The following is a 230,686-nucleotide window of genomic DNA, read 5'->3' as shown; positions in this document are numbered from 1 at the left end:
ACGCCATCCGCGGCCGCATCAACCGCGTGGTGTTCCACTCGAAGAAGAGCGGGGACGAGTCGTTCAACGCCTTCGTCGAGGGCGACGAGAACATCATCGGCCGCTTCGGGTTCAAGGCGCGGGTCGCCACGCTCGACGACTTCACGGCCGACGCCTACCAGGGCGACATGGGCATCACCTCGCCGCTCCGGCCGGATGAGCTGCCGAACCCCGACGGGCTCACGGACGACGCCAAGCCGGGCGAGGACGTGGTCCTCGACACGGTGAACGCCGTCGCGGACTACATGCGCTTGCTCGAGATCCCGAAGCGCGCGCCCGCCGACGCGCGCGGCCAGGCGCTCTTCGTCGAGGCCGACTGCGCCGCCTGCCATGTCCCCTCGCTGAGGACGCGCTCCGACTACCCGATCGCGCAGCTCGCGGACATCGACGCTCCCGTCTACACGGATTTCCTCCTGCACGACCTCGGGCCTGATCTCGCCGATGGGCTGGCCGACGAGTCGGCAAGCTCCGTCGCCTGGCGGACGGCGCCGCTCATCGGCGTGCGCCACAGCACCTCGTACCTCCACGACGGCCGCGCCAGGACCATCGAGCAGGCCATCTTGCTCCACGACGGCCCCGGCTCGGAGGCCGCCGCTTCGGTCGCCGCGTTCCGCGCGCTCTCCTACGAGGATCGCGCGGCGCTCATCGACTTCGTGCGCTCGCTCTGATCGACGTCCACCGAGACGCACACGCACCAATCCACATCGCGCGCTCGCCCCACGCGAGCGGTGACAAGGAGCTCGAACATCATGCACATCCCCGCCCGCTTGCGGTCCGGTCTGGCCATCGCCGCCGCCGCCCTCTCGCTTCCTGCGTGTGGAAGCGACAACGAGACGCTGCTCACCGACGCGGAGTACGAGCAGCAGGCAGTGCTCGACGTGAAGGCCTTCATCCAGGGCAACATCGACCAGTTCGCCGCCGCCACGGCCGCGCTCCAGGCGGCCGCGCCCGCGCCGGACGCCGACGGGTGGAGCGCGACGAGCGACAAGGAGGCCGTCGACGCGATGAAGGCCGAGTGGAAGAAGGCACGGCGGGCCTACGAGAGCGTCGAAGGAGCCATCGCGGTCGTCTTTCCGGATCTCGACTACTCGACGGACGCCCGCTACGACGCGTTCATCGAGGTCGAGGCCGACGACAACCTCTTCGATGGTGAGGGGGTGACCGGCGTGCACGCCATCGAGCGCATCCTCTGGGCCGACGCGATCCCGGAGTCCGTCCTCGCCTTCGAGTCTGAGCTCGACAACTACAGCGAGGCGGCCTTCCCTGCCACCGAGGCCGAGGCGGCCTCGTTCAAGGACGAGCTCTGCGCGCGCCTCGCGGCCGACGCGGCGAAGATGCAATCGGATTTCCGCTCGCTCGCGCTCGACGCGCCGTCCGCTTACCGCGGGGTCATCGCCTCCATCGCGGAGCAGGTGGAGAAGACCGGCAAGGCGGCGACCGGAGAGGAGGAGTCGCGCTACGCCCAGTACACGCTCGCCGACATGCGCGCGAACGTCGCGGCCGGCGTGGCGACCTACGAGGCCTTCCAGCCGTGGATCCTGACCAAGGGCGCCGAAGGCGCGGAGGTCGACAAGGCGGTGCTCGACGGCTTCGAGCGGCTGTCGACCGCGTACGACGCGATCGAAGGCGACGCGCTGCCGGCGCTTCCGGAGGGGTGGAGCGAGGCGGAGCCGACCGACGAGCAGCTCGCGACGCCGTTCGGGAAGCTGTTCTCGCTCGTGGAGCACGAGAGCGACGACGCGACCCCGGGCACGCTCGCCAACGACATGACAAGGTCCGCCGATCTGCTCCGGATCAAGGCGCTCCCGTAGAGCAGGGCGCATCTTCGTGCGCTGCGGGCTCATCCGCGTTGTTCGACTCGCTGTAGCGTACCTTCGTACGCCTCACTCGCCTGCCCAGCGGCTGAGCCCGCATCCCACGAAGCAAGCACCCCGCTCTAGCGCGGCGCGCTCGGCCGCGTCAGCCGCCGGCGTTCCACCGCACGAGCACGCACGTGACGTTGTCGGGGCCGCCGTGCTGGTTGGCGCGGTCGATGAGGGACCGCGCCGTCGCGGCGAGGTCGCTCTCCTGCGCGAGCAGCTCGGCGATCTCCAGCTCGGGGACCGGGCCAGAGAGCCCGTCCGAGCAGATGAGCAGGAGATCGCCGGCCTCGGGCTGCTCGATGCGCGTGGCCACGTCGACGGTCTTCCCCATCCCGAGCGCGCGCGTCACGACGTTGCGGGCGAGCAGCGGATCCACATCGTCAGGTAGCTGCTCGCCGCTGTGCAGGTGCTCGTTCCAGAGCGAGTGATCCTCGGTGAGCCGCTCGAGCCGGCGCTTTCGGTAGCGGTAGACGCGGCTGTCGCCGACGTGCGCGATGCACGCCGAGCTCCCGTCCACGTAGACGCCCGCGAACGTCGTCCCCATGCCGTAGCAGAGCGGGTCGCGCTGCCCGACCTCGAAGATGCGCTCGTTGGCGCGCCAGATGGACGAGACCAGGCGCAGCTCGAGGGGCGTCACCTGCTCGTCGTACCCCGTCGGCTGGGTGATCTCGCCCTCGCCGTCCCTGCAGTACGAGCGGACGATGTCGACAGCCATCTGCGACGCGACCTCCCCACCGGCAGCGCCGCCGATGCCGTCGGCGACGACGAAGAGGCCGAGCTCCAGATCGACCGCGAAGCTGTCCTCGTTATGCTCGCGCTGGTGGCCAACGTGGCTGTCACCGGCGGCTTCGATGTGGAGCAGGGGGTTCACAGAGCTTCCTCGTCAGCGGGACGCGCGTCGATGCGGGAGCATCCAGCGGCGGGACGCCTCGCGCAAGTCAGGAAGGAGCTCAATTCGAGCGAAGAGCGCCGGCTTGCTCGGGTGCGCGCGTCACGTGCGCAGCGCGGCGGTCGCAGGCGACTGGAGAGGCGGATGGGCGCCGTGCGGCTCGCTGCGCTGCCCAGCAGGGGGCGGGACGCTGGCCGTGAGGGCCTCGAAGCGGCCGTTCTTCCAGGTCACGAGGCCTCCCGAGAGGCGCGCGGCGCTGCCCGCCCCCGGCTCGGATCTCAGCCAGACCAGGGGTCGCGCGGCGAAGACCGGCCTGGTGCAGGCCACGTCCTCGAAGGCGGCGGACCACGAGCCGGTGTTGCCGAAGAACAGCCCGCCCTCCCAGGTGCCCTCGGGCGTGTGCGTGTGGCCGAAGACGACCGCTCTGGCGCGATGGGCGCGGGCGACCTGGCGCGCGGCGCGACTGACGCGCTGCCACGTCGCGTCGAGCGGGAGCTTCGGCACGAGGCGCTCATAGACGATGAGGGCCGCCGGCGCGACGAGCGCCGCCGGCGCGAGCCAGAGCGGAACGAGCAGCAGCCACACGAGCGCCACCACGACCGCGAGCAGCGCCAGCGCGGCCCGGTCGAGCCACAGCTCGCGCGCGACGAGCCCCAGCCGATCCTCGGCCGGGGGAGCGAACAGGCGGGCGTGACGGGCCACGGCGCGGAGCGGAGCGCCGGTCTCCTGCGCCGCGGCGGCGAGGCACTCGCGCAAACGAGCGCGCCGCTCCGGCTCGCGCCGGCGCACGAGCTCGACGACCGTGCGGAGCGCGCCGAGCACCCACGCCCCTGCGAGCGAGCGGCGGGAGAACATGTAGTAACGCGCCCAGTGCGCGAGGTACCCGAACGCGGACAGCATGAACGAGGAGTCCACGTGCGGGTTGAAGTAGCCCATCCGCGACACGAGCAGCCGGCACACGAGCGAGCCCATGGTGGGCTGGATCTCGCCCGGTTTCCGCCCGAACGGGACCATCGGGTAGCGGTAGCTGCAATACGCGTCGTACTGGTTGCCGTGCTCCACGATGATGCCGTCGGGCGTCTTGTGGAACCACGCGCGAAACACGACGCGCGCGTCCAGCGCCGCGCGCGCGTGCGGGGCGCTGGAGAGCGGCGCGTCGCCCAGCGCGGCGAGCGCCGCATCGACGACGCGGGCCCGGACCAGGTCGCGCACCTCGGGCAACGTGAGCTGGACGTCGTGGTTGCCGGAGATGAACACGACGGTGTGCCCGTCCGCGACGACGCGGCCCAGCGCTTCGATGAACACCGGGTGGTCCGCGAGGATCGCCTCCATCGCCGGGACCGCGTGCTCGGCGCTGCGGGGGAGATCGTGAAAGACGCTCTGCTGGTCGATCACGCGCGGCGCATCGAAGTCGAACACATCGCCGTTGAGCACGAGCGTGAGCTCATCGCGCCCCGCGCCGCGCGCCGTGCCCTGCCTCATCTCGTCCCGGAGCGCGTCCAGCATCGCCGCGACCTCGCTGTCGGGGGAGTAAGGAGCCTGACGGTAGCGCATCCACAGGCCGTCACCCGGCTCGAGCTCGCAAAGATGGATATCTGAGATCGCCACCGTATGGAGCATTCGATAAGGTGACACACTCGCCCGTCCATGGCCGTCAGGGAACGGTCACGGCCCGGGGTCGGGCGGTGGCGGAGACGCATGCGGGCGCGGCGCAGCATGACGTGCCGCGGCGCTGCGATCGCCCTGGACTGCGAGGTATCGGCGCCTGCGCGTCTGGGCGGCTGTCGGGATTTGTGGTGTCTTGGGCGTTGTGTCGCTCGTGATCGTGGTCGTTGCACCGCGACGCCGGCGCTCGCTCGCTAGGGCTTTCCCTTGCGCTTGACGATCACGAACTGCACGCGGCGGTTCTTCTGACGCCCTGTCTTGACGCGGTTGTCCCCGAGCGGCTGCTCGAAGCCGTAGCCCTTCGCGACGAGCTTCTCCCTCGGAACTCCGGCGGCCACGAGCCACGAGAGGACCGCGTCCGCGCGCTGCTGCGACAGGCGGAGGTTGTAGTCCTCGGTCCCGTTGTCGTCGGTGTGGCCTTGCACCTCGACGAGCTCGATGTCCGGGCTCTGCTGGATGGCGTCGCGCACCTCGTACAGGATCTCGTCGGAGATGGGATCGACCGTCTCGGTGCGCGTCTTGCCGTAGATGACGAACTGCACCGGTTTGGAGGTCTTGATCTCGTCGGCGTTGACGCGAACGAACCTGGGGCAGCCGTTCTGTCGCGGATCGGGGTCGGATGCCCCCCGCTCGTTCGGGCAGGCGTCCGCGGCGCCGCGGACGCCGTCTCCATCCGGATCGTCCGGGCAGCCGTTCTGCTTCGGGTCCCGGTTCGCCGGCCCCTTGACCTTGGGGCAGGCGTCCGAGGCGTCGGCGATGCCGTCGCCGTCCGCGTCGCCAGGGCAGCCGACCTTCTTCGGATCGTCGCTCGCCCCGCCGCGCACGGTGGGGCAAGCGTCGATGCCGTCGTGGAAGCCGTCGTCGTCCGAGTCCACGGGGCAGCCGTTCTCTGTGGCCTCGGCGCTGCGGACGCCCGGGGTGCTCGGGCACGCGTCGTCGATGTCGAGCACCGTGTCCCCGTCGCGATCCGCCGGAGGACATCCGTCCTTCGCGCGATCGGGCGACGGATCGCCCTTCACGTCGGGGCAGGCGTCGATGTCGTCGTTGATGCCGTCGTCGTCCTTGTCGCCCGCGACGGCGGCGGTCTGAGCGCGCTCCGGGGCCGGCTTCGGGAGCGGCGTCCAGCCGACCATGCCGACCGCGCGGACCGGCGGCGTGCCGATGGCGTTCGTCAGGCCCGGGCCGACCGCGGCGCCGAACGTGAGGCCGTCGAGGACGCGCAGCTTGGCGCCAAAGAGCAGCTCGGCGTTGACGCTCGCCTCGTCGCGCTGCACCGGCGTGCTCGAGAGCAGGAGCTCCTCGCCGAGCGGCGCTCCGCCGTACGCCTCGGCGCCGAGCTGGAGGAGATCGCCGGCGATCAGGAGCCCCGCGGCGCCGCCGAACGTGAGCAGCTGCGGCCGGTTGGGGCCGCCCCCGAGCTCGACGCCGCCGCTAGCGCTCCACAGGAAGCCGAGCGACGAGCCCGCCGAGCCGACGCGCCCGCCGAGGCTCGCGTGGACTGCGCCGCGGGCCTCCGCGTCGCCGGTGTACTGCGCGGGCGAGCCGGTGGGCGCGAACAGGTAGCCGCCGATCCCGAGCTGGAACGGGCCCGCGTCCCTCCCGAGCACGCGGAGGCGCGCGCCGAAGCGCAGATCGCCGAGCTCGGGCGCCGTCAGCTCGGTGAACTCGATGCCGGGGAAGCCTGGGTCTTTGCCGCCCTGCGCGACCGCGAGGGGGGCGTCGATCGAGAGCAGCAGGCGATCCCACAGCGCGAGCGATGCGTCGAGGCGGAGGAACGTCTGCGAGGAGACGAGGTCGACCGGGGTCTCACCGCTGGTGTGGATGGGGCGGTGGGCGTAATCGAACATCACGTAGGCGCGCGGCGCGAGGTGACCGGGAGCGTCCGGCGAGGGCACGCCGAAGAAGGCGTCTCCAGCGGGCGCCGGCTCGAACCGGTCGAGGGAGAACCCGCCGGTGGATTGACCGCGCGAGGCGCCGGCGAGCGTCATGAGGACGGCCGTGGACGCGACCGCTGCGACGGAGGAAGACCTCATCGGCCGGGCACGATAGCGGGGGCGCGTGGCGGGGGGCAACATCCGCATTTCTTCCGTGGCCGCGGCGATCCTGGGCGAGGTCCAGGACGCGACCCGCGGCCCGCTCGCGCCGCGTTGGACTTGGCCCCTATCGCGGCCACAGGACGGCGGCGCGCGGAGGGCGCGCCGCGCCAGGGACGATCAACGGCTATGGGATGGACGAGCGCGGCGCGTCACGGACAGTCGCCGAAGGCGCTGTTGGGTACGACGCTGCGCGTGATATCCGCCGTGACGGTGGGGATGTCCTGCGTCCAGACGTGATCCGTGGGGGCCGCGTCGCAAGTCCCATTCTGGGAAAGGTCCACGTACCAGTGCATCTTGTACGCTTTGTCGCCGGGTATCTGCCCCGTCACGCTGAACGTGCCGTCGGCCTCGATCGCGTCCGACGCGCTCAGGGCGGGCGCGGCGTCGCCGGCAGCGACGACGGCCACGTAGACCATGTCGCCAGCAGTGTAGGCGGGAACGTAACCGGTGCCGCGGAGGGTGAAGTTGAAGCTCTCGCCCGACGTGCCGCCAGCGCCGCCGGAGCCGCCTGCTCCCGCGCCGCCCGCGCCGCCCGCTCCGGCGCCTGAGCCACCCGCTCCCTCGCCGCCGGCGCCGCCTGTTCCCGCACCGCCGGCGCCGCCTGCTCCCTCGCCGCCGGCGCCGCCCGTTCCTGCGCTGCTCGTGCTGCCCTCACCCGTGCCGGTGGTCGTCGTCGAGCTCGAGGTCGTCGCGTCCCCCGTGGCGTCGTCGCCGCCGCATCCCGCGCCCGTACCGGCGATGACGAATGCGCCCATCGCCATCCACACCGCGATCCACCGAGATGCCTGCATGAGGGTCCTCCTTGAAGCTCCGTTATAGCGGGGCGCATCTTCGTGCGCTGCGGGCCCATCCGCGTCGTTCGGCTCGCTGCGGCGTACTTTCGTACGCCTCGCTCGCCTGCCTGGCGGCTCAGCCCGTATCACACGAATCTGCACCTCGCTCTATAAGATTGACGATATCGGACGGCTGCGTCGACGAGGAGCCGTCGCGCTCGCCGGGCGTATAGTTCAGGTGATCGCCAGAGCCTAGTTTCCGCGGCGTGGAATCACGCCGCCCGTCGCGGTTGCAGCCGGCCTCGCCGCCGGAGCACGGCGGCGAGGATCAGCAGCATCCCCCACGCCTCCCGGGGCATCGGCGCACGTCCCATGCGGCAGTCGCAGCCGCCTTGGAAATCTGGCGACGTCGCGCCGCCGCTGGTCGTTGTCGTCGTCACGGCCTCACCGCCTGCGCCGCCCATGCCGCCTGCGCCGCCCGCTCCGCCGGCTCCTCCACCGCCCCCGCTGCCGGTCGGATCCGGCGGCTCGCAGGCGTCACCCAGGCCGTCCTCATCGGTGTCGGTCTGTTCGGGGTTCGCCACGCTCGGGCAATTGTCGGTGTCGGTCACCACCCCGTCGCCGTCGGGATCGCAGGCATCGCCGAGATCATCGCCGTTCGCGTCTTGCTGCCCGGCGTTCGCCAAGCTCGGGCAGTTGTCGCAGACGTCGCCGTGGCGGTCGTCGTCGGCGTCTTCCTGCTCGGGATTCACGATCTTCGGGCAATTGTCGTCCGCGTCAGGTATCGAGTCGCCGTCGGCGTCATCATCGCAGGGGTCGCCGACGCCGTCGCCGTCGATGTCGCCCTGCGGCTCGCCCGGCGCAGGCGGCGGGTTCGCCGCGAAATCGCAGTTGTCGTCCTCGTTGATCACGCCGTCAGCGTCCGGATCGCCGTCTGGATCGCACGCGTCGCCGATGCCGTCGCCGTCGGCGTCTTGCTGCCCGGCGTTCGCCAAGCTCGGGCAGTTGTCGTCGACGTCGAGCGTGCCGTCGTTGTCCGAGTCGCCGTCGCACACGTCGCCCTTGCCGTCGCCATCGGTGTCGACCTGCGGCTCGCCCGGCGCGGTCGGCGGGTTCGCCATGAGGCGGCAGTTGTCGTCGCCGTCGAGCACGCCATCGTCGTCCGAGTCGGTGTCCCGGTAGTCCGGGGTCCCATCGCCGTCTGTGTCGGTCGCCGGCGTGTTCAGCAGCGCGTCCCCGGCCTCTTCGGAATCGAGCACCTCGTCGCCGTCGCTGTCAGGGTCCACGGCGTCGATGAACGCGTCATCGTCGGTGTTGTTGGTCGGATCGGCAGGATTGTCGCGGTTCAACACCTCCTCGAAGTCGCCGATGGTGTCGCCGTCCGAGTCGACGCTGGTCGGGTCGGTCCGGAGCGCCGCCTCCTCTGCATCCGTGAGGAGGTCATTGTCGTCGTCGTCGTCGCAGACGTCCCCGTCGCTATCGCCGTCGGTATCGAGCTGGTTGGTGTTGATGTCGTATCCGCAGTTGTCGTCTGCGTCGAGGACGCGGTCGTTGTCGTCGTCATCGTCGCACTCGTCACCGAGCGCGTCTTCGGGCCCGTTCTTCGGGTTGTTCTCCTGTCCCGGGTTCGGGGTGGTGCGGCAGTTGTCGGTGCCGTCCGGCACCCCGTCCGCGTCGTCGTCGTTGTCGCACGCGTCGCCCTGCGCGTCGCCGTTGGCGAGGCTCTGGTCGGTGTTGATCTGCGTGCTGTTCGGCGCAAACTGGCAGTTGTCCGCGGCGTCGAGCACGCCGTCGGCGTCGTCGTCGTCGTCGCACGCGTCGCCCAGCGCATCGCCGCCTGCGAGGTTCAGATCCGTGTTGGCCTGGGCGCTGTTCGGCGTCGTGATGCAGTTGTCGTTCACGTCGGGCACGCCGTCGGCGTCGTCGTCATCGTCGCAGGCGTCGCCGAACCCGTCGCCGTCGGTCAGGTCCTCGTCCGTGTTCGTCTGATCCAGGTTGCGCTGGAGCGGACAGTTGTCGGTGGCGTCGGGCACGCCGTCGGCGTCATCGTCATTGTCGCACGCATCGCCCAGCGTGTCGCCGCCGGGCAGGTTCCGGTCCGTGTTGCGCTGGCTCGTGTTCGGCTCGGTCGGGCAGTTGTCGGTGGCGTCGAGCACGCCGTCGGCGTCGTCGTCGTCGTCGCACGCGTCGCCCCGCGTGTCGCCGGTGGCGACGTCGGTGTTCGCCTGGTTCGCGTTCGACACGTCCGGGCAGTTGTCGCACGCGTCGCCTATCCGGTCCCCATCGCTATCGTCCTGCTCGCTCGTCCCGCTCGGCCTGTTCGGTGTCGCGGGGCAATTGTCGCAGACGTTGCCGACCCCATCGTGGTCATCGTCGAGCTGGCCGGCGTTGGCGATGCTGGCGCAGTTGTCGCAGGCGTTGCCGAGGCCGTCGCCGTCGCTGTCGACCTGGGTCGTGTTGGCGACCTCGGGGCAGTTGTCGCAAGCATTGCCGACGTTGTCCCCGTCGCCATCGGCCTGGTTCGCGGTGATGAGGCGCGGGCAGTTGTCGCAATCGTCGCCGAAGCCATCGCCGTCCGTGTCGACCTGGGTCAGGGTCGCGACGTACGGGCAGAGATCACACGCGTTGCCGAAGGGATCGCCGTCCTCGTTCTGCTGATCGTTCGCGCGGTCCACGCAGTTGTCGCACGCGTCACCGGTCCCATCAAGGTCGCTGTCCGACTGGCTGGGGTTCGACGTGGCAGGGCAGTTGTCGCACGCGTTGCCGAACGCGTCGCTGTCCCCGTTCGCCTGGTTCGCGTTCACGCGGCTCGGGCAGTTGTCGCACGCGTCGCCGACCCCATCGCTATCCACGTCTTCCTGGCCGCTGTTGGGCGTGCCAGGGCAGTTGTCGCACGTGTCGCCGACCCCGTCGTTATCGCTGTCCGCCTGGTTCTCGTTCGCGCGGTTCGGGCAGTTGTCGCAGACGTTGCCGATCGTGTCGCCGTCGCTGTCCGCCTGGTTGGTGTTGGCCCTGTCAGGACAGTTGTCGCAGACGTCGCCGAAGAGGTCGCCGTCAGGGTTGTGCTGATCGGTGTTAGGGGCGTTTGCGCAGTTGTCGCAGTCGTCTCCGACGCCATCGTTGTCCCTGTCCCGCTGATCGTTGTTGTTTGCAGTGGGGCAGTTGTCGCAGGCGTCGCCGTAGTTGTCGCCATCGGCATTGGCCTGATTGGCGTTCGAGATGTTGAGACAATTGTCGTTGAAGTCGGTGTCGCCATCCGCGTCGTTGTCGGTTTCGCAGATGTTCCCGACCCCGTCGCTATCGCTGTCGAGCTGATCCTCGTTGCGATCTTCGCAGTTGTCGCAGACGTTCGGCACGCCGTCGCCGTCGCTGTCGGTGTCTGGGTTCGCTGGCGTGGGCGTGGGTATCGTCGGACACCTGTCAGCAGCATCCGCAATCCCATCGTTGTCGTCATCGGGATCCGCGTCGTCCGGGATGCCGTCGTTGTCGTCGTCGTCGTCGCAGGCGTCGCCCTGAGCGTCGCCATCGCCGTTGTACTGGCTCGGGTTGCTGACCCCAGGACAGTTATCGACGGCGTTCGCGACCTGATCGTTGTCCGTGTCCCACAGCGCCGCGCTCGCCGGCCGGGGCGCGAGCGCCACGAGCGCCACCACGACCGCGAGCAGCGGCACGATCCCGCGTCGCGCGGCGCCGGCGCGCGCGAGGTGGCGGGACATCCAAGGCAAGGCGGGGAAAGTCATCGCGGCTCCTCCAGACAGATCGCGCCGTACGCGACAGCGCCCCCGTAAGCCTACCCAGTTTCGCCCTCCTCCTGGGGAGGTTTTCCTCGGTCGCGCGCTCGAGCGAGCGGCGATCGTCCGCCGTCACGTCCCCGTGTCGGAGGCCACGTCGGAGGAGCCCCCCGCCGCTCTGGCGACGCGCACGCGCCGCCTCAGTGTTCGGCCGCGGGCCGCCTTCTGTTAGGATGGCCCGGATCCGCACCCTCACGTCGCGCGCGCCGCGCCGACCACGGAACGACCCTTGCGAAACCACCGCGTGCTGCGACTCGGCTTCAGGCTGCGAACGGCTGCGCTGCTCTCTGCGTGCGCCATTCTCCCCCAGGTCCTTGGCTGCTCCGACGAGGGCGCATCGCGCCGCTCCCCCTCGCCCGGCGCCGCGTCACCTCAGGCGGCGCCGCCTGGAGCGCGCGCCCGCATCGCCGCGATCCGCGCGCGCTTCGCCGACACCATCGCCTCCAGCCCCGTCAAGATCGTCGCGCCGACCCCGGCCGGCGCCCTGCGCGCGGCAGCCTCAGAGGCCGCCGCCGCGTCCGTCGAGCTCCCGGCGCGCGCCGCCGGTCCGGTGCGCCTCGCCGACGGCGCGTCTCGCGTCTCGATCGCCTTCTCCCTCGTCGACGCCGCCGACGTGCCTGCCGCGGTCGACAGCGGCCTCGTCCTCTACGCCGGCGCGCTGCGCGCTGAAGGCGGCGGCGCCCGCGACGTCCTGCACCGCGTCCTCCCGAACGGCACCGAGGACTTCGTCGTCTTCGAGCAGGAGCCAGCGCGCAAGGAGCTCCGCTACCGGGTCGATGTGACCGCCGTCTCGGGCCTCCGGCTCGTGGAGCGCACGCTCGAGTTCCTCGACGCCGGCGGCTCGCCCCGCCTGCGCGTCGCGCCCCCCTACCTCGTCGACGCGACCGGCGCGCGCGTTCCGGCCTCGCTCTCCGTCGAGGGCTGCGCCGTCGACACGAGCCCTCGCGCCCCGTGGGGCCGGCCGGTCACACCGCCGGGGGCGCCGGCGTGCACGGTGATCGTCGGATGGCAGCCCGCCGGCGTTCAGTACCCGGCGCTCCTCGACCCGCAGTGGATCGCCACGGCAAACCAGATGATCACGCCGCGCGCCCGTCACACCGCCACCGTGATCGACCCGGCGAACCCGGCGAGCCCCGTGCTCTTCGCGGGCGGGTTCGACGCGTCTGGGGGCGCGCTGGCGACGGCGGAGCTGTACTTCCCGCTCGACCGCACGTTCGCGAGCACCGACGCGATGGACGTCGCGCGCGGCGCCCACACCGCCACGGCGGTCACGAAGCTCGCCCCGGCGGCGCCGTCGGATCCTGCGCCTCCGCCGCCGGCGGTCGTCGTCGTGGGCGGCAGCAGCCAGCGCACCAGCGGCACGCCGGTCGCTGCCGTCGAGGTCTACAACCCGGCCACGGGCCAGTTCGTCAGGGACGCGGGGGCCACGCTGGGCCGGTTCAATCATTCGGCCACCCTCCTCGATCCAGGCGTGGTCCTGGTCGCCGGCGGCCTCGCGGATCCGCTCAACCAGCCCACGAGCACCGCTTCCCTCTACACGTTCAGCTCCTTCGGACCGAACGGCGGCGCGCCCGTCACGAGCACGCTCGCCTCCGTGGGCAGCATGGCGACCTCGCGCCACGCCCACACGGCGGTCCGCCTGAAGACGGGGAATGTGCTCATCGCCGGCGGCTTCGTCCTCTCGGGCGCAGCGCTCACCTCGGCCGAGGTCTTCCACGAGGACGAGGGCGTTTTCCGGCCGATCTCCGTCCTCTCGCCCTCCGCGACCCCGATGACGGCGCAGATGAGCGCCCTCCGCGGCTTCCACACGGCGACGCTCATCGACCGCACGGAGGCGCTGGGCGGTCAGGCGGCGACGTCGCTCGATTCAGGCGAGGTGATCCTCGTCGGAGGCACCACCCGGGTCTCTGGAGGCGCCTACGTCCGCACCATCGACATCTACCACGACGGCGTGGCCGATCCGACGAAGCGGGGCTTCGAGCTCCAGCCGACGCCGATCTCCATGGCGAATGCGCGCGCCAACCACACGGCGAGCCTGCTGCCGACCGGCGACGTCCTCATCGCCGGCGGGTTCGACGGCACGACCTCGCTCTCGAGCGCCGCCATCTACGATCCGCTGACCAGGAAGTTCAGCGCCCTCAGCCTGCCGACCGGTTCGCTTGCACAGGAGGCTCGTCGGGAGCACACCGCCGTCGTCGTCAACGCCGGCACCGACCGCGTCGCGGGCCGGGCGGTCCTCGTCGCGGGCGGCATCGGGGCCACGAGCGCGCAGCCGCTCGCCAGCGCGCAGCTGCTCATCAAGGCGAACGGCGAGGCGTGCGCGCACGATCAGGAGTGTGCATCGGGGCATTGCTCCGATACGGAGAACGTCTGCTGCAACGAGGCGTGCGATCAGGAGTGCTTCTCGTGCACGGCGTCGGGCAAGGGGACGGGCAGCGATGGCACCTGTGGTCCTGCGAAGCTCGACACGGAGCTCGCGATCGTTTGCGTCAACCAGATCGAAGTGCACAACCGCTGCGATGGCCAGGGGCACGCGCTGGCTCATGAATCCACGAAGGACTGCAAGCCGGGCCGCTGCGGCAGCAACAACAGGTGCATCCTCTATTGCCTGGACGACTGCGGTTGCGACGAGAGCGGTTGGTGCGACGTCGGCGTCGGCGATCCGAACGCCTGCGGTGAGACCGGCGGCGCCGGAGGTGCATCGTCCGGAACGGGTGGTGGTGGCGCAGGCGGCGCGTCCACCGGCGCGGGTGCAGGCGGCGCAGGCGGCGCGTCCGCTGGATCGGCTAGCGCGGGTGCCGGCGGTGCTGGCGGCGCGTCCACCGGCGCGGGCGGCGCGGGCGCAGGCGGAGCGTCCGCCGGATCGGGTGGCGCGGGCGCAGGCGGTGCCGGCGGTACATCCGCTGGATCGGGCGGCGCCGGTGCAGGCGGCGCAGGCGGCGCGTCCGCTGGATCGGGTGGCGCCGGTGCCGGCGGCGCATCCGTTGGATCGGGTGGCGCGGGTGCAGGCGGCGCATCCGCTGGAGGCGGCGGAGGTGCAGGTGCCGCAGGCGGAGCGTCCGCCGGATCGGGTGGCGCACCGCCCGGGTCGGGTCTGTGCCTCGATCGACTCGCCAACGGCGCCGAGTGCACGCGCGATCGCCAGTGCGTCTCGGGCCACTGCGTCGACGGTTTCTGCTGCGATTTCCGGTGCGATGGCCAGTGCCAGGCGTGCGACGTGGTGAACAACGTCGGCAGGTGCACGAACGTCGGGACGCCTGTCGACCACGAGTCGCCGCACCCCAACGAGGGCGGCACCTTCCAGCGCGAGGCCTGCCCCGGTGAGGGCGCGTGTGCCGGTTACTGCGGCGGCGCCACCGACGCCGAGTGCATGTTCCCTGTGGAAGGGGCGGTCGCGAAGACCTTCTCGTGCTCCTGCCCAGACGAGGGCTGCATCGTGGGTCCCGCGACGCTCACGCGCTTCTTCTGCGCTGGAGACGGCGGCGAGAAGGATCCGCTGGTCGAGCGCTGCGGCGGGTTCAAGTGCGCGGACGAGACCGCCTGCAAGACCTCCTGCGCCTCCGACGACGACTGCATCCAGGACTTCGTCTGCCTCGACGGCGTCTGCGCCGACCTCGAGAAGATCGGACCGAGCTGCGACGGCGAGCACACGCTCCGATCCCCGGGCGTCGACACGGACTGCACCCCGTACAGCTGCCCGCCGGGCGGCAGCGCCTGCGCCTCACCGTGCAGATCGGTGGCTGACTGCGTCGATGGCATGGTGTGCAACCTCGCGAACCAGTGCGTCCCGCAGATCGATCCGACGGAGGTCCCGTCCTGCTCCTGCGGCGTCGTCGGCGCTCCCGACGAGCGCAACGTCGCGCGCCTCTCCGTCCTCCTCGGCGTCGCCGCGGCGCTCGCCGGGCTCCGCCGCCGGCGGCTCTAGAGCGGGGAGCAGGTCCGAGGGATACAGTACCCGCAGTGGTTGAACCAGCCGCGAGCGTCCACCGGAGTGATCGCGCCGATCGCATGTCCCATCGACTTGTAGACGGCTGAGGGCGATCGAGGCGCATCCGCTCGGATCGACTCTTTGATCTTGGAACCACAATTCTCGACCGGAGAAAAGTCCGGGGAGTAGGGCGGCAGGTACATCAGCTTCGCGCCAGCACCTTCGATCGCTTCGCGAACGCCCCGCGTGCGGTGCGACCCGAGGTTGTCTGCGATGACGACTTGGCCTGGCCTCAGCGCCGGGACGAGCTGTCCCTCGACGTACGCGCGGAAGGCTACGCCGTCCGTCGTGCCTTCGAACGCGAAGGGAGCGACGGCACCATCGAGGGCCAGCCCGATCGTGAGCGTGATCGTGGGGTCGGTGTTGATCGGCACCGCACCGTGGGCACGGACTCCCCGTGGCGCCCATGCGTACCTCCGTGTCATACCCAGATTGGTCCCAAATTCGTCAATAAAAACCAGCTCTTGTGGATCGAGTCGAGCGAGCTTCTTCGCGAAGGCCTTGCGAGCCGCTGTCACACCTTCCGTGTCGCGCTCGGCTGCGTGGAGCGCTTTTTTTTCCGGGTGATGTTCAGCCGCCGCAACGCCCGGCCGACGGTATGGCGGCTGGCTACGATGTGATCACGGCGCGCGAGCTGGTCAGCCAAATCGTCCAGGGTCGCGTCGGAGGACGTCGCCACGAGCGACCTCAGGTCATCCAGGGCTTGCCCGTCGATCCTCGGTCGCGGCCCGTTGGCGCGAGGACGCGGCGCAACGCTGCCGGTCGTCCGGTAGAGCGTGAGATAGGACTGCACGGTTTTCGGTGCGACTTCGAACTGCTCGGCCAGGTCGCGTACCGATCCTGCCCCATTCTCGTACGCCTTGACGATGCGCTCTCGAAGGTCGAGTCCGCAGGGTCGCATCCTTGCTGCCCTCCCGCCATGGGGATGCAAGCAGCGTGCACCTCGGACCTGCTCCCCGCTCTAGAGCGGCGGTACCCGCTTCGGATACGGGCCCACCTCGACGTTTTCGGTGCTCAGCGCACCGGAGTGCGCCTGCGCGCCGAAAACGCCGATCTGGGCCCGTCTCCTGTGCGGGAGACCGCCGCTCTGCTCGGCATGGTGGGTGCAGAGGTGGGCGGAAACCGCTGTAGACGATCAAGACGCACGCAACGCTGCGCGGCGCGGCGCCTCGTGGCCGTGCACCGGCGCGTTGGCGGGGATCCCCTCAGAACTGGTAACGCAGGCTCGCCCCAGGCGAGATCAGCAAGACGAAATCGCCCATGAGCGACTCGGGCTCGTAGGTGCCGATCCCGTCCGTCGACGCCGACAGCTGGATCGTCCTGTCCCACTTCGGCTTGCTGAGGCCGATCAGCAGCAGCAGCTTCAGGCTACCGGACACCTCCCACCGCTCTCCTAGCCGCAGGCCGAGCCGCGCCTCAGGATCCGCGTAGAAGTAGGTCGCCGAGGCGAAGTCGACCACCGGGAACGTGTTGAACCACTCCCCGCCGGTCGTCCTGAACCTACCGGTCCGCTCGTCGCGGACCTCACCGACGAGCACGCCCGCGCCCAGCCGGAGCAGCGCCGGGTAGCGCTCGCCGAAGTGGTATCCGAACGTCGCGCCGGCCAGGAAGCCACCCAGGCGGAGCGAGTCGCTCGCCGTGCCATCGAGCGGATCCCGGTAGCCGACCGGCCTGAGCGTCGCCGAGCGCTCCTCGATCTGCTGCGCCGCGAACAGGCCGCCGAGCTCGATCCCGACGCCGATCCCCGAGCCGAGCTCGTAACCCCCGTGGATCATGCCGAGCCCGCCGAGGCCGAGCGAGCTGGAGCAACCCGAGCCGCAGCCGTCCGTGATCTCGCCACCCAGCGCCGGCGCCAGCAGGAACGATGCGCTCACATCGAGCGTGATCTTCGGCGGCTTGCGCCAGATGTCCGCGTCCTCGTCGCGCTCGAGCCCCATGTCGAGGCTCTGGCGCTGGCCCTTCTGCAGCGTCACCGCGCGCGTCCCGGTGACGAACCCGTCGGCCTTCACCTCGATCCGGTGGGTGCCGGCCTTGAGCCGGCCGAGCCAGACGCCGTTGCCCACGTTGACCGAGTTGATCCACACGCTCGCGCCGGGCGGCGTGGGATCGACCCGCAGCGAAGCGTCGAGATCCTCGGCGAGAAGCGACAGCGTCGTGAGCTCCTGCGGCTTCACGGGCGCCGCCGTCGGCTGCGTCCCGAGCTTCCCCGCGCCGCGCAGCGCCACCATGTGGTCGCCGACTGACAGCGGGCCGATCCACGGCGTCTGGCCCACGACGACGTTGTCCACGAGCACGTCGACCGTCTTGCCGGCGCGCTCCACCACGCGCAGCCGGCCGGAGCGGGTCAGCCTGCGGAGCTTCGCGTTCACCGTGACGGTCTGCCCCCCGGCGACGTCGACGCGCGTCTCCACCGGCTCGTAGCCTTCCTTGAAGACGCGGAGGACGTGCGCGCCCGCCGCCACGCGGATCGGCTTGACGGGCGGGTACTGCCCGCGCTCCTCGCCGCTCACCACGATGGACGCCCCGGGCTCCGCGTTCGTGATGTCGAGCGTCCCCACGAGCGCCCGCAGCTCGGCGACCTCCCGCTGCGCGGCCGCGCGCTCGGCGGCCGACATGGTGAAATCGCGGAGGAAGGTCTCGAACATCTCGAGCGCCTCGTCGTAGCGCTGGAGCTTGCGCAGCGCGATCGCGGCGTTGTTCGTGGCCACGCGCGTCGGGAAGAGCTTGCGCGAGAGGAGGAACTCCGCGAGCGCAGGGCCCCAGGCCTCCTCGCGCAGCAGCGTGAGCCCCTTCTCGAAGTGGAGCCGCGCCACCTGCCGATCCGTTTCGGAGACGGGCGCCTCCTCGGCGGGCACCGCAGCGTCGGTGGCGGGCGCGGCGCCCTCCCTGGCCGGCGCGGCGGTCTCCACGGCGGGCGCGGCGCCCTCCTTGATCGGCGTGGAGGCGTCCGTGGCCGGCGCGGCGGGGTCCTTGGCCGGCGGCGCCGGCTGCGCGAGCGCCGGTCCGGCGGCGATCGCGACCGCGACCGCGGCCGAGAGCGCGCGCAGCCGCGGCGCTGCGCGGGGATGCCGCGCGAGGGAGAGAGGATGAGAGCCGCCGCGCCGCGTACGCAGATCCATTCGATCGAGCACCGTACTCAGCCTGTCGTTCCGCTGCTACTTTCCGAACTCGTCGGTGTTGTCGATGATCCCCTTGGGGGTCGTGGGCGCGGGCGGAGGCGTCGGCGGCGCGGCCGAGGCGCTCTTCGCCGATGTCGCAGGACCGCCCTTCCCCGAGGTCGGCGTGAGCTCGACCTTCGGCGGCAACGCGCCTGTGTCGGTCACCACGACGTCGGCCATCGCCTCGCCTCCCCCCTTCTTGAAGACGCGCACCCTGTGCACGCTCCCGGGCGGTCCGGTGATATCGAGGATCCCGTTGCGCGTCGTCACGCGCTTGCCCTCGACCTCGACCGAGGCGTCGGCGGGCAGGATGACGACCTGAACGCGCTTCGGCTGCGGCTCGACCGCCGCGACCACCTCCGGCGTCGTCGGCGTCGCGGCCGGCGACGGCGTCGGGGCCGGGGTAGCCGCCGCAGGCGGGAGCGTCTCGACGGTCGCCTTCGCCTCCGGCTGCACGGCCGGCTCCGGCGACGGCCGGCTGATGAAGTACACGCCGGCCGCGATGACCGCGGCGGCGAGCGCGGCGCCGGCCACCACCGGCACCCGCGGCACGCCCGGCTGCGTGCCGCGGTGAGACTGCGTGAGCGCCCCCGTCGTCGCAGCACCGGCGTGGTTGGTGGCCGGAATGATCGCCGCCGGCGGTCCGCTCTGGAGCGGGGGAGGCGCGAACGACGGGTATCCTCCGCGGTGCTCCTGCGGGACCGCGGGGTACCCGCCGCTCTGGTTTGCCGGCGCGGTCGCAGCGTACGCGCCGCCCTGGTGCGCCGGCGCGATCGCGGCGTACGCGCCGCTCTGGTTCGCCGGCGCGATCGCGGCGTACGCGCCGCCCTGGTTCGCGGGCGGCGCGTTCGTCGCGAGCCGCGGCGCGGACTGCCGGTGCACGGCCTCCGGCAGCGGCACGAGCATGCCCTCGTGGATGCCCCAGCCGTACGGAAGGAGCGGTCGGATGGCGCCGAACATCTCCTGCGCGCTCTGGTAGCGCTGCCCGGGGGCTTGCAGGAGGCATCGGTGCACGATCGCCGCGATCTCGGGCGCCACCCACGGGGCGAAGTCCTGCACCTGCGGCGGAGGATCCGAGCAGATCGCGATGATGAGCTCACCGAGCGCGGTGATGTGATGGTACGGGGTCCGCCCGGTGAGCAGCTGGTAGAGCACGGCGCCGAGCGACCAGATGTCGGTGCGGTGATCGATCTCCTTCTGGCCGCGCGCCTGCTCGGGCGACATGTAGAGAGGCGAGCCGATCAGGTTCCCGGTGCGCGTCAGATCGGCGCCCTCGGTCTCGTTCGCCCGGTCCATCTTCACCTTGGCGATCCCGAAATCGAGCAGCTTGACGAGGATCTCGCCGGCGTCGCGGTGCGCGAGGAACAGGTTGTGCGGCTTGATGTCGCGGTGGACGACGCTCGCGTCGTGCGCCTTCTGGAGCCCGATGCACGCCTGCGCGACGATGCGCAGCGCGAGGTCGGGCGCGAGCGGGCCGACGCGTTTGATGAGCTCGTGGACGTCCTCGCCCGCGAGGAACTCCATCGCGAGGAACGGCAGGTTCGAGCCGCGATCGACGCCGGCGTCGAGCACCTGCGTGATGTGCTGTGTGTCGATCGCGCCTGCCGCGCGCGCCTCGCGCTGGAAGCGGCTCACGACCTTCGGGTCGCGGGTGAGATCGGCCGAGCTGATCACCTTCACGGCGCAGCGCCGGCCGGTCCCCGTGTGCTCGGCCTCGTAAACCGAGCCCATGGCGCCCTCGCCGAGGAGCTTGCGTATCTGATATTTGCCGTCGATGATCGTGCCGATCACAGCGTTAGCGCCACTCTAAGGGATTGCTCACGGCGTAGCAACGCCCGTGAAGGTGGCACATGCCGCCGGCGCGGCCTCGCTGGATTCAGCTGCAATTTCGCGGGCCGCGCTGCGCTCCCGCGGCGCAGCGCGTCTCACCTCACCCTCATCGCCGGCCATCCACCATCCCGACATCCCACGCGAGCCGCGGGGGCACGGCCGCGCGGCGCCGTCTCCCCTGCGTACGCGACCCGCGCTGGCGGCGACGACCTCACCTCACATGGGTCGCCCCCGCCGGCGCGGGCCCAGCCTCTGCCGTTGCAGCCGTTCGAGCGCTGCCGTCACGTCCCCGCCGTCCGCTCGCCGCCAGGGTGGTGAGCCCGTTGCGGCGCTGGCGGAGCTCACGGGGGAGAGCGGCGACGATGGGCCGACCCGAGATCGGCCATCGAGCGCCAGTGACTCACGCTCTCCCGTGGCGGCCTGCGTGCGGCGCTGGGCTTGTTTCCTCCGAGCCCCGCGCCGTCTCTGCGGCTGGCGTTAGCAGCCGAGGCCCGAGGCCCCGCAGTTACCAGCCGAACCCGTTGCCGTTGCCGCCGCCGCAGGGGCTGCCCGCGAACCCGGCGTTGCCGCCGAAGGGGCCCGCGAACCCGGCGTTGCCGCCGCAGGGGCTGCCCGCGAACCCGGCGTTACCGCCGCAGGGGCCCGCGAACCCGGCGTTGCCGCCGCAGCCCCCCGAGAACCCGTTGCCGCCGCAGGAGCCCCCCGTGAACCCACCATTGCAGGGGCCCTGGAACCCGCCACCGCAGGGGCCGGCCGAGAACCCGCCGTTGAGCGGGCCACCGATGCCCGCCGGATTGCAGGGGTTGTGGGGCCGGTTGCAGCAGGGGGGACCGAAGTTGTTGCAGGGGTTGCACGGGAAGCAGTCGGGAGCGAACACGGTGTTGAAGGTGGTGCAACTCGAGATGAACGCGGCAGGCACGCCGAAGCCGCCGAAGCCACCGAACGGCATCCCGCCGAACGGCATCCCGCCCACGCCCGGCACGCCACCGACGCCCGGCACGCCACCCGGCCCGATCGGCCCCTGTCCGACAGGCCCCTGGCCGACAGGCCCCTGCCCCATCTGGCCGATCGGCGCCTGCAGGCCGGGGCCCGCCGGTCCCTGCACGCCGACCGGCCCCTGGCCGACGTCCATGGGGCCCTGCGCGCCGATCGGCCCGCCCTTGCCACCGTACGGCCCCTGATACCCGCCTCTCGCCGACGCGCCGGCCTCGAGCGCCGCGGTGGTCGAATCGACCTGCTCGATCTCATCGACGCCGACCTCGTCGAGATCCGCGTCGCTCACCGCATCAACGGCGCACCCCGTGCCCAGCGCCGCCATCACCACCGCGAGCCCCAGCACCTTGCCATGAATCGAGAGCATGTGTTGTCCTCCTCAATATCCCGTGATGGCCGGAAGGTCCGCGCCACCCTGGGACCATCGAAGAGCAGGCTGTGTGCCTCAGCCCTCGTGTGCAGACACTGCCGCTGCGAGCTCGCGTCACTGGCCTTGGCGCATCCGCAAAAAGGCATTCTCTGGATCGACGCCGGCCTTGGTTTTCCGGGTTCTCAACGCGGAGACCGGCGGGACGGCCCCCGATCGGAGGGCGTATCGACCGCGGGCCGCGCGCCTCATGCTGGAGATGGCGAACTCAACGCCTCGTCGGCAGGCGCGGCGCGCAGCGCGCAGCGCCTCTCTCGCGGGCTTTCGAGCAGAGCGCCTGCGCTCCCGCCCGCACCGCGACCGTCGTGAACGAGAGCCGTCGAGCCCCGACCGAGGCCCGCTGGCGACGGGCGCGCGGCGCCTCCCCGCCGCTCGTCTGACCGGGCCGCAACCCGCGCACGACGTCGGACTCTCTGCGCCTGACGTGCTCAGGCTGCGCCGTTTGTGCCCCAACGGAGGCACGACACGAATCGATCGCCTCGGGCCGTAATCGTCTGCCTCCGCCACCGTAACTTCGCGGCGGGCGCTCGAAACGAGCCGCGTCAGCGAGATCCTGCGCCAATAGACCACTCGCTGCGCGCACGTGGGCTCATGTGGTCAAATCTATGTGAATGGCCCCAACCGCTCGTTGTACGCACGTCGCGTGCGCACCTGGCGGCGCAACCGCGGCAGGCGAACTGGAGGACTTTTCTCCGGAGGGCGCGCGCGCGGATCGAGCGAGACGGAAGCGCCCCGCGCGCGCCGCGGGCCGCGCTCCGCTCGCCACGATGGGCTCCAGGCCTGATCGCCGCCCCTCTTCTTGATGTCCTTATCTCTGCGCGCCCCTGGCGCCCTGGTGGTCGACGCCCCCATCTCGCTCGGCGCCGTCCGGCGGCGTGATGTCCTTGCAGCAGCGGAATCCAAGGTGGTAGTTCGCGTGGCTGCCCCTGCTCATGAGGCGCGTCGCATGCCAGTCGGGGGCGCGAAAGCGGCAGTCGTCGGCGTGGACCTCCATCGACGAGAACGCGAACCAGCTGCCTTTCATCTCGGTGAAGCCCCGATCGCCGTACCGCGCGAGCTCCTCGGGCAGGATGGGCAGGCTCATGTGCTCGGCCACGTTGCCGTGCAGATCGAAGACACCGAGGCTGCTCCGGCATGCGGGGAACGCGCCGGCCGGATACGTGTTCGAGCCGCAGCGGTCCCACCCGCCGCCTGGACAGCCGGGCGTGCGGAAGCTCTCCGTCCCGCAGAGCGCGTGGTTCTTTGCGGGGCCGTAGCTCCACACCTTCTCGCGCAGCAGGTTGTGGTGCCAGCTCGCCTCGTTCCGGGGGCGCGCCCACTCGTACTCGACGTCGGGATCCCGGAGGGCGCCGGCGCACGCCCCCTCCCACTCGTGCGCGTCGCAGATCCGTTTCCCGACCGCCCTGCACAGGAGCGCCGCCTCGCGCGCCCGGACGTGCACCACAGGGTACTCGCAGGGCACGTCCGGGAACTCGAGCTGATCGATGCACACGGGGGCATCCGCCGCGGTCTGACCGCGCGTGGGATCGAAGAGCGGCACCATCCCCGGCGCGCCGCAGGCCGGCTCGCGCGCCGGCTCGATGCCCGAGAGCGCTCGAATGCGGCGGCACTCCGATCGCGACATCGGGTGGCGCGTCAGCGCAGGGTTGCCCTGGCCGAGCACCGGCGACGCCGCGAAGATCGCCTCGACCTGCTGCATCGCCTCGTCGGGGAGCGCAAGCTCGCGCCGCATCCGCGCGAACAGCCGGAGGCGCTGCTCTTCCAGCGTGCCGGGCTCGGCGTCCTCATCATCCGCCGTGAGCGTCACGCGCTCGGGTGGCGCCGCCGGCGCGCGCTCCGGCAGCGCGCTCGCCACGAGCGGCGCCGCGCTGCGCGCCGCCGGCGCGGGCGCCCCGGTCCACACGGCCACGGCCGCGCTTGTCCACACGGCCGCTCCCGCGCCGGCAGCGCCCGCGGCGAGGAGGACCGCGGCTCTGCCGCGCCGGCGCGCAGGTGACGCGCGCGCGCCGGTCGAGCGCGCCGGCAGCGGGTCGCTCGACGCGGGTGATCGCAGGGCGCAGGCCGGCTCTATCGGCGTCTCGGTGCAGGACATCAGCGCGCGAGCTCGCGCTTACTGCTACGAGCATCCATCGATTCCGGCAACTTTCAGGGCGCTCGCGGCCCGAGCGGCTCCTTGACGGTCCTGCCCGGGGCACGTCAAATGAGGCATGGCGCGAAGGGCGGCCCTCCGAGTTCTCTACCTGGCGCTCCTGCCGGTGCTCGTCCTGCTCGCGCTGGTCCTCGCTCCCGTCCTCGTCGTCTCCAGCGTTGCGAGCCAAGGCCGCGTGTGGCGGCCGGAGACATGGAAGAAGATCTCCTACGGGAGCCGCTACTTCCGCTCGTCGTTCCGGGGGAGGCTCGGCGAGGTCGTCGACGTCATCGACGTCGTCCGCGATCGCCTGATCCTGATGTTCGTCCTCCTCGCCGCGGCCTGCGGCGCCGGCGGGCTCGCCGTGTACGCCCTCGAGATCGGCGTCCCCGCCTGGCTCTCCGGGTGGCTGGACGGGTCGTTCCTCTCCTTCCTTGCGTCCTGGTTCCCTGCGGGCGGCAGGCTCTCCTTCGGCGGCGGGGCCGCGCTCGTCCTGGCCGTGTGCACGGCGCTCGCCGCGCTCGCCCTCGGGCTCTCGCTCTATGCCTGGCTCGCGTCCGCCCTGGGCGAGGCGACCCGCGTGATCCTGCGGTATGGCGGCGCGGCGACGCTCTTCCCCGATCCTGGCGACGCGATCCCCGGCGGGCGGCTCGTCCTCTGCCAGGTCTCCGATCTCCACATCACGGCGGGCGGCCGCGAGCCGTACGAGATCGAGGAGGGCTCGGCCGCGTGGCCGGAAGGGGCCCCTCGCCCCGACACCGCCGAGCTGACAGGCCGCCTCCAGCGGCTCGTGGCGGAGATCGCCGCCATGAAGCCGCCGCTCGTCGCGCTGACGGGCGACATGACCGATCTCGGGGAAGAGGCGCAGTGGGACGAGCTCGAGGCGGCGCTCTCCGGCATCCCGGCCTCCTCGCAGGTGCTCATGGTGCCTGGCAACCACGATGTCGCCATCAACGTCGGCACGTCGCCTGACCCGTACCTCACGAAGCGGGCGGAGCGCGAGCAGCGCTTCATCGAGGTGCTCACCCGCGTGGAGCGCGGCCCCTTCCAGCCTCCCCTTCACGTCCCAGCCCGCAAGCGCGCGCCGCGGCGGCTGCGCGCGATCGCCGGCCTGTATCCGAGGCGGCTCGATCTCGAGGGGGGTATCCGCATCTTCGGCCTCAACTCCAACCGCTACCGGTCGCGGTTCGTGGGGTCGAACGCGATCGGGCAGATCGGCGGCGCTCAGCTGCGGCGCCTCGCCCGCGCGCTGAGGCGGGGGTCCGGCCCGGTCATCGTGCTCCTCCACCACCACGTGGCGCGCCTCGCGGGGCCGATCTCGCTCAACGACACGTTCATGATCGCCATGGATGGCCCGCGCCTCCTCGAGATGCTCGCGGCGTACCAGCAGAAGAACCCGAAAAAGAACAGCGCGCTCGTGCTCCACGGGCACAAGCACCTCGCGTTCTTCGGCCACTACCGCTCGAAGAGCGGCGGTCGCGTCAGCGTGTACGCGCACCCCTCGTCCACGCTCGGCCACGAGACCGACGGCCACCTCGATGGCGTCGCCAGGTTCGCGGCGATCCGCCTGACGGACGATGGTATCTGGCGCGTCGAGACGCACCCGCTCCGCCCCGCGCGCGCTGCCGCTCCTGCGCCGCCCGCCGCAGCCGAGGCGGCCGTGTCGTGAGGTGAGCGACACGACCGCTCCGTGCGGTCGGCGCCGATCCTCCAACGGAGCGAAGGGCGGCGTGCTGGGCCCGTCGCGCCGGCGCCGCGGGACACAACCGAGTCCGCGGTGAGATAGAACTCCACATTGCGCGATATGCAGGGTCGCTGCGGCGTCTGGCCGCAATGCATCATTTCTGGTCCGCGCGTCGTCCGGCTGCCACGTGGGTCAGCTATGCTTCCCGGATGGCGAGCACCGGGAGCGAGCTTCACGGCCGTGTCTGCTCCGGGTGCCTCACGCAGAATCGACGGCTTTGGCGCCGGCGACACGCGCCGGGCCGCGCTTCATGGAGGGTTCGACTTATGAGATTGCCCACGATGGCCATTGTGTTGCTGACAGTGGGTGCGATCGGCGTTGGATGTGGGGGCAATGGCGCCAGCGACGGGAGCTCGCAGAGCGGCGGCCCGGGGAGCGGGGGCTCTGGCCAAGGGAGCTCCCAGAGCACAACCGGCGATTTCGGATCGGGCGGTCCGGGCGCAAGCGGCTCCTCGGGCCAAGGCGGCTCCTCGAGCAATGGCAACTCCTCGGGCCAAGGGGGGGCGTGCGCCACCCAGTCGGCCAGCGCCGACCTCCAGCCCGTGTACCTGGCCTTCGCGTTCGACGTGTCCGGCAGCATGGGCATGGGCGACGAGCCCTGGTACGACAGGGAGCTCAAGTGGGAGCCCGTCGTCGCGGCGACGAAGCAGTTCTTCGGTGATCCCCTCTCCGAGGGCATCAACGCGTCGCTCAGGTTCTTTCCGAGCGAGGACGAGGACCGCGACGAGAAGTGCTCGGCCGAGACCTACGAGACACCGGAGGTCCCGATGACAGCGCTGCCCTCTGCGCGCTTCGCCGAGGCGATCGACGCCGTGACGCCGGCGCCCGACGCCGACTGGCGCGGCGGCACGCCCACGCTGTACGTCATGCAGGGGACGATCTCGTTCGTCGAGGCACAGCGGCGGGCCACGCCTGGCAGGTACGCCATCGTCCTCGTCACGGACGGTTATCCTGCGGGCTGCGGCGACCGGGCCAACAGGATCGAGCCCGTGGCGGACGCCGCGGCCGGCGCGCTCGCGGACGGCGTCCCGACGTACGTCATCGGGGTCGACAACCCGCCGGTCGAGGGCGCGCCGCACGACCTCGACAACCTGCACGACATCGCCGACGCGGGCGGGACGGAGCAAGCCTACCTGATCGACACGGGCAACCCCGGGGCGACCTCGGCCGCCTTCAAGGCGGCGATCGACGCGATCCGCGGCGCGTCGGTCTCCTGCACGGTCGAGATCCCGCCCGCTCCCGATGGGCGGACCTTCGACGCGCAGCGGGTCCGCGTGACGTACCAGAGCGGCGACGGTAACCCGACGGCGCTCTCCTACGACCAGGAGTGCGCGAGCGAGAACGCCTGGCGTTACGACAGCGCCGCGAACCCGACCCAGATCGTGCTGTGCGACAGCACGTGCGCCACGATCCAGGCGGACCCCGAAGCGGCCCTGGGGGTCGACTTCACCTGCGAAGACGTGATCGTGATACCGCAGTGAAACGCGGACGACGCCCAGCACACCTGCGCTCGGCGTCGTCCGTCTCGGCGGTTCTTGACACCCTGCGACATTCCCGCCCACGATGCCTCGGTGACACCTCGCCCGCCGAAGTCGCCCGCGGCCCTCGCGGTCCTACGCCCTGCTGTCCGCCTGCCCGCCGTCCTCACCATCGCGCTGTCGCTGCTGGCCGGCGCGTGCCAGGGCTCATCGACGAGCACGAGCCCGCCGCCGGAGAAGACCGCCGGCCCCAGCGCCGCGGCGCCGGCGAGCGCTGCGCCCGCAGCGGCGACCGCCGCATACAAGGTCGGCATGGTGCTGGTCGGCCCGTACAACGACAAAGGGTGGAACCAGGCCCATTACGACGGCATCCGGTCGGTCCTTGCCAAGATGCCGGACGTCGGCTTCGAGTATGTCGACAAGGTGAACCCGTCCGACCGCCCGAACGTGAAGGGTTCCCAGGTCGCGGACGATCTGATCTCGCGGGGCGCGCGGTTCGTCGTCTACAACTCCGACGATTACAAGGACGACGCCCTCGAGACCGCGCGCAAGCACCCGGAGGTCACGGTCATCCATGTCTCCGGCGATTACGCCTGGAAGGAGGGCAAGAACCACAAGCCCCAGCCCAACCTGGGCAACCTCATGGGGCGTATCGAGACGGCCCAGCAGATCGCCGGGTGCGCCGCGGCGCTCGGCACCGAGACGGGCAAGATCGGATTTGTCGGCCCGCTCGTGAACGACGAGACCCGCCGGCTGGTCACCGCGGCGTACCTCGGCGCGCGGTACTGCTGGGAGAAGTACCAGAAGAAGAAGCCGGAGGAGCTCACGTTCAAGGTCACGTGGATCGGCTTCTGGTTCAACATCCCTGGCGTCACCCTCGACCCCACGAAGGTGTCCGACGACTTCATCGGCGGCGGCTTCGACGTGCTGATGACCGGGCTCGACACGCCCGAGGCCGCGCTGCAGGCCAAGAAGGCGAGCGGCGCGGGCAAGAAGGTCAAGTACGTCCATTACGACCACAGGGCCGGCTGCGACCTGGCGCCGGAGAGCTGCCTCGGCGTCGCGTACTACAACTGGGCGCCGCTCTACCGCGACGCCCTCGAGAAGGCGCGCGCGGGCAAGTACGCGAGCGAGTTCGTCTGGCAAGGGCCGGACTTCCGCAACCTGAATGGCGAGTCGTCGGTCGTCGGCTTCGTGCCTGGCGCCGCGCTGGGAGAGGCGCAGGCGCCGCTCGGCGCGTTCGTCATCGAGCTGACCAACGGGCTCGACCTCTTCAAGGGGCCGCTCAAGTTCCAGGACGGCACCGAGTTCCTGAAGGACGGCGAGGCCGCGACGCCCCAGCAGATCTGGTATCTGCCGCAGCTGGTCCGGGGGATCACCGGGCCGAGCAAGTAGCCGCCTCCGGGCGGTGATCCATGCAGATCGAGATCGAGCGCGTCGCGAAGCGGTTCGGCCCGGTCAAGGCCAACGACGACGTGTCGCTGACGATCCAGGCTGGCGCCGTCCACGGGCTGCTCGGTGAGAACGGCGCCGGCAAGAGCACGCTCCTCCGCGTCCTGGGCGGGCTCCTCCGGCCGGACGCGGGCCGATTGCTGTTCGACGGCCGCCCGGTGGCGCTCGCGAGCCCGGCGGACGCGCTCGCCGCCGGCGTCGGCGTGCTCCACCAGGAGCCGCTCGATTTCCCGCCGCTCACCGTCCTGGAGAGCTACCTCGTCGCCCGGCCCCACGCGGCCGGCGCGGGCGGCGGCGCGCGCTCGCCGCTCCCGATCCGCAGCCGCGCGGCCGGCGTCTTCCTCCCCCGGCGCGCGGCGCGCGAGGAGCTGCTCGCGCTCGCGGCGCGCTTCGGCTTCTCCGTCGACCCGGACGAGCACGTCGCCCGGCTCACCCTCGGGGAGCGCCAGCAGATCGAGCTCTTGCGGCTCCTCTCGCTGGGCGTCCGCGCGCTCCTCCTGGACGAGCCCACGACGGGGATCTCCGGGACGCAGCAGGAGGCCCTGTTCTCCGCGCTGCGGCGGCTCAAGGCGGACGGCAAGGCGATCGTCCTCGTGTCGCACAAGCTCTCGGACGTCGAGGCGCTCTGCGATCGCGTGACGGTGCTGCGGCACGGCAAGGTGGCGGGAGAGGCAGAGATGCCAGCCGGGGCCGATCGCCTCGTCGCGCTGATGTTCGGCGAGGCGCTTGCGTCTCAGGAGCGGTCCCCCGAGGCGGGCGGCGGCGCGGCGCTCGCGCCCCTGGAGCGCCTCCCCGAGCCGAGCGGCGGCGAGGCGCTCGCCCTCGAGGGTGTGGCGTTCGGCGATCACCGGCTCGACGTGCGCATCGCCCGCCTCGCCGTCCGCCGCGGCGAGGTGATCGGGCTCGCGGGCCTCGAGGGGAGCGGCCAGCGCCTCCTGCTGCGCGCCTGCGCGGGGCTGCTCCGGGCGCGGCGGGGCCGTGTCGTCGTGGGCGGGGCCGACCTGACCGGCCGCCCTTACCCGGCCTTCCTGCGCGCCGGCGTGGGCTACCTGCCCGCGGATCGCCGCCGCGAGGGCCTCATCGCGGGCCTCTCCATCGAGGAGCACGTCGCGCTGCGCGCGCCGCGGCCTGGGCTCTTCCTGCGCCCGCAGGAGATCCGGCGCGCCGCCGAGCGGGCGATCGAGGCGCTCCGGATCCGGGGCCGGCCCGACACGCCCGTCGAGCGGCTCTCCGGCGGCAACCAGCAGCGCACCCAGCTCGCGCTCCTCCCCGCGGACCTCGCGCTGCTCCTCCTGGAGCAGCCGACCCGGGGGCTCGACATCGCGTCGGCGCGCTGGGTCTGGGAGCAGCTCCTCGCGCGGTGCCGTGCCGGCGCGGCGCTCCTGTTCGCGTCGTCCGACCTCGACGAGCTGATGCGCTACAGCGACCGTATCCTCGTGTTCAGCGGCGGGCGCGTCTCGCCGCCCGTCGGCATCGCCGACCTCACGCTGGACCGGCTCGGGCGGATGATCGGCGGCGAGCTCGACGACGCCGCCCTGCCCTCGGCGCTTGCTGCACCTGCGCCGCCTCCGGCGCCTGCGGGGTCCGACCGATGAGCTCCGAGCCGAGCGCCCCAGGCGAGCCCGCTGCGCACCGCGCGCCGCGCCGCGGGGCTGTATCCCTCCTCCTTCGCCTCGCCCCGCTCGCCCTGGCGTTCGCGCTCGTGGCGGGCCTCTGCGCGCTCCTCGGCGCCTCGCCGGCGGCGGTGGCCGCGGGCCTGTGGCAGGGCGCGTTCGGCTCCACGGATCGCGCCGCGCGGGTGCTCGCCACGCTGGCGCCGCTGCTCCTCTGCGGGAGCGGCCTGCTTTTCACGTTCCGCGCCGGCCTGTACCACCTCGGCGTCGAGGGGCAGCTCGTCCTCGGCGCCGTCTGCGCCACGGGCGCGGCGCGCGCCCTGTGGCCGCACCTTCCGGCGGGGGCCGTTGTCGCGCTCTGCGTCGGCGCGGGCGCGCTCGGCGGGGTGCTCTGGGGTGCGCTGACGGGCGCGCTGCACACGCGCGTCCGGGTGAGCGAGATCTTCGCGGGCCTCGGCATGAACTTCGTGGCCCAGGGGCTGGTCCTGTACCTCGTCTTCGGCCCGTGGAAGCGCCCTGGCGTCGCGTCCATGGCCGGCACCGAGCCGCTCGACGGCGCGCTCTGGCTCTCCACGCTGGGCGGCACCGATCTCAGCCCCGTCGCGCTCCTGCTCGGGGTCCTCTCGCTCCTCGGGACCGCCGTCGTGCTCGGGCGGACCCACCTCGGGCTCCGGCTGCGGGCGGTGGGGCTGAGCCCGCCGGCCGCGGAGGTGCTCGGCGTGCTCGCCGCGCGGCAGGTGCTCCTCGCGTTCGCGGTCTCTGGCGCGCTCGCCGGCATCGCCGGCGCGCTGCAGGTGCTCGGCACGTACCACCGGCTCATCCCGAGCATCTCGAGCAACCTCGGCTTCCTCTCGCTGCTCGTGGTGATGCTCGCCGGGCGGCGCGCCGCGCTCGTCGCGCCGATCGCCCTGTTCTTCAGCGCGCTCAACGTCGGCAGCCTGGAGCTCCCGATGACGCTCGGGCTGGAGTCCTCGCTGGCGGGCGTGCTCCAGGGCGCGCTCGTCCTGTTCGCGCTCCTGTCCCCGCGGGTGGCGCGCGGCGGCGGCCGGCGGGAGGTGGTCTGATGGGACGAGGCCCGATGGAGGAAGACCTGATGGAAGGACGCCTCCAATGGGAGGAGCAGTCCGCATGAGCGGCGGCGGTGCCGAGCTCCTCTCGCTGCTCGCGACCGCGCTCGCGGCGTCGACGCCGCTCGTCTACGCGGCGGTCGGCGAGACGCTGACCGAGCGGGCCGGGGTCATCAACCTCTCGGCCGAGGGCGCGATGATGCTCTCGGCGATGGTCGGCTTCGCGGCCGCCCTGTCGACCGGGAGCGTCCTCGCCGGCTTCGCCGCCGCGGCCGCGACCGGGGCGCTCGTCGCGCTCGTCGTGGCGATCGGCGGGATCTACCTCGGCCGTTCCCAGATCGCGATCGGCTTCGTCCTGGCGATGCTCTGCGCGGATCTCTCGTCGGTGCTCGGCGGCCCGTACGTGCGCGTCCCCGGGCCGACGGTGCCGGCGGCGTCGATCCCGGTGCTGCGGGACGTGCCGCTCGTGGGGCCGTTGCTGTTCCAGAGCGATCCCCTGGTGTACGGCAGCTACGTCCTCGTCGCCTGCGCGTGGCTCTTCCTTTATCGCACGCGCGCGGGGCTCCTCCTCCGCGCGGTGGGCGAGCAGCCGGCGGCGGCGCACGCGCGCGGGGCGCATGTGACGCGGGTGCGCACGGCGGCGACGCTCGTGGGCGGGGCGCTGGTGGGCATCGCCGGCGCGGCGTACTCGCTCGATTTCAAGGCGGGCTGGAGCCACCGCCACACGGCGGGTTACGGCTGGATCGCGCTGGCGATCGTGATCTTCGGCGGCTTCCACCCGGTGCGGGCGGCGCTCGGCGCGTACCTCTTCGGCGTGCTCTCGTCGGCGGCGAGCCTCGGCCAGAGCGCGCTCCCATCGGTGCCGACGCAGGTCTTCAGCGTGGCGCCGTTCGCGCTGATGATCGCGGTCCTCGGGCTCACCTCGAGCGGGCTCTTGGAGCGCGCCTCCGCGCTGCTGCCCAGCGCCGCGCGCCGCCCGCTCCTGCGCGCGTTCGACGCGACGCCTCCCGCGGCGCTCGGGCAGCCCTACCCGGCGGACGACGGGGCGGAGGAGCGGCCGCGCGGCGTGGATCAGAGCGCCGAGGAGCGGCTGTGTGGTGTGGGTGATGGGGCGGAGGCGCGGCGGCGCGGGATGGATCAGCGGGCGAGATAACAGACCTCGAGCCAGGGGCGGTCGCTCTGGAGGGGGTGATCGCTCGAGCGGTACGACGTGCGCCCCTCTGTCCCCTCCTCGACGAGGAAGCCGTAGTTCGGGGTCGTGCCGTCGACCCACGCCTGGACGAGCCCGGTCAGATCGGCGCTCATGGCATAGGCGCTGACATAGGTGAGCTCCGCCGCGGTGGCCTTGTCGTAGCTCGCGGCGAAGCTCTGCCAGGTCACTTTGTCTTCGCTCCACGGCACGGTGATCCGGTGAGCGCGGACGGTCTCGTCGCTGGTACCGAAAGCGACGACGCCGAACTCTGCCGAGGTGACCGTGGCCCCGGCGGGGATGCTGTCGAGCCCGAACCGGAAGAGCGCCTGCTTGCGCGCGCCGTGGGAGTCGCCCGAGTAGTTGTAAGGGATGTGGCCGTCGCTGTAGCGGGGGAAGGCTTCCCAGATATCGGCGTCCTCGACCGCGCCGAAGGCGCCTCGCTGCAGGGTGACGCATACGTCTTTGCATGCGTCCCCGAGGCCGTCAGCATCGCTGTCGAGCTGGTCTGGATTCGCGGCAGCGGGGCAGTTGTCGCAGGCGTCGCCGATCCCGTCGAGATCGCTGTCGGTCTGGTCCCAGTTGGCGACGGTGGCGCAGTTGTCGGTTGCATCGCAGAACGTGTCGCCGTCGACATCGCCGAGCGGGCACGGATCGCAGGCGTCGCCGATCCCGTCTCCGTCCGCGTCGGCCTGGTCCGGGTTGTCGTGGTTGGCGCAGTTGTCGCAGCCCGCGCCCAGGCCCGGCGCGATGTCGTCGTCGTCGTCGCTCGTGAGCGATGACAGCCCGAGCTCGTAGCCGTCGCAGACGTCGCGATCCGCGCAGGGGATGGGGCCGGAGACCGCATCGTACAGGCAGAGGAGCGACGCGCCTTCGGTCGCCTCGACGTAGACGCGGGCGAAGCCGACGGCCGTCGACCCGCCGTTGACGACATCGACCTGGAGATCATTGCACGCTGCGGGATTGTAGAGGGCGAGGACGTCGGGCTCGGTGAACGTCACCTGGAGCGTCTCTGAATTGCAATCGCAGCCGTTGGTGCTCGCGACCGTGTCGAGGTGGACCCCATTCAGGTACAGCGAGAACGCGCCGGCGCCGCAATCGGCGTGGTTGATGGTGAACGTGATCGCGGTCGGTGCCCCGAACGCCGTCCCGGGGATCCCTGCGAGCACGAGGAGTGAGAGGCAAGCGCTGGCAGCGCTCGTATGGAAGTATCGCATGATTCTTCTTATATTCTTAGTTTAGACAACATACAATGACCCTGAGCGGTTTTTGGTTCGCTGGTGCGCGTGTCTCTGTCGCACGACGCCGCGACATGCCGTGAACGACGGGATACGCGATACGCAGTGAACAGCGGGATACGCGCCGTGGGGTGAACGGCGGGGTACGCGACGCGCAGTGAACAGCGGGATACGCGACGCGCAGTGAACAACGGGGTACACGACGCGCAGTGAACGGTAGGGCACGCGCCGTGGGGTGAACGGCGGGGTACGCGACGCGGGGTACGCATCCGGCGGTCAACTCGTCGGGGGCGGACGGTCGGGCAGCGCCTTGACGCCATCGCCGCCCGCGTTCGTGGTGACGCCGGTGGTGGTGCCGGTTTCGATGGGACGTTGCGGGCGTTCAGGCGGCTTGCGGCATTGACGATTACTTACGGCGCTTCGCCACAGGCGGCAGGGGCGCGGGTACGGCCAGGACGCTGGCGCGCAACCGGCGGCTGGGATATATCGTTACGATCGGGCGGACATCTGCGTTCGCCCAGATTTGGCGAGGACGAGGGGCAGGCGGGAGAAGGACCTTCACCGCCATTGCTCTGGTACAGTTCCCAAAGCTGGACGCGCCGTCCGCCCAGGCGCTGGGCACGAAGGTAGAGACCGCCGCGAGGGCCTTGCTGGGGACGAGGCCGCGGTCAGGAAAATTCCCCGGGGAGTGATCGAGGCGCTGCGGACCTAGGTGGTCCGTCTGTCGGGCAAGATCAGCAAGCGGGATCCGGAGAAGGCGGAGATCGTGCGGCGGCTGCTCGCGCCCATCGAAACCTGGCGGCTGGCGGCGGCACGGGGCAAGGCGGCGGGGACGGCGCCGGGCACGGCGGAGCCAAGCCCGGTGTGGGGGCCGGCGCGGATCTCGATGCGCCGTAGGTCCAAGAGGGCGGGCGATGTCTCGAACGGACTGGACAGGCGGGGCCAAGTATCCGCGTCGCCGGCGCACTGCCAGGGTCTGCAAGCGACGGTTCACCTGCTGGTGTGCCCGAGGTTGGACCGCGCGATGTCGCGCGAACTCACGAGGGGAAGTCCTGGTCCAGGCGGCTGATCAGGTCGACCCGATCGATGCTTTGCCATGCGCTGCGCGCAGCCTCGAGATGTCGGCGCCGGGCGGCGGAGTCGGAGGCGATGACGGCGAGGCGGCGATGGGTCCATCCGATGGACAGGGGCTCCGGGATGCGCCGGTACAGAGCGAGAGCTTCCTCGTAGCGAGCATTGGCCGCGCTGGCATCGCAGTGGGCTCGCGCGATGTCTCCAAGGCGCAGGCTGCAGTTGGCCTCGCCGCGCACATCCCCCACCTGCCGGTAGAGCGGCAGCGCCTCCTGATAGAGCTCTCTCGCCTCGTCGTGCGGCGAACGCCCGAGCGCGATCTCTCCTAGGCCTGCGATGCAGTTGGCCTCACCGAGCACATCCCCCACCTGCCGGTAGAGCGGCAGCGCGACTTGGAAGCGCTCTCTCGCGTCGTCGTGCTGAGAACGTCTCAGGGCGATGTCTCCAACGCAATAAATGCAGTTGGCCTCACCGAGGACATTCCCCGCCTGCCGGTAGAGCGGCAGCGCCTCCTGGTAGAGTTCTCTCGCGTCGTCGTGCTGCGAACGCGCGAGCGCGACGTCTCCAAGGCTCTTGATGCAGTTGGCCTTGCCGAGCACAGACCCGGCCTGCCGGTAGAGCGGCAGCGCTTCCCGGTAGAGCGTCGTGGCCTCGTCGTGCTGCGAACGTCTCAGAGCGATGTCTCCAAGGCCGGCGATGCAGTTGGCCTCGCCGCGCACATCCCCCACCTGTCGGTAGAGGGGCAGCACCTCCTGATAGAGCTCCCTCGCGTCGTCGTGCTGCGAACGCGTGAGCGCGATCTCTCCAAGGCCGGCGATGCAGTTGGCCTCGCCGAGGACATCCCCCACCTGCCGGTAGAGCGGCAGCGCTCTTTGGTAGCGCTCTCTCGCTTCATCGTGCTGCGAACGTCTCAGAGCGATGTCCCCAAGGCCGGCGATGCAGTTGGCCTCACCGAGGACATCCCCCACCTGCCGGTAGAGCGGCAGCGCTCTTTGATAGCGCTCTCTCGCCTCGTCGTGCTGCGAACATCTCAGAGCAATGTCTCCTAGGCTCTTGATGCAGTTGGCCTCACCGAGGACATCCCCCACCCGCTGGTAGAGGGGTAGCGCCCTTTGGTAGCGCTCTCTCGCCTCGTCGTGCTGCGAACGCCCGAGCGCGATGTCTCCAGAGCGCAGAATACAGTTGGCCTCGCCGCGGACAGCGCCCACCTGCTGGTAGAGCGGCAGCGCTTGTTGGTAGCACGCCTTCGCTTCGTCGTGCTGCGAACGCCTCAGCGCGATATCTCCAAGGCTCATGATGCAGTTGGCCTCACCGCGCACATCCCCCACCTGCCGGTAGAGCGGCAGCGCTCTTTGGTAGCGCTCTCTCGCTTCATCGTGCTGCGAACGCCTCAGCGCGATGTCTCCAAGCCTCCCGATGCAGTTGGCCTCGCCGAGTGCATCCCCCTCCTTCTGGTAGAGCGGCAGTGCTTCCTGGTAGCGCGCCCTCGCTTCGTCGTGCTGCGAACGCTCCAGCGCGATGTCGCCGAATCGTTTGATGCAGTCGGCCTCGCCACGAACATGCCCCACCTGCCGGTAGAGCGGCAGCGCTTGTTGGTAGTGCGCCTTCGCCTCGTCGTGCTGCGAGCGCTCCAGCGCAATGTCTCCAAGACCCTGGGCGCAGAGCGATTCTCGCCGCGTGTCCCCGGCGCGCCGCGCCGCCTCCAGCGCCCGACCGAGGGGCAACGGCGCGGCGTGCCCGGAGAAGCGTGCGAACTCGGTCAGCGCCATCGCGATATCGATCCAGCGCAGGGCCTCGCCGCCGTCCAGCCCGCGCCGGATCACCGCATCCAGGTTCGCCGTCTCCGGCGTGAGCCGCGCTGCGGCCTCGGTGCCGCCGCGTCTTCCCGGCACCGGCCCGAACTGGCGCGCCAGCTCCCCGTAGTGCGCCATCGCCTGCCCGAGATCCTCGGGAACCGGCGGGTGCGCTGCCTTCACGTACGCGCGTACGGGCGAGAGCATCTTCAGCCGGCCACCTTCGAAGTAGGCCAGCCTCACGTGCGCCAGCACGCGCGCCGCCGCCGGCCCGGCGTCTGGCAGGACCGCAGCGAGATCCCGCTGCGCGATGCCGTCCGGGAGCACCGCGAGCACCGCGAGCAACCGCCGCGCTCCGGCCGTCATCTGCCGCGACATGATCGACAGCTCCAGCGAGGCATTCCAGCTCCGGAGCCGATCGCGCGCTCCGCCCTGGCGCTCCAGCACCGCCGTCCGGCGCGCCTCCCACTCCTCCTTCAGGTTGACCAGATCGTTGCCCTGCGCCGCGTGCGCGAGCAGCTCGATCGCCAGCGGAACGCCTTCCTGCAAGGCGAGGAGCGCAGAGAGCGCCGGCTTGCCCCGGTGCTCCTCGCCCGCGATCGCGCAGAACATCGCCTCGGCCTCGGCAGGCCCGACCGGCCAGAGCTCTACCGGCGAGTTCCAGGCCACGCGCCCCGGCCGGCCCGCGCCCCGCACCGAGGCGACGAGGGCCAGCTGCGGTATCGCCGCGAGCTCCGCGAGCAGCGCCTCAGTCCCGGCCTGGTCGTCGCCATTCCAGGGCGTCTCCAGGTTGTCCAGCGCAATCACCGCAGGTCCCGCGGCGAGGAACGACAGCGCCCGCTGCTGCAGATTCGGCCCGGGCGCGACGCGCAGCGTGTCGGCCAGCGATGCAGCGGCGGACGCCGCGTCCGGCGCAGTATCGAGCCGCACGAAAAAGCGCCGCTCCCCAAAGCGGGCCAGGATCTCGGGCCGGTGCAGGACCGCCAGGCTGACGGTGCTCTTGCCGATCCCGGCCGCGCCGAGGAGCAGCGCGCGCCCTGGCGGCTCACGAGAGAGCGCTGCAGCGAGCGAATCCACCACGGCGCCCCTGCCGATGCACCGCTCCTCGGGAGGCAGCCCTGCAGCGAGAGAGCGTTGCCCTCCGGCGGCCGCGCGCCGCGCGATGACACCATCGACCACGCGACGCAGGCCGCGCGCCACCTCGGTCCACGCCCGGTCCCGATCGGGAGCACCACCGATCGGCCCCTCCTTCGGCAGCGGGGCGAGCTTGCCGAACTCGGTCCAGTCCCAGGCGCAGTCCCGGACGAGCACCGGCACGACGTCCACCTCGCCCGCGGTGCGCCGGGCGAGCGCTTGGGCGGCCTCCTCGTGCATGTGGCGGTCCGAAGCGATGAAGGCAGGGGTCACCAGCAGCACGACGATCTCGGTCGCCTCGAGGTGCGCGTGCACCTGCGCCGCCGGCTGTCCTCCAGGGTCGACCTTCCCCTCGTGCCAGACCTCGATCAGCCGCTGCCGCGCGAGCGGCTTCAGGTGAGCCTCGAGCTCGGCACGTAGCGCGGCGTCTTCCGGGACAGACGAGATGAAGAGACGAACCGGCTTCGCCATGCACGTCCAGGGCTGCAGTCTGCTCCGCCGAGCTTACCGACGTCGCGGTGGGCTGGATAGCCCACGATGCCCGCCGCATCCCATGGGCGGTCGCCTGTCAGCGGGCAGCTGCAGCGCAGCAACTCCGCTCGCCGCGCCAAAGAGGCCGCAGTAGACGTCTTGGTCGATGGACCACGAGGGACGCCTGCCGGCCAAGCTCCCCTCCGCGCTGCTCCTCGCCACCGCCCTGACGCTCGCGCCGAGCACGACGAGCAGCCGCAGCGCCGCGCCGCGCATGCCCGGACCCGAGCCGCCCCGGAGCCTCGATCCCGTCGCCGTGAACCGCGATTGCGAGCGGTGCCACGCGGAGATCGCGCGCGAGTGGCGCGGGTCGAAGCACCAGCGCGCCTACGTCGACGCGCCCTTCCAGGCGGCGCTCACAAAGGAGCCGCTGCCGTTCTGCCGCGGCTGCCACGCACCGGAGGCGCGCTCTTCACGACCACCTCCACCGGAGCGGGCCGAGCTCGGCGTCGCGTGCGTCACCTGCCACGTGGTGGACGGCGCGCCGCTGGCCGCTCCCGCGCTGGTCGATGGAGACGACGGCTCCCCCTCCCCGGCTTCCCCGTCTGTTCCCCACCCGGTGCTGCGCGATCCGCGCTTCGCGTCGGCCGCGGCGTGCGGAGGGTGCCACGAGTTCGCCTTTCCAGACCACGCTTCCCGCCGCGCGCCAGAGCCGATGCAGCTCACGCTGACCGAACACGCCGCGTCGGCCTACGCCGACGTGCCCTGCGCGCGCTGCCATATGCCGCTCGCCGGACACGGGCCCTCGGCTCACCGCTCTCACGCGTTCGCGGCGTCGCGCGACCCAGAGGCCGCGCGGCGCGCGCTCCGCGTGCAGGCCGAGCGCGCCTCGCCGACCGCCGCGCGCCTCACGCTCCGCACTGCGCATGTGGGCCATGCCTTCCCCACCGGCGACCTCTTCCGGCGCCTGGAGGTGCGCGCCGAGGTCCTCGGGGAGGACTACGCCGTCATCGCGTCAGCGCGCCGCTTCCTCGCGCGCCGCTTCGCAGAGACGCCCGGACCGCTCGGCGCCCGCGCGCGCACCACGGCGTCCGACGATCGCCCTGGTGCACCCGGGCTCGCCGGGGCGCCGGTCGTCGTCGAGCTGGAGCTCGGACCCGCGGCAGCGCAGCTCCCCATCCAGTACGAGGTCGTCTATCAGCGCGTCGCGCACGCGAGCGACGGCCGCGAGGAAGACGCGATCATCGAGAGCGAAGTCTCGCTCGTTCGCGGTAGCTTGCCGAGGGACACCCCATGAAGAAGCTCGCCCTGCCGGTCCTCCTCCTCCCGCTCGCCCTCGCGGCGTGCAAGCGGGGCGACAGCGAGGCGCACCGCGATCCTGCCTCGCCAGCGCCGTCGGCCGCGCCGCCCCCGGCACAGACCGCGTCGGCATCCCCTCCGGCGTCGTCGGAGCCTGGCTCAGCCCCGCTCGCTGCGCCGCCGCCCGCGCACATCGCCGGCACCACCGTCGCGCTGCACGTCGTCGCCGAGGACGTCCGAGAGGTCGCCGAGATCGTTCCCTGGAATCAGCTGCCGTCCGATGTGCCCCGCCCGTTCTATCTCCACCCGCTGCGCGATCGCGTGCTCGTCACGTCCCATGGCACCACGATCTACGCGCTCGCGGACGGCAAGCTGACGGAGGAAGACGGCATCCCGCCGGATCGCCTGCGCCTCAGCGCCTCCACGTCGGAGCTGCCTTTCATGGCCTCGGACGTCGACATCGTATCCATCGTCGGCCGATGGCCCTCCGACGTGTGGATCCGCGTGGGCGGGCTGTTCTCGGACGGGGCGCGCCTGAACAACTTCGCCAGCGCGCTCTACCGGAAGCAGGGCGACCGGTTCGTCGAGTCGCCGCTCCCCGTCGCGGCCACGGCCTGGACGCAGGGCCGCACGCTCGTGCTGTCGGGCGACCAGTTCTCGCTCGCCCAGCCCGGCGGGGCAGATCTGCCGCGGCGGGCCGCGGGAGCGAAGTGCCCCGTCCGCGTCCAGGCCGAGGCGATGACGGCCCTGCCGGACGGCGAGGTGCTCGTGGTCGGCCGCGATTGCGACCAAAGCGACCGGCTCGCGGTCGAGCGCTGGGCGCCCGGTCGCGCCGACTCCACGGTGATCCCCCTGCCCGCCTGGGACGGCAAGCTGCTCCGCGCCATGGTGCTCGCGACCGAGCGCGATCGCTACGTCGTCGCGCGCTTCGAGGCGGCGAGCGCCCTCGCGCGCATCGACGTGGCGGAGGCCGGCGCGACCGCCGTGCCGCTCTCGCTCCCCTCGAACAGGCCGGTCACGGACGCCTCGCTCGCGACCGCCGATGGCGCGCTCTGGATCCTGCTCGGCGAAGGCGACGGGGTAGAGCTGTTCCGCCGGAACAAGGAGGGCGTCTATACGCGCGCGACGTTCCCCAAGGGCCAGGGGCTCTCGCCCACAGGGATGGCCGCTGCGAGCGCCGACGTGGTGTACCTCGCGGGCACGACGTCCAATGTGCGCTCCGTGATCCTGTCGTCTCGTCCAGGCAAGCTCTCCTTTCCCTCGGAGGAGCTGGGCGCGGGAGGTCCCGACGCGGGCGCCCCGACGGCGCCGGACGCCGGGACGCCGGACGCGGGGGCCGCGAGCGCAGCGCCGGCCGCGCTCTCCTCGAGCTGCGCGTCGCCGTTCGTGATCCTCTTCGCCGTCAGCAAGTCAGCGCCCGTGGACTACGACTATCCCGCGACGCGGGACGCGCTCTCGGGGTGGACCGACGGCTCGAAATACCGCTTCATCGAGTACAGCCATCGCGGCCAGCGCATGCTGGGCGCGAGCGCGCCGGACGCGGCCCGCGCCGAGGCGCTCGCGGCGAGACTGCGGGAGCGTGTCAAGGGGGCGTCGCCCGCCGTCGCCTGCTTCAGCCCTGCAGAGGTCCTCCGCGAGGTGAAGCTGGCGAGCGCGCCGTGAACGGGCGGCGAACGCCGCTCGAGCAGCGCACCGCCCGGTCGATCGCTCTTCAGCATCAGCCCGGCATCAGCCCGGCCAGCCGCCGTTCGATCGACAGCGGGCCGAGCAGCTCCTGCAGCATCTCATCCCTGGGCTTCGAGCTCCTTCACGTCCCGCATCGCAGCCTCCTCCGGCTTCACCCGCTGCGCGCTCACGCCTAGCGACACCGGACGGCCCTCGTGTACCATCGCGCCGGACGGCACCCGAGGCGGATCCACGACGTGTCCGACGCGTCTCATCGGACCTGATCCCATGGTCGACCCCAAGCAGCAGCCACCGTCGCCCGGCGGGGACGAGGAGAGGGTGAGCCGTACGCCGCCGCCGCCCAGGCAGCAGGACACCGCGCCTGCGACAGGCCACGCCGGTGCGCCCGGGGAGGAGCACCGTCAGGACACCACCGGCGCCGCGAGCGATCAGAGCACCGTCCGCCGCGTGCGCATCGCGGTCGCCGCCGAGACGCGCTCGCCCGCCTCGGCGGACGGAGCGACCCGCTTCGCAGGCCACGCCCCGCCGAGCTCCAAGGCCGCGCCGAGCACGCAGTTCGGCCCTTACCGGCTGCTCGGGAAGCTCGGGCAAGGAGGGATGGGCGTCGTCTACCGCGGCAGGCACGCAGAGACCGGCCAGACGGCCGCGATCAAGACCATCTTCAGCGCGAGTGAGCTCACCATCGCGAGCATCCGGCGCGAGATCTACGCGCTGGGCCGCCTCAGCCACCCCGGCATCGTGCGGATCGTGGACCAGGGCGTCTCGGAGGGGCTGCCCTGGTACGCCATGGAGCTCCTCGAAGGCCGCACCCTCCAGACCTGCATCCAGGAGCTCTGGCACGAGGTGCGATCCGCCGAGACGGCGCCGGTGAGCGCGCCCGGTTCGCAGCCCGCGAGCGCCGCCCCGCGCTCGCTGGCGCCGCGCGACGCGATCCGCCCCATGCTCACGCTGCTCCGCCGGCTCTGCGCGCCCCTCGCGTACCTCCACGGCCAGGGGCTCGTGCACCGCGATCTCAAGCCGGCCAACGTCTTCCTGCGCGACGGCGACCTGCCCGTCCTCGTGGATCTCGGCATCGCCGGGAGCTTCGGCGGCGCAGAGGGCCGCGAGGAGCTCGCGGTCGACCGGGAGGTCATGGGGACGCTCGCGTACATGGCGCCCGAGCAGATCCTGGGCAAGCTGACCGACGCGCGCTCCGATCTCTACGCGCTCGGCTGCATCCTCTACCAGTGCCTCACCGGCACCACGCCGTTCCCTGGGATCCCCGACTCGGAGCTCGGCCGGTACCACCTCAAGGCCGCGCCGCAGCCCCCCTCCACGCTCGCGCCCCATGTCCCGCCGGAGCTCGACGCGCTCGTCCTGCGGCTGCTCGCGAAGGAGCCACGCGACCGGCTGGGCTACGCGGAAGACGTGGCGCGCGCGCTCGAGGCGCTCGGCGCCGACCCGCACGATCCGGCGCCGCTGCCCCGGCCATCGCCGTACCTGTACCGGCCCCAGCTGACCGGGCGCGACGCGACGCTGCGCCGCCTGGGGCGGGAGGTCGACGCGCTCGTCGACAGGCGGCGCGGAGGCAAGGTGCTCGTGGGCGGCGAGAGCGGCGCCGGCAAGACGCGCCTCATCATGGAGGTCGCGCGCGACGCCAAGGCGCGCGGCGCCGCCGTGATGACCGGGCGCTGCGTGGCGATCGGCGCCGACGACGGCGCCGTCAAGGCCGCGCCGCTGCACCTGTTCCGGTCGTGCCTGACCGAGGCCGCCGATCGCTGCCGCGCCCTCGGGACAGCGGAGACCGAGCGCATCTTCGGCGAGCGCGGCAAGGTGCTCGAGCCCTACGAGGCATCCCTCGCCGACCTCCCCTACGCCGTGCAGCGCCCGCCGCTGCCGCCGCTCCCCGCGCAGGCCGCGCGCGCGCGGCTCTTCCGGTGCATGCGCGAGGTCCTGTTCGCCATCGCCGAGGCCGCGCCGCTCCTCCTCCTGCTCGACGATCTGCAATGGGCCGACGAGCTGTCGCTCGGCCTCCTGGCCGAGCTGTCCCCCGGCTCCCTGAAGGCCGCAGGCGTGCTCGTCCTCGGCGCCTACAGGATGGACGAGCTGCGCCCCGAGCTCGACGCGATCGCGCGCGCCCCGGAGGTCGTCGGCGTGGAGCTCGGCCGGCTCTCCCAGGCGAGCGCCGGCGCCATGGCCCGCGAGATGCTCGCGCTGCCCGAGTCGCCGAGGCACTTCGACGAGCTGCTGTTCCGGCACTCGGCCGGCAATCCGTTCTTCATCGCCGAGTACCTGCACATGGCGATCGACGCGGGGCTCCTCGCCCGCGACGCGACGGGCGCGTGGCAGACGGAGGCGCTCGAGCAGGCGATGGCGATGCCGATGCCGCGCTCGCTCGAGAGCCTGATCCGGCGGCGCCTGCTCGCCTTGCACCCGGCCAGCGCGGAGCTCGTGCAGATCGCCGCGGTGCTCGGCCGCGAGCTCGACGGCGCGCTGCTCCTCGGCACGGCCGGCATCGGCGAGGAAGCGTGGATGGAGGCGCTCCGGGAGCTCCGCGTGCGCCAGATCTTCGAGGAGGCCGGCGAGGGGCGGCTCCGCTTCGTTCACGACAAGATCCGGGAGATTGCCTACAAGCAGATCCCGGACGGGCGCCTGCGCGAGCTGCACCGGCGCGCCGCCGAGCGGATCGAGGCGACCCTCTCCGAGGGCGCCGCCGACCGCGCCCCGGTGCTCGCGCACCACTTCTCGAGGGCCGGGGTGCACGACAAGGCGATCGCGCACCTGACGGAGGCCGGCGATCGCGCGCGCTCCGTCTACGCGAACAGCGACGCGATCGCGCTCTACCGCGCGGCGATCGCCGAGGTGAGCCGGAGCGCAGAGGCGCCGGGAGCGCCGGGCGTCGACGACGACGCGCGGCGCGCGGCCCTCGAGGAGCGGATCGGCGACGTGCTCGCCATCACGGGCAAGCAGGACGACGCGCGGCGCGCCTACGTCGAGGCGCTCTCGCGGCTCGACTCGGCCGCGCGGGTGGACCGAGCCCGGCTGCACCGCAAGCGCGGCAAGACCTGGGCGACGCACCTCCAGCACGGGCAGGCGCTCGCCGCCTACGCCGAGGCCGACGCGAGCCTCGGCCCCGACGAGCCCACCGCGAGCCGCTCCGAGGCGTGGTGGCACGAGTGGATGCAGGCGAAGATCGACCGGCTCGAGGTCTACTACTTCATGGGTCAGCTCGACGCGCTGAGGGCGCAGGTGGAGGCGATCCAGCCGATGGTCGAGCGGTACGCGGGGCCCGTCCGGCAGGCGCAGTTCTTCTACGGCCTCATGCTGATGCAGATCCGCAGCGAGCGGTACCAGGTCTCGGAGCTCGCCGTGCGGCACGTCCGCTCGTACATCGCGGCCAGCGAGGCCACGGGCGATCCGCAGCTCATCGCGTCCGCGCACTTCTCGGGCGGCTTCGTCAATCTCTGGCACGGCGCGCTCGACACCGCCGAGGCCTACTTCGTGAGCTCGCTGAGCGCCGCGGAGCGGATGGGCAACGTGATCGTGCAGTCGCGCGCGCTCACCTACAGGACGATGATCCGCCGGCTGCGCCGCCAGCGCGCGGAGGTGCGGTCCATGGCGCTGCGGAGCCTGGAGGTCGCCGCGCTGGGGCACATGCGCGACTACATGGGGGCCGCCGAGGCCCACCTGGCCTGGTGCGCGTGGTCCGAGGGGGAGCCCGAGGAGGAGATCGTGCGCCGCGCCGAGGCGGCCCTGCACTCCTGGACGGAGCTGGCGACGCCGTTCCCGTTCGAGTGGACAGCGCGCCTCGTGCTCCTCGCGGTGCACCTCGATCGCGATCGCCTCGCCGCGGCCGTGGAGCAGGCCGAGGCGCTCCACGACGTGAAGCAGTACCGCTTCCCGGGCGCGCTCGATGAGCGGCTCGATCAGGTGGTCGCCGTGGCCCGCGGCGGCGGGCCGCCCGAGCTGAGCCGGGCTGCCCTCGCGGCGCTCGTCGCCTCCGCCCGGGAGCACGGTTACCTCTGACGCAGCGAGCGCGCCCGCTGCCCCTCCGTTCGGCCTATGCTGCGGGCCTGCGAGCGAGAGGAGGAGCGATGATCCTGATCGTCGGAGCAACAGGGGTTCTGGGTGCAGAAGTCTGCCGGCGTCTCCGCGAGGCCGGGCGCGCGGTGCGAGGTCTCTACCGGGAGGGATCGGACCCGGCGAAGGTGGCCCGGCTCCGGGAGATGGGGGTCGAGCTCGTGCGCGGCGATCTGAAGGACCGCGCGTCGCTCGATCGGGCGTGCCAGGGGGTCAGGGTCGTGATCGAGACGGCCAGCTCGACGCTGTCGCGGCAAGACGGCGACTCGATCGAGAGCGTGGATCGGGACGGCTCGCTCGCGCTGGTCGCCGCGGCGAAGGGGGCGTCCGTCGAGCACTTCATCTACATCTCGTTCCCGGAGATCGCCGACGAGTTCCCCTTGCAGGACGCGAAGCGCGCGGTGGAGCGGGAGCTCCGGGCGAGCGGCCTGCCCTTCACGATCCTGCAGCCTACCTACTTCATGGAGATCTGGCTGAGCCCGGCGCTCGGGTTCGACGTGGAGGCGGCCAAGGCGCGCATCTACGGCGCCGGAGACGGCCCGATCAGCTGGATCGCGCTCGGCGACGTGGCCGACGCGGCGATCGCCTGCATCGACAACCCGCGTGCGCTGGGCCGCTCCTTCGAGCTCGGTGGCCCGGAGGCGCTCAGCCACAACCAGGTGATCGCGGTGTTCGAGGCGCTGACCGGCCGCACCTTCTCCGTCGAGCGCGTCGGCGAGGCCGATCTGCGGGAGCGCCGCGCCGCGGCGCGGGACCCGAAGCGCGGCGTCGACTCGCTGGCGCAGTCGTTCGACGCGCTGATGCTCCACTGCGTGGAGGGCAAGGTCATCGACATGCGCCCGGTCCTGTCGGCGCTGCCCATCGCGCTCACGCCGCTCCGCGCCTACGCCGCGCGGTCGCTCGGGCGCCCGAGCGCGTGAGCGGTCAGCCGTCGGCCGGCGGCCTTTCGCCGCGCCGCCGGTGCTCGTACTCGCGGGCGAGGACGAGGAGCAGCTCGTCCTGATCGTCGAGCCCCAGCGCGGCCGCGTAACCGTCGAGGTAGGCCGGGAGCGGGCGGCGGGCGATCTCGGTGAAATACCACTCCAGCAGCGCTTGCCGCGTCAGGCCGAGGTCCTCGAGCGCGGGCGCCTCGACGCCCGCCGCGGAGAGGACCTGCTGCTTTCGAAAGGCCCGCGCGGCGAGCTCGCCGTAGCGGCCCGTCATGCGCAGGTGGTCGGCCAGGAGTCGCTCCACCTCGATCCCGAACACGGCCTGCGCCCACCGAAGGCGCGCCTCCCGCTGGACGAGCAGCGTGAGGCCCTCGACGTCGAGCGCCTGCTCCGTGAGCCAGGCGAGCGTGCTCTCCGGCGTGAGCAGCCCCCGCTCCCGCCGGACCTGCGCGAGGATCTCCTCGAAGAGCTCGACGGGGACCTCGACCCCGTGGCGCCGCGCCTCGCTCAGGGCGAGCGCCCGCGCGAGGGCCCCCTGCACGGCGTTGGTATAGGAGAGCGGCCCTTCCAGCCGGAGCTCGTCCAGGAGCAGCTCCGGCTGCAGCCCGCCCTGCGCGCGCCGTGATCGCGCGCCGGCCGGCTCGCCGCCCGGGCGCGGGGCCGGCGCGTCCCCGGCGCGGGCGTCCTGCGCGGCGGCCACGCTGCCACGGCCGGCGCGCCGGCACGCCTGGTCCCAGACGTCGGTATAGGCGAAGTGGTACGTCACCCTGAGCGGGCCGGGGTCGCGCGCGCGCAGCGCCGCGATCGCCTCCAGCATCGCGACGGCGTCGCGCCGCTTCTGATCCACGCGCCCGTCCGGCAAGAAGCGCCGGAGGGCGTCGAGCTCCTCGGGGCTCGCGCCGGCCGCGGCGCCCTCCGCGAGAAGCCGCGCAAAGCTGCGCTGCGCGTAGAACGTGCGCTTGGCCAGCGAGATGAGCCCCGCGGCGGTCTCCTCCCGGAGGATCGACGCCGCGACCGCGGCGGCGAGCGTGGCGCGGATGTTCACCATCGCGTCGGAGAGCGGCCGGTAGCCGTCCTCGGCGGCGGCGTGGGCGATCGCGACCTCGTCGTCGTCGGTCAGCGCGCCGCTCTGGAACGCCTCGAACACGGCGCCGACGCCGGTCATGCCGAACGGGTGGAGCTCGGCGGCCCGCAGCGCGCCCATGCTGGCGCTGCCGAAGACGTGGACGCCGTGCGCCATGGCCCAGAGGATCTCCTTGTGCCAGACCGAGGGCAGGCGTTCGAAGTAGCCATCGACGATCCCGATGGCCCACGGCTTCTCGAGCGTGGCCCGGTACACGTCGCCCTGCGCGACCGGCGGAAGGAACACGGCGCCGTCGAGCAGCGCAGCGCCGTCCGCCGCCGAGAGCGTGGGGCCTGTGAAGACGATGACGCTCACGCGGTGGCCCCGCTCCTCGCCGCAGCCGCCGCGCGTGCGGCCGCGCGCGCCCGGGCCCGGGGCCCCGGGACGAAGCCGGGGACGTCGTCGATCGACTCCAGGCCCGGGATGATCACCCGGACGACGGAGATGCCGAGCCCGGGCTTGCTCACATCGACGACGACGACGCGCTCGACGCCGGCGCGCCGGAGGCACGCGAGCTCCGCGGCGACGTCGTCGTCGAAGGTCTCGCCCTCGAGCGACGGGACGTCGTGGAAGCCGCGGAGCGGGCCGCGGACGTCGGCGATCTGCTCGCGGGCGCGCTGGATGGCGTCGGCGTGGCGCGCCCGTTCGAAGCGATCGCGGTCGCCGTCGTCGCGGGAGCCGGCGATGAACGTGAGCCGGCTCTGCGCGGCCTCGGTGAGCGCCCGGAGCAGCGCGACGCTCCGGCTCGGGTGACAGCCCATCCCCTCGGTCGCGTAGAGGCGGCGGAACGGATCGGGCGCGCGATCGACGATCAGGCAGAGGAACGCGGGGAGGCCGACGTCCGTCGTGGTCTCCCAGACGCCCACGGCGACGCCGGCGGCCTCATAGAGGTCGAGGACGTGGCGGCAGCCGGGGTCGTCGACCGTGGCGAGATCGAGCCGGGAGCCAGGGATCTCGGCCTCGCCGCCGGCGCGGAAGAGCGTGGTCGCGTCGCGCTCGACGACCTCGCAGATGCCGTGGCTCACGGCCTCGAGCAGGTGGTTGCCCGAGGCGAGGCCGTTCGAGCTCATCACGAACGAGCCGCTGCCCGCCGGCAGCGGCAGCGTGTAGTTCGTATGCACCATTTCGTAAGGCACCCACACGGCCTCATCGCGGAGGAGATCGCGCCCCTCGATCCAGAGCACCCGGTGGTGCTCGCGGGCGGCGCCGACCGAGAGGCGCGGCAGCGCGGCGACGTCGACGACGGCGGCGGCGCGCGCGAGATCCCGGTGGCTCGCGAGCCGGAGCGGCAGGTCGACGTGCTCGGCGTGGTAGGACTCGATCGACTCCATGAGGCCGGAGGCCCGCGCCGCGTCGAGCGTGAGCCCCTTGCCCTGGGAGACCGCGAGCGAGGCCGCGTTGGGCCGGCACACCATGACGACGGGCAGGCCGATGACGTCGAGGCCGGTGACGTCGGCCACCCGGGTGATGCCGAACGCGGACAGGTGCGGCGCGACGCGCGCGATGGTCTCGGCGGGCGGGACGAGCCGGTGCGTGCCCTCCCGGAACCCCTTGGCGGCGCGGGCCGCGGCCCGCTCCGACGAGGGGCCCGCTGCCGCGCTCACTTGCCCTTGTCGCCCGCGACGAGGTGCTCGATGGCCGCCTGCGCGTCCTTGGCGCTCTGCTCCGCGGCATGGAGCGTTTGCTTTGCCGCGATCAGCGCCCCGCCCGGCTCGCCGAGCTCGCGCGCCAGCGCGGCCGCCGTGGCGTGGGTGGCCGCCTGATCGGCCCACTCGGAGGCCGCCAGGAGGTCCTGCATGGGATCCGGCCCCTCCTGTCTCCACGTCGCGGGCTCGAACGGCGTCACCCGGCGCAGGCTCGCCAGGTTGACGAGGTAACAGGCCTGGTTGCCCGGCCGGGGCCGGATCCAGCCCAGCGCGACGCCCTGCTTGAGGAGCTCCATCGCCCGGTCGTAACAGTGCCCGCAGTTCTCCGCGGTCAGCTCGTTCTCTGGCCGGATGTAGTCCTCCCGGCGCAGGTAGTAGAGCTTGCCGTTGTCCGCCGCGAGGATGACGTCCTCGTACTTGTGCTCGCCCCGCGGCGCCTTGGGACAGCGCTCACCATGCTGTTGGTCGGCCATTTGGACTCCTGTTCGACAGCGCGTCTGGACCCGAGAAACCGGCCCGTGCATATCACGCTGGCGCGACGGCTTTCAACGTCCGGGAGCCATGCGGCGGGTCTGCGCGCTCGCGCGGGGCCGCGGCGAGGCGAGCGGGCCCGGCGGCGCGGGCGCAGCCGGGGAGCCCGGCGGGCCGGGAGGGCGCAGGATCAGCTGATCCCCATGGGGGCGCCGCCTTCGGCGACGAACCGATCGGCGATGTCCACGAGGAGCGCGTCCGTGGCGGGCTTGCTCTTCACGGTGACCTGCGTCTCATCGGGAAGGAGCACGAACGAACCGACCACCTTGCCGTCGAGCCGCACCTCGTGGCTGCCGCCGGGCGGAGCGGGCGCGACCTCGTAGACCTTGCCGTCACGTGCCTTGATCTTCATGCCCTAGCGGTAGCACGCAGCGGCCGCGCACGGGGTGCACCGCGCCGCAGCGCGCGAGCCCAGGCCGCCTCGGGCAAGAGCCCCTCCACCGCGGGCGGATTGCGCGGTAGGATGCGGCTGCGCGCTGAGCGCGAGGAGTGTTCACCGTGCCGAGATTCGAGTTGGTCCCGAGCCCGTCGCTCGCGTCCGCGTCGACGACGGCGCGGACGCGACCCGGGGAGAGCGTCATGACAGCGGCCTCCGCGCGCACCATCGAACCACGGACCTACGCCGCGGGCCGCCCGCTCGACGCCGATCGCTGATGCTGACGCCAGAGCCTGGCCAGCCCCACGAAGCCGGCGGCGGCGGATGGATCGTCCTCGGCGTCCTGAACGAGATCCTCCTCAAGCTCGCCAACCAGCCGGACCTGCGGTCGCTGTGGGAAGAGGTCTGCGCGAGCGCGCGCTGGATCGTCCCGTCCCAGCGGCTCTGCGTCGTGCTCGCCAATGACGGCGGCGGCGCCAGGATCGCGGCGAGGTACGAGCGCGGCACCTTCGAGTACGGGGCGCCCGAGGGCGGCGGCGTCGTCGTGGACGCCTGGATGGTCGCGGCGCTGGAGGCGCAGCGCCCCGCGTGGTTCAGAGGGCCGTGGGACGAGGCGCGCGAGGCGGATCGCGCGCGCGCGTGGCTCCTCGAGGAGGACCCCGACGTCATCTTCCATGTGCCGATCCAGGTCTACAAGAAGACCATCGGCACGATGCTCTTCGCCCTGGAAGACCAGCGCCAGATCGACCGGAAGGCGCTGGCGAGCGCGACCACGTACGCGCTCTACGTCGGGGCCACGTACACGACGCTCAAGAACTCGCTCGACCTCGCCGCCGCGAGCGCGCAGCTGCGCGAGCAGAACGACGAGCTCGAGCGGGTCCAGATCGAGCTGCGCCTGCAGCTCGACCGGGTCCGCGCGGCGCACGAGGCGATGCTCGAGATGTCGACGCCGATCATCCAGGTGTGGGACGGCGTGCTCACGCTCCCCGTCATCGGCACGATCGACAGCGCGAGGGCGGCCCGCATGATGGAAGAGGTGCTCGACGCGGTCGTCCGGCACGGCGCCCGCTTCATGATCGTGGACCTCACCGGCGCGCAGGCGACGGACACCTCGACCATCGATCATCTGCTGCGGATCTTCGCGGCGACGAGGCTGCTCGGCAGCCGGTGCATCGTCTCCGGCGTCCCGACGGCGATGGTCGGGCGCATCCTGGAGTCCGGCGGCAGCCTCGACGGGATCCCGGTGTTCAGCACGCTGAAGAGCGCGCTCGAGCACGCGGTGGGCGCGATCCGGCAGCAGGCGCAGCCGGCGCGCCGGTAGCCGCCGCAGCCGGAGGAGCGCCCGGACCGGAGCGGCGTCGACCGCGCGCCGCGCGCCGCCCGCTGTGATACGCCCGCGATCCCACACAGGAGCGTGACGGATGAAGCTCGCGATGATCGGACTCGGCAGGATGGGCGCCAACATGGCGCGCCGGCTCATGCGCGGCGGCCACGAGGTCGTCGCGTTCGATCTGAACCAGGACAGCGTGAAGCGGCTCGGCGAGGAGGGCGCGGCGACCGCGTCCTCCCTGGGCGACGCGGTGGCGCAGCTCGCGTCGCCGCGCGTGGTCTGGGTCATGCTCCCCGCGGGCGCGCCCACCGAGCGCGTCGTGGAGGAGCTCGGCGAGCAGCTCGGCGCCGGCGACGTGATCATCGACGGGGGCAACACCTACTTCAAGGACGACGTCCGCCGCGCCAAGGCGCTCGCCGCGAAGGGCATCCGCTACGTCGACGTCGGCACGAGCGGCGGCGTGTGGGGGATCGACCGCGGCTACTGCCTCATGGTCGGCGGCGCCCCCGAGGCGTTCGCCCTGGTGCAGCCGATCCTGCGGACGCTCGCGCCGGGGCCGGGGGACATCCCGCGCACGCCGGGCAGGCAGGAGGCCCAGGGCGGCGCGCAGAGCACGTCCGAGGAGGGCTACCTGCACTGCGGCCCGGTCGGCGCAGGGCACTTCGTGAAGATGGTTCACAATGGCATCGAGTACGGCCTGATGCAGGCCTACGCGGAGGGGTTCGACATCCTCAAGAACGCGGCGGTGGAGCGCCTGCCCGAGGACCACCGGTACGCGCTCGATCTCGGCGAGATCGCCGAGGTCTGGCGGCGAGGCAGCGTCGTTGGATCATGGCTGCTCGACCTCACCGCGATCGCCCTCGCCGAGAGCCCGGAGCTCGCCGGGTACAGCGGCTTCGTGCAGGACTCCGGCGAGGGCCGCTGGACCGTGATGGCGGCGATCGAGGAGGCCGTCCCCGCAGAGGTGCTGTCCTCGGCGCTCTACGCGCGCTTCCGCTCACGCCACGATCACACCTTCGCCGAGAAGGTCCTCTCCGCGATGCGGCACAAGTTCGGCGGGCACCTGGAGCGCCCCACGGGGGGCTGAGCGGCGTCCCTGCCTGCCGATCGAGCGAGGCTCCGGGAGCGCTCCCTGCGCGCCCGGGCGCGTGGCGCCGCCGAGGGAAACCTCATCCTCCTGAAGAGGCTTCATGAATAGGCGGCAAGATATTGGAATTGTTATATTTAATCCTCACGCTTAAAGGATCTCCGACGAGTCACGATCGTCGGGCTGTGCGCGCTGGCCGGCGGCGAGGAGCGCCTCGGCGAGGAGCATCGCGTCGACCGGCCAGAGCTCGGGCGGACGCCGGTGCTTCGCCCCTGCCTCGGGGAGCGGGCGACAGCTGAGCACGAGGCGGCGGAAGCGGTCCGGGACGGCGTCCCGGCCGTGCGCCGCGCCGAGCAGCGCGCCGGCGATCGCGGCGTTCGTGTCGGTGTCGCCGCCGGCCATCACCGTGTCGACGAGGCCCCGCTCGAGCGAGGGCGCGTGGAGGAGCTGGTAGAAGGCGTTCTGCAGGGCGATGAGGACCCAGCCGGCCTGGTGCGAGAAGCTCCGGGGCGGGGCGCTGCGCGCGGCCGTGAGCGCGGCGACGACCGCGCGCTCGCCGCTCCGCTCCGCCTCGTCGAGGGCGGCCGCGCAGGCGCCCTCGACGCCGGCGCCGCCCACCGCCGCGGCGATGGCCGCGACGAACGCGGCGGAGGCGGCGCAGCAGACCGGGTGGGGGTGCGTGAGCGCGCTGTCGTCGCGCGCCCAGGCCGCGGCCTCCCGCGGGCGGCCCGCGCCGAGGACGCCGAGCGGCGCCGCGCGCATCACCGAGCCGTTCGCCTCGCTGGTCAGGCTCGCGGCGGCGCGGGCGCGCTCGCGGCGCGCGCCGGGCAGCGGCGCGCCCGCGGCGGCCCTGAGCGCGGCCGCCGTGGTGTTGCCGATGTCGAACGGGCCGGAGCCGTACCAGTGCACGTAGGCGTCGAGCGCGGCCTCCGCGACGAAGCCGCGCTTGCGGACGATCGAGCGCGCGAGCATGAGCGCCATCTCGGAGTCGTCGGTCGGCTGCCCGGCCAGCGTGCCCCACGTGCCGCCGTCGGCGAGGTCGCGGACGCCGTCCGGGTAGAGCGGCGCGATCGCCTCCGCCGTGCGGAACTCGACGAGCGCGCCGAGCGCGTCGCCCGCGAGCTGGCCGAGCAGGCAGCCCTGGGCGCGCGCGAGCGTGCCAGCGCCCTCGACGAGCAGGCTGCGCGAGGGGCGCAAGAGCCCGTACGTGCCCTGGGGCGGCGGGATGCGGCCGTGGATGACGGCGTTCCACGGGCGGCGCGTGAGCTCGCGCACGACCGCGGGGGCGCCGCCGAAGAGGCGGCAGACCTCGCCGTCGCCCTGCGCGGTGTACGCGACGGGCGCGCCGTCGTCGTCGACGAGCTCGCCGCCCGCCGCGCGCACGAGCGCGTGCCCGGCGGCGTAGTCCCAGCTGCGGGGCCGGCTGAGCGAGACCGCGGCGACGCCCTCGCCGGCCGCGGCCAGGGCGAGCCGGTAGGCGAGGCTCGGGAGGGCGAGGAACCGCGCGGGGGCGACGCAGCGGGCGTTGCGGGCGGGGAGGTAATCCGCCGACTGCGAGAGCAGCACGACGGCGTAGCGATCGAGCGCGCCGCCGGCGAGCGACGACGAGACGGCAGCGCCGTTGCGCCGGATCGGCCCGGCGCCCTCGGCCCAGGCGATGAGATCGCCGTCGTCGTCGGGGTAGGCGTACGCGAAGACGACGCCGAGCACCGGGGTGCCCTCGCGGAGGAGGCCGATCGAGACCGAGGCGCCGCGGTAACCGTGCAGGAAGGACGCGGTGCCGTCGTGCGGATCGACGACCCAGCGGTGCGACGGGTCCACGCCGTCCAGGGCGCCGGTCTCCTCCCCGAGGAACGCGTACGGGGTGGCCCGGGTGAGCGCGTCGCGCAGCAGGAGCTCGACCTCCACGTCGACCTCGGCGCTCGTCCCGGCGCCGCGTGGGCCGCCCGGGCGGTGGAACTCCGCGCGGAGGAGCGCGCCCGCGCGGCGCGCCGCATCGACGGCCAGCGCGAGCTCAGCGTCGTAGCCCATGCCGTTCCCCTGGTTCCACGCGAGGCACCCTACCCCAGGTCGGCGCGCTGGCGGTGGCCGGCGTCGAGATCGCCCGGGGGAGGCGCGGCGCCGAAGCCGCGCACATCGGCGACGGCCGCGTCGACCTGCGCGACGATGGTGCGGGCGTGATCGAGGAACGCCGCGCCGGCCGGCAGGAGCCGCATGCCGCGCGCGGTGCGCTCGAACAGCTGCGCGCCGAGCTCGTCCTCCAGGCCGCGGATCTGCCGGCTGAGGGGCGGCTGCGCGATGTGGAGCCGGCGCGCAGCGCGGCCGACGTGGCCCTCCTCGGCGACGGCGATGAAGTAACGGATCTGCGAGAGGCTCACGCGGCCGATTCTAGCCCGAACCCCGCGCGCGGGGAGCCGCGCGCGAGGGCCCGAGATCAAAACGGTATTGGATGGCCGCTCGCTGCGCGCGCATACGCCTCGCATGAACGTGGACATCCTCAGGCCTCACGCGTGCGAGGCGATGCGGCGCGCAGGGCGCGCGGCGGCGGCGACGCTCTCGGCCGTCGGGGCGCGGCTCCAGCCCTTCGTGACGACGGCGGACATCGATGTGTGGGTGCGCGAGGACACGGCGCGGCGCGGCGGCCGCCCCAGTCAGCTCGGCTACAAGGGCTTCCCTGCGGCGGTGTGCACGAGCCGGAACCACGTCGTGTGCCACGGGATCCCGCGGCGCGACGAGGTGCTCCTGCCGGGCGACATCGTCAACGTCGACGTGACCACGGAGCTCGACGGCTACCACGGCGACACCTCCGCGACGTTCTTCATCGGGGAGCCGAGCCCCGAGGCGCTGCACGTGGTGGACGTCGCCAGGCGCTGCCGGGACGCGGGCATCGCGGTCGTGCGCGACGGGGCGCGGCTCGGCGACATCGGCGCGGCGATCGAGGAAATCGCGCGGGCGGAGGGGTGCGGCGTGGTCCGCGAGGTCGGCGGGCACGGCATCGGACGGAGGATGCACCTGCCGCCGCACGTCGCGCACACCGGGGTGCGCGGGGCGGGCATGCGGCTCCGCGCCGGGATGGCCATCACGATCGAGCCGATGGTCAACCTGGGCTCGCACCGCATCCGCACGCTCGATGACGGGTGGACCATGGTCACGGAGGACGGCAGCCTCTCGGCGCAGTTCGAGCACACCGTGCTCGTCACGCGGGATGGCTGCGAGATCCTGACGCTCTGACGGCCGCGCAGCGGCCTGCGCCCGCGCGCTCGCAGGCTGGGTCCTGGAGGTGGCCTCGCGCGCTCGCGCCGCGCGCGAACGCGGCGGCGTCACACCCCCTTCGTCACCCAGGCCCAGACGAACTCGCACTCCATCGGCGACGCGCCGCTCTCGTCCGTCACCGTGACGGCGACCGCCACGTCCCCTTTCGGCTGGTCCAGGAAGGACTGGCGCTGCTCGGGCGTGAGCGTCGCGACCGCGCGGAGGCTGCCTTGGGCGCGGCGTTTGTAGTCGATCTTCATGCTGCGCAGGAGCGGCAGCTTGTCGTCTGGCAGGTTGACGGCGACGACGAAGCCGGTCGCCGTCTCGGCCAGGAGCCCCGCCGCGGCGGCGTGCACCCCGCCGATGTGGTTCCGCACCCTGCGCCCGTTGGCGAGCCGCAGCGCTACCCGATCCGAGCTCACCTCGTCGAACTGGATGCCGGCGGTCCCGGTGAACGGCACCATGCGCTGGAACAGCACGGTCTGCGCGCGCGTGCGCAGGAAGGACGGGAGCGCCTGGAGCGGCGCGAGCGAGCGGGCGATGAAATTCAGCTGGGACATTAATCCTCCGAAGGACCGCGAGCTTAGCGCATGCCAGCCCGGCGCCTTGTCAGGCCGTGGGCGGCGCAGACCCCACGTCAGCGCCGCCGCCGCTGTGGCTTGTTCACCGCGATCTCGGCCTCTTCTTCCGCCCGTTCCGCCTGCTCCGCCGTGGAGCGCGCGGTGTCCGTCTCGACGCGCAGCTTGCCCCGACGGTCCCCCGCCTCCGCCGCGCCGATGCGCTGGCGCGGGCCCGCCGCAGGGCGCCAGTCCTTGCTGATCGCCCTCGCCATGGCCACCTCGTGCCTGCGGCGATGGTGCTCGTGCCACCACCGCATCTGCTCGGCCTCCTCCGCCCAGTCGTCCTCGTGCGCGGTGAACGCGACCAGCCCGTGGATGGCGACGCCGATCGCCCAGCCCAGCGGGATGATCGACGCCCAGAGCACGACGCCGAGCAGAAAGGCGAGCGTGAGGAGCGCCGCGTTGACGATGAGGTAGATGCCGAGGTGCCGGTAGAAATCGCGGCGCTTGCGCCGGAGCCACGTGGCGCGCTCGGCGGCGGTCGCCGCGCTCGACTTCCGCTCCACGTCGCCGCGCTCACGCGCGCGAAGCGCGCGGCTCGCCTCGCGCAGCGCCTCGGGGGCCACGCCCACCTCCTCCGCCGCGGCGAGCAGGTCATCGAAGCCGAGACGCGCGTCGCCCCGCGGGGCGCGCGCCTCGCCCCGGTCGGCGGCGGCCTGGCGCTCGATCGCCTGCGCGAGGACGTCGCGCACCTCGTCGGTCGAGAACCGCTGCGCCGCGGTCTCGCCGCCGCGAGGCGCCTCGCTCCCCTTCGCGCCGGGCGCCTGCGCGGGCGGCGCGGACGTTGCGGCGGCAGGCGCGGCGGGCGCCTCGCCCCTCCCGGCCGCATCGAGCGCGCGCAGGAGGTCGTCCATCGACGCGAACCGATCGTCGGGGCGCTTCGACAGCGCGCGCAGCACGACCGCGCTCACCGCGGGCGGAACGGAGGCGGCGTCGAGCAGGGCGCGGTCGGCCTCGTCGGTGAGGATCGACGCGACGACGGCGAGCATGTCGCCGGCGCCGCGCCAGGGCGGCCTGCCGGTGAGGAGCTCGAAGGCGAGCACGCCCCACGCGAACTGGTCCGCGCGCCCGTCGAGCTCGGCGCCGCGGATCTGCTCCGGGGCCATGTAGACCGGCGTCCCGAGCTTGACGCCGAGCGCGGTCAGCGTCGGCAGCGCAGGGGCCTCGGTGGACGCGTTCGGATCGGCGTCGCCGGCGGCGCGGCGCGCGATGCCGAAGTCGAGCACCTTGATCACCCCGTCGTCCCGGACCATCACGTTCTCCGGCTTGATGTCCCGGTGGACGAGCCCCCGCCGGTGCGCCGCCGCGAGCGCGCGGGCGACGTCGGAGAGCCAGGTGACCCGCGTCGAGGCGGGCGCGTCGGCGCCGCCGATGGCGCTGCGCAGGGTGCGGCCCGGGACGAGCTCCATCACGATGAACGGCGTCCCATCGAGCTCGCCGACGTCGAAGATCGAGACGGCGTTCGGGTGGTCGAGCGCTGCGGCGGCGCGCGCCTCGCGGAGCAGGCGCGCGCCGGCGTCCTCGTCCACGGCGCCGCCCGCGATCACCTTGACCGCGACGCGCCGCCCGAGCCGCGCGTCGTGCGCCCGGTAGACGCGGCCCATCCCCCCCTGCCCGATGGCGGCCTCGATCGTGTACCGCTCGAACGAATCGCCCGGCTTCAGCATTGCCGGCGGGGAGCCTAATGGATCCGCGCGGGCTTGGACAGGCGGCCCTTGGCCGGGAACGGCGCGCGCGGAGGTCGATCCGCGGCCACAGGATGCCCCGTTGGCCGGGGGCGTGGCGTCAACTCCACGGATCGCGGCGCCGCGGCTTGTGTAAGGTGGCGCCATGTCATCGCATCGAACGATGCTGCTCGGCGTCGCGGTCGGGGCAGCGGGCGGTCTCACGGCGAACGCTGTCGCGGCAGGGCATCCGGCGCTCACCTGGATCGTCGATCACATCACCTACCCGGTGGGCCAGATCTTCCTGCGCCTGCTGTTCATGCTCGTGCTCCCGATCTTGTTCTCGGCGCTCGTGATGGGCGTCTGCGAGCTCGATCTGAAGAACGTCGGTCGGCTCGGCCTGCGGACGCTGGGCTACACGGCCGTCGTCTCGAGCATCGCGGTGCTGATAGGCCTCGTCCTTGTGAACCTGATCCGCCCGGGCGACGGCCTGCCCGAGGCGGTCCGGAGCCTCGCGCGCGGCGGGGGGATCAAGGCGGCGACCGCCCCGGCCGACACCTCGCCGGTGGGGATGATCATCGCGATGGTGCCGGACAACATCTTCAAGGCGGCGGCAGGCGGCGACGTGCTCGCGGTGATCACGTTCTCGCTGCTCTTCGGCATCGCCCTGTCGCTCACCCAGACCGATGCGGCGGCGCGGCTCCGCGAGTGCATCCAGGGGCTGCTCGACGTCTCGATGCGGCTCATCGAGGGGGTGCTCCGGTTCGCGGCGATCGGCGTGGGCGCGCTGCTCTTCACGATCACGTCCCGCATGGGCATCGGCATCATGCAGCAGCTGGCGGCGTACGTGCTCACGGTGCTGCTCGGCCTCGGCCTGCACATGTTCGTGGTCTATTCGCTCTCGGTCCGTTTCCTTGGCGGGATGTCGCCGGTCGCGTTCTTTCGCGGGAGCCGGACGGCGATCGTGACGGCGTTCTCGACCGCCTCGTCCAACGCGACGCTGCCGACCGCGCTGAAGGTGGCCCAGGAGGAGCTGAAGCTGCCGCCGTCCGTGGCGCGCTTCGTGCTGACCGCCGGCGCCGCGATGAACCAGAACGGGACGGCGCTGTTCGAGGGGGTGACCGTGCTCTTCCTGGCGCAGGTCTACGGCGTCTCGCTGAGCTTCGGGCAGCAGGCGACCGTCATGCTCATCTCCGTGCTCGGTGGGATCGGCACGGCGGGCATCCCTGCCGGCTCGCTGCCCGTCATCGCGATGATCCTGGGGATGCTCGGCATCCCGCCCGAGGGGCTCGGCCTGGTCCTCGGGGTGGATCGGTTCCTCGACATGTGCCGGACCGTGATCAACGTGGTGGGAGACCTGGCAGCGGCGGTGTTCGTGTCGCGGGATCAGCACCCGAAGCCGCAGGAAGCAGCGAGCGTATGACCGGACGGGGCGAGCGCCCACGCGCGACGCCTCGCAGCAGAGGCGTCGCGCGCCGATGGTCTGGAGCGCCCGCTCCCGACCATCGGGGTTGAGCCGATCGCCAGCGTTCCTTGGTTCAGGCCGCCATCTTCATGGCGGGCATCATCATGCCCATCATGTTCGGCATCATCATCGCGGGCATCATCATGCCGCCCATCATCGGCATCATGCCCATCATGTTCGGCATCATGCCCATCATGTTCGGCATCATGCCCATCATGTTCGGCATCATGCCGCCCATCATGTTCGGCATCATGCCCATCATGTTCGGCATGATGCCGCCCATCATGTTCGGCATCATGCCCATCATGTTCGGCATCATGCCGCCCATCATCGGCATCATGCCCATCATGTTCGGCATCATGCCCGTCATGTTCGGCATCATGCCGCCCATCATGTTCGGCATCATGCCCATCATCGGCATCGCGCTCATCGGCATGTTCATCATGGCTCTCCCCTCGGTCAGTCGTTGCGGGAAGTGGAGTAACTCCCTGGCCGGATCGGAGCAATGTTGAAGACTTGGAGCGCCGTGCTTTCCTCCACGGGAGCGGACAGGGCTCCGGACGGAGCGGATGGACGGCCGAACCAAACAGAGGAACATCCACGATAACGGCAGCCGCCGCTGCCGCTCTGGCCGAAACAGGGCAGTGAGGCGGGCGCGCTCAGGATGGGAGTCTCGGAGAACAGGCGCCGTAAGGCCGTTCTGTCGCGATCGAGGTGCGCGCGGGAACGTGGAGCCGGGCGCAGCCGTGGCGCGCAGGGACGGAGCCGCCCTTCGTCACTCCAGCGTGAACGTCGCGCCCGTCACGGGATCGCGCAGCACGATCGGCACCTCCTCGCCGGCGCTCTTCAGCCGCGCTCGCGCCTCCTCGATCGCCTCGTTCACGGCTGCCTCCGCCGCTTCCTGCGCGGCCTCCCCTGCCCCCTCGCCGCTCGCGCCGAACTGGGCCGCCCGCTGGTCCTCCTCGGCCCGCTGTGCCCGCTCGCGGTTCGCCTCGGTATCGAGGGCGTCGCTCGTCTCACCGACGGGCACCACCTTCACGAGGAAGTCACCCACCCGCAGGCTCATCGGATCCGGCTTCTTCGGGTCGCTCACGGCGTCTGGCCTCCCGCCACGCATGAGCTTGCCGCAAATCCGCGCGATCCACCACCCCGGCCGCCGCCCCGATCGCGGGGCACACGCGCGCGATCTTCAGGAGAACGACCGGTGCTCCGGCCGGTAGCGAGCGCTGGCTGTCGTCGTGGCGTAGGAAGAACGGTAGTCCGTCGCCAGCCAAACCAGGCCGACGGCCACGCCCGACACGAGATAGAAGCTCCTCGCCCCGGGTTCCTCATCGAAGCCGAACAGCCACGGCGCCGCGACGAGGAGCACGGCGACCGTGGCCTCGATCGCTCCGTGGACAGGGAACGGGATGATCTTCGCGGCGCCCAGCGGGAACGCGGTGAGCAGCGTCATCCCGAGATGCGCGGCGCCCAGGATGTAACAGAGCGTCTCGGGTAGCCCGCCGAAGCCGAACAGCGAAGGGGCCAGCAGGAACAGGGCCGCAACTGCATAGTCCACAAACCCATGAGCTCGAGGCGACAGCATCTTCATGACCGACTCCTTGCAAAATCGATGTCCGGATTGAGTGCCTTCGTCGGTCCGGAAATTTGCAAGGGGTATGCCGCCGAGAGGCTCGCGGGAGAGAGGCTATCCTCTCCGGCGACCTCGGCGGCCATTCGATCATCCATCGGCCAGGGAACGAAGATCAGCGCGCGTGCGCCTGGAGGCGCCGGGCGCTTCGACAGCCGCGCCCGCGCTACGTTTCCGCCCGCAGGAGCTCAGCCATGAACGCTCTTCTGTGGCACATTGCCCCGCCGTGCGTCACTTCGCGGCGGAGATCAGGAGCTCTGGATCGACGCGTGTCTCGAAGAGGTTCATGCGCCAGTCGAGGTGCGGTCCGTTCGTGCGGCCGGTCATCCCGACGGTCGCGATGACCTGCCCTTGCTTGACCTCGTCGTTCACCTTCACGGCGAAGCCGTGCAGATGGATGAACGTGGACGTCAGTCCCTGCCCGTGATCGATGATCACGGTATGACCGCTCAGCGGGAGGTCCTTCTCGACGAGCACGACCTTGCCGCAGGCAGGCGCGCGCACCGGCGTGCCGACGGGCACCGCGATGTCCACGCCCCAGTGGATCCCGCCGTCGGTGCCGTTGAGCAGGCGCGGCTGGCCGTACCGCGAGGTGATGGGGCCCTTGGACGGCCAGATGAAGCCGTTCTTGTAACAGTTCCTCTTCGTGTACTTGTTCCGGAGCACGTCGAGCTTCTTCTCGGCCTGCGTGAGCTTCACGCGTGTCGCCATGTCGAGCTTGACCATGTTCTCCGGCAGGTGGTCGACCTTGTCGACCTCGAACTTGCGAGGCTCCACGTCGAAGATCTTCTCGAGCACCTGCCCGTCGTCGAACGTGATGGTCAGCTTCTCCTGCGCTGGCGCGTTGCGCGAGAAGGCGATCAGGAACTCCCCTTCGTCGCTGACGGTCACGCGATGTCCGGGGAACGCCATGCGGCGCAGCTTGCCGTTCAGCTTGGCGCGCAGGAGCCCTCCCTGGACGGCGCGCCCTTCCACCGCGAGGCGGCTGTCGTCGGCCGCGGGCGGCCCGGCATCGGCCGCCGCCGCGCTCGCTGCGGGCGCCGCGGCATCGGCGGTGTCGGCCGCCGCGGGAGCGGCGCTGGCGTCGGGCGCCTCGGCCGGCGCGCTGCTCGCGGAGGCGGGCGGGGCGGCGGAGGCAATCGGCGCCGGATCGGCGGAGGCTTGAGCGCCCGTGGTGGACGAGCTCGAAGAAGGAGCACCGCGATCGCAGGCAGCGATCGTGAGCAGGCTTACAACGATGACGGGAACGCGCATGGCGGCGATCGTGCCAGAGTTTCCGCACATCGACGAGATAATGTGAAAGCGCGTCATGCAGGCATGCACCGGTCGCAAACGACCTGTGCGGCTTGCAGACGATCTGCGCGCCTCGGCGCGGCGCCCTCATCCTCGGTGGCGCGCGACGAGCGCCACGAGCACCGGGCTCGCGACGCCGCGCGCATCAGGCGATGCGTGCGGCGTGATGGATCGAGCGCTGCGGGCAGCGCGGTGAGGATCAGTTATCGACGCGAGGGGTGTCGTGCCGGGGCTGAGGCCGCGCCGGGGGCTGCGCCTGCGCGGGCGGCTGCGCCTGCGGCCGAGCTTGCCCCTGCGGGTGTGGGCGGCCCTGTCCCTGCGGCCGGCCCTGTCCCTGCGGCCGGCCCTGCGCCTGCGGCCGAGCTTGCCCCTGCGGGTGCGGACGGCCCTGTCCCTGCGGTCGGCCTTGCGCCTGCGGCCGGGCTTGCCCCTGCGGGTGTGGACGGCCCTGTCCCTGCGGCCGGCCCTGCGCCTGCGGCCGAGCTTGCCCCTGCGCCTGCGATGCGGGCCTGGGATCCATCTGGAAGACGGGAATCCCGGGGTCGGCGAGGAGGGGGAGGCGCTTCTGGATGAGGCGCTCGATGTCGGCGAGATAAGCGCGCTCCTCGCTGTCGCAGAACGAGAGCGCCACCCCGGACGCCCCGGCGCGCGCCGTGCGGCCGATGCGGTGCACGTAGCTCTCCGGGATGTTCGGGAGGTCGTAGTTGATCACGTGCGAGATGTCGTCGATGTCGATGCCGCGCGCCGCGATGTCGGTCGCGACGAGCACGCTCGTCGTCCCCTGCTTGAAGCTCGCGAGCGCCCGCTCGCGCGCGCCCTGGGACTTGTTCCCGTGGATGGCGACCGCCTCGATGCGCGCACGGCTGAGCTGCTGGACCACGCGGTTGGCGCCGTGCTTGGTGCGGGTGAACACGATGGCCCGGCGGAGCGCGGGATCCTTGAGCACGTGCTCCAGCATCGCGCGCTTGTCGCCGCGCTCGACGAAGACCACCCGCTGGTCGATGTTCTCGGCCGTCGTGGCGATCCGCGCGACCTCGACCCGCACCGGGCTGCGCAGGATGCTGTTCGCGAGCTTCAGGATGTCCGGCGGCATCGTGGCCGAGAACAGGAGCGTCTGCCGGCGCTCGGGCAGCATCGCGAGCACGCGCCGGATGTCGTGGATGAACCCCATGTCCAGCATCCGATCGGCCTCGTCGAGCACGAGCGTATCGAGCCGGCCGAACGGGGCGATGCCCTGCGAGCAGAGATCGAGCAGCCGGCCCGGCGTCGCCACGAGCACGTCGACGCCGCGGCGCAGCGCCTCCATCTGGGGGCGCTGCCCCACCCCGCCGAAGACGACCGCGGTCCGCAGGCCGAGGTTCTTGCCATACGTGGTGAAGCTCTCGGCGACCTGCGCCGCGAGCTCGCGCGTCGGGGTGAGCACGAGCACGCGGAGCCCGCCCTGCCTCGGCCCGCCGCTCTGCGCGAGGCGCTGCAGGATCGGCAGCGCGAACGCGGCGGTCTTGCCCGTGCCGGTCTGCGCGCAACCGAGGAGGTCGTTGCCCTCTAGAATGGGTGGGATGGCCTGCTGCTGGATGGGCGTCGGGGCGCTGTACCCCTCGGCCTCGATGGCGCGGAGAAGCGGTTCGATGAGCTTGAGATCGGCAAATTGCATGGACATCGGGCTGGAATCGGGCTGGAGGACAGCCCCTCCTGAGCAAGGGCGGAAAGAACGCCGCGGCACCGCGCCCTCCTCCTGGGGAGGGCTCGATCACGGAGAGCTGCCGCCTCGCGCCCCCTTGAGCGGAGGCTGCGAGGACCAATGACAGCGACCGAGCACCGCGACCCGTGCCAGGTCAGTCCGAGGCCGCGACTCTAGTACGGCGTGGTGAGGAAGTCGAGCGCGGTGCGCGGAGCGGGCTCCGCGCGCGCAGCGCACCGTGCTAGACCGTCGCCCGAGCGGAGGGCCCGCTTCTCGTGCGCTCGCGCTCGCAGTTCGCCGCGCATCCGCCCGCGATTTCCAGCGCCTTCCCGCCCCTTCGAAGCAGTGCAGCACGCTATGGCCGAAACCGCCGAAGCCTCGAAAACGCCGGCTCAGGTCGGGCACTCCGCGCCGGAGCGCCCCGGCCTTCGGCTGCCCCGATCCCGGCTGCGGCGCTGGGTGCTCGGTGCTGTCGCCGTCCCGCTGCTCTCCGGCGCCGGGTTATGGATCGCGGTGCACCGCATTCCATGGATGGGCCCGCTCGTCGCGAACGGGCTGCGCTCGGTGATCGGGGCCGAGAACGTGACGGCGCTCGAGGAGACGGCGTACTCCCTGGAGGACCGCGTCCACCGGTTCTGGCGCAAGGATGAGCCGCCGAAGACGTACTGGGAGGTGCCCGAGCAGCCGGGCCCTGCCACGACGGCCTCGCCGCCTTCGGCCGCAACGCCGAGCCCGGCGGCTGGGGGCGCTGTCGCGGCGGCGTTCCGGCCGACCGACGTCGGCCCCTCGCACGCGGCCTGGTCGGCCCCCGGCGACGGGCGGTGGGTGCCCATCGCGGATCGCGCCCATCCGAGCGACGCGCCGCGCCTCTACAAGACGCTGCTCCACCCGGATCCGAACCGCTCCTGGGCGGAGCTGTTCATCGTGGCGGTGGATCTCGCGACGGTCGATGTGCACCTCATGGCCGGCTCCCGCGAGCCGGCGGCGACGACCGAGGAGGGCAAGCCCTACGAGCGGCCCGCGAAGATCCCGGAGGCGGACCACGAGCGGCTTCTCGCGGCGTTCAACGGCGGCTTCATGACCGAGCACGGCCAGTGGGGGATGCGGGTCGACGGCGTGACGCTGGTGCGCGCCCGGGACCAGGGCTGCACGCTCGCGCGGCGCCGCGATGGGAGCATGCAGATCGGGCCCTGGACCAGGCTTTCGGCGGGAGAGAGCGACATGCAGTGGTGGCGGCAGACGCCGAGCTGCATGGTCGACGAGGGCGAGCTGCACCCGCTGCTCCGCGCGCCGCAGGTCCGCAACTGGGGCGCCACGCTGGACGGCAACACGGTGATCCGCCGCTCCGCGGTGGGGCTCGACCGCGACGGCAAGGTCCTTTACGTCGGGATCAGCAATCACACGACGGCGCCCGCCATCGCGCTCGGGATGCAGCACGCCGGCGCCTCGGCGGTGGCGCAGCTCGACGTGAACTGGTCGTACCCGAAGTTCCTCCTCTATGAGCCGGGTGAGGGCGGCGCCCTCGCGCCGGTCGCGCTGGCGAGCGGCTTCGAGTTCTCGGAAGACGAGTACATCCGCAAGCGCTCCCTGCGCGATTTCTTCTACCTGACCCGCAAGACCCAGGCGCCCTCGACCGCCACCCCGTGACCTCGTGATGCCTCGCAGCGGCCGGCGACCCCCTCCGGGCCGCAGCTCGCGCCCGCGCCTGTAGGCTCGGCTCGGGTCGAGCCGCTGTTGAAGGCTCGCGAACGCCCGCCAGTCCGGCGCGGCGGCTGCCAGCGCCGGGGTGCGCATCGGCCGGTCCTCGCCGTGCGGCCTCGTGCAGCGCGGTCGGCCCTCACGGCATGAACGTGTCGTCCAGGCGAGCCCGTCGAACCGCATTGCATCGAGCGAACGCCTTTTGCCACGCGGCGAGCCCGTCGAACCGCATTGCATCGAGCGAGCACCTTTTGCCACTGAACAAATACTCTCACGCATCACAACGCATTGCGGTCAGCCCACCTCAATTTCCAACCATATTTCATCAAGACTGCCGGTATCCGCGATTGACAGCGCGAGGGAGCTCGATAGGTAAACGACACCTCACGGCGGAACACCATGCGTTTTTATGCAGACCTCCATGTGCACTCGAAGTACTCCCGCGCGACGAGCAGCGATTGCGATCTCGCGCATCTGAGCTACTGGGCTCAGCGCAAGGGCATCGCGGTGCTGGGCACAGGGGACTTCACCCATCCAGCGTGGATGGCCGAGCTCCGCGAGCACCTCGTGCCCGCCGAGCCCGGGCTCTTCCGCCTGCGGGACGATCTCGGCCGCGCGGTCTCGGAGCGGCTCCCCGGGGCCTGCCGCGGGGCGACGCGCTTCGTCCTCTCGGTCGAGATCTCGACGATCTACAAGAAGGGAGATCGGACGCGGAAGATCCATCATCTCCTGTACGCGCCCAGCTTTGACGCGGCGGAGCGCATCGTCCGCGCGCTCGCCAAGATCGGCAACCTGACCGCCGATGGGCGGCCCATCCTGGGGCTCGATTCGCGCCACCTGCTCGAGATCGTGCTGGAGGCCGGCGAGGGTTCCTACCTCGTGCCCGCGCACATCTGGACTCCCTGGTTCTCGGTGCTGGGCTCCAAGGCAGGCTTCGACGCGGTCGAGGAGTGTTATGGCGATCTCGCGCCGCACATCTTCGCGCTCGAGACCGGGCTCTCGTCCGATCCTGCGATGAACTGGCGGATCTCCGGGCTCGATCGGTACCGGCTCGTCTCGAGCTCGGACGCGCACTCGCCCGCGAAGCTCGGGCGCGAGGCCACGGCCTTCGACACCCCGCTCGACTACTTCGCGATCCGGCGCGCCCTGGAGACCGGTGAGGGCTTCGGGGGCACGTTGGAGTTCTTCCCGGAAGAGGGCAAATACCACCTCGACGGCCACCGCAAGTGCAATGTCGTGCTCTCGCCGGCGGAGACGCGGGCGCTCTCCCTCGCCTGCCCGGTGTGCGGGCACCCGGTCACGGTGGGCGTGCTGCACCGGGTCGAGGAGCTGGCCGATCGCGACGAGGGCGTGCGCCCCGAGGGCGCGAGCGAGTTCCGCAACCTGGTGCCGCTGCCCGAGGTGCTGGCCGAGCTCCACGGCGTGGGCGCCTCCAGCAAGGTGGTGCAGCGGAGCTACGACGGGGTGCTGTCGCGCATCGGCCCCGAGCTGTTCCTCCTCGGCGACGCCCCGCTCGACGAGATCGAGCGCGCCGGCACGCCCCTGCTCGCCGAGGCGATCGCGCGGATGCGCGAAGGGCGGGTGATCCGCGACGCGGGTTACGACGGCGAGTACGGCGCGATCCGGGTCTTCCAGCCGGAGGAGCTCGCGCAGCGCCGCGGGGGCGGGCTCCTCTTCCAGCCGGAGGCCGCGGCGACGCAGCCGCCTCCCTCGGGGGCGCGCGCTCCCGCGGCGTCACGCCCCCCTCCGCGCCGCGGCCGGGCCGACGCGGAGCCTCGCCCGGCGCCGGCCAGCGAGGTGTCCCGAGGCGCGCCGCCTGCGCCGGGCGGCGCAGCGCCGCTCGACGCGCTCGACCCGGAGCAGCGGGCCGCGGCGGAGATCACGGACGGCGCGCTGCTCCTCCTCGCGGGGCCAGGCACAGGCAAGACCCGCACGCTCACGCACCGGATCGCGCACCTCGTCCTCGATCTCGGGGTGCCGCCGGAGCAGTGCCTCGCGATCACCTTCACCCGCCGCGCCGCCGACGAGCTGCGGGAGCGGCTCGGCGCGCTGCTCGGCGAGGCCGGCGGCCGCGTGCCCGCCATGACCTTCCACGCGCTCGGCCTCTCCCTGCTCCGCGAGCACGCGCAGGGCGCGGGGGCCGCGCCGCCCGCGATCGTCGACGAGCGCGCGCGGACGGCGCTGCTCGCCGCGGCGCTCGGCGTCCCGGAGCGGCGGGCGGCCAGGTTGCTCGCCGACATCGCCGCGCTGAAACGGCGCTTCCCGCGCCACGCCGACGCCCACCTATCGCCGGCCGCCGGCGGCGAGATCGACCGCCACGTCGACCGCGCGTGGAAGGTGTACGAGGACGAGCTCGCCGCGCGTGGGCTCCTCGATCTCGACGACCTGATCGGGCACGCCGTCCTGCTCCTGGAGGAGCAGAGCGGAGCGCTCGCCGCGGCGCGCGAGCGGGCCCGGTATCTCTCCATCGACGAGTACCAGGACATCGACGAGCGCCAGTACCGGCTGGTGCGCGCGCTTGTACCGCCCGGCGGGAACGTCTGCGCCATCGGAGATCCAGATCAGGCGATCTACGGATTCCGCGGCGCGGACGTGGGCTTCTTCTTCCGTTTCCAGCAAGATTTCCCGGCGGCGCGCGTGGTGCGCTTGAAGCGGAACTACCGCTCGTCGCGCCCCATCGTCGAGGCGGCGCTCCAGGTGATCGCGCCCTCACCGACGCTCGGCGCGCGGGAGCTCCTGCCGACCGCGGGCGGTGTGGAGCTCGTGGCGGTCCATGAGTCACCGACGGAAGCCGCCGAAGCCGAGCGCGTGGTCCATACGATCGAGCAGATGCTCGGCGGGTCCACGTTCTTCTCGATGGATAGCGGGCGGGTGCGCGATCCTGCCGGGAGCGGCGACTATTCCTTCTCGGATTTTGCGGTGCTCTACCGGACCGAGGCGCAGTCCGAGCGGCTCCGGGAGGCGTTCGCCCGCTCGGGGATGCCGTTCCAGCGGCGGTCGGATCGCCGCCTCGCCGAGCGCGCGGGCTCGGAGGCGCTCGCGCGGGCGCTCTCCAGCGCCCCGCCGGGGCCGCTCGCGGCGCGCCTCAAGGCGGCCGCGGCGCGCCTCCGCGAGGAGGTGGCGCAGCCCGGGCTCGCCGGCGCGCCGCCCGAGGCGGGCGCGGCCGAGGAGGGCGCGGCGTGTCTGAGCGAGGCCGACGTGGACGCGGCGCTGGAGCTGCATCTCGCGCTCGCGGAGCGCTGCGGCGGCGACGTCGATCGCTTCTTGATCGAGCTCGCGGTGTGCGCCGAGATCGACGCGTGGGATCCGCGGGCCGACCGCATCTCGCTGCTGACGCTGCACGCGGCCAAGGGGCTCGAGTTCCGGGTGGTCTTCCTCGTGGGGTGCGAGGACGGCCTGCTCCCGCTCCGGTTCCCCGGCAGGGATGAGACGGACGTCGCCGAGGAGCGCCGGCTCTTTTATGTGGGCATGACGCGGGCGCGAGAGCGGTTGTTCCTCACCCGCGCCATGCAGCGCGCGCGGCACGGCAAGGTGATTGAGACCGAGGTGTCGCCGTTCGTGCGCGAGGTGGAGGAGCGGCTGCTCCTGCGGGGCGGCCCGTCGCCCGAGGCGCAGAGGGGATCACGCGCTGGGGCCGATCGTCAGATGAAGCTCTTTTAAACCTGCACCCCGCTCATCGCGGCGCGCCGCTGAGCCGCTTCTGGGCCGCGCACGCGGCCTTGTCCTGCGTCCGCACGCACTGGTCTGCGTAGAAGGTCCGCGCCCGCTCCTTGTCCTTGCGCTCCAGGAGCGGGCCGAACGCGTCACACGCCTTCTTCTCGCCCCACTGCGTGCAGGCCTTCTCGTAGAGCGAGTAGGCCCGCTCCGGATCGGCGGTCACGCCGTCGCCGCGCTGCCAGATCTCGGCGGCCCGCACGCAGCCGCCCGTGCCGCACACCTTCTCGTAGAGCGCCGCGGCGCGCGGCATGTCCTTCGGAATGCCGTTCCCCTTCTCGTACATCCCGGCGAGGCTCAAGCACGCCTCGGCCCCGAACCCCTTCTCCGGACAGCCCTTCTCGAAGAACGAATACGCCTTCGCGACGTCCTTCGGAACGCCGTCGCCCTGCGCGTAGACCGAGCCGGCGGCGTTGCAGGCGCGCATGTCCCCCAGGCTGCAACCGTGGCTGTACGCCGCGATCGCCTTCACCCCGTCCTTCGGCGCGCCCTGCCCCTTGCGCAGGATGTCGCCGAGATCGACGCAGTCCTCGGACTGGCCGCCCTGGCACGCGCGCTGGAGCACGCCCACGGCGACCCCCACGTCCTTCGCCGCGAGCTTCCCCTCGACGAGCATCTTGCCCAGCGCGCTGCAGCTCGGCCCGTGCCCGAGATCGCAGCCGCGCCGGAGGAACGCGACCGCGCGCGTCGGGTCCTTCGGGAGGACCGCCTGCGGGCCTTCGCTGAGGTACCACTCGGCCACGCTGAAGCACGCCCAGCCGTCGCCCATCTCGCACGCCTTGTCAGCGAACTCTCGCACCTTGGCCCGCCCCGCCGCGTCCGGGGGGACCTTGGCGCTCTTCATGTCGCGCAGGAGCTGCTTCGCCCTCGCGTAGCAGGCCTGCGTGACGCCGGCGCCGCACGCCTTCTCGAACAGCTCCGCCGCCCTCGCGTCATCGCGCGGAAAATCCTTGCCACCCAGGTATTGAATCCCGAGGTGATAGCAGCTGCCGACATCGCCCTTCCCGCACTCCGCCGCGCAGGCTCTGGCGTCGGTGGGCTCGCACAGGTGCGCAGGCACGAGCGCAGGCGGGGAGCACTTCGCCCCGCTCAGCACCGTCCCGAGCGGGCACAGGCTCGACAGCTTCGGGAACTCGTCTTCCGCCTGCTTCACCGGAGCCTCGGCCGCCGCCGCCTTCTTCGTGAGCAGCGGGACGAGCTCCAGGCGCAGCGGCGCATGGCAGCGCTCCGTCGGCGCCTGCGCGTCTGTCTTCGCGGCCCGGCAGGCGTCGAGCTCCCCTTCCTTGCTCGTGGTGCCGCCCTGGCTCGCCGCTCCGACCGCCGCGAAGACCTGATCCACCGTCCGCGCCGTGCCCCGGCTGCCTGGCGCCATCGCGAAGGCCCCGAGGAGCGCGGCGCGCACGAAGTGCGTGGCGCCCTCGCAGCTGCCCGAGAGATCCTGCGCAGAGGAGGAGGCCACCGTGGTCGCCATCTTCCCCGTCGGCACGACCGCCACGTCGATCGCGGCCGAGCCGCCGCCCTCGATCGCGGTGCTCAGCGCCGGAGCCCCGAAGGGGACGTTCGCCTGCATCTCCGCGGGGTTTGTTAATTGTATTACTTTTTCTGCCCGGGTCACGCCAGCGAAGGAGTAGCTGCCTGGGAGCTTGCACTGCGTGAGGAGCTTCAGCGTCGTGCAGTCGTAGGAGACGACGGCGATGCCGTCTTTCATCGCGAGCCCGAGATCGGAGCGGCGTGTCGTGAGCCAGTCGACGATGAGCGGCTCGGCGTGGCCGATCGCTGGACACCCGCCGCTGGTCGTGCTGGCGGTGCTCTCCGGCGAGGCAGTGGGCCGGGGAGGATGCACGACCACCTCGGGTTCCAGGCCCGGTCCACAGGCCATCGCTCCGAGCGAGAGCCCAACCACGCACAAATCGAACGCGCGCTTCATCGGGCCGACAGAACCATGAGCCATGGGGTCCGGTCAATACGGCGAGCGCGACCGCACGCGGCATGCGCCCGGCCGCGCGGACCCGGGCTATGCTCGGCGCGCCCCCGCCCCCGGAGCCGCCATGAGCACGTCCAGGTCCCAGGAGAAACTGCAAGAGAGCCTGAACCTGGTGACTACCCTGCTCGAAAAGCAACGCGTCATCGAGACGCTGACGCACAAGCAGGAGAGCAAGAACAAAGAGCTCGTCGAGGCGCTGGTCCACCGGCAAAATCTCGCCCTGCTGCAGAGAAAGCTCAGGGATCTGCACCCGGCGGACCTCGCCCACATCATCGAGGTGCTCCCGCAGGCGGACCGCCTTGTGGTGTGGGCTGAGCTCGAGCCCCACCACGCCGCACAGGTGCTGCTCGAGTCCTCGCGGTCGGTCCGCGACTGGCTCGTCGCGGAGACGGAGCGCCCTCGCCTCGTCGCGCTGCTCGACCAGCTCGATCCGGACGATCTGGCGTACATCAGCGAGTCGGTCGATCCGGAGATCGTGGCGGAGGTGTACCAGTCGCTCGACGCGCGCGAGCAGTCGCTCTTCCAGTCGACGATCGCGTACCCGGACGACTCGGTAGGCCACCTGATGAGCCCGGAGTTCGTCTCGGTGCGCGACGGCCGCGACATCGGCGGCGTGCTCGACGACGTGCGCCGGCGGGGCGAGCTGCCGCCGCACACCGAGAGGCTGTTCGTGGTCGACGCGCGCAACGTGCTCCGCGGCGCGCTCTCGCTCAAGGACCTGCTGCTCCGCGAGCCGGGCGCGCAGGTGAGCGCGGTCATGTCCACGGACGTGGTGAGCTTCACGCCCCAGGAGCGCGCGAGCGACGCGGCCAGGGCGTTCGAGCGTTACGACCTCATCGCCGCGCCGGTCGTGGACGAGCGCGGCAAGCTCGTCGGCCGGCTGACGGTGGATGTGATGATGGACTTCCTGCGGCGGAAAGCCCAGAGCGAGGCGCTGTTGCGCGCGGGCCTCGCGGGAGAGGAGGACTATTTCGCGCCCGCATGGACGAGCGCGAAGAACCGCTGGATGTGGCTCGTCGTCAACCTGGTCACGGCGTTCCTGGCCTCGCGGGTCATCGGCCTCTTCGAGAGCACCATTCAGGATCTCGTGGCGCTGGCAACGCTGATGCCCATCGTGGCGAGCATCGGCGGCAACACGGGCAATCAGACGGTGGCGCTCGTGATCCGCGGCCTCGCGCTCGACCGGCTCACGCGGGCGAACACGGGGCACCTCCTGAAGAAAGAGCTCTTCGTCGGCCTGATGAACGGCGCGGTCTGGGGCACGCTCGTGGGGCTCGCCGCCGCCGCCCTCTACGGCAGCATCCCGCTCGGTCTGGTGATGGCCGCGGCTATCCTTTTGAACCTCGTGGTGGCGGCGATGGTCGGGTGCGCGGTGCCGCTCGTGCTCCAGCGCTTGGGCCGCGATCCGGCCCAGGGGTCGAGCGTCCTGCTCACGTTCACCACGGACAGCATGGGCTTCTTCATCTTCCTCGGGCTGGCGAAGGCGTTCCTCGTCTGAGCCTGCCCGCGCGCTGCGCGCCCGCGCTACGATCCTGCCATGGACACCGCTCCCGCCCCGCAACGGCCGCTCGTCGCGATCCGGTATTGCCCCAAGTGCCGCTGGCTCACGCGCGCGGCCTGGCTCGCTCAGGAGCTGCTGATCACCTTCCCGGAGGAGATCGACGTGCTCCTGTCGCCAGGCGCGAGCGGCATCTTCGACGTCACGCTCGACGGCGCGCCGCTCTTCTCGCGCGCCGTCGAAGGGCGCTTCCCCGAGCCCAAGGAGCTCAAGCAGGCGATCCGCGACCGCGTCGCCCCGGAGCGCCCTCTCGGCCACTCCGATCGATGAGAGGCGCCCTGATCGGGCGAGCGCCGCTCTAGATGTCGAAGTCGAGGATGCTGTCCAGATCGGAGACGCTGACGGCGGGCGTGCCGTGGGGCGGCGACGCGACGCGCAGCCTCGGGGCCTCGATCGCGACGCGCTGGCCGCCGGCGACGCTCTTCGTGAGGAACACCGAGCCGCCCACCACGCTCCCCTGCCCCAGCACCGTCTTGCCGCCGAGGACCGTGGCGTTCGCGTAGATGGTGACGCTGTCCTCCACGGTGGGGTGGCGCTTCAGGCCGCGCGCGCCCCGCGAGTGCTGGGGCAAGGAGAGGGCGCCGAGCGTCACGCCCTGGTAGAGCTTGACGCGCTCGCCGATGTCGGTCGTCTCGCCGATCACGACGCCGGTGGCATGATCGATGAAGAAGCTGTCACCGATGTTGGCGCCTGGGTGGATGTCGGCGCCCGTCCTCGTGTGCGCCCACTCGCTCATGATCCGGGGCATGAGCGGCACGCCGAGCAGGTACAGCTCGTGCGCGACCCGGTGCACCGTCACGGCGAGGAGGCCTGGATAGGCCAGGATGACCTCGTCCATCGAGGCAGCCGCCGGATCGCCGTCGTAGGCCGCCTGCACGTCGAGCAGGAGGCGCCGCCGGACCTCTGGCAGCCGGGAAATGAACACCCGCACCACGTCGCGCCCCCGCTGCCGGCACCTCGGGACGTCGAGTCGGCCCGCGTCGACGGTCTCGTCCTGGAAGCACAGGCAGCGCTCGATCTGTCGCTCCAGCTTGTCCCGCAGCGTCGAGACCAGGGTGCCCACGTGGTAGAGCAGGTCCTCGTCCGACAGGTCCTGCCGCCCGTGATAGCCCGGGTAGAAGATCTGGAGCAGGAGATCGATGATCTCGGTGATCTCCTGGCGCGACGGGGTGAAGCGCTTGTTGATGTGATGCCCGCGCGCATCCTCCCGGTAGCTCGCGATCAGCGCGTCGACGATGCCGTGCAGGTCGGCCGACGCCTCGGAGGGGGCAGCATCACACTTCTTGCTCACGTCGACCTCACGAGGCCTTCATGGCCTCGACCTCGGAGAACATTCCTTCGAAGAGGGGCCCCGAGAGGTACCGCTCGCCGGCGTCCGGGAGGATGACCACGATGGTCTTTCCTTCCCACTTGGGATCCTTCGCGAGCCGGCCCGCCGCGACCATGGCCGCGCCGCAGGAGACGCCGCAGAGGATGCCCTCCTCGGACGCGAGGCGCCGCGACATGGCGATGGACTCGTCGTTCGAGACCGTCTCGACCTGGTCCACGAAGGAGAGGTCGAGGTTCTTCGGGACGAAGCCGGCGCCGATGCCCTGGATCTTGTGCGGGGACGGGGTGAGCGGCTGGCCGGCGAGCGTCTGTGAGATGACCGGCGAGTGGACCGGCTCCACGGCGACGGAGTGGAGGGCGCGGCCGCGGCCGCGCTCGAAGTAGCGGCTGACGCCGGTGATCGTGCCGCCGGTGCCCACGCCCGAGACGAGGACGTCGACGTTGCCGGCGGTGTCGTCCCAGATCTCGGGGCCGGTGGTGGTCTCGTGGATCGCGGGGTTCGCCGGGTTCTCGAACTGCCGCATCAGCACGTACCGGCCGGGGTCGGAGGCGGCCAGCTCCTCGGCCTTGGCGATGGCGCCGTTCATCCCCTTGGGGCCCGGCGTCAGGAGCAGCTTGGCCCCGAGGGCGATGAGGACCTTGCGCCGCTCCATGCTCATCGTCTCGGGCATGCTGAGCACACACTCGATCCCCCTCGAGGCGGCGGCGAAGGCCAGCGCGATGCCGGTGTTGCCGCTGGTCGCCTCGACGATCGCCTTGCCAGGGCCGAGCACGCCCCGCTGCTCGGCGTCCCAGACCATGGCCGCGCCGATGCGGCACTTGACCGAGTACGCCGGGTTGCGCCCCTCGATCTTCGCCAGCACCGTCGCGCGCGCGCCGTCGATCACGCGGCGGATGCGCACGAGCGGCGTGCGGCCGATGCTCTGGGTGTTGTCGTCGTAGACGCGGGGGAAGCTGGTCATGGGGGGCCCGTGCGGGTGAGTAGGGAGGAAAGAGGAGATCCAGAGGCGCCCCTCGCTGTCAAGGTCCACGTGCGCCGCGCCTCGGTCGCGCCGCATTTCCAGAGCGCAGGGCGGCGTCGTCCGTCGCTGACGTTGGGGCGACACCCGTCGCGCCAGCTCGCCCGGCGGGCGCGCGCCGCGCTCAGCGCGCCTTCCCGGTGAACCGTTGGACGTGCAACGGTCGACGCGCAGGGGCCGGCGAGACACCCAGGCGCATGGAGGTCAGTCCGGCCATGCGCGGTCGTGCGATGGCGCGAACTCGATTACGCGCTCTGCGCGAAGCGCAGGAGCCATCCAGATCATCCTCGGAGGGCGGACTGGCCTGCTTCGGCACGGTCTCGACCTCACCGCGCCGGCGCTCGGGTGTCCCGAGCTCCCATGGGGCGCATGTGATGACGCAGCGCGACCAAGGTGGCGGTGATAGCGGCCAATTCATGAGAGATTTTGCCGGAACGCGTCATTCCTGATCTGCTGGCGCTTGAACATTCACGTCGTACCACGCCGTGCCACGTCGGAGCACGGACGGCTCAGAGGTGTTCACGCGCGCTCACGAATCGCGGAATCACGGGGCTGCGTGCGTGAGCAAGGTGCTTCCCTGGGCATGGGCGCATGGTCAAACGATGAACCACCATGGGACCACGTCGGACCAGGTCCACTTCCTTGACGCATGCGCATGCGAACCTATCATGTAGAATTTTAGCTCTTGCCATGAGTGGCATAGGCCTCGCATCATCGCTGACATGTTCCCCGCTGAGCCCCCTTGCGCGGAGGTCCAACTGCCCCATGACGAGGACGAACCCACTTTAATTTTCCGTCGTCCACCGGCGTCGATTGGGGGCATGGCGATGCCGTTCGAATCGCCAGCTCCGATCATGGCATCTCCGACGCGGCGTTCCACGTCGCGCCTGATCGCCTTGAGCGCGGGTGCCGGCCTGGGCTTCGCAGCGGTGGTGGGCGCGCTCGTCTCGATGCAGCTCGGCGCGGCGGGCTTCGATCTCCGCGCGGGCTCGGCGCTCCAGCCTGCCGCGGCCGCCGCGGCCGTCCTGCGCTCGACGGGGGCGGCGGCGCGAGTCGAGGCGAAGGCCGAAGCGGCCGCGCCGGCCCAGGCGACGGCAGAAACGGCGGAGCCGGCCCTCGCTGCCGCGGATCGCGCCGACGCGACGCTCGATCGAACGGCGGTGATCCCCATCCCTGACGGGATCATCACCATCCCCGCCTCCTTCGCCTCGGCGGATGGGGCGTACGATCTGGTGATCCACTTCCACGGGGTCAACGACGTTGTGCAGGCGGGGTTCGAGCGCGCCCGGCTCAACGCGGTTGTGATGATCATCAATCTGGGCATCAGCTCCGGTGCGTACGAGACCCAGTTCTCGATCCGCTCCTATCTCCCGGCGTTGATGGCGAAGGCGCAGGTGGCGCTCGAGGCGCGCGGGCTGCGCGGCGCCCGGCTTCGGCGCGTCGCGCTCTCGGCGTTCAGCGCTGGGTACGCCGCTGTTCGCGGGCTCCTGAACCAGCCGGGGTTCACCGACAAGGTGGACGCCGTGCTCCTCCTGGACGGCATCCATACCGGCTACATGCCGCTCGATCACAGCCTGGACATGGAGCGCCTCAAGCCGTTCAGCCGCTTCGCCGAGCTGGCGGCCGAGGGCAAGAAGCTGATGTCGATCACCCATTCGGAGATCACCCCGAACGGCGATTACGCCGGCACCCACGAGAGCACGGACGCTCTCCTCAAGCTCACGGGCGCGCAGCGCTCTCCGGGCGCGGGCGCGGACGAGCAGGCGATCTACGACCTGACCGGGGAGGCGAGCGAGGCGAAGCTCCGGTTCGTCCCCCTCTCCGAGGCGCACAGGGGCGCGTTCCACGTCCGCGGCTATCCGGGAACCCAGAAGCCAGATCACGTGAGGCACCTCACCCGCATGGCGGAGACCGCCGTGCCTGATCTGGTGCGCTACTGGAGCGAGCCGCCCGCGCAATGACGGGTCGCGTGTCGGGGGGGCGCGAGACGTCGGTACGGAGAAGCGTATTACGGAGACCGGGGCGTCTTCATTTGAGAATTCGTTACGGGGTGGCCTTGGGCGTATAGATAGCGAGTGCTGGTGAGAAAGGCGGCCAGCGGATCTCGCTGATCTGCGATTGACCCTGGCTCCTGCGATCGTCCTCTGCTACCGCGCAGCGCGATGGGTCAACCGGACCTGTTCGCCAAACGAACGTTCGCCGAAGAGACGGAGCGCCTCACGGGAGGTGCCATCACCTGGCAGGATCCACCGGAGATCCGGCTCGAGAAGGTGCAGTGCGATGGCCTGCTCCTGATCCACCGCCCGGCTCTCCTGATGGAGCTGACAGCGCCTTGGCCCGAGGCGCGTGGCCACGAGGAGGTGATGGTCGAGCTGAAGCTCGCCGGGGATCATGTGGATCGGAAGGCGATAGAGCGAGCCCTCTTGCGGCGGCAGGCAAGGCAGTTGCAGCGGGTCGAGCAGGAGGAAGAGGCGCCGCCCTGGGTGGGCCACGAGCCGCTCTGGCTGGTCGCTCCTCACGTGCCGGAGTGGTTGCAACGGGTGTACGCGCCCAGGCGCTTCGCGCCCGGCTGCTACCGCGTGGAGCCGCTCGGGCACTGGGTGCTGTGGGTTGCAGCGAACGAGCTCCCCCTGCGTGACGAGCTGATAGCTTTCCTGGTCGCCCGTTCCGGGCGAGCCCTCGACGAGTTCGGCCGGTGGGTAGCCGGACGCCGGCCCATCGAGTGGGTGCTGGCCATGCTAGAGTACCTGGCGATGTCAGCGACGACCCGAGAGGAGCTCCTGTGGAGGTTCGGCAAGGCCGAGGACCCGGAGGTGGAGGCCCGGCGGCAGCGCATCCTCGAGGTGCTGCTCGAAGCGAGCCCGCAGGTCCAGGAGCGGCTCATCGAGAAGGGCATCGAAAGGGGCATCGAGAAGGGCATCGGCAAGGGACGTCTGGCCGAGGCCCGCGCCGCCCTGCGACGTGTGCTCGCTCGCCGGCAGCTCGCGCTGAGCCCGTTGGACGACGCTCGCATCGAGGCGTGCGTCGAGCTGGCGACCCTGGAGCGGTGGCATGACCAGGCCATCACCGCGACGAGCGTCTCCGAGGCACTGCAGTAGCTCGATCTCGGCCCAGCACCGGACGTACCCCAGTCGCTCGTCCCTCACGGCAGCGCTTGACGCGTCCACGCCGTCCGGAACGCCCATCCGACGATCACAGCGGCGGCGACGCGCGGCACCATCGGTGAAGCGTGCGTTCTCTCGCCGATTTCATCGAGTCCGTCCTTCCTTGCTCTAAACCCCCGCGCGGACCTGCGCACCTGTTCATTCCAGGCGCCGTGGCAGGCGTGGGAACTCGGATGTTGCGCGGGAGCCTGTGCGCCAGGGGGTGAGGACGTGTGCGTGGCAGATCGCCGCATTCTGGGGCGTGCATGCCGAGCTCAACCGACTTCGTCACGGCCTGGGAGCGGGAAACCACCGGCAGGTGAAGATGCCATTGCGGTATCGGAATTGCTTTTTCCACCAAAAGAGACGGTGGCATGATGATGGCCGGACAAAGACAGGCACAAGGCACTGCGCGGCGGACTCAAGCGGTGCGATCAGCAACCCTGACCACCCGTCGCAAACGCGGCGTCACGGCGGACGACGTGGACAGCCGGCGCTCGTCCGTGGCGACGGGGGCGGCGGACACCACCGCAGCGATCCCGCGCCCGACGCTGACCTACGCGGATGCGCTCGAGGGCGCCCGGAAAGGGCCGTTCCCGGGCGAGATCGAGCCCCAGCTCGCGACGCTCGTCACCGAGCCACCCCCGGGCGAGGGGTGGCTCTACGAGGTCAAGCTCGATGGTTATCGCATGCTCGCGAAGCTCCGTGGGGGTCGCGTGACGCTCCTGACCCGCCGCGGCCAGGACTGGACCGAGCGGTTCACGGGGGTGCGCGACGACCTCGCCCAGCTGCCTGCGCGGGAGGCCGTGCTGGACGGCGAGATCGTCGTTGTGAGGCCGGACGGCGTGACCGACTTCCAGGCCCTCCAGAACGCGCTCAGCGACGGGAATGGCAGGCGTGAGGGGCGCCTGATGTACTTCGTCTTTGACCTGCTCTACCTCGACGGCCGCGATCTCCGCGGGTGCACACAGGTCACCCGCAAGCGGGCGCTCAAGGCGCTGCTCGCAGAAGCGCCCGAGGAAGGGCCCCTGCGCTACACAGAGCACGTCGCGGAGGACGGCTCCGCCGTCGTCCAGCACGCGTGCGAGCTCGGGATCGAGGGCGTCATCGCGAAGCGCCCGGAGGCCCCCTACCGGAGCGGGCGCGGCGACAGCTGGCTCAAGGTGAAGTGCGGTCGGCGCCAGGAGTTCGTGATCGTCGGCTTCACCGAGCCGTCCGGCGCCCGGAAAGGGCTGGGGGCGATCCTCGTCGGCGTGAACAGGTCAGGCAAGCTCGCCTACGCCGGCAAGGTCGGCACGGGCTTCACGAGCAAGACGCTGACGACCCTGCGCAGCCGCCTCGATCCGATCGCGCGCGCCACGCCGGCCTGTTCAGGGGCGCCGCGCATGCGGGGCGTGCGCTGGGTCGAGCCCAGGCTCGTCGCCGAGGTCCGCTTTTCCGCGTGGACGCGCGACGGACGGCTGCGACACCCCTCCTTCGAAGGGCTCCGCGAGGACCGCACCCCGGAGTCGGTCACCGTCGAGCGCGAACAGCCGCCACCGCAATCGCCGCCTGGCGAGGCGGCCGGCGCGGCGCCAAACAGAGCGGCGGGCGCGGCGCCGAGGGGGACCGCGAGCACGGCGAGCCGCAAGGCTCCGCGCGGGGGCCGGAGCAGCGGCGCGGACCGGGTCGATGTCGCCGGGGTGCCGCTGACGAACCCCGACAAGGTGCTCTATCCCGCGCAGGGGATCACGAAGCTCGCGCTGGCCCGGTATTACGAACAGATCGCCGAGCACATGCTGCCCCACGCCGAGAAGCGGCTGCTCACGCTGGTCCGCTGCCCCGCGGGCCAGGGCAAGCCCTGCTTCTTTCAAAGGCACGAGGCCGAGGGGCTGTCCGAGGCGATCCAGCGGATGGCCGTCCAGGAGGACGACGGCGAGCGCACGTATCTCTATATCAAGACCACCGAAGGGCTCGTGTCGCTCGTCCAGATGGGGGCGCTCGAGGTGCACCTCTGGGGGAGCCGCGTGGACCGGATCGAGCAGCCCGACAGGATGGTGTTCGACCTCGATCCAGCGCCGGATCTCCCGTGGGAGCGCGTGGCGGACGCCGCGAGGACGGCGCGGCACCTCCTTTCGTCGCTGGGGCTACAGAGCTTCGTCAAGACGACCGGCGGCAAAGGCCTCCACGTCGTGGTCCCGATAGCGCCACGCAGGGGCTGGGACGAGGTGAAGGCGTTCACGAAGGCCGTGGCCGACGCGCTCGTGCGCTTCGATCCGGCGCGGTACACCGCGACGATGTCGAAGGCGAAGCGCGCCGGCAAGGTCTTCGTCGACTACCTGCGGAACGGGCGCGGCGCCACCGCTGTGGCGCCCTACTCGACGCGTGCGCGCCCCGGCGCAGCCGTCGCGACCCCGCTCTCGTGGGACGAGCTCGACGCGCCGCTCGATCCCGCCTCGTTCACCATCGACACGGTGCTGCAGCGCCTCGCCACGATCCGGGACCCATGGGCAGAGCTCACGAGCGTGCGCCAGTCGATCACCAGCGCGATGCTGAAGCAGGTCGAGCTCTGACCAGCTTCCCGACGCCCCCGACAAACTCAGGAGCCGGTGAGCTCACCGAAGAAGAACGACACCAGCGACACCGCGAATGGCTTTCACTGACGTTCCGTTCAGCATGGTCGTAATGACGCAGAAAGGCGGCGTGCGCTTGGTTGACGGCGCTGCGTGTGCGCTGCATCGTCCCCTGGGTCGGCCATGGCCAAGGATCGGGACTCCAGCGCCCTTTCGGAAATTGCAGAGCGACTTCACCAGTACGACGGTGAACCGCTGCGGGTCGAGTTCTTGGCGCGCGGCATCGACGCGCTCACCCAGGTCGCGGAGCGGCTCGATCAGAGCGAGCTTGGCGAGGTGGTCGCGTCGCCTAGCAATGCGGATGCCCTGGTGACAGCGCTCACGCAGCCGAGCGCCGTCGGCCTCTTTTTCGCTGCAGATCCGCTGACGCCGGCCCGCCTCCGCGGCCTGCAGGCGAGGGACGCGCTCCTCGCGGCCGAAGGGGGTACGCTCACCGCCGAGGAGGTCGGCGAGGGGATGCACCTCTCGCCCCGGGCGATCGAAGCGCGGCGCGCCGCCGGAAGGCTGCTGGCCGTCAGCATCGGCGGTCGTGGCCACCTCTACCCCGCATGGCAGTTCGCGGACGAGGGCCTGCTGCCGGGGTTGGAAGAGATCCTGGTCCTCCTCGAAGAGCACCCCCCGCTGGCGAAGGTCCGCTTCTTCCTCGCCGGCAACCTGCGCCTCGACGGCGAGCGGCCGCTCGACTGGCTCCGCCGCGGTGAGCTGGATCCCGTGCGGCTCGCCGCGCGCACCTTCGGTGAGCAAGGCGCGGCCTGAGAACGCGCCGCGATGACGAGACCGCCGCGCTCGACAGGGGTCCGGGCGAATGCGCTCCGCGCAGCGAACCCCGGACACGCGGGCCCGGAGCACGTGCGGGACGTTGAGCGCGTCGACGGCCCTGCCGCACGTCCGTGCGGAACAGAGTCACCATGATGACAACGCTCGGGGCCCATCCGGACCCGCCCCTCGACCTCGCGACGTCGCCGCTCCCCATCGCGATCTTCCGGCGGAGCTGGTTCCGGATCCACTGGCTCACGCGCGATCCGATGCACTTCGGTCGCTCGGGCGACAATCGCTTCGACGCGCCGGACGGCGAGTTCGGTGTGCTGTACGCCGGCAAGGACGCGCGCTGCGCCTTCATCGAGGTGTTCGGCCACGCGACCGGCGTGCGCTTCGTGGAGCAGAGCGAGCTCGCCGCGCGGGGGCTCGCGCGCATCGCGCCACGGCGGCCGCTGCGCCTCGTGAACCTCGCGGGAGAGGGGCTCGCGCGCCTCGGGGCCGACGCCCGCCTGACCTCGGGGGAGTCCTATCGGGCCGCCCACCGCTGGGCGCGCGCGATCCATGACCACCCGAGGCGACCCGACGGCATCGCGTACGCCGCGCGCCACGATCCGACCCGGATCTGCGCCGCCCTCTTCGAGCGCGTCAGCGCGGAGCTCGAGGTGACCCGGCTCGGCTCCCTCGCAGATCCGGCGCACGCCCCGCTGCTCGCCAGGCTTCTTGATACCTACAAGTTCGGGCTCATCTGAGCCTTGACGAGCGGACGGCGGCGCGGGGGCACGGCGGCCGACGACGCTCCGCCGAGCGCGATGGCGGAGCAGGGCGCGCGTGCGGGCTCCGCGCGCGCGCGCCGGCACAACCGGTGCTTCTCCTCGAAGCAGGCGCGCCGCCGCGGCGCCGCGATGGGCGGAGATCGCGGGACGCACGGCCGAGAGGCGGGGGTCCGATGAAAATCAAGAATCTGCGGCTGGAAACTGGCTATCTCGTGGAGCCCATCCCGCTCCAGAAGGGGATTGCGGTTCATCAGATCCAGATCACCACGGTGGGCGGACAGGGGTCGTCTCGGGTCCGGATCTCGCTCGATCCCAACCGCTGCACGGTGGACAGCTTCGGCGAGGCCAAGGCGTGCACGCGGGTGGCGCCGCTCCAGATCGAGGCGGACGTGGAGCTCCTCGAGGAGTGCGACGACAAGCAGCTGCTCGCCCTCAAGTTCGAGGGGGGGAACGGGCCAGCGGCCCGGCTCGCGCTCCTGCCCCTGTGCGGCACAGGCAAGGAGGCCATCGTCGCGCGGCTCCTGATCTTCGGGGAGACCGGGGAGATCATGGCCATCTTGCCGATGCAAGGATCGTCGGCCGGCTGCCTGGTGGCGTGAGCGCGCCCGGCGCGGCACCGCCGCGCCAGGCGCGCCGGGCGCCCTGCCGACCTCAGGGGCCGGGACAGGGGCGGTACACGAGGCCGTACTCGATCTGGACCTGGACGTCGGTCGTGTCGTTGGTCAACACCCCGGAGCTCGACGGCGCAAACCGGTTCGTGACATAGAGGCTTGTCTTGATGTTGAGCGGCCGGACGGTGCCGCACTCGGACCAGACCGTGGTCGTGAAGTTGTCCGTGCGCGAGAAGTTGCTCGTGAACGGCCCGATCATGCTCCACGTGAGCGGCCCCGAGGTGAGCGGCGACCCCGAGAAATAATACGATGTCTCGTGGAGCCCCTGGACGCCGCCCTCCAGGTCGGCGAATCCCCGGTACGTGGCGTCGAAGACCGCGACTTGCCACCCCGGATCGAACCGCAGATCCACGGCCAGCTGGCAGAACGCGCGGTTCGAGGCGCGGCCGATGCCCGGGCCGGCGTGCGCCTCGAACTGGTCGAAGATGACGGTCAACGCCTTCTGATCAGGCGAGATCACCCCGGCAGCGGAGCCGACAGGGCAGCCGCTGCCAGCATAGGTGAAGTTCGCGATCCGCGTATTCTGCGCCAGCGCAGGAAACGCGAAGAAAAACGCCGAACAAAAGCCGAACGCCCATCGCAGGAACATCGTCCCCCCCTTTCGCCGTCAGGCGACATCACATCGCCGTGCGTCGTCGCCGGCGCGCGCGTCACCGCTGTCGCACGCCGGTCGACATGTCGTGACGAGCATGCGATCCCCGCGCGCTCCGCGCAACTCGAGCGGGGCACCCTCGCCCGGCGCGGCGCCGCGAGACTGGCCGGAATCCATCGAATGATGTGAGGCCTGTGGGGCTCACGGACATTCGACCAGAGCCGGAGTGCAGGCGAAGCAGACGAAACGACGGAGAGGCCTGTCACGGCGGCGCGGCGACGCGGAATACCGGGACGAGATTCACGCGCTCGTCCCAGGACGGATGGCGCTTGTAGAAGAAATCGAGCCGAGCCTTCGCGTCGTTCGCAAACGCAGGATCGCGCAGGCGCTCATTGAACTCGGCGCGCAGCGCCGGATCCGCGGCGAGCATGCTGCGGGCCTCCTCCTCGGCGACGTAGGCCTCCATGTACTCCTTGCGCTCGAAGGAGGCGTTGAAGAAGCCCCAGGCGACGAGGGAGTCGGGCGCGAGCGGCTCGAGGAGGTGCAGGACGAGTGGCGCCCGCGGCTGCGCGATGGGAATGAACAGCGAGCCGGCCGGAAGATCCTGCCGCTCCGGCCGGAAGGCGCCCTGGAGCTTCACGCGCGTCCGACCCTCGAAGGGCCGCTCGAACGTCACCGCGTCGGCCCGGAACGCCTCGACGGGGAAGCCGGGGCGAGCCTCGGGGAGGATCTGGTAACGCACGCCGTGCAGGCGCAGCTTGTCGGCCACCCAGGCCGCGTGCGCCGCCGGGATGACGTAGCCGGCTTCAGGCGCGGTGACCGTCAGGTCCGGCTGGATGCGGTCGAACAGCGGCACGCGCCAGATCTCCGGGCGAGACTCGTCGTAACGGGTCCACGTGCCGCCCGAGATCTCCGAGGCGCGCTTCTCGTAAGCGAAGCCGCGGAAAGGGAAGATGCGCGGGACCGGCCCCGCGCGGTGCGTGAGGGCGAAGGGGGCGCCGGCGAGGCGCGCGCTCGCAGCGTCCGCGCGCTCGGCCGCGGCGCGGAGGGCGCCCGCGCCGGAACCGGAGGAGACGCGCTCGAAGAGCGCCGCGAGGAGGTCGTGGACCGCGCGCACGCGCTCCGCGTGGGTGGCCCAGCTGTGCGTCTCGACGAGCACGCCGATGCGGTTGCGGGCAGCGCTGTAGGACTGCGAGAAGCGCGGCGGTCCTGGCTCGGTGGAGATCCCCGACGAGGGATCGTCGTCCTCGCGGAAGGCCGGATAGAACGGGAGCGGCAGGTGACCGAGCACCGAGAGGCGCGCCTGGAGCTCCCCCGAGAGGGCGCGCGCCGCGGCGTCGAGTCCGCCGGGGTGAGGCACCGAGGGCTCCACGATCACCGCGATGTCGTGCTGGAACTTCGCGCCGTCCGTCGTGTGCAGGTCGACCAGGACCACCGGATCCCAGGCGTCGAGGAGCGCCAGCATGGCCCGCATCTCGGGCGCCTCGGCCTTCATGGTATCGCGGTTCAGGTTGAGGTTCTGCGCGGTGGCGCGGAAGCCCATCTCCTCGGGGCCGCGCTGGTTGGGCCGCTGGTTTCGACGGAACCGCTCGTGGCCGTCGACGTTGAAGACCGGCACGAACACCGCCGTGGCCGCCGCGAGGGCGCCGGGCGCCATCGCGCCGTCGAGCAGCTCGCGGAGCGCCCAGAAGCCGCCGTCCTTGCCGTCGATCTCGCCGGCGTGGATGCCGCCCTGGAACAGGATCACCGGGCGCCGCTTCGCCCGTGCCGCCGCGGGGTCGAGCGTGCCGTCGTCCGAGGCGGCGATCGCGAGCATGGGCCTGCCCTCGGGCGTCGTGCCGAAACGGACGCAGCGAGCGCGGCCCGGATAGGCCTGCTCGAAGTCGCGGCACAGCCGCTCGACCTCGGCATAACGACCGGTGCGCCGGAAGCCGGTCCGCTCGGCCTCGGTGACGAGCGAGGGCGCCTCGGGACGCGCAGACGGCGCTGGCCCGCCGCCGGCCGGCGCGCCGCGCGCCGGGGCCTGGCGGGGAGCGAGCAGCGCGGCCAGCGCGATCCCGAGGGCGGCGGTGTGATGAAGGAGCGCGGCGCGGGGGTGAGACATCGCGGGAGTCGAGCAAATTCCGCGGAGAGCGGCAAGGCGCGATCGTCCCTGTCGGCATCGGGCGAAGCGCGATGCCGGCCGAGCTCAGGACTGCTCTCTCCGCGGGGCGCGAATGGGCCGTGCTTCAGCGGGCGCGCGATGTCAGCGCCGTTGGTTTTGGCCAGACAGCCATTGTTCCAGGCGAGGTGCTCGCTGCGAGACGGGCGGCAAGCTCTAGCCGGTGGGCGCCGTGCCGCTCGGCGCAGCGCCGGGCACCGCGTGTGCCGTCGTGCCGTTCAGCACAGCGGGGCCCGCCGCGCCGTTCGGCGCAGCGGGAACTGCAGCGCCGGGCGATGCCGGCGCCGTGGGCCCAGCCGGGGCCTCGTCCGCCGGTGCGGCGGCGGTGTCGCTGGACGACGCCGCTCGGCCAGTGCGGCCCTTGTAGAGGGACGGCGCGATTGAATCGGCGTCCCCTTCATTCCAGCGCAGGTACGCGACGGCGCGGCGAGTCTGGTCGTAGGCGTGCACGAGCAGCGAAAACGCCCGCGCCCTCCTGTCTGCAGCCTCGGTCGGCCCAGGACCTTTGCCATGCTCCCTCACGCCGAGGGCCGCGAGGATCTGCGGCCCGATCTCCCCGGCGCGTCTCACTTCTTCCTCGGTCGCTGCCGTCTTGCCGGTGACCTCCGACCAGCTCGCGGTGAAGAGCGCCGAGAGCGCGACGAGGTCATTGGCCGTGTCGATGTACCCCTGTCCGGCCCGGATCTCCGCGACCGTGTCCGCGTCAAGCAGGCCGCGGCGGACAAGCGCCTCGGCGTCGCTCAGCAGGTTCTCGCGCAGCGGGGCCGCCTCCGCGAGCAGCGGCTTCAGCGAATTCTCGGCGCCTCCGCTCGACAGCCATGCGAGGTGCGCGTACCAGGCGGCGAGCGCATACGTCTCGAGCCGATCGAGCAACGCGACATCGTGCTGCGGCAGGTGCCCCGCGATGGCGGGGCGCAGCGCGAGGATGCCTGGCAATACGCCCAGCACCTGCGAGACTACCCGGGGGATGTCGAGGTTGATCGCGATCAACCGATCCGTGCTGAGCGCCTCGATCTCGGACAGCGTCTTGTCGAATGCCGCCGCTGCCTGGGGCGGAGCCGCGGGCTTCTTGGGCGCAGGCTTCTTCTTGAGTGGAGAAGGCTTCGTCATGAGGGGATGACCTCTCGTGTTCGTCGTCGCGGAGCAGCGGAGAACAGGGACAACGCGCTCCTCACCCCGCGCGCTGGACTTGATGTGAGCGCCAGGCGTACGCCCGACGTTCCGGGCAGGGATAATCACCCCTGCCGAGCCGTCAATCGATCTCCCGGGTGATTTTCTGAAGGCGTGCTGCCGAACGTCGTAATCTTGCGCCATGGCACTCGAGCCCGCGCAGGGGTGGGTAGCGACGTGGCCCTGGCAGAAGGGAGCCTGACCTCCCGGGGCCCGAGCCACCGGTTCGGGCGCTCTAGCGCAGTGACAGGCGCGCTGGGTGTGCCGATGATTGGACAGCGCGTGCTGTGCCATGAACCAGCGAGCATCGCTATGGACCACCGTGTTCGGTGCCAGGAAGGCGGCCGGCAGCTTCTCCCGGACCGTGTCCGGTGCCAGGAAGGCTGCCGGCAGCTTCTCCCGGACCGTGTCCGGTGCCAGGAAGGCTGCGGGGAGCCTCCCCCCGGACCGTGCCCGGTGCCACGAAAGCTGCCGGCAGCTTCTCCCGGACCGTGTCCGGTGCCACGAAAGCTGCCGGCAGCCTCACCTGGACCGTGTCCGGGTAGTGGCCGGTTTTGAGTGAAACTGGCTGGATCCGGCCAGCCTGACGATCTCGTGCGCTAGTTTCGGCGCAAGGAAGTGCTCCCCGCGGTGGCTGCAACCACCCGGGGAGCGTGGCCGAACCCCGAACCACGAGGTCCGACATGCTGACCGTAGTCCGTTCGCCTTCGGGCGAGCAAGAAGGCGAACGTGCGCCCAAGCGCCGCCGACGCCTCTGCGTCACCCGTTCCCTCTCCGACGTGGAGCGCATGCGGCTCCGCGCCGCACTGCGCAACCTGCGCGCCTTGTACGGCACGTGGGCATGCCTTGCCGAGGTGATGGGCATGCAGCCCCGCACGCTCCGCGCGATCGCGTCGGGCAAGTACGCCGGGTCGCCCGGCACCGCCATGCGCGCCGCGCGGGCCGCTGGAACCACCATCGAGCGCCTCCTAGGCCGACCGGTCGCCGCTGACCGCTGCCCGCACTGCGGCGCGCGCAGGGGTGCCCCATGAAGCCGTGGGGCCCGAACGCTGGCCCCGCTCGCGTCCTGAACATCGCCGAGATCGTCGCGCAGGAGCCGTTCATCCGAACCGTCCTGCGTGGCCTCGGCGTGCCCGTCGTCGATCTCGGCGATGTGGTCCAGGACGTCGTGCTTGGGGCCTGGATGAGCTCCCAAGCGGGTCGCTACAGACCCGACCGCACGCGCGAGCCTTTGGACGCGCTGAAGCGCTGGCTGTTCGGAGTGTGCCGGTTCCACTGCACGCACTACCACGAGCGCGCGTTCCGTCGCAGGGAGGTGCCCGTCTTCGACCCGTGGGCCGCCACGGGAGAGGAGCGCGTGGACCCCTGGCACATCGGTGAGCGCATCGACGCGGCCGAGGCGCTCATGGCGATCGCCGCGATGCCCGTCTGGGCTCGCGAAGTGCTCGTCCTCGCCGCGCTCGGGCACGGCGGCACCGAGATCGCCAAACTGCTCCGCATCCCGCTCGGCACGGCGGGCAGTCGCCTGCGGCTTGCCCGGGCCCGGCTCGCGCGGAAGCTGCGCCGACGCCGGTAGCCTGCCTCTCCCCGCCACAACCAAACCCTGAACGCACGCCCTTGGGCGCATGGGGCCATAGTCATCAGGTCTACTTCTCGTACTCGATTCGGAGGCTCTTCAACTTCCCCGCCACACGTTTCCCGCGCGCCATCACACTAATGCGCAGACTCTTATCGAGACTGGCCGTAAACCTTGTCTCTTCCAATGGATCTGTCCCGCCGACCGTGATGCCGACTCTCTGTAGCGAGTCGCCCACAAGGGCGTGGGCTTTCCCCCTTCTAGTCTCAGTATTTAAGTTATAAACGACGATTTCGTACGCCCTAGCCACAGACTCCTCTTCGGCCTTGTTGATGACCTGGTCGTACAGGTCGGCCGCATAGCTGAGCCGCTGCGCCTCAACGCGATCGAGTGTGCTTATCAGCGTCTCTGTCCCATCGAACACATTAGACAGTTCAATCCGCGTAAAGTTCTTCCCTATAACATCCGCCAGTTCGGCCAACCTGTCCACGCTTCTCTTTACGGCCTTTAGCAGCTCGGCCTTGTCTGCCGCCCGCTCCGGCGTCCCTGGCTTACTCACCCTGCCCATGTTAAGAATCTGCTGATATGCATCCAGCAACAAGCGAAAATAAGGTGATTCGTCGGCAGAGTCGCTCCCTAGGGCGCGTATCTCATCATGGAACCTGTTCATGCAGAAGTCGACGTAGCGCAGCGTAAACTCAGGATACGAGCCACCAAAAAAGCCAAGTTGACCAACCGGCTGCACAGCGAACTGCAACCGAAAGCTACCAGCGGCATATGGCAGAATCATCGGGCGTGCGGATACAAGTTTATTGCCGAAACTGCCTATCGCGTCGGACACCATGCCCGGGAAGGACGTCTCCAGCAGCCTAAGATCGGATGGGTCAGCCTGGTGGAGGTCGGCCAGCTTGCCTTTCAGGCTTGCACCGAAGACAAAAGAGCCTTCGAATCGCGTCTCTGGACAGTACGACTCTTCAGAAGGAAGATAGTCGTCAGGAATGCGGTCGACGCCAACGAGGTACACGTCGCAGCGCGACTGGTCGAACGCTCGATCGATGACGAATACGCGCCCCGCATTAAGAATGATATTCCGATATGATATCTTCCTGTGCATGAACAGGGAATACGTATCCACGGGGACTATTACATGAAAGAACCGCTCGACGCGCGCATCAACATCCTCCTCCACCGAGGATCCAATGATCCTAGACTGGTACCGATTAACACCGGTAAACAGTATTGGAACCTCGTCGAAGTGGAGCACTTCGTACTCGTCGGATATGAGTGCCAGATCTAGCGCCGCCTGGAGCAGTAGCTTGCGGTCTAGTGCAAACATGTGTCACCCGCCGCCGTGTCTAGGCACTCACTGATGTCGCCACTGTCGATGAGTATGAGGTGGCCGACGTTGAAATTGTCTGCTTTGAGAATGTCGTGATGAAGCGGGTCGCCGCTCGATGGGGTCGATGCCACCTTCCCTGCCGATGGCGTTAGCTTGACAATGCAGTAGTAGGGCGTTGCCTTAGGCTTGAAGGCTTTGGTCGTCCGGTAGTGCTTCATGAGTTCATCGTGATCTGTGTAAAGATGAACTGAAACACCCTTGTAACCGCATACGTCCTTACAGTAGCGCGACTGTTCTGGCTTGGTGGCGGGACGCCTTCCGAGATCCCACCACGACAGAAAGTCGCTTTCCTTTAGTTCCTTTCCCGAGGTGCGCCTTGCAAACGCATTGTTGCAATCAACCACAGCTCGCTTGTCGACGCAGCTGCACTGCGGACATTCAGGATCAACTGTGAGCCGGAAAAATGTCACATCCTTCGGCATCGGCCGAGGATACAAATCGCCGTATGGGCGCCAATCCTGAACGCCGTAGCAGTGCAAGGGGACGCGCGCCAATGTGGAGCAATGTGGTCGCTGCACAGTCCGCGGATGATAGCCCGGCGCGTGGACGCGTCGCGCCAGAAAAACTACGCGTGCCCGCGCGGCTATGACATACCCCGTCCTGCCGACATCTCCCCTGCGCGCTTCCGAGCGGTTTTCCTCGGCAAAATCGCTATAATCAGAGGACCTTAGACGAAAACGCCCCGCTCCCAGTTCGCAGCTGAGAGCAGGGCGGCAGAAGCCGTGCGGAGCGACCCGCCCGACGTCCTGGCAGACCGGATCGTGGGCCCTCCGCTGGGGAAAGGCAAGGGTCCCGTGGCGAACGTGCTCCCGGCGGAGAAGCGCCTGCGTGTGCTCGCGGCGCTCCTGGACGGCAACAGCGAGCGCGCCGTCGAGCGCATGACCGAAGTCAACAGGGAGACCGTGGGGCGTCTCTCGCTGGCCTTCGGGCGCGGCGCTGGGCGCCTGCATGACCGGCTCGTGCGCGACCTGCGCACGCCCCTGATCCAGGTAGACGAGATATTTGGGTACGTGCAGAAGAAACCTGCTCGCGTGACCGAGAAGGACGCGGACGGCATCGGCGAGGCGTACACGTTCGTTGCGATGGACACGCTGTCTCGTCTGGTCATCGCGTGGCGCGTCGGTCGCAGAGACCAGGAGACGACAGACGCCTTCATGGCTGATGTCCGCTCCAGACTGCTGGTGATGCCGCAGATCACGAGCGACGGATTCGCCCCTTACATCAGCGCCGTTGGAAAGGAGTTCGGGGCGAGCGTCGACTTCATGCAGACTGTCAAAAACTACCGCTCTGGCTCCTACCGCGGGCCGGACCATCGGTATGAGCCACCGCGTGATCCGTTCATCACGAAGCACACCATCTACGGCGCGCCGGATGCGAAGAAGGCGTCGACCGCGTACGTCGAGCGCCAGAACGGCACCCACAGGTCGCAGAACGGCCGCATGCGAAGGCTCTGCTATGCGTTCTCGAAGAAGTTCGATAACCACCGCGCTGCGGCGTCGCTGCACTACGTCGCGTACAACCTGTGCTGGGTGGTCAAGACCCTCCGCGTGACCCCGGCGATGCAGGCCGGGCTGACCGACCACGTGTGGACCGTGGACGAGCTCCTGGACGCGCTCATGACCGAGCCGGCCGGCGAGCCCCCGATGGCGCAGGCGCTCACTCATCGCGAGCCCTCCGCACCGGCACGCAAGCTGCCGTCCGGTCGGGGTTGGCTGCGCCTCGTGACCGAGCCGACGCCGGGGTTGAAGCGTCCGCACCGTGCTCCGGAGCCGCCCCCGGCATCGCCCCCGGTGCAGGCTGCTCCCCCTCCGCCGCCTGACCCGCCGCGGCGGCCGGTCCAGCTGGACTTGTTCTCCTGGAACCCCGGCCCGTCGGACACGCCGGAGGGGTAGGACCCAAATCCAGCCAGTCGAGGCCCGTGGCCGGATCCGGCCACCACCCGTGTCCGGTGCCAGGAAGGCTGCGGGGAGCCTCCCCCGGACCGTGTCCGGTGCCACGAAAGCTGCCAGACTGCGCCGTCTCCCGTAAGCTCGGCCAGAGATGAGCGCGCTCCCTTCCCGCCGTGCGCTGTCCCTTGGAGCGGCCCTGATCGGCGGCGCGGCGCTCCTCGCGCCGCTCGGCATCGCCTCGCTGCGCCGCGCCCCGGCCGAGGGGGTGGATGCCCCGGCGGCGCCCGGATCCCCCGATGCAGCGACGGCGCCAGTGGACGGCGGCGCCGGCCTTCTGGACGGCGACGCCGGCGCGCCTGCAGACGCAGCGGCCGGCCTCCTGGACGGCGGCTGGGACGCGGGCGGCGCGCGGTTCGAGCTGCCCGCGTGGTCCGCCGCGTCGCGCGCGGCCACCTACGGCGGGCTCTCGGCCGGCGCCTGCGAGAGGGAGATGAAGCGCCGCGGCATCCCGCACGCCCCGGCGCGCGGCGCCCCGCTGGTCGACCGGCCGATCAGGATCACCGGCGCGTTGCATGGGGTCACCTTCCGCGGCGACGGCGTGGCGAAGCCCAGGTCGGCTTCCCCGTTCGACATCGCCGATTGCCGGCTGGTCCTCGCGCTTGACGACCTAGCCGCCTTCCTGGCGACGCGCGGGATCGCCGAGGTGGTGCATTTCAGCATGCACCGGCCCGCGCCAGCGGGCACTGTCGCTCCGGCGAAGGCGCCCGCGAAGCCGCCGGCAGGCAAGAAGACCCTGAAGGGCGCCGGCAAGGCGGCGAAGGCGGGCGAGCACACCCCGAAGAAGCCGGCGGCGGCGCCCGGGCGCCCCAGCCAGCACGCCCTGGGACTCGCCATCGACGTGGCTGCCTTCGTGAAGGCCGACGGGACTCGGCTCGACGTGAAGGCCGACTGGCTGGGCGCCATCGGAGCGCCGCCGTGCGGCCCCGGATCGGAGCCGAAGGCGCCCACCCCCCACGCGCTCGAGCTGCGGGAGATCCTCTGTTCCATTTCCACGAGCGGGCTGTTCAACGTCGTCCTCACGCCCAACGCGAACGAGGCGCACGCGGACCACTTCCATTTCGATATCAAGCGAGACGCACGCTACTTCCTGCTGGAGTGAGCGCGCGTCACGGCGCGGTGTCGCTCCGCTGCAGTGGACGGATCGAGCGCCCGCCGGAGGCGAAAGGCCCGCACATACGCTGACCAGCGGGCCGCATTGCGTTATCGAGAGACATTTTCCACGGGCAAATGCCTCTTTGATGCCGTTCCTGCTGGTTGACGCCGCGCGGCTGGCGCAACTAGCGTGCACGCGGAATGAGGGACGGGGGCAAAGCGACCAGGCGAGAGTCCGTTGTGGCTGTTGTGCTCTGCGCGTGGAGCGCGAGCATGCTGACGGGATGCCCTTACTCGGACCCTTGCTGGGAGGTGGAAGCGTGCGCTCCGGATCCGGAGCCGCCGCCCGGACCGTGCGAGGGAGAGCCCGGCAAGGCGCAGGCGCTCGACGCGTGCGGGGTGTTCGTCAGCGAACACGGCGACGACGACGACCCCGGGACGAAGGACGCGCCGGTGAAGACGCTCCAGCGCGCGGTCGGGCTGGCCACGACCGGGCGAGGCGGCGGCGAGGCGCCGACCGGGCGCGTGTACGCTTGCCGTGGGTTGTTCGAGGAGGTGATCACGCTGCCCTCGGGCGTCGATCTCTGGGGCGGCCGACGCTGCGACGGAGGCGACTGGTCGTTCGGCGGGCCCGCTCAGCGGACGACCATCGCGCCGCCCGGGGGGGTCCCGCTGCGCGTCATCGAGGGAGAGGACGCGACGTCGACGATCTCCGGCGTGCGCGTCGTCGCGGCGGACGCCTCGGCGATCGACGGCAGGTCGTCGATCGCTGTGATCCTGAGCTACGGCGCCCGGGTGAAGCTGGTGTCGAGCGTGGTCATCGCGGGCAACGGCAAGGACGGGGAGCCCGGCGAGGACGCGCCGAGCGCCCGCGCGCAGAGCGGGCAGTTCGGGAACGACGGGGCGGACGCCTGCACGGAGGGCGCCGCGACGGGCGCCCTCCCGGCCGTGACCGCGTGCGGCGAGGGCATCGAGTCGACGGGCGGGTACGGGGGCGACGGCGGGATCGAGCAGGGCGGCAACGGCGCTTCGGGGCAGCCCGAGCCCGCACCGAACCCCGAGGGCAAGGGCCTCGGAGGAGCCGGCGCCGGCAGCATGGCGTGCAGCGACGGGAAAGATGGCGCGCCCGGCGCGGACCGTGGCCGCGCCGGCGGCGCGGCCGGCATTGGCTATCTCACCGACGACGGGTGGATCGGCGTCCGCGGTGACGACGGGGACCGGGGCGGCGTCGGCCAGGCGGGGGGCGGCGGGGGCGGAAGCAAGTCGGGCGACGGCGTGAGTCCCCCCGTGTGCCCGGCCTCCGGACCCCAGACCGGGGCGTCCGGCGGCTCCGGGGGCGGCGGCGGCTGCGGTGGCCTGGGCGGCAAGGGCGGCGCCTACGGCGGCGCGAGCATCGGCATCGTGGCGCTGGAGGGCACGGAGCTCACGGTCGAGGCCACGGAGGTGTTCACGGGCCGCGGCGGGAACGGGGGGACCGGCGGAACTGGCCAGCCAGGCGGTTTCGGCAGGCACGGCGGGAAGCGTGGCAACGGGTTCGTGGCCGGAATGTGGAACGCCTGCCATGGCGGCAGCGGCGGCAACGGCGGCCGCGGGGGCGACGCCGGCGGCGGGCTCGGCGGCCCGTCCGTCGGCATCGCGTACGTGGTCCCCAACCTGGCCCTCCGGCCCGGCGCCATCATCAAGGTCGGACCGGCTGGCGAGGGCGGCCTCGCGGGGAACGCCCCCGCGGACGATGAGGCAGGCAAAGGCGGTTCCGGTCCTTCGGCGGGGACCCAGGCGTTCAGCGGGCCGAGCGAGCTGCCCCGTTAGCCTTGGAGAGCGTGCGTCCCACGGGACGCTTCCGGTGAGGAATGCCCATGCGCGTGAAGTCCCTGTTCCTTCCGTTCGTCGTCCTGCCGCTCGCCATGGCCGGTTGCGGGAACCCGCCGGAGGTGAACGAGCCGGGCGGCGCACCGCCGTGCGACGCTCCGTCCGCCTGTCCGGGCGATGCCGTCCCGGAGTCGGCGTGCCTCGAGGAGCTCGCCGCGGATCGCGCCATGGACGGCTGCGGGGTGTTCGTCAACATCGACATCCTCGGCGGAAACGACGCGAACCCCGGCACGAAGGACCGGCCGGTTCGCTCGGCCCAGCGGGCGATCGAGCTCGCTCGCACCGGGCGCGGTCGCGTGTTCATGCCCGCCGATACCTTCGTGGGGGCGATCAGGCTTCCTTCCGGCGTGGACATCCATGCCGGCTTCGACTTCCTCGAATGGCGGCGCCGGAGCAGGGACGACAGCGGCCGCATCAATTCCGAGGTGGATGCGCGGATCGCGGTGATCGTCGAGCCGTCACGCCCGGGCGACACGGGGGCCGCGGACGGGGTCTCGACGCTCGATCACGTGTGGGTCCAGAGCGGGGTCCAAATCGGGGTGCTCGTTCAGTCCAACACCGCGGTGGAGATCGTCCATAGCGAGATCAGGGCGCTCTACGTCGGCAGGGCGGGTCACGACGGGGAAGAGTGGCGGCCGAGCCGAGCAGCGGCCGGCCCCGATGGCCTGTTCGGTGAGGACGGGTGTTCCGCCGCCACGATCCCCGGGGGCGCGGCGGTGACGAACCCGTGTGACGACGGAACGTCGAGCACCGGTGGCAAAGGCGGTGATGGGCTTCCCGCGCGGGCCGAGGACGGGGACACCGGTGACCCGGTGCCGGCGTCCGACCCGTACTCAGGCCTCGGCGGCGACGCGGAGCGCGAGGACAGCGTCTGCGAGAACGGCCGGTCCGGGCTCTCCGGGTCCCCGGGAACGGTGGGGGCGGCCGGCCAGGGCATCGGGCGCCTCACCGAGACGGGATGGGAGGGCGACAAGGGGACGGACGGCGGCAGGGGCACGCCGGGCCAGGGTGGAGGCGGGGGCGGCGGCCGGCGCGGCGGGCTCGCCGTGTGCACGGCGGCGGACAAGGGAGGGGCCAGCGGCGGCTCTGGAGGCGCTGGCGGTTGTGGCGGCCGAGGGGGTCGAGGCGGCGGGAACGGCTCGCCGTCGATCGGCCTCGCCGTGCTGCACGCCAGGGTGACGGTCCGGGACAGCGTCATCAAGGCGCCCGCCGGCGGGAGGGGAGGCCACGGAGGGCCGCCCCAGCAAGGCGGCGAACCCGGACGAGGCGCGCCGGGCGGCGACGGCCGCGACAGAGCGCGGGCCTGCGAGGGGGGCCGCGGCGGCGACGGCGGCGACGGCGGCTACGGCGGCCCGGGGCGCGGCGGCGACGTGATCGGGATCGCCTACCTCGACGAGGACCAACTCACGCTGGAGGGGGTCACGTACGAGCTCGGCTCGCCGGGCGGAGGCGGCACCAGCTGGAGCCACGACGGCACCATGACGACGGGAGAGGCTGGCGTCGCGGTGGAGACGCTGCGCTTCCCTGAGTAGGCCGGGTTGCGAGCCAGATCGAGCGATGGATAGGGCCGTCTTCCCCGTCGTGGCAGAGCTCGCCCCCGGCGTCGTCCTCCGCGCCCACGTGGCCCTGGCCCGACCGCCCCCGGCCGGCGCCTCGGCGCGACCGAAGAGAGGTTCTGCACCGATCTCGATGAGCTACGGACTCGCAGGCTCATCGACCCTCTCGCCGAGCCTGCGCTTTATCCAAGCGGGAGCACCTCGACGTACTCTGATCGCCCCGTCTGCTTCACGCACGAAGTCGTGCGCAAAGACGATTACGGACTTGGTAGGTCGAAACGCGGCAGGATCGGAGCGTGGTCCAGCATCTGGCCCGGCATACCATCCGATCTCTCCGCTGGGGAGCTTTCGTCCGATGATGAGGCCGTCACCGTCGATCGGCCCATCGTCGGGTTTATGGATGCCGATCGTTCCATCCGCCTCTTGGACGATCACAGCCTCGGGTAGGCTGTCCAGACGACCGTGATAGCTTCTGATCTCTTCGGCGATGATCTCTTGGACGGTCGGTTCGACGTTGGAAGCTGGAGGCTCGGGTTCGGGGGTCTCGGGAACGCTGGACGGCGCGGCCTCTGGTTCCGCCGTGTCCATGGCCATGCAGAGTTCCAGTTTTGCCCTGGTCGAGGCCAGGGCGCTTCGTTCGGCCTCGCACTCATCGTCGGCAGGCGTCGTGCCAGGAGACGTGGGTGACCCGCTGGCATCCGCTGCGACACCTGACGCATCGTGTGGTACGGCGCGTCCGAGGAAGACGCCAAGGATGCCAGCCCCGGCAATGATGACGAACCCGAAGGCGCGAGGACTTGTCATGGCGTATTCTCACTGCGGCGGCTTCGACGGTTCATCGATCTTTCCGCCGAACATGAACTGCACGCCAGGGCTCGCAGGCTTTCCGTTGATTGTGATCGTTCCATCCGGTTCACGGTTCCAGACGGGTCGCGGAGGGATAGGGGGATCCCAGGGGCGGAATGCGTCGGGATCTGTGCGTGGTCCGGCGTCTGGCCCTGCATAAACTCCGAGCCGTCCGCTGGGCAACTTGCGCGCGACGATGTACCCATCGCCGTCATCCGGCCATTCGTCAGGTTTGTAGACACCGGTCCTCCCATCATCGTGCTGGACGATCACGGCCTCGGAATAGCTGTCCAAGAGCCGGCGATTTCGACGGATCTCTTCGACCTTCGACATGCGCTGGTCGAAGTGCTGGGATCCCGGAGGATCGGCCTCGGATGGCTTGGCAACGCCAGATGGCTCGGCCTCGGGAACCCGCGAACGAAGAACCGTACAGATATCCAGTTGTGCCCTGGTCGAGGCGAGAACGGCGCGTTCCTCTCTGCAGCCACGGCCGGGAGATGCCGCAGTCGAACTCGGGGACGATGCGCTCGGAAACGCTTGTGCGCCTGGCGCGTCGCGCATAGAGACCCGTCCAATGAAGGCGCCAGCGACGCCGGCAATGAGTGCGAATACAATGCAGCCACGAATTGTCATCGCGCCTCTCGCGAATTCACGCCTCGTCCCCAGCGGCAGGTTCGCTGACGAGCGGCAACATTGGCCCCCGCGGCGCGCGTAGAAACAGCATTCGCTCTCACAAAAGAGCAAGCCCGCCGCCGTATGTCTTCCCGATGCAGCGAGACTCTTCTCACCAGAATGCGGCGTCAATGGGTAACCAGGAGTACAAATTCTGTCCGTGCGCTAGTGAAGAGCGCCCAGCCAAAGGCATCGGGCGCATCACCGAGACGACAAGGCGGCAAAGGGCAGCAGGGGCATGCCGGGTCAAGGCGGATCCCTGGCAGCGGTCCGGTCCACGTCCCAGCACGGCGTACGCCGGCGCTGCAAAACCCACACCGGACGCGAAACACGCTTCGCGGCGCCCCCTCCCCCGAGCTCCCCATATCAGCTGTGCAATCTGGACAGACGCGGCGCTTTGTGCGAACTCTTGATGAAGAACATGTCGGTCACGTGTCGCAGCCATGTTCGCGTCCTGTCTGCTGGCGAGGTCCACTGGGAAGAGTGGACCCCCTCCCGGAACGGCGGCGCGGGCCAGCGTCCCGTGGTCCTCGTACACGGCCTGTCCGATAGCTGTCGGACATGGAACCGCATCGCCCCCGCGCTCGCGGCGGCAGGGCGCCGGGTCGTCGCGCTCGACCTGCCCGGCCATGGCGACTCGGCACGGCCCGACGCTCCCTATACGGTCGCGTGGTATGCGGGCGTGGTCGCTGAATGGATCCGTGCCCTCCGGCTCGGCGATTTCGATCTGGTGGGGCACTCGTTCGGCGGCAGCATTGCAATGTGTGTGGCCACCGAGCGGCCAGGGCGCATCCACCGCGTCGGGCTGGTCGCCGCGGGCGGCATCGGGACGGAGGTCGCGCTGCCGCTGCGCCTCGCCGCGGTGACCGGGCTGATCGAGCTGGCCGCGCCGCTGCTCATGGGCGTCGGCACGCACGCGGGGGTGCTGGTGCTCGGCGGCGATTTCAACGCGGAAGAGCGCAGGCACCTCGCCCGGATGAACGCGCGGCCCGGCACGGCGCGCGCCCTGTCGCGCACGCTCCGCCACGCGATCGACCTGCGCGGCCAGCGCCATCACCTCATGGACATCGCTCATCGGCTCCCGGAGATACCGCCGCTCGCCGTCTACTGGGGCGAGCGCGATCAGGTGATCCCGGCGCGCCACGCGGCGGACATCGATCGCTATCTCGAAGGCGTGGCCGTGCGGCGCTTCGCGAAGGCGGGGCACTACCCGCACCGGGAAGCGGCGAGCGATCTCGCCCCGGATCTCCTCCGCTTCCTCGACGAGCCGCGGCCCGCCCCGCGCCTGCGCGCCGGGGCACGCGCGCCGCGGGCGTCTGCCGCCGGGACGCGCGCCCCGCAGGCCAGCCCCCGGTGGCAGCCCTGGCCGGACGCCGCGGTCAGGCGCTGGGCGCGGAGCTCGCTCTCACCGCTGGTCCGGCAGACACCGCAGCAGGACACAGGCGACTCGGCATCTCCCGCCGACCTCGGGAGCCGCCCGCCGCCCGTTCCCTGCTGACGCCGCGCCGCGCTTCGCTGTGACGCCGCGCACGCCCCTCCTGCCGACGCCACGCCACCCCTTCCCTGTTGACGCCGCGCCCCCCGGTGCGGTTTTCTCGGGCGCCGGTGCAACTCGAATGTGAGACCTGCGGCGCCTCGCTGCGCGTTGAAGCGGACCAGCGTACCGCGGTGTGCCCTTATTGCGCCTCGCCGTCGGTCGTGGAGCGTCCGCCCTCGAACGATCGGCCATCGCCGCACTTCGTCGTCGGGTTCACCACGACCCGGGAGAGCGCGCAGGGCGCGGTCAAGGCGTGGCTGGGAAAGCGGAGCCTCTTCGCGCAGTCCAGCGTCAAGACGGCGGCGATCGACTCGATCCGCGGCGTCTACACGCCCGCCTACCTGTACTCGGCGATGGCACAGACGCGCTACGCGGCGCAGATCGGCGAGGACTACCAGGAAACCGAGACGTACACGACGACCGACGAGAAGGGAAACAGCGTCACCCGGACGCGCACCGTCACCAGGACCGAGCACCGGCACCTCGAAGGCCAGCATGCGACCTACGTCATGGACGTGCTCGTCGTGGCGTCTCGCGCGGTCCCGAACGCCGAGCTCCAGGCGATCGAGCCGTTCGACCTCCGCACGATGCGGCGCTACACGCCCGCGGTGCTCAGCGGCTGGATCGCCGAGGAGCCGACGATGACCCAGGCCGAGTGCTACGGCCTCGCGCGGCGGGAGGCGCTGGAGAAGATCGGCCGCGACCTCTCGGGCTTCATGCCCGGAGACAGCCACCACGGCCTGACGCACGAGACGCGCCTCGACCGCGAGACGCTCGAGCTGCTCTATGTGCCCCTCTGGGTGCTCGCCCTCCGGCACGACCCGCAGAAGCCGCCCTTCCGGGTCCTCATCAACGGCCAGACCGGCGCGATCCACGGCAAGGCCCCCGTCTCCTGGATCAAGATCGCCCTTGCCGTCGTGCTCGTGATCGCGCTGATCGCGGCGCCGTTCGTGCTCGCCGCGGCGTACGACCGGGGCCGCGATCCGGCTGAACGGCGCGGCGCCGCGCGGCCGCCCGCCCCCGCCGCCGCCCCCGCGCCGACCGAGCGCGTCCGCCCCGGCGGGAGCAGGCCCACACCGACCGGAGAGACGCGATGAGCGTGAGCATGGACGTCGCCTCGGCCACCACGAGCGCCACGGGGCCGTGCTGCGCGCGCTGCCAGGGGCCGCTGGAGCTGGGGGACCTGCGCTGCGCGATCTGCGGCCTCGCCGCGCCCCAGGGCCGCGCCCCGGCCCCGCAGGCGGTGCAGGTGCTGCGGTGCACCGAGTGCGGCGCCGCGGTCGCGTACTCGGCCGAGGCGCAGGCGCCGAAGTGCCGCTTCTGCGGCGCCGTCACGCGGCTCGAGCAGCCGGTCGACCCGATCGATCAGGCCGACTGGCTGCTCCCGTTCGGGGTGCCCCCCGATCAGGCCGGTCAGGCGCTGCGCCAGTGGATGTCGACGCTCGGCTTCTTCCGGCCGTCGGATCTCTCGCGCGCGGCGACCGTCGAGGGGCTGCGCCCGATCTGGTGGGCGGGCTGGCTCGTCAGCGCGGACGCCGTGGTGAGCTGGACGGCGGACTCGAACGCTGGCGCCCACCGGAGCAGCTGGGCCCCGCATGCCGGACAGACGCAGCTGCCGTTCCGCAACCTGCTCCTGTCCGCCTCACGCGGGCTCTCGCTCAACGAGGCCCTGGAGCTCGCGCCGTACTTCCGGCTCGACCGGGCGGTGCCTGCCGCGCACCGGACACAGCAGCAGCTCGGCCCGCCCGACGCGGTGCTGGAGCAGTTCGACGCGCAGCGCTCGGCGGCGCGGAAGATCGTCAGCGAGCGGATCGCCGCCAGCGCAGAGGACGCCCTGAAGCGAGGCGTCATCCCAGGGTCCACGTTCCGCAACGTGCACGTGGCGGTGCTCCTGCACGCGCTCGAGACCCGCCGGCTGGCGCTGCCGTCGTACGTGCTCGCCTACCGCTACAAGGGGCGCAGCTACCGCGCCGTCGTCCACGGCCAGGACGCGAGCCACGTCACAGGCACGGCGCCGATCGCGTGGGGCAAGGTGGCGCTGGTGGTCGCCGGCGTGCTCGTGCTCGTCGTGCTCGTGATCGGGGCGCTCGTGCTCGCCCGCGCAGCGTAGCTTCTCCCGCTGCGCGGTCCCCTCCCCGGCTCCGGCGCTGCGCACGCGGCGGACCTGCCAGCCGCTGTGGCGGAATGCCTCGAACGCACGCTCGGTGCGGCATAGCAGAGCCCTGATCCGCTTCCTCTACCGCGCGCTCCAGCCATGGTCCGGATCTCGCACTGACCGGCCGGAGCTCAATGGAGGAAGCCATGGAAACTGGATCGCGAGAGAAGCTGCTGGAGATCCTCAAGAAGTTCCGGACTGCCATGCTCGTCACGCACGCCAGCCAGGGGGCGCTGCGGGCGCGTCCGATGGCGCTCACGAAGGTCGACAGCGATACCGGGGACGTCTGGTTCATGACGAGCATCGACTCGGGCAAGGTCGATGAGATCGAGTCGCACCCGGAGGTGAACGTGACCCTCCAGGAGGGGCGCCGCTTCCTGTCGCTGTCGGGCCGCGCCTCGATCGTGCGGAGTCGGACGAAGATCGAGGCGCTGTGGTCGGAGGAGGCGAAGGTGTTCTTTCCGAAGGGCAAGGACGATCCCTCCCTCGCGCTCATCCACGTGAGCCCGCTCGAGGGCGAGTACTGGGACAATGAGGGCGCAGCCGGGCTCCGGTTCCTTGTCGAGGCGGTCAAGGCGTACGTCACCGGGACGACCCCGAAGACCGACGCCGCCCAGCACGGCTCGGTGCCGCTGAACGGCGGGCAAACCGGCAGCGCCCGGGTGTCCGCGCGATAGCGATCCACGCCGCGCGCCGCGGATCGAGCGGTACGGAGCGTGGCGCATCCCTTGCTCTTCTCGAGGAGGCTGCGCCGCGCTCCGCTCCACCGGAGCGGAGGTGACGCGAGAACCCGTCAGCAGCGAGGTTGGGCATGGGGATCTTCACGATGTCTCGTCGAGCTCAGATGGTCGTGGTCGCGGCGGCGGCGGTCGTTGTCATCGTGGGGCTGCGCTACGCGGAGCCGTTCCTCGTGCCGGTGCTGTTCGGCGTCGCGCTCGCGGCGATCTCGTCGCCCATCGCGACCTGGGTGACCCGCCGCGGGCTGCCCGCGGCCCTCGGGGCGCTGGCCGCGCTCGTGGTCGATCTGGCGATCCTGGTCTTCGTCGGGGCGGTGGTCACCATCGCCGGGGTGGAGCTGGAGGAGAAGGTGCCGGTCTACCTGGTCCGGATGTCCTCGATGACCGACGCGCTCGCCATGACGCTCACGGAGCGCGGCTTCCCGGTGAACCCGGAGCTCCTCTCGCGCACGATGCACACGGCGTCCCTGGTCCCCCTCCTCGGCGGGGCCGCGGTCACGGTCGCCAGCGCGGCGTCGAGCCTCGGGGTGGTGCTCCTCGTCGTGTTCTTCGCGCTCTGCGAGGGCGCCGGCGCGGGCGCGAAGGTGCGGCGGCTGCTCTCGACCCCTGCGCGCGGGCTCGAGCACGTCGATCGCATCGTGCGGGAGGTGAAGAAGTATCTCGTGGTGAAGACGCTGACGAGCCTGCTCGTCGCCGTCCTCGCCTATGTGCTCCTGGTCCTCCTGGGCGTGGACCTGGCGCTCCTCCTGGCGTCGAGCCTGTTCGTCCTGCACTTCATCCCCAACATCGGCGCCGTGGTCGCGACGATCCCGGCCGTGCTCGCCGCGCTGGCCAGCCAGGGCCCCAGCACCGCGGCCCTCGTGGCCATCGGGTACCTGCTGATCAACCTGCTGGTGGGCAACGTGCTCGAGCCGCGCGTGCTGGGGCGGACCCTGGGCCTGTCGCCGCTCGCCGTCCTGATCGGCATGCTCTTCTGGGGCTGGCTCTGGGGGCCGGCGGGAGCGCTCCTGTCGGTGCCCATCATGATGGTCGCGAAGATCACGCTGGAGAACGTGGAAGGACTCTCGTGGATCGCGCGCATCATGGAGCCCGCGCCCGAGGAGCCAGAGACGGCGCCCGTCAGCGGCGAGCCGGCGCCAAGGTCGCTGCTGCGGCCGAGCGTCGCGGGGGCGCGGAGACCCGGGTAGCGATGGGCGGTCTCGTGCACCAGGTCTTCTCTCGAAGATCTGCCCATGTCCACGAGACTCATCCCAAGCACGAAGCCGCAACAGCGTTCAGGGAGCGAGCGGGCGCTGCCAGCGAGCCCCGATTTTCGCGCGATCTTCGAGGGGCTCCCCGGCTGTTACTTCGTACTCCATCCGGACTTTACCATCGTCGCCGTGAGCGACGCCTTTCTCCAGGCCGCGAACACCCGGCGTGAGGCGCTCCTGGGTCGCCACCTCTTCGATGCCTTCCCGGACAATCCGGACGATCCGCACGCGACCGGCACGAGGAACCTGCGCGCCTCGATCGAGCGTGTGCTCGAGACGCGCGCCCCCGACACCATGGCCGTGCAGAAATACGATATCCCGCGCCCCGAAGCGGAGGGAGGCGGCTTCGAGGAACGGTACTGGTGCCCCATGAACTCGCCCCTCATGGGGCCGGACGGCAAGGTCGCGTACATCATCCACCGCACCGAGGACGTGACCGAGTTCGTCCGCCTGAAGCAGCACGGGATCGAGCAGAACCGGCGCACGGAGGAGCTGAAGATGCGGGCGGAGCGGGTCGAGGCCGAGGTCTTCCTCCGGGCGCAGGAGATCCAGCGCGCGAACGAGCAGCTCCGCGTGGCGAACGAGCAGCTGAGCCGGCTCGACGAGCTCAAGACGAGGTTCTTCTCGAACGTGAGCCATGAGTTCCGGACGCCGCTCACGCTCATGCTCTGCCCGATCGACGAGCTCCTGACCGGCGCGCCCGGCGGCCTCACCGCCAGGCAACGCGAGCTCGTCGAGCTCGCGCGCCGCAACGCGCGGCGGCTCCTCAAGCTCGTGAACAGCCTGCTCGATTTCGTCCGGATCGAGACCGCCCGGATGCGGATGGTCTACGAGGCGCTCGACCTCTCGGCGCTGACCGCGGAGGTGGCGAACGCGTTCCGCGGGGCCATGCAGCGGGCGGGGCTCCGGCTCGTGGTGGACTGCCCGCCGCTTCCGGAGCGCATCTACGTCGATCGCGAGATGTGGGAGAAGATCGTCCTCAACCTGGTCTCGAACGCGTTCAAGTTCACGTTCGAGGGGGAGATCGCGATCTCGCTCCGGTGGGGCGGCGACCACGTGATCCTCGAGGTGCGCGATACGGGGACGGGGATCCCCGCCGACGAGCTCCCCCGGATCTTCGAGCGCTTCCACCGGGTCCACGGGGCGCGCGGGCGGAGCCACGAGGGCTCCGGCATCGGCCTCGCGCTCGTGCGGGAGCTCGTCCGGTTCCACACGGGCGACGTCCAGGCGACGAGCGACGTCGGTCGTGGCAGCACGTTCACCGTCCGCATCCCCGCCGGATCAGCGCACGTGCCCGCGGAGCGCATCGGCGCCGAGCGGGAGCTCGGCATGACGGCCGTGACGGTCCAGGCGTTCGTGGAGGAAGCGTCGCACTGGGGCTCCGGGGTCGCGCCGTCGGCGGAGCTGCCGCTGGGATCACCGGCAAGCGCAGGGGACGCGCACCCGGACGAGGGCCCGGTCGGCCACGTCCTGCTCGTCGAGGACAACCCCGACATGCGGAGCTACCTCAAGGACGTCCTTGCGACGCGGTGGACCGTGGAGGCCGTCGAGAACGGCGAGGTCGCGCTCTGCGCTGTGCGCTCGCGCGTCCCCGATCTCGTGCTCACCGACATCATGATGCCCGGGCTCGACGGGTTCGGCCTCCTCAAGGCGCTGCGCGCCGAGCCGAGGACGAGGCTCGTCCCGGTGGTGTTCATCTCGGCCCGATCGGGCGAAGCGTCGCGCGTGCACGGCGCCGAGGCGGGCGCGGACGATTACCTCGTCAAGCCATTCTCCGTCCGCGAGCTGCTCGCGCGGGTCGGCGGGCGCATCGAGATCGCCAGGCTGCGCCGCCAGATCGCCGAGGACGTCGAGCGCCTCCGCGAGAGCGAGCAGCGCTTCCGCTCCCTCGCCGACTGCGCCCCCATGATGATCTGGATGTGTGGGCCTTCCGGCGGGTGCGAGTACGCCAACTCGACGTTGCTGCGCTTCACGGGGCGCTCCCTCGAAGAGGAGCTGGGGGACGGCTGGCTCGACGCGGTCCACACGGACGATCGCCCGCTCTTCGCGAGCGCGTGCGCCAAAGCGCTCGAGGCGCGCGAGCCGTTCACGCTGGAGTGCCGGATGCTCCGCCGAGACGGCGAGAGCCGGTGGGTCGTGACCCAGGGCGCCCCGCGTTTCGGCGCGGCCGGAGCGTTCCTGGGGTTCGTCGGCTCGTCCCTGGACATCACCGAGCGCAAGCGCATCGAGGATGCGCTGGCCGACGCGGATCGCCGGAAGGACGAGTTCCTGGCCATGCTCGCGCACGAGCTGCGCAACCCCATGGCGCCGATCTGCGTGGCCGTGGAGCTCATCCGGCGGCGGAGCCGCGGCGGGCCGCCGGACCCGCACATCGAGGTGATCGCGCGGCAAACGAGGACCTTGATACGCCTCGTGGACGATCTGCTCGACGTGTCGCGCATCACCCGGAGGAAGATCGAGCTCCGCAAGGAGCGGATCGACGTCAGGGCCGCCGTGGCGCGCGCCGTGGAGTCGACGCGCGAGCAGATCGAGGCGCGGCGGCACCAGATCCGGCTCGCGCTGCCGGCGGCCGCCGTCCACGTCCTCGGGGACGCCGTCCGCCTCGAGCAGATCCTCGTCAACCTGCTCACCAACGCGTGCAAGTACACGGATCCCGGGGGCCACATCGGGGTGACGGTCGAGCAGCGCGGCGACCTGGTGGAGCTGCGCGTCCGCGACGATGGGATCGGGATCGCCAGGGAGGTGCTGCCCCATGTCTTCGAGCTGTTCCACCAGGCGGATCGCAGCCTCGATCGGGCGCCAGGCGGCCTCGGTATCGGGCTGACCATCGTCCGCGATCTGGTCGCCCTCCACGGCGGGAGCATCGAAGCAACGAGCCCGGGGCTCGGGCAAGGCAGCGAGTTCATCGTGCGTCTCCCCGTTGCGGCGGAGGAGCGCGCGCCCGCGGCGGCGGACGAGCGCCTACCCGCCGCGGCCGTCGGGGCGATGTCCGCGCCCTCGAAGAACGGAGAGCAGCCGTCTCCGGCGGCAAGGAAGCTCCGCGTCCTCATCGTCGAGGACAACGTGGACGCGGCGAGCACCCTCGCCGACGCCTTGCTGGCCCTCGAGCAAGACGTGTGGATCGCCAGCGACGGCCCGGGCGCGTTGAGGGCCGCGGCGGAGCATCGGCCCGATCTCGTGCTCCTCGACATCGGGCTCCCTGGGATGGACGGCTACGAGGTGGCGCGTCGCCTGCGGGAGGCTGGGCTGTGCTCGGGCGCGCTCGTCGCGCTCACGGGGTACGGGCAAGCGTCGGACCGCCGCCGCGCCGAGGCGGCAGGGTTCGACGCCCACTTCGTCAAGCCGATGTCGCTGGATGCGCTCGCCGGGATCGTCGATTCTGCCGCGGCGTCCGGAGCCCGTCAGGGCGCCGCGGACGGCGCCGGCGCGAGCCCGAAGACGCGCTCGTGACGGGCGCTCACGTGGCAACCCATGCACGAGGCGACCCGGCCGGCGGAGGTCACCTGGCCCGCGGGCGTGACCGTGCCGTAGACCCAGCCCGCGTCGGTGCCGGGGGTGTCCGGCGCGACCTTGAGCACCACGTAGGCGCCGGCGAGGCGCGACGCGCGGTAGACGCGATCACCGTCGCGCAGGATGGGATCGAAGTGATCCGCGGCGTCCGGCGGGGTGGCGCCGGCGCCCGGGAGGGCGGCCGCCGCGCCGTCCTCCACCAGCTCGGGGACATAGCTCTCCTTGATGAGGACCTGTCCGACCGGCTGGGCGACGGGCGCCTGCCCCTCGGCGAGCGGATAGCGATCGCGGTGCTTGGCGAACACCGAGTAGAGCTTGCGGGCGTGGCCGCCGTCCTCGGCGGCGCTCATGCGGACGCGGCCGGGCAGCGGCATCCGGCACAGCCAGGGCGCCCAGCGGAGCTCGTCGTCGACGCGCCCCCAGGGCTTGTAGTCGCGAAAGGCGGCGGCGATGAGCGGGGCGAGGCGGGGGTCGATCTCGGCCTCGGCGGTGCCCGTCTCGGGCGGCGAGCCCGGCGCATCCGCCGAGGAGGAGGAGACGGGGGCTGGAGGTGGCGTCGCGCTGTCGGCGGCCGGGACGATAGGTTCGTCCAGGGAGTGGCTGCACCCAGGCGCGAGCGCGAGGATCAGGAGCAGGGTGAGGCGCATGGAGCGGATCGTACGATCGGAGCGCCGGAAAGGTCTGCCGGGCAGCACGGTTGCGCGCGCCGCGCGATCGTCTGGAACGCTGGCGTTCTCGCACGCGGCACAGCGCGCCCGCCGGCGGCCGTGTTCACGGCGCGGACGGAGCAGGCCCGGCCGGCGGCGGCGCGGCGCGGGTCGGCTGGCAACGGGGACAGAAGTAGGTCGACCGCATCATCGTCCCCTGCCGGCGCATCTGGATCGCGGCGCCGCAGTCGTAGCAGGCGTACCCCTCGCGGCCGTACACGCTGACCGGCTTCCTGCGGTCTCCGCCGGCGCGCGTCGTGCGTGTCGCCGCGTAATGCGCGGTCGGCCCACGGTACATGCCGGAGGGATCCCGCGGCTCGACATTGCTTTGCAGGAGCCGGCGACCGATATCGAGCATCGCGGAGAGCTCCTCATCGGAGTACGCCCGGACCGGGGCGAACGGGTCGAGCCGCGTCCGGAAGAGGAGCTCGCTCTTGTAGATGTTGCCGATGCCCGCGACGACGCGCTGGTCCATGACGGCGACGCCGAGCGGCACGTCGTCGAGGGCGCGCAGGCGGCGGAGCGCCTCGGCGGCGTCGAAGGCGTCGCCGAGCAGATCCGGGCCGAGGCCGCCGAGGAGGCGGTCGCCGCGCAGGGCGCTCGCGCGGAGCAGGCGCGCGACGGGCGCGCGGAAGCAGACGGCGACGTAGCCCGGGACCGCGAGGATGGCCGATGCCGTCGCCTCGGAGCGCTTCCAGCGCTCGCCCTCGCGGTAGAGGTGCCAGGCCCCGCTCATGCGCAGGTGTGTGTGGAGGACGGTCCCCTCGTCGAAGAAGATCAGGAGGTTCTTGCCGCGCGCCTCCACGCGCTCGACGCTGCGGCCGACGAGCCGGCGGCACGGCTGGTCGCTCCGGGGCAGCTCCAGCGCGACGACGCGCGCGCCCGTGAGCGCGGGGCCGAGGGCGGCGGCGATGCGGAAGAGGGTGTCGCCTTCAGGCATGAGCGGTGTCCGGAGGCTCTGGTGCGGACCGGCCGGATCGCAAGGGGCACGAGCGGAAAAGTCAGGCCCTCACCGCGCAGGACGGGGATGACGGTCGCGGGGACGCGCGGAGCTCGTCCGCGGCGAGGTCACGGGCCATATCGCATCTTTTCCAGGGCTATGGCCGGCTCCTTTTCTCTCATGAAACAGACAGCGCATGAAACCATCGAATCGAGGAGGCATCCACGTGGTCTGGCCTGCGGCGTATCACGATGATTGAACAGGAGCGCCAGATCGGCTCCGAAAGCGGAGTGATGGTTTCGCCTCGACCGACCGTGAGCAGGGGCCACACCCCTCCAGTCAGGCCGCCCAAGACACCGTCCCGACGCATCGCCAGCCTGGCTTCGCGCTCGCCTGAACATGTATGCTCCCCTCCTCGTATCGCGGCAGTTGAGCGCCGCGACCCTGGAGAGCCCTCGATGCCTCACCCGACCTGGTGCCCCGCCGTCCTGCTGGCAGCGTCGCTCTGCGCGTGTGCCGCGCCTGCGCCCCCGCGCGCGCGCGCGTCGACCGAGCGTCCGACCGCCGTGACCGTGGCGCCCGCGGCGCCGCCCGTCGCTCCGGACGCCCCGCCCGACGCAGCCTCGCCGCCGGAGGTCGAGATCCGAGGCCGCCAGATCCTCCTCGACGGCCGGCTCGTCGGCGACGCGAAGAGCATCGCCGAGCTCGGCCAGTTGACCAAGGTCGATGAGCTGTTCGAGCAGCTCCAGGCGCGCCGCGCCCGCGAGAGCGACCGCGGCGCGCCCGCGCAGGGCGAGATCGCCGTCGCCGCGGACGAATCGGTCGCCTGGATCGTCATCGAGAGCGTCTCCCGCACGGCGGCCTTCGCGGGCTACCCCGTGGCGCTGCTGCGCACCGGCGCGGGCGGGTTCCGTTTCCGTACGCCCATGCCCGGCCCTCCCGATGAGCGCACCTCGGAGAGCACCTCGGAGCCGCCGTGGTTCGAGATCACCGTCGATGTCCGCGAGCGCGACGTGGAGGTGAGCCTCTTCGAGCTGACCGTCTCCCCGCCGAGCGCCTCGGAGGGCGGCGGGTTCGTCCGGACGCTCGTGAAGCGCGAGGTCGTGGGCCCGCAGCGGGAACGCGCCTCCGCCGCGCTCGCCGAGCTCGCTGAAGCCGCGTGCGCGAAGGCGCCGCGGACATGCCTCGACCGCATCGGCCTGCGCGCCGTGCCAGGAGCGAGCCTCGCCGACGTCAAGGAGGTCGTGTCGACCGCCCTGGGCCGCGCGCGGCAATGGCAGGAGCGACCGCCGGGCTCGAAGCCGGAGATCCTCATGCTCCGAGCCCTCCCCCGCGAAGGCCGGTTCACCGGGCCGCCAGGGTCGCCGCCCTCGTTTCGCTCGCTATCGATGGCGGTCTCGGGCCGGCTGCACCCCGAGGAGATCCGGAACGTCGTGCGCGCGCGGTTCGGTGAGCTGCGCAAATGCTACGAAGACGGCCTGCGCCGCGATCCCAACCTCACTGGCCGGATCACGGTGCGCTTCGTCATCGGCAGGGACGGCAAGGTGACCGCGGTCGCTGAGGGCGATTTGCCGAACAGCCCCCAGCCGCCGCCCGCGAGCGCGCCCATGCCGGATCGCGCGGTCGTGAGCTGCGTGCTGCGCGAGTTCGAGAAGTTCACGTTTCCGGCGCCCGCGGGCGGCATCGTCACCGTCGTGTATCCCATCATGTTCTCGCCGAGCTCGTGACGCCGGCGCGGTAGCGCAAGCGGCCGTCTCGTGCGGCGCGGACGGCTCCGCCGTGCTCAGGCCTTTCGATCGGTACGCGGGGTGATCACATACCCCTTCCGCGCCAGCGCGTGCCGGAACCCGGCTTGCAAGTCCCGGTGCGTCGCGAGCGTGCCGAACTCGATGCCGAGCTCGATCACGGTGCGGGCGATGCTGGGCGAGGCGCCGACGACGCTGCACTCGGCCCCGAGGAGCCCCGCGGCGCGCGTGGCCTGGAGCAGGTGGTTGGCCACCGCGCTGTCGACCGACGTGACGCCGGTGATATCGATGATGACGAACTCGGCGTGGTGCCGCTCGACCGCGGCGACGAGCGACTCCACGAGCTGGGTGCCGCGCGAGCTGTCCATCTGGCCGACGAGCGGGACGACGAGGATGCCCGGGTGGATGGGGATGCTCGGCGTCGAGAGCTCCTGGATGAGCTCGAGCAGCCGCCGCTGCGTCTCCAGGAGGATCGACTCCTGGCGCTTCGCGTCCTCGATCTTCTTGCGCTCGGTGATGTCCTCGATGAGCCCGAGGAGATAACGGCCCTTGCCCTGGGCGTCCTCCATGGGGATCCACCGGGCGTGGCCGATGCGGTCCCCGAGCAGCTTCGACGGGATGCGGATCTCCGGCACCTCGACCGGCACGCCCCCCGCGAGCACGGCGCGGCTCTCGGCGTCGATCTTTGCGGCCAGCGCCTGCGGCAAGTAGTCGACGAGGCGCTTGCCGATCAGCTCTCCTGGCGCGTGCCCATGGAACTCCTCGAACCTCCTGTTCACCCGCACGTAGCGGAGGTCCGCCGCATCCTTGACGAAGAGCAAGAGCGGGAGGTGCTCGATGATGCCGTCGAGGAGGACGCGCGTGCTGTCGAGCGACGCCTCCGTCGCCCTGCGCTCGGTGACGTCGTCGTAGACCACGGCGACGCACTGATCTCCCACGGGGAACGACCACGTCGTCATGACGCGCGTGCCCTCCGCCTGGGGGAGGACCACCTCGCTCTCGTCGGTCCCGCCGGTGCGGATCAGCTCCGCCAGGCGCTGAGGAATGCCGATCTGCCGGAGGCTGGGGACGCTCTCGTCCATGGTCCGGCCGAGCATCGCCGCGGTGGGCCTGCTGGCGATCCGCTCGGCGGCGCGGTTCATGTAGATGTACCGGAGCGACCGGTCATCCTCCGGGGCCTCGAGAGCGAGGAAGGTGCAACCGAGGTGCATCGCCTCGACCACCTGCGCGCACCGGCGCTGGTGCTCCCGGACGCGGCGCTCGCCCTCATCGACGAGGCGGAGCAGCGCGCAGCGGCTGCCGCCGATCGTGCAGGCGAGCCCGCGAAGCACCCACCGCGGCGCGCCGGGGCCCTGGTCCGAGAGGTCGATCTCGGCTCGATCGATCTCGCCCGAAAGGAGCGCCTGGATCCGGGCGACGTCGGCGGCCGCGGGCGCCAGCGACAGGAGCACGCGATCGCCCTCCGGCGACAGCGGCAGGCTCGGCGCCCCGAGCCCTGCGAGGAGGAGATCGAGCTGCTCGTTCTTGCACAGGACGGCGCCCCGCGCGTCGATGACGAGCGCGGGGTCGTCCAGGGTCTCGATCAGGAGACGTGGATCGATGTGAAGAGTCTCTGCGCGGTCTTCGGCTGTCGTGTGCACGCACCCACCCCGTGAGCCCGATGCGAGGGCCGAGCGCGGCCCCGCTGCTGAACGGTCACAACCCGGCGCATCATCGCTCTGTTCTCGCGCTTCTGCACCCTCCGGGTGAGCAGATCCGCCGAAAAAGGGGGGACAGCGTCGCGCCGGAGGCGCGGCTTCGTGGAACACGGCCGCGACCGAGAACCCGGGCAGGCGAGCTCGACGGCGCTGGGCCGCCGCGCGTGGGGCCCTGTCAGCTCGCCGTCACGCTGGCGCGGCTCTCCTGCGGCGGCTGCGGCGCCATCCGCCGGATACAGTAGCTCAGGGCAGCCCGCAGATCGCGCTGCGTCGAGATCGTCGAGAGATCGAGCCCCAGCGCGACCATCGTCTGCGCGACGTTCGGCTTGATGCCGGCGACGATGCCTTCGGCGCCGAGCAGGCGGATCGCCGCCACGAGCTCGATGAGGTGGCTCGCCACCTTCGTGTCCACCATGTCGACCCCGGTCAGATCGAGGATCGCGAAATGGGCTTGTTTTTCCATGATGCGCGCGAGCAGCGCATCCATCACCTCGGCCGTCCGCACGCTGTCGACAACGCCGATCATGGGGAGCGTCAGCACCCCGTTCCACACCTCGATGATCGGCGTGGAGAGGTTGCGAATCACCTCCTGCTGCTTCTCGATTTGAACGAGCCTGGCCCGCAGCTCTTCCTGCGTACGCTTCATCGCGGTGACGTCGAGCGAGAACCCGATCACCGTGTCGATCTCGGCGCGCCCGTTGAGCACGGGGACGATCCAGCTCTCCCAATGGATGCCATGCACCAGGCTGTACTCATGGGCCATCTTACCGGTGAACGCTGCCTTCGAGCTGGCGTTCCCATCAGGATAGAGCTCGTACAGGTTCTTCCCGAGGAGCTCGCCCCTCGCGAGCCCGGCGGCATCGAGCCCTTTCCCATCGTGGTAGATGCAGGTCCCCTGGGCGTCGATGGCCCAGATGGCGACCTGGAGGTTGTCTGCCAGACCGTCGAGGAGCCGCTCCTTGAGGCTCGGCTCTGCCGGGCTGCTCTCGCGGCCGGCATCGACCTGCCGCAACGACCCGTGGATCGTGCCCCCTTCGGGCGCCCGGCTCGCGTTGCACGTCAGGCGCCGGTACGCCCCCTGGGCGTCCATCAGGCGCACATCGACCTGCACCGGCTCTGTTTGCTCCTTCAACCGGAGCCACGCAGCGGCGAAGTCGGCGCGATCCTCCGCATGGACGAGCGCCGTGAGCAAATTGCCATGCTCTATCCCGGCCCCCAGCGCCTGACGGAGCGCGCCGCTAGAGTGCAGCACATCCCCATCGACGCCCGCGATGAAGAGCATCTCTGGACAGGATGCAAGAAATGTATGCAGCAGCCCTGAAGTGGCGTCCATTTCGTTCGCCATCGTCTCCCTCCCGTATGTCCCCCCTCAACAAGATGGCTTGTATCAGAAGCGCATCGCGGTTGGGAAGCCGCGCTCGCAACATGATGATGTTGGTGCGATGGACAACGGATCGCGTCCAGTGTTGAGGCCGTCCCCTGCGGGTCGGTCGCCGCGCCCTTTGCGCGGTGAGCCCAACTCGTCGGCTTCACCTGGCCAGGCTCAATGGCTGTTCCTCAAGCTCCTTCGCCCGGCGCAGCCTCATAGCTCGGCAGCAGGTGCGGCCGCGCCGACGCGGCGACCCGCGACTCGATGAAGGCCGGAAAGAGCCCGGCGAGCCGCAGGAGGAGCCGGTAGACGGGGCTCGCCGCGGCCTGCCGGGGCGCCCGATCGACGGCCCGGAGCAGCGCCTCGACCGTGTACGCGACAGGCAGGCTCACCACGCCCTCGAAGCGCACGCGGCGGCCAGACGCCGTGTCGGTATGGGGCGCCACGAACACGACGACCTGGATGCCGAAGCGGCCGACCTCGCCCCGGAGCGCGTGCGACCATGCGTTGAGCGCGGCCTTCGTCGCCGAATAATTGGCCGTCGTCGGCGACGCGACGATCCCGAGCATCGACGAGACGTTCACGACGACGCCCGAGCGGCGCAGGAGCATCGACGGCAGGAGCGCGCGCGTCACCCGCACGGCGCCCCAGTAATTGAGATCCATCTCGGAGCGCTGCGTCTCCATTCTCTGTACCAGGAAGTCCGCCTGGTCGCAGGATCCCGCGTTGTTGATCACGATATCGCACGGCCCGGCCTCGAGGAGCCGCGCGATCCCTCGCTCGACGCTCGCGTCGTCCGTGACATCCATCGGGACGACCTCGGCCCGCCCGCCCGCGCGCGCGATCTCGCCGGCGAGCTGCCTCAGCGCGCCCTCGTCGCGGGCGGCGAGGGCCACCGTGTGCCCCTGCTCGGCGAGCGCGAGCGCGGCCGCGCGTCCGATCCCGCGCGACGCACCGGTGACCAGGATTCGTTTCGAAGTGCTCAGCGTTCCCATCGTGTCCCCTGCAACCCTCTCCATGGTGGACCGGGCCATCCGGCCACGAGACACCGTACGGCCTGGAGCGCCGGCGTCGCATCTCCGGGGCTGCGGATGAGTTCTCCTGGATTGCTGCGGTCAGCGGCGCGGCCGCACCTTGAACCAGAGCTCCAGGTCCACGCGGCCGTCCTTCGGCTCGTCCGTGACGTAGCGCTCGTGGGAGGTGAAGTCGTCGGGCGCGAGGCTGCTCTCCCTGAACCAGCACGAATAGATGCTGCGATACGCCTCTGGAATCCCGGACACCTCGCCGGCATAGCGGAAGACGGCGTAGCGGCCCTCGCTCATCCGGCCGCGGAAGAGCGGGGGCGGCAGCGGGACGGCCTTCGGACAGGGCACGCAGGCGTGGTATCGACACAGCTCGGGGGCCGTGATCTGCGGGCTGTCGTGCGGCACGCCCCAGGCATCCACGGCGTCTTCGCAGAGCCCGAGCTGCCGGGCGGCGGCGATGAGGTCCGACCAGAGGCGCTCGAGGGCCGAGACGTCGTATCCACCCGGGCTGGCGAGGCATGCGAAATCGAGCCCGCTCGTGGTCTCGAAGCGGACCCTCGCGCTCCACGCCGCCGCCTCGCGGCGCCGCTCGTCGACCCCGCGCTCGGGCGGGAGCGTATAGAGCGCTTCCGGCCGAAAGTCCTTCCCGTAGAGCGACGTCAGCTTCCCGATCGCGACGGGGAGGCCGCGCTCCGGGCTCCGCACCTGCGACGGGCTGCAGCCGAAGTGCGCCGCAAACGCCTTCGAGAAGTTCGAGGCGGACGAGTACCCGGACGAGAGCGCCACATCCATGATGCTGCGGTCCGGCTCGTACGCGAGCCGCAGCGCCGACTGCTCGAGCCGCCTCCGGGTGATGAACCGCCCGATCGGCTCGCCGACCGCCGCGTGGAAGACCCGGTGGAAATGGAACTCGCTGAGGCGCGCCGCGCGCGCGACGTCCGCGACCGTGATGGGCCTCTCGAGGTTCGCGGCGATGAAGCGGAGCGCGCGCTCGATCTCGGGCCGGTGGGCGGACTCCGTCACGACGACCTCCGCGAGGCGGCAATCGCGACTGCGAGCGGCGTGCCCGGAGCGCGTGGGCCTTCGAATCGCATGCCCGCATTGTAGAACGGCTCTGGCCGGAGAGGTGCTCTCCGGCGGTCCGAGGTCGGGGCGACCTACCCGTTCACCCCCGGCGCGGCTACGCTGGCCGCTCCAGACCAACCCGAGCTTCGCTGCCGATGAACCCCACCCTTGATCTCCTTGACCTCGATGTATCCTACGCTTACACGAGCGCTGTCCGGCTCCTCAGCATGGACAGGGTAACGCCTTTCTGGCCCGATCTCGGGCTCCGCATCGACGACGTCGAGGCGGTAAAGACCGCCGCGCGCCGCTGCGTCCGGGCGGAGATAGCGGTCGAGGCGCTGGACGACGACGAGCGGGACTACGAGGGCATGGTCGCGGTGCACATCGCGGCGTTCCTCGCCGACGTGGAGCGCACCCAGGGCACGACGGCTGCGGCGCAGGTCCGCGCGTGGATCGAGGAGCGCTACTTCGTCCTCGACCGGCTGCCGGACTGGCGGACCATGTGGCAGGTGCTCGTCATATGGCTATCGCGCCGCAAGGAGCACCGCGTCGCGCGCTTCGGCCTGCCGCTCGACAAGATCGCCAAGCTCCTCCAGATCGCTCGAGCGTGGGCGGAGACCGAGGAGGCGCTGGATCGCCGCATCGACGAGGCGGAGGCGCTCCCGCTGGAAGGATGGGACGCCGAGGCCTACGCGGCGTACCGCGGCGACGACTCCGACCTGAGCCCCCTCACCGCGCTGTCGCAGCACCTGGTCGCGCTCGAGTTCGAGCGCACCTGGGGGGCGATTCGGCGGCTGCTCGGCCCGGCGGAGATGGACGCGCTCGAGCGCTGGGGTCAGGCCGAGGTGCTGGCCCACATGGAGACGATCTCGCCCCACTCGGCGCGGATCCCCCCAGAGAGCCGCAGCCTGTCGTGAGCGCGACGCTCGCCGCAGGAGCGCCTCCGTCCCGTGCGCCGGGGCGTGCGTTTTTCAAACAGACCTGGAGAGCTCCCCGCAATTCTGGGTATGAGCACCCACGTCCCTTCCGCCGCTGACGACGCCTCCCGCACCGCTACCTGGAATTCCGTTCACACCGCAGCGCTCGAAACCCTCCCGCGCTCGCTCCGGCTCCTGGGGGTCGCCGCGCCCGACATCGACGACCTGGTCCAGGACGTCCTCCTTGCGGCGTACGAGAGCCTGGATCGGTTCGATCCCGACTACCCGGCCTCCGCCTCGTCGTCACCTCCGCGCGAGGCCGACTCGGCCGGCGATCCGCCGCAGCGGGATGGCCGGCGCCCGCGCGGCAGCGCGGAAGCCCGATGGCTCTTCGGGATCGCGTGGCGGAAGGTCAGCAAGCACCTGGAACGCGCCTACCGCCGCCGCGAGGTGCCGGGCGGCTTGCACCCCGCGCCGCGCGGCCAGGCCGTCGATCCCGCGCCGAGCAGCGAGCAGCGCGTCGCGGAGCGAGAGCGGCTGGAGCTCGCAATCGACGTGCTGAGCACGATCGCCCCCGAGCGGCGGGTCCTGCTCGTCCTGCACGAGGCCTGGGAGGTGCCGATCGTCGAGATCGCGCGCGAGCTCGGCATCAACTACAACACCGCCGCGAACCGGCTGCGCCTGGCCCGTGAGGACTACCGCGCCGCCGTGGCGCGGCTCCGCCCGGACCAGCGGGAGGCGCTGCGCGCCTGCTGGCTACCGTTCCCGCTGGCATCGGAGTTCCTGGCGCACGACGGCGGCGCGAGCACCACGGCGCAGGCGGCCCCCGCGCAGCCGGCGCCTGCTCCGCCTGCGGCATCCGGACCGCCGGCACCCCCGCCGGCAGCGCCTGCGCCGCCGGCTCCGCCCGGACCGCCGGCTCCCCCGCCGCGTTCGCCTGCCACCTCGACCTTGCCACGGAGGCCTGGCCGGATCGCCCTCGCCCTCGCGTCGGCTGCGGCGGGCGTCGCCGGAACCGTGGCTGTGCTGCTCGCCCTCGCGCCGCCGCCGGCCCTCTGGGCTCGCCGCTTCGGGCCGGTGCTGCCCGATCTGCTGCCCGCGCGCACCGTCTGCCTTGGGGCGACCCCGCCGCAACAGGCGCCGGAGCCGGCGCCCGTCGCTCCCGCGCCCGAGGCACCCCACCGCCCGTGCCCTGCGGCTCCGCGGGCGGCGCCACGGGCCAGCGAAGCCAGCGAGGCCAGCGAGCGCGATGACACGTTCGCGGAGGAGCTGCGGCTGCTCACGGCGGCGCGAGAGCGCCTCACCGCCGGTGATCCCGCCGGGGCGCTCCGGCAGATCGCCGTGCACGAGCAGCGGTTCCCCGGGGGCCAGCTGAAGAACGTGCGGGAGCGGCTTCGCAGGGTCGCCCTGGCGCGCCTCACCGCCCCGGAGCAGGGCGCGCCGGGGAGCGAGCCGTCGCGATGAGCGGGCCCTGTGGCAGACGGAGGCTCGGCGTACGCCCGGCCCGCTGCGCCATCGGTCCGCGCAGGGGCGCGAGGTGGCTGGCGCGCGCCGCCGTCGCCGCGGCCACGGTCCTGCTGTGCGTCGCCGCGGCGCGCGCCGCGCCGGATCTGCCGCAGACTGCGATGCGGCTGGAGGTCGTGCGGGGCCCCGGCGCCGAGGGCTGCGCCGACGAGGCGCTCCTGCGCGCGGAGGTGGCGCGCGGGCTCGGCGGCGATCCGTTCCAGGATGACGCGCCGCGCATGCTCACCGTCCGCATCGCGCGCGACGGGCCGGAGCTCACGGCGTCGATGGCCCTGCGCGACAGCGAGGGCGCGGGCGAGACAGCCTGGTCCGAGGGGTTCCGCACCCGGAACGGCTGCGAGGCGCTGCTCTCCGGCGTGGCCCTGGCCATCGTGGCGCAGATCCTGACCGCGCCGGAGGGGGCGCCACCGCCCTCCGAGCCCTCGCCGCCGTCCGAGCCCCTGTTGGCGCCCTCGCCGTCGCCTTCGCGGGCGCGCCGGGCCGCGCCGGAGCCAGCACCGGCGGAGGCGGCGGCGGTTCCGCCGGAGCCGCTGCGGCTCGAAGCGGGGCTCGGGGCGACCCTGGGCCTGGGGATCACGCCGGGAGCCGCGGCTGGGATGACGCTGTCCGTGGGCGTTCGCCGGTCCGAGTGGTCGATCTCGGTCGAGGGTCGGGCACTCGTTTCGATGGCGCAGGAGGTGGAAGCGGTGCCCATCGGCACCAGCGCCTTCACCGCGGCCGCCCTGGCCTGTCATCGTGGCCGATTCCTGTTCGGTTGCGGGGTTACCGCGGTCGGTGTGCTCCGGTTCGTCCCTCGGGACCCATGGACCATCAGCTCACCTCGCCAGCCGCTGCTTGGCGTCGGCGCACGGCTCGGCAGCGCGTGGTCCTTCTCGGACAGGTGGTCCGTGCATGGCTATGCCGAAGCTCTCTGGAACGTCGCGGACGCGGTGCTCCGACGCGAGAGAGAGGCCAATGAAACGCATCCAGCCCTCACATGGTCATCGCCCCCGGTCGGCGCCGTGTTCGGATTCGGTGTCACGACAATCTATTGAAGGAGCACGACGACGCATGCCGAAATTCGGCAGCCAATATGGCAATTTTTGGAACGGATCCGCAATGAGCCATGCGACCGCCTGTCTCGCCAGAAATCTTCATTGTCAACATGGAGCACCATCCACTAGCTTGCTCGGCATGCGCGTCTTCTGGTTGTTCGTGGGGCTGTTCTCGTGGGTGGGTTGCTCCGGCGACGCGATCATCCACGGTCCTTGTCAGCCTCAGGAATACGGCCACCCAGGCTGCCCGTGGCCGGAGGAAGGTGGCGGTGGGGCCGGCGGCAAGGGCGGCGACGGCGGGAATGGCGGTGAAGGCGGGGGTGGCGGTTCCGGCGGCGGCGATGAGACCGCCTGCGCCGGCGATTGCGTCCCCCCCGCCCCGCTCGGCTGGTTCGGCCCGGCGCTGCTCTGGTTCGGCCCGCGGGACCAGGCACCCGGCTGCCCCGCCGCCGCGCCGAACATCGGCTACGAGGGGTTTGCCGACCTGGCGCCCGTACCGCTCGCCTGCGCGGCCTGCGTGTGCGACCCGCCCGACGCGGCCAGCGCCTCGTGCCAGCTCCCGCTGGACTGGTCGGCACACACGGCGACGACGTGCGCTGGTGACCCCGGCAGCGTCGCGACCGAGTTCGCGGCGCCTGACGGCTGGGACGGCGCCTGTACCGCCGCGAACGCGATCCCCGCCGGCCAGGACTGCGGCGGGAAGCCGTGCGTGCAGTCGGTCTCGATCGATGCGCCGGTCGTGACGGTGACCGGCGCATGCACGCCCAGGGTGGACGAGCCGCCGCCGCCTGCGCTCCTCGATCCCTGGCAGACCCGGGCGCTCGCCTGCGTACCTGGCGCGTACACGGAGTGCCTGGGCGACCGGAGCACCTGCATGCCCTCGCCGGACCAGCCCGGGATCCCACCGCCCGGCGGCTTCCTGACGTGCATCTTCCACGAGGGCGACGTGACGTGCGAGGAGCCCTACCTCGACCGGCACGTCTTCTACGGCGGCGCCGACGACACACGCGGCTGCTCCGAGTGCGGCTGCGGGGAGCCGGAGGGCGCGTCGTGCACCGTCATGGCTTCGGTCTACAGCGACGGCGCGTGCGGGGACCTGCTTGCGTCCAACGTCGTGAGCTCGACGACACCGTTCTGCGGGGTCACCCCGCCCGGCGTCGCCCTCGGCAGCAAGTCGGCGGAGGTCGTAACTGTGGACCCCGGCGGCTGCGCCCCGAGCGGCGGCGAGCCCACCGGCGAGCTGCTGCCGGCCGAGCCGTCGACCTTCTGCTGCCAGGCATAAGGCACGGACGTCCGATGCGATGGTTGCCCGCCAGGGAATGGGTGCGCTGCCAACGAGTGTTCGCGGCCTGAACCGCGCGCACCGATTGCGCCCCCGTCCATTTCCTGGAAGCGAAAGAAATGGTCCGCGACCGGCCGTGCGAGTCCTCGCTTCCTCGCGACGTCCCGGACATCGCGCGCGTGCCTCGACGCGCTCGCGTGCGACACCCGGCCGCGACCATGTGCACGGATTCATCGAAGGACGACAGTCTTTCCTGTATCCTCCTGCCTCCTTCTTGAGGCAAACGCGAGCCACCACCAGATGCCCCCCCATGAGAGCAAGAGCCTATGACCGCAGCACGTCGTCGTTCAAGGGCAATCCGTCCCCGCCTCGCTCAGATCATTTCCGCGACCGTACTATCCCAAACCGGATGTACGATCTTCGACGAACCACAAGCACCGACGTGCATAGATCCATCACCGCGGTGCCAAGCGCTGTGTGTGCCAACAGTCCCATTCCCACAGCCAATCGGTTGCGATAGGACGATGCCGCTACAAGACCGATTCCTGATTATCCTAGCCACAAAGAAATGCAATGAATGGCGCGAGGTCCTACCACCCAGTAGCGGCACCAGTCAAACTATCACCCCTCAAATGGTCGGAATAACGCCGGTCAAGCAGGATCCCTGCTTCTACTGACTCACACCACCGTAGAAACCCATCCACACCATACCACCTGCCTCGCCGACGGCGATTGTCATCAACTCAGAACGTTTGACAGATGGGAACCTCACCGAAGCCGACAGCATGGATTGGATTGGGAACCGTCGCTGTCGCCGCACTGGCGGCGGCATACAATCTGGGAAGAATCTCGACAGAGCGTGATACCCGGCCTCAATCGCACCAGAACGCCGCCAGCCAGAACGATCCCGATCCGCGGTCAACTCTGAGCGTCATCCAAAAAAGGTTGGCCAGCTGTGAAACGACCCTCCAGCGTCGCGACCACAATCCTCAGAAGAGGGAGGGAAGGCCCCAGGCCACCGAAGGCAATCCTGCACCCGCACCTGAGCCAGAGCTTCCGAAACAATGCATCACCGCATTGCAAGCGAGGTCGCTGACGATGATGGCCGCTCACTGCAGAAACTTCAGGGAACACTTTGACGCCTACAAGACAATACTGGGCAGCAGCACGATCGACTGCGACACTGTATTGAGTATTCGAGACATGGCCCGGATGCAATACTTGCGCTGCGTTGGCATTGTCAAGGTCAACGAAGACGCTGACTATCAAGATGCTGCGAGCAATCCTCTCGCCATTGACGCAGTGGAAGAGTCCTATACAGTTAGGGGCGAACACGCTGACATCGACGACATTGACAAATTGGTAAATAATCCGGAGTGTCTCGCCCGCATGCAGACGGAATGATGCGAACATATTCACGCCGCGGTTCATCTCATGGCGATCCATCGACCCGCTGTCGAACAGGCCAGAATCGCCGCTCTTGCTCATAACATCAGGACTCTAACCCGCAACGTTCGACGCATGGGAACCTCACCGAAGCCGACAACATGGATTGGATCTGGGGCCATTGCGATCGCCGCACTAGCGGCGGCATACAATCTGGGAAGAATCTCTGCAGAGAGCGACAACGGGCCTCAATCCCACCAGGCCGCCGCCAGCAAGGACGATCCCGATCTTCGGTCAACGCTGCGCGTCACCAGGAAGCGGTTGGCCAGCTGCGAAAAGACCCTCCAGCGTCGCGATCAACATCTTCAGAAGAGAGATGGAGATCCCCACACCAACGATGACAATCCCATACTCCCACTTGAGTCAGGGCTTCCTACGCAATGCATCATCCGATCGCAAGCGATCCAGCTGCACATGCTAGCCGAGAACTGTAGGGACTTCAGGTGGCAGATCAATGCGTACGAGCAAATACTGGGTAGCAGCACGCTCGACTGCGGCACCGTCTTGAGTATTCGAGATTTGGCCCAAACGCAGCACTCGACTTGTGTTTCTGTTATAAGATCCTTTGAGGATGCGTCGCAGCCAGATGTTACGAGCGATATTCTCGGCCTCGACGCGATGGAGAATGCCTATATGTTCAGGGACGAGCACGGCGACGTCGACATCGACAAGCTGGTGAAGAACTCCGCATGCATAGCCCGCATGCAGGCCCCATGACTCGAATGTATTTCGCGCAGCCGTTCATGTCGTGGGAGCCAGCGGCCCGCCGTTCGAGCAGGCCAGGGCAGCCCCTGTTGCGCGCGCTATCAGGTCTTGGAGTACTCACCCTCGCCGCTCTGGCATCAGCGCAAGAGCCACGACCCCCAGAGAAATTCCATTGGGACGGCCTCCATCTCAACGGTGTCGTTCAGACAAAGCTCCCCCATCTTGCGAGACTAGGAGCCACGTATGGCGGCGGAACAACTCCGGGGGCTGTCCATACAGTCATGGTGAGCTTCGGACAGACCGCGAGTCCCACCCAGGAGCTCAACATCGGGTATTTCATCGGCGTTGGAGTCGGCAAGGAGAACATGTCGACGATAGAAGACAAGCAATTGGGGATCCATGCCACGTTCGAAGCCGGACCGTTCCGAGCGAGCGCGGCCACGAGCTTTCAACTCTACCAATTGATCGGAGCCGTTCTTCCCATGTTCACCACGACCTTGAGGCCACAGGCGACCCTCGTCCGGACCACGCACGTCGATCTCTTCCTCGGCGGGGACGTGTATTCTCTCAACGTCAACGTCCAACTCGGCTTCACGTGCGGATTACGGTTTAGGGACATAAGAATCTTCGATCGAAGCATGGATGGTCTGCTGTCGATCACAGAGATGAACGCTTGGGCCAGCATTCCAACGCATGGAACCATCTGGGCGGCCTACGTCGAATCGCGCCTCGGGCTCGTCGTCGATCTGGAGTCTGACAAGGGAGACAAGGGCGAAGAGCGCGACCGGATCCGTGAGTATGGGCAGCTCTGATCGGTCGCGCCAGCGATGCCGCTCGCCTTGTCGCTCTCGCTCAGGCTGGTCGCGGCGCAGGGCTTAGGGCGCCTCCGGCTCTCCATCTCGCTTCGCATCGCTCGCGATCGCCTCCGGCTCCTCTTCCAGCGCCTCCTCGACGGCTTGCGCGGAGGCGGCCCGCGAGAGCAGGCGCGGCGTGACGGTCTCGAAATCGTCGCCGTGGAAGTAATAACCCACCTTCCGGGGCGCCGGGTGCCGCCGCAGGAGCAGCGTCGCGTCCACAGTCGATCTCTCGCGTCCTCGGCCGCGGTCTTGTCCTTCTTCCTGACCTCCACCCGGGCTCCGGCCGGGGTCAGGTGCTCGAACAGCCGCTCGCTCGTCCGCCGGAGCTTCTCGATCTCCTCCCTATTCTACGACGGATCCGGCCGGCACGGCGCTCTCCGGCGGGCTCAACGGGAGCTCCACCACGAACGTCGCGCCCGCGCCCGGCTTGCTCTCCACCCGGATGGAGCCGCTGTGCGACGCCACGATCGCGCGTGCGATGTAGAGCCCGAGGCCGAGGCCGCCGAAGTTGCGCACCGACACCGCGCGCTCGAAGCGCTCGAAGATCCTGCCCTGATCGGCCTCCGCGATCCCGATCCCCTCATCGCGGACGACGAGCAGCGCGCGATCGGCCTGCCGCCGCACACCGATGAGGATGGGCCTGCCTGCGCCGTACTTCATCGCGTTCGACAGGAGGTTGATGACGACCTGCTCCAGTCGATCCGGATCCCAGCACCCGACCACGGGCGCTTCCAGCTGCAGCTGCGCCCGGCAGCGGGACGCCGCGAGCTGCGGGCGCATCCGCTCGACGACCTCGCCCGCCAACGCCGCCAGATCGACCGGCGCCCGCGCGAGCGAAAGCCGCCCGGCGTGCAGCCTCGTGACGTCGAGCAGCTCGTCCACCAGTCGCGCGAGCCGCGACGTCTGGCGGCCGAGGATCTGGACCATCGCTTCGATCCGCTCCGGGGGGACGTCCGCGAGCGAGCGGCGGCGCAGCAGCCGCTCGATGCTCTGCGCCTGCATCTGCAGCGAGGTCAGCGGGGTCTTGAGCTCGTGAGAGGCGACGACGAGGAACTCGTCCCGCCGCTGGATCGCCTCCTGTGCCTCGGTGTACAGGCGGGCATTGTCGAGCACGAGCGCCGCGCGGCGCCCCAGCTCCTCGGCCAGCCGCAGGTCGGCGGGGCCACAACGGCGCCCGGGCACGGTCGCCAGCAGGGTCATGACGCCGAAGTACCGGTCGCGCGCGGCCAGCGGAACCCGCAGAAACGCGTGGACGCCGAGCTGCTCCCAGAGCGGCCTGACCCGCGGGTCGAGCGAATGCACCTGCTGCACCAGCGGCGTGGCGCGGCCCTCTTCCCCCTCGGATCCGGCCAGCGACGCCTCCGCCAGAACGCGCAGCGCGTCCTTCAGCGCTTCCAGCTGCTCGCCGGGCACCCCGGCGGCGGCCGTTGGGCCCGGCGCCCTGTCCTCGGAGAGCACCTCGACGACGCACCGATCCGAGAGCTCGGGCACCGGAAGCTGCGCCACGCTCTCGACGGTCGCGCCGTAGCCCAGCGCCATCAGCTTGCGGCTCGCCTCGGCCAGGAAGCGCTCGGCCTGCTCGGCCCGCTTGCGCTCGGTGATGTCGGTGGAGATGCCGCAGAGCACGCCGGGCTTGACCCCCTCGCCGAGAGGGAATTTGACCGACAGGAAGGTGTGCGGTCCGTCGTCCAGCGGTATCTCCTCTTCGCATTCCATCGGCCCGCCCGAAGCGAGCACCTTCCGGTCGTTGTCCTGGAGCGCCTCGGCGACCGCAGCAGGGAAGAGCTCGGCGTCGGTCTTTCCGAGGAGCTCATGGCTCGACAGGCCCACGACGCTGCCCGTATGCCGGTTGGCGAGCAGATACCGGCCCTCGCGATTCTTGAGGTAGATGGAGGCCGCCGAGTTGTCGACGATGGCCTGCAGCGTCGCCTGGCTCTCCCGGAGCTCCCGCTCCGCCCGCCGCCGCTCGGCGTTCTCCTGCTCGATATCGGCATAGAGCATGGCGTTCTCGAGCGAGATGGCCGACTGCGAGGCGAGCAGCTCGAGGACGGTGAGCCGGCCGGGGGTGAAGGCGCCGGTGACGAGCCTGTTCTCCACGTAGAGCAGGCCGATCAGCCGGGCCTGGTGCACGATCGGCAGGCACAGCACCGATCTCGACGTCTTTCGCGTGAAATACTCGTCCTCCGAGAACGGATGCCTCCCGGCGGCGTCGTCGAGCAGCACGCGCTCGTGGCTGCGGCGAACGTAGTTGAGGACGGCCTCTGGCAGCGCGACCGAATGCGCCTCGTCCGCGCCGAGCAGCCGCACCGCGCCTCCTGGCGCCTCGATCGCCGCGATCCACAGCTGCTCATCCCGGACCAGGAGGACACAGCCCTCCTCGGCGCCCGCGTGCTCGACCACGATACGGAGCAGCATCTCGAGCAGGCGCGGGAGCTTGAGCTCTCCGGACATGCTCTGCGCGGCCTTCACCACCGACAGGACATCGAACTGCTCGGCCCGCACGGCGAAGGTGGCGGTGGGCGCGATCGGGCTGCGCGGAGCGAGGTGGGGATAGCGATGATCGAGCTGCTCGACCTTGGCGTGGGCGCCCCAGCGGAAATAGGCGGCGCGGGCGCTTCGCAGGTAGCTGTCGGCGGGGGTCGCGAGGCCGCGCGTGCCGTAGAACCCCGCGGCGAGCTCGCAGGCGATGGCCTCGTGCTGGACGAATCCGCCGTCCCGCGCCGACGCAATGGCCTGCTCGTAAAGCCGGCTGGCCTCCGGCTCGTGCCCACGGAGCCGGGCGATCTCGGCCTGGACCAGGGCGTGCTTGTGGAGGAAGTTGTCGGGCCCGCTCCTGGCCCACTCGCCGAGCTGCCGCTCGCACTCGATCAACTGTTCGGGCAACTGTTCGGGCAACTGTTCGGGCAGCCGCTCGGGGAGCAGCCGCTCGGGGAGCTCCCGCGGCGGGGAGGGCCCCGCCTCGTGCGGCTCGTGCGGCTCGTTGAAGACGGCAGCGAGCGAGAGCGCGAGATAGTAGTGGTTCTCGGCGATGAGCGGGTACGGCGCGGCCTTGAAGGGGTGCTCGGCCATCACGCGGGTCGCCGCCGCGGACGCCTCTCCGGGAGAGCCGAGCACGAAGAGCACCTGAGCCTTCAAGCCGTAATAGCTGCCGCGAACGCGCAGCAGATCCCCCTCCAGCTGCGCCTCGAAGGCCGCTAGATCCAGATCGGACCCGTCCAGCATCGAGAAGCGGACCGGCCTCCCGCGCAGCGTCTGGATCATGGCGTGGACGCCGAGGAGGATGCTGTGCGCGAACGCGTGACCGGTCCTCCGCACGAAGCCGAGGCGCTCTTCGACCTCGCGGAGCACGTCCTCCAGCGGCTCGCCGGAGAGCAGCGGGAACAGCGCGGCCCACATGCAGTTGAAGCACGCTGTGTTCAGATCCCCGGACTCGACCGCGGCGCTGAAGCCGGCGCGCCTGTACGGAGTCGTCTCTCGGTAGTGGCGTGTCCAGGAGACGACGGCCATTCCGACATAGGCGAACACCACCGATTTCGTGGTGAGGAGGCCGCTCCTGTCCGCCAGGTCGCAGCCGAGCTTGCCGAACAGATATCCCTCCTGGTATCGCCCGAACCTCGGGCCGATCACGCTCGCGAGGGCGGCATATGCGTGCGCGGAGCTCCTCTCGGCGTTGCCGTGGCGCAGGCTGAGCTGGACCATGCGCAGGACGATGAGCCAGTGCAGGTCCGCGTCCACGAAGACCGCAGGGACGACCATGCTCTCCAGGACGCCCATCGTGAGCTTGATCTCCGGGTCCGTCATGGGGGGCAGATGGATCAGGTCCTCGATCGCCCGATCGCCCAGGGCCTGCCACACGCGCTCGGTCTCCGCGTCAATCTGTGCGCTTGAGGGGTGGAGCGGCAGATCGATGTCGCAGGAGCGGAGCCACGCGAGCCCAATCTCGAGCGCGCGGCCGCATTGCCCGCGGGTCTCGTAGAAGGCAAGGACGACCTCGACGGCGGCGGCCGCCTCGCGCCGGGTCCTCGCGCGCTCCATGAGCTCTTGCAGGAGGCGCTCGGCTTCCTCGAAGCTGCCGGTGAGGTACGCGACGTGCGCGCGCTCGAGCGTCAGGTCGTAGGTCAGCTCGTGCTGCGTCTCCCAGGAGTCCGGCGCGAGCAGGGAGAGGCCCGCGGCGAAGAGCGCGGCGGCGGCCTTGTAGGCCGCGGCGGCCTTGGCTCTCCTGCCGGCGCGGAGGTTCAGCGCCGCGAGATCGGTCCGCTCCGCCTGGTCATGAATGAGCGCGGCGCCGCGGTTGAGATGGCCGACGACATCGAAGAGCGCCTCGTCGCGCGCCTCCGCGCGCTGCGCCTTGAGGAGCAGCCGGCCGATCCGGAGGTGGATCTCGACGGGCTGTCCCGCCGGGATGAGCGAGTACGCGGCTTGCTGCACCCGGTCATGGAGGAATCGATAGGCGCCGCCCCGGCGGAGCAGCAGCCCCTCGCGCACGGCCTCCTCGAGCGCGTCGCGGAGCTCCGCCGCCGGACGGCTCGCCACCACCGCGAGCGTGTCGAGGTCCAGGCTGCTGCCGAGGCACGCGGCGAGCGTGAGGGCGTCCCGCGTCGGAGCCGAGAGCCGCTTCAGCTTGCCCGCCATCAGCTCGACGACGTTGTCGGTGAACCCCTTGTCGCGGATCGCGGCGATGTCCCAGCGCCACGCGCGCTGCTTCGCGTCGAAGGCGATGAGCCCCTCCTGGTGCAGCGCGATCAGGAACTGGAGCACGAAGAACGGGTTGCCGCCGGTCTTCTCGTAAACCAGCCGCGAGAGCGGCTCGACCTGCTCTGTGGGCGTGTGCGGCGCGTGCGGCGCGTGGACCGCCTCGGCGACGAGCGCCCTGACATGGGCGGTGGAGAGCGGTTCGAGGACGAGCTCGGAGACGGTGGCGCCTCGCTTGCGCGCCTCGGCGACCGTGATCCGCAGCGGGTGCGCGGGGCCGACCTCGTTGTCGCGGTAGGCGCCGATCAGCAGGAGGTGCTCGGACCCGGCGTAGGTGGCGAGCTGCTCGAGCAGCTGGAGGCTGGCCGCGTCGGCCCATTGCAGATCGTCGAGAAAGAGCGCCACGGGGTGCTCCTTCTGGGCGCACGCCGCCACGATGCGCTGGAGGGTCGCGTGCAGCCGTCCCTGGGCCTCGGCGGGCGGGAGCTCGGGCACGGGCGGCAGCGGGCCGAGGAGCAGCGTGAGCTCGGGGAGCACGTCGGCGAGCAGCCTGCCGTTCTGGCCGAGGGCCTCGCGGAAACGCTGTCTCCAGCGCTCGACCTGCTCCTCGCTCGCGCAGAGGATCTCCTGTACCAGCGCCCGGAACGCCTGATGGAAAGCGCAGTAGGGGACGTCCCTCGCGGTTTGATCGAACTTGCCGGAGAGGAAGAACCCCCGCTCCCTCACCACCGGCCGGTGCAGCTCCGCGACGAGCGACGACTTGCCGATGCCCGAGTAGCCCGACACGAGCACGAGCTCTGGCCGGCCCTGCGCCACCACCCGCTCGAACACGGCGAGCAGCGCCTCCACCTCGCGCTCGCGCCCGTACAGCCGCTGCGGCACCTGGAACCGATCCGAGAGATCGCGCTCCCCGAGCGCAAAGGGCGGAATGGCGCCGCTCGTCCGCCATCTTGCGAAGCACTCGTCCAGGTCGCGCCGCAGGCCGGCCGCGCTCTGGTAACGCTCCTCGGCGGCCTTGGAGAGCAGCTTGAGCACGACCTCCGACAGGAGCGGGGGAATCGAAGGGACGAGCGCGCTCGGCGGGGGCGGCTTCTGCGCGATGTGGCAATAGACCCACGCGACGGGATCGCCGGCCTGGAACGGCAGGGCGCCTGTCAGCATCTCGTAGAAGACGATGCCCAGGGAGTAGAGATCGGTCCGCTCGTCGATCCAGCGGTTCATCCGGCCCGTCTGCTCCGGGGCCATGTACGCCAGGGTCCCCTCGATGAGCCCGGCGTGCTCGAGGTGCTGCCGCTCGCGGGGTATCCGGGACGCAATCCCCAGGTCGGTGATCTTCACCTCGCCGGTGGCGGGGTTGAGGAGCACGTTCTGAGGCTTGATGTCCTTGTGGACGACGCCGTGTCGATGCAGCCCGGCGAGCGCCTCCGCCAAGCGGACGGCGAGGGGGAAGAAGCGTTCGAGCGGCATCGGCCCTTCCAGAAGCCGATCGAGCGACACGCCGCCGAAATCCTCCAGGACCAGCGCCGGCTGATCGCCGAGCATCTCGAGCGCATAGGGCTTGACGATGGCCGTGGTCTCGGGCGCCCGGGCAACCTCGTACTCGTGGCGCAGCCGCTCGCGGGCACGGGGGCTCGCGTGATCGCGCCGGAGGACCTTGAGCACCACGGGAAGGCCGTCGGCCTGGCGCACACCCCGGTAAAGAAGGGTGTCTGAACCCTCGTAGAGGACCTCGATGATGGCGTAACGGGACGACGCCCCTGGATCGGAGAAGACGGGAATGGGGTTCACAGGAGCCGTACGACGGGGAATGTGCGGCGCATGCTGCCATGGCCGGCGTGCATCGCCATCGCTTTGAGCGGGCGAAGCGCTGGACATCATCTGTCCTCCTCCGCCTCCGCGAACCGCCAGCGCGCCACGCCCTCATGACTGCGGCGGTCACGCCGAGTCCGCTTCTGCGTTGCTAGGCGCGCGCCGCCGGCCGGAAGCGGGCGAGCAAGGAAAGGGGCACGTCGGGCAGCGGCGGAGGGACGGGCTCGCCGAGAGCCAGGAGATTCAGCGTCTCCTCGGTGAAGTGCCCCGCGAGAATCTCCGGCGTGTAGTCCGCGAGGAGCGCGCGCGTCTGGATCTCCGGAAGACACACGACGTAAAGGAACGCGCAGACGCGCGTGAGCTGCTCGCGCGCCGACACGCTGAGCGCGGGCAATTCGATGTCGCAAAGCGGGGTGTTCGGAGCGGGCAAAGGGGCCATGATCCTGAAGAGAACCATTGGACTCTCCCGGTCGCAACGCCGCGTCCGTGTTCGCTTCGCGCGTGGTTCCGCTCGTTTCGCTTGTTCCGCTCGTCAGCGGCGCACCAGCGCCTCGCTCCCCGCCAGCGTGCCGCCCAGGGTCCCCCATCGCCCCGCGAGCTGGCGGCCCGCGATCGCATAGCTGACCACGCCGACCTGCTGGCTCGGCGACCAGCCCACGACGAGCTGATCGCCCGAACGGATGCCCACCCCCTTCAGCGCGCCGGTGCTCAGCGCCCACGTGACGGCGTACGTCTCGCCCGTGGGCACGATGACGACCGTGCCCTTGCGAGCGCCGTCGACGATCCGGTAGCTGCCGACCAGCCCTTCAGGGCCCTCCAGCTCCTCGGAGATCACCTGGCCGGGCCGATCCGTGGCGATCCACTGCCCGTGGAGGCGGCCGCCGTCGATGCGGTAGGCGGCCGCGCCGTAGGGCCCGCCGCTCGCCCATCCCACCGCGAGCGTCTGCCCCTGCACGAACGCGATCCCCTCGTAGCCCGCGCCCTTCGTGATGATCCAGGCGATGCGGTACGTGTCGCCGCTCCGGGAGAGGAGGACGTTGCCCGTGTAGCTGCCCTGCCCGCCCGGGTTGCGCGACGATACGATGTCGTACGTGCCAGCCAGATCGGCGTCGCTGCTCGCCGCGGCGCTCGATGGCCTGGCCGGCGGCGTCGGCGTGCCGCCCGTGGCCGTGGGCGCATCGCCGCTGCCGTACAGCGGCGCCGGCGGGGCGCTGTGGGCGCGGTCCGCCGCGCGGAGCCGCTGGAAGGCCACGAAGCCCCCGACCATGAGCGCGGCGACGGCGATCAGCCCGCCCCCGGCGATCGCGAGCAGCAGGCCCCAGGGGGCCTTGCGCGGGGGCAGCGCCGGCACCGGGACGAGCGTACCGCCGGCCAGGCCGCCGACATCGGTGCGGGAGACCCCCGGCTGGGTCGGCGCGGTGTACGGCCCGGAAGGGCCGGAATAAACCGGCGGCGTGGGCATGGATGGCACGGCCGGCAGCGGCCCGGGCCTGTGGGCGGCCGCGGCGAGCACGGGATCGAGCGCCGCCATGGCCTGCGCCGCGTCGGTGAAGCGAGCGCGGACGTCGCGGGCGAGGCACCGGGCGAACCAGGCGTCGAAGCCCGGGGGGATCAGGTGCGCGCAGCCGAGCTGCGCGGCGCGGGCGGACGGCGGCTCCAGCGGGCCGAACAGCACCTCGCGCATGAGCGACATGACGGAGGCGCTGGGCCCGCGGCTCGGCTCGATCCAGTAGACGCGCGCGGTGAGCAGGTAGAACGCGAGCAGCCCCAGCGCCCAGACGTCCGACGCCGGGACGACCTGCGCGGCGAGCTCCGTCTGCTCGGGCGCCATCCAGAGCGGCGTCCCGACCGACGCGGTGATCGACGTCGTCGCCCGCGCCTCGGCCACGATCTTCGCGACGCCGAAGTCGAGCACCTTCACCTTGAAGCGGACGTTCTGCTGCCGCGGCCGCGCGATGAAGATGTTCTCGGGCTTGAGATCGCGGTGGACGACGCCCGCGCGGTGCGCCGCGCCGAGCGCGTGGCACAGCTGCCCCATCAGCTCGCGCACCTCGTCGGGCGGCAGCGCGCCGCGCTGCGCCATCACGGCCGAAAGGTCGGCCCCGTCGAGCAGCTCCATCGCCAGCCACGGCGTCTGCGTCGCGGGATCGACCCCGGCGGCGACGACCTCGACGACGTGATCGCTCTCGATCCGCGCCCCTACCCTCGCCTCCTGCTCGAAGCGCTCGCGGAAGCGCGGGTCCTGCGCGAGCTGCGCGTGCATCAGCTTCACCGCGCGCGGCTTGCCCGTCGAGAGCTGCTCGGCGACGAACACGGCGCCCATGCCCCCCTGGCTCAGGGGGCGGACGATGCGGAAATCGCCCCCGAGGACGGTGCCGGGGGCGAGCGGTGCGGCTGTCGTGGGGTCGGCCATGACGAACGGGAACCTTCCGGGCGACGTCGGGTGACGCGCTCCGGTAGCGTACCCAAAGACGCGCGATCCTGGGGCCCCGCAGAGCGCCGGCACGGCAGCACGCGCCGCCGCCGGCGTCGGATCTCCCCCGCGGCCGCGCGGGACGGGCGGCGCTCAGCCCCCGCCGCCCTCGATCCGCACCAGGATCTGGTTCGTCGCGCTCAGACGGACGGGATAGGTCTTGAGCCCCTCCGCGCCGCTCAGGGCCTCTCCCGTCTCCAGGTTGAACTTCTGGGCGTGCAGCGGGCAGATGAGCGTGCAGCCGCCGAGCAGCCCGTCGACCAGCGGGCCGCCCCGGTGCGGGCAGCTCGCCTGCGTGGCGAACACGCGGCCTTCCCGCGTGACGAACACCGCGATGCGCTCCGATCCGACCTCGAACGCGCGCCCCTCGCCCGGCGGGATCGCCGAGAGGGGGCCCAGGGTGATCTCCATCTCTCGCCCCCTCATTGCACGATCGGCAGGACCGATCGGAACTGGTTCGCCGTCCTCGGGGAATTCGCCTCTCGCCACGGATCGCGGTACGCCTCGACCGTCTTCCGCATCTCCTCGTCGAGGCGCGGCGCGATGCCCTCGCTGTCGTCCACGACCACCGCCCGGATCTTCTGGATGCCGACGCGCTCCACGAAACCGTATGTCCGCTCCAGGTACCTGGCGTTCTCGCGGTAATACTGGATGAAGCGGCCCATGAGCCGGAGCACGTCCTCGTGCGCGTCGACCACGCAGAGCACGTCGCCCTTGCGCACGTGGGCGCCGGCCGCGCCGCCCACGTAGATCTCCCACTTGCCGCCCTCCACCGCGACGGCGCCGACGTCCTTCACCATCGCCTCCGAGCAGTTGCGCGGACAGCCGGCGGTCGCGAGCTTCAGCTTGGCCGGCGTGTCCATGCCCTGGAAGCGCTCCTCGATCTTCAGCGCGAGCGCGATGCTGTCGCCGAGCCCATACCGGCAGAAGTCGCTCCCCACGCAGCTCTTGCACGTGCGGTACGACTTCCCGTAAGCGAACCCCGAGGGCATGTCGAGGTCGCGCCACACGGCCGGCAGGTCCTCCTTCTTGACGCCGAGCAGGTCGATGCGCTGGCCGCCGGTGAGCTTCACGAGCGGCACGCGGTACTTGTCGACGACGTCCGCGATCCGCCGGAGCTGCGCGGCCGACGTGATGCCCCCCGCGATCTGCGGGATCACGCTGAAGGTGCCGTCCTTCTGGATGTTGGCGTGAACGCGGTCGTTGATGAAGCGGGCGTCGCGCTCGTCCTCGTAGTCGTGGTGCCATAACGTGCGGAGCAGCGACGCGAGCCCAGGCTTGCTCCCCGGGTCCTCGTTCCCGCCCGCGAGCTCGCGGAACACGGCGGACACCGACCGGAGCCCGCGCTCGCGGATCGCCTGGACCAGCTCGGGTTTGCTCAGCGGGACGCCAGGCACGTAATAGCTGGCCGCGGGGTCCTGCTCCGCCGCGCCCCCGCACGCCCACGCGACGACCTCCGAGACGAGCTGCTTGCAGGCGCCGCAGCCCATGCCCGCGCGCGTCGCGTCCATGATGGTCCGCAGGGTCCGCTTGCCCGAGCGCACACACGCGACGAGGCCCTCCTTGGTGACGCCATTGCAGTTGCAAACCTGCATCCCTGCCGGCATCTCCTCGATCGTCGCCTGCGGCGAGGGCGCGCCGAGTTCGAACAGCAGCGACAGCCGCTCTTCCGGGAGCGGTGTGCTCTTGTCGAACGCCTGCATCAGGTAGGCGGCCTTGCTGACGTCGCCAAGGAGGATGCCGCCGAGCAGCCTGCCGTCGCGGATGATGAGCTTCTTGTACGTGCCCTTCTTCGGCTCGAGGAACTGCACGATCTCGTCGCGGTCGTCGGCGGGCTCGGTGATGCCCATCGAGGCAAGCTGGATGCCCATGACCTTGAGCTTCGTGGAGACCTTCGAGCCGGCGTAGGAGGCCTTCTCGTTGCGCTTCGTGATGTGATCGGCCAGCACCTTGCCCTGCTCCCAGAGCGGCGCCACGAGCCCGTAGACCTGCCCCCGGTGCTGCGCGCACTCGCCGACGGCGTAGATCCTCGGGTCGTCGGGCGAGCGCAGGTGGTTGTCCACCACGATCCCGCGCTCGACGGTCAGGCCGGCGCGCAGGGCGATCTCCACGTTCGGGCGAATGCCCGCGGAGATCACCACGAGATCGCAGGCGAGCGCCTCGCCGTCGGCGAAGCGGAGCCCCGTCACGCGGTCGTCTCCGAGCACCTCCTTCGTGCTCTTGTTGAGGTGCACCGTCACGCCGAGCTGCTCGAGCGTGGTCCTCAGGATGCCGCCCGCCGTGGCGTCGAGCTGCTGCCCCATCAGGTGACCGCTGATGTGGACCACGTGGACGTCGAGACCGAAGTTCTGCAGCCCGCGCGCGGCCTCGAGCCCGAGGAGCCCGCCGCCGATGACCGCGGCGCTCCGCTTGCCTTGTGCGTACTGGGCGATCTTGTGGCAGTCGTCCAGGCTGCGAAACACGAACACACCAGGCTTTTCCGTGCCGCCCTCGAGCCGCACCCCCTGGATCGGCGGGATGTACGGAGAGCTGCCCGTCGCGATGATCAGGTTGTCATAGGGCGCCACGACCCCGTGATCGCCCGTCACCTGGCGCGAGTGCCGGTGGATCGCCCGCGCGCGCACGCCCGCGTGGAGCTGGATGCCGTTCTCCCGGTACCAGGCCAGGGGGTTCAGGAAGATCTCGCTCGGGTCCTGGGAGCCGTTGAGCACCTCCGAGAGCAGGATACGGTTGTAATTGCCATACGGCTCGTCGCCGAAGATGGTGATCTCGAACTGGTCGGCGCCGCCCCGCGCGAGGATCTCCTCGACCGTGCGGACGCCGGCCATCCCGTTGCCTATCAACACGAGCTTTCGCTTCTTCTGCATGGCTCAGATCTCCGCCAGGCCGATGTCGATCGTCGCGAGCCCGCGCGCGCCCTCGGGCGCGCCCACGCACAGCTCGATCACGCTCTCCGGGTGGATGTCCTCGACGATCACGAGGGGCACGTGGATCGCCGCCTTGGCGCCGATCGGGAAGTAGCGCATCGGGTGGCCGTCGCGCTTGAGGAGCAGGTAGATGAGCTCGGACGTGGAGTTGCCCGCGCGGATGTAAATGAGCTGAGCGCGCTTGTCCCGCGGGACTGTGTACCCGACCGCCGGACGAAGGGGCACCGGCTGCTCCAGGCCCTGCCCCTCGAACGAGTAGACACCCTGTATGAACCTCGGTGTTTCCAATGTGGCCTCCCGGGCGGATCATCGGACGGGCGCGCGTGCCGTACGCCGCGTGCCGCGTGCGGCGCTCTGGCGCCGCATGACGGTCATACAGCGAGGACAGTTTCGAGGGTTCGTTGCCCGGCGGCGCGATCCCGTGTAGGTCGAGTTTCCAAGGTGTTTCGATCGTCACCGTCCTCCTTGCCCCGCCCGGCCGGCGCCGCGGAGCTCGTCGTTGTCGGGGCCGGCTCGGCGGGCGCCGTGATCGCGGCGCGCGTCACGGAGCGCGCGGATCGCGAGGTCCTGCTGCTCGAGGCTGGCCCGGACTACCCGGATCCAGAGCGCCTGCCCTCCGATCTGCGGGACGGCACCCGCAACTCGTGGCTCGCGCACGACTGGGGCTATCGCCACCGGCCGACGCCCGGGCAGATCATGTTCCTCTTCCCGCGCGGCAAGGTGGTCGGCGGCTCGTCGGCCGTGAACACGTGCATCGCGGTCCGCGGCCAGCCGTACGACTACGACGAGTGGGCGGCGCTCGGCCTGCCCGAGTGGGGCTTCGACGCCTGCCTGCCTTATTTCAAGCGCCTCGAGGACGATCTCGACTTCGGCGAGCCCTGGCACGGCAAGGGCGGCCCGGTGCCGATCCGCCGCGCCCGGCGCGAGGAGCTCGTGCCGTGGCAGGCGGCGTTCGTCGACGGGTGCAGGGCGCTCGGCCACCCCGGGTGCGCGGACACCAACGATCCGCGCGCGCCCGGCGGCGTCGGGCCGCATGCGATGAACAAGATCGACGGACAGCGCATGAGCGCGGCGCGCTGCTACCTGACCGCCGAGGTGCGCCGGCGCGAGAACCTGCGGCTCCGGCCGCGCACGACGGTGCGGCGGGTGCTCGTGCGGAACCGCCGGGTCGAGGGGGTCGAGATCGAGACGGACGGGCGCGTCGAGGTCGTCGCGACACGGAAGGTGGTGCTGAGCGCCGGCGCGATCGCGACGCCGGGGATCCTCCTGCGCAGCGGGATCGGGCCGCGGGCCGAGCTCGCGCGCCTCGGGGTCGCGCTCGTGTCCGACGTGCCCGCCGTGGGGGCGCGGCTGCTCGATCATCCGGGCGCCGCCATCGGCCTGTGGCCGCGCCGCCGCGGCCTGATCGACGTCCTGCGCCAGCCGCTCGTCCAGACGATGCTCCGCTACACCTCGCGTGACAGCCAGTACCCGAACGACGTGATGCTCCAGCCGGGCTCGTTCTTCCCGCTGCACCCGCGCCTCACGATACCGGCGTTCGCGATCGCGTGCTGCATCGGCAAGCCGCGCGGCGTCGGCCGCATCGAGCACACGAGCGCCGACCCGCACGCGCGGCCCCGCATCGTCTCGAACCTGCTCGTCGACCGGGACGACCTGTCGCGCGCGGTCGACGCGCTCACGCTCGCGTACGAGATCGCCCGCACCGCGCCGATGCGCGAGCTCGGGTGGTTCGTCTGGCCCATGGAGCGCACGCTGATGCGGCGGGAGGCGCTGGAGCGGTGGATCTACCGGAGCTGCGGCTCGGGCTACCACCCGTGCGGGACGGCCCCGATGGGGCCCGAGGGGGACGTCTCGGCGGCGGTCGACGGGCGCGGGCGGGTCCGCGGCGTCGAGGGCCTGGTCGTCGCGGACGCGAGCATCATGCCGACCATCCCGAGCGTGAACACGAACCTGACAGCGCTGATGATCGGCGAGCGGTTCGGCGAGTGGCTCCGCGACGGCGCGGTGTAGCCACCGTCCGGCGGCGAGAGACCCGCTGACAGCGTTCGGCGCGCGCTCGAGGGTCGATTGGCGCTAAGGTCGGGCTCATGACGTCCACCGTGACCCGCAACACCGGGTCTACCATCAAGTACGCCGTCATCACGGCGGTGCTTGCCGGCCTCTCATTCCTCTGTTTCCGCGCGATGATCGGCCGCTCCGGTCCGCTGTGGCTGCTCTGTCTCGCCGGCGGCCTCGGGTTCGCGGTGTTCGCGCTCGGGTCGCTCCTGGCCGCCAAGGACCTGGCGGGCACCGCGACGTGCCCGCGCTGCCAGGCGACGCTCGAGGAGATCGAGCTCAACCACACCGACGACCCGGCGTTCTGCGACAAATGCCAGGCCGCGTACCTCGTCGAGAAGCGCGTCCTCACCGTGCTCGGCGACGACTACGTCCACCCGCAGCCGGGCTTTCCGGCGCCGGTGACGAGCGAGACGATCAGCTGGCCAGCAGGCTGCTGCGTGTGCGCGAGGCCGGCGACCCGCGGCGTCGAGGCGAAGGCGCACGACGGCCAGACCGGGACCAACGCGGCCGTCGCCGCGGCCGGGCTCGCGCTCGGGAGCATCGCGGTGCGCACCGGCGGCGGCACGACCTACACGCTGCGCATCCCGCACTGCGCCGAGCACGACGACGGCGCGAAGCTCGAGATCGAGAGCAACAACAAGCCGCCGCTGAAGCTCCGCTTTCGCTCGTACGCCTACCAGCGCCGCTTCCTCGAGCTGAACCCGAAGCCGGCGACTGCCGCGTAGATCCGCTTCAGCGCTTCGCTGTCGCGCCGGTCTCTTCCGCGACTCAACCCACTCTACGAGGGCGTCTTCGGCGCTGGAGGAACAAGCCGGCAAGCACCAGAAGGAATGCCGGCGTCGCGACGGAGGACGCGGCCGCCATCTGGCACCCGCCTCCTGATGAGCCACCGCCACCACCGGAGCCGCTGCTGCCCGCGCCAGCGCCGCTACCCGAGCTGCTGCTTGCCGAGCTGCTGCTCGCCGAGCTGCTGCTACCCGAGGTAGCGCCACCACCGGAGCCGCTGCTGCCCGCGCCAGCGCCGCTACCCGAGCTGCTGCTTGCCGAGCTGCTGCTACCCGAGGTAGCGCCGCCACCTGAGCCGCTGCCGCCCGCACCAGTGCCGCCACCCGAGCCGCCGCCGCCCGCACCGGCACCTCCCGCACCAGCGCCGCCCTCGCCGCCCGCACCAGCGCCGCCCTCGTCGCTGGCGGAGCTGTCGAGCAGGCGCACCCGCGCGCGCCCGGCGCTGAACGGTGCCTCCGGAAGGAAACGCGTATAAGCAAGGAGGGTCTTGCTGTCGCCCGCGGACGCGAGCACGGCCGGCCCCTCGACGCCTGGCTCCGTGGAGAGCGGGAAGGTCGAGAGGACAGCGCCTTCCGAGCTCAGCTCGGCGCCAAAGAGCTCCAGGGAGCCGTCATCGCCTGGAACAGAGCGAGACTTCCAGGCCAGGACGAAGCGCTGTCCGTCGAACGCGAGCGCCGGGCAGCCGGGGCCCGCCGCGGACCACTCGCAGTTGGGCCAGGAAGCAGCGCCGATGTCGACAGGCGCAATGGGAAAACCGTCGGGATCCAGGATAGTGCCGTCGGGGCTCACGCGCGCGCCATGGAGCCACGCGCCCTGCTCCCACACCACGAGGAAGCCGCCGCCATCGAAGCCGACGCTCAGCCCTCGCATGGCGCTCTCAGGGCTGGAGCTGCTATCGGGGTTGACGGCAACGATGAACGGCTCGGCGTCGATGGGCGCGGCCCCGCCATCGAGGCGCTGACCCCACAGCGTCGAACCGTCGTGCCACACGACGAGATAGCCCGACCCGCCGGCGATGGCGTCGACCCAAACGCGGTTGAACGAGGGGAAGCTGAGCGGCTCGGGCTGCGGGGTGACCGCGCCCGCCTGATCCACCAGCACCGCTCTCAGGAAGCCGGTGCCAAGCGATTCGTCAGGCGCGACCACGAGCGTGCCCTCGCCATTCGAGGCCGCGGCCATGCCGTAGGGGATCCCCTCGAAGTAGAGGGGGAGATCGAACGGCCTCGCGTCGAGGACGACGCCGCTCGGGCTCACGCGCGCCGCGCGGAGGGCGCTGGCGTCGGGGGACCACCACACCGCGAGGAAGCTCGATCCGTCAAAGACCGCGCGCGCGATGCCGCCCGGCTCATTCGCGATCGGAATGCCGGTGGGGTCGAGCACGGCGCCCGTCGGCGTGACGCGCGCGGCGATGAGCCCGGGGTCGCCGCTCAGCTCGTCCCGATCGTCGCTCCAGAGCACGAGCAAATTCTCGCCGTCGGACGCGGCCGCGCGCACCCGCTGCTCGTCTGCGTGCTTGGAGATCGGGAATCCGGCCGGACCGTCGAGGCTCGCTCCCAGAGCGCTCAGCCGCGCGCCTGCCACGTGCGTGGTCCCCGCGCCGAGGTTCACCCAAGCGGCGAGCACGCCCGCCTCGCTCGAGGCCATCGCGATGTTCAGACCGGTGCTCAACGCCGGTGCCGGAGGCGTGATCACACCCCCCGCAGGGCTCACTCGGGCGGTCTCCGTCGGGAAGTCTGGGTCGTCCGTCGGGAAGGTGTCCCAGGCGAGCACGGTGGCGGCGCCATCGAATGCCGCGGCGAGCCGGTTGGTCGAGACGTACGGCGGCAGCGTCGCGACCGTGAGCCCGCCCGGGTCGAGCACAGCGCCCGCCGGCGTCACCCGCGCAGCCTCGAGCTGCGACAGCGAGCCATCATCCCAGCGATGCCAGGCGACCGCGTAGTTGGTGCCGTCAAAGGCGAGCGCCGCGGAGGGCAGCCAGGAGGTATTGTTGAAAGGGTACGTCGGGCTGATCGCGAACCCCGCGGCGTCGAGCAGCGCGCCCTCGGGGCTGACGCGCGCGCCGCGCACCCGAGCCAGCCCCTCTCCTGGGCATTCGACCCAGGCGAGCAAGGAGCTCGCGCCGCCCGAGGCGAGATGGACGTGGCCCCAGACCGTGGTTGACAGCGCGATCGTCCCCGGCGGGTCGAGCACGACGCCCGCCGTCGAGACCCGCGTCGCCTCGATCACGCCGTCGCACATCCCCGCGCCGCTGCGGCGCACCCACGCGACCAGGTGGCTCGTGCCGTCAAAGGCGATCGCTGGGCCGCCGAAGATCCTCGGCGACGGGGGCGAGAGCGCGAAGCCGCCCGGGTCGAGCACGGCGCCCGCGGCGCTGACGCGCGCGCCGCGCACCTGGGCGCCGCTGCCGTCCTCCGCCGCGCCCACGCCGACGACGAGGAAACCGTCCCCCTGGGCGGCGACAGCGGGGTATCCGGCCGCCAGGAGGGGAATGCCCAAGGGGTCCAGGACGGTGCCGTCGAGCGCGACACGGGCGCCGTAGATCCGAGATCGCCTGTCGCGGTCGTCACGCCAGGCCACGAGGCAGACCTCGTCTCCGCACGCCACGGCGGGCTCGTTCCCCGGGCTCTTGCTCAGGATCGGATCGATCAACCCGCTCTCAGACGAGATGTGCGGGTGCAGCCCTCCGGGAGAGGGTCCGTCGAGGGCGTCTCTCGGCACCTCGAGATCCAGGTCGCCGGTCACGTCGCCAGGCGGCGTGCATCCACCCTGGAACCCAAAGAGGGCCACGAGGGAGATGGCGAGCACATGATGGTATGTTGTGGGAGAACGATTGAGCTGAACAGGGAGCTGGCAATGGAGTCTCGGCATGAAATGAGCGTCGCATCAAGGCGAGCGATTTTCCAGCGACCGCTGCAGGGCGAACGCCTTGCGGGCCAGCGTCACCGTGGTCCCCGGGTCGACCCTGACACGCACGATACCGGTGCTCTCGTCCAGCCACACCTGCGCAATGCTGACGCGAACCGATTCGCTCATGCGTTCGAGACCGCGATCCGTTCCCTCAGGGCTGCCGGCATACCCGACCGTTCTCGGGCACCCAGGAAGGCGCAGGGCCCGGCCAGCCGTGCCAATAGGGAAATGTGTGTATGATCTTCCCTCCGAGTATCCGGGAAGACATTGCCGATAGCAAGCGCGATCAGCAGCGTGGCAGCGCGCGAGCCCTCTCGTCGCTCCCGAGGCAGAGCCTGTCAGGATGTCTGACCCGCGGTATCAGCAGATCATCCCCTGGCCGCGCATCTCGGCGAGATCCTCGTCGCTCGGCCGGCGGTGCCGCCCGAGGAGCAGGTCGCCGAGCCAGAGGAGGTTGTAATTGCAGTGCATGTACCGGTGGTGCAGGTAATGGTGCCGGGAGATGAAGCGCACGTAGCGCGTGCCGAGCAGCCACCGCATGGGCCGCGACGCGCGGGCCATGGCCTCGGCCCGCGGCATGTGCAGGTACGGGTGGAGGACGAGCGAGGACAGCGGGTAGATCACGAGCGGTAACAAGGCGCCGACGACCACCGCCGCCGGGAGGAAGAGCGCGTACAGCGCGAAGAACGGCAGCACGGGAGCGGCGAACGCGAGGATCCCCAGGCCGGCCAGCGAGACGCCGTATTGCTCGCGGATCATCCGCCGGTCGCCCTGGGTCTCGACGATCCAGCGATCCAGCCGCTCCTGCTCCTCGCGGTTCCGGAACTGCCGCACGTGACTCTCACGGTACGTCTTGCCGTGATGCACGACCGTGTGGCTCGTATAGGCGCGCAAGAGAGGGCGGCCCGCGCGGCCGAGCCGCTTCGCCGCGCGGCGGACCGCGAGGCTCGCGTGCAGCGCGTTCCGGTGGAGAAACGACTCTGCCATGGAGACGGTGAGATAACCGATCACAACGCCCGCCACGATCTGGACAGCCCCTGTAGACATGGCCACGGGATTCATGGGTATGCTCCTTCGCGCAGACCTGCAGTCTGCAAGGGACGCTGGCGCGGCCGGCGAGCAGCGCGGCCGGGATGCCTTCGTCGATGCCGGTTCGTGCATGGCAACCGCGGTGCCAGCCCGCTGCGGCGCGACTCCGCCCGTCCGGCGCCGCGGTTCGGCGTCCGGAGCCCTCACGCCGCGCCGCGGGGGCGCTCCTCACATGGAGGCCAGGACCTCCAGCTGGCGGCTGGCCCCTTTACCCCGGCTGGCCGCATGCGCCGCCGGCAGCGCGGCGCGTTGCTCGATCGAGCAAGCGGGTGTCCGCGCCGATGCAGCCTGGGCTCGCTGAGGCCCTGATGACGCGCGGTGCGCTCATGTCGGGGCGGAGGGCAGCCCACGACGCCCGCTGGAGACTGGCATCCTTGCTGCAGTGACGCCTCTCGCCGCCGCACCCACGCCGCCCCGTGCCGGCCGTGGCCGGCTGTCGCTCGGCCCGGCTCCTCGGCGAACACCCGTGGATCAGGAGCTTGAGCCGGACAGCGCGCCTCGCGGCGGAGAGGAAGAGGTAGAGGACCCATGATCGAGCAGAACGCCCTTCATCGCGCATCCTTGATGCAGCGTCCCGAGCCACTGTCCGCGGCGCGGCGGGGTGAGCGCGCGTCTCTCGTGCGCCCCCTGCGCGGCCACGTCGCGACCATCGCGGGCTTCGTCACGAGCAGCCTCACCCCGGAGCTCACGTCCGCGGTTCCCTGGCGGTTCCGCGTCCCTGGCGGGCCGTACGGCGCGGCGACGCTGACCGGCCTGCACTTCCCGTCCCCGGGCAGCCGCGATCTGGTCGTCCTGCTGCACGGCATGGGCGGGGATGTGCGCTCGGCCTACCTGCGCGCAGCGACGGCTGCCCTGCGCGCGCAGGGGCTGTCGGTGCTCCGCCTCGGCCAGCGCGGCTCGTCGTGCGACCCGGAGGACCTCCACCACGCGGGGCTCTGGGAGGACCTCGCGGCCGTGCTGAGCGGCGACCCCATTGTTGCGCGCCACGAGCGGATCTTCGTCGTCGGCTTCTCGATGGGCGGACACGTCGCGCTCCACCTCGCCGCGGCGGGGCACCCGCGGCTCGCGGCCGTGGCCTCGATCTGCTCGCCCCTCTACCTCGATCGCGCGGTGAGCCACATGGATCGCCCCGAGAGCGTCGTGTACCGGCGCCACGTCCTCGGGGGGCTGAAGCGGATGTACCGGGAGATCGCGCGGCGGCGGCAGATGCCCGTCCCGCCGTCGGCCGTGGATCGGGCGGCGACGCTGCGCGAGTGGGACCGCCTGACGGTGGTCCGCCGCTTCGGTTTCCGCGATCCCACGGCCTATTACGAGGCCCAGGGCGCCGGGAGGCTCCTTGGCTCGCTGGTCACCCCGGCGCTGCTCCTGTACTCGCGCCAGGATCCGATGGTGCCCCCGGCGACCCTCGCCGGCCTGGCAGCGCACGGGGGGCTCTCGTCGCCCGCCCGCGTCGTCTGGATGGACGGCGGCGGCCATATCGCGCTTCCCCGCAGGCTCGATCTCGGGCTCGACCCGGCCGTGCCTCGGACCCCGTACGAGCAGATCGCAGCCTGGCTGCGGCGCCACCAGGCCCCCGGGGGTGCGTCATGAGCGCTCGAATCATCACCATGGCCATGACACGCCTCGCTTCGCTCGAGACGCAGAGGACGGAGAGGACGGAGCTCATGATGAAGACCGATGATGCGTTTCCCCGTACCGCGCCCGCAGCGACCGACAAGGCCCCTGGCACCACCGCGCTCTCGGCCGAGGAGGCCCGGCGGCTGATGGCGGGGATCAAGGCGATCCGCGCCGGCGCCTCGGCCCGGACGGGCGCTGAGGATCTCCGCCATATCAAGCGCCTGTCCCTGCTGGGCCGCGCCTTCTCCGCCCTCGGGTACGCGACGTCGGCGCTCGGGCCCAACCCGATCTCGATGATCCTCATCGCCCTTGGCCGGTTCGCCAGGTGGGTCGTGGTCGCGCACCCGGTCCTCCACAAGGCGTACGATGGCGTTGCCGGCGGCGACCCGGCCTGGAACAGCCGCACGTTCGCGCGGGGCCGGCGCAGCCTGCGGGACTGGTTCGACTGGCTGGACGCTGACGCGTGGCAGGCGCAGCACAACGTCTCTCATCACTGCTACACCGGCGACGAGCGGGACCCCGACCGCGTCGCCGTCAACATGGCGTGGCTGAAGAGCAAGCCGAAGTTCGTCCGCGCGCTCGCGCTGCTCTTGACCGCGTGCACGTGGAAGTGGCTCTACTATGGCCCGGCCACCCGGAGCGCCCTCCGCAAGCGGCGCGAGCGGGCGGCCGAGGCCTCGACGGAGGGGCGCGAGCGCGCGGCCTGGTCGCCCAGGGTCCTGCTCGATCGCGAGATGCTGCTCCGCTCGTACCTGCCGTATGCGCTCGTGCACTTCGTCCTCCTGCCGCTCGGGTTCCTGCCGTTCGGCCGCGGGGCAGCGCTCGGCGTGCTCGTGAACAGCGTGGTGGCGGAGCTCCTGTCGAACCTGCACAGCTTCGCGGTGATCGCGCCGACCCACACCGGCCTGGATATCCCCATCTTCGAGGGCGCCGCGAGGAGCCGCGAGGAGTACTACGTCCGGCAGATCGTCGGCTCGGTGAACTACGAGAGCCCCAGCAGCGCCGCGGACTTTCTGCACGGCTACATGGGGTATCAGATCGAGCATCACCTCTGGCCGGACCTGCCGCTCCGGCAATACCCCGAGGTCGCGAGGGAGGTCGAGGCGCTGTGCAGGGAGGTCGGGCTGCCGTACCGCAGGGACTCCGTCTGGAGGCGGATCACCGAGATGGTCCGCGCGGTGATCAGCGACGAGGAGGTGCAGGCCGCGCGCGTCGCGATCGCCGACGCCGGCGCGCGCCGCGCCGGACGGAAGGACGGTGGTGGCCTTGAGCTCGCTTCCTTGCACGGATAGGCTCCGAGGCCCATCGATCGCGGGCTCGCGCGGACGTCACGGATGTCAGATTCAGGAACAGGGAGAGAGGGAATCATGACGACGAATCAGGAACGAAAGCTGGTGGTGACGTGGCAAGATCCTGCGCCGGCCGTGGAGAAGGTGAGATCGATGTCCGGCCTCGCCTACCTCACGGCCATGATGAACGGCGAGCTGCCGATGGCGCCCATCGCGAGCCTCCTCGGGCTGCGGGTCGCGGCGGTGGAGGCCGGCCGGGTCGTCATCACCGGATCTCCCGGCGAGCAACACCAGAATCCGATCGCGATGGTCCACGGCGGCTACCTGAGCACGATGCTCGACTCCGCGATGGGCTGCGCCGTGCACGCGTCCCTGGAGGCGGGGGTCGGCTACTCGACCGTCTCGCTCCAGGTCAGCTTCGTGCGGGCACCGCGCGCCGGCGGGCCCGAGCTCGTCGCCGAGGGCCGGGTCGTCCACCTCGGGAAGCGCCACGCCACCGCCGACGGGACGCTGCGCGACGCCGACGGCACCCTCTACGCCCACGCCACGACGACGTGCCTGATCCTGCGGTGAGCGCCGCGCGCGCCGGCTCGCCCGTGAGCCGGCGCGGCTACCGGAGGATCTCCTCGAGCAGCGCGTTCGGCACGCCGCGGAGATCGTCGCCGAACGACCCGACGCCGAGCTCGTAATACTGGTTCAGGATCGTGAACCAGAGATCGCGGAGCTGGCGATCGTTCCCCACAGCGTTGTAGGCGACGTGCGCGTCGTTCAGGAACACGCCGTCGCCGCCCAGGAGCACGATGGGCAGGTCGTAGGCGTCGTGATCGTGGGTCCGCATCTCGCTCATGTACACCATGACCGAGTGATCGAGCACCGTGCCGTCGCCCTCCGGGATCGCGTCGAGCCGCTGCGCGAGCTGCGCGGCCTTCTGGCCGAGCCAGCAGTTGATCGCAGCGAAATCAAGGTTGCTCTCCTCGACGATCCTGTAGCGGCCGTCCTCCGTCACGCGGTCCAGGGCGCCGGGGGCGTGCTGGGAAGCGTGGAAGTGCAGGCTGCTCGCCGGGTTGTGCTCGAGGCCTACCATGGCGCGGACGTCCTCGGGGATGCACCGGTATTCGAACTCGGAGCGCGCGTCGTCGAGCATGTGGGTGACCACGCGCGTGACGTCGCACTGGATGGCCATGACGATGAGATCGATCATGACGTTCGCGTGATCGTCGTGCCTGTACTCGCCGGCTTCCGTGCTGTCGTTCTCGTTGAGCCCCTCCCCCGGCCCGGGCGGCTCAGGCACCATCCCGGGCTCGCCGATCGGCGCGCAGCCCAGGTTCGCCGGGATCGCCGCGTTGACGCGCGCCACGTTCTTCTCGATCTCCCGGAGCGAGTCCAGGTATTGCTGGACGATCTTGCGATCGTCCGAGCCGGCGCGGCGCATGAGCGCGTTGGCGTCCGCGAGCACGGCGTCGATCACGCTCTTCTCGGCCGCCGCGCGGCGCTCCGCCTCGATCCTCGCCTGCTCGACGGTCAGCCCGGGCACGGGCGCCGCGCTCGCCGCGCCCGCGCTGACGAGCGCGTCGAACACCGCCTTCGGGTTGACCGAGCGCTTCAGCGGCTCGCGCGGGCCCTTCCAGGAGATCGCCTGGTTGTACGCGTAGCTGCGCTCGTCGAAGAAGCCGGGCTTGACCCCGAGCCCCGTCTGCAGCGACGGGATGCGGGTCGCCTGCTCCGGGCCGGCCTTCTGGACGATGAGCTGGTCGACCGAGACGCCGTTGCCCACCCACGCGCCGAGGTCCTGCCCTGCGGCCCTCCCGAGCTGATCGGCGTCGACGCAGGTCGACAGCGCGGCGGTGCACCGCGAGTGGGACGGCTCGATGTACGGAATCTGCTCGTTGCTCCACGTGTAGTTGCCGAGCCGGCTTATCATGAGCATCTTCGATTTCACCGGCGCGAAGTGCTCGAGCACCCTCGGGAGCTTGAAGTCGGCTCCTCTCAGGGTCTTGCCAAACGCGGGGGCCGTCTCCCACCAGTGGTGGGGCGCCCCGTTCGGGAAGGTGCAGAGCAGGAATCGCTTCGGCGCGCCCGGCTCCCCCGCGCGCGCCCCGCGGGGCGAGACGCTCTCGAGCCACGGCAGCGCCAGGCAGACGCCCGCGCCCCGCAGCAGGGCCCTGCGCGACAGTCGCCGCTTCATGTGCCCACCGCTCCTTCCTGCCCGGGCTCGCGCAGCGCCGACGCCGATGACCCGAGCCCCATCACGGCGCGCCTCCCTGCCCGCTCCCTTGCCGCAGGCGGAACGCCTCGCTCGTCACGATCCGCTTCACCAGCTCTCCCATCGTCCCGCCGGACCAGGCCGCGGCGATCGCCTCGATCTCGGGCCTGTCCCGCGATGTCGGGCTCCGGCGCAAGGCGTAGGCGAACAGCTGCTCCGTGGGGCATGTCCCCGACGCGGCGGCCTCCTTCAGCGCGGGCACGAGGCCGGAGATGTCATCGAACGCAGTGCCCTCGTAAACGCCCGTCGCGTCGATCGCGTCGCCGTTCGGGTACTCGGTCCGGTAGGCGCCGATCGGGTCGAAATGCTCAAGGCTCAGGCCGATGGGATCGAGCACGTCGTGGCAGCCCGCGCAGTCGGGCGACTCGCGGTGCTTCTCGAGCTTCTTGCGCACGTTGTCGATGGGGATCGCGTCCCCGCCCGCGGCGTCGAGCTCCGGGATATCCACGCCGGCGGGAGGGGCCAGGGGGGTGCAGAAGAGCTGCGCCAGGATCGTCTTTGCGCGGGACGTGGGAGAGGTCCTGTCGGCGTGGGACGACAGCGTGAGGAACGCCGGGAGCGTGAGGAAGCCGCCGCGCGCGCCGTCTGGATCGTTCTCGTAGATCGGCGCGAGCTGCGGGCTCTCCGGGTGGGGCGCCGTCAGGAACTCGGACCACGGCCGCTCGCCGGTCGTGAAAGCGGCGAAGTACGCGTTGGCCTGGTCGAGCATCGCGCCCCTGAGCTCGTGGCTCCATGGGGGGAACAGGGCCACGTCGGCCTCGTGGCTGGGGAGCGTGCGGGTCCCGAGCCATTGTCCGAAGAAGTTCCGGAAGAACGCGGTGCTCTTCGGGTCGGCCAGCATGCGATCGACCTGCGGGCGGAGATCGCCCTCGGTGGCCAGCTCATCGCGCGCCGCCGCGTCGAAGAGCGCGTCGTCCGGGAGCGAGCTCCAGAGCAGGTACGAGAGGCGCGACGCGATCTCGTAGCCGTTCAGGGCGCCCGGCGACCCCGCCGCGTCGGGGCCGAGCTCGATCCTGAGGAGGAAATTCGGTGACGTCAGCAGCGCGCGGACGACGTGCTGCACCGCCTCGACCGGGGACATCTGGAGCGCGGTCATCGCGTGGGTGTACTGCGCCGCGTAGCGCTCGACCTCCGCCGCTTCGAGCGGGCGCCGGAACGCCCGCAGCCCGAAGCGCGCGATGATGTCGCGCGCGCACCCGTCGCCCGCGCCCGCCGCGGGATCACACACGAGGATCGCCGCGCGCTGCGCCTCGTTCGAGAAGGCGTCCGCCGCGAGCTGCCTGGCGGCGTCGTAATACCCCTGGACCAGGGCCTGCGAGAGGCTCGAGAGCGCGCCGACGTTGGCGTCGAAGCCCTTCGCGCCGGCGGCCGGGAAGCTGTCCGCCGGTCGCAAGCTCGTCCCGAGGAGGTGGGCGACGGTGCTGTTGTACTCCGCCGCCGTCATGTGGTGCAAAGGCATGCCGCCCGAGACGGCGGCGCCCGGCGTCTGCGCCGGCGCGTCGTCGCACCCGAGGAGGCCAGCGCACGGGGCGCTCAGCAGACACCCCAGAGCGGCGCGCCGGAGGCGCGCGGAGGCTCGATCGGGTCGAACAGGTCGGAACGTCATCGTCGGCTTCCCACGTGTGGATTGCGGCCTGACAAATCCCTCATTTGTTGGCATTTTCAGCAGAAATTGAACAGGGAGGCGGGGAGACGGGGAGATTTTGGGGATTGTACTCCCCGTCTCCCCGCCTCCCTGTGAATTTCTCGAAAAATTCGAGAGCGCCGCGGATCCCCGGGCCTGGCCGTGTCAGACGCTCCTCGTCTGCGACGTCTTCCCGGGACGCGAGACTCGGCACCTCTTCTCCAGAAAGCGGAATCACAGAGGCGCCGAGGACTCCGAGGGGATCGCAGAGCATCGCTGTGCGCTCCTTGCCCTCTGTGCTCACTGCACCTCCCTGGCCGGATCCCGGGCACTCGAGCGACGGGGGCGAAAGGCATGTCCCAGAGGAGGCCCGTGGCTTGCTCTCTCCAGCGCAGGTGCGGTCGATGGCACCGGGAGGGGCGCATGTGGACTTCGAAGACAGGGAGAACCAGCGGTAGGTCAACAAGGGGGAAAGGCGTCGTCCAAGGGCTCGCCGGGCTTCTCGGGATCGGCCTCTGTCTCGGCATCTCCAGCGCTTCCGCCGGCGACGCGGCTCAGGGCATCTCGCCTCAGGGCATCTCGCCTCAGGGCATCTCGCCTCAGGCCCCGCCGCAGGGTCGCGCCGGGCCGCCGCAGCGGGCCGCGACCATCACGCAGCGCGCCCCGCAGCAGGCCGCGACCATCACGCAGCGCGCCCCGCAGCAGACCGCGATCATCACGCAGCGCGCCCCGCAGCGGGTCGAGCCCACCACCTACGTCGCGAACCCGCGGAGGGCGCGCTGGATCATCGCGGGCGCGTCGACCCTGGGCGGCTTCTGGGTCGCGTCGGCCGTCCGCGGCGCCGCGCTCTCGCTCGCGGAGCCGGAGGTGCGGATCCGGCTGGTGCCGCAGTGCTCCCAGGGCGCCTGCTTTCTCATCCGGCGCCACGAACGCACCTCGGCCAACCCCGCCTCGCTGCTGATCCCCCTCGCGGGTCCGTGGATCCACCTCGCCACGGGGCGGCCGACGGCGGCCAGCGCGGTCGGCCTCTCCCTCCTGGGCGCCGGGCAAGCTGTCGGCCTGGGGATGCTGCTCGGCGGCGTCGCCATGCCTCGGCAGGTGCGCGTGCCGCTGCACCGCGGCCAGGTCCTCCAGGTGGGCGCAGCCCCGCTCGTCACCCCCGGCGGGCTCGGGCTCTCGATCAGCGGATCGATGTAGGCGCGCCCGTCACCGCGCGAGGCGCGAGGCCCAGGATCGCCCGCACGCGCAGCCGCTCCTCGGGCGTGAACGTGCCCTCCAGCAGCGCCTCCTCGGCGGTGCGCCGCGCGTCGGGATCGGCCACCGTCGCCTCGATGTCCGCGCGCGCGCCGGCGAAGGCGTCGAGGCGCTGCTGCCAGGCCGCGCGCTGCCGATCGAGCTCCGCGAGCCGGTCCGCGGCCTCGGGGCCCACGGTCGCGACCCGGTGCGCGCGCAGCGCCTCGTCCGAGGCGCCCGCGTCCCGGAGCGCCTGCTCCTCGGCCTGCTGCGCGAGCGGGCGCGTCGCCGCCTCCCGCGCCTCGCGGACGGCTTCCGGGAGCGCCGCCTCGACCTCCGCGATCCGCGCGTCGCGCTCCTCCGGTGGCAGGGCCTTGTCCGCGAGGATGCGGGACTCCTCGATCGCCGCCTCGATCTCCCGCTCCTCGTCGCCGAACAGCCGCGCCGCGGCCGCCTCGCCGAACCATGCGCGCCGGATCTCGCGCACCGCGGCGAGGCGCGCCGCCGGATCGGCCTCCTGCTCGACGCGCGCCTCGCCGGCCGCCTCGCGGTAGCCGAGGTACCGGTCGAACAGCGCGATCGCCTGCTCCGCCGCGCGCCCCGTCGCCCGCTCCCGGATCGCCGCGACGACGCGGGCCCTGATCGCCGGCGCCGGCTCCTCGCCGGTGGCGCTGAGGAAGTAGTCGAACAGCCCGAGCAGCTCCGGGCCGACGACCAGATCGCCGCGCTCGTCGACGGTCACCGCGCCGTCGACGTCGGTGCCTCGGAGCGAGGGCGGCACGGCCTTCGTCGGCGGGCGCGGCGCCGCAGGGGGCCGCGATACCGACAGCGCCTGCCGGAGGCGCGTGGGAGACGGCGCCACCGAGAGCGCGGGCAGCGTTTCCTTCCGACCGGGGCGCGCGGTCCCGTTCGGGCGGCCGTGGTGTGCGGCCTGCCGGGGCCGCTCCCCCGAGACGAAGCGCCCCACGCCGATCATCGCGACGAGCGCCATGGCCACGATCAGAGCGGTCCTGCGACGACGCGCCACGAAGCTCCTCAGGACGCTAGAGGCCGACGGCCTTCAGCCGGCTCGCGTGCGACCGGAACACGGACTTCGGGTTCGGGCCAGACAGGTTGATAAACCCGAAGAGCTGATTGACCTCGTCGAGGTGGTTCATCGCATAATCGTCGCGGACAACCTCTCCGAAATGGGAGCTGCACCTGCCCACCATCCCGTCGTTCGACTCCGAATACAGCTTGGAGATGAGCCCGAGCGTCAGGTCTGTCGGATCGATGAGGCTCGTGACGATCGATGTCCCCGACCACGAGAAGAAGCGCACGCCGCCCTCCTCGGCGGGGCCCTGCCCGCACCGGCCGTCGGGCAGCCCGGCCGGGTAACGCGCGTTGAACTCGCGCATCCCGGCGGCGGACAGCGATCTGACGGCGGCGATCGCGTCCTGAGGCGCCGTGTGCCCGCTGAGCAGGCTGAGCACCGCGCCGAGGCCGTTGGCGAGGAACGAGAGCGCCCCCTCCGCGAACCCGCCCTCCCGCAGGTTCTCCTGGAGGAAACTGGCGAGCTCGGCCCCCTGATGCGGAGACCCGATGGTGGTCACCGAGGCAATGAGATCCGGCCGCACCGCGGCGACATACCGGGCGTCGAGCCCGCCATGGCTGTGCCCGACCAGGTTGACCTTCCCGCTCCCGGTGCGCGCGACGATATCCTCGATCTGCGCGAGCAGCGCCTCCCCCCGCGCCTCGGTGCTGTCGAACTGGGGCACCTCGGTGGCATACACCTCCGCTCCGCCGGAGCGCAGCGCCGACGCGATCCCACCGAAGTAGTCGATCACACCGAACATCGCCTTGAAGCCGGCCATCCCGTGACAGAGCACGATCGGATACCGCGTCTGCGCATAGCTCTTCATCGCCAGCGCGCCCTCGCCGACCTCGGCGCGCTCCGCGTCCGCCGGCTCGTCCATCGACGCGACGCATCCTGGCGAGAGCAGCACCACGACAGCTCCCGCCGTGCACCGCAATGCGTCAATCCACATTCGGCGCCCGGCCCATCGTTTTCTCTCGACTCTCTCCTGATTTCGAGCGGGTGTGACGGCGGTTGGGATTGCAGCGCGCGTGCTGGAGGAATGAGCTCGTCTGATCACCTGTCACCTCTGATAGAGTATTTGTTTAATTCGAATCAAGCAGAACTCACAGGCTCTCAGCGCAACAAGCACCTCGCGTAACCTGGACAATCGGCAGGCCGGTGTCCTCCCCTTCACGGCTCACGTTGGTCCAGGCGGCGCGACAGGCCATCAGCGCAGGGGCGCAGAGCCGCCCATATCGCGGCGCGGGGGCCGGGACACGCGGACGGACGAGGCGGAGGGCGCGCGCCCTCGGGGCGGCTAGGTCGCCGTGGCGCCGAGGACGATGCGCGCGTTCTCGGGCACCGCCGTCAGGAACCGCTCGCGCCGCCGCGGGTCCGCGATCCGCCGCGCCCGCGCGAGCAGGAGCTCCCTGGCCTCCGAGAGCACCGCGGAGGCCTCGCCGTGGGCGCCGGACGCCGCGAGCGCCTCGGCGTAGGCGAGCCGCACGAGCGACTCCCCTTCTTCCAGGGATCCGAGCGCCGCGAGCTCGCCGAACGCCGCCCGCGCCGCGCCGAGCGCCGCCGCGACCTCGCCCGCGGCGAGCAGCGCCCGCGCGCGCACCGCCACGGCGGCCGCGCGCAGCCGGGGGGCCACGTGCAGCGCCGCCTCGGCCGCGCGCGCCTCCCGCTCGGCGGTCGCGGCGTCGCCGGAGAGGAGCGCGATCTTCGCGAGGTAGGTCCGCGCCACGCCCTCCATGCGGAGGTCGCCCCGCTGCTGGAACGCCTCCACCGCGCGCCGCTCGACGAGCTGCGCCTCGTCGAGCTTGCCGAGCTGCCCGAGCGCGTGACCGAGGTTGTGCAGCGCCACCGTCTCGAGCTCGCGCAGCCCCATCCGGTCGGCGGCCTCCAGGGCGGCGCGCAGGACGGACTCGGCCGCCCCGAGCTCGCCGAGCTCGGCGTAGATGAAGCCGAGGTTCGCGCCGATCACGCACGCGCTGCGCCTGTCCCCGGCCTGCTCGAAGGCCGCGAGCGCCGCCTCCAGGCCCTCGAGGCACGCCTCGGGATCGCCGCCGGCCGAGGCGCGGATCGCCCGGAGCTGCTGCGCCATCGCGACGAGCTCGGCGTCCGGCGGCGGAGGCGCGCGGAGGTCCTCGTCGATGCGCGCGAGCAGCGCGTCGGCCTCGGCGTAGCGGCCGCCGAAGACGAGCTGCGCGCCGCACTCGCAGAAGCACGCGATGCGGGCGCGGCGCAGCGCAGCCGCGCCGGAGGACAGCGCCCCGGACGCGGCGGAGAGCGGCCCCGCCTGCGCCGCGGAGGGTACCCCCGCCTGCGCCGCGGAGGGTACCCCCGCCTGCGCTGCGGAGGGCGGCGCGGGGGGCGCGCAGGACGGCGGTCCCACCGTAGCCGCGGACATCCCCTCGGCGACGGCAGCCCACCGCGCCACGCGGTCGACCGCGCCTAGCTTCCCGGCAGCGGCGGCGATCTGGGTGACCGCCCGGAACCACCCGGCGCAGCCGGCGGGGAGCAGCTCGGCCGCGGACGCGCCCAGCTCCTCGGCCGCCGCGAGGTCGCCCGTCCAGACGTTGACCTCGGCCGCGACCAGCCGGAGCGCGCCGAGATCCTCGCCCTCGGCGCCGCACGCCTCGCCGCACGCGGCGCGCTCGATCGCGGCGCGCAGGTCGTTCGCCTCGAGCGACTGCTCGGCCGCGCGGCGGTACCAGCGCACCGCGCGGCCGGGCTCTCCGCCGCGGCGGAAGTGCTCGGCCACGCCCCGTGGATCGGCGGAGGCGCTCCGCTCGAGCCACGCGCCCGCGAGCCGGTGGCCGAGGGCGCGATCGCGCTCGGTCAGCATGGCGTACGCGGCCTCGCGGACGAGCGTGTGGCGGAAGACGTAGTCGACGGCGTCGGCGAGGCCCGCCGACGCGGAGGCCGGCGCGACGAGCTCGCGGTCGGCGAGCGCCGTCAGCCAGGCCTCCACGTCGGCGAGCCGCTCCTCGCCGCCGAGCAGCGCCGCGACGCCGCGCTTCGAGAAGCGATCGCCGAAGATGCTGGCCGCCCGGAGCACGCGCTTGCCCTCGTTGCCCTCGGCGTCGAGCCGCGCCTCCACCGTGCCGAGCACCGAGTCGGGCAGGAGCTCCTCCTTGCCGCTCGCGACCGCGCGGATGAGCTCTTCCAGGTAGAACGGGTTGCCGCCGGCGCGCTCGACGAGGTGCGCGACCACGCCCTCGGTCACGGGCTCGCCGAGCGCGGCGCGCACGAGCTCCGCGCTCGCGCGGCGCGGCAGCGGGCCGAGCTTGATCGTCTGCACCTCGCGCTCGGCCCACAGGCTCGGGAACAGCCGGTGGACGTCCGGGCGCGCGAGCGCGAGCAGCATGAGCGGGAGCTCGCGGAGGTTCCGCAGCGTCGCGTCGAGCAGGCGCACGGTGGCGGCGTCGCCCCAGTGCAGGTCCTCGAGCGCGAGGAGCACGGGGCGCGCGGCGCACTCGGCGGCGAGCCAGTCCTCCCAGGCGGCCCCCACGCCGTCGCTCATGCCGGTGGCGCTCTGGCGCGCCGCCCGCACCATGCGGGCGTGCTCCGGCGACGGCGCGCCGGAGATCTCGCCGAGGAACGCCGCGGCGCGATCGAGCGCCGGGCCGCCCAGGTGGCGCCCGAGCCGCTGCTTCAGCTTGCGCTGCCGCGCCCACGCCGGGTCGCGCGCGCGGAGGCCGGCGGCCCGGCAGAGCACGTCCGCGATCATGCCGAACGGCGAGCCGGGAGAGCCCGAGTCGGCGCGGCCCCAGAGGATCTCGATCGGCTCGTCCCGCTGCCGCAGGGCGGCGAAGAGCTCCAGGCGGAGCCGGGACTTGCCGGCGCCGGGCGGCCCGAGGACGAGCACCGCGCTCGCGAGCGACTCGGAGATGCATCCGGCGAGCACGCCGTGGAGCATCGAGAGCTCGCGGGCGCGGCCGACGCACGGCGTGCGCTTCCCCAGCAAGGCGGGGGCGATCTCGTCCACGACGCGCTCGCCGTAGAGGAAGAGCGGCTCGCCCGGCGTCGAGGGGGCGGGGGTCGTCGAGGGGACAGCGTGCGCGACGATGAAGCGCGGGCCGAGCATGTCGGCGGTCGCGCCGTCGATGCGCACCGCGCGCACCTCACGCTCATCGAGCGCCGCGCGGAGCTCGGCGAGGCCGCGGTCGATCACGTCGCCCTCGGCGAGGCCGGCGGAGAAGACGCCCCGCCCCGTGATGACGCAGAGCGGCGCGGCCGGAAGCTCGGTGCGGAGGGCGAGCGCGCACTGGGCGGCGCGCTCGGCGCGATCCACGGCGCTGCCGGGGCCGGACATCATGACGACCTCCACGCCCGGGACGAGCTGCGTGAGCCTGCCGCCGTGGAGCTCGACGAGCGAGCGGATCTCCGCGGCCCGCGCGCTCGACGTGGACGGCTGCGACCTGCTCGATCCGGGCGGCAGCTGCGACCTGCGCGAGCCGGGCGGCAGCTGCGACCTGCGCGAGCCGGGCGGCTCCGACCTGCGCGAGGCCGGCGGCTCGCCAGGGGCCTCCTGGGTCTGCGCGGCGGGCTGCGGCGCCCGGGCTGCGCTGTGGCCGGGCTCGCCGAGCAAGACGAGGCTCACGACGCGCTGCTCGCCCAGGGTGAGGGCGGCGCGGTCGCGCGGGGCGAGGCCGTGGGCCGGCGCGTCTGCGCCGCCCGCGAGCGTCGGCGCGTCGGGCGGCGCGGTCCACGCGCCCCGCACCGCGGCGATCCGGTCGAGCTCGGCCGCGACCTCGGCGCCGTCGCGCGGGCGGTCGCCGGGCTGCCTGGAGAGCATGCGCGCGACGAGCTCGTCGAGCGGCGCGGGCGCGTCCGCGCGGACGTCGCGGAGGCGGGGCGGGTTCATCAGCAGCACCCTGCTGAGCGCGGCCATCGGGCTCGCGCTCGCGAAGGCGGGCTGGCCGGCGAGGCACTCGAAGAGGACGCACCCGAGGGAGAACACGTCGCTGCGCGGGTCGGGCACGCCGTGCGCCTCGACCTGCTCCGGGGCCATGTACCCCGGCGTGCCGAGGACACCGCCGGTGACGGTGACGCGCCCCGCGTCGCTGCTGGGGCGCGCGATGCCGAAGTCGACGAGCTTGACCCGCCCGGCGTCCCCGCCCGGGAGGAAGAGGTTGCTCGGCTTGATATCGCGGTGGACGATGCCGCGCGCGTGCGCAAACGCGAGGGCGTCGGCGGCCCGGCGCACGAGCAACAGCCCCTCGCTCGCCGGCAGGACGCGGCGCGCGAGGCGGGCGGCGAGGTCCTCGCCGTCGAGCCACTCCATGGCGAGGTAGCGATCGCCTTCCGGGGTGCTGCCGTGCGCGACGTAGCGCACGATGCCCGGGTGGACGAGCGCGGCGAGGAGGGCGGCCTCCCGCTCGAACCGCTCGATCTGGATCTCGTTCCTCAGCCGGACGATCTTGAGGGCGACCGCCGCGCCGCCGAGGCGGTCGTACGCCTTGTAGACGGTGCCCATCCCTCCGGAGGCGGCCTCGCCCTCGACGACGAAGCGCCCCGCGATGATCTCCGCGTGGCCCACGTCAGCGCAGGAACACGGTGACCGAGCCGAGGTTCGGCGTCCTCTCGACGACGAGCTTGCCCGAGCTGGTGCGGACCTTGCCGCGGCAGTTCGGGAAGCTTCCGTCGCTGTCCGGCTCGTCGCACAGGCTGTCGCACGAGCCGGCGACCTGGATCGCGCACGTCTCGAGCGAAGGCCCGCAGGCGCGCGCGAGCGACGAAGGCTCGGGAGGGAGGCACGCGTGGTAGCGGCGCTGCGGCGCGAAGATGTTGCCGTAGTAGGTGGCCTCGCGCCTCGGGTAGTCCGCGCGCTCGACCTTGCCGGCCTGGAGCTCCTCGCGATCTCCGCGGACGGAGATGTTCACCCTGTGCCCGAGGTAATTGACGCGGGCGAGGACGCAGCCGCTGACCCAGGAGCGGCACGCTTCGTCGCAGGCGCCGCCCTCCTCGCCCCAGCTCGCCGCGAGGCCGAGCTCCCCTCGGAAGGAGAACTCGTCGTCGTCGACGGCGACGGTGAAGCCTTCTCCCTCGGGCAGCGCGCAGCCCGCGACGTACTTCAGCAGGGTGCGCGCGGCCGGGTCGCGGAGCGCCTCGGCCGTGAGCGGGTGGCCCGAGAGCGCCTCGGCCGTGAGCGCGTTCGACATCAGCGCCTTCGACGTCAGCGCGTTCGACGTCAACGCGTTCGACGTCAGCGCGTTCGACGTCAGCGCGTTCGCCGTCTGGGCGGCCTGGGACGCGGCGTCCCCGGCGTCCTCGGCCGGAGCGTCCGGATCGAGCGCCACCGCGCACGCGCTCGCGAAGAGCGCGACGATGGCCAGGAGGAGTGCAGCTAGCTTCGGCGAATGCTCCATGGATAAGGCCCCCCTGGGATGCCCATGAGCGCATGGCCCACGAGCTCCCGAAACGACCGGCGCCGAGGCGCGGGCCACGGGGTGCGCGCATCGAACACCGGTGCGTGATCTTGTTCAGATACACGAGCCGCGAAGAAGCCCACGAGTCGGAGCGGCCGATGGGGCCATCTCCGCTGCAGAGACAAATGGAAAGATGTCACCGATACCCCGCCGGGCAAAGACCGACGCGCACGCAATGGTCTCTTTTTTTGTGTCGCGGTGCGATCGGTCTGTTGACGCTGTCGCCGTGAGACTCCTGCTCTGTCCAAGGCATCATGGACAGCGATGCTGGCACCGGGGACGGAGGAGCGATGGCGTGCGGTCGAAGTGCGATGGTGGCGACACGATGGCCTGTTGCTGACAGCCAACCTCCTCGCCGGGAGGCGCCCGGAAAGGCGCTCGGCGGGCTCGATCCATCCGAGCGGACGACGGCATGGGCATGCGCCTCCCGGGCCCCGCCGTCGACTCCCTGAGCTCCCCCGGCGGGCCCGCTGGCCGCCGGGGGAGCTCAGGGGGCGCCGAGGTCGTCCGTGCCGGCCGATGTGTTGCGTCCGCAGCGGTCGCGCGACGGAGGGCGGGGCGTCGGGCGTGGGCGTTGGGCGAAGGACGGCGGCTGGACGGGCTGCTCGGCGCGGTGCGTCGGCGCCCTTGACGTCGCTGCGTGTTGATCATTACATGCCCGAACCATGAAGGGCCATGCGCGCAATCTGATGACCGAGCGCGTTATCGCTTTGGAGCAGGGCACGCCGGTCATCGACATGCTGCAGCTGTTCGCCAACCATCACCTGAGCGGCGCGCCGGTCATCGACGGGGGGCACCACATCGTCGGGTTCGTCAGCGAGACGGATCTCCTGGGCGTGCTCCTGCGCAAGGAGTACGCGGGCATGACGGCCGCGGACGTGATGAGCACCCCGCCCATCTGCGTGGACGAGTTCATGCCCACGGACGAGGTGATGACCCTGCTGCGCGCGAACCGGATCCACCATCTGCCGGTGGTGCGCGAGGGGCGCCTCGTCGGGATCATCACCCCGCAGGACATCCTGCGCTATTTCGTGGAGTGCGTGATGCCGCTCCCGCCGAGCACCGCCTGACGACGCGCGCCTGCCAGCGCGAGGCGCCGGTCAAGCCGAGGACGCCTCCCCGCCGGGCGCACGACGCTGGCGCGGGCAGTGGATCAATGTAGACGAGAGGTCACGAACCACTCCGGGGAGATGTACCCGTCGGGGCTCGAGATGGGGATCGTGCATGTCCCGTCGAGCGCGGTATAGGACTCGATCCGCGTCTCCGTGTCGAGGTACCCGACCGCCGACGCGGTGTTGCACTCGTCGTACCCGGGCGGCGCGCCGCCCCCGTCGTCGAAGCGCGCGCACTCGGCGTGGGACAGCACCGCGTAGTGCAGGTGCGAATTGCCCGGATCGCAGGGGAAGCTGTCCTCCGCCGGGCACTCCGTCCACTTGGTGTCGCAATAGAGGTTGTGTTGCCTCGGGATGTCGTCCCAATAGGCGATCTTCCCGAGCGGCGTGTCGGTGCCGATGTCCTGTCCCACGAGGGTCATCGCCAGCTCATCCACGTCGAGGTGCCCGTAGAACGAGCAGAACCGCTTCTCCTCGCCGTTCTCCAAGAAGCGGTGCTCGACGAGCGCGATGCCCAGGTACTGCGAGCAGTTGATGCCGGCCCGGAGGAGCTTGCCAGGGGCGATCGGGAAGACGTAGGTGCCCTCCGTCCGGCCGCTCGCCTTGCCGATGTCCTCTCCGAGGTGCCGGCCATCATTCCAGCCCGGCTTGTGGCCTATGTTCTGGATCATCTTGTGGTCGGGGAACGGGAACTGGAGGTTCCCCGTGGGCGCGATGCACGCGTCGTTCACCCTCTCGTTGATCCTGCACCCCAGCGGGCAGTAGGTCGCGTGGTCGAAGCGGTAGACGCGCGTCCTCTCTCGCCTGTTCTGGCCGTCGCCTTCACGCCCCTCGCACGGCACCCAGCGCGTCGTCGCGCCGTCCTCGCGCTCGCAGTACGCCTTGCAGGTGTAGAGCATCCATGGGTCGCCCGCGGCGTGCAGGCCGGGGTTGTGGCCGCAGTAGGCAGGGTCGTTCAGGAGGACGTCATCGCTGTTGTTGCACAGGATCGCGTCCGGGTCAGCGGTGATGTCGCTGCACGTGTTGCCGAAGAACTCCGCGATCGATCTGCAGAACGAGCTCTGGGCCCCGTACGGATCCGGGCCGCAGATCCCGCACGCGGTGCCGCACGAGATCCCCGTGGCGTGCCAGCCGTCGGGGCGGTAGAGCTGCCGATCGCGGCACTCGAACACCTGCCCGCCGCGGCCGCAGACGCTCGCGCCCCGCCGCCGGGACGACGGAGGGACCTCGTTCCCCTGGTAATCGAGGATGGCGTCGCAGCGCGACGAGGGGCTCGGCTCCGGCGCCGGATCCGGGATCCCGAACGGCTCCTGAGGATCCACGGAGGAATCGCACACGTCGTGATGCCCCCTGGCGTCGCGCGGAAGGCACGCCTCAGAGCACTCCTCGTAGGGAACCGGACGGCCCACGACGGCGCGCGTGGACTCCGCCGACGGCGGACAGTACGTCCAATCGTCGTAGTCGCACTGGTACAAGGTCCCGACGCGGCCGGTGATCCCGTGTTGACCGCAGAACAGATGGCGGCAGAAGCGGTTGCCGTCCGGCCCCACCCTCGTGTACACCGCGTCGGTGACCGTGGGGCACGCCTCGTCGCAGCGGTCCCAGTCGCGGATCGTCTTGGCGCCGTCCTGGGGCTGCGAACCGGTGACCTCGTGGTAGTGCATGGTCGGCAGCTCCCGCACGGGCTTGCACTCGCCGGAGCCGCCGAGCGCGGAGCATTCCCGGTAAGGCACAGGGCGGGCGCCCGGCCCGGGGCAGGCGAAGAGCTGCGTCGCCTTTCCCTTGATCTTGATCAAGGGCTCTCCAAAGCTCCTCGCCAGGTCGTTGTTCCAGGGGCTGCGAAAGACCTGATCGCCGCAGAAGGTCTGGCCTTGCTCGACCGACTTCCATGTCCCGTCCTTGTCCTGGAACTGCTCCGGGCAGCGGCCGAACTCCGCGCCCTCCTCCTCCGGCTTGCCCGGCTCGCAGGGGCGATTGAGGTCGAGCCACCCCTCTTCGCCGCAGATCCATTCGCTGCGGTTGCCGTGGCCGAGGCCGCAGATCGTCTCGCCGCACGCGGTCGTGGTGACCTCGTTGTCGAAGCTGTCCTGCACGCCGCGGCAGGCGTTGCAGGTGCCCGCGCGCTGCGTGCACGAGAGCCCCAGGCTCTGCCACCCGTCCGCGGTGCACACCATCTTCACCCCGTCGCTGCCAGCGCCGGTCGGGAAACACACGCGTTGCCCGCAGGTGCGCGGGATGTGCTCGCCGCCGGCCACGGGCGGTATCTCGCACGGGCACTCGCTCGTCGCGGCGTCGGTGCACGCCCCGCGGCGGCAGCCCCCCTCGCAGATCGTCCACTCGAGCGGGATCTGGCCCGCGCCCGCGCACTGGTACACGGCCGCGGGCTCGCCGTTCACGACGTCCGCGCCGCAGAAGGTCCCTGCGCCAGGACAGGAGAGATCACCGCACCTGTTCCCCGGGAAGCTGCGCCAGTTGTCGTTCGCGCCGAGGTCGACGCAGTGATAGGCGATGAGGTCGCGCCCGCACACGAAGCTGTCACACCGGGTGTCCTCGATCGGGATCGCCTGGCCGTTGTAATAGAAGCCGTCGCTGCACGCGCACGCGTCGTCGTTCGCCTGCGCGCCGAGCGGCGGCGCCGCGACGGCGGGCGGGGGCGGTTCCTGGCCGCAGCCCATACCGGCCACCACCCCGGCGGCGAGCAGCACGGCGAGCGTCCCGAGGAGGCGCACAGCCGGCACACGCCGGAGGCGGCTCGAGAGAGCGCTTCGGTGCGATGGACTGCCCTCGACGCGATCATGCATGCGCTGCATCTCCCGGCTGCTCTTCAGCTCACTTCGCGATCTTGCGGACGTCCCCCGCCCGGGTCGCCCAGTAGACGAACGCCTCGTCGACGGCGATCGCGATCGCGTCGAGCTGGCCCACGGCGAGCGTCGTCACGGCGCCGCCGGCCTTCGGGACCTTGCGGATCGAGCCGACACGGTTGGCCCAGTAGACAGCGCCGCCATCGCCGGGATCGACGGCGATCCCGGCGGGGCTCGGCTGGTCGTCGGCGAGCACCGTGAGGTCGGCGCCGTCCTTGGCGAGCCGGAACACGAACCCGTTCGGGCTGCTCCAGAAGAGGTGTTCAGCGTCGACGGCGAGATAGTGAGGCGTGAGGTTGGTCGTGTCCACCACCTGTCCGGACGCGATCTGGCGCCGCTCGGTGCCGTCCTTGCGGAGCTTCACGACGGTGCCGTCGGTCCGGGACCAGTAGAGGTGCTCTGCGTCGCTCGCGAGCGCGCCCCCGGGCTCGGAGAACACGCCGGTGATCTCCTGCGCGCTCTGTCCGCTCGTGAGGGCGTCGACGCGGTAGATCCCGCCCTGAGAGAGCGAGGTGAACCAGGCCTCGCTGCCGTCGGTGACGACGGCCCAGGGGTCGGGGATCGCGGTGGTGAGGGGGATCGCGGCGCCGCCGGACAAGGGGTACCGGAGCACGCCGGATGCCCCGGTGACGATGGCGTCGGCGCCGAGGAGGGCGATGTCCTCGAAGCGGTCGGCGCTGCAGCCCACGACCCCGGGAGGAGCCCCGTTGGCGAGGCACGTCGCGCCGCCGGAGAGCTTGTCGATGCGGACGGCGATGCCGCCGGCGTGCTGGAAGCCGACCAGGTAAAGGGCGCTGTTGTCGAGGACGAGGGCCGACGGCACCGCGAGGCCCGAGGCGAGCGACGTGGCGCCCGGGGCGCACTCCCCGGCGTCGCAGAGGCCGCCCGCGCAGTCGTTGCCGCACGCGCCGCAGTTGAACGGGTCCGAGGCGAGCGCGACCTCGCAGCCGGTGAAGGCGTCCCCGTCGCAGTCCGCGTACCCGGCGTCGCACGCGACCTCGCAGGCGCCCGCGACGCAGGTGGCGGCGGCGTGGAGCGCGCTGCAGGTGTTGCCGCAGGCCCCGCAGTTGTCCGCGTCGCCTTCGACGTCCGCCTCGCAGCCGTTCGCAGGCTCGCCGTCGCAGTCGGCGTGGCCGAGGTCGCACGCGAGCGAGCACCTGCCAGCCGCGCACGAGGGCGTCGCGTGCTGGTCGCCGCAGACGTTGCCGCAGAATCCGCAGTTGTCCACGTCGCTCGACGTGTCCCCGCAGTCGCCCCCGCCGCCCCCCGCGCCGTCGCTGTCGAGGCAGAGGCCGAACGCGCGGATCGAGCTGCTGAACGCCTCGCAGCGGGCATGGACGCCGGACATCGCCGCCAGATCGCACTGATACGCGAGCTCCGGATCGAGCGTCGCGCAGCAGGTATCGAGCAGCGCATCGCACGGGGCCGCGCTGAACGGCTCGTCCGGGGCGAGCCTCGGACAGCGGCCCGCGTCCGCTGCGCCGCCGAGGTAGTCGAGGCACCGCGCCGCGTCGGCCTCCCCCGCGAGGGCGGCGCAGCGCTCGCGCGCCCCCTCGGGGAGCGAGGGACAGCACCGCTCCGACAGGTAACCGCAGCTCTCGGCCGCGGGGTCGACGTCGGCGCAAAAGCCGTTGTCCTTGGCGTCGCTCTCCAGGAACTGGTGACACAGCTGCTCGTTGCCCCGGAATCCGGTCGCGTGGCACGCTTCCCTGAGCTGCGCCGGCAGCGCCGCGCAGCACGCGTCGAGCAGGCCGGCGCAGCTCGGGCCATAGGGGACCACCGGCGCCCCACCCTCCCCGGGCCCTCCCGTGCAGAGATCGACCGCGTTGGCGCTCGCGAGGAAATCATCGCACGCGGCGTCATTCTCCTGGCTCGCGGCGGTGTGGCAGCCCGCGACGAGCTCGGCGGGGAGCGCGGGGCAGCACGCTTCGTCGAGGTGATCGCACCCTCGTCGAGACCCGCTCGCCACGGGGGCACACGCGCCGAACGCGGTGCCATCCGCGTTGCACTGCTGCGCGCCGAGCGACCCGTCGGCGAGGAAACAGGCGGACAGGGCGCCTGGCGAACAGATGGCATCGTCACCGCAATCGGCGCCGAACAAGGCGAGAGCGAGGAGGAGAGCGGGGCGGAGGCGTGAGTTGTTGCGACGCATGACGGTCGTGAACAACGCTAGAGTGCCCCGGAACGACGTGTCAATTGGGGTTCCGAGCCGACGCACGCCTGAAACCGACGATCGGAACCGGGCATTGGCGCGGAGTTCTCGGCCGATTCCCGATCCGGCCGGCGACGCGCCGTGTTCACGACATCCGCCGAATCGGTGGGCGCCAGCGGAAGCATCCCCTCGAATTTCTCGAAAAAATTCACAGGGAGGCGGGGAGACGGGGAGATTGGTGGGATTCTACTCCCCGTCTCCCCGCCTCCCTGTTGAATTTCCCGCTCGCGCGCGCTCCGCCCCCTACCGCCGGTCGAACTGGTACCGCGCCCGCTCGGCGCCCTCGATCTCCACCACGATGCGCTTCGGACCGAGCCGCACGACCGCGTGCGCGGCGGCGGGGCGGCCCGGCGCGTCGTCGTCGAGGTTCTCGATCAGGCTCTGGAGCGTCACGTACGGGATGCCGCGGATCACGTCGAGGTGGTTCCAGTGCAGGTGGCCGTTGAAGACGGCGAGGACGCCGTGCTCCTCGAAGATCTTCCGCATCGCGCGCCGCTCGCGCACGAGGCAGATGTGCGGGCTCCCCTCGAACCAGCGGTTGCCCCGGAGATCCTGATCGGCCGCGCTGTGGTGCATCAGCACGATCTTGGGCAGCGAGGACGCCGCGAGGTCCTCGCCGAGCCAGGCGAGCTGCTCTGGCCCGAGCGAGATGTCGTGATCCTTGCGCTCGCGCGTGTGGAGGATCGTGAAGTGGAAACCGCCGCGGTCGAAGGAGTAGTGGAGCCGCGTCGCCTCGGGTCTGCCCCAGGCGGACAGCAGCTCGGCCTCGCTCAGGTGGATCACGTCGTGGTTGCCGGCGACGTGGAAGAGCTCGGCCTTCAGGCCGCGGAGCGCGGCCATGCAGGCGCCGTAGCGCTCCCGATCGGCCTCGGGCCCCTCATCCTCGATGTCGTCGCCCAGGTTCACGACGAGATCGGGCCGCGCGACCTCGTTCATCCGCTTCACGAAGGCGCGGGTCAGCGCGGGCGCCTCGCCCGTGAGCTTGCGCAGCTTGCCCCCGAACGATGCCTCCGGGCCGAAGTGCAGGTCCGAGACGAGGGCGACGACGAGCTCCATGCGTGCCTCGCGCTCAGCCCGACTTGGCGCCGGGCTCCGGCGCCGCCTTGGAGCCGCCCAGGCACGCGGGAGAGCGGAAGTCCGCGCCCCCCTGCCGCTCCCACTCGTCCGGCGTCATCGCGCGGATCGTCAGGGCGTGCAGCCCGGAGCGGAACTCCTCGCGCACCAGCTCGTTGACCCGGCGGTGGCGATCGAGCGGGCTCAGGCCCCGGAATGCCTCGCTCACCACGAGCACCTTGAAGTGCGTCTCCGAGCCCACCGGCACGCTGTGCATGCGGCTCTCGTTCTCCACCTCGATGTGCACGGGCTCGAGCGCGCGAACGAGCTTGCCGTGGATCGACTCCTGCTTCGTCCCTGTCGTCATGGCCGCGCGAAGCTTACCCTCCGCCGCGCCGCCGGTCACCCGTGGGACGCGGCCGCTCGCCGACAACGGGATCGCCCGGCGCCCCGCCGACGGATGAGCCGCACGGCGCGCCCCGGCCGAGCGTCACTTCGCCTGGGGATCGGCGCGCGGCAGACCTCGCTCATCGAACAGGAGAGCGATGTCGACGTGGAACTGCGCCCTGCGAGAGGACGGCGGCGCTTGATGGGAGCTCGGTGGCGCCTGATGGGAGCTCGGTGGCGCGCGATGCGAGCTCGGCGGCGCCTGATGGGAGCTCGGCGGCGCGCGATGCGAGCTCGGCGGTGGCGCGGCATAACCGCCGTGCGACTCGCCGTCCTGCGAGCCCATCGCGAGCACCTCCCGCTGCGGGGACGCCGCGCCTGGCTGCGGGCCGATGTTCTGCTCCCACGGCTGCGCGTCACGCTGCTCCCATGGCTGCGCGTCACGCTGCTCCCACGGCTGCGCGTCGCGCTGCGCGGCAGGCGACGGAGGCACCTGCCGCGGAAGCGCATGCGCCGCCGGCGTATCCCGGCGCGGAGCCACGCCGGCCTGCTGCCGCGAGCTCGGAACGGCCTGTTGCGACAGCGGCGCCGACGTCTCTCGTCGTGCAGACGTCGCCGCCGGCGCCTCCCGCCGCGCGTAGGCCCCGGCCTGCTGCGAGCCAGCCACCGGCGTATCCCGCCGTGCGTATGCCTCGGCCGGATGCGAGCCAGCCAGCGGCGTATCCCGCCGCACGTACGCTCCGGCCGCCGGTGATGCCTGCACCGGCGCCTCCCGCCGCGCGTGGGCGCCCCCCCTCGCGGAGGGCGGCACCGACACGTCCCGGCGCGCAACCACCGGGCCTGCCGGCGGCGGCGGCGGCAGCGGCGTCGGAGCGGGCAGCTCACGGCGCGCACGCGACGAGGGCGGCCCCACCATGACCCCCAGGCGCTCCGAGCGCGGTACGGGCGCCTCGCGCGGGCGGTGCGCCGCCTCCCCCGGCGCCTCTGCGCGTGAGCGCTCCGGCCGCTGCGCAGCCACCGCAGCCGCCACGCGCTCGCGGTACGCGAGCTCCTGCGCGCCTGCGCTGCGCGGCTCCTGCGCGCCCGCGCTGCGCGGCCCGGAGCGCGGCAGCGGCGTCGCCTCGGGGTCGCGCCGCGACGCCGGGTCCGCCTTCATCACCCCGATGGTCAAGCGCTCCGAGCGCGGCACCGACGCGCTCTCGTCCGCCGGCATCATCGAGTAGCGACCGGGCGTCAGCTGCCGCGAGCGCTGCTTGCGGCTCTCGCGCGCCGCCGTGGCCAGCAACGCCCCGAGGTCGTCTTCCACCATCGTTTCGTCGACCCGCACGAGCGTGCTGACCACGTCGCGCGCGATCTCCTCGAACGCCTCGGGAGCGAGCGCGTAAGTCGATGACGTGACCACGATGACCACCGGCCGACGCTCTTCCGCGAGCGCGGCGGCCATCGATACCGGGCACGCCTTGACGATGATCCCCACATCCATCGCCGCCGCCTGGCAGCGCTGGAGCAACGCCTGATCGCCGCCGATGAGAAGGGCCGTCGGGATCTGGGCGCGAAGCGTGGCGTCAGAGATTCGCGGCATCGGTCCAGGGATCCTAACCCCGCTGCCGCACCCAGAGGTCAGGAAAATCCTGTCATCGGACATTCCACGTCATGTCTGGACAACGAGCTCAGCCGATGTGGGGTACTGCGCGCCGCCGGATCACCTCACGGATGCGTAGGTGCCGTGGGCAACTCGGTGAGATGGCATGCGGCCCAGTGCCCAGGGCGACGCTCCTCCAGCGGCGGGGCCTCGGCGCTGCACCGGTCCATCGTATAGGGACAGCGTGTGTGGAAATGGCACCCTGACGGCGGGTTCAGCGGACTCGGCACTTCGCCGACGAGGGGAAGGCGGCGGCGCGTGCGCTCCACGTCGGGATCCGGGATCGGGATCGCCGACAGCAGGGCCTGCGTGTACGGATGTTGCGGCGAACGAAAGAGCTCGTCTGGGCGAGCGCGCTCCACGATCCGGCCGAGGTACATCACCGCGATCTCGCTTGACAGGTGGCGGACCACGGCGAGGTCGTGCGCGACGAACACGTACGTGAGCGAGAGCTCGCGCTGGAGCGACGCGAGCAGGTTGACGATCTGGGCCTGGATGCTCACGTCGAGCGCGCTGACCGGCTCGTCCGCGATCACGAGCTTCGGCTTCAGGGCGAGCGCGCGGGCGATGCCGATCCTCTGCCGCTGGCCGCCGGAGAACTCGTGCGGATAGCGCCGCATGTACGAGGGCGAGAGCCCGACGAGCTCCATGAGGCGCGCCACCTCGCGGAGCGCCTCGTCGCGCGACGAGACGAGGCCGTGGGTGGAGAGCGGCTCGGCGATGAGATCGTGGACCGTCATGCGCGGGTTCAGGCTCGCGTACGGGTCCTGGAAGATCATCTGCATCTCGCGGCGCGCCTTCCGCAGCGCGCCCGGATCGAGCGTCAGGATCTCCTGGCCGTCGATCTTCACGCTCCCCGACGTGGGCGGGACGAGGCGGAGGATGCCCCGGCCCGTCGTCGACTTGCCGCAGCCGGACTCGCCGACGAGGCCCAGCGTCGCGCCGCGGCCGACGTCGAACGAGACGCCGTCGACGGCGCGCACCGTGCCGACCTGCCGCTGGAGCAGGCCGCGGCGCACCGGGAAGTGGACCTTGAGATCGCGCACCGAGAGCAGCGGCGGGGGGGTTGCGGCGGTGGTCATGGCGCTCGTCCTGCGACGTCCTCGACGTGGCACCGCACGACGTGCAGCGCCTTCCTGTTGCCTTCGCCCGAGACGACGCGCGGCGGCGGCGCCTCCTCCCGGCACGCCGCGATCGCGTGCGCGCAGCGCGGGTGGAACGGGCAGCCTGGCGGCAGGCGGGCGAGCGAGGGCGGCATCCCGGGGATGGGGACCAGGTCCGCGCCGCGCGCGTCGTCGAGCCGCGGGATCGAGCGCGACAGGCCGATCGTGTACGGGTGCCGGGCGGCGTGGAAGATGGCGCCGACGGGGCCCTCCTCGACGATGCGCCCGGCGTACATGACCGCGACGCGATCGGCCATCTTCGCCACGACGCCGAGGTCGTGCGTGATGAGGAGGACGGCCGCGCCGAGCGCCTCCTTCCGCTCCCCGATCAGGTCCAGGATCTGCGCCTGGATCGTGACGTCGAGCGCCGTCGTCGGCTCGTCGGCGATCAGCAGATCGGGGTCGCACAGGAGCGCCATCGCGATCATCACGCGCTGCCGCATCCCGCCCGAGAGCTGGTGCGGGTAGTCGTCGATCCGCGACGCCGCCGCGGGGATCCCGACCGCCTGCAGCATCTCGACGCTGCGCCGGCGCGCCTCGGCGCGGCCCATCCGGCGGTGGAGCTCCAGCACCTCGATGAGCTGCTCGCTCACCCGGAGGTAAGGGTTCAGCGACGTCATCGGGTCCTGGAAGATCATCGCGATCCGGTCGCCGCGGACGCGCTCCATCCGCGCCTCGCTCGCCTCCACGAGGTCCTCCACGACGCCGCCCTCGGACTCGAGCAGGATCTGGCCGCCGACGATCCTGCCCGGCGGGTCCGGGATGAGCCGCAGGAGGGAGAGGCTCGTCACGCTCTTGCCCGAGCCGGACTCGCCGACGATGCCGAGGACCTCGCCGCGATCGAGGCTGAAGGAGATGCCATCGACCGCGCGGACCACCCCCTCCTCGGTGAAGAAGTGGGTCTTCAGGTTCTTGACCTCGAGCAGCATGGTCCGTGCGGGTGCGCGCGTCCCGGAGGAGGAGCGCGGCGCCCTTCAGTCCTTTCGGATGCGAGGATCCAGGGCGTCGCGCAGCCCGTCGCCGAGGAAGTTGAAGCAGATCAGCGTGAGCGCGAGCATCGCCGCCGGGAAGATGAGCTGCCAGGGGAAGAGGTCCATGGCGTCGGCGCCGGTGGACGCGAGCAGGCCCCAGCTCGACAGCGGCTCCTGCGTGCCGAGGCCGAGGAAGCTCAGGAACGCCTCGGTCATCATCACCTCGGGGATGGTGAGCGTCGTGTAGACGATGATCGGGCCGACCGCGTTCGGCACGAGGTGCCGGAAGATCAGCGCGGCGTGCCCGACGCCGATCGAGCGCGCCGACTCGATGAACGGCTGGTTGCGCAGCGCGATGACCTGGCCGCGGACGATGCGGGCCATCGTGAGCCAGGAGATGCCGCCGAGGGCCGCGAAGACGACGACGATCTGGAAGATGGGGAAGTAGCTCGGGTCCGACGGCTCCTTGACGAAGAGGCCGAGCGCGACCTTCCAGGCGCGGTAGAGGACCGTCTGGTCGTTCGCGAAGAAGACCATCAACAGGATGACGAGGATGAGGAACGGGAACGTGTAGAGCACGTCCACGATGCGCATCATGATCGCGTCGACCTTGCCGCCGAAGTAGCCGGCGATCCCGCCCCAGCTCACGCCGATGACGAAGCTCACGAGCGTCGCGACGATGCCGACGGCGAACGAGATGCGCCCGCCGAAGAAGACGCGGGCCATCAGGTCGCGGCCGAAGTAGTCGGTGCCCATCCAGTGGGCGAGCGACGGGGGCTGCGCGCCGAGCTTGAGATCCGCCTTGTCGTACCGGTAGCTCGACAGCTCGGGGACGAGGATGCAGGCGAGGATCATCGCGACGAGCAGGACGCCGCAGGCGACCGCAGCGCGGTTCTTTCGGAGCCTCCGCCACGCGTCGCGACCGAGGCTCGAGCCCTGCTCCAGCGCGTCGAGCCGCAGCGGGCCGGCCGGGCCCGGCGCGGCGCCGCCGGCGCCACCAGGGGCGGCGGGCGGTTCGCCGGGGGCGGCGGGCTGCGGGAGGGCGGCGTGGAGCATGGTCAGCGCAGCTCCACGCGCGGGTCGATGAAGGCGTACGCCACGTCGACGATCGCGTTGAAGAGCATGAGCAGGAAGCCGTAGACGAGCATGACCCCCATCACGAGGTTGTAGTCGCGGTTCGTGGCCGCCTCGACGAAGTAACGGCCCATGCCGGGGATGTTGAAGATCTTCTCGACGACGAGGGAGCCGACGAGCAGGCCGCTGAAGCCGGGGCCGAGGAAGCTCACGACCGGGAGCAGCCCGCCCCGGAGCGCGTGCTTCAGGACGACCTTGCGCTCGGAGAGCCCCTTGGCGCGCGCGGTGCGGATGAAATCCGAGCGGATCACCTCGAGCATCCCGCCGCGCGTCAGCCGGGCGATGTAGGCCGCGACCGGGAGCCCGGCGCAGATGACCGGCAGCACCATGTGCCGCCACGTCTCCCAGCGCGCCACCGGGAACCAGTAGAGCTTGAGCGAGAAGACGAGCATGAGCAGCGGGGCGAGCACGTACCGCGGCACGCTGAGGCCGACCATCGCGACCCCCATGGCCGCCGTGTCCTTCCAGGTGTTCTGGCGGATGGCGCCGATGATGCCGAGCGGGATTCCCATCGCGAGGGCGAAGAGCATCGCCCAGCACCCGAGCTGCATCGACACGGGCAGGCTGAGGGCGATGATCTCGTTGACGGTGCGGTTCGGGTACTTGAACGTCGGGCCCAGGTCGCCTTTGGTGACGAGCGCAAGGAGCCAGTCGCCATACTGCTTCAGCACCGGATCGTTCAGGTGGTACTTGGCGTCGAGCTGCCGCTGGACCTCGACGGGCACGGCCCGCTCCTGGTCGAACGGGCCGCCCGGCACGATGCGCACCAGGACGAACACCAGGGTGGCGACGAGGAAGAGCGTGGGGATGATGGAGAGCAGCCGCTTGATGGCGTAGGTGCTCACGGCGCGCCGCCTCCCGGTCGTCGAGCCGCGCCGTTCGCCTCGTCAGCCCGCCGCCTTCCGTGGATCCCGAGCGATGTCACGAGGTGCCTCCGTGCTGCCTTCCGTCAGCGCGGCGCCCGCCGCGAGGGCGCGCCGCGACCTCCCGCATATCACGGAACCGCCGGTCGGCCGCGGCGTTTCGCGCGGCGCGTCGCACGTCGCGCGGCGCGGTCGAGGCGGCCTGCGCGCTCTGCCCGGCGTTCATGCGCGCCTGTTCACGGTTACCCCTTGAGCTTGCCCTCGTCGCGGAGCTTCACGAGCTCCCTGTAGCCGCCTTCGAGGACCCCGGCGACGAACACCATGGGGAACGTCGGAAAGCCAGCCCAGAGCTTGATGGCGAGCCGCTCCTTCCACCTGGAGAGGTAACTCCCGTACTCCAGGTAGGTATATTTCACGCCCGCTCCGTCGAGCAGCTGGCGCGCCTTCTTCACGAAGGGATTCTGGGCCATCCCGACGACAACCACCTGATCGCGGCTCACCGTCGCCGCGACCTCATCGACGATGGACCGATGAAAGTTGGCGATCTGCGACTTCACCGTGTCCGAGACCTTCTCGGGAGCAAGCGTGGAACGTTCAGCCATGGAATGAGCACCTCCGCGCCGGCAGCCTACCGGCCCGAAGACGACACGGTCAACGGCCGGATCAGCCAGAGATTGCTCGCGTCGAGCGCACGTCTGCACGCCTGAGAGAGAACGAGAGAACCAGCGGAGCGCGCGCAGAGGGGCCTCACTCCCCAGCTCCTCCACGGCTCGAATCGCGCTTCCGCGCGACGATTCCGTCCGCTACGGGATGAGCAGCACCTTGCCCGTCGTCGCCCGCCCGGCGAGCGCGCGGTGCGCCTCCGCCGCCTCGGCGAGAGGGTACGTGGCGCCGATCGAGATCGTGAGCTCGCCGCGCCCGATCGCGCCGAGCACGTCGGCGGCGCGCTCGAGCAGCTCCTCGCGCGTCGTGGTGTAGTGGCCGAGGCTCGGCCGCGTGAGGAAGAGCGACCCCTTCTGGTTCAGGATCTGCGGATCGAACGAGGGCACCGGCCCGCTCGACTGGCCGAAGAGCACCATCGTGCCGCGCAGGCGGAGCGCGCCCAGGCCCTTCGCGAACGTGTCGCTCCCGACGCCGTCGTAGATGACGTGGACGCCGGCGCCGCCCGTGAGCCGGCGCGCCTCGGCCTCGAAATCGGCCTTCGTGTACAGGATCACCTCGTCGGCGCCCGCGTCTCGCGCGAGGCGCGCCTTCTCCTCGGTCGAGACGGTGCCGATCACGCGCGCGCCGAGCCGCTTCGCCATCTGGCACAGGAGGAGGCCGACCCCGCCCGCGGCCGCGTGGATGAGGCACGTGTGGCCGGGGCCGAGCGGGAACGTGGAGCGCACGAGGTACTGCGCCGTGATGCCCTGGAGCATCGCGGCCGCGGCGCGCCTCGCGCCGACGCCCTCGGGCACGGGGACGAGCTTCGAGGCCGGGATCCGGACGTGGGTCGCGTACGAGCCGGGGCCGCCGGTCCACGCGACCTCGTCCCCTTCCCTCACCTCGGTGACGGACGGCCCCACCGCCTCGACGCGCCCCGCGCCCTCGAGGCCGAGCGGGATGGGCGGCTCCAGCTTGTACTGGCCGCTCCGCTGGTAGATGTCGATGAAGTTCACCCCCGCGGCCTCGACGCGGACCACGGCTTCCCCCGGACCCGGCGTGGGCGTGGGGAGCTCTTCCAGCTTCATCACCTCGGGGCCGCCTGCGGCTTTCGGTCGGATCGCGAGCATGGAGCCCATGTTGTCGAGCCGCGCTGGGCCGTCAAGCGACCGGCGCGATCATCGACCCGCCTCGACGCGCATCGAACCCATTGCTGTCCCGCGCACGCCGTGGATGATGCCCCCATGGCTCTCCATCCTTCCGAGTCGCTCCCCGCGAGCAACGCCTCTCCCGCCTCGCCCTCCTCCGCGCCCCCGCCTGTGACCGCCGCCTCGGCCGGCGCAGGCCGAGCAGACGCGACGGCCGCGCCGTTTCCCGCGGACTTCCTGTGGGGCACGGCCACCGCGGCCTATCAGATCGAAGGCGCCGCGAGCGAGGATGGCCGGACGCCCTCCGTGTGGGACGTCTTCTCGAAGACCCCTGGGAAGGTCTTCGAAGGGCATACCGGAGACGTCGCCTGCGACCACTACCACCGCTACAAGGAGGATGTCGGGCTGCTCGCCGAGCTCGGCGTCAAGAGCTACCGCTTCAGCGTCTCGTGGACGCGCGTCCTCCCGGACGGCACGGGCAAGGTCAACCCGAAGGGGCTCGACTTCTACGATCGCCTCGTCGACGAGCTCCTCCGCGCCGGCATCGTGCCCATGTGCACGCTGTTCCACTGGGACTTCCCCCAGGCGCTCCAGGATCGCGGCGGGTTCCTCCAGCGCGACGTCGCCGACTGGTTCGCGGACTACACGACCGTCGTTGCCCGGCGTCTCGGCGATCGCGTGCCCTGGTGGGTGACGCAGAACGAGCCGCAGGCGTTCATCGGCAACGCGCTCCTCAACGGGGTCTTCGCCCCCGGGCTCAAGCTCCCCTACCGGGAGTACCTGACCGCCGCCCACAACCAGATGCGGGCGCACGGCAAGCAGGTCGACGCGCTGCGCGCCGCGACCAAGGCGGCGAAGATCGGCTACGTGCTCGCCACCCAGGTGCAGCGCCCGGCGACCGAGGACCCGGCAGACATCGAGGCGGCGCGCGAGGCGATCTTCTCGGTCCATGACAAGAACCCGTGGAACAACGCCTGGTGGATCTGTCCGGTGCTCGAGGGGCGGTATCCGGAGAGCGGCCTCCGGCTCTTCGGCGACGACATGCCCGAGTTCCCCGCCAGCGACTTCGACCAGATCAAGCGGCCGATCGACTACCTCGGGCTCAACATGTACTCGTCGGGCACGTGGCGGCAGGGCAAGGACGGCAGTCCGGAGCGCGTCGTCTCCCCGCCGGGCTACCCACGCGGGACGCTCGACTGGCTGCAGATCGTCCCCAGCACGCTCTACTGGGGATCGAGGTACTTCTGGGAGCGGTACAGGCTGCCCATCGGGATCACCGAGCACGGCCTGGCGACGCGGGACCAGGTCTTCCTCGATGGCAAGGTGCACGACCCGAAGCGCATCGACGTCATGCACCGGTATCTGCTCGGCCTGGCGCGGGCAGTCCAGGAGGGCGTCCCGGTCGTCGGGTACTGGGCCTGGTCGCTCCTCGACAACTTCGAGTGGGCCGAGGGCTACAAGGATCGCTTCGGGCTGGTCTACGTCGATTACGCGACGCAGCGACGGATCCCGAAGGACTCGTTCTCCTGGTACCGAGAGGTCATCGCGAGCGGCGGGCGCTCGCTCCTCGGGCCGACCGCCGTCGCGTGGGACAACGTGACCGGCTGATCCCGGCGGCCCGCGGCCCGGTCCCACCCCGGGCCGCGCGGCCCGCCGCCGCACTGCGCTGTTGCGCGCCACGATTGCGGTACAAAGCGCGTCCCTCGCGCGCACCAGCGTCGAGTTCCGGCTTTCCCGAGGGCCTCATCCGTGCCCGCCTTCAACGATGATATCGTCGCGGCGAGGGAGGCAGGGATGAACAGAAGAGTGTCTTACTTGAGGTATCTTTCTCTGGCGGCCGTGCTGGCCACGCTCGGATGCAGCGTCAGCGTGGACGATGGGGAAGCGACGTCTGGGAGCGGCCCGGAGACGGGGGAAGGCGGCGCTGGCACCAGCAGCAGCAGCAGTATCAGCACCAGCAGCAGCGCCAGCGTCGGCGCTGGGGGCAGCGCTCCCGTGTGCGAAGCGGGTTGCCTAGCGCTCGATTTCGCCCGCCAGTTCGACAACGTTGATCCCTACGCTCTCGCCGTCGACACGGACGGGAACATCCTCGTGACGGGAGGCTTCGATGGCACCGTCGACTTGGGGGGCGGTCCTCTCGTGAGCACGGGCAACATCGACGCGTTCGTCCTCAAGCTCGATCCGCTCGGTAACCACCTTTGGAGCCGGCGGTTCGGCGATCTCTCCTCCGTGATCGAGACCCAGATCGGGATGGCCATCGCGGCCGATGCGTCAGGAAATATCGCGGTCGGGGGCCGGTTCGGTGGAACGACGGATTTCGGCGGCGGCCCCCTGACGAATGGGTGGAACTCGAGCGGCTTCGTCGTCCTGCTCGACGCATCAGGACAGCACCTCTGGAGCAAGCACTTCGGAGACGAGTCCGTGGCGGTCCGCAGCGTCGGCTTCCATCCGGCGGGCGGCGTCGTCGTCGCCGGTGACTATGCGCGAAACGTGGATTTCGGCGGCGGGCCATTGCCCAGTGTGACAACGCCAACCGCCTTCGTCGCCAGGCTCGATGCCTCGGGCGGCCACCTCTGGAGCAGGGGCTTCGGCGGGCCGGGAGGCTCGAGCGCCGAGACCCTCGCCCTGGACGCGGCAGGGAATATCGCCGTCGGGGGGAGCTTCCATCACTCCATCGACTTCGGCGGCGGCCCGCTCTACGTCGCAGGGCCCTCGGGGCCGAACGCGCCGTCTGACATCTTCGTCGCCTCGCTCGGTCCAGACGGCGAGCACCGATGGAGCCAGCGGCTCGGCGGCGTCGATGGTGACGATCACGTCGCCACGGTCGTGGATGGGGCAGGCGGCGTGGTCACTCTCGGCTCCTTCTTCACGACGTTCTCGGTCGGCGGCACCACGCTGACGGGCGACGGGAGCAGCGTGTCCGTCACCAGGCTCTCCGCCGACGGCTCCGCGATGTTCGCCAGGAGCTCCGCGAGAGCGGAAGCGCTCGCCACCGACGCCGCCGGCAACACCTGGCTCACCGGCACCTTCCTCGAGGGAACGGACCTCGGTTGCGGTACGCTGCCCACGAAACGCGTGGGCATCTTCGTCGCGGGGCTCGACCCGCGCGGCGATGACTTCTGCAACGTCGCGTTCGAACCGTCCGAGTACGGAGAGGACGGAGCACTATCCCAGATCGCCCTCGACCCCACCGGAGCCCTGGTCGCCGTCGGGAAGTTCAAGGGCACGATTGATTTCGGCGCCGGGCCGATCTCGAGCCCCAGAGCGACGGAATCGATGATCCTCGTGAAGCTCATCCGTTGACCGCGCCGGGCTCGGCGCCGGGCATGGAGTCCCTTCTCCATGGACAGCAGCGCGGCCCGTCAGGCGTCGCGTCGAGGAGGAACGCAGCGCGCCCCAACAGGACGGGTCGCGCTGCATTCCATGGTCAGCCGGGTTTGCGGCCGATCGCGATGTTCGCCGTCACCGGGACACGCACGGCGCCGCCTGGTTCGGCGAAGGAGTCGATGACGGCGCGCAGCGGTCCGCGTAGCCGAGCGCGCCCATCGCCGTCCAGCGCCGCGTAGAGGTGCATGAGGCGCAGGATCTCGTCGAGATCCGCCATGACGCGGTCCACGGAAGATCCGCCCCACGCGCCGTCGACCGCGTGCACGGCGACCTCGCCGCACCCGGCCCCGATCATCTCCGCCTTCAGGCCCTCCAGCGAGCACAGCACCGTCATGCCCTGGGGCGGCGGATGGATCGGCGCCTCCGGGAAGGTGCGGCGATAGGCCTGCAGGAAGAGCGGCCCCGGGCCTGCCCCCTCCGGGCTCGACCAGGTCGCCACGATGACCCGGCCCCCGGGCCGGGTCGCGCGGACGAGCTCGGCCATGCCGCGACGCCAGTCGGGAAACATCATGACGCCGAAGACGGAGCAGCTCGCGTCGAAGGTCGCGTCCTCTACCTCCAGCGCCTGCCCGTCCATCACCCGCGCCTCGCTCCCGGCGAAGGGCTGCAGTCGCTCGCTCAGGCGCGCCGCCATGCCGCGCGAGATATCGGTCGCGAGCACGCGCGCGCCCGCCTCAGCCGCGGCCAGCGACAGGGCGCCCGTCCCTGCGGCGACGTCGAGCACGCGCTCGCCATGTCCGATCCCGCCCGCCAGCGACAGCGCCGCGCGCGCGAAGCCCGCCGTCAACGGCTCGGCCCAGCGCTCGTAGCTGGCCGCCACGGCGGTCCAGTGCGCTTCGTCGCTGAAGTTGAGTGGTTCAACGCGGTTGGTCATCGGCCAATCCTCTTGTCATCGATCATGGGAGAGGAGCCTGTCACCGCCCGAGGAGCGCGTCACTGGCGGCGCTTTCGGTGGATCTGGCCTCCTTTTCGATCGCCCCACCTCTCCCGCCGCCAGGCGCCAGGTCACGGCGCGGGCGGCCCGCTCCGCAGGATTGTCGCTGGCGCCCTTTCGTGCTCCCCTGGGATCGCGGAGGAGCCCCGTGGCATCGGTCGCTCCCTCGCCGGTGGGACGCGCAGCTCGGGGTCCTCCCCTCCGCCGACCGCCGGCCCGTCAACGCAGTCGTGTGGAGGCTCCCATGTCGATCGCCGGTCCCCTCTTAGGAATCGTGATCACCGTTGTCGTGCTGGGCGTCATGGCCGTGGTGTTCGTCACCGTCTTTCTGCCCATGATGAAAAACGCGAACAAGATGCTCGCGGGCGCGAACGAGATGATCCAGGCCCAGACGGCGGCCGCCAACCTCCGCATGACGGGCCTGCCCGCGCAGGCCCGCGTGCTCATCGTCCAGCCCACCGGCACGATGATCAACTACCAGCCGCAGTGCCGGGTCGACCTCGAGGTGTATCGCCCGAACGCGCCGCCGTACCGCGCGGCCATCCTCGCGGTCATCCATCAGATGGCGATCCCGCGCGTGCAGCCGGGCCTGGTCGTGCCGGTCAAGATCGACGCCGCCAACCCCAACAACATCGCGCTCGACGTCTGAATCGCCCGCACGCTCGCGGAGGATGTCCCGCGGTCGGATGACGGGCTCAGGCCTGCGAGAGGTCGCGGCGTGAGCCCGGATGCCTCACAGCGGGATGTCGACGGGCACGAAGCAGGAGATGTTGGTCTCGATGCGGAAGTTCGACCCGTCGGTGTGGCGCTCCGCGTGGAAGATGTCCATCGCGTAGCTGTTGCCCGGGAAGATGCCGAGGTCCTGGGCCTGAGCATCGAAGTCGATGATCCCCGTCTCCGGCCCGTGCATGCTGCCGAGGTCGAGCGCGAGCTTGCCGTTGATGAAGATCCAGATGTCGTCGTCGCCCCGGAAGGTGAACGTCTGGCCGGCGACGTAGCCGAACATCAGGTGGATCTCGGTGGTGAAGAGGAAGTTCTGTCTCTTGCCGTTGTTGGGCGGGGTGATCCCGAACCCCTCCTCCGGCGCCAGCGGGAAGAAATCCGCGCTGTCGAACACGTACTGCCCCGATCCGGGCGGCGACTCCTGGAGCGCGAGCTCCTTGGGGAACGTCATGTTCACGCCCGCCACGTCCCGGTACCACTGGTTGAAGCTGTCCTCGCTCGTGATGGTCTTCTGATTGCCGACCCCGTCCCTGCAGCCGAGCGGGGTAGTCATTTCGGCGAAGCAGCCCACGGAGTCGAGGAACTGCGGCTTCAGGTCGCCGTCGAGCGCCGGCTTGATGAGCTGGCGGCGGACGACGTCGCCCCTGAAGCTTGCCATCTCGAAGTCGGGGTGCGTCTCCTTGAAGTCGCGATAGGTGACATCGAGGACGCTCTTGCAATCGCTGCCGCCGGCGCCCCCGGCGCCGGCGCTCGCGTTGCCCCCCGTGATGGTCCCGAAGTCGTCGCCGGTCGAGCTGCTAACGCCGCTCGTGGGCGTCCCGCTGCTGCTCGCGGGCGTCCCGCTGCTGCCGCCGGATCCAGAGGTCGGGCCGCTGCTGTCGTCGGGCGTCGAAGAGCACGCCAGGGCTACGGCTGCGAACGTCAGAAGAAAGAAAGAGCGAGGGTACATGGTGCACTCCTAGGGTGCAGTAGCACAACCATATTTCGTGGCTTTTGTCAACCACGTCTCATGGCGATCGCGCGGTGAAGCACTGCGGCAAGCGTTGCGACAAGCGTTGCGACAAGCTCGCGGAACATGCCTTGTTCGATGGAACAGGCGGCGGCTGCGGCTCTTCCCCGCGCCTCTCTCGCTTCCCTCGCCTCTCTCGCTTCCCTCGCTTCCCTCGCTTCCCGTCCTCGCTTTCACACCTGTCGAATCCGGCCACCTCCCTGGGCGGGCTCAGGCTCAGACGAGGCGGTGTCCCCCGTCGACGCGCAGCACCTCGCCGGTGGTGAACCCGTTTCCCATGAGGAAGAGCGCGGCGTGGGCGATGTCCGCGGGCGCGCCGACGCGCCCGACCGGGAGGCGGCGCGCGTGCTGCTCGAAGCGCTCCTGCTTGGCGCCGCCCGCGAGGGAGTCCCAGACCGGCGTGTCGACCCAGCCCGGCGACAGCGCGTTCACGCGCACCGGCGCGAGCTCCACGGCCAGGGCGCGCACGAGCGCCATGAGCGCCCCGTTGACGGCGGCCACGACCGCCCCGCTGGGCCCCGGCCGCTCCGCCGCGATCCCGGCCGTGAACGTGAGCGAGCCGCTCGGATCGAGCCGCGCGTGCTTGGCGACGTGGAGGGCCGCCACGAGCTTCGAGTCGATCACGCGGCGCGCCGCGGCGATGTCCAGCGCGCGAATCGGCTGATAGTGACCCTCCACCGCCGTCACCACCACATGGCGAGCCGGCGGATGCTCGTTGAACAGACTCCGCACCTCGGCCTCCTGCGTCGCGTCGGCCGCGAAGGTGCGCACCCGGCGCGGCTCCCCGAGCTCGGCCGCGGCGCGCGCGAGGCGCTCGCGCGAGCGGCTCACGAGGGTCACAGGCGCGCCCCGCTCGACGCAGGCCCTGGCCACGCCGAGGCCGATGCCCGACGAGCCACCGATGACGACGACATGCTGATCTTCAAGGTTCATGAGCGAGGGGTAGCGCGCGCGCCTCGGGTAAACCATGGGACGCTGTGGCATGCTCCGTCCCATGAACGGGATGATCTCCCTCGAGGACGTGCGGCTCTTCGCGGCCGTCGCTCACCACCTGAGCTTCGTGGAGGCGGCGCGGCGCACGGGCGTGCCCACGAGCACCGTGAGCCGCCGGGTGGCGCTGCTGGAGGAGGCGCTGGGGGTGCGGCTGCTCCAGCGCACCTCCCGCCGCGTCGGCCTCACCGGCGAGGGCGCGCGGCTGATCGAGCGCGCCGGGCCGCTGCTCGACGAGCTCGGCTCGGTGCTCGACCGGGCCGCAGATCGGGAGGACGAGCCCGCGGGCAGGCTCCGGGTGACGGCGCCCGTGATGACGGGCGCGCAGCGGATCGCGCCGGCGCTGTTCTCCTTCGCCGCCCGGCACCCGCGCCTGTCGCTGGAGCTCACGCTCACGAACGCGGTCGTCCCCCTGGTCGAGGAGGGCATCGATCTCGCCTTCCGCGCCGGGCCCGTTCAGGACGCCGACCTCGTGGCGCGGCGCATGTGGTCGCTCCCGTACGCGCTGGCCGCGTCGCCGCGCCTCATGCAGGACGCGCTCAAGGGCCGCTCGCGGCTCGCGCGCGCGTCGCTCGGGTCCGTGCCCGCGGTCCTGAGCCACCCCGGCGCCGCATGGCGCCTTCGCCGGCGGGACGGATCCATCGAGGAGGTCCGGCCGCGCCCGCAGCTCTGCGTGAACGATCCGCGGGTGGCGATCGCCGCTGCTGTGCAGGGGCTCGGCGTGGTCTGCGCTCCCCGCGAGGTGATCGAGCAGCAGGGCAAGGCGCTCGTCGAGCTCACGATCACGGGGCGCACGGTCGAGCCCCGCGAGCTCTTCGCGGTGTACCCGTCACGGCGGCTGCTCTCCACGCGGGTGCGGCTTGCGATCGACTGGGTGATGAAGCACCGCTGACCGCCCCGGCGCGCGGCGCTGCCGCGCTCAGGACACCTGGAGCTCGATCCGCTGCCAGTCTGCCGCGACGTCGATCTCGACGCCCCCATCGATCGCACGGTGCGACCTGGCCCCGACCACGGAGCGCGGCGCCGGCACGCCGTGGACGCGGATCATCTCCACCTGGCGCGCGAGCGGCAGATCGCCCGTCGCGTTGCGCTCGAGCGCGAACGTGGCGCCGTCGAAGGCGCCCTCGATCCGGGTGACGCGCGACGCGCCGTGGCCGTCGCCCTCGTCCTCATAAAGGCAGCCGCTCACGCGCTCCGCCGCGTGGATGTGCCACGTGATCTCCTCCCAGCTCGCGCTCGTCGTGTGCATCCGAGGTGCGGTGAGCGCCACCGCACCTCCGGCGCGCAGCCACACGGGGACCACCTCGAGCGGCGCATCGGCGATCACGTGGCGCCCGCCCTGATCCACGCTCCCCGCGCGCTCCAGGTTCGCGAAATCCATCCATGCGCCGGCGGGCAGGTACACCAGCCGCTTCGACTGCCCTGGCCGCACCACCGGCGCCACGAGCAGATCGCCGCCGAACAGGAGCTGATCGAAGGCGTGGAGCGCCTCGGGGTCGTCCGGCGCCGCGAACGACAGCGGCCGCAGGACCGGCAGCCCCGTCTCCGCCGCCTCGTGCATGAGCGTGTACAGGGTCGGCAGGAGCCGGTAGCGCCGCTCGAGCGCCGCGCGCGCGAGGCCGAGGTACGGCTCGCCGAAGCGCCAGGGCTCCTGCGCTGGCCTGCCCCTCGCCGCGTGGTTGCGCATCAGCGGATAGAACAGCCCCGCCTGCATCCAGCGCACGAGCAGCTCGCCGTTCGCGCGCCCCGTGAAGCCCGGGATGTCCGCGCCCACGAACGGCACGCCCGAGAGACCGAGGCCGATCAGCATCGGGATGGACGCCTCCAGGTGCGTGAAGTTGCTGGCGAAGTCGCCCGTCCACACCGCGGCGTACCGCTGGATGCCGGCGAAGGCGGCGCGTGTCAGCACGAAGGGGCGCCGCTCCGGCGCGTGGCGCGCGAGGCCCTCGTGGGCGGCCCGCGACATGCCGAGTCCATAGACGTTGTGGACCTCGAGGTGGCGACGGGCGCCGTGGCGCGCGTCGTCGGGGAGCGTGCTGCCTTCCATGGCGCCGAGGCCCGCGGTCCGCCCGCCGCTCGGCGCCGGCAGGCCCCTGTCGGGGCGGACGGAGAAGCACGCTGGCTCGTTCATGTCGTTCCAGATGCCGGCGATGCCCGCGTCGATGAAGGGCTTCTGCAGATCGCCCCACCAGCGCTGCACCTCCTCGCGCGTGAGATCCGGGAAGACCGCCGGGTCGGGCCAGACCTCTCCCACCAGGGTGCCGCCGCGAGGCAGCCGGACGAGGTAGTCTCGCTCTCTCGCCTCCTCGTAGACGGCATATCCCTCGTCGGCCTTGATCCCCGGGTCGACGATCGTCACCAGCTTGACGCCCTCGGCCGCGAGCTCGCGCGCGAGCCGCGCCGGGTCGGGGAAGCGCGAGCGGTCCCAGGTCCAGACCCGATAAGCATCCATGTAATCGATATCGAGGTGGACCACATCGAGGGGGAGGCCGCGCGCTCGGTAGCCGCGGACGACGCCGCGCACGTCGTCCTCCGTCTCGTAGCCCCAGCGCGACTGGTGCGCCCCGAGGCTCCAGAGGGGCGGCATGGCCGGGCGCCCGGTGAGCGCGGCGTAGCGCCGGAGGACGTCGGCCGGGTGCGGGCCGGCCAGGAGGTAGACGTCGAGCTCGGGGCCCCGCGACTCCCATTCGATCCGGGTCGGGTCGTTGAGGGCGATATCGACCTCCGAGCGCCACGGCTCGTCGAGGAAGAGGCCCCAGGCCACCCCGCCGCGGAGGGCGATGAAGAAAGGAATGGAGGCGTAGAGCGGGTCGGACTCCACGTGCGGCGGGAAAGCATCGGTGTTCCAGAAGGTGAATCGCAGGCCGCGCTTGTCGAGCGGGCCGACCTTCTCGCCGAACCCGAGGTAGGCCTCGCCCGGCGGCGCCGCGAGCGAGAGCCGGGAGCGGAGCTCGTCCACGGGGAACGCCGGCCGGACCTGGCCCGAGACGGCCTCGCTGCGCGCGAGGGTGCGGCCCTCTGCGTCGCTGAAGATCCATGTGCCCGAGGCGAGCGAGATCTCGAGAGAGGCACCGTCCGCGCTCACGTGGACGGCGTCCCCCTCGCGGCGCGCCGAGAGCGGCAGCGTCCCCTCTGCCACCACGGCGAAAGAGCGTTTGGGGGGCAGCTCGGGGTGCGTGAAGCTGGTCGCGGCAGACGAGGGGGCGTGGCGCACGCGCAGCACGCCGGGGCCTGGACAGCTGATCTCGACCGCGGCGCGGGCGCCCCAGAGGAGCACGCGCGTCGCGCCGATCGAGGCGTCGGTGAGGAGCATGGCGCGAATCTACCCGGGCCTGCCCGCCCTCGCCACGATCGCCCATGAACGGCCGAGATGCCGTCTCGGTGGGTCCTTCCCTTGTTGACCTGGCGCCCGCCGAAGCAGGCGAATGGGCTGGCGCCGCGAAGGGCGCCCCGGGTTTGGATCCTGTCATTTCGACACGCACCGCCGGCGTGCTACGCCGCGTTGCTCGCGTTTCTGCGGTCGCCTGGCCTTGACGGCACCCGCCCGCGCCGTACTCCTCGACACCATGAGCAAGCCGCCCATCCTGCTGGTGCACGGCATCTGGGATTCAGCGGCGCGCATCGACTGCCTGCGCGCCGGGCTTGCGGCCCGCGGCGTCGACCGCGCCCGCGCCTTCGATCTGGTCCCCAACGACGGCCGGGCGTCCATCGAGCGCCTCGCCGCCCAGCTCGACGCCGCCGTCGAGGCCACGCTCGCCGGGGCGCCTGGCGGCGCGGTGGACGTGGTCGGCTTCAGCATGGGCGCCCTGGTGACGCGCTATTACATCCAGCGCGGCCGGGGCCGCGCGCGCGTCCGGCGCTTCGTCTCCATCTCGGGCCCGCACCGCGGCACGCTCAACGCCATGTGGCTGTCCCACGAGGGCGTGCAGCAGATGCGCCCGGGCAGCCCTCTTCTACGCGACCTCGCCACGGACCCGGATCCCTGGGGCCCGGTCGAGGTGCACGTGCTCTACACGCCTTTCGACGTGATGATCGTCCCCGCCCGCTCCAGCGAGCTCCCCGGCGCCCGCACCACACGCGCCGTGCCGGTCGCGCTGCACCGCTGGATGCTCTCGGACCGGCGGGTGCTCGACTCGGTAGCGGAGCTGCTGGAGCGCTGAGCGCCCGGCCCGCTGTAAGGGTCGCGCTCCGGGATCGCTTACTGCCCCCCTCCCAACCGCCCGGGCGGCGGCAGCTCCAGCACAGGCGGCGGCTCTCCGGCCGGCCCCTTCTGCCAGTCCGGGTCGATCCAGAGCCATTTGATGAGCTGCGTGTTCCGCGCGTTGGGGATGAACCCCCTCACCCACGGCTTCACCAGGGTCGGCTTCTCCTCGAAGTAGAGCGGTATCCTGCACATCCCATCGAGCGCCCGCCGCTCGGCCGCCCGGTAGCGCCGGATGCTCTCCCCGAGATCGGCCGTCGCGGCCGCCTCGCCTACCGCCTTGTCGAACTCGGCGTCTGCCCAACCGCTCCGGTTCTGGGGGCTCTGCGACAGGAACGTCCCGAGCCACGTCTGCGGATGGTTGTAGTCGGCCAGCCAGCCCAGCCGGATCACCTGGAAGTTGCCGTCGCGGAGATCCTTGAGCATCACCCGCCACTCCTCGCTCCGCAGCGTCGCGGAGACCCCGAGGTGGCGCTTCCACATGTCCTGGATGGCCACGGCGACCTGCGCGTGCCCCTCCCCCGTGTTGTAGAGGATCTCGAGCGGCGGAAACCCCTTCGCCCGCAGCTCGTCTCCCTCGCGGACGACCTCGTACCCGGCCTCGGCGAGCAGCGCGCGGGCGCGCGCCGGGTCGTGGCCGACGTCGGAGATCGAGAACGGATCCACGCCGCGCGCCCTGTCCTCCGCCGCCTGCTCGGCATAGCCGGATCCGGTGATGTCGGGCACGTAGTGGGTCGCCGGCTTCCCGAGCCGCGTGATCTTCTCGACGAGCTCTCGCTTGTCGATCGCGAGGTTCAGCGCCCACCGGACGCGCGGATCGTCGACCGGCGGCCTCCTCGTGTTGAGCTCGTAATACACCGTGGAGAGGAACTCGGTGCGCCGGAGATCCTTCTTCCCGGACAGCCAGCCGAGGTGGTCGTACGGGAGCTCGCAGTTGTCTCCCAGGTAGTCGATGTCCCCCGCCTTGTAGAGCTGCAGGGTGGCGTTGTACTGCGCGATCTCCATCCAGACGATCCGGTGGATCCTGAGCGCGTCATGGCCCCAGTACGCCGGGTTCCGGTCCATCGTGATCTCGTACCGGAACTTCCACTCGTCGAGCCGATAGGGCCCGTTGACCACCATGTTCTCGGGGCGAAACCAGAGCTCCGGCTCGCCGCGCGCCTCGAACGGCTCGACGACGTCGCGGCGCACCGGGAACAGGGTGACGAAGCTCGTGAGATCAGTGAAGTACGGCGTCGACTGCTCGAGCTCGACGTCGAGGGTCTGGTCGTCGCGGGCCCGCACGCCCACGGCGGTGTCGTCCTCCACGAGCGAGGACGAGGCGACGAACCCGGTCACCCCGCCGGAGCCTGAACGCGGCGCAGCGCGAGCGGCTGGGGCCATGGCGGGGTCGTACGTGGGGAGGCTCGTGTGGGGCGCGACCAGCGCGTACGCGGCGCCCTCCACGGGCGCGAGCAAGCAGCCCGGGAGGAAGCCGCGGCCCGCTGGCCCCTCGATCTCGAACCAGCGGTCGGCCGCGCCGTTGCAGGCGACCTGCGGGCCGCCCGCGAGGAGCGCGACCTCGGCGCCCCGCCACCCGCCGCCGGGGGTGGCGTCGCGCGGCGCGGGCGGCGGGGTCGCGCCGGCCGCGTCGAACGAGAGCCGCTCGCCGGCGCCGGTCGCCTCGTCGGGCTCGACGTACGTCACCGAGGTCACCCCGGTGGGCGGCGCCGGCAGGGGCGCCACCGCCGACGTCACCCGGGCGGGCGACTGGCCGAGCACGACAACGAACGCCCCCTTGGACAGCTCGAGCGCGGGCGGCGCGTCGGGCCGCGGCGCGCGGCGCAGCGTCGCGCCCTCGCGCAGCGCCTTGAGCTTGCCCAGGTTGAAGAGCTCGCCGTTCTTGAGGACGTGCAGGTTCGTCGCGGCGAGCGAGGCCGTCGACGGGCGCAGCACGCGCTTCCACGCGTACTCGAAGTCGTGCGCCGTCACCGGCTTGCCGTCCGACCAGCGCGCCTCCGGCCGCAGGTGGAACCGGAAGAACCGGTTGTCGTCGCTCCGCTCCCAGCGCGCCGCGACCCCCTGCGCGGCGTGGAGATCGCCGGGCGCGTAGCTGGTCAGCCCCTCGAACATCTGGTGGAGCAGCGTGAAGCTCACCGTGTCCACGGCCTTGCCGGGATCGAGGTACTCCGGCTCATCGCCGTTGTTGACGTAGAAGGTCGTGACGTCCTTGCCGACGCGCGCCGTCGTCCCGACGTAACCCTCGGTCTCGCCCGCGCAGGCCGCGAGCGGGCACGAGAGGGCCACGAGCAGGAGAGCGCCGCTGCGGCGCGAGGGCACAAGCACTAGTTCCACCCGCCAGAAGTCTGGCCAGGGATCGGCAGAGAGAGCTCAACGCAATGGCACAATGGCGCAATGGCGCAAGAGAAAGAACAATTGCCGTGCATTCTTGCGTCTTTGCGCTCTTGGCGCCTTTGCGTTGAGCTCTCTCTCCGCTCGCAATGCAGATCCCGGGTGGGGCTTCTGATCCGCGGTGCTAGTCGGCGAACCCCTTCGGGTTCTGCTCTTGCCAGCGCCAGCTGTCGCGGCACATGGTCTCGAGATCTCGCTCCGCGCGCCATCCGAGGAGCTCCACGGCGCGGGCCGGATCCGCGTACACCGAGGCGACGTCCCCGGGGCGGCGCGCCACGATCTCGTGGGCGACGCGCCTCCCGCTGACCTTCTCGAACGCGGCCACCATCTCCAGCACGGTGTGTCCCCGCCCGGTGCCGAGGTTGACGGTGAAGCTGTCGCCGACGGTGAAGATGCGGTTCAGCGCGGCGAGGTGCCCGAGCGCGAGGTCGACCACGTGAATGTAGTCGCGCACGCCGGTGCCGTCCGGCGTCGGCCAGTCGCCCCCGAACACCCGGAGCTTGTCGCGCCGCCCCACCAGGACCTGCGTGATGAACGGCGTCAAGTTGTTCGGGATCCCGTTGGGATCCTCCCCGATGAGCCCGCTCGAGTGGGCGCCCACGGGGTTGAAGTAGCGCAGCGACCCGAGCGACCAGCCCCCGGTGGCCGCCACGTCGCGCAGGATCTGCTCCACCATGAACTTGGACTGCCCGTAGGGGTTGGTCGGCCCGAGCCGGCTCCCCTCGTCGAGCGGCACGCGCTCGGGATCGCCGTACACGGTGGCGGACGAGCTGAACACCAGCTTCCGCGCGCCCCGCGCGTCGAGCGCCTTGAGCAGGCACACAGTCCCCGCGACGTTGTTCTCGTAGTACGAGAGCGGCTTCTCGACCGACTCGCCGACGGCCTTCAGCCCCGCGAAGTGGATGGTCGCGTCGATCGGGTGCTCGGCGAGCAGCCGATCCAGGAGCGCCGCGTCGCGGATGTCGCCCTGGATGAACGTCACCTGCTTCCCGGAGATCCGCTCCACCCGCTCCACCGCCGCCTTGCGGCTGTTGCAGAGGTTGTCGAGGATCACCACCCGGTAGCCCGCGTGGAGGAGCTCCACGCAGGTGTGCGAGCCGATGTAGCCCGCGCCTCCGGTGACCAGGATCGTCTTGCTCATGTCGTTCTCCCGAGAGGGTCTGTGCCGCGCTCTCGTCGATGAGGCCACGGCACAGGCCGGCGCGTCAACGGGGACCTCGGGGCGCGGCCGGCCCGCCCGGCAGTAACGTCAGGGCGCGCCGAGCCGCCCCGGCGTCGGGAACTCCAGCTCCGGAAACGCGGTCTCGTTCGACGGGTTGTCGCGCCAGCTCGGGTCGTTCCACAGCCACTTCACGAGCTGCACGCCGCGCGAGTTGCCCTTGAACCCCTTGACCCAGGGCTTCACCAGCGTCGACTTCGTGTAGAAGTAGAGCGGCAGCTTGGGCATGCCGTCGAGGGCCCGCTTCTCCGCCTTGCGGAACGCCCGGATGCTCTCCTTCGGATCGGCCGTCGCCGCGGCGGCGCGCATCAGATCGTCGAACTCCTGGTCGGCCCATCCGGTCCGGTTCTGCGGGCTGTACGAGAGCAGCGTGCCGAGCCACGTTGCCGGGTGGTTGTACTCGCCGATCCAGCCGAACCGCACGACCTGGTAGTGCCCGTCGCGCACGTTCTTGAGCATCACCTTCCACTCCTCGTTCCGCAGCGTGACCGAGACGCCGAGGTGACGCTTCCACATGTCCTGGACCGCGACGGCGATCTGCTTGTGGCCCTCGCTCGTGTTGTAGAGGAGCTCGAGCGCGGGGAAGTTCTTCGCTCGATACCCGTCACCCTCCCGGACGACCTCGTATCCCGCCTCGGCGAGCATCGCGCGGGCGCGCTCCGGGTTGAACGAGACCTCCGGCGACGCGAACGGATCGACCCCGAGCTTCCTGTCCTCGGCGACCGCCTCGTCATAGCCCGATCCGGTGTAGTCCGGGACGTAGTGCGTGGCCGGCGTCTGCCCCGCCCGCGTGACCTTGTCGACGAGCTGCCGCTTGTCGACAGCGAGGTTGAGCGCCCAGCGGACGCGGGCGTCGTCGACCGGCGGCTTCTTCGTGTTGAACTCGAACCAGTAGATGGAGAGGTACGGGTACCGCTGGAAATCCCGCTTGGTCGACAGCAAGCCCATGTGCTCGGCGGGCAGCGAGGCGTTGTCGCCCAGGTAGTCGAGATCCCCCGCCTTGTAGATGTTCATCGCGGCATTGTAGAGCTCGACCTCCAGCCACACGACGCGGTGGATCTTCAGCTTGTCGCGGTTCCAGTACATCGGATTCCGCTTCATCGTGATCTCGTAACGGAACTTCCACTCATCGAGCGTGTAAGGGCCGTTGACCACGATGTTCTCGGGGCGGAACCAGAGCTCGGGCTCGCCGCGCTGCTCGAACGCCTCGATCACGTCCTTGCGCACGGGGAAGAGCGTCACGTAGCTCGTGAGATCGGTGAAGTAGGGCGTGGGCTGCTCCAGCTGCACGTCGAGCGTAAGGTCGTCCCTTGCCCGGACGCCGACCGCGCCGTCGTCCTCCACGAGGAGCGCGTCGGGCACGAAGCCCACGGGGGCCTCGCCCTGCGCGGCGCTGCCGGCGGGCGGCGCCGCGGGTTCGTACGTGGGGAGGCTCGTGTGCGGCGTGACGATGGCGTACGCCTCCGACCGGGGCGCGGCGCCTGCGCTCTCCTTGCCCGGGTTGGTGGCGTTGCCCGCGGGGGGGACGAGCGCGCATCCCGGGAGGAACCCGCGCGCGCCGCCCCGCTCGATCTCGAACCACCGGTCGGCGGCGCCGTTGCACTTGCACGGCGGGCCCACGCGGACGATGTCGACAACGGCGCCCTGCCAGCCGCCGCCGGGCGCTGAGCCCAGCGGCGCCGCGCCGCCAGCGGCCGCGTCGCCCGCTGACGCGGCGAACGAGAGCCGATCGCCTGCGCCAGCCTTCGCGTCACCCTTCGCGAACGTCACCGCGGTGGAGCCCTCCGGCAGCGCCGCGAGGGGCGCGATCGCGGTGTCCACCTGGATCGGCGAGCGCGCCAGCACCACGACGAACGACCCCTTCGGCAGATCGAGCGCGGACGGCGCGTCGGGCCGAGGGGCCGCGCGGAGCGGCGCGGCCTCGCGCAGCGCCTTGAGCTTGCCGAGGCTGAACAGCTCGCCGTTCTTCAGGACATAGAGGTTCGTCGCGGCGAGCGAGGCCGTCGACGGGCGCAGCACGCGCTTCCACGCGTACTCGAAGTCGTGCGCCGTCACCGGCTTGCCGTCGGACCAGCGCGCCTCTGGCCGCAGGTGGAACCGGAAGAGCCGGTTGTCGTCGCTCTGCTCCCAGTGGGTCGCGACCCCCTGCACCGGGCGGAGGTCGCCGGCGCCGTAGGTCGTCAGCCCCTCGAACATCTGCTGCACGAGCGTGGAGCTCGCCGAGTCGTTGGATTTTCCTGGATCCAGGTACTCGGGCTCGCTGCCGTTGTTGATGTAGATCGTCTCGGTGTCCTTGCCGACGCGCGCGGTCGTCCCGGCATACCCGCCTTCGCCCTCGCTGCACGCCGAGAGCGCGAGGATCGCGAGCCCGAGCGCCGCGGAGGCGCCGCGCGCCCCGCAACCGTCGCTCCCGCCGCCCCCCGCGCCGCCGGCACCTCGTCGCTCCGAAGCCCGTCGCATATCGCGCGCGTAGCACGGCGCTACGGGGGCAGGAAGCCAGGGGTGGTTTCGTGTAAGGTCGCGCGCGCGCCATGCTGCACGATCGCGTGTCCTCCTCGCCGCGCGCTCTCCCGCTCTGCTCCGCGCTGCTCCTCGCGCTGCTCGCTGCCGGCTGCGGCGGCGCGGCCTCCCCGGGCGCCACGCACCCGCCGGCCGCCCAGTGCGATCCTGCGCACCTCGACGCGTGCGAGCGCGCCCTCGCCGCGGCCATCGCGGAGGGCCGGCCGCCGCGCGACCTCGCCCTCGGCTACGTCGCGGCCCGCGCCGCCCGGGACGCCGGCGACCCATGGGCGCTCTTGCTCCGCGACCTCGACCGGCGGGGCGGGCGCGGGCCGCGGGTAGCGGTCATCGTCGAGGCGGGCGCGGAGGCCGCCGGCTCGGCGCGAGCGCCTGCGGGCGCGGCGGAGGTGAAATGGATCCGCGCCGCGCCGCTGCCGCCCCCCGGGGCCCTCGGCGCGGATGCGCTGCTCCTCGCGCTCGGCGAGGCCCTCGGGTACGAGCACCTCGTCCACGCGCGCGCCCGCCACGGCGCCGTCCAGCTCTTTCCGGCCGACCCGCTCGCGCCGTTCATGGCCGGCCTCGCGCCGATCGCGCGCGGCGACGCGTCGCTCTCGCGGGTCGCGGACGACATCGCGCTCGCCGCGCTCGTTCGCCGCGCCTTCGGCGCCGCCGGCCGCTTCCGCTACGTCGAGGCCGCGGCCGCGGCCGACGCCCTCGCGGCCGCGGTGAAGGGGCGCGACCCGAACGACGAGCCGGTCCTGCGCGGCCGCTACGCCCTGCAGCTGCTCGCGACCGCCGGGGTCGCGCTCGAGGAGGCCGATGACGACGCGACCAGCGCGCCCTCGGCCCCCCGCCTCGACCCGCCGCCCGCGCCGGGCGATACGCCTTACGGCGACCTCCTCCGCGTGCGCACGGCCCGCGACGGCCGCGCGGCGTGGCGCGCCCGCGGCGCGGCCGTGCTGCGGGCCGCGCCCGCGGAGCGACGCGCCGCGCTCGACGATCTGCTCGGCAAGGCCCCTGGCTGCGGCCGGGACGTCGCGCCCCCCATGGAAGGCCCGCGCGACCTCGTGTTCGCCGCGGCGCTCGCCGGCGCCGTTGCCCCGGCCGACCCTTCCGCTGCGCCCGCCGCGCCCGGGAGCACCGCGGCGGCGCCGGGACGACGGCTCCCGCTCGACGCATGGCTGCCGCGCTACGAGGCGCTCGTCCGCGCCGTCGACCAGACGAGCACCGCGTGGGCCCTCGCGCCCAGCCTGCTCCACGAGCGCGGCCCCGCGCCCGCCGCAGGGCAGGCGGGCAGCGCCGTCCACCGGCGCGCCACCGAGCTCGGCCTCGCGCACCTCGCGGCGCTGCGCGCCCTCGCGGAGGCCGAGCCGCGCCGCTACCGCGCGCTCGCGCTGATCCCCCTCGCCTACAGCCCCGGGGTGCTCGCCGACGAGCCCCTCCGCGACGCCATCGTCGAGCTCACGCAGATCGCCGTGCAGCGCCGCATGGCCGAGGCGCACGACCCGGAGGCCGTCCTCGGCGCGGCGCTCGCCGGCGTCTTCGCGGGCATGGCGTACCCGCCCGAGGTGCAGCCCCCGCACTTCCTCGCCCTGCAGGGCGCGCTCACCGCCAAGCTCCGCGGCGAGCTCACCGAGCAGGCCGGCTGGGGCGTCGCCGGCCTCTACGCCGCCGACGCGCTGTACCGGCTCGCCTCCGGTCAGGCGCCGGATCTCGCGTTCTCGTCCGCGCAGATCGAGCGCACGCTCGCGCCCGCCCCGGCGCTGCCCTACCCCGGCCTCGCGGCGCTCGCCGCGAGCCTCTCCCGCTACGCCGCGCTCGGCGCCGCCGGCGCGCTGGATCCGCAGGCGACCGACGCAGCCAGGCTCCCCCCGGAGCGCCGGCAGGCGCGCGACGCGCTCCGGCGCGCCGTGGCAGGGCTCGCGGCGCGCGATGCCGACGCCGGCGCCACCGCGGCCGGCGCCACGGAGGCGCCGCCGCCCGAGCTCGTCGAGGACGTCACCGCGCTGGCCGATGGCGTCCTCGCCGTGCTCCTCACCGAGCGCTCGCGCAAGCCGCCGCCGGCCGGGGCCGCCTGCGCCGCCGGGCGCGGGCCGAGCCCCGAGGCCCGCCGCGCCCTCGCGCGGCTCGGCGACGTTCGCCGGCGGATCCTGCTCGCGCCGCGGTACAGGCAGGGCGACGGCCCGTGGGCGCGCCGGGCGCGGCTCCTCGTGACGCTCCTCTCCGACGCGATCGATCTCCTCTCGGCGCCGCCGCGCGCCGCCGGCGCGCCGGAGCGCGTCGCTCCGCCGCGCTTCACCCTCCCGACCGCGGACGCCGAGGCCGCCGTCGCCGCGGGCCTCTCCGGCTGGGTCGACCATGACCTCGCCGATGCGCTCACCGGCGGCTACGCGCTCGCCCGCGCGCTCCTCGAGTCGTCCACCGCGGAGCGCTTCGCCGAGCGGAGCGGCGCCCCGCTCGGCCGGGTGCTCCGCGGGCTCTCCGCGGCGTTCCGCGACGATCCGGCGCGGCGCGGCGGCGTCGGACGAGGCCCCGCCGGCGGCGCGCTGCTCGACGCGCTCGCTTCGCTCCCCGCGGCGCGCGACGACGGCGGCGATCTGCGGGGCCTGTTCGTCGGCTACGCCCGCGCATTTTCGGCCCTCGGGCTGCGCGACCAGGCCGACCTCGCGCTGCTCGCCTCGCTCCTCGGCGCCGCCGTGCTGGGCGGGCCGCCGTCGCCGGACGCCATCGCGCTCGCGAACGACAGCGGCAGCCGGGTCGCCTGGGCGCTCTCGTACCTCGGCGAGATCGCGAAGGCCCGGCGCGGCGTCGCCCCGGACCCGTCGGCCTACGCCGGCGCCATGAGCAAGGCGTCGGACGACGCCTGCCAGGCGGCCGACACCGGCGACGTGCTCGCCTTCGTCGGCGCCGTGCGCGACTTCGCCGGCGGCCGGCGCGCCGAGGCGCGCGACGCCCTCGACCGCGTCCTCGACGCCGCCGACGCCCGCGGCCTGCGCGTGCCGCGCATGACCTACCGCTACGAGGAGAAGACCGCGACCCGCGTCTTCTCGCTCAGCTTCGACGTCTCGTACGGCGCCGGGCTCCTCGAAGGGGCGAACAGCTTCCAGCTCGGCCTCGGCCTCCGCACCCGCGGCGAGCCCGAGGGCTCCCTCACCGCGTCGCTCGCGCCCGACGGCTCGCCCCGGAGCGACGAGGACGCGGCGCGCGCCTACGTCAGCGCCGCGGCGCTCGCGGCCGCCTACCACTTCCTCGACGGCGACGCCGAGCGCGGCACCGCCGCGGCGCGCCGGGCGATCGGCGCGCTCTCGTTCGGCCTCCGGCTCGGGCGGCGGGCGCTGCGCCCGGACCAGCCGCTCGCCTGGGGCCGAGACGCCCGCGCGCTGCTCGCGATCGACGCCCAGCTGGCGGCCGAGGCCGGTCACCCCTTCCTCGCCGGCGACCTCTGGACGCTCGTCCGCGGCCTCCTGCCGCCGGACGCGAACGACGCCGCGGTCGCGGCGCTCCTCGATCCGCTCCCGACCGGCCTCGCCGCGGTCCCGGGGCTCGGCCCGCTCGCCGCGAGGACCGCGCGCTCGCTCGCCGCGGTCGCTAGACCGCTCGCGTGCACCGAGGCCAGGGTCGAGCTCGGCGGCTACGAGGAGCCTGCCTGCGACGCCTACCCGCTCGCGCTCTCGCTGCGCATCGCCGACGTCCTCGGCAAGCTGCCGCACCTCCAACGACAGGCGCGCGCGGGCAGCGCGGCCGCGTGCCCTGCCCTGCGCAGCCTCGACGGCTTCCTCACGGCGGCGGAGCGGGGGACGTACGACCCCGACGCGTTCACGGCCGCCGTGGAGGCGCTGCGGCAGAGCGGCCGGCTCTACGACGCCAGCGTGATGCTGGCGCGGCAGCGCCGCGAGGGGCACTGCGGCCCCGTCGTGCTCGCCGCCGCGCGCGCGCTCGGCCGCGCTCCCTCGGTCGGCCCGGCCCTGCGCGCGGATCTGCTCAGCGTCGCGGTGCGCTGCGCGGCCGCGGCGCTCGACGCGAGCGTCGTCGACGACCTGATGGCGCTCGACGGCGAGACGCGCGCCCTCCCCGACCTCGGCCGCAACCTGAAGGTCGTGCTCTTCGCGACGGAGCTCGCCGTGCGCGAGCAGCGCTGGGACATCCTCTTGCGGCTCTCGAAGCAGCCCGACTTCGTGGGTCGCTTCCGGGGCGAGGACGCCGACGCGGCGGCGACCGCGCGCCTCATCGAGGCCGCCGCGGTCGCGCTCGCTGGCGAGCCTGCGCCGGGCGACACCCCCGGAGAGGGCGCGCGCGGCGCGCCGTGCGGCGAGCCTGTCGACGGCGATCGCGCCGCGCTGTGCGCCGAGATCCAGCGCCTGCGCCCGGGCGCGCTGCCCGAGCCGCAACGCCGGCAGGCCGCGCGCGAGGCGCTCACGAAGCTGCTCGCGGCCGCGCGCGGCCAGGCTCGCTAGCCTGCCCGCTGCGCGGCGCCGAGCGACTACTTCACGCTGGCAGGCTTCGTCTCGGCCGGCTTCGTGTCCGCAGGCTTCGCCGCGGCCGGCTTCGTGTCTGCGGGCTTCGCTGCGGCGGGCGCGGCAGGCGCGGCGGCAGCCGCGGGCTTGGCCGCAGCGGGCGCGGCGGCGGCGGGCTGCGCTGCAGCCGGCGGCGCAGCGGCGGGCGCCGGCGCGGCAGGAGCAGCGGCGGGCTTCGCATCCGCGGGCTTGGCGGCGGCCTTCGGGTCCACCGGCTTCGCGTCGGAGGCCTTCGCGGCGCCCTTCGGCGCGGTCGCGGGCACGCCGGCCGGCTTGAGGCCCTTGGTGGCGGCCGCGGCGCAGGCGAGCTCGACGCCGGTGTCCTTGCCGTCGAGCCGCATGATCTTGATCTCGACGCGGCGGTTCTTCTCCTTCGCCTCCTCGGTCTCGCCCGGATCGGTCGCGCAGTGCGCCCCGTAGCCGGCGGCCCGCACGCGGTTCTTCTCGACCCCGAGCGCGGTGAGCGCCTTCACCACCGCCTCGGCGCGCTTCTTCGTGAGCGTCACGGCGGCGGCGTCGTTGGCGAGCTTCTCGGAATAGGCCGCGACCTCGACGAACTGGATCTGCGGATGATCCTTGAGGATCTGCGCGATGTTCGCGAGCAGTCCCTGCGAGGCAGGCTCGATATCGGGCTTGCCGGCGACAAAGGCGATCTTCTCGTTGAGCTTCACCTCGTTGCCGAGCAGGGCGACCGGCGGGACGTCCGGACAACCGTCGTCGTCCTTGTAGTTGTTCTTGACCTCGGCCTCGGTCGGGCACTTGTCGGCCTCGGCCGCGAAGCCGTCTCCGTCCGGGTCGGTCGACTTGCAGCCATCCTTGGCGTCGGGCGGCAGTCCGTCCTCTTTCTCGGCGACGCACTTGTCGGCGCCATCGTCGAGCACCCCGTCCGCGTCCGCGTCAGGGGGCGGCGCAGGCGGCGCAGGCGGCGCAGGCGGCGGCGGCGGTGCCGGCGCCTTCGCGGTCTGCTGCTGGGGCTCAACCGCGCAGCCGGCGCTCGCCGCGAGCAGGGACACTGCGAATGCCATTCCAAGCCATCTCGTCGTTCGCATCTCCTGGGCTCCTCTCCTTGGCGTCGTTCATGGCGCCGAGCGCCAGCGTGTTTAGACGACTACGCGGGAAACTGCGAGATGGATTCGTACGGCGGCGCGCGCCGCTCCCCTCGGTATCGCGTCGGCCCCCCGCTCCGGAGGCGACGGGGACTCGTCGAGCTCGGCTCGATCTCGGCGCGTCGTTTGCCCCTTGGCGCGAGCGGCTAGAGTTTCCCCGACGGGAAATCCATCTCGTCGAGCCCGCCACCCGCCTTCGATTTCGGCGCTGCTTTCCTCGACTTGAGCATCTGTTCCTTGAGCATCTGCTCCGCGGGCACGGACGAGGTGGGCTTCTGTGCGGGCGGCGGCGCCACCTTCGAGCGCGGCTTCGGCGCCGGGCGCGAGTTGCTCTCGTCCTTCTTGTCGAGCTTCTCGTTGACGGGCGCCGGGGTCTTCTCCGTCGGCGCGCGGAGCGCCTCGCGCGCACGCTCGCGCGCCGCGGCGATCTCCGGCGCGTCGCGGCCCGCTGGGTCGAGCCGATCCGCCTCGTCGAGCTGGTCCAGGCACCGGCGGAAGGCCGCCTCGTCGCAGGCGCGCAGCGCCTCGGCCCGGAGCGACCGCGCGCGCTCCAGCGCGTCGATCGGCGAATGCGGCGCGACGGGCGGCGAAGGCCCGTCGGGCGGCGCGCTCGGCTGCGGCTCGGGCAGCGGCGCGATCATCGGCGCGTCGCTCGTCGACCGCAGGAGCCGGGCGACGATGATCGCGAGGATGGCCAGCGCCGCGACCGCGGCGAGCTCGGCCATCCAGCGCTCCCGCATCCATCGCCGCATCCGCGACACGCGCTGCCGCACCCGGGCGGCGGGCACCTGCTCCTCGGCGGCGATGCTCTCGAGCTTCTCGCCTTCCCCTTCGCGGGCCATCCACGACAGCGTCTGCCGGGCGTCGCGGCTCGCGGAGGCCTGCTCTTCCGCCCAGCGCGCCAGCTCGCGCGCCTCGACGGGCGGCGGGCCGACCGGCAGGTCGGGCAGATCCGTCGCGGCCTCTCGCGCCGAGCGCCGGTGGTGGTCGGCCACCTTGTGGCGCGCGATCCCGAGGAGCCAGCGCCGGAGCTCCGTCGGGTCGGCCGGGCGCCCCGGCGACGCGAGCGCGTCGCAGAGGACGGTTTGCACCACGTCGTCGACCTCGCCGCTCGGGACGCGCCGCCGCACGAAATCCTCGAGGGCTCGGCGGAGCCCCGGCTCGGCCAGGGGGTTCGTCGCGGGGGTGCGGTCCTCGGTGGTCATCGGCGTGCTCATCGACCCTGCATCGCGCCGCGACCGCGGAGTGTGACGCGCCCGATCGAGAATACTGCAGACCCCGACCGGGCGTCACACTCTCCAGCGCGGCGCCGACGGTCGGGCATGCTCCTCAGGCCCCCTCTCGTCGTCGCCGCGGCGTTGCTCGCCGCTTCCCTCACCCACACGGCCCCCTCCCTGACCGCCGGCCCGGACGGCGCTCCTCGCGCGGCCGCGGCGCCGCCCAAGCGAGCGCCACCTGCCGCTCCGTCAGCCGCCGCTGCCGCGCCGCGCCGAACGCCGCACACCGCTCCGTCCGCCGCCGCGCCCGCGGCCGCTGCACCGCGCGTCCGGGACGCCGCCGCTGCCGCACGGCGCGCTCCGAGGGGCGCTGCCTTGCCGCCGGTCACCGAGATCCGGATCGACAAGAGCGAGCACACGCTCGATCTCGTCGCGAGCGGCGAGATCGTCCGGTCCTATCGGGTCGCCCTCGGGCCGGGCGGGCCGGGGCCAAAGCGCTACGAGGGCGACAAGCGCACCCCCGTCGGCACGTACCGCGTCGCGGGCCGCATCAACGGCCTGTTCCATCGGTTCCTGATCGTCAGCTACCCGAACGAGGAAGATCGCGCGCGCTTCGCCGAGCTCAAGCGGCGCGGCGAGGTCCCGCCGGGCCGCGGCGTCGGGCACAGCATCGGCATCCACGGCGTCGGCAGCGCGCAGCTCGCGGGCGTGCACAAGGAGAGCGACTGGACGCTCGGCTGCATCGCCCTCGATGACGACGAGATTGACGAGATCGCGCGTCGAACGCCGGACGGCGCCAAGATCGTGATCACCGACTGAACGGGCGGTGCTAGGGTAGCCGGTCAAATCGACGGGCTGTCCGTCGAGGATGAGAGCGCGACGGCGAGGCCGGCGCCGCCCTCGCGCCTGCCCTGGAGATCGTGCATGTCTCGCCGTTACTGGCTGATGAAGAGCGAGCCTCAGAAATATTCGTTCGCGCAACTCGTGCGCGACGGCCAGACGATGTGGGACGGCGTCCGGAACTTCGAGGCCCGCAACAACATGCGGGCCATGAAGCAGGGGGATCTCGTGCTCTTCTATCACTCGAGCGAGGGCAAGGCGGTCGCGGGCGTGGCGCGCGTCAAGCGCGAAGCGTACCCGGATCCGACGGCCGACGCCGACGAGGACTGGAGCGTGGTGGACATCGAGCCGGTCGCGCCGTTCAAGGTGCAGGTGAGCCTCGACACGATCCGCGGCGACGAGTCGCTGGCCGAGATCTCGCTCTTGAAGCGGTCGCGGCTCAGCGTGGTGCCCGTCTCGAAGGAGCACTTCGATCGGGTGCTGAAGCTGGGCAAGACCAAGATCGCTTGACGCGCGGACCCGGGGAAACGACTAATCCCGTCGTGAACCTCCGCCCTGGAGCCCGACCCCTCGCCGTCTTCTTCCTCGGCAGCTTCCTCGCCAGCGCCGCGTGCGGCGGCCCGCCCACGCCCTCCCCGATCGAGGGGGAGCCGATCTGCCCCGATTTCGAGATCGGCGCGACGCGCGCCCACATGCGCGGGAGCCTTCGCTTCCCGGTCACGCTGACGGTGCGCGAGGGCAAGGAGCCGATCACCCGGACCACGCTCACCGGGCGCCGGTCCAAGGACGACCCGCCGAGTCGGATCCTCCTCTCCGATCAGGACGCCGAGTACGAGATCGAGTGGGCCCAGTGCGAGAACGAGCGCGCGCCCCGGACGCACGTGGTGGGGCACGAGGCGAAGCACACCGCGGAGTATGCGTGCGGCAACGCGACCGTGTTCAAGACCGACAAGCTCGTCACCCGGAAGGGCGACGCCGCCTCGCGCACGGTCCACTTCGCGGCCCCGCCGAAGCCGGAGTGCTGGGAGAGCGAGCTCCCCCCGGCACCCCCGCCGCCCGCGCCCCCCGCGGCGCCCGACCAGCCGCCGCCGGACGCGGGCGCCGAGGCCGACGCGGGCACCGCACCGGCGGACGCGGGCGCCAAGCCGGTGGACGCCGGCGCGCCCCGCGATGGGGGCGCAGGCGCCGCCGCGAAGCCTCGCCGCACGGGGGCCGCGGACGCCGGCACGACCCCGCCCGGCCCCTAGTTCCATCCTCCAGGAGTCCAGCCGGGGATCCGGAGAGAGATTTCAACGCAAAGTCGCAAAGACGCAAAGTCGCAAAAAAGAACAGATTTCTGTGTATTTTTGCGACTTTGCGTCTTTGCATTAAATTCTCTCATCGCTCGCGAGACAGATCCCTGGCGGGATGTCTGGCGCACTGAGCTAGGGCCTCATCGCGCTCCCGACGCGAGGTAGGCGTCGATCCACCGGCGGCCGGGCTGCTCTCGCTCCAGCGTGACGAGCTCCTCTCGCACGAACGCGACATTCGCTTGGACGGCGGCGTCGGACGAGAGCCTGCGGAGCGCCTCCACCACGTCCGCGACCGTGACCGAGCTGGCTTCGAACGCCGCACCGAGGCCGTGATGGCGGACCCGCGCCGCGTTGCCCGGCTGATCGAAACGGCCAGGGATCACGACGACCGGCTTGCCGTAGTAGAAGGACTCCTTGAGCGAGCCGAGCCCAGCGTGCCCCAGGACGACGCAGCTCCGCTCGATGAGCGCGAGCTGGGGGGCAAACCGGACCTCGATCAGATTGGACGGTCTCGCCGTCTCCCCGGGGCCGCCCTCCGGCATCGCCGTCACGAACTGGTGATCCGGCATCGCGGCCGCCACCTCTGCGGCGAGCGCGCCGATCGCGAGGGTCTCTCGGCGACGATGCGCCTGGCTGCCTCCACCGACGTAGACGAGCGGTCGCCCGTCGAGCGCTTCCCAGGAGAACGGGACCTCCGGACGATCGAGCCAGAGCGATTCGGCGTAGATGCGCCGATCGGACGGAGGTCGCGGGAAATCGAGCCGCGATGGCCCGAGCACGATCTCGGGGAGCTCGGCCAACTCCATCTCGAACGATCCGCGACGATCGATCCGTTCGAGCGGATAGCCGTAGCGGTGGACCAGGCTGGCGAGCTTGATCGCATGATAGCTGCCCTGGCCCGTGCGCGACGCGAGCAAGGCTTCCCAGGCCCCCTCCGATCGCGCGAGGCCCTCGGGAGAGGCGTCATAGGGGAGCGGGCTCGACAGGGGAGGCACGCCGGGCGCCCATCCTTGAGGCAATGACGTCGAGAGCCGCACGCACGGGAGGCCGAGCGACCACGCGCTCAGCATGAGAAAATCGTTGAGCGCGTCGGCGAGGACGAGGTCGGGGCTCGCCTCCCGCAGGCGCGACTCCAGCGCTCCGCTCTGCAGGTACTCGCCATAAGCGGCGAACCGTGCAGCCAAGGCCTCGGCGGTCTCGGCCCGGTTCGCCGTCAGGGACCCGCGAGGGAAGACGGTGTCGAAGACAGGGACGAACCCGAACCCGCGCTCGAGGACCCACCCTTCGAAGTCGGCGACCCCGAGGTAGACGACCTCGTGCCCCGCGGCGCGCAGGTTCTTTGCCAGCGACAACGTCGGAACGAGATGGCCGAGCTCCGGGAGCATGCCCAACGCGATCTTCACCTTCGTCCTCCTGTTCAGCGCCGAATGCGCTTCGGGCGCGTGTCTGCGGCAGGCAATCCAGGCGATCGCCGCGCGGCTCCGCCGTACCGCACCGCCCGCTCGGCTGTCAACGCACGTAGCACCATTCCGATGTCCGCCGGGAGCAGGTGAGAGCATCCCCGCATAGGCGTTGACCAAGCGCGTCGGTCACGCTCAGGGCACGAAGCCCGGCTCCCCATTCACCCCACCATCGGTCACCAACGTGGTCGTGGTCGTGGTCGTGGTCGTGAACGTCCACGTAAACGTTCGGATGTAGGAGAACACGGCGAGAAACCTGCCCCGCTCGGCCGCCCGGAGGTTCGGCCACGAGCTCCCGGTAGTGCCGCTTTTTCGTGCCCGCGATGCGGGCGATCTCGGCCGCCGGAATCTCGGGATGGATCAGCAGGAGATCGTCGTTGCGCATCCCGAACACCGCATCATGGTCAGCGTGGCCGTAGGAGCGCCCCTCGGCCCCGAGCGCCTCGCGCCAGGCGATGAAAAGGAGCTTGCTGGATGTGACCAGCTCCCCGTCCAGATCCCAGAGAACGGCCTTCGGATGCGATGGTGACATGAACGAGCGCAAGCAACCATCGGTCGCTCCACCCCCCATTTCTTGCTATCGCTGCCCCGCGCGCCTCCGCGGCCACCTGGACCTCGGCCACGCGCCGCCGCTGCGCCGCACGCGACCGCTGTTCTCCGAGGATCACGTTCCCTAAGAACGTGGTCCACCGGCGTTTCTACTGTCCCTTCCAACGTCCCTTTCCGTCCCGGATCCACACACCGCCTCATGTCCGCTCCGCACATGCCACCGCCTCCGGCGCCCCGCCCGTCTCCTTCACCTGAAAGCTCCGGTGAAGCTTCCCGCGAGACCTCTACCCACCTCGCGCCGCCCTCGTCGCGCGGTGGCGGGCTCGCGTCGCGCCTCGCCGAGCTCCAGGTGAAGCGGCCGGCGCTGCCGCTGCTCGCGACCGGGATCCTCACCGTGATCGCCATCTTCCTGGCGACGCGGCTCCATGTGCTGACCGGGTTCGAGTCGCTGCTGCCGGCGTCGCGGCCCAGCGTGCAGGAGCTCGACCGGGTCGCGGCCAAGACGGCCGGCGTCTCCACGCTCTTCGTCGTGCTCCAGGGCGGCGAGGGCACGCCCACGGCCGCGCTCCAGCGGGCCGCGGACGCGCTCGTCCCGGAGATCGAGCGGATCGGCCCCCCGTGGGTCGGCAGCGTCGAGGACGGGGTGCACGAGGCCTACCGCTTCCTCTCGCCGCGCGCCGGGCTCTACGTCGATCGCGACAGGCTCACCAAGCTGAGAGACGACATCGAGGCGCGCTACACCTACGAGGTCAACAAGGCGACGGGTGCGCTGCTCGACGACGACGAGCCGCCCCCCGAGATCAATGCCAGCTCGATCGAGCAGAGCCTCGGCCTTCAAGGGGTCGACACGGGGCGCTACCCCGACGGCTACTACCAGTCGAAGGACGGCAAGACCGTCGTCGTCGCCATCCGCTCGAAGGTGATGGCCAGCGATTTCGCCGCCGGCTCCGAGGCGATCCGGCGCGTGAGCGAGGTCGTCGAGCGCGTGCGCCCCGCCTCGTTCGACCCGGGGATCACCTACGGCCTCGCCGGCGATCTTCAGACCGGCATCGCCGAGTACGCGGCGATCAACGAGGACCTGACCGACGTCGGCGTCTCGGGCGCGGTCCTCATCGCCGCTGTCGTGTTCCTCTACTACCTGCGCCTGCGCACGCTCGTCGCCATGCTGATCACGATCGGCATCGGCGTCGCCTGGACGTTCGGCGCCACCCAGCTCGCGCTCGGCCACCTCAACATGGCGACCGGGTTCCTCTTCTCGATCGTCGCCGGCAACGGGATCAACTTCGGCATCATCTACATGGCGCGCTACCTCGAGGCGCGCCGCCGCGGCGCGAGCCTGCTCGAGGGCGTGCGCGTCGCCCACCGCGAGACCTGGCTGCCCACGCTCACGGCGGGCTGCGCGGCCGCGGCCGCCTACGGCTCGCTGCTCGTCACCGAGTTCCGCGGGTTCCACGACTTCGGCCTCATCGGCAGCACGGGCATGGTGCTCTGCTGGATCGCCACGTTCGTCGCGCTGCCGAGCATCCTCGCGGTGATGGACCGGATCGTCCCCCTCGAGCAGGAGTCGCCGGGCTTCCTCGGCAGGCTGCGGCGGCGCGCCCAGGGCGGCGTCGCGTTCGGCGCGCCGTTCGCGCGGCTCGCGTCGCGGAGCCCGGTCACGCTCACGCTCGCGGGCCTCGCCCTGGCCGCGGCCGGCCTCGTCGCCGCGGTGAGCTACGTGCGCGCCGATCCGATGGAGTACAACCTCGAGAACCTCCGCAACGACGTGGGGGCCCGCGCGGCGCAGATCCACCTGAGCTCGCTCGCGGAGGAGATCACCGGCTACGTCGGCACCGACGGCATGGCGATCCTCGTGGACCGGCCCGAGCAGGTCGAGCCGCTCCGCGCCGCGCTCTATGCAAGGCGCGACGCGGCGCCCGAGGGGGCGAAGCCGTTCAAGGAGATCTACGCGCTCCAGGATCTGGTCCCGCGGGATCAGGAGGCGAAGCTCCCGCTGCTCCAGGAGATCAAGGATCGCGTCCTCAGGGCGCGGAAGCGCGGCCTCGTCGGCGATGAGGACTGGCGCCGCATCCAGGCGGTCATCCCGCCGGACGATCTCGCGCCGTTCGGGATCGGCGATCTGCCGGCGGGCGTGGCGCGCGCGTTCACCGAGACCGACGGGACGCGCGGGCGCATCGTGTACATCAGCCCGATCACGCCCGAGAGCGTCCACGACGCGCACTACCTCTTCCGGTGGGCGGACGCGTACCGCGAGACGCGGCTCCCCGACGGCAGCGTCGTGCGCGGCTCGGGGCGCGCGGTCATCTACGCGGACATGTGGGCGGCGGTCATCGACGACGTGCCGCCGGCGGTGCTGTTCTCGCTGGCCGCGACGGTCCTCGTTGTGCTCGTCGCCTTCCGCGGCGGCCGCCCGGCGTTCGCGGTGCTCGGCGCGCTGCTCGTCGGCGTCTCGTGGATGGCGGGGTTGCTCGTGCTGATGAACGTGAAGCTCAACTTCTTGAACTTCATCGCCTTGCCGCTGACGTTCGGCATCGGCGTCGACTACGCCGTGAACATCGTGCAACGCTACGCGCGGGAGGGCGCGGGCGGCGCGCTGACCGCGGTGCGCGAGACGGGTGGCGCCGTGATCCTCTGCAGCCTCACGACGACGCTGGGCTATCTCGCCCTGGTCCGCTCGCAGAACTACGCGGTGCGGAGCCTGGGCGTCGCCGCGGTCATCGGCGAGCTCGCGTGCCTCTTCGCGGCCGTGCTGGTCTTGCCCGCGGCGCTCGTCTGGCGCGACCGGCGGCGCCCGAAGGGCGAGGAGGCCTTCCTCGCGGTCGGCCGCCCCACGACCTGAGGGCGTGCCGACGGACTCGATCCGTCACGGACCCCTGGCGCCAGGCCCCTCGTGCGCACTCGATCCGTTGAGGCCCCCGGCGCCGGCCCCTCCAGCAGTTGCCCTCGGACTCCGGCCCCCTGCTGCCATCCCTCGCGGAACCGTGAGTACTCTCCACCTCGGCCCCGTGCGCTCGGCCGAGGCCGCTGTGCATCAGACGGAGCGGCGGCGCTGCGCGAAGTGCTCCTTGATGGCGACGATCTCCTTCACGGTGAGGGCCGCGACCGACGGGACGACCTTCTCAGGCTCCTGGCCCGGCGCGACGCCGAACTCCCGGGGCCACTCGAGGAACGTCTTGCCCGGCTCGGTCGTGATGCGGCGGAGCCGGTACGTCGCGATGTACCCCTCGATGCCCAGAACCTGCCCGAGCAGCCGGTACGTGACGGAGTGCTCGGTCTCGGATCGCGCGACCACCTCCTCCACGGCCTTGTCTCCCGACGGGTGGAGCGTGAACTCGAAGCGCGACGGGATCGTCTCCGCCGAGCCGCCGTCCACGTAACGGTAGTCCTTGACGCCGTCACCGAAGACGATCGGCAGGAGCGTGACGATATCGCGGAGCTCTCTCCATGCCTCCTCGATGGGCGCGTCGAGCACCGCTGAATCGTAGACGTGATATCGGGCTGCCAGCATCGATGGTCCTCCCCGCGGTGTCGCACGAGCGCGACGTCCTTCCGCGCAGCGGCCAATGCTACCAGATCGTCCCGCTCCGCCGCGACCGCTCGCCCGTCACAACGGCGCACGCAGATCCGCGCAGCAGCGGACGCCGGTCGAGTAGTCGAAATAGGTGAAGTCGTGCGACGCGACGCGCGCCATGCACCCCTCCCGGGTCGCGCGCGCGTAGAACCCGCCGACGAACGTCCCCTCCGGATCGTCGATCCACTCGTCGAGGTTGCCGACCATGTCGGCGACCGCGTCGTCCTCCCACGCGCTCGCGCACGTGGCGGTCTCGCCCGTCCGCCGCAAGAGCGGCGCCCCGGCGACGCGCACCAAGTTGAGCCGCGGGTCGCTGTGCCCGAGCGTCACGTCGCGGTGGAGCACGCCGGCCGGGTGGTGCTCGCGGAACACGTTGCACCGCCCGTCCGCGTAGGTCGGCCCGTACGGGAACTGCTCGTCCCGCTCGCCGCGGCACGCCGTCCGCCACTCGTCGAGCGAGCAGAGCCGCTTGCCCGCGTTCCGGCACGCGAGATCCGCCTGCGCGCCGGTCGTGTAGCCCTGCGGGAGCACGCCCCTGCGCGACACCGCGCGCGGCTCGAACTCGCGCTGCTTCTGCCAGCCGGGCAGGAGCGGCAGCTCCATGCGGCGCGCCTCGTCGTCCCCGAGCTGTAGCCGCATCGTCGACCACACGCGCTCGACGGACGCGGCCGCCTGGCGCGACGGAGGATAGAACGCGGAGATCTCGAGCCCCGTCTCCTTGTCGAGCAGCACCGCCTCGTAGCGATCGACGCAGAACCGGCGCGCGACCCGCACCATCTCCGGCGGACAGCGCGGCTCCGCCGGCGGCGGCGCGAGCGCCCTCGGCCCCGGAGGCGCCCCCACGAGCGGCGGCGCCACGTCCGACGCCCCGGCCCCGGCGTCCGCCGCGCTCGGCCCCGCGTCCGCGCTCGGCCCCGCGTCCGCCGCGCCGCGCTCTGGCTCCGAGCGGCAGCCCGCGAGCCCCGTCCACGCGAGCGCCGCGCACGCGAGCGCTGCGGCAGCGTGGCGGCGACTGGCGCGGGGCCGCATGGATCGCTCAGCGGATCGCGCCGGCATCAGGTCAGCGGATCGCGCCGGCATACGGGTTGATGGACGCGGGCTCGCGGCAGAAGAAGCGGCGGAGCACGAGGTAGTGATGGATCGGCAGGAGCCGCGTCTCCTCCTTCATCGACAGCCCCATCCGGCTGATCTCGGCGCCCGGGAACGGCGTCTTCGGATAGCAGCGGACGATCCCGGAGAGCGCCTCGTACTCGTCGAGCAGCCCGAGCACGTGCCCCACCTCGTGGGCGAGCACGGGCAGCGACCAGCCGGCCCGCATCGCGCTGAAGTACGGCGTCCTTCCGCACGTCGGCGAGAGCGGCACCGCGAGATCGACCCGGAGGGCCCGCCCGCGCGCCTCGTCCGCGAGCACGAAGTCGAAGTCGTAGCGCACCGGCAGCCCGAAGGCGCGCGCGTCGCGGTTCCAGTACCCCTCGGCCTCGTCCGACCAGCGCGCGAGCAGCGCGCGGATCGCGGCCGGCGTCGCCCTCGCCGTGAACACGCCGGAGCCCGGGCAAGCGTCCGTCGATCCCGAGCGCGCGTACGGCGTCCCGCGGCACGCGATCGCGCCCCCGAGCCGGGCGGCCAGCCCGCAGTCGGGCAGCTCGAGCCAGCCCGCGCCCTCCGGCGGGTCGACCGCGATGCGCACGTCGACCTCCCAGGCGCCGCCGCGCCGCCGCACGAGGTAGCTCATCGGACCGAAGAAGAGGCCGTAGTGCGGCATCACCCCGGCGATCCGCCGCTCCCCCTCCGGCACGTCGCCGCGCGCCCCGGAAAAGACGCGGCGCGGCGCCGGCTGGCACAGGTACGCGTCCTTCGCGATCGCGTCGGCCAGGATGTCCCGGAACGTCGCTTCCCGCCCCTCGAGGACCGCGCCGCTCAAGGCCTCGAGCTCGGCCGCGATCGCCTCGACCGGGAGCTCACGCCCGGAGGCCGCGTCCCCCGCCGCGCTGCCCGGCGCGCCGGCCCCCGCGCGCGGCGCCCCCCCGCAGCCGGCCGCCCCCAGCGAGAGCGCTGCGAGCACCGGGAGCGCCCCGCGGCGCGGGTGGACGAGGACGCGCCAAGGCGCCGGCACGCCGCGCTGGACGCTTTGTCTTGCGCCTCCCGTCCGAAGCGAGTTACGTCGTGCATGGAACGCTGCACGCTGGCCGCGCGCCCCAGCCGCAGAGGCTACGCCGCCGGACGCCGTGCACGCAGGGGGGGCTCGCGTGGGCGTGGAGGTCAACCCCGCTCACTTACGGGGAGTTGAATGAAGAATCAACGCGTCCGAAGTGAAACCGTGGAACCGGTCGGGCGTAGTGACGCGTAGGCGATGGGCTCAGCGCGGTCGAGAGGCCGGCGAGACCCGACGGGCTCCAGCGTGCGGGCGCGCCATTCTGGCGAGGCGCGCGATGGGCTCGATGATCGCGACGAAGAAGACGAGCGTGGAGGATCAGATGACGATCGACATGGGCAAGACGTTGGCGTTGACGGCGGTGTCGGGCATGGTGGCGGGCCTCGCGGGCTGCGCCTCGTCGCCTCCGCCCGCGCCCGAGACGGGCGCCGCCCCCGCGGCCGATGCACCTCCGGCGGCGGCGCCGGAGAACGCCGCGAAGGCGTGCTGTGCCGGCAAGAACGAGTGCAAGGGCAAGGGCGGCTGCAAGAGCGATAGCCACGCGTGCGCCGGCCAGAACGAGTGCAAGGGCAAGGGCGGCTGCAAGCCGGCCGACTGCTCGTCGTAGGTTCAGCGCGCCCGGCCCGGCGGATCCAGGCGGCTCCATGCGGGTCCGCCGGATCCGCTGGGGCCGTCAGGCCGATTCCACGCGGATCCGCTGGGCCGTGAGGCGCCGCGGTGCATCCCTCCACCCCTGAGCAAGGCTCGCGGTGAACCATGGTGAACCTCGAACGGATGCGGCTGGGACTCCCCGACCTCGGCGTCGGCGTCGGACTGCGCATCCCGCACTACCGCCACATCTTCGAGCACCAGCCCCGCGTCGACTGGTTCGAGATCATCAGCGAGAACTTCATGGTCGACGGCGGCATGCCGATCGCCAACCTCGAGCGCGTCCTCTCGAGCTACCGCCTCGTCCAGCACGGCGTCTCGCTGTCGATCGGCAGCACGGATCCGCTCGATTTCGACTACCTGCGCCGGCTGAAGGCGCTGCTGGCCAAGGTGGGCTCGCCCTGGGTGAGCGATCACCTGTGCTGGACGGGCGCGCACGGGATCAACCTGCACGATCTGCTCCCCTTGCCGTACACCGACGAGGCCGTGCGGCACGTCGCGGCGCGGGCGCGGGTGGTGCAGGACTTCCTCGAGGTCCGGCTCGCGCTCGAGAACGTGTCGAGCTACCTGACCTTCACGGCCAGCCGGATGAGCGAGTGGGAGTTCCTCTCGGCGGTCGCGGAGGAGGCCGACTGCGGCATCCTGCTCGACGTCAACAACGTCTACGTCTCCTCGTACAACCACGGCTTCGATCCGGAGGCCTACATCGACGGCGTGCCGCACCACCGGATCGTGCAGTTCCACCTCGCCGGCCACACGCACCAGGGCGCGTACATCCTCGACACCCACAGCGATCACGTGGTCGACGCCGTGTGGGCGCTCTACCGGCGCGCGGTCGCCCGCACCGGCGGCGTCTCGACGCTGATCGAGTGGGACGACGACATCCCCTCGTTCGAGGTCCTCGCCGCCGAGGCGGAGAAGGCGCGGGCGATCCGGGAGGAGGTGGCCCGTGCGCGCGCCGCCTGACCCCGCGCCCCCGGCCGACCTCGCCGCGCTGATGGGCCAGCTCACCCGCATGTTCACGGCCGGCGCGCCGCTCCCGGACGACGCCGAGCTCGCCGGCCTGTGCCGCGAGCATGTCGCCGGGAGCGAGCGGCTCGCGCCCGCCGAGCAGGCCGACATCTACCGGCGGCAGTTCTGGCTGCGGCACAGGGACGCGCTCCGCGAGGACTACCCCGCGCTGGCGCACGTCCTCGGCGACGACGGGTTCGACGCGTTCGCGAGGGCCTACCTCGCGGCGCACCCGCCCGCGAGCTTCACGCTGCGCGACCTCGGGCGAGACGTCGCCGATTTCGCGGGCGCGCACGAGGGGTTCCCCCCTGCCCTGCGGGATCTCGCGCGCGACGTGGCGCGGTACGAGCACGCCCTCGTCGATCTGTTCGACGGCGCCTCGCCCCCTCCGCTCGATCCGGCGAAGGTGACGGACATGCCGGCGGACGGCTGGTCCACCGCCAGGATCGTCCTTCACCCGCTGCTCGCGCTGGTGCGGCTCGGCCATCCGGCGCACGTCCTCCGGAGCGAACTCAAGGAGGGCCGGTCGCCCGCGCTGCCCGCGCCCCGCCCCGTCCGCCTCGCCGTGTTCCGCGGCGCGGATCTCACGATCCGCTTCGAGGAGCTCGATCCGCTGGCGTTCGCGCTCCTCGAGGCGCTCGGGCGGGGCGTACCGCTCGTCCCGGCGTGTGAGGAGGTGGCGACCAGAACTCAGGAGGCGGCCGGCACCGAGGAGGCGGCGGGCGCCAGAGAGGGGGCGGGCGCGGCGCTGGCCGAGCACGTCGGCGTGTGGTTCCAGCGATGGACGAGCTGGGGGCTCATCGTCGACGTCGTGCCGGGCGCCCACGCTGAACGCGGCTAAGATGGCGCGGTGACCACCATCGTCCAGCGCACCCTCGAGATCCGCACGAATGGCCGGGGTTTCGTCGATATCACGCGCGAGGTCGCGCGCGTCGTCGCCGGTGCGGGCGTCGACGTCGGGCTCTGCGCCGTGTTCCTGCAGCACACGTCCGCGAGCCTCATCATCCAGGAGAACGCCGATCCGGCCGTCCTCCGCGACCTGGAGCGCTGGATGTCGCGCCTTGCCCCGGAGGGCCGCGACTACGAGCACGACGACGAGGGCCCCGACGACATGCCGGGCCACCTCAGGAGCGCCGTCACCCGCTCGAGCGAGGTGATCCCGATCTCCGGCGGCCGCCTCGCGCTCGGGACCTGGCAAGCCCTGTATGTCTGGGAGCACCGTAGTTCTCCCCACGGGCGCCGCGTGGTAGTGACCGTGACCGGCACCACAGCCGGGGGTTGAGTGGTATACTTGCGGCGTTCGCGTACGGACGAGCAGTGGACGAGTGCTGGATGAGCCCTGGATGAGCTCGGCGCCCCTCGAGGGCTGCTTGCCCGCCGCGTACGGCAGGGCCTGCTCGGTCGCCAGCGCGCCACGCGATCCCCCTCACCTTTCAGCGGAACCAGCGGGAAGAGAGCGATGAGCCTTCAGACGACGTTCATGGGAATCTTCGACACTGCCCGGATCTGCTTTCCGACCGTGGTGGACGCGATGGTGGGGCGTGTGACCCTCGAGCGCTGCGATGAGCGGCTGGACTGGTGGGCGCGCAAGGTGCTCGCGGACGCGGACGTGGATCTGGTGGTGCGCGGGCGCGAGCACGCCGCGGGCGCGCGGCCGTTCGTGGTGATGTCGAACCACCAGAGCCTCTTCGACATCCCGGTGGTGTTCCGCGCGATCCCCGGGCGGCTCCGGATGATCGCCAAGAAGGAGCTGTTCAACGTGCCGATCTTCGGCCAGGCGATGAAGGCGGCCGGGTTCATCCGGATCAACCGGAGCGATCACGTCCAGGCCAGCGCGAGCCTGCAGGTCGGCGCGTCCATGCTGCAGGACGGGACCCGGGTCTGGATCGCGCCGGAGGGCACGCGGAGCAAGACCGGCGCGCTCCTCCCGTTCAAGAGCGGCGGCTTCCGGATGGCCATCGAGACCAACACGCCCATCCTCCCGGTGGCGATCGACGGCACGCGGCACGTGCTCCGGGCGAAGGATTTCGTGGTGCAGGAGCACCACCGGGTGGTGGTCACGATCATGCCGCCGATCGATCCGGCGCCCTACGGCGCCGGGGGCCGCAACCGGCTGATGCGCGACGTGAGGGCGGCGATCGCAGGGGCGCTCGGCCACGATCCTGGGCTGGTCCACCGCGGCGCGGGCGTCGCGACGTCGCCAGCGTAGCGTGTAGCGCGTCCGCCGCTCGGCTCGGATCACTCCGCCCGCCGCTCCGACACCTGTTCGCCCGGCTTGGCCGCGCTCTCCGGGGCCTCCGCCCGGGAGCGGTGCTCCTCTGGCGGAGACGGCCGGAGCGCCCAGGGGCTGCGCGCCAGCGCCGCCCCGCCTTGGTCCCCGCCGGCCGGAACGTGCTCCGCCGTGAGCCAGCTCCAGAAGGCCTCGGCCCAGCGCGCGCCGCCCACCTCGTTCGGGTGGATCTTGTCCTTCTGGCGCGGGAGGGGGCCCGGCACCAGCGCGTCGGAGTCGAAGAAGCGGCACGGGGCCGAGTTCGTCCGGATCACGTCGATGATGCCGGTGTCCTTGCGCCAGAGCGGCGGCGACACCCAGACGCACGGACGACCGCCGATCGCCTTGACGATGCGGCGGATCGCGCCGGCGTGGGCCGGCGGGTTGACGTTCTCCACCTCGTTGGCGCCCAGGCTGATGATCACGAGGTCCGGCTGGTAGTTCGCGACCAGGAGCTCCATCCTGGAGGCCCACGTCACCGTGTACGAGCTGGTCTCGGCCTTCACCGCGTAGCGCACGCGGTGCTCCTGCATCCTCGGGCGGAGCGCCTGCGCGAAGCCCGCCACCGCGAACGAGTCGCCGACATGGAGGACCGCCGTGTTGGGCGGAACCTCAAACTCGGGCGGCGCGGCGGCCGGCGGCGCGGCAGCGGCCTCGGCAGGCGCGGCGGCCTCAGCCGGGCGGCCTGCGGCCGACGCGGAGGCCTCGGACGGCGGCGCGGGCGCCCGCGCCGCCTCGGGGGTTGGCGCGGGCGCCGGTGCGGCGCCGCACGCCATGCCCGCCGCGGCAACCCCGGCGAGCGCCCATCTCCTGACCCGGATCTCCCTGCCCATGCTCGCTCCCGGCGCCGCGTCCGCGCGGCCAGGAAGGGCGCGACGCGCCCTCTGGCGCGCCGCGCACGCGGCCGCGCGCAACGCCGCGCACTCTACGGCCGGCCGCGTCCGCACGGCAATCATTGAGCGAACGGCCCGCACGGCTTATTACATGCGCATGAGCTTCCGTCTGTTTGGAGTCTCGGTCGACGTCCAGCTCGGGTTCTGGCTCTCCGCCGCCCTGCTCGGGTACGGAATCCTGGCCAGGCAGCAGTACCAGCTGTTCCTCGTCTGGATCCTCGTGGTCTTCCTGTCGGTCCTGATGCACGAGTTCGGTCACGCGCTCGCCATCAAGCGGCACCGGATCGAGCCGGAGATCACGCTCCACTTCATGGGCGGGACCACGACCTGGCGTTCGCTCATGCCCCTCGGGCGGCTCCAGCACGTGCTGATCAGCCTGGCAGGCCCCTTCGCCGGCTTCCTCGTCGCCGGGGTCCTTCACCTCGTGCTCAGCTATGTGCCGGCGCTCTACGCCCTCCCGACCCTGATGCTGAACGGGATGGAGCTGCTCATCCAGGTCAACATGGTGTGGGGTGTCCTCAACCTGATCCCCGTGCTCCCGTTCGACGGCGGTCATGTCCTCGAGCACGCGCTCGGCCCGAAGCGGGCCCGGCTGACGGCGGCCATCTCGGGCATCGCCGCCGTGATCCTCGCCATCGTCTTCCTGCGGGCGGGGTTCTTCTTCTTCTCGTTCATCCTCGTCATGTCCGCGTTCCAGAGCCTGCAGCGGTTCCGCAGCGAGCCGGCGGCGCCTTCGCCCTCCATGAACCGCCGGCGCGCGGAGTTCCAGGAGGAGCCGATGCCGCCCGAGACGGCCGTCCTTCTCCAGCGGGCGCGCCGGGCCGTGGAGGAAGAGCGGACGGGCGAGGCGATGGCGCTCTCGGCGGAGGTGCTCGCGCAGTCGCCGGCGCCGCCGAAGCGCGCGCTCCGGGAGGCGCACGAGCTCATCGGCTGGTCGCACCTGCTCCTCGGCGACGCGAAGCGCGCGGGGGAAGCGCTCGCGCAGGCGCGCAAGCACGGCGAGCCCGACCCGGCGCTGGTCGGCGCGGTGCACCTCGCGCTCGGGGAGCTGAAGCAGGCGCGGAAGGTGCTCGAGGCGGCCCGCGAGGCCGGCGACGACCGGAAGGAGGTCGCGGGCCCGCTGATCCGGGTGCTCGTGGAGCAGGGCGATGTGGCGCGGGCCGCGGCCGTGGCGCTGGACATCGTGGAGCAGCTCTCGGAGGACGACGCGCGCAGGATGGCGGAGATCGCGTTCGAGCGCGGCGCGTTCGACTGGTCGGCGCGCCTCTATGAGGCGATCTTCCGCCGCGTGGGCCTCGGCCAGGACGCGTACGACGCCGCGCGCGCGAGCGCCAAGGACGGGAACATCGAGGCGGCGCTCGAGCTGCTCCGGCGCGCGGTGGAGGCCGGGTTCTCCGATCGGGCGCGGGCGTGGTCGGACTCGGCGCTCGAGGCGCTCCGGGGCTCGGCGCTCGAGGCGGTGCTGCCGCGCCCCTGACCGGCTAGGCTGCGCCGCGTGCGCATCCAGGTGCCTTTCCTTCGCGTGGGGCCGATCGAGGTCCCTCCCCCCGCCTACCAGTCCGAGGGAGCCGTCGGGCTCGATCTCTGCGCGGCCATCGAGGCGCCGGTGACGCTCGCGCCCGGGGAGCGGAAGCTCGTGCCCACAGGCTACGCGGTCGCCCTCCCCGACGGCCACGAGGGGCAGGTGCGGCCGCGCTCGGGGCTCGCGCTGCACCACGGCGTCACCGTGCTGAACAGCCCCGGGACGATCGATCCGGACTACCGCGGAGAGATCAAGGTCGTCCTGATCAACCTCGGCGCAGCGCCGTTCACGGTGCACCGCGGCGATCGGATCGCCCAGCTCGTGATCTGCCCGGTCGCCCTCGCCGACGTGGTCCTGGTCCCGGCGCTCGCGCCAACGGCGCGCGGCGCAGGCGGCTACGGATCGACGGGCGGGCGGCGCGAGGAGCCGTAGCTCCGACGGCCAGGGATCCGGAGAGAGATTTCAACGCAAAGTCGCAAAGCCGCAAAGTCGCAAAAAAGAGCAGATTTTATGCAGGTTTGCGCCTTTGCGACTTGGCGCCTTTGCGTTGAAATCTCTCTTCGCTCGCGAGGCAGACCCCTGGTGGGATTCGTGACACGCGGAACTCCCTCTGCGGCTCGCGAGAGGCGCGAGGGGGGACAGAGCTCACAGCGACCTGAGCTCGTCGATCAGGAAGCTCCACACCGCAGCGACGCGGGGGACGTCGCGCAGGGCGCGGTGGCCGACGAGCCAGAGATCGTCCGTGGGCCACTCCGCCGCGCTCGCCTCGAGCGCGCTCGCGAACCGGAGCGGCGCGAGGGCATGCACCTCCAGGTACGGCTCGGGGACCAGCACGGCGCCGAGCCCGATCTCCGCCGCGGTGAGCTGCGAGACGAAGAAGCTCGTGCGCAGGGCGATCTCCGCCCCGGGGGCGTGGCGCGCGAGCCAGCGCGCCGCCGGGAAGCTGGTGAGGTCGCGATCCCAGGCGATCCACGGCACGGCGTCCCACGCCTCCACGGGCCCGGCGTCCTCCACGAGCTGCTCCGAGGCGGCGGCGATCCAGCGGGCCGACGCGAGCTTCGTCACGACGAGGTCGGCGCCCTCCGGCCGGATCGACCGGAGGGCGAGGTCCGCCTCGTGCCGGGTGAGATCGAGCACGCGGACGGAGGCGTCGAGCTCGACGCGGATCTTGGGGTGGCGGGCGCGGAGGCGCGGGAGCCTCCGGACCACGAACGAGTCGGCGAAGCCCGGCGCGACGCTGAGGCGGACGACGCCCTCGGCGTCGGCCTCGGCGCCCGAGGCGTCGCGGGCGAGGCGCCGGTGCGCGGCCTCCATCGCCTCGGCGGCGGGCAGGACGAGCTCGGCGACGCGGGTGGGGACGAGGCCGTCGCGGGTGCGGTCGAAGAGGCGCGCGCCGAGCGACGCCTCGAGCGCCGTCAAGCGGCGGCTGACGGTGGACGTGTCGAGGCCGAGGCGCGCGCCAGCCTGGCCCAGGCTCCCGTGCCGGTGGACGGCGAGGAAGACGCGGACGTCGTCCCATCGCGTGTCGCCGAGGTCCTGCGGCTTCGCGGGCATGGGCTGCGCTAGCGGTCCGACGAGAACAGCCGGAACACCGCGATCCCGATGCCCAGGACCACGAGGCCCACCGCGACGTGGAAGAGCCCGATGGGGCCCACGCCGATGCGCTGGCCATCGAAGAGCAGCGAGGCGGCCGCGAGGTCGAGGAGGGTGATGACGACGCCCGCGCCGGCGAGCCGCACCGGCAAGGCGAACATCGCCATGAGCTCCCCGGTGCTCAGGCTGGGGCGCGCGGCCGCGCGCTCCATCATCGGGGGCGGCATCCTCGACGGCGCGTAGGACGGCCTCGCGAAGGGCGCGGGCGCGGGAGGAGACCAGTCGAGCGCGAGCGGCACCACCGGCTCGGTGGGGAGGCTGTGCGGCGGCAAGCGACCGCCGCGCTCCGGCAGGTGGAGCTCCCGGGCCGTCGCCTCCACGAACGCCGCCGGCGCCGCGAGGCCAGTGCCCTGGAGGAGGTCCTGCGACCGCGTCGATCCCGGCGACGAGGGTGATGCGGGCAACACCGAGGAGCGGACGCGGGCGGCGGCCGGCGCGTGGCTCCGGCTGGGCACCGCGATCGGCGGAGCGCTCCGCGGCAGCCCGAGCGCCTGCTCGATGTCGTCCCAGAACGCCCCGATGTCCCGGAAGCGCTCGCGCGGATCCACGGCCAGCGCCCGCCGGAAGGCGGCCTCCAGCGCGTCGGGCACGAAGATGCCCTCGCTCCTCGGCGTGGGGCGGCGCTTCTCGTCGAGCACCGTGCCCATCATCGCGACGTGATCCCCGCCGATGATCTCGCGGCCGGCGAGCGCCTCGACGACGGTCACAGCGAGCCCCCAGACGTCGGTCCAGGGGCCCGTCTTGCCGAAGCGCTTCGGCGCCCACTGCTCGGGTGCCCCGTAGGCGGGCGTGAACGCCGTCGAGAGGCCGCCCGACGTGGTGGCGGTCTGGCCGGCCATCACCGTCGCGGCGTCGCGGGCGCGGGCGATCCCGAAGTCAAGGATCTTGACGACCTCCGCGCCATGGATCTGAGCGAGGAAGATGTTCGCCGGCTTGAGGTCGCGGTGCACCACGCACGTGGGGCCGCTCGGCCCGGGGAAGTGGTGCGCCGCCTCGAGCGCGCGCGCGACCGGCGCGAGCAGCCGGATCACCTCCCCCGGCGAGAGCTCCGGCGCTCCCATCGCCGCGCGGGAGGCGATGTGGCTCGCGAGCGTGCGGCCCTCGAGCCACTCCAGCGCGATGAACGGTACGAAGGCGCCGGTCGCGGCCGAGATCACGTCGTGGTGCAGCGGCCTGACGACGGCAGGGATCGCGGCCGACAGGCGGAACAACAGTTCCGCTTCTTCACGAAATTTTTCAAGAAACTGCACGCGCAGCTGCTCGGGCAGCGTCTCCGGGACCTTGAGGCACTTCAGCGCGACCGGCGCTCGAAAAGCCTCGTGGTACGCCCGATAGACGACGCCGAACCCACCTTCGGCGACGACCCGCTCTACCTTGAACGCCCCCTGGGTCGTGCCGACGATCCCGAACACATCATCGGCCATCTGCCGGAGGGTACACGAGCTCGACGAGGCTTCGAAAGGGCGCGGATCAACGGATGATGCACGGACCGTGCTCGCACCCACGCCCACCCGCCCTGGGCCCGAGGCGCCCTACCCCCCGGCCCCCGAGGCGCGCCACCCGCCCCGGCGCCACCCCACCCCCGGCGCCACGGACCGTCCGCCCAGGCCACACTCGATGGTCCGTTTTACGCCGCATCGCGCTAGGCTGGCCTACATGCCGCCGCGCCGCCGCGAGGTCGATCGACCTCTTCGCAAAGAAGTTCGCCTGCTTGGACGCCTGCTCGGGGAAGTGTTGATCGAGCAGGAGGGAGAAGAGCTCTTCGCTATCGAGGAGCGCATCCGCACGCTCGCCATCCGTCGGCGCCGCGGCCCCAGCGACGGCCGCGCGCACGCGGCCGCGGAGCTCAGCAAGCTGCTCGCGGAGCTGCCGCACGATCGCCTCGAGCCCGTCATCCGCGCGTTCACCGTCTACTTCCGGCTCGTCAACCTCGCGGAGCAGCACCACCGCATCCGCCGCGCGCGGGCGTACGCGACGGATCCCGGCGCGCGGCCGCAGCGCGGCTCGATCGAGGCCGCGATGCACACGCTCAAGAAGGCCGGCGTGCCCGCGGAGCGCGTGCGCGCCGCGCTCAGGACGCTCGACGTCACGCTCACCTTCACCGCGCACCCGACCGAGGCGGCGCGGCGCACCGTGCTCGAGAAGCTCTACCGCATCGCGAGGAACCTCGAGGAGCGCGATCGCTGCCAGCTGACGCCCGACGAGTCGGCGAGCAAGCTCGCCGAGATCCGCGAGGAGATCACCGCGCTCTGGCAGACCGACGAGGTGCGCCGCGATCGCCCCACCGTCGGCGACGAGGTGAAGAACGTCGCCTGGTACATTGAGGAGATCCTCTGGGATCTGCTCCCCGATCTACCCGCGGCGTTCGGGCGCGCGTTCGAGGCCGCGTACGGCGAGCCGCTGGACGCCGAGATCGTGCCGCTCCGGATCCACTCGTGGGTCGGCGCCGACATGGACGGCAACCCGTTCGTCGTGCCCGCGGTGCTCGAGGACGCGCTGTTCGCCTACCGGATCCGCGGGCTGCGCCGGCTCATCCGGGCGGTGCGCGACCTCGGCGGCGCGCTGTCGCAGTCGGTCCGGCACGTCACGCCGCCGCCCTGGCTGCTCGCCTCGATCGAGGAGGACGCCGCCGCGATGCCCGAGGTGGCCGCGCACTTCGGCCCGCGCACCGAGGGCGAGCCGTGGCGCCGCAAGCTGCACTTCATCGAGGCGCGCCTCACCGCCACGCTCGAGCACGCGGAGAGCGGCCGCGCGGAGGCGCGCGCGCGCTCCGGGCAGGGCCCCTCGCGCGAGGGGCGCGCCTTCGTGCGCCCCGAGGAGCCGACGCTCGCGACCCCCTACCGCGAGCCGGCGGAGCTCGAGCGCGACCTCGCGGTCGTCGCCGACAGCCTGCGCGCCGCGCGCTGCGCGAGCTCGGGCGAGCGGCGCGCCCGCGGGCTGCTCTCGCAGGTGCGCGCGCTCGGGTTCGCGCTCGCGGAGCTCGAGATGCGCGCGCCGGCCGAGGACGCGCGCGCCGCGGCCGCCTCCCTCGCGGAGGGCCGCGTCGAGCCGGCGCAGATGACGCCCGAGGCGCGCCGCGTGTTCGAGGCGCTCCAGCGCATCGCCGCGGCGCAGCGCGACAGCGGCGAGTCGTCCTGCCGCACCCTCATCCTGTCGATGACCCAGAGCGAGCACGACGTGCTCGCCGCGCTCGCGAGCGCGAAGGCCGCCGGGCTGTGGGACGAGGCGCGCTCGTGCGCGCGGATCGACGTCGTCCCGCTGTTCGAGTCGCTCGGCGCGCTGAACGACAGCGCCAGGATCCTGCGCGCGCTGCTCGCGCACCCCGAGTACCGGCCGCACGTCCTCGCCCGCGGCGTGCAGGAGGTGATGATCGGCTACAGCGACTCCGGCAAGGAGGTCGGCCTGCTCGCGGCGAGCGCGGCGCTCCGGCGCGTGCAGGAGACGCTGCCGAAGATCGCCGCGGAGGCGGAGCTGCCGCTCCGCGTCTTCCACGGCCGCGGCGAGTCGGTGGCGCGCGGCGGCGGACCGGCGCACCAGGCGCTGCTCGCCCTGCCGGCCGGCAGCGTCGGCGGCCGCTACAAGGCGACCGAACAGGGAGAGGCGCTCGACCACAAGTACGCGCGCCCCGAGCTCGCGATGCGCACGCTGGAGATCATGCTGAGCGGCGTGCTGCTGCACACGCTGGGCGCGCAGCCGCGGCCGCCCACCGCGTCCGAGCTGCGCTACGCCGCGGCGTTCGACGAGCTCGCCGAGACGGGCCGGCGCGCTTACCGCGCGCTCGTCTGGGAGGAGCCCAAGTTCGTGGAGTTCTTCACGGCCGTGACCCCGATCGACGAGATCGCGCGCCTGCCGCTCGGCTCGCGCCCAAGCAAGCGGCGCGCGGGCGGCCTGGAGTCGCTGCGCGCGATCCCGTGGGTGTTCGCGTGGACGCAGAACCGGGCCATCCTCCCGGGGTGGTACGGCGTCGGCAGCGGCCTGGAGGCGATGGGCCAGCGCCCCGAGGGCGCGGAGCTGCTGAAGGAGATGATGGCGTCGTGGCCGTTCTTCCGGGCGGTCATCGACAACGTCGAGATGGTGCTCGCGAAGGCCGACATGACGATCTTCGCGGGCTACGCGGAGCTCGCGCCGGCCGCCGCGCGCAAGGCGGTCGCGCCGCGGATCATCGCGGAATACAAGCGGACGCGGTCGTGGCTCAAGCGGCTCACGGGCAACCGGCGGCTGCTCGAGGGCAACCCGACGCTCCAGCGGTCCATCTCGCTGCGCAATCCTTACGTCGACCCCCTTTCATTCCTGCAAGTCGAGCTCCTGCGGGCGAGCCGCGGCGGGGACTCGGGGCGCGATCGCTCGCTCCTGCTCACGCTGAACGGCATCGCCGCCGGCATGCGCAACACAGGGTGAACACGGGGTGAATGGCGCGCCCTCGGCGCCACGCGCAGGCTCGACTCCTCGCGCCGCGGCGCACGGCGGAGCGCCACGCGGCGCGGCGCGCTCGCTCGACGCCGGGCGTCGTCAAACAACGATAGCGAACGTGTGACAATCGCTCAGCCAACCTCGTCGTCGCGTGGTAGAAGGCCGGCGCCATGACCAGCATCGTCGAGTTCGGACGTCCCGACACCCTCCCGGCATCGGACAAGCGCCTGCTGCTCGTCTTCGACGGCGGCAACGCCCCCGGTTACTCCTCGGTCGCCGTCGCGCTGACCGAGGAGGCGGCGCGGCGAGGCTACGAGGTGTGGGCCGCGACCGAGGGCTTCCGCTCCCTGACCTCGGACGCGCGCGCCCAGCCCCAGTTCGAGCGCCTCATCATGAGCCGCCGCCAGCGCTACGACCTGCTCGCGCAGGGCATCCCTGCGCGCTCGATGGGGCGGCGCGTGCTCGACGCGGGCAGCGATTTCCGCAGCGAGCGCTACTCCGGCTTCCTCGATCGCGAGAAGCGCAAGCAGGCCGCCGCGACCTTCAAGGCGCAGGGGTTCACGCACCTCATCTGCGTCGGCGGCAACGGCACGTTCGAGGGCATCAAGGCGTGGCTCGACGAGTTCGAGGTGCGCCCGCAGGCCGGCTTCGTGAACGTCTCCATCGACAATGATCTGGAGGGCGATCGCGCGATCGGCTTCCTGTCCGGCGTGGAGACGGGCGCGAACATCGCGCGCGGGCTCTACGAGGACGCTTATACGCACAAGCGCATCTACATCCTCGAGATGATGGGCAACCGCAGCGGGCGGCACGCGCTGCACTGCGCGGTGGCTGCCCGGGCGCACCTCATCGTGCTCCCCTTCTTCCGCTTCCCGCAGGACGTGCTGAGCGAGCTCGCCGACGGCCTCAAGCGCGCCGACTACGCGCTCGTGATCGTCGCCGAGGGCTACGAGGCCGAGCGCCGCCGCAAGGAGCACCCCGGCATGTCGGCGAGCGACTACCTGAAGAAGCAGCTCGAGGGCGCGGGGCTCCGCGACTCTCCGGACAAGCGCGTGATCGCGGAGCCGTTCAGCCGGTACATCCGCGGCATCCGCCCCGCCTTCCTCGACGTCTCGGCCGCCTTCCTCAAGGGGTCGCTGCTGCTCGCGGCCTTCGACGAGGGGCGCACCGAGGTGATGCCGTACGTGCTCGCCGCGAACGACGTCGGCGTGCTCGACTTCGCCTCCATACGCCGCGAGGACGGGGTCGAGCGGGCGTTCCTGCCGCTGCTCGACCGGCTCGACCTGAAGCACTTCAAGACCTGGATCCTCGACCACTTCATCAGCCTCGGGGCGGCCCGACCGAGCCGCGCTCCGTCGCACGTCGGATGAGCTCCGCGCGGTCCAGGTGAGCCCTGCGCCCTCGCGGGCTCACCTGGACGACCTCGACGCCGAGCTCGCTGAGCCGCGCGGCGGTCGGATCGCTGGGCCTGGGGGAGGACGCGCGCACGCGGTGCCCGCGCGATCGCCCCTCCCGGCGCCCCGTCGTGAGCGCCCGCATGGCGGGCGGTATGGAGATCTGCGGCGCGCTTGGTAAGGCCCACGGCGCGCCGCGCTCGCCTGCGCGGTCAGGGCTGGCCGCTGACGACGTTCGCGATGGTGTAGGCGATCGCGGCGAGGGCGGCCGAGGCGGGGATCGTGAAGATCCAGGCCCAGACGATGCGCCCGGCGACGCCCCAGCGGACCGCGGAGAGGCGCCCGCTCGTGGCGCCGACCCCGACGATCGCGCCCGTGATCGTGTGGGTCGTGCTCACGGGGATGCCGAGCGCCGTGGCGCTGAACAGCGTCGCCGCGCCGGCCGTCTCGGCCGCGAAGCCGCCCACCGGCTTCAGCTTCGTGATCTTCATCCCCATGGTCTTCACGATGCGCCAGCCGCCGGAGAGCGTGCCGAGGCCCATCGCCGCGTGGCAGACGAGCACGACCCAGAGCATCGGCTTCGGATCTTTGCCGCCCTCCTGGAGGCCCGCGGAGATGAGGAGCGCCGTGATGATGCCCATCGTCTTCTGGGCGTCGTTGCCGCCGTGCCCGAGCGAGTAGGCGGCGGCGGAGAGCAGCTGTAGCCGCCGGAACCGGGAGCTCACCTTCCCGGGCGTCCAGCCCCGCGCGAGCCACCGGATGGAGTGCATGAGCGCGAACCCGATGACCGCGCCGAGCAAGGGCGACACCAGGATGAACGCCGCCGTCTTGCCGAAGACCGTCGCGTCGAGCACCGACAGCCGCCCCGCGCTCTTCACCGCGGCCCCGGCGAACGCGCCCATGAGCGCGTGCGACGACGACGACGGCAGCCCCCACCACCACGTGAGCAGGTTCCAGATGATCGCGCCGAGCAGGCCGCCCAGGATGACGTTCGGCGTGATGAACCCAGGCTCGACGCCCTTCGCGATGTTGCGCGCCACCGTGGGCTCGAACAGCGCGAACGCGATGAAGTTGAAGGCGGCTGCCCAGAGCACCGCGGTGCGCGGCGACAGGACGCGCGTCGAGACGACCGTGGCGATCGAGTTCGCGGCGTCGTGAAAGCCGTTGATGTAATCAAACGCCAGCGCGATGATGAGGATGGCGAGGATGTAGGTCGTCATGCGTGCTCGAGCACGATGCCCTCGATGATGTTCGCGACGTCCTCGCAGCGGTCGGTCGCGTTCTCCAGGAGGTCATAGATGTCGCGCCACTTCATCACGAGGAGCGGGTCGTTCCCCTTCTTGAAGAGCGCCGCCAACCCCTTGCGGTAGTGCGTATCCGCCGCGTTCTCGATCTTGTTGATCTCGACGCAGAGCTCGAGGAGGTTCGGCTGTTTCTTCAGGTCCCTGAGCGACTGGATGGCCGAGCTCATGACGGTGCACGCGTCGACGACATCCTGCGCGAGCAGCCGCGCGTCCGGCAGCGCGCTGGTGATCTCGAAGAGCACGAGCCTCACGCTCGCCGCCTCGATGCAGTCGAGCACGTCGTCGAGGCGGGTGATGAGCGCGTGGATCTCCTCGCGGTCGAGCGGCGTGATCCACGTCTGGTGGAGGGCGGCCAGGCACTCGTGGGTGATCTTGTCGGCCTCGTCCTCGAGGTCGGAGATCCGCTGCACCAGGGCCGGGGCTTCGTCGAGCCGGTCAAGCATCTCCAGGAGGAGCTCGCTCGCTGCGACGCTCTGCCGCGCATGGTTGGCCAGCGCGTCAAAGAAGACTGCGTCACGGGTCAATCCCATGGGGCCGGGCGTTTACCCGTCTCCCCGCATCACGTCAACGAGTCGTCATGAAACGGACAAAACCAGGTAACCTAAGGATCTTCGCCCACGTCGCGCGCGGCGTGGGCCCGGCACGCGGGTGACATGGGTATAAGAAGCAAGCTCATCGCGTTCGCGGTGGGGATCGCGATCCTCGCGGCGTTGGTGTTCGACGGCTATGTCCTGAAGACGCTCGGGTCACAGCTCTCGGCGCAGACGGAGGCCAATCTGGCGACGCGGACGGCGCTCGCCACCGAGGTCGCCGCGAGGTCGGGCGACCTTGCGGCCGAGGCGCCCGCCCTCGCGGCGGCGCTGTCGAAGATCGCCGGAGCGCGCGTCACGTTCATCGATCCGCAGGGCGCGGTGCGAGGCGACTCGTCGGTCGCGCCGGAGGAGCTCGGGCAGCTCGAGACACACGCGACGCGCGACGAGGTCGCCGAAGCGCGGCACCTGGGCACGGGGCACAGCGAGCGCGTGAGCAAAACGACGCAGATGCGGATGCTCTACACCGCGCAGCGGCTCGATCGCCCGGACGGGGCGTGGGTGGTGCGGGTCGCGTTCGAGCCGGTCGCGATCGACCGCAGCCTGTCCGCCGCCCGCACGCGCGTGGTGGAGGGCACCCTCCTGGCCCTCGCGCTCGCCATCGCCGCGGCGCTCGCCGGGGCGCGCGCCCTCTCCGGGCGGCTCGTCTACCTGACGGGCGTCGCGCGGGAGATGCGGGCCGACCTGGGCCGGCGCGCGCGGATGCAGGGGCAGGACGAGATCGCCACGCTGGGCGGCGCGCTGGACGACCTCGCCGAGAGCCTGGAGCTGTCGCGGCGCGAGCTCGGGGGCGAGGGAGAGCGCTTCGGCGCGGTGCTCGAGTCGATGCGCGAGGGCGTGCTCGTCACGGACGAGAAGGGCGACATCACGCTGGTCAACCCGGCGCTCTCGCAGCTGCTCGGCATCCGCAGGGACCCGGTCGGTCGCCCGCCGCTCGAGGTGCTGCGCTCGTCGAGCCTGCACGAGCTCCTCGAGGAGGTCGCGCTCGCGCGCGCGGCGGCGACGCGCGAGATCGAGATCGCGCCCGCGGCGCCAGGCGTGGCAGGGCCTCCGGGGCGCCGGATCCTGCTCGTGAACGCCGCGCCGCTCGCGCTGCCGGCGCAGAGCCGCGGGGCAGCGGGGGTCGTCGCCGTCTTCTTCGACGTGACGGAGCTGCGGCGCATCGAGGGCCTGCAGCGCAACTTCATCGCCAACGCGTCGCACGAGCTGCGCACGCCGGTCGCGTCGATCCGCGCGAGCAGCGAGACGCTGCTCGGCGGCGCGCTCGACGACCCGGAGGCCTCGCGCGATTTCGTCGAGGTGATCGAGCGGAACGCGACCCGGCTGCACCGGCTCGTGGACGATTTGCTCGACCTGTCGCGCATCGAGGGCGGCGAGCGGCCGCTCTCGCCGGGCACGCTCGACCTCTCGGTGCAGGCGGAGGCGGCGGTGGCGCTCCTGCGCGGGCGCGCCATGGAGAGGCACACCGACGTGAAGGTCGACGTGGCGCCCGGCACGCTCGTCGCGGCGGATCCGCGCGCGCTGGACCAGATCTTGACCAACCTCGTCGACAACGCGATCCATCACACGCCGAACGGCTCGCACGTGGTGGTGCGCGCGCGCGCCGCGAACGGGCGCGTCGTCCTGGAGGTCGAGGACGACGGTCCGGGCATCCCCGCGATGCACCAGGGCCGCGTCTTCGATCGGTTCTACCGGGTGGATCCGGGCCGCTCTCGCGCGTCGGGCGGCACCGGGCTCGGCCTGTCCATCGCGAAGCACCTCGTCGAGGCGATGAGCGGCGACATCACGGTGACGACCGGCGCGGCCGGCGGCGCGCTCTTCCGGATCACGCTGCCGAGCGCGCCGACCGGCGCCCAGAAGAAGTAGCCTCGGCGGCGCTGGAGCCGGCCTCGCCGAGGCGGGGCCGGCGCTACGGCGCGCAGGCGGTGCGGCACGTGTCGAACGAGCTCTGGCACGCCGCTGGATCGGCGAGCGCGGGCAGCCCGCCGTCCGTGGGGAACTTCGGCGTGAGGCAGGTCTGGAGGATCGACTGGCACTTCGTGGCGCACGCCGCGAGCTTGGTCGAGAGCGCCCCCGCGTCGGCCGTGGTGGCGGTGCCGGCGTCCTTCGGCGCGCCCGCGTCCACCGGCGCGCCCGCGTCGGGCTTCGGGGTCGCCGGGGCGGCTGGGGTCGGGGCGGCCGTCGTGGTCGCTGGAGGCGCGGCGGGGGTCGGCGTCGCGGCCGGCACGGTCCCGGTCGCCGCGGGCGGCGGCGCCGTCGCGGTCGGCGCTGTGACGGCGCCTGGCGCCGGGGCGACCTCCTCCGGCTCGTCGCTGGATTTGCACGCCGCGATCAGCAGCGCTGGCGAGGCGATCATCACGGCGAAGGCGGCGAGGAGCTTGTGAGCGCGCATGGGTGCTTCATGCTGCGCCTCCGCCGGGAACGCAACCCTTGCGCGCGTGACCGGCGAGGCGCCGTGACGAGGCGTGGCCGGCAAGGCCGGCGAGGCGAGGCCGCGCGCGACCAAAGAGGTCTCCGGCGGGAGGCTTGTTCTCGGCAGGAGCGCTATTCCGTCCTGAAGATCACGTGGAAGCCATAGCGGGTCTCCACGACGTCGCTGAGCTGCTGAATGTCGAGCTCGAACGCCGCATCGGCGAAGGGCGGCAGGACGTCGGCGCGCTCCACGGTGCCGAGCGAGCCGCCGCGCGACGCTGCGCCGGCCTCCTCGCTGTACTGCGCCACCACCTCGCCGAAGTCGGCGCCGCCGCGGATCTTGTCGCGCGCCTCCATCGCGCGAAGGCACGCCTCCTCGCGCGTGCGCGTCGTGCCCTCCGCGCGATCGGCGCCGGCATAGCGGACGAGGATGTGCTTCACGCCGATCCGCGGCGGCTCGTCGGCGCGGGTCTGCCGCGGTGCGCTGGCGGCCGCGAGGCACGCTGCGGCGATCGAGGCGCTCTCCTCGGCAGGGGCGGCGCTCTGCGGAGGGGCGTGTGGCGCCGCCTGAGGCGCGCCGCACGCGGCGGCGAGCGCCGCGCCGAGGAAGGTGAGGAAGCCGAGAGGAGCGGATCGCTCGATCGGGCGCATCGACCGCGAAGCATATCCAGGCGTTCACGAGATCGGAACATCGGATAGGGCGGTGGATGGGACGGTGGCAGGGTGGCGTCGCGGCCCGGTGACGCGCACGGCGTCAGGAGCGGATCCACCCGCAAGCGACCTGCGAGAGGTGGCCTGCCGCCGGGTCGCCTGGCGTCCCCGGTGCACATCGGCTGCGTCCATGATGCACGGGGTTTGCATCGCGCGTCGCATCGCTGGTAAGAAGGCAGTATGCAGCGCCTCCTCCTCTCGGCGGCCCTGGGTGCCGCGCTGATCGCCGGTTGCAGCACTCAATTCCGAGACAAACGCACGCCTTCCGGCGAGTTCTGCAGCGACATGCACGTCGTGCCGGCGGGCCAGCTGCCCGATCGCGAGTACCATCGCCTTCAGCCGATCGCGAGCGATCCGACGGCCCGCACGGAGGCAGAGCGCCTCGAGTCGCTCCGCAAGGCCGCGTGCGCTGTCGGCGGCGACGCGGTCATCGAGGCGGTCAACGAGGAGATCCGCACCGAGGACGGCCGCTATGCCAGCGTCGCGAGCGGGACGGCGGTGATCTGGGTCCGCCGCACCGAGGGAGAGGCGAAGCCGTTGACGTTGCACCCGACGACGCCGCCCGCCGACTCGGCGGCGCCTGCCGAGCCGGAGGCGCCGCCGGCAGAGCAGCCTGCTGCTCCTCCTGCTGCCTCCGACGAGCCGTACGAGGACTCGCCCGCTCCCGCGACCTCGGCCAAGCCGGGCAAGCCGGGGACGAAGCCCCTGTCGCCGACCCCGACGTCGTCGGCCAAGCCGGCCTCCTCTGCCCCGCCCTCGTTGCCGCCCCCGTCGTCGTCGGCCAAGCCCGCCACCTCATCGGCGCCCGTGAAGCCCGCGCCGAAGAAGTAAGCGCAAGCTCAGTAGAAGACGTCAGCGTCGCGCGGCCTCCTACCGCTGTGACGCTGACGTCCGTTTGACCTCTCCTCCTCTGAGGCGCTCGGAGCTCGGCAGTCTCGAGTTACGCCCGCTCTTCTCGCAACGCGCGCTCGACCGCCGTCGCGCCCCTTCCATCCATCGACGCCCTCCTAGCGAGTCCCCCCGCCTCCAGGAGCAGGCGGCTGGCTTGACGAGGACGGCGCCGGTGCAGGTACCGGCGGCGCAGGGGTACCGGAGCGCGGCAGCACGCCCGAGTTGCTCGGGAGACCGCCCGCGTTGCCACGGTTCGGCAGCGGCGCCGCGCCGCCTGGCGCCGCGCCCGCAGGCGGGAGTGAGGATCCGCCGCTCGGCAGCACGTTCGACTTGAGGACCCCCTCCCCCGGCAGCGTGCCCTGATTCGGCAGCGTGCCCTGGGTCTTCTGCGGCAGCACCCCGCCGGACGGCAGGAGCTGCTCGCCCCCCTCGGGCGCGCCGGTGAGCGGCTTCGCCCCCCCGGCGCCGTAGCGCAGGATGCGGAAGACGACGCGCCGGTTCTTCGACGTCATGAACTGGCAATCGGGCGACAGCTGGTCGTCGTGCCCCTGGCAGCCGGTGTCGTCGTAGATCGGCTGCGTGTGCCCGTAGCCGACCGCCTGGAGCCGCGCGGCATCGACGCCCTTCGCGATCAGGTAGGCCATGACGCTCGCCACGCGGCGCTGGGACAGGGCCATGTTGTACAGGTCGGTCGCGCGCACGTCGGTGTGGCCCTCGATCCGCACCTCGCGGATGTCGGGGTTGTCGATCAGCACCTGGGCGACCGCCTCGAGGGTCGAGTTCGAGTCCTCGAGGATGATGTCCTTGTCGGTCGCGAAGTGGACCTGCTCGGTGATGACGATCTCGTCGCCGCGGATGAAGGCGAGCGGACAGCCGTCCTTCCCGTGCGGACCGGCGGGCTTGTCGGGGCACTTGTCGTCGCGATCGAAGATGCCGTCGCCGTCGGTGTCCAGGTCCGGACAGCCGAAGTTCTCGGGGCTCCCGGGCACGTCGGGGCAGCGGTCCGCGGCGCCGATGAGGCCGTCGCGATCCGGATCGTCGTTGTCGCGCTGCTGCAGGCGGTTGATCTCCTCCTGCTCCTGGGAGGTCTTCGGCTGCCACGTGATGACGTTGAAGAAGCGGATGGAGGGCGCGCCGAAGCCGCACGCCGCGCCGAAGCTCCCGCCAAAGGTGATCGTGATGCCGTGCTTGGTCTGCCAGCGCAGCCCGAGGAGCGCCTCCGCGGGGATCTGCCCCGGATCGTCGGGGTAGCTCGTGAGCGAGGGGTAGCCGTACACCTCGCCGATGACCGACAGGCCCCAGCTCTGAACGACGTACTGCTCGGCCGCCACGCCGAACTGCGCCATGTCGCCGACGCGCACGCCCGCGAACTGGTTGTCGGGCCGCAGCCAGATGCCAGCGTTCGCGGCGAGGAGCAGCCCGAAGTTGAACCGGTAGTCGCCGATGAGCGTCGCGCCGCCGCTCAGCGCGCCGTCGCTGGTGAACGCGTTCTGGTCGCCCGTGGGGAAGTTGAGGTTGCCCGCGATGGCCATCCCGAACCCCTCCTTGACCTGCTCCTTCCGGTTCAGGTACGGGAGCGAGATCTTCGTGGACAGGCGGAGATCGCCGACGGAGGAGCTCTTGACCGAGCCCTCGGTGCCAAAGCGGCGGAGGTTGCCGCCCTCCTGGAAGAGGACGAGCGGCATGGCCATCGTGACGTCGAACACGTCGAAGAAGCCGATGCCCGCGAGCAAGGCGAGCTCGAGCCGCCCGGAGATGGCGTCGACGGCCTGCCTCGTGTCGTCGCCCGCGACGAGCAGCACGAGCGGGTCGGCGGCGATGTCGCTGTAGAGGCCGACGGTCGGCGAGAGGTTCCCGATGACCTCGGACTTCTGGACCATCACGAGATCGCGCGGGGCCGCTGCCGGGCGGAATACCTGGGCGTCGAAGCGCCCCTCCTCGGCGAGCGCGGGGCCTCCGGCGAGGAGCGCCGACAGCGCGAGGAGCGGGGCGAGGAGCGGGCGCGTTCTCACGAGGCACCTCCGCTGCGCCGGCGGCGCTTTCTCTCGAGCAGGGCCAGCGCCGCGAGGGCGACGAGCCCGGCGGCCCGCGGATCGGCGCCCTTCTGGCCGACGACCGAGACGCTGCAGATCTCGGCGAGGGTGCCGCCGCACGCGACGTTGTCGGGCATCGGGCCGAGCGCGCACTCCTTGGCGTCCGCCTCGTCGGTCCAGCGGCAGTGCTCGTTCCCGAGGCAGTCCAGGTTCGTCTTGCAGGAGATGTCGCAGGTGTTCGTCGCGAGGTCGCAGGTGTTGCCGCACGGACACTGCGTGTCGGCGTAGCACTCGACGCACTTCTCACCGTCGCAGTGCGGCGTGTCCTCGGCGCAGGTCGCCATGCACCCCGGGTCGCACTCGTGGGTCTCGCGGTTGCACGTCGTGCCGGCGCACTGCTCGTCCGACGTGCAGCGCACGCAGACCGCGAGCTCGGAGAACTCGCCGAGGCAGAACGGCGTGTCGCCGCCGCAGCTCTCGCAGCGCGGCCCGCAGCGCCGATCCTTGACGCACTCCTTGCACTCGCCGCTCAGGCAGTACTGGCCATCGGCGCAATCCATGTCGTTGCGGCACGCGGCGCACGCCGTCCCGACGGGCCCGGGGAGGCAGAACGGCACCGGGGGCGACTGCGGGTCGTTCGGGTCCTCGGGGTGCATGCAGTCGACACAGCCCTCGCCGCAGCAGTTCGGCTGCGCGTTGCTCGGGATCTCGTCGACGCAGTGGCCCGTCGGGGTGTGGCACTTCTTGCCGTCGGGGCACTCGTCGTCGACGAGGCACTCGACGCACATCGCGACGCCGCCCGGCTCGACCGCGGCGCAGTTCATCTGGGCGCCGCTGATGCCGTTCGGACAGCAGTTGCAGGAGTTGCCGGCGCACCGATCGGCCGTGTCGCACGGGACGCAGGAGTGCTCGACGCAGATCTCGCCCCGCGGGCAGTCCGGGTCGATGTTGCACTCGTACTCCTCCTTGCATTCGTGCGTCTCGGGGTCGCAGACGAAGCCCTCGCGGCAGTCCTCGCTGGTGCGGCACTGGGCGCACTCGCGACCCGCGTTGGTGTTGATGCAGAACGGCGTGTCACCCTTGCAGGGCGAGCACTCCTCGCCGCAATAGAACGCCGTGTCGCACGGGGCGCAGAGGGCGGCCTCGTTGCAGTAGTAGCTCCCGGGACAGCCGTTGGTCCCGGCGTGGCCAACGAACCTGCGCTCGCACTGCAGGCACTGATTTAGATCGGGGAACGACGGCGAGCCGAACAGCGTCTGAAAGAACTGCGTCGGCTGGAAGACGGTGAAGCCGGCCTCGTTCAGCTTCACGACGGGCGGCTCGTCCGCAGCGCGGTGGAAGTCCTCGAACTCGCCGATGAAATAGGACATCTCGAGCGCCGAGTGCTCGGCGATCTCCGCGTGGTGGATCTCGATTGGGTACAGGCCTGGCTTCTCGAACGTCACGGTGTTGGTGAGGCGCCAGGTCGGCAGGCCGAGCTCCGGCGGCCGGGTCATGACCGGCTTCACGGTCGTGATGCTGTCGTAGAACGTGAGGCTCACGGCATCATCGGTGTAGAACCCGATATGGACCGGCTTACCCGCAAGATCCTCCGTGACGTTCAGGAACCCGCGAAGGCGGGAGCCAAAGGGGATCTCCGTGTAGTTGACACGATCGTCCCACGGGAAGCTGCAGCCGCCGGTGCTGCAGTCCGGCGACAGGCTCCTGAAGTCACCGTAACTTCGCGGGTTGTCCGGGTCGCCAGCGGTGTTGTTGTTGCTCAGATCAAGGAGGGTTCGAATGACGTAGTCGAGACGTGGCTCGCCGTCCCTGTGCTTCGTGGGATCATCGATAAGCCCGTTGGTCCCGCCGACGAAGTCGGGCAGGAAGACTTGCGCCGGCCTGTCTCTCGGGATGACCGACGCGGCGCAGAGACCGGTGCCCTCGACCTCAGGCAACTGCTCGATGGCGGGCTCTGAAATGGTGACCGGTTGCGGCGGCGGCTCCTCCTGCGCGTGCAGGGGCGACGACAGCACCGCAGACAGGGCCACAGTCGCCAGAGCGATGCCTCGAATGCGCACGGCTCGCTCGCGGGTCCGCTGCGTCGCTCGCGGGTCGTCTGCACCCGAAGTTAGAAACACACTCCACAGGCTAGCCGCTGCGCGCCGCGGTCTGCAAGAGGAAGACGGCCAACAAGCACACGCTCCAATGTAGGGGGCGGTCCTCTACCGCCCCATGCTCCGAGGCTGCCCTGTGTGC

Annotated in this window: 169 protein-coding genes and 1 pseudogene (1 of these 170 running past the window's edge); 77 read left to right on the top strand and 93 right to left on the bottom strand. The window is 71.5% G+C overall.

Translation table 11 applies throughout. The features are described from left to right. Both WME79_RS20180 and WME79_RS20175 read left to right on the top strand, forming a co-directional pair. Window positions 1-707 carry the 3' portion of a di-heme oxidoredictase family protein gene (locus tag WME79_RS20180; RefSeq protein WP_437538274.1) on the top strand. It extends 526 nt beyond the left edge of the window, so the window shows 707 of its 1,233 coding nt (coding positions 527-1,233); its start codon lies off the left edge, out of view; it ends in the stop codon at window positions 705-707. Window positions 708-788: 81 nt separating this feature from the next. Beyond that, complete coding sequence (locus WME79_RS20175; RefSeq protein WP_437538273.1) at window positions 789-1,850, top strand: EfeM/EfeO family lipoprotein; 1,062 nt, start codon at window positions 789-791, stop codon at window positions 1,848-1,850. Between the two features lie 148 nt (window positions 1,851-1,998). On the opposite strand, the gene WME79_RS20170 is transcribed toward WME79_RS20175, so the two are convergent. The 5 genes from WME79_RS20170 to WME79_RS20150 form a co-directional block, all read right to left on the bottom strand. Beyond that, window positions 1,999-2,772, bottom strand: coding sequence for a PP2C family protein-serine/threonine phosphatase (locus tag WME79_RS20170; RefSeq protein WP_437538272.1), 774 nt, complete (start codon window positions 2,770-2,772; stop codon window positions 1,999-2,001). 120 nt (window positions 2,773-2,892) lie between these two features. Continuing rightward, window positions 2,893-4,398, bottom strand: coding sequence for a hypothetical protein (locus WME79_RS20165; RefSeq protein ID WP_437538271.1), 1,506 nt, complete (start codon window positions 4,396-4,398; stop codon window positions 2,893-2,895). A 251-nt stretch (window positions 4,399-4,649) separates the two neighbouring features. Then, window positions 4,650-6,488 (bottom strand): OmpA family protein, encoded by a 1,839-nt coding sequence (locus WME79_RS20160; protein ID WP_437538270.1) that lies wholly within the window; start codon window positions 6,486-6,488, stop codon window positions 4,650-4,652. A 212-nt stretch (window positions 6,489-6,700) separates the two neighbouring features. After that, entirely contained in the window at window positions 6,701-7,342 is a 642-nt protein-coding gene (locus tag WME79_RS20155) for a hypothetical protein (RefSeq protein ID WP_437538269.1), read from the bottom strand. Between the two features lie 254 nt (window positions 7,343-7,596). Then, window positions 7,597-11,064 (bottom strand): thrombospondin type 3 repeat-containing protein, encoded by a 3,468-nt coding sequence (locus WME79_RS20150; protein ID WP_437538268.1) that lies wholly within the window; start codon window positions 11,062-11,064, stop codon window positions 7,597-7,599. Window positions 11,065-11,344: 280 nt separating this feature from the next. Here WME79_RS20150 and WME79_RS20145 point away from each other — a divergent pair, with 280 nt between their 5' ends. Next, window positions 11,345-15,040 carry a Kelch repeat-containing protein gene (locus tag WME79_RS20145; RefSeq protein ID WP_437538267.1) on the top strand — a complete coding sequence of 1,232 codons (3,696 nt, stop codon included), beginning with the start codon at window positions 11,345-11,347 and terminating at the stop codon, window positions 15,038-15,040. Here WME79_RS20145 and WME79_RS20140 read toward each other — a convergent pair. The 6 genes from WME79_RS20140 to WME79_RS20115 all read right to left on the bottom strand — a co-directional run bounded on the left by WME79_RS20140 (window position 15,037) and on the right by WME79_RS20115 (window position 23,603). Then, the gene (locus WME79_RS20140) at window positions 15,037-15,621 is read right to left on the bottom strand and encodes an IS630 family transposase (protein WP_437521138.1); all 585 of its coding nucleotides are present in this window, start codon (window positions 15,619-15,621) and stop codon (window positions 15,037-15,039) included. The genes WME79_RS20145 and WME79_RS20140 overlap by 4 nt on opposite strands. Continuing rightward, on the bottom strand, window positions 15,618-16,004 hold the full coding sequence (locus WME79_RS20135) for a helix-turn-helix domain-containing protein (protein WP_437521135.1): 387 nt from the start codon (window positions 16,002-16,004) through the stop codon (window positions 15,618-15,620). Before WME79_RS20135 ends, WME79_RS20140 begins: the two co-directional genes overlap by 4 nt. 304 nt (window positions 16,005-16,308) lie before the next feature. Continuing rightward, window positions 16,309-18,222 (bottom strand): PEGA domain-containing protein, encoded by a 1,914-nt coding sequence (locus WME79_RS20130; protein ID WP_437538266.1) that lies wholly within the window; start codon window positions 18,220-18,222, stop codon window positions 16,309-16,311. Between the two features lie 36 nt (window positions 18,223-18,258). Next, a complete protein-coding gene (locus WME79_RS20125) occupies window positions 18,259-20,052 on the bottom strand; it encodes a serine/threonine protein kinase (protein WP_437538265.1) in 1,794 nt (597 codons plus the stop codon). 544 nt (window positions 20,053-20,596) lie between these two features. After that, window positions 20,597-21,451: a hypothetical protein gene (locus WME79_RS20120; protein ID WP_437538264.1), complete on the bottom strand. Its 855-nt coding sequence runs from the start codon at window positions 21,449-21,451 to the stop codon at window positions 20,597-20,599. Window positions 21,452-22,319: 868 nt separating this feature from the next. Beyond that, window positions 22,320-23,603, bottom strand: a complete 1,284-nt coding sequence (locus WME79_RS20115; RefSeq protein WP_437538263.1) for an SUMF1/EgtB/PvdO family nonheme iron enzyme — start codon at window positions 23,601-23,603, stop codon at window positions 22,320-22,322. Window positions 23,604-23,718: 115 nt separating this feature from the next. Between WME79_RS20115 and WME79_RS20110 the strand changes: the two genes are divergently transcribed. From WME79_RS20110 to WME79_RS20080, 7 genes and pseudogenes are all read left to right on the top strand, one after another. Beyond that, window positions 23,719-25,308 (top strand): metallophosphoesterase family protein, encoded by a 1,590-nt coding sequence (locus WME79_RS20110; RefSeq protein ID WP_437538262.1) that lies wholly within the window; start codon window positions 23,719-23,721, stop codon window positions 25,306-25,308. A gap of 341 nt (window positions 25,309-25,649) precedes the next feature. Further along, window positions 25,650-26,864, top strand: a complete 1,215-nt coding sequence (locus WME79_RS20105) for a vWA domain-containing protein (protein ID WP_437538261.1) — start codon at window positions 25,650-25,652, stop codon at window positions 26,862-26,864. A 90-nt stretch (window positions 26,865-26,954) separates the two neighbouring features. Beyond that, a complete protein-coding gene (locus WME79_RS20100) occupies window positions 26,955-28,256 on the top strand; it encodes a BMP family lipoprotein (protein WP_437538260.1) in 1,302 nt (433 codons plus the stop codon). Window positions 28,257-28,339: 83 nt separating this feature from the next. Continuing rightward, window positions 28,340-28,816, top strand: a pseudogene (locus tag WME79_RS20095) (ATP-binding cassette domain-containing protein); the annotation flags it as partial. Between the two features lie 174 nt (window positions 28,817-28,990). After that, the gene (locus WME79_RS20090) at window positions 28,991-29,908 is read left to right on the top strand and encodes an ATP-binding cassette domain-containing protein (RefSeq protein ID WP_437539889.1); all 918 of its coding nucleotides are present in this window, start codon (window positions 28,991-28,993) and stop codon (window positions 29,906-29,908) included. Continuing rightward, entirely contained in the window at window positions 29,905-30,990 is a 1,086-nt protein-coding gene (locus tag WME79_RS20085; RefSeq protein WP_437538259.1) for an ABC transporter permease, read from the top strand. Before WME79_RS20090 ends, WME79_RS20085 begins: the two co-directional genes overlap by 4 nt. 64 nt (window positions 30,991-31,054) lie before the next feature. Further along, window positions 31,055-32,146, top strand: a complete 1,092-nt coding sequence (locus WME79_RS20080; protein WP_437538258.1) for an ABC transporter permease — start codon at window positions 31,055-31,057, stop codon at window positions 32,144-32,146. On the opposite strand, the gene WME79_RS20075 is transcribed toward WME79_RS20080, so the two are convergent. Together WME79_RS20075 and WME79_RS20070 are read right to left on the bottom strand one after the other, a co-directional pair. Then, a complete protein-coding gene (locus WME79_RS20075) occupies window positions 32,131-33,399 on the bottom strand; it encodes a DNRLRE domain-containing protein (RefSeq protein ID WP_437538257.1) in 1,269 nt (422 codons plus the stop codon). The two genes, WME79_RS20080 and WME79_RS20075, sit on opposite strands and share 16 nt — an antisense overlap. Window positions 33,400-34,457: 1,058 nt before the next feature. Next, entirely contained in the window at window positions 34,458-37,889 is a 3,432-nt protein-coding gene (locus tag WME79_RS20070) for a tetratricopeptide repeat protein (RefSeq protein ID WP_437538256.1), read from the bottom strand. A gap of 166 nt (window positions 37,890-38,055) precedes the next feature. Between WME79_RS20070 and WME79_RS20065 the strand changes: the two genes are divergently transcribed. Then, window positions 38,056-39,186, top strand: coding sequence for a multiheme c-type cytochrome (locus tag WME79_RS20065; protein ID WP_437538255.1), 1,131 nt, complete (start codon window positions 38,056-38,058; stop codon window positions 39,184-39,186). Next, entirely contained in the window at window positions 39,183-40,850 is a 1,668-nt protein-coding gene (locus tag WME79_RS20060) for a hypothetical protein (protein ID WP_437538253.1), read from the top strand. Before WME79_RS20065 ends, WME79_RS20060 begins: the two co-directional genes overlap by 4 nt. Before the next feature lie 122 nt (window positions 40,851-40,972). Here the strand turns inward: WME79_RS20060 and WME79_RS20055 are convergent, their stop codons facing one another. Then, window positions 40,973-41,128 (bottom strand): hypothetical protein, encoded by a 156-nt coding sequence (locus WME79_RS20055; protein WP_437538251.1) that lies wholly within the window; start codon window positions 41,126-41,128, stop codon window positions 40,973-40,975. 13 nt (window positions 41,129-41,141) lie between these two features. Here WME79_RS20055 and WME79_RS20050 point away from each other — a divergent pair, with 13 nt between their 5' ends. Together WME79_RS20050 and WME79_RS20045 are read left to right on the top strand one after the other, a co-directional pair. Continuing rightward, a complete protein-coding gene (locus WME79_RS20050) occupies window positions 41,142-44,879 on the top strand; it encodes a serine/threonine-protein kinase (protein WP_437538249.1) in 3,738 nt (1,245 codons plus the stop codon). A gap of 68 nt (window positions 44,880-44,947) precedes the next feature. Then, entirely contained in the window at window positions 44,948-45,853 is a 906-nt protein-coding gene (locus WME79_RS20045; protein WP_437538247.1) for an SDR family oxidoreductase, read from the top strand. Between the two features lie 4 nt (window positions 45,854-45,857). Here WME79_RS20045 and WME79_RS20040 read toward each other — a convergent pair whose 3' ends face one another. From WME79_RS20040 to WME79_RS20025, 4 genes are all read right to left on the bottom strand, one after another. Then, entirely contained in the window at window positions 45,858-47,300 is a 1,443-nt protein-coding gene (locus WME79_RS20040; protein WP_437538245.1) for a TfuA-like protein, read from the bottom strand. Beyond that, a complete protein-coding gene (locus tag WME79_RS20035) occupies window positions 47,297-48,589 on the bottom strand; it encodes a YcaO-like family protein (protein WP_437538243.1) in 1,293 nt (430 codons plus the stop codon). Before WME79_RS20035 ends, WME79_RS20040 begins: the two co-directional genes overlap by 4 nt. Next, window positions 48,586-49,104, bottom strand: coding sequence for a hypothetical protein (locus WME79_RS20030; protein WP_437538241.1), 519 nt, complete (start codon window positions 49,102-49,104; stop codon window positions 48,586-48,588). The genes WME79_RS20035 and WME79_RS20030 overlap by 4 nt, the downstream gene beginning before the upstream one ends. A gap of 188 nt (window positions 49,105-49,292) precedes the next feature. Next, window positions 49,293-49,514: a hypothetical protein gene (locus WME79_RS20025; RefSeq protein WP_012236178.1), complete on the bottom strand. Its 222-nt coding sequence runs from the start codon at window positions 49,512-49,514 to the stop codon at window positions 49,293-49,295. Window positions 49,515-49,660: 146 nt separating this feature from the next. On the opposite strand from WME79_RS20025, the gene WME79_RS20020 reads away from it, so the two are divergent. The 3 genes from WME79_RS20020 (at window position 49,661) to gnd (ending at window position 51,955) form a co-directional block, all read left to right on the top strand. After that, window positions 49,661-49,816, top strand: a complete 156-nt coding sequence (locus tag WME79_RS20020) for a hypothetical protein (protein ID WP_437538239.1) — start codon at window positions 49,661-49,663, stop codon at window positions 49,814-49,816. Next, window positions 49,816-50,859 (top strand): STAS domain-containing protein, encoded by a 1,044-nt coding sequence (locus tag WME79_RS20015; RefSeq protein ID WP_437538237.1) that lies wholly within the window; start codon window positions 49,816-49,818, stop codon window positions 50,857-50,859. Before WME79_RS20020 ends, WME79_RS20015 begins: the two co-directional genes overlap by 1 nt. Before the next feature lie 100 nt (window positions 50,860-50,959). Then, on the top strand, window positions 50,960-51,955 hold the full coding sequence (gene gnd, locus WME79_RS20010) for a phosphogluconate dehydrogenase (NAD(+)-dependent, decarboxylating) (RefSeq protein WP_437538235.1): 996 nt from the start codon (window positions 50,960-50,962) through the stop codon (window positions 51,953-51,955). Between the two features lie 150 nt (window positions 51,956-52,105). On the opposite strand, the gene WME79_RS20005 is transcribed toward gnd, so the two are convergent. Both WME79_RS20005 and WME79_RS20000 read right to left on the bottom strand, forming a co-directional pair. After that, on the bottom strand, window positions 52,106-53,986 hold the full coding sequence (locus tag WME79_RS20005) for an inositol monophosphatase family protein (protein ID WP_437538233.1): 1,881 nt from the start codon (window positions 53,984-53,986) through the stop codon (window positions 52,106-52,108). 29 nt (window positions 53,987-54,015) lie between these two features. After that, window positions 54,016-54,333 (bottom strand): LysR family transcriptional regulator, encoded by a 318-nt coding sequence (locus tag WME79_RS20000; RefSeq protein ID WP_437538231.1) that lies wholly within the window; start codon window positions 54,331-54,333, stop codon window positions 54,016-54,018. A 103-nt stretch (window positions 54,334-54,436) separates the two neighbouring features. Here WME79_RS20000 and map point away from each other — a divergent pair, with 103 nt between their 5' ends. Next, complete coding sequence (map, locus tag WME79_RS19995; RefSeq protein WP_437538229.1) at window positions 54,437-55,186, top strand: type I methionyl aminopeptidase; 750 nt, start codon at window positions 54,437-54,439, stop codon at window positions 55,184-55,186. Window positions 55,187-55,275: 89 nt separating this feature from the next. Here the strand turns inward: map and WME79_RS19990 are convergent, their stop codons facing one another. Then, complete coding sequence (locus tag WME79_RS19990) at window positions 55,276-55,767, bottom strand: hotdog fold domain-containing protein (RefSeq protein WP_437538227.1); 492 nt, start codon at window positions 55,765-55,767, stop codon at window positions 55,276-55,278. A gap of 77 nt (window positions 55,768-55,844) precedes the next feature. After that, complete coding sequence (locus WME79_RS19985; RefSeq protein WP_437538226.1) at window positions 55,845-57,494, bottom strand: protein kinase domain-containing protein; 1,650 nt, start codon at window positions 57,492-57,494, stop codon at window positions 55,845-55,847. Between the two features lie 163 nt (window positions 57,495-57,657). Here WME79_RS19985 and WME79_RS19980 point away from each other — a divergent pair, with 163 nt between their 5' ends. Then, complete coding sequence (locus WME79_RS19980; RefSeq protein ID WP_437538224.1) at window positions 57,658-58,914, top strand: dicarboxylate/amino acid:cation symporter; 1,257 nt, start codon at window positions 57,658-57,660, stop codon at window positions 58,912-58,914. A 115-nt stretch (window positions 58,915-59,029) separates the two neighbouring features. Here the strand turns inward: WME79_RS19980 and WME79_RS19975 are convergent, their stop codons facing one another. From WME79_RS19975 to WME79_RS19955, 5 genes are all read right to left on the bottom strand, one after another. Then, on the bottom strand, window positions 59,030-59,401 hold the full coding sequence (locus WME79_RS19975) for a hypothetical protein (RefSeq protein ID WP_437538222.1): 372 nt from the start codon (window positions 59,399-59,401) through the stop codon (window positions 59,030-59,032). Between the two features lie 330 nt (window positions 59,402-59,731). Beyond that, window positions 59,732-60,049, bottom strand: a complete 318-nt coding sequence (locus WME79_RS19970; RefSeq protein WP_437538220.1) for a hypothetical protein — start codon at window positions 60,047-60,049, stop codon at window positions 59,732-59,734. 96 nt (window positions 60,050-60,145) lie between these two features. Continuing rightward, window positions 60,146-60,547, bottom strand: a complete 402-nt coding sequence (locus WME79_RS19965; RefSeq protein ID WP_437538218.1) for an SPW repeat domain-containing protein — start codon at window positions 60,545-60,547, stop codon at window positions 60,146-60,148. 270 nt (window positions 60,548-60,817) lie between these two features. After that, entirely contained in the window at window positions 60,818-61,840 is a 1,023-nt protein-coding gene (locus WME79_RS19960) for a M23 family metallopeptidase (RefSeq protein ID WP_437538216.1), read from the bottom strand. A gap of 238 nt (window positions 61,841-62,078) precedes the next feature. Beyond that, the gene (locus WME79_RS19955; protein WP_437539887.1) at window positions 62,079-63,533 is read right to left on the bottom strand and encodes a DEAD/DEAH box helicase; all 1,455 of its coding nucleotides are present in this window, start codon (window positions 63,531-63,533) and stop codon (window positions 62,079-62,081) included. A 384-nt stretch (window positions 63,534-63,917) separates the two neighbouring features. Between WME79_RS19955 and WME79_RS19950 the strand changes: the two genes are divergently transcribed. Further along, window positions 63,918-65,207 (top strand): hypothetical protein, encoded by a 1,290-nt coding sequence (locus tag WME79_RS19950; RefSeq protein WP_437538215.1) that lies wholly within the window; start codon window positions 63,918-63,920, stop codon window positions 65,205-65,207. 450 nt (window positions 65,208-65,657) lie between these two features. Continuing rightward, window positions 65,658-68,918 carry a UvrD-helicase domain-containing protein gene (locus tag WME79_RS19945; RefSeq protein ID WP_437538213.1) on the top strand — a complete coding sequence of 1,087 codons (3,261 nt, stop codon included), beginning with the start codon at window positions 65,658-65,660 and terminating at the stop codon, window positions 68,916-68,918. Between the two features lie 13 nt (window positions 68,919-68,931). On the opposite strand, the gene WME79_RS19940 is transcribed toward WME79_RS19945, so the two are convergent. Further along, window positions 68,932-70,542, bottom strand: a complete 1,611-nt coding sequence (locus WME79_RS19940; RefSeq protein ID WP_437538211.1) for an SEL1-like repeat protein — start codon at window positions 70,540-70,542, stop codon at window positions 68,932-68,934. Window positions 70,543-71,020: 478 nt separating this feature from the next. Here WME79_RS19940 and mgtE point away from each other — a divergent pair, with 478 nt between their 5' ends. Both mgtE and WME79_RS19930 read left to right on the top strand, forming a co-directional pair. After that, window positions 71,021-72,454: a magnesium transporter gene (gene mgtE / locus WME79_RS19935; protein WP_437538209.1), complete on the top strand. Its 1,434-nt coding sequence runs from the start codon at window positions 71,021-71,023 to the stop codon at window positions 72,452-72,454. 39 nt (window positions 72,455-72,493) lie between these two features. Further along, complete coding sequence (locus tag WME79_RS19930; protein WP_437538207.1) at window positions 72,494-72,784, top strand: SelT/SelW/SelH family protein; 291 nt, start codon at window positions 72,494-72,496, stop codon at window positions 72,782-72,784. Window positions 72,785-72,812: 28 nt separating this feature from the next. Here the strand turns inward: WME79_RS19930 and WME79_RS19925 are convergent, their stop codons facing one another. Further along, complete coding sequence (locus WME79_RS19925) at window positions 72,813-73,805, bottom strand: serine O-acetyltransferase (RefSeq protein WP_437538205.1); 993 nt, start codon at window positions 73,803-73,805, stop codon at window positions 72,813-72,815. A gap of 7 nt (window positions 73,806-73,812) precedes the next feature. Next, complete coding sequence (gene cysK, locus WME79_RS19920) at window positions 73,813-74,805, bottom strand: cysteine synthase A (protein WP_437538203.1); 993 nt, start codon at window positions 74,803-74,805, stop codon at window positions 73,813-73,815. 779 nt (window positions 74,806-75,584) lie between these two features. Between cysK and WME79_RS19915 the strand changes: the two genes are divergently transcribed. The 6 genes from WME79_RS19915 to WME79_RS19890 all read left to right on the top strand — a co-directional run bounded on the left by WME79_RS19915 (window position 75,585) and on the right by WME79_RS19890 (window position 82,748). After that, entirely contained in the window at window positions 75,585-76,823 is a 1,239-nt protein-coding gene (locus WME79_RS19915; protein WP_437538201.1) for a hypothetical protein, read from the top strand. A gap of 201 nt (window positions 76,824-77,024) precedes the next feature. Continuing rightward, window positions 77,025-77,960, top strand: a complete 936-nt coding sequence (locus WME79_RS19910; RefSeq protein ID WP_437538199.1) for a hypothetical protein — start codon at window positions 77,025-77,027, stop codon at window positions 77,958-77,960. A 473-nt stretch (window positions 77,961-78,433) separates the two neighbouring features. Continuing rightward, on the top strand, window positions 78,434-80,557 hold the full coding sequence (gene ligD, locus WME79_RS19905; protein WP_437538197.1) for a DNA ligase D: 2,124 nt from the start codon (window positions 78,434-78,436) through the stop codon (window positions 80,555-80,557). 183 nt (window positions 80,558-80,740) lie between these two features. Further along, complete coding sequence (locus tag WME79_RS19900) at window positions 80,741-81,373, top strand: hypothetical protein (protein WP_437538195.1); 633 nt, start codon at window positions 80,741-80,743, stop codon at window positions 81,371-81,373. A 152-nt stretch (window positions 81,374-81,525) separates the two neighbouring features. Beyond that, window positions 81,526-82,125, top strand: coding sequence for an RES family NAD+ phosphorylase (locus WME79_RS19895; RefSeq protein WP_437538193.1), 600 nt, complete (start codon window positions 81,526-81,528; stop codon window positions 82,123-82,125). A 197-nt stretch (window positions 82,126-82,322) separates the two neighbouring features. Then, window positions 82,323-82,748 carry a hypothetical protein gene (locus WME79_RS19890; RefSeq protein WP_437538192.1) on the top strand — a complete coding sequence of 142 codons (426 nt, stop codon included), beginning with the start codon at window positions 82,323-82,325 and terminating at the stop codon, window positions 82,746-82,748. 52 nt (window positions 82,749-82,800) lie between these two features. On the opposite strand, the gene WME79_RS19885 is transcribed toward WME79_RS19890, so the two are convergent. The 3 genes from WME79_RS19885 to WME79_RS19875 form a co-directional block, all read right to left on the bottom strand. Further along, window positions 82,801-83,409 carry a DUF4360 domain-containing protein gene (locus WME79_RS19885; protein WP_437538190.1) on the bottom strand — a complete coding sequence of 203 codons (609 nt, stop codon included), beginning with the start codon at window positions 83,407-83,409 and terminating at the stop codon, window positions 82,801-82,803. A 265-nt stretch (window positions 83,410-83,674) separates the two neighbouring features. Then, the gene (locus WME79_RS19880; RefSeq protein WP_437538188.1) at window positions 83,675-85,516 is read right to left on the bottom strand and encodes a M14 family zinc carboxypeptidase; all 1,842 of its coding nucleotides are present in this window, start codon (window positions 85,514-85,516) and stop codon (window positions 83,675-83,677) included. A gap of 213 nt (window positions 85,517-85,729) precedes the next feature. Beyond that, window positions 85,730-86,683: a hypothetical protein gene (locus WME79_RS19875; RefSeq protein ID WP_437538186.1), complete on the bottom strand. Its 954-nt coding sequence runs from the start codon at window positions 86,681-86,683 to the stop codon at window positions 85,730-85,732. A 743-nt stretch (window positions 86,684-87,426) separates the two neighbouring features. Here WME79_RS19875 and WME79_RS19870 point away from each other — a divergent pair. Together WME79_RS19870 and WME79_RS19865 are read left to right on the top strand one after the other, a co-directional pair. Next, a complete protein-coding gene (locus WME79_RS19870) occupies window positions 87,427-87,774 on the top strand; it encodes a transcriptional regulator (RefSeq protein WP_437538184.1) in 348 nt (115 codons plus the stop codon). After that, window positions 87,771-88,319 (top strand): sigma factor-like helix-turn-helix DNA-binding protein, encoded by a 549-nt coding sequence (locus WME79_RS19865; RefSeq protein ID WP_437538182.1) that lies wholly within the window; start codon window positions 87,771-87,773, stop codon window positions 88,317-88,319. Before WME79_RS19870 ends, WME79_RS19865 begins: the two co-directional genes overlap by 4 nt. Window positions 88,320-88,389: 70 nt before the next feature. On the opposite strand, the gene WME79_RS19860 is transcribed toward WME79_RS19865, so the two are convergent. Together WME79_RS19860 and WME79_RS19855 are read right to left on the bottom strand one after the other, a co-directional pair. Continuing rightward, window positions 88,390-89,655 (bottom strand): hypothetical protein, encoded by a 1,266-nt coding sequence (locus WME79_RS19860; RefSeq protein WP_437538180.1) that lies wholly within the window; start codon window positions 89,653-89,655, stop codon window positions 88,390-88,392. Next, complete coding sequence (locus WME79_RS19855; RefSeq protein ID WP_437538178.1) at window positions 89,643-90,140, bottom strand: hypothetical protein; 498 nt, start codon at window positions 90,138-90,140, stop codon at window positions 89,643-89,645. The genes WME79_RS19860 and WME79_RS19855 overlap by 13 nt, the downstream gene beginning before the upstream one ends. Before the next feature lie 372 nt (window positions 90,141-90,512). On the opposite strand from WME79_RS19855, the gene WME79_RS19850 reads away from it, so the two are divergent. From WME79_RS19850 to WME79_RS19835, 4 genes are all read left to right on the top strand, one after another. After that, window positions 90,513-91,610, top strand: a complete 1,098-nt coding sequence (locus WME79_RS19850; RefSeq protein ID WP_437538177.1) for a hypothetical protein — start codon at window positions 90,513-90,515, stop codon at window positions 91,608-91,610. A 148-nt stretch (window positions 91,611-91,758) separates the two neighbouring features. Further along, window positions 91,759-92,766, top strand: a complete 1,008-nt coding sequence (locus WME79_RS19845) for an extensin family protein (protein WP_437538175.1) — start codon at window positions 91,759-91,761, stop codon at window positions 92,764-92,766. Window positions 92,767-93,032: 266 nt separating this feature from the next. Further along, window positions 93,033-94,568, top strand: a complete 1,536-nt coding sequence (locus WME79_RS19840) for a hypothetical protein (RefSeq protein WP_437538173.1) — start codon at window positions 93,033-93,035, stop codon at window positions 94,566-94,568. A 47-nt stretch (window positions 94,569-94,615) separates the two neighbouring features. Further along, window positions 94,616-96,160: a hypothetical protein gene (locus WME79_RS19835; RefSeq protein WP_437538171.1), complete on the top strand. Its 1,545-nt coding sequence runs from the start codon at window positions 94,616-94,618 to the stop codon at window positions 96,158-96,160. 162 nt (window positions 96,161-96,322) lie between these two features. Here the strand turns inward: WME79_RS19835 and WME79_RS19830 are convergent, their stop codons facing one another. Together WME79_RS19830 and WME79_RS19825 are read right to left on the bottom strand one after the other, a co-directional pair. After that, entirely contained in the window at window positions 96,323-96,988 is a 666-nt protein-coding gene (locus tag WME79_RS19830) for a hypothetical protein (protein ID WP_437538170.1), read from the bottom strand. A 9-nt stretch (window positions 96,989-96,997) separates the two neighbouring features. After that, window positions 96,998-97,363 carry a hypothetical protein gene (locus WME79_RS19825; RefSeq protein WP_437538168.1) on the bottom strand — a complete coding sequence of 122 codons (366 nt, stop codon included), beginning with the start codon at window positions 97,361-97,363 and terminating at the stop codon, window positions 96,998-97,000. Between the two features lie 751 nt (window positions 97,364-98,114). On the opposite strand from WME79_RS19825, the gene WME79_RS19820 reads away from it, so the two are divergent. From WME79_RS19820 to WME79_RS19795, 6 genes are all read left to right on the top strand, one after another. Beyond that, window positions 98,115-99,200 (top strand): alpha/beta fold hydrolase, encoded by a 1,086-nt coding sequence (locus tag WME79_RS19820; protein WP_437538166.1) that lies wholly within the window; start codon window positions 98,115-98,117, stop codon window positions 99,198-99,200. 68 nt (window positions 99,201-99,268) lie between these two features. After that, window positions 99,269-100,336: a hypothetical protein gene (locus WME79_RS19815; RefSeq protein ID WP_437538164.1), complete on the top strand. Its 1,068-nt coding sequence runs from the start codon at window positions 99,269-99,271 to the stop codon at window positions 100,334-100,336. After that, the gene (locus tag WME79_RS19810) at window positions 100,333-101,349 is read left to right on the top strand and encodes a zinc ribbon domain-containing protein (protein WP_437538162.1); all 1,017 of its coding nucleotides are present in this window, start codon (window positions 100,333-100,335) and stop codon (window positions 101,347-101,349) included. Before WME79_RS19815 ends, WME79_RS19810 begins: the two co-directional genes overlap by 4 nt. A 191-nt stretch (window positions 101,350-101,540) precedes the next feature. After that, a complete protein-coding gene (locus WME79_RS19805) occupies window positions 101,541-102,071 on the top strand; it encodes a pyridoxamine 5'-phosphate oxidase family protein (protein WP_437538160.1) in 531 nt (176 codons plus the stop codon). Window positions 102,072-102,220: 149 nt separating this feature from the next. Continuing rightward, complete coding sequence (locus WME79_RS19800) at window positions 102,221-103,318, top strand: AI-2E family transporter (protein ID WP_437538158.1); 1,098 nt, start codon at window positions 102,221-102,223, stop codon at window positions 103,316-103,318. 45 nt (window positions 103,319-103,363) lie between these two features. Then, a complete protein-coding gene (locus WME79_RS19795; protein WP_437538156.1) occupies window positions 103,364-106,831 on the top strand; it encodes an ATP-binding protein in 3,468 nt (1,155 codons plus the stop codon). Here WME79_RS19795 and WME79_RS19790 read toward each other — a convergent pair. After that, a complete protein-coding gene (locus WME79_RS19790; RefSeq protein WP_437538154.1) occupies window positions 106,783-107,538 on the bottom strand; it encodes a hypothetical protein in 756 nt (251 codons plus the stop codon). The two genes, WME79_RS19795 and WME79_RS19790, sit on opposite strands and share 49 nt — an antisense overlap. A gap of 124 nt (window positions 107,539-107,662) precedes the next feature. After that, entirely contained in the window at window positions 107,663-108,538 is an 876-nt protein-coding gene (locus WME79_RS19785; protein ID WP_437538152.1) for a DNA-formamidopyrimidine glycosylase family protein, read from the bottom strand. A gap of 458 nt (window positions 108,539-108,996) precedes the next feature. Between WME79_RS19785 and WME79_RS19780 the strand changes: the two genes are divergently transcribed. After that, window positions 108,997-110,265, top strand: coding sequence for an AgmX/PglI C-terminal domain-containing protein (locus tag WME79_RS19780; protein ID WP_437538150.1), 1,269 nt, complete (start codon window positions 108,997-108,999; stop codon window positions 110,263-110,265). 56 nt (window positions 110,266-110,321) lie between these two features. On the opposite strand, the gene WME79_RS19775 is transcribed toward WME79_RS19780, so the two are convergent. The 4 genes from WME79_RS19775 to WME79_RS19760 form a co-directional block, all read right to left on the bottom strand. Continuing rightward, on the bottom strand, window positions 110,322-111,923 hold the full coding sequence (locus WME79_RS19775) for a PAS domain-containing protein (RefSeq protein WP_437538148.1): 1,602 nt from the start codon (window positions 111,921-111,923) through the stop codon (window positions 110,322-110,324). Between the two features lie 232 nt (window positions 111,924-112,155). Next, window positions 112,156-113,262, bottom strand: a complete 1,107-nt coding sequence (locus WME79_RS19770; protein ID WP_437538146.1) for an STAS domain-containing protein — start codon at window positions 113,260-113,262, stop codon at window positions 112,156-112,158. A 275-nt stretch (window positions 113,263-113,537) separates the two neighbouring features. Further along, window positions 113,538-114,344 carry an SDR family NAD(P)-dependent oxidoreductase gene (locus tag WME79_RS19765; RefSeq protein ID WP_437538144.1) on the bottom strand — a complete coding sequence of 269 codons (807 nt, stop codon included), beginning with the start codon at window positions 114,342-114,344 and terminating at the stop codon, window positions 113,538-113,540. Window positions 114,345-114,464: 120 nt separating this feature from the next. Next, complete coding sequence (locus WME79_RS19760) at window positions 114,465-115,397, bottom strand: AraC family transcriptional regulator (protein WP_437538142.1); 933 nt, start codon at window positions 115,395-115,397, stop codon at window positions 114,465-114,467. 197 nt (window positions 115,398-115,594) lie between these two features. Here WME79_RS19760 and WME79_RS19755 point away from each other — a divergent pair, with 197 nt between their 5' ends. From WME79_RS19755 to WME79_RS19725, 7 genes are all read left to right on the top strand, one after another. Then, window positions 115,595-116,356 (top strand): hypothetical protein, encoded by a 762-nt coding sequence (locus WME79_RS19755; protein WP_437538140.1) that lies wholly within the window; start codon window positions 115,595-115,597, stop codon window positions 116,354-116,356. Between the two features lie 90 nt (window positions 116,357-116,446). Continuing rightward, the gene (locus WME79_RS19750; protein WP_437538138.1) at window positions 116,447-117,820 is read left to right on the top strand and encodes an RNA polymerase sigma factor; all 1,374 of its coding nucleotides are present in this window, start codon (window positions 116,447-116,449) and stop codon (window positions 117,818-117,820) included. After that, window positions 117,817-118,914: a hypothetical protein gene (locus tag WME79_RS19745; protein ID WP_437538136.1), complete on the top strand. Its 1,098-nt coding sequence runs from the start codon at window positions 117,817-117,819 to the stop codon at window positions 118,912-118,914. The genes WME79_RS19750 and WME79_RS19745 overlap by 4 nt, the downstream gene beginning before the upstream one ends. 139 nt (window positions 118,915-119,053) lie before the next feature. Further along, window positions 119,054-120,196: a hypothetical protein gene (locus WME79_RS19740; protein ID WP_437538135.1), complete on the top strand. Its 1,143-nt coding sequence runs from the start codon at window positions 119,054-119,056 to the stop codon at window positions 120,194-120,196. Window positions 120,197-120,955: 759 nt separating this feature from the next. After that, the gene (locus tag WME79_RS19735; RefSeq protein ID WP_437538133.1) at window positions 120,956-121,600 is read left to right on the top strand and encodes a hypothetical protein; all 645 of its coding nucleotides are present in this window, start codon (window positions 120,956-120,958) and stop codon (window positions 121,598-121,600) included. 117 nt (window positions 121,601-121,717) lie between these two features. After that, entirely contained in the window at window positions 121,718-122,359 is a 642-nt protein-coding gene (locus tag WME79_RS19730; protein ID WP_437538132.1) for a hypothetical protein, read from the top strand. A gap of 269 nt (window positions 122,360-122,628) precedes the next feature. Then, window positions 122,629-123,159: a hypothetical protein gene (locus WME79_RS19725; protein WP_437538130.1), complete on the top strand. Its 531-nt coding sequence runs from the start codon at window positions 122,629-122,631 to the stop codon at window positions 123,157-123,159. Between the two features lie 63 nt (window positions 123,160-123,222). Here the strand turns inward: WME79_RS19725 and WME79_RS19720 are convergent, their stop codons facing one another. From WME79_RS19720 to WME79_RS19690, 7 genes are all read right to left on the bottom strand, one after another. Continuing rightward, complete coding sequence (locus WME79_RS19720; RefSeq protein WP_437538128.1) at window positions 123,223-123,423, bottom strand: hypothetical protein; 201 nt, start codon at window positions 123,421-123,423, stop codon at window positions 123,223-123,225. Window positions 123,424-123,546: 123 nt separating this feature from the next. Then, window positions 123,547-129,684 carry an AAA family ATPase gene (locus tag WME79_RS19715; protein WP_437538126.1) on the bottom strand — a complete coding sequence of 2,046 codons (6,138 nt, stop codon included), beginning with the start codon at window positions 129,682-129,684 and terminating at the stop codon, window positions 123,547-123,549. A gap of 172 nt (window positions 129,685-129,856) precedes the next feature. Next, window positions 129,857-130,144: a hypothetical protein gene (locus tag WME79_RS19710; RefSeq protein WP_437538124.1), complete on the bottom strand. Its 288-nt coding sequence runs from the start codon at window positions 130,142-130,144 to the stop codon at window positions 129,857-129,859. A gap of 93 nt (window positions 130,145-130,237) precedes the next feature. Next, window positions 130,238-132,118, bottom strand: coding sequence for a serine/threonine protein kinase (locus WME79_RS19705; protein ID WP_437538122.1), 1,881 nt, complete (start codon window positions 132,116-132,118; stop codon window positions 130,238-130,240). 153 nt (window positions 132,119-132,271) lie between these two features. Beyond that, on the bottom strand, window positions 132,272-132,589 hold the full coding sequence (locus tag WME79_RS19700; protein WP_437538121.1) for a Rieske (2Fe-2S) protein: 318 nt from the start codon (window positions 132,587-132,589) through the stop codon (window positions 132,272-132,274). An 11-nt stretch (window positions 132,590-132,600) separates the two neighbouring features. Further along, entirely contained in the window at window positions 132,601-135,045 is a 2,445-nt protein-coding gene (gene nirB / locus WME79_RS19695) for a nitrite reductase large subunit NirB (RefSeq protein WP_437538119.1), read from the bottom strand. A 3-nt stretch (window positions 135,046-135,048) separates the two neighbouring features. Then, complete coding sequence (locus tag WME79_RS19690) at window positions 135,049-135,393, bottom strand: molybdopterin oxidoreductase (protein WP_437538118.1); 345 nt, start codon at window positions 135,391-135,393, stop codon at window positions 135,049-135,051. A 153-nt stretch (window positions 135,394-135,546) separates the two neighbouring features. On the opposite strand from WME79_RS19690, the gene WME79_RS19685 reads away from it, so the two are divergent. Together WME79_RS19685 and WME79_RS19680 are read left to right on the top strand one after the other, a co-directional pair. Then, on the top strand, window positions 135,547-137,115 hold the full coding sequence (locus WME79_RS19685; protein ID WP_437538116.1) for a GMC family oxidoreductase: 1,569 nt from the start codon (window positions 135,547-135,549) through the stop codon (window positions 137,113-137,115). A gap of 77 nt (window positions 137,116-137,192) precedes the next feature. Beyond that, window positions 137,193-137,888, top strand: a complete 696-nt coding sequence (locus WME79_RS19680) for a hypothetical protein (RefSeq protein WP_437538114.1) — start codon at window positions 137,193-137,195, stop codon at window positions 137,886-137,888. Window positions 137,889-137,931: 43 nt separating this feature from the next. Here the strand turns inward: WME79_RS19680 and WME79_RS19675 are convergent, their stop codons facing one another. The 3 genes from WME79_RS19675 to WME79_RS19665 form a co-directional block, all read right to left on the bottom strand. Further along, the gene (locus tag WME79_RS19675; RefSeq protein ID WP_437538112.1) at window positions 137,932-140,754 is read right to left on the bottom strand and encodes a hypothetical protein; all 2,823 of its coding nucleotides are present in this window, start codon (window positions 140,752-140,754) and stop codon (window positions 137,932-137,934) included. A 78-nt stretch (window positions 140,755-140,832) separates the two neighbouring features. After that, window positions 140,833-140,982, bottom strand: coding sequence for a hypothetical protein (locus WME79_RS19670; protein ID WP_437538110.1), 150 nt, complete (start codon window positions 140,980-140,982; stop codon window positions 140,833-140,835). Between the two features lie 234 nt (window positions 140,983-141,216). Next, window positions 141,217-141,918 (bottom strand): hypothetical protein, encoded by a 702-nt coding sequence (locus WME79_RS19665; protein WP_012236106.1) that lies wholly within the window; start codon window positions 141,916-141,918, stop codon window positions 141,217-141,219. 645 nt (window positions 141,919-142,563) lie between these two features. Between WME79_RS19665 and WME79_RS19660 the strand changes: the two genes are divergently transcribed. From WME79_RS19660 to WME79_RS19650, 3 genes are all read left to right on the top strand, one after another. Continuing rightward, a complete protein-coding gene (locus WME79_RS19660; protein ID WP_437538108.1) occupies window positions 142,564-143,535 on the top strand; it encodes an alpha/beta fold hydrolase in 972 nt (323 codons plus the stop codon). After that, complete coding sequence (locus WME79_RS19655; protein ID WP_437538106.1) at window positions 143,532-144,854, top strand: fatty acid desaturase family protein; 1,323 nt, start codon at window positions 143,532-143,534, stop codon at window positions 144,852-144,854. Before WME79_RS19660 ends, WME79_RS19655 begins: the two co-directional genes overlap by 4 nt. Window positions 144,855-144,929: 75 nt before the next feature. Further along, window positions 144,930-145,424, top strand: coding sequence for a PaaI family thioesterase (locus tag WME79_RS19650; RefSeq protein ID WP_437538104.1), 495 nt, complete (start codon window positions 144,930-144,932; stop codon window positions 145,422-145,424). A gap of 37 nt (window positions 145,425-145,461) precedes the next feature. On the opposite strand, the gene WME79_RS19645 is transcribed toward WME79_RS19650, so the two are convergent. Together WME79_RS19645 and WME79_RS19640 are read right to left on the bottom strand one after the other, a co-directional pair. Further along, a complete protein-coding gene (locus tag WME79_RS19645; protein ID WP_437538102.1) occupies window positions 145,462-147,036 on the bottom strand; it encodes a DUF1552 domain-containing protein in 1,575 nt (524 codons plus the stop codon). A gap of 61 nt (window positions 147,037-147,097) precedes the next feature. Further along, a complete protein-coding gene (locus tag WME79_RS19640; RefSeq protein ID WP_437538100.1) occupies window positions 147,098-148,720 on the bottom strand; it encodes a DUF1592 domain-containing protein in 1,623 nt (540 codons plus the stop codon). Between the two features lie 441 nt (window positions 148,721-149,161). Here WME79_RS19640 and WME79_RS19635 point away from each other — a divergent pair, with 441 nt between their 5' ends. After that, window positions 149,162-149,935, top strand: a complete 774-nt coding sequence (locus WME79_RS19635) for a hypothetical protein (RefSeq protein WP_437538098.1) — start codon at window positions 149,162-149,164, stop codon at window positions 149,933-149,935. Here WME79_RS19635 and WME79_RS19630 read toward each other — a convergent pair. The 4 genes from WME79_RS19630 to WME79_RS19615 form a co-directional block, all read right to left on the bottom strand. Further along, a complete protein-coding gene (locus tag WME79_RS19630) occupies window positions 149,919-150,998 on the bottom strand; it encodes a lipase secretion chaperone (protein ID WP_437538096.1) in 1,080 nt (359 codons plus the stop codon). The genes WME79_RS19635 and WME79_RS19630 overlap by 17 nt on opposite strands. Window positions 150,999-151,014: 16 nt before the next feature. Next, on the bottom strand, window positions 151,015-151,926 hold the full coding sequence (locus WME79_RS19625) for an esterase/lipase family protein (protein ID WP_437538094.1): 912 nt from the start codon (window positions 151,924-151,926) through the stop codon (window positions 151,015-151,017). A gap of 420 nt (window positions 151,927-152,346) precedes the next feature. Further along, a complete protein-coding gene (locus WME79_RS19620; RefSeq protein ID WP_437538092.1) occupies window positions 152,347-156,576 on the bottom strand; it encodes a serine/threonine-protein kinase in 4,230 nt (1,409 codons plus the stop codon). Between the two features lies 1 nt (window position 156,577). After that, the gene (locus WME79_RS19615; protein WP_437538090.1) at window positions 156,578-157,405 is read right to left on the bottom strand and encodes a hypothetical protein; all 828 of its coding nucleotides are present in this window, start codon (window positions 157,403-157,405) and stop codon (window positions 156,578-156,580) included. Window positions 157,406-158,154: 749 nt separating this feature from the next. Between WME79_RS19615 and WME79_RS19610 the strand changes: the two genes are divergently transcribed. Beyond that, the gene (locus WME79_RS19610) at window positions 158,155-158,535 is read left to right on the top strand and encodes a CBS domain-containing protein (RefSeq protein WP_437538088.1); all 381 of its coding nucleotides are present in this window, start codon (window positions 158,155-158,157) and stop codon (window positions 158,533-158,535) included. An 83-nt stretch (window positions 158,536-158,618) separates the two neighbouring features. Here WME79_RS19610 and WME79_RS19605 read toward each other — a convergent pair whose 3' ends face one another. From WME79_RS19605 to WME79_RS19555, 11 genes are all read right to left on the bottom strand, one after another. Further along, the gene (locus tag WME79_RS19605) at window positions 158,619-161,387 is read right to left on the bottom strand and encodes a hypothetical protein (RefSeq protein WP_437538086.1); all 2,769 of its coding nucleotides are present in this window, start codon (window positions 161,385-161,387) and stop codon (window positions 158,619-158,621) included. A gap of 19 nt (window positions 161,388-161,406) precedes the next feature. Continuing rightward, on the bottom strand, window positions 161,407-163,590 hold the full coding sequence (locus WME79_RS19600) for a hypothetical protein (protein WP_437538084.1): 2,184 nt from the start codon (window positions 163,588-163,590) through the stop codon (window positions 161,407-161,409). A gap of 303 nt (window positions 163,591-163,893) precedes the next feature. Then, window positions 163,894-164,706, bottom strand: coding sequence for a metallophosphoesterase family protein (locus WME79_RS19595; protein ID WP_437538082.1), 813 nt, complete (start codon window positions 164,704-164,706; stop codon window positions 163,894-163,896). A gap of 13 nt (window positions 164,707-164,719) precedes the next feature. Then, window positions 164,720-165,070 (bottom strand): BolA family protein, encoded by a 351-nt coding sequence (locus WME79_RS19590; RefSeq protein ID WP_437538080.1) that lies wholly within the window; start codon window positions 165,068-165,070, stop codon window positions 164,720-164,722. A 123-nt stretch (window positions 165,071-165,193) separates the two neighbouring features. Continuing rightward, window positions 165,194-166,672, bottom strand: coding sequence for a hypothetical protein (locus tag WME79_RS19585; protein WP_437538078.1), 1,479 nt, complete (start codon window positions 166,670-166,672; stop codon window positions 165,194-165,196). 125 nt (window positions 166,673-166,797) lie between these two features. After that, window positions 166,798-167,814, bottom strand: coding sequence for an ABC transporter ATP-binding protein (locus WME79_RS19580; RefSeq protein ID WP_437538076.1), 1,017 nt, complete (start codon window positions 167,812-167,814; stop codon window positions 166,798-166,800). Continuing rightward, the gene (locus WME79_RS19575; protein WP_437538075.1) at window positions 167,811-168,824 is read right to left on the bottom strand and encodes an ABC transporter ATP-binding protein; all 1,014 of its coding nucleotides are present in this window, start codon (window positions 168,822-168,824) and stop codon (window positions 167,811-167,813) included. The genes WME79_RS19580 and WME79_RS19575 overlap by 4 nt, the downstream gene beginning before the upstream one ends. A gap of 45 nt (window positions 168,825-168,869) precedes the next feature. After that, on the bottom strand, window positions 168,870-169,922 hold the full coding sequence (locus tag WME79_RS19570; protein ID WP_437538073.1) for an ABC transporter permease: 1,053 nt from the start codon (window positions 169,920-169,922) through the stop codon (window positions 168,870-168,872). 2 nt (window positions 169,923-169,924) lie between these two features. Next, window positions 169,925-170,845, bottom strand: a complete 921-nt coding sequence (locus WME79_RS19565; protein ID WP_437538071.1) for an ABC transporter permease — start codon at window positions 170,843-170,845, stop codon at window positions 169,925-169,927. Window positions 170,846-171,105: 260 nt separating this feature from the next. Continuing rightward, window positions 171,106-171,465, bottom strand: a complete 360-nt coding sequence (locus WME79_RS19560) for a glutaredoxin domain-containing protein (RefSeq protein WP_437538069.1) — start codon at window positions 171,463-171,465, stop codon at window positions 171,106-171,108. A gap of 201 nt (window positions 171,466-171,666) precedes the next feature. Further along, on the bottom strand, window positions 171,667-172,635 hold the full coding sequence (locus tag WME79_RS19555; RefSeq protein ID WP_437538067.1) for a quinone oxidoreductase family protein: 969 nt from the start codon (window positions 172,633-172,635) through the stop codon (window positions 171,667-171,669). 114 nt (window positions 172,636-172,749) lie between these two features. On the opposite strand from WME79_RS19555, the gene WME79_RS19550 reads away from it, so the two are divergent. Further along, the gene (locus WME79_RS19550; protein ID WP_437538066.1) at window positions 172,750-174,261 is read left to right on the top strand and encodes a GH1 family beta-glucosidase; all 1,512 of its coding nucleotides are present in this window, start codon (window positions 172,750-172,752) and stop codon (window positions 174,259-174,261) included. A 207-nt stretch (window positions 174,262-174,468) separates the two neighbouring features. Continuing rightward, window positions 174,469-175,956, top strand: coding sequence for a hypothetical protein (locus WME79_RS19545; RefSeq protein ID WP_437538063.1), 1,488 nt, complete (start codon window positions 174,469-174,471; stop codon window positions 175,954-175,956). A gap of 124 nt (window positions 175,957-176,080) precedes the next feature. Here the strand turns inward: WME79_RS19545 and WME79_RS19540 are convergent, their stop codons facing one another. Continuing rightward, a complete protein-coding gene (locus WME79_RS19540) occupies window positions 176,081-176,914 on the bottom strand; it encodes a class I SAM-dependent methyltransferase (RefSeq protein ID WP_437538060.1) in 834 nt (277 codons plus the stop codon). Window positions 176,915-177,218: 304 nt separating this feature from the next. Between WME79_RS19540 and WME79_RS19535 the strand changes: the two genes are divergently transcribed. Further along, window positions 177,219-177,623 (top strand): hypothetical protein, encoded by a 405-nt coding sequence (locus WME79_RS19535; protein ID WP_437538057.1) that lies wholly within the window; start codon window positions 177,219-177,221, stop codon window positions 177,621-177,623. Between the two features lie 84 nt (window positions 177,624-177,707). Here the strand turns inward: WME79_RS19535 and WME79_RS19530 are convergent, their stop codons facing one another. Both WME79_RS19530 and WME79_RS19525 read right to left on the bottom strand, forming a co-directional pair. Continuing rightward, complete coding sequence (locus WME79_RS19530) at window positions 177,708-178,646, bottom strand: fibro-slime domain-containing protein (RefSeq protein ID WP_437538054.1); 939 nt, start codon at window positions 178,644-178,646, stop codon at window positions 177,708-177,710. Between the two features lie 276 nt (window positions 178,647-178,922). Continuing rightward, entirely contained in the window at window positions 178,923-179,675 is a 753-nt protein-coding gene (locus WME79_RS19525) for an SDR family oxidoreductase (protein ID WP_437538051.1), read from the bottom strand. A 13-nt stretch (window positions 179,676-179,688) separates the two neighbouring features. Between WME79_RS19525 and WME79_RS19520 the strand changes: the two genes are divergently transcribed. Further along, window positions 179,689-180,588: a LysR family transcriptional regulator gene (locus tag WME79_RS19520; protein ID WP_437538049.1), complete on the top strand. Its 900-nt coding sequence runs from the start codon at window positions 179,689-179,691 to the stop codon at window positions 180,586-180,588. A 27-nt stretch (window positions 180,589-180,615) separates the two neighbouring features. On the opposite strand, the gene WME79_RS19515 is transcribed toward WME79_RS19520, so the two are convergent. Further along, a complete protein-coding gene (locus WME79_RS19515; protein WP_437538046.1) occupies window positions 180,616-183,009 on the bottom strand; it encodes a glycoside hydrolase family 31 protein in 2,394 nt (797 codons plus the stop codon). Between the two features lie 253 nt (window positions 183,010-183,262). On the opposite strand from WME79_RS19515, the gene WME79_RS19510 reads away from it, so the two are divergent. Next, window positions 183,263-183,856 carry an esterase/lipase family protein gene (locus WME79_RS19510; protein WP_437538043.1) on the top strand — a complete coding sequence of 198 codons (594 nt, stop codon included), beginning with the start codon at window positions 183,263-183,265 and terminating at the stop codon, window positions 183,854-183,856. A 38-nt stretch (window positions 183,857-183,894) separates the two neighbouring features. Here WME79_RS19510 and WME79_RS19505 read toward each other — a convergent pair whose 3' ends face one another. From WME79_RS19505 to WME79_RS19495, 3 genes are all read right to left on the bottom strand, one after another. Continuing rightward, window positions 183,895-186,231 carry a peptide ABC transporter substrate-binding protein gene (locus tag WME79_RS19505; RefSeq protein WP_437538040.1) on the bottom strand — a complete coding sequence of 779 codons (2,337 nt, stop codon included), beginning with the start codon at window positions 186,229-186,231 and terminating at the stop codon, window positions 183,895-183,897. Between the two features lie 181 nt (window positions 186,232-186,412). After that, window positions 186,413-187,429 (bottom strand): UDP-glucose 4-epimerase GalE, encoded by a 1,017-nt coding sequence (gene galE, locus WME79_RS19500; protein ID WP_437538037.1) that lies wholly within the window; start codon window positions 187,427-187,429, stop codon window positions 186,413-186,415. Between the two features lie 108 nt (window positions 187,430-187,537). Beyond that, on the bottom strand, window positions 187,538-189,967 hold the full coding sequence (locus WME79_RS19495; RefSeq protein ID WP_437538034.1) for a peptide ABC transporter substrate-binding protein: 2,430 nt from the start codon (window positions 189,965-189,967) through the stop codon (window positions 187,538-187,540). 71 nt (window positions 189,968-190,038) lie between these two features. On the opposite strand from WME79_RS19495, the gene WME79_RS19490 reads away from it, so the two are divergent. Then, window positions 190,039-194,460 carry a hypothetical protein gene (locus WME79_RS19490; RefSeq protein WP_437538031.1) on the top strand — a complete coding sequence of 1,474 codons (4,422 nt, stop codon included), beginning with the start codon at window positions 190,039-190,041 and terminating at the stop codon, window positions 194,458-194,460. A gap of 26 nt (window positions 194,461-194,486) precedes the next feature. On the opposite strand, the gene WME79_RS19485 is transcribed toward WME79_RS19490, so the two are convergent. After that, window positions 194,487-195,545: an OmpA family protein gene (locus WME79_RS19485; RefSeq protein ID WP_437538028.1), complete on the bottom strand. Its 1,059-nt coding sequence runs from the start codon at window positions 195,543-195,545 to the stop codon at window positions 194,487-194,489. 227 nt (window positions 195,546-195,772) lie between these two features. Then, complete coding sequence (locus WME79_RS19480) at window positions 195,773-196,843, bottom strand: RNA polymerase sigma factor (protein WP_437538026.1); 1,071 nt, start codon at window positions 196,841-196,843, stop codon at window positions 195,773-195,775. A gap of 375 nt (window positions 196,844-197,218) precedes the next feature. Here WME79_RS19480 and WME79_RS19475 point away from each other — a divergent pair, with 375 nt between their 5' ends. The 3 genes from WME79_RS19475 (at window position 197,219) to WME79_RS19465 (ending at window position 198,930) form a co-directional block, all read left to right on the top strand. Beyond that, the gene (locus WME79_RS19475) at window positions 197,219-197,662 is read left to right on the top strand and encodes a L,D-transpeptidase family protein (protein WP_437538023.1); all 444 of its coding nucleotides are present in this window, start codon (window positions 197,219-197,221) and stop codon (window positions 197,660-197,662) included. Window positions 197,663-197,767: 105 nt separating this feature from the next. Further along, the gene (locus WME79_RS19470) at window positions 197,768-198,193 is read left to right on the top strand and encodes an EVE domain-containing protein (RefSeq protein WP_437282361.1); all 426 of its coding nucleotides are present in this window, start codon (window positions 197,768-197,770) and stop codon (window positions 198,191-198,193) included. A 32-nt stretch (window positions 198,194-198,225) separates the two neighbouring features. Beyond that, window positions 198,226-198,930 carry a hypothetical protein gene (locus tag WME79_RS19465; RefSeq protein WP_437538019.1) on the top strand — a complete coding sequence of 235 codons (705 nt, stop codon included), beginning with the start codon at window positions 198,226-198,228 and terminating at the stop codon, window positions 198,928-198,930. A 185-nt stretch (window positions 198,931-199,115) separates the two neighbouring features. On the opposite strand, the gene WME79_RS19460 is transcribed toward WME79_RS19465, so the two are convergent. Beyond that, window positions 199,116-200,378: a glycosyltransferase gene (locus WME79_RS19460; RefSeq protein ID WP_437538016.1), complete on the bottom strand. Its 1,263-nt coding sequence runs from the start codon at window positions 200,376-200,378 to the stop codon at window positions 199,116-199,118. A gap of 106 nt (window positions 200,379-200,484) precedes the next feature. Next, window positions 200,485-200,979, bottom strand: coding sequence for a hypothetical protein (locus tag WME79_RS19455; RefSeq protein WP_437538013.1), 495 nt, complete (start codon window positions 200,977-200,979; stop codon window positions 200,485-200,487). 354 nt (window positions 200,980-201,333) lie between these two features. Here WME79_RS19455 and WME79_RS19450 point away from each other — a divergent pair, with 354 nt between their 5' ends. Then, window positions 201,334-203,823: an efflux RND transporter permease subunit gene (locus WME79_RS19450; RefSeq protein WP_437538010.1), complete on the top strand. Its 2,490-nt coding sequence runs from the start codon at window positions 201,334-201,336 to the stop codon at window positions 203,821-203,823. A gap of 192 nt (window positions 203,824-204,015) precedes the next feature. Here the strand turns inward: WME79_RS19450 and WME79_RS19445 are convergent, their stop codons facing one another. The 3 genes from WME79_RS19445 to WME79_RS19435 form a co-directional block, all read right to left on the bottom strand. Next, complete coding sequence (locus WME79_RS19445; RefSeq protein WP_437538007.1) at window positions 204,016-204,492, bottom strand: SRPBCC family protein; 477 nt, start codon at window positions 204,490-204,492, stop codon at window positions 204,016-204,018. A gap of 96 nt (window positions 204,493-204,588) precedes the next feature. Continuing rightward, window positions 204,589-205,584: a hypothetical protein gene (locus tag WME79_RS19440; protein ID WP_437538005.1), complete on the bottom strand. Its 996-nt coding sequence runs from the start codon at window positions 205,582-205,584 to the stop codon at window positions 204,589-204,591. A gap of 31 nt (window positions 205,585-205,615) precedes the next feature. After that, window positions 205,616-206,668, bottom strand: a complete 1,053-nt coding sequence (locus WME79_RS19435; RefSeq protein ID WP_437538003.1) for a hypothetical protein — start codon at window positions 206,666-206,668, stop codon at window positions 205,616-205,618. Between the two features lie 316 nt (window positions 206,669-206,984). On the opposite strand from WME79_RS19435, the gene WME79_RS19430 reads away from it, so the two are divergent. The 5 genes from WME79_RS19430 (at window position 206,985) to WME79_RS19410 (ending at window position 210,575) form a co-directional block, all read left to right on the top strand. Continuing rightward, a complete protein-coding gene (locus tag WME79_RS19430; protein ID WP_437538000.1) occupies window positions 206,985-207,314 on the top strand; it encodes a hypothetical protein in 330 nt (109 codons plus the stop codon). 149 nt (window positions 207,315-207,463) lie between these two features. Then, window positions 207,464-208,321, top strand: a complete 858-nt coding sequence (bufB, locus tag WME79_RS19425; RefSeq protein WP_437537997.1) for an MNIO family bufferin maturase — start codon at window positions 207,464-207,466, stop codon at window positions 208,319-208,321. Next, window positions 208,305-209,207, top strand: coding sequence for an HvfC/BufC family peptide modification chaperone (locus WME79_RS19420; RefSeq protein ID WP_437537994.1), 903 nt, complete (start codon window positions 208,305-208,307; stop codon window positions 209,205-209,207). Before bufB ends, WME79_RS19420 begins: the two co-directional genes overlap by 17 nt. A gap of 9 nt (window positions 209,208-209,216) precedes the next feature. Then, a complete protein-coding gene (locus tag WME79_RS19415) occupies window positions 209,217-209,648 on the top strand; it encodes a secondary thiamine-phosphate synthase enzyme YjbQ (RefSeq protein ID WP_272098906.1) in 432 nt (143 codons plus the stop codon). A gap of 177 nt (window positions 209,649-209,825) precedes the next feature. Next, complete coding sequence (locus WME79_RS19410) at window positions 209,826-210,575, top strand: lysophospholipid acyltransferase family protein (protein ID WP_437537990.1); 750 nt, start codon at window positions 209,826-209,828, stop codon at window positions 210,573-210,575. A gap of 29 nt (window positions 210,576-210,604) precedes the next feature. Here WME79_RS19410 and WME79_RS19405 read toward each other — a convergent pair whose 3' ends face one another. Then, window positions 210,605-211,468 carry an SGNH/GDSL hydrolase family protein gene (locus WME79_RS19405; RefSeq protein ID WP_437537982.1) on the bottom strand — a complete coding sequence of 288 codons (864 nt, stop codon included), beginning with the start codon at window positions 211,466-211,468 and terminating at the stop codon, window positions 210,605-210,607. Window positions 211,469-211,625: 157 nt separating this feature from the next. Between WME79_RS19405 and WME79_RS19400 the strand changes: the two genes are divergently transcribed. After that, window positions 211,626-213,005 carry a M50 family metallopeptidase gene (locus WME79_RS19400; protein WP_437537977.1) on the top strand — a complete coding sequence of 460 codons (1,380 nt, stop codon included), beginning with the start codon at window positions 211,626-211,628 and terminating at the stop codon, window positions 213,003-213,005. A gap of 18 nt (window positions 213,006-213,023) precedes the next feature. Further along, complete coding sequence (dut, locus tag WME79_RS19395; protein WP_437537974.1) at window positions 213,024-213,482, top strand: dUTP diphosphatase; 459 nt, start codon at window positions 213,024-213,026, stop codon at window positions 213,480-213,482. Window positions 213,483-213,695: 213 nt separating this feature from the next. On the opposite strand, the gene WME79_RS19390 is transcribed toward dut, so the two are convergent. Then, window positions 213,696-214,604, bottom strand: coding sequence for a LysR family transcriptional regulator (locus WME79_RS19390; protein WP_437537972.1), 909 nt, complete (start codon window positions 214,602-214,604; stop codon window positions 213,696-213,698). Window positions 214,605-214,612: 8 nt separating this feature from the next. After that, complete coding sequence (locus WME79_RS19385) at window positions 214,613-216,127, bottom strand: serine/threonine-protein kinase (protein ID WP_437537969.1); 1,515 nt, start codon at window positions 216,125-216,127, stop codon at window positions 214,613-214,615. Between the two features lie 232 nt (window positions 216,128-216,359). Between WME79_RS19385 and WME79_RS19380 the strand changes: the two genes are divergently transcribed. Next, window positions 216,360-219,101, top strand: coding sequence for a phosphoenolpyruvate carboxylase (locus tag WME79_RS19380; protein WP_437537966.1), 2,742 nt, complete (start codon window positions 216,360-216,362; stop codon window positions 219,099-219,101). 182 nt (window positions 219,102-219,283) lie between these two features. Then, the gene (locus WME79_RS19375; RefSeq protein WP_437537963.1) at window positions 219,284-220,483 is read left to right on the top strand and encodes a 6-phosphofructokinase; all 1,200 of its coding nucleotides are present in this window, start codon (window positions 219,284-219,286) and stop codon (window positions 220,481-220,483) included. Window positions 220,484-220,719: 236 nt separating this feature from the next. Here the strand turns inward: WME79_RS19375 and WME79_RS19370 are convergent, their stop codons facing one another. After that, window positions 220,720-221,727: an anion permease gene (locus WME79_RS19370; RefSeq protein ID WP_437537961.1), complete on the bottom strand. Its 1,008-nt coding sequence runs from the start codon at window positions 221,725-221,727 to the stop codon at window positions 220,720-220,722. Further along, window positions 221,724-222,341, bottom strand: a complete 618-nt coding sequence (locus WME79_RS19365; protein WP_437537958.1) for a DUF47 domain-containing protein — start codon at window positions 222,339-222,341, stop codon at window positions 221,724-221,726. The genes WME79_RS19370 and WME79_RS19365 overlap by 4 nt, the downstream gene beginning before the upstream one ends. Window positions 222,342-222,464: 123 nt before the next feature. On the opposite strand from WME79_RS19365, the gene WME79_RS19360 reads away from it, so the two are divergent. Continuing rightward, window positions 222,465-224,267 carry an ATP-binding protein gene (locus tag WME79_RS19360; RefSeq protein WP_437537956.1) on the top strand — a complete coding sequence of 601 codons (1,803 nt, stop codon included), beginning with the start codon at window positions 222,465-222,467 and terminating at the stop codon, window positions 224,265-224,267. A gap of 43 nt (window positions 224,268-224,310) precedes the next feature. Here the strand turns inward: WME79_RS19360 and WME79_RS19355 are convergent, their stop codons facing one another. Beyond that, the gene (locus WME79_RS19355) at window positions 224,311-224,793 is read right to left on the bottom strand and encodes a hypothetical protein (RefSeq protein WP_437537953.1); all 483 of its coding nucleotides are present in this window, start codon (window positions 224,791-224,793) and stop codon (window positions 224,311-224,313) included. A 152-nt stretch (window positions 224,794-224,945) separates the two neighbouring features. Continuing rightward, window positions 224,946-225,464, bottom strand: coding sequence for a peptidylprolyl isomerase (locus WME79_RS19350; protein ID WP_437537951.1), 519 nt, complete (start codon window positions 225,462-225,464; stop codon window positions 224,946-224,948). A 240-nt stretch (window positions 225,465-225,704) separates the two neighbouring features. Between WME79_RS19350 and WME79_RS19345 the strand changes: the two genes are divergently transcribed. Beyond that, entirely contained in the window at window positions 225,705-226,355 is a 651-nt protein-coding gene (locus WME79_RS19345; RefSeq protein ID WP_437537948.1) for a hypothetical protein, read from the top strand. A gap of 176 nt (window positions 226,356-226,531) precedes the next feature. Here the strand turns inward: WME79_RS19345 and WME79_RS19340 are convergent, their stop codons facing one another. Beyond that, window positions 226,532-228,427 (bottom strand): OmpA family protein, encoded by a 1,896-nt coding sequence (locus WME79_RS19340; RefSeq protein WP_437537946.1) that lies wholly within the window; start codon window positions 228,425-228,427, stop codon window positions 226,532-226,534. Then, window positions 228,424-230,478 (bottom strand): outer membrane exchange protein TraA family protein, encoded by a 2,055-nt coding sequence (traA, locus tag WME79_RS19335; protein ID WP_437537943.1) that lies wholly within the window; start codon window positions 230,476-230,478, stop codon window positions 228,424-228,426. Before traA ends, WME79_RS19340 begins: the two co-directional genes overlap by 4 nt. Window positions 230,479-230,686 lie beyond the last annotated feature (208 nt).

Source organism: Sorangium sp. So ce726 (genome assembly GCF_051521405.1).
Classification (GTDB): domain Bacteria; phylum Myxococcota_A; class Polyangia; order Polyangiales; family Polyangiaceae; genus Sorangium.
The sequence above is the reverse complement of the archived record's forward strand: the minus strand, read 5'-3'. Positions and strand labels throughout refer to the sequence as shown.

Bases quoted from the DNA above. Each gene is read 5' to 3' on its own strand.
- WME79_RS19610 (WP_437538088.1), top strand. From the start codon at position 158,155: ATGACCGAGCGCGTTATCGCTTTGGAGCAGGGCACGCCGGTCATCGAC.
- WME79_RS20055 (WP_437538251.1), bottom strand. From the start codon at position 41,128: ATGAGACGCGTCGGACACGTCGTGGATCCGCCTCGGGTGCCGTCCGGC.
- WME79_RS19980 (WP_437538224.1), top strand. From the start codon at position 57,658: ATGTCATCGCATCGAACGATGCTGCTCGGCGTCGCGGTCGGGGCAGCG.
- WME79_RS19570 (WP_437538073.1), bottom strand. From the start codon at position 169,922: ATGCTCCACGCCGCCCTCCCGCAGCCCGCCGCCCCCGGCGAACCGCCC.
- bufB (WP_437537997.1), top strand. From the start codon at position 207,464: ATGGTGAACCTCGAACGGATGCGGCTGGGACTCCCCGACCTCGGCGTC.
- WME79_RS19540 (WP_437538060.1), bottom strand. From the start codon at position 176,914: ATGACCAACCGCGTTGAACCACTCAACTTCAGCGACGAAGCGCACTGG.
- WME79_RS19495 (WP_437538034.1), bottom strand. From the start codon at position 189,967: ATGCGACGGGCTTCGGAGCGACGAGGTGCCGGCGGCGCGGGGGGCGGC.
- WME79_RS20025 (WP_012236178.1), bottom strand. From the start codon at position 49,514: ATGAAGATCAAGGCACGTGACGGCAAGGTCTACGAGGTCGCGCCCGCT.
- WME79_RS19375 (WP_437537963.1), top strand. From the start codon at position 219,284: ATGACCAGCATCGTCGAGTTCGGACGTCCCGACACCCTCCCGGCATCG.
- WME79_RS19865 (WP_437538182.1), top strand. From the start codon at position 87,771: ATGAAGCCGTGGGGCCCGAACGCTGGCCCCGCTCGCGTCCTGAACATC.
- WME79_RS19765 (WP_437538144.1), bottom strand. From the start codon at position 114,344: ATGGGAACGCTGAGCACTTCGAAACGAATCCTGGTCACCGGTGCGTCG.
- WME79_RS20110 (WP_437538262.1), top strand. From the start codon at position 23,719: ATGGCGCGAAGGGCGGCCCTCCGAGTTCTCTACCTGGCGCTCCTGCCG.
- WME79_RS19485 (WP_437538028.1), bottom strand. From the start codon at position 195,545: ATGGCATTCGCAGTGTCCCTGCTCGCGGCGAGCGCCGGCTGCGCGGTT.
- WME79_RS19350 (WP_437537951.1), bottom strand. From the start codon at position 225,464: ATGCGCCCGATCGAGCGATCCGCTCCTCTCGGCTTCCTCACCTTCCTC.
- WME79_RS19785 (WP_437538152.1), bottom strand. From the start codon at position 108,538: ATGCCTGAAGGCGACACCCTCTTCCGCATCGCCGCCGCCCTCGGCCCC.
- WME79_RS19705 (WP_437538122.1), bottom strand. From the start codon at position 132,118: ATGGCCGACCCCACGACAGCCGCACCGCTCGCCCCCGGCACCGTCCTC.
- WME79_RS19590 (WP_437538080.1), bottom strand. From the start codon at position 165,070: ATGACGACAGGGACGAAGCAGGAGTCGATCCACGGCAAGCTCGTTCGC.
- WME79_RS19960 (WP_437538216.1), bottom strand. From the start codon at position 61,840: ATGCGCGTTCCCGTCATCGTTGTAAGCCTGCTCACGATCGCTGCCTGC.
- WME79_RS19605 (WP_437538086.1), bottom strand. From the start codon at position 161,387: ATGCAGCGCATGCATGATCGCGTCGAGGGCAGTCCATCGCACCGAAGC.
- WME79_RS19440 (WP_437538005.1), bottom strand. From the start codon at position 205,584: ATGCGGCCCCGCGCCAGTCGCCGCCACGCTGCCGCAGCGCTCGCGTGC.
- WME79_RS19860 (WP_437538180.1), bottom strand. From the start codon at position 89,655: ATGTTTGCACTAGACCGCAAGCTACTGCTCCAGGCGGCGCTAGATCTG.
- WME79_RS19640 (WP_437538100.1), bottom strand. From the start codon at position 148,720: ATGACGTTCCGACCTGTTCGACCCGATCGAGCCTCCGCGCGCCTCCGG.
- WME79_RS19360 (WP_437537956.1), top strand. From the start codon at position 222,465: ATGGGTATAAGAAGCAAGCTCATCGCGTTCGCGGTGGGGATCGCGATC.
- WME79_RS19835 (WP_437538171.1), top strand. From the start codon at position 94,616: ATGCGCGTGAAGTCCCTGTTCCTTCCGTTCGTCGTCCTGCCGCTCGCC.
- WME79_RS20130 (WP_437538266.1), bottom strand. From the start codon at position 18,222: ATGGATCTGCGTACGCGGCGCGGCGGCTCTCATCCTCTCTCCCTCGCG.
- WME79_RS19625 (WP_437538094.1), bottom strand. From the start codon at position 151,926: ATGGACGAGCCGGCGGACGCGGAGCGCGCCGAGGTCGGCGAGGGCGCG.
- WME79_RS19645 (WP_437538102.1), bottom strand. From the start codon at position 147,036: ATGAAGCGGCGACTGTCGCGCAGGGCCCTGCTGCGGGGCGCGGGCGTC.
- WME79_RS19700 (WP_437538121.1), bottom strand. From the start codon at position 132,589: ATGGAGATCACCCTGGGCCCCCTCTCGGCGATCCCGCCGGGCGAGGGG.
- WME79_RS20005 (WP_437538233.1), bottom strand. From the start codon at position 53,986: ATGGGCTACGACGCTGAGCTCGCGCTGGCCGTCGATGCGGCGCGCCGC.
- WME79_RS19810 (WP_437538162.1), top strand. From the start codon at position 100,333: ATGAGCGTGAGCATGGACGTCGCCTCGGCCACCACGAGCGCCACGGGG.
- WME79_RS20115 (WP_437538263.1), bottom strand. From the start codon at position 23,603: ATGTCCTGCACCGAGACGCCGATAGAGCCGGCCTGCGCCCTGCGATCA.
- WME79_RS19650 (WP_437538104.1), top strand. From the start codon at position 144,930: ATGACGACGAATCAGGAACGAAAGCTGGTGGTGACGTGGCAAGATCCT.
- WME79_RS19855 (WP_437538178.1), bottom strand. From the start codon at position 90,140: ATGCCGAAGGATGTGACATTTTTCCGGCTCACAGTTGATCCTGAATGT.
- WME79_RS19515 (WP_437538046.1), bottom strand. From the start codon at position 183,009: ATGCTCCTCACCGACGCCTCGATCGGCGCGACGCGCGTGCTCCTCTGG.
- WME79_RS19930 (WP_437538207.1), top strand. From the start codon at position 72,494: ATGGACACCGCTCCCGCCCCGCAACGGCCGCTCGTCGCGATCCGGTAT.
- WME79_RS19510 (WP_437538043.1), top strand. From the start codon at position 183,263: ATGAGCAAGCCGCCCATCCTGCTGGTGCACGGCATCTGGGATTCAGCG.
- WME79_RS19390 (WP_437537972.1), bottom strand. From the start codon at position 214,604: ATGCCCGCGAAGCCGCAGGACCTCGGCGACACGCGATGGGACGACGTC.
- WME79_RS20060 (WP_437538253.1), top strand. From the start codon at position 39,183: ATGAAGAAGCTCGCCCTGCCGGTCCTCCTCCTCCCGCTCGCCCTCGCG.
- WME79_RS19480 (WP_437538026.1), bottom strand. From the start codon at position 196,843: ATGAGCACGCCGATGACCACCGAGGACCGCACCCCCGCGACGAACCCC.
- WME79_RS19915 (WP_437538201.1), top strand. From the start codon at position 75,585: ATGTTCCCCGCTGAGCCCCCTTGCGCGGAGGTCCAACTGCCCCATGAC.
- WME79_RS19985 (WP_437538226.1), bottom strand. From the start codon at position 57,494: ATGCTGAAGCCGGGCGATTCGTTCGAGCGGTACACGATCGAGGCCGCC.
- WME79_RS19825 (WP_437538168.1), bottom strand. From the start codon at position 97,363: ATGTCGAAGGTCGAAGAGATCCGTCGAAATCGCCGGCTCTTGGACAGC.
- WME79_RS19830 (WP_437538170.1), bottom strand. From the start codon at position 96,988: ATGACAAGTCCTCGCGCCTTCGGGTTCGTCATCATTGCCGGGGCTGGC.
- WME79_RS20150 (WP_437538268.1), bottom strand. From the start codon at position 11,064: ATGACTTTCCCCGCCTTGCCTTGGATGTCCCGCCACCTCGCGCGCGCC.
- WME79_RS19580 (WP_437538076.1), bottom strand. From the start codon at position 167,814: ATGACCACCGCCGCAACCCCCCCGCCGCTGCTCTCGGTGCGCGATCTC.
- WME79_RS19735 (WP_437538133.1), top strand. From the start codon at position 120,956: ATGGGAACCTCACCGAAGCCGACAGCATGGATTGGATTGGGAACCGTC.
- WME79_RS19560 (WP_437538069.1), bottom strand. From the start codon at position 171,465: ATGGCTGAACGTTCCACGCTTGCTCCCGAGAAGGTCTCGGACACGGTG.
- WME79_RS19535 (WP_437538057.1), top strand. From the start codon at position 177,219: ATGTCGATCGCCGGTCCCCTCTTAGGAATCGTGATCACCGTTGTCGTG.
- WME79_RS19400 (WP_437537977.1), top strand. From the start codon at position 211,626: ATGAGCTTCCGTCTGTTTGGAGTCTCGGTCGACGTCCAGCTCGGGTTC.
- WME79_RS19990 (WP_437538227.1), bottom strand. From the start codon at position 55,767: ATGTCCCAGCTGAATTTCATCGCCCGCTCGCTCGCGCCGCTCCAGGCG.
- WME79_RS19355 (WP_437537953.1), bottom strand. From the start codon at position 224,793: ATGCGCGCTCACAAGCTCCTCGCCGCCTTCGCCGTGATGATCGCCTCG.
- WME79_RS19845 (WP_437538175.1), top strand. From the start codon at position 91,759: ATGAGCGCGCTCCCTTCCCGCCGTGCGCTGTCCCTTGGAGCGGCCCTG.
- WME79_RS19380 (WP_437537966.1), top strand. From the start codon at position 216,360: ATGCCGCCGCGCCGCCGCGAGGTCGATCGACCTCTTCGCAAAGAAGTT.
- WME79_RS20120 (WP_437538264.1), bottom strand. From the start codon at position 21,451: ATGCTCTCGATTCATGGCAAGGTGCTGGGGCTCGCGGTGGTGATGGCG.
- WME79_RS19530 (WP_437538054.1), bottom strand. From the start codon at position 178,646: ATGTACCCTCGCTCTTTCTTTCTTCTGACGTTCGCAGCCGTAGCCCTG.
- WME79_RS19525 (WP_437538051.1), bottom strand. From the start codon at position 179,675: ATGGTTTACCCGAGGCGCGCGCGCTACCCCTCGCTCATGAACCTTGAA.
- WME79_RS19750 (WP_437538138.1), top strand. From the start codon at position 116,447: ATGAGCACCCACGTCCCTTCCGCCGCTGACGACGCCTCCCGCACCGCT.
- WME79_RS20090 (WP_437539889.1), top strand. From the start codon at position 28,991: ATGCCAGCCGGGGCCGATCGCCTCGTCGCGCTGATGTTCGGCGAGGCG.
- WME79_RS20030 (WP_437538241.1), bottom strand. From the start codon at position 49,104: ATGGCCGACCAACAGCATGGTGAGCGCTGTCCCAAGGCGCCGCGGGGC.
- mgtE (WP_437538209.1), top strand. From the start codon at position 71,021: ATGAGCACGTCCAGGTCCCAGGAGAAACTGCAAGAGAGCCTGAACCTG.
- WME79_RS19555 (WP_437538067.1), bottom strand. From the start codon at position 172,635: ATGCTCGCGATCCGACCGAAAGCCGCAGGCGGCCCCGAGGTGATGAAG.
- WME79_RS19585 (WP_437538078.1), bottom strand. From the start codon at position 166,672: ATGCCGCGAATCTCTGACGCCACGCTTCGCGCCCAGATCCCGACGGCC.
- WME79_RS19965 (WP_437538218.1), bottom strand. From the start codon at position 60,547: ATGAAGATGCTGTCGCCTCGAGCTCATGGGTTTGTGGACTATGCAGTT.
- WME79_RS19780 (WP_437538150.1), top strand. From the start codon at position 108,997: ATGCCTCACCCGACCTGGTGCCCCGCCGTCCTGCTGGCAGCGTCGCTC.
- WME79_RS19550 (WP_437538066.1), top strand. From the start codon at position 172,750: ATGGCTCTCCATCCTTCCGAGTCGCTCCCCGCGAGCAACGCCTCTCCC.
- WME79_RS19870 (WP_437538184.1), top strand. From the start codon at position 87,427: ATGCTGACCGTAGTCCGTTCGCCTTCGGGCGAGCAAGAAGGCGAACGT.
- map (WP_437538229.1), top strand. From the start codon at position 54,437: ATGAACGTGGACATCCTCAGGCCTCACGCGTGCGAGGCGATGCGGCGC.
- WME79_RS19955 (WP_437539887.1), bottom strand. From the start codon at position 63,533: ATGCAATTTGCCGATCTCAAGCTCATCGAACCGCTTCTCCGCGCCATC.
- WME79_RS19790 (WP_437538154.1), bottom strand. From the start codon at position 107,538: ATGCGCCTCACCCTGCTCCTGATCCTCGCGCTCGCGCCTGGGTGCAGC.
- WME79_RS20045 (WP_437538247.1), top strand. From the start codon at position 44,948: ATGATCCTGATCGTCGGAGCAACAGGGGTTCTGGGTGCAGAAGTCTGC.
- WME79_RS19740 (WP_437538135.1), top strand. From the start codon at position 119,054: ATGCGCGTCTTCTGGTTGTTCGTGGGGCTGTTCTCGTGGGTGGGTTGC.
- WME79_RS19445 (WP_437538007.1), bottom strand. From the start codon at position 204,492: ATGCTGGCAGCCCGATATCACGTCTACGATTCAGCGGTGCTCGACGCG.
- WME79_RS19910 (WP_437538199.1), top strand. From the start codon at position 77,025: ATGGGTCAACCGGACCTGTTCGCCAAACGAACGTTCGCCGAAGAGACG.
- WME79_RS19880 (WP_437538188.1), bottom strand. From the start codon at position 85,516: ATGTCTCACCCCCGCGCCGCGCTCCTTCATCACACCGCCGCCCTCGGG.
- WME79_RS20160 (WP_437538270.1), bottom strand. From the start codon at position 6,488: ATGAGGTCTTCCTCCGTCGCAGCGGTCGCGTCCACGGCCGTCCTCATG.
- WME79_RS19430 (WP_437538000.1), top strand. From the start codon at position 206,985: ATGGGCTCGATGATCGCGACGAAGAAGACGAGCGTGGAGGATCAGATG.
- WME79_RS19470 (WP_437282361.1), top strand. From the start codon at position 197,768: ATGTCTCGCCGTTACTGGCTGATGAAGAGCGAGCCTCAGAAATATTCG.
- WME79_RS19885 (WP_437538190.1), bottom strand. From the start codon at position 83,409: ATGTTCCTGCGATGGGCGTTCGGCTTTTGTTCGGCGTTTTTCTTCGCG.
- WME79_RS19635 (WP_437538098.1), top strand. From the start codon at position 149,162: ATGTGGACTTCGAAGACAGGGAGAACCAGCGGTAGGTCAACAAGGGGG.
- WME79_RS20085 (WP_437538259.1), top strand. From the start codon at position 29,905: ATGAGCTCCGAGCCGAGCGCCCCAGGCGAGCCCGCTGCGCACCGCGCG.
- WME79_RS19875 (WP_437538186.1), bottom strand. From the start codon at position 86,683: ATGACGAAGCCTTCTCCACTCAAGAAGAAGCCTGCGCCCAAGAAGCCC.
- WME79_RS19890 (WP_437538192.1), top strand. From the start codon at position 82,323: ATGAAAATCAAGAATCTGCGGCTGGAAACTGGCTATCTCGTGGAGCCC.
- WME79_RS19410 (WP_437537990.1), top strand. From the start codon at position 209,826: ATGAGCCTTCAGACGACGTTCATGGGAATCTTCGACACTGCCCGGATC.
- WME79_RS19665 (WP_012236106.1), bottom strand. From the start codon at position 141,918: ATGAATCCCGTGGCCATGTCTACAGGGGCTGTCCAGATCGTGGCGGGC.
- WME79_RS19385 (WP_437537969.1), bottom strand. From the start codon at position 216,127: ATGGCCGATGATGTGTTCGGGATCGTCGGCACGACCCAGGGGGCGTTC.
- WME79_RS19670 (WP_437538110.1), bottom strand. From the start codon at position 140,982: ATGAGCGAATCGGTTCGCGTCAGCATTGCGCAGGTGTGGCTGGACGAG.
- WME79_RS20015 (WP_437538237.1), top strand. From the start codon at position 49,816: ATGCTGACGCCAGAGCCTGGCCAGCCCCACGAAGCCGGCGGCGGCGGA.
- WME79_RS20175 (WP_437538273.1), top strand. From the start codon at position 789: ATGCACATCCCCGCCCGCTTGCGGTCCGGTCTGGCCATCGCCGCCGCC.
- galE (WP_437538037.1), bottom strand. From the start codon at position 187,429: ATGAGCAAGACGATCCTGGTCACCGGAGGCGCGGGCTACATCGGCTCG.
- WME79_RS20050 (WP_437538249.1), top strand. From the start codon at position 41,142: ATGGTCGACCCCAAGCAGCAGCCACCGTCGCCCGGCGGGGACGAGGAG.
- WME79_RS19710 (WP_437538124.1), bottom strand. From the start codon at position 130,144: ATGGCCCCTTTGCCCGCTCCGAACACCCCGCTTTGCGACATCGAATTG.
- WME79_RS20105 (WP_437538261.1), top strand. From the start codon at position 25,650: ATGAGATTGCCCACGATGGCCATTGTGTTGCTGACAGTGGGTGCGATC.
- WME79_RS19595 (WP_437538082.1), bottom strand. From the start codon at position 164,706: ATGGAGCTCGTCGTCGCCCTCGTCTCGGACCTGCACTTCGGCCCGGAG.
- WME79_RS20065 (WP_437538255.1), top strand. From the start codon at position 38,056: ATGGACCACGAGGGACGCCTGCCGGCCAAGCTCCCCTCCGCGCTGCTC.
- WME79_RS19940 (WP_437538211.1), bottom strand. From the start codon at position 70,542: ATGCAGGCGAACGTCCCCTTCGGGGCTCCGGCGCTGAGCACCGCGATC.
- WME79_RS19820 (WP_437538166.1), top strand. From the start codon at position 98,115: ATGAAGAACATGTCGGTCACGTGTCGCAGCCATGTTCGCGTCCTGTCT.
- WME79_RS19840 (WP_437538173.1), top strand. From the start codon at position 93,033: ATGCTGACGGGATGCCCTTACTCGGACCCTTGCTGGGAGGTGGAAGCG.
- WME79_RS19490 (WP_437538031.1), top strand. From the start codon at position 190,039: ATGCTGCACGATCGCGTGTCCTCCTCGCCGCGCGCTCTCCCGCTCTGC.
- WME79_RS19345 (WP_437537948.1), top strand. From the start codon at position 225,705: ATGCAGCGCCTCCTCCTCTCGGCGGCCCTGGGTGCCGCGCTGATCGCC.
- WME79_RS20070 (WP_437538256.1), bottom strand. From the start codon at position 37,889: ATGGCGAAGCCGGTTCGTCTCTTCATCTCGTCTGTCCCGGAAGACGCC.
- WME79_RS19895 (WP_437538193.1), top strand. From the start codon at position 81,526: ATGATGACAACGCTCGGGGCCCATCCGGACCCGCCCCTCGACCTCGCG.
- WME79_RS20075 (WP_437538257.1), bottom strand. From the start codon at position 33,399: ATGCGATACTTCCATACGAGCGCTGCCAGCGCTTGCCTCTCACTCCTC.
- WME79_RS19900 (WP_437538195.1), top strand. From the start codon at position 80,741: ATGGCCAAGGATCGGGACTCCAGCGCCCTTTCGGAAATTGCAGAGCGA.
- WME79_RS19945 (WP_437538213.1), top strand. From the start codon at position 65,658: ATGCGTTTTTATGCAGACCTCCATGTGCACTCGAAGTACTCCCGCGCG.
- cysK (WP_437538203.1), bottom strand. From the start codon at position 74,805: ATGACCAGCTTCCCCCGCGTCTACGACGACAACACCCAGAGCATCGGC.
- WME79_RS19795 (WP_437538156.1), top strand. From the start codon at position 103,364: ATGTCCACGAGACTCATCCCAAGCACGAAGCCGCAACAGCGTTCAGGG.
- WME79_RS19745 (WP_437538136.1), top strand. From the start codon at position 117,817: ATGAGCGGGCCCTGTGGCAGACGGAGGCTCGGCGTACGCCCGGCCCGC.
- WME79_RS19770 (WP_437538146.1), bottom strand. From the start codon at position 113,262: ATGCTCTTCATCGCGGGCGTCGATGGGGATGTGCTGCACTCTAGCGGC.
- WME79_RS20155 (WP_437538269.1), bottom strand. From the start codon at position 7,342: ATGCAGGCATCTCGGTGGATCGCGGTGTGGATGGCGATGGGCGCATTC.
- WME79_RS19950 (WP_437538215.1), top strand. From the start codon at position 63,918: ATGGCCGAAACCGCCGAAGCCTCGAAAACGCCGGCTCAGGTCGGGCAC.
- WME79_RS19405 (WP_437537982.1), bottom strand. From the start codon at position 211,468: ATGGGCAGGGAGATCCGGGTCAGGAGATGGGCGCTCGCCGGGGTTGCC.
- WME79_RS19365 (WP_437537958.1), bottom strand. From the start codon at position 222,341: ATGGGATTGACCCGTGACGCAGTCTTCTTTGACGCGCTGGCCAACCAT.
- WME79_RS19600 (WP_437538084.1), bottom strand. From the start codon at position 163,590: ATGCGTCGCAACAACTCACGCCTCCGCCCCGCTCTCCTCCTCGCTCTC.
- nirB (WP_437538119.1), bottom strand. From the start codon at position 135,045: ATGCAGAAGAAGCGAAAGCTCGTGTTGATAGGCAACGGGATGGCCGGC.
- WME79_RS19575 (WP_437538075.1), bottom strand. From the start codon at position 168,824: ATGCTGCTCGAGGTCAAGAACCTGAAGACCCACTTCTTCACCGAGGAG.
- WME79_RS20080 (WP_437538258.1), top strand. From the start codon at position 31,055: ATGAGCGGCGGCGGTGCCGAGCTCCTCTCGCTGCTCGCGACCGCGCTC.
- WME79_RS19520 (WP_437538049.1), top strand. From the start codon at position 179,689: ATGCTCCGTCCCATGAACGGGATGATCTCCCTCGAGGACGTGCGGCTC.
- WME79_RS19805 (WP_437538160.1), top strand. From the start codon at position 101,541: ATGGAAACTGGATCGCGAGAGAAGCTGCTGGAGATCCTCAAGAAGTTC.
- WME79_RS19725 (WP_437538130.1), top strand. From the start codon at position 122,629: ATGGTGAGCTTCGGACAGACCGCGAGTCCCACCCAGGAGCTCAACATC.
- WME79_RS19730 (WP_437538132.1), top strand. From the start codon at position 121,718: ATGGGAACCTCACCGAAGCCGACAACATGGATTGGATCTGGGGCCATT.
- WME79_RS19370 (WP_437537961.1), bottom strand. From the start codon at position 221,727: ATGACGACCTACATCCTCGCCATCCTCATCATCGCGCTGGCGTTTGAT.
- WME79_RS19755 (WP_437538140.1), top strand. From the start codon at position 115,595: ATGAACCCCACCCTTGATCTCCTTGACCTCGATGTATCCTACGCTTAC.
- WME79_RS20135 (WP_437521135.1), bottom strand. From the start codon at position 16,004: ATGCGACCCTGCGGACTCGACCTTCGAGAGCGCATCGTCAAGGCGTAC.
- WME79_RS19655 (WP_437538106.1), top strand. From the start codon at position 143,532: ATGAGCGCTCGAATCATCACCATGGCCATGACACGCCTCGCTTCGCTC.
- WME79_RS19680 (WP_437538114.1), top strand. From the start codon at position 137,193: ATGACGTCCACCGTGACCCGCAACACCGGGTCTACCATCAAGTACGCC.
- WME79_RS19615 (WP_437538090.1), bottom strand. From the start codon at position 157,405: ATGGAGCATTCGCCGAAGCTAGCTGCACTCCTCCTGGCCATCGTCGCG.
- WME79_RS19975 (WP_437538222.1), bottom strand. From the start codon at position 59,401: ATGATGAACATGCCGATGAGCGCGATGCCGATGATGGGCATGATGCCG.
- WME79_RS19800 (WP_437538158.1), top strand. From the start codon at position 102,221: ATGTCTCGTCGAGCTCAGATGGTCGTGGTCGCGGCGGCGGCGGTCGTT.
- gnd (WP_437538235.1), top strand. From the start codon at position 50,960: ATGAAGCTCGCGATGATCGGACTCGGCAGGATGGGCGCCAACATGGCG.